A 230686-nucleotide genomic window follows, 5' to 3' on the forward strand; every position below is an offset into this window, starting at 1 on the left:
GCAGCTGACGAATACTAATCGGTCGAGGGCTTAACCTAATATAGGGATCTTTTGACGAAGTCAAAAGTCTCTCTGCTTGAAACCTATAGTTGTTACTTTACGCAAGTTTCGTATCTAGTTTTCAAGGAATAAACCTTGAATAAGTTTTGTTTTTATTCCCTGATAGCTCAGTTGGTAGAGCACTCGACTGTTAATCGAGTTGTCACAGGTTCGAGTCCTGTTCGGGGAGCCATATGGAGAGGTGTCCGAGCTGGCCGAAGGAGCACGATTGGAAATCGTGTAGGCGTCACAAGCGTCTCGAGGGTTCGAATCCCTCTCTCTCCGCCACTATCTTTCTATAGCAAGGCCCGTTGGTCAAGTGGTTAAGACACCTCCCTTTCACGGAGGTAACAGGGGTTCGAGTCCCCTACGGGTCACCATCAATTTCTTCCCATGGAGGCTTAGCTCAGCTGGGAGAGCATCTGCCTTACAAGCAGAGGGTCGGCGGTTCGATCCCGTCAGCCTCCACCATGAATTCTAGTGCAAGGCTTGATTTATTAGAATTCCTGAAATATACTTAATGACGCGGGGTGGAGCAGCCCGGTAGCTCGTCGGGCTCATAACCCGAAGGCCGCAGGTTCAAATCCTGCCCCCGCAACCAATAATGAATGTGGAGCCGTGGTGTAGAGGCCTAACATGCCTGCCTGTCACGCAGGAGACCGCGGGTTCGAATCCCGTCGGCTCCGCCATTATTACCAACATCATGTAAGGCTCGGTAGCTCAGTCGGTAGAGCAGAGGACTGAAAATCCTCGTGTCGGCGGTTCGATTCCGTCCCGAGCCACCATTTTTACAAATGAATATGCCGTTGTAGCTCAACTGGTAGAGCAACTGACTTGTAATCAGTAGGTTGGGGGTTCAAGTCCTCTCGACGGCACCATGTTTTTATGGAGGCTTAGTGAAGTGGCTAAACACGGCAGACTGTAAATCTGCTCTCTCCGAGTTCGGTGGTTCGAATCCATCAGCCTCCATTTACTTTTTCTAGGGGCATAGTTTAAGGGTAGAACAAAGGTCTCCAAAACCTTTGGTGTGGGTTCAATTCCTGCTGCCCCTGCCAAAAAAGTAAGAAATTTAATATTGTGGCGGTCGTGGCGAAGGGGTTAACGCACCGGTTTGTGGATCCGGCATCCGCGGGTTCAAGTCCCGTCGTCCGCCCATTATTACCAAAGCAAGATAATGGGGATTAGCCAAGCGGTAAGGCAACGGACTTTGACTCCGTCATGCCAAGGTTCAAATCCTTGATCCCCAGTTTTATATGCGGAAGTGGCTCAGCGGTAGAGCATCGCCTTGCCAAGGCGAGGGTCGCGGGTTCGATCCCCGTCTTCCGCTCCATTATTACTAAGGCGCCATAGCCAAGTGGTAAGGCAGAGCTCTGCAAAAGCTTTACCCCCAGTTCGAGTCTGGGTGGCGCCTCCACAAATTTATTAGCCGGAGTGGCGGAATCGGCAGACGCACAGGACTTAAAATCCTGCGGTAGGTGACTACCGTACCAGTTCAAGTCTGGTCTTCGGCACCATTGTTTTACAAGTTCATATGCCGGCATGGCGGAATGGCAGACGCGCTCGACTCAAAATCGAGTCCGAAAGGGTGGAGGTTCGAGTCCTCTTGCCGGTATAGTAAATTAAAGCCTATGAAATCAAATGATTTCATAGGCTTTTTTCATTTTATCTATGTAGAAAGAAAACAAAAAACAAAATAGCTGGAAGCTTTTTTAGCTGCAGCAAAGAAATACACAATCAGAAGGAGCCTGGTTCAATGAACGGGAGCTCCTTCTTTTTTTGTAGGGTTAACGATCAGGCATCATAGATTACCAAGCATAAGTCATTGTTACGATTACGAGCAAAATGAACAATACGAGAATAGCAGCGGCAGAAGTTCCATAACCAACACCAGCACCAGCAGCAACACCCATGGATGTCACCCCCAATCGTAAGTAATGCTCTCGGCAGCCTTCCATGAGAGACTATACATCTTATGGTGATCTGCCATAGTTTGACTGGGTGATCTGCCCAAATGAAACTGAAAAACATGCTTTAGGCGAGAGCCTTTTTTTAGAAAATTGATCCAGAGTTTGAACAAGAGACAGCAGCCCTCCATATGGTAAAAAAGAGATTGAAATGCCATTATGGAGGTGTGAGTGCTATCGAGTACCTAGATATGTTAGCAAAGCTTGGCGTGGGTAATGCGCACCCTGGCGGATTCGGCGAGACCATAGAGCAATTGAAGAAATACCCGATAGAGAAAGGGAAACGAGTTCTGGAGGTTGGGTGCGGAACCGGGAGAACAGCGTGTTTCCTTGCAGAGCAGGGATGTGAAGTGACAGCGGTTGATATCCGCCCTGAGATGGTTGCCAAAGCGATTATTCGAGCCGAGAAGCAAGGGGTGAAGGTGGATTTTAGAGAGGGCGACGTGTGCCAGTTACCTTTTGAAAATGAAAGTTTTGATGTAGTGATGGTGGAGTCCGTCACGAATTTTGCTGAAGCGCAGAAGGCAGTTGCGGAGTATTACCGGGTGTTGAGGCCTGGCGGAAAGCTCTATGACCGAGAAGTTATTCGCGTAAAAAATATGTCCACTGGCGTCCACAGGGCGCTGAGCAGTTTCTATGGCGTTAGTAAGATTTATAGTATGGAAGAATGGCGTGAACTGCTGGAAGGTAGCAAATTTGACGTGGAGTTCTCAGGTATCCATCCGTTTCCATTAACTATGTTCGAAGATCAAGTTCAGCATCCGGACCCTGTGCACTTATCTGATAAGCAATCGTTCATGGATCCACGGATTTGGCAAATTACAGCCAGATACGATGAGTTGGTGAATAAATATCATAGCTATATGGGATATACGCTGATGATAGGATCGAAGGAATAGATGAAACCGTGGCAGGAATTAGGCACCCCGATGGCGAAATAAGTGAGAAAGATTATCATTGGGGGCTGTTTCTTTTGAACGCTGGTGCTATAACGGAACGCATTCCGAACCGGAAAGCCAAAGAGATTTATGAGTTGATTTGTCGTCACGCGACGATTTCCAAGACGGAGCTGCTTGAGCAAAGCGGGATGACTGTCTCTACATTGACGCGGCTGTTGGAAGAATTGACGGGCCAAGGATTCATTCTTGAATCCGGCTTCGGTGCGTCAACAGGCGGGCGTAGGCCGATTCTATATGAGAAGAATTCGGCTTACGCATATATTTTTGGGTTGGAAATCTCAAGGACATTGTCCAAGCTGGTACTGGTTGATTTGGGCATGAACAAATTAGATGCCCGGAGCTGGACGATGACGGCAGAGATGACGCCGGAAGTGCTTATCCGCTTCATTGTCGATGAAGCGCGCAGTATGATGGAGCGGCACGGAATTACGAAGTCGATGCTGCTAGGAATCGGTGTCGGCGCCGTGGGGCCAGTGGACAGGCTGTCGGGAACGATATTGGAGCCGGCCTATTTTCAGGCCAAAGGCTGGAGGAATGTTGAAATCTGCAGGGAGCTGTCAGAGGAGCTAGGTATCCCCTCCATGCTGGATAACGGGGCGAACACAGCCATATTAGCAGAGTCCTGGCATCAGCGTACGCAGAGCTTCAAGCATCTGCTATATATCCATGTCGGGGTTGGTCTACGTTCTTCCATGGTCTCGGAAGGGAAGCTCATCTATGGCGCGGTCGACATGGAAGGCTCCGTCGGGCAAATGATTATTCAGACGGACGGCGTGGCGCACCGTAACGCCGCAGGAAACTACGGCGCCTTGGAGTCATACGCATCCTTGTATGCCATTGAAAAGGCGGCACGCTCTGCCTTAAAACAGGGCCGCTCCACGGTTCTGTCGCATCTTGTGGAAGACCCTGAGCAGCTGACCTACACGCAGGTACTGGAGGCACTCAAAAAAAATGATCCCCTTGTCGTGGAGATCATTACGGAGGCTGCGACCTATTTTGGCATAGGACTAGCCAATTTATTAAATATTTTGCACCCGGAGAAGGTCATCCTCGGGGGCCCGCTCATCGCGGGAGGGGAGTTGTTCTTCCAAACCGCTACACAAGTAGCGATTCGGAAAACATACTACTACCCCGCGTATCAGGTTGTCTTCAGCAAGGGGCAGCTTGGTGAAGAAGCCCTTGCCATGGGAGCAGCCGTGATGGTCATGGACCAGCTGGTTAGGCTGTGACGCCTTTGAGGAATTCAAGGAGCAGCGCATTGAAAGCTTCGGGCTTCTCCATCGGCGTCAAATGCGAAGCAGCCGGGATGGTGTGAAAGCTGGCGCCAGGAATCGCGTCAGCCATCTTACTCATGACATCCGGAGGCGCGATGGCATCTTTCTCGCCAGCGATGACAAGCGTTGGCACAGTGATAGAGCCGAGGAGGTCAACGGACTCGGCTCGGAAGGCCATGGCGAGGCTCGCGTGGACGAGCCCTTCGGCAGGCATGGAGGCCATGACCGCGCTTATGCTCTCCACGAGCCCTGGTTGATCATTGGCTGTCTGCTCGGTTAATAGCTTAGGCAGCATAGCATCTCTTGCTGCGCTTGCCCCTTTGTCATAGAGGGCAACTGCCATATTCATACGATTCTTGCGAGCCTCTAACCCGTCTGCTTCCGGACGGGTATTGGCGAGAAGAAGCGCCGTGAATCGTTTAGGAGCTTTGCGCAGAAGTGCAAAAGCCACATATCCACCCATGGAGAAGCCGCCAAGCGCGGCTTTTTGTATGTCCATTTTGTCCATCATCGTCAAAATGTCATCCGCGTATTGCTCAATAGAAATGTTAGCAACGGGTACATCTGAATGCCCCATACCGCGTAAATCAGGTGTAATCACACGATAATTTTCGGATAAAGCTTCTACTTGCGCTTGCCACATACGATGATCCAATGGAAATCCATGAAGTAAAATGACAGGTGCTCCTTGCCCTTTTTCTGCTATGTACAACTCTGCTCCGTTAATGTGATGTTTCATTCGTTGTCATCCTCCAAGACTAGTTTTTACACGCATAAAGTCCTAAATTTCTACAAAATATTAGTTCGAAGGTCGTAAAAACAAGAGAAATAGCGAAAAAGTTATGTCTTCATACTTTCATTATGGTTAACTCATACTTCTTTAACATTTGATTGTTATTCTCTCAGTATACCCGTTGTTAACCAACAAAAGCGAATAAGAATCATTCATTCATGAAGTGAGGTTATGGCTATGACTAAAAAACCTTGGTCCACACAAGAATTGGACAAGTTAATTCGACTTTCATCAGAATGCCCGCCAGTTGTAATTGCCAAAGAATTATCCCGCCCTGTCACATCTGTACGCAAGAAAATGCGCGAAATTGGTGTAAGCTACGTTACCGGTGAGCAATGGAAAAAAAGTCAGATTCAATATCTGATCTCGGATGAGGGAACTTCCTACACGAACAAGCATAAATTAACACAAGCTCCAAAAGAAAATGACTTTGAATCTCCCGTGCTCGACGAATTCTGGACAACCTTAGTAAAAATGGCCAGAGTAGCGAAGAAGAGGGGGAAGCGCGTAGATGTCCTTTCGTTTATCGATACTTACCGGAAGATTCGTATCGGCGGTTAAGAAAATAGGAGATACATAAAAGGTGAAATCCGTTATAACGAGATTTTACCTTTTTCTTTTGCCCAAACCCCTCTAAACTGAAGATACCAAAGACATCTAGGAGGTCAAATGCATAGAATTCCCCTTTTTTCGATGATTAGCAAGTATGACACAGCCATATGGGTTCGAGTCGTCGGCACGATTCTAACATCATTAGCCGGGTTTATGATGAGACCTTATTTAGTTTTTTATTTGTACGACAAGTTGGATGGTTCCGTGTTCTTATCCATGTTGATTGTAGGCTTACAGCCTTTATGCGGGATATTCGTAAACTTGTACGCAGGCAGCCTGAGTGACAAGTACGGGCGAAAGCCAATGATGCTTGCAGCGCTCATTATTCAAGCCTTTGCAATTGGAGGGTACATATTTGCCAGCCATGTATGGGAGTTTGCGCTTATTTCCATTATTAATGGGATTGGACATGCGATGTACGGACCGGCTGCGAATGCTCAGATTTCGGATGTTGTGCCGGAACATAAGCGAGCCGAAGTGTTTGCTTTACTGCACACTGCTTTGAACATGGGATCAGCATTTGGTCCGCTGCTTGGCTTGCTTCTGTTTACCATGAATCCGTCGATTATCTTTCTGGCTTGTTCGCTCACGCTGGTTGCTTATGCAGGGTTGGTCATATGGAAGGTTCCAGAGACGATGCCTGTAAAAAGTGAAGAGATGCTGGCTGCCTCAAAAGCGAACAAAGTCAAAATTAAATGGTCAGAGCATAAATCACTGTTGTGGATTACATTCCTGGCCATGCCGGTATCCCTTCTATATGCGCAAGTTGAGTCTACATTTCCACTGCATTTACAGCAGAATTTTGAGAATTACAAGTCGGTATTTGCGACGATTATTACCTTTAATGGATGCGTAGTTATCGCGCTTCAGCTATGGATTGCTAAGAGAACAGAGCATGTACCTGCTTATATCGTTGTGGCTGTATCGTACATGCTGTTTGCTGTCGTATCTATCGGTTACGGATTCGTTCCTTATCTTGCTATTTTGCTTTTCGTTGAATTTTTATTTACCATTGGTGAAATGTTGAACGGGCCTCATATTCAAAAAGTGATCTCCGTAATTGCACCAGAGGAGCATAGAGGCTTGTACTTCTCAGTGTTCGGAATGAATTGGCAGTTATCGCGCGCTATCGGGCCTATCCTCGGAGGATTGCTGTTCAGCCATTATGGAGGAAAGGTGATGTTTGCCGTTGTCGGCGTCATCCTCGTTGCTGCTGGTATTGCTCAAGCTAGATATATTAGAAACTTAAATCGTAAAGAGAAAGAGCCGGTTATTGAAGGTGTTTTGCAAGCATAGTGCAGTGTGACGAGTTTGATTATGCTTGTAGTGCAGCAGTAGCAGCATGTGCGCGAAAAGAGGCTGTCCCAAAAGAGATGATCACTCGGTCATTGTACGACTGGGGATAGTCTCTTTTTTTCATGGAGTCGAAACGATTAGTGGGAAAAACTCCCTATATTTCAAGCATGTCCTCGCTTTATAGACCTAATAACTGGAAAAATTCCAGTTAAATCGCTCCTATAACCCTGTTTCCAAGCTCAATCGAACGCATTAACTGGAGAAATTCCAATTATTCATGCCTGTAGTTGTGTTTTCCAAACATTTAGCGGTAGTATTTCCAGTTCAACTCAAGAGCCGCTTCCCACAGGGTAAAAAGAGGCCTTCTCTCGGTCATTCAATGACTTTCGGGAAAGCCTGTGTGATGTTTATAAGGAATTCTCAAGTTAATGATTTAGGTCACCACTACGTTATGACCTTGCTCACCTTATAAAGAAAAGAAGAAAGTCTACAATGATTTTAAGATGAGATCTTTTAAAAGGAGTGTGTGAAAATGCGATTGTTTTTGCATGTGTTAGGCCAATAGCGAGGAATCCGTGAAAGTGGGTAGACAAACGGAACGGAAGCGTACAAATGTGTTTCGAAAAAGTGGGATGTCTTCGGCTCGATGGGTACGATTCTCCTAATATTGATGGTGTGGAAGCCTGGCATCTAAGGATGTTGGGCTTTTTATTGTTTTGTAAGACATCTGTAAGTTTCCTTTTCAAAGGATGAGGTATAATTATATTAGCTTGAGGAGGTATGTTCGCATGGGGACAATCGTTCTTGTTGTAGATGATGAACCGAATATTATAGATGTTTGTACCGTTTATTTGCAGAGGGAGGGATATCAAGTCATTGCCGCAATGAACGGTGAGGAGGCGATTAGGCAATGGCGGCAGCACAATCCGCAGTTGATTGTGCTGGATCTGATGATGCCGGGTAAAAACGGCTGGCAAGTTTGCGAAGAAATTCGCAATGAGCGGGACGTTCCGATCATCATGCTGACGGCACTCGGGGACGAAATGGACCGATTGATGGGGCTTACGATGGGGGCAGACGACTATTTGACGAAGCCTTTCTCCCCACGAGAGCTCGTATTACGAGTGAAGGGGATCTTGCGCAGGCTGCAGCGAACGCAGACGGAGGCTATGGTGAATACGGAAGCAGCACTTCCTGGTCATATATTGAGATACCCTGGCCTCGAGATTAATGTGCTGCACCGAAGTGTTCGCGTCATCGACAAAGACATTGAGTTGACGGTGAAGGAATTTGAACTGCTACATTTGTTCGCAGCTCATCCGGATCAAGTTTTTTCGCGGAACCAATTGCTGAGCAAAGTTTGGGATATTGATTATTACGGGGATACAACGACAGTCACCGTCCACATCCGCCGATTAAGAGAGAAATTGGAGCCTAATCCTTCTGAACCTCGCTATATCAAAACGGTGTGGGGAATTGGTTATAAATTCGAAGGGAGGGAGCGATCCTGAAGCTTCGATTTTATTTGCTCATCGCAAGCGGAGTTAGTACGGGTATCATTTTGATTACGCTTCTTATTTGCTATCATTTCATGCTGCTTCATTGGAAGGACGTTGTGATTCTGTCGACCGTGACCTTAAGTGCGGCTGTCGTATCGATGGGCATTCATTACATCATGACTCGTCCTCTGGAAAAAGCTATTCATGCCATCACGCAGGAAACGACTCGCATTTCAGAAGGGTATTTTGAGGGCATAGTACCTAACACGGGGCCGGCTGAATTTCAAAGACTAGCGGGTCAGTTCAACCACATGAGCGGGAAGCTGAAAGAAAGCTTCGGCAAATTGCGAAGTGCTGAGACTTCTCGCAAGGAGCTTGTGGCCAATGTGTCGCATGATCTTCGAACGCCAATGGCTTCAATTCTTGCCTTCGTTGAAGCGCTAGAAGATGACGTCATTCAAGACAAAGCAACCTTTGAACGTTATCTCCGTACCATTCGTTTGGAAACGGGAAGATTAGATGCATTGATCCAAGAGTTATTCAAGCTATCACAGCTCGATGCAGGGGGAACAGAATTCGAGCCAGAGCCGTATCATGTCGACCAACTACTGGTGGATGGCCTGCAAAGCTTAGCTTTTCAGCTGGAAGATAAGCAGTTACAAGTAACAGTGGACCTGCCCGATTACTTGCCTCCTGTCACGATCATGCCTCAGGAAATGAAGCGGGTTCTGGCTAACATATTGGGGAATGCCATTCGCCACTCTCCTGCCGGCGGCAGCATTACAATTAAAGTCGAGCAGTTGGCTACCCCCTATCTAAAGCTGCTTATTCAAGATCAGGGCCAAGGTATTGAGGAGAAGGATGCGGACAAAATATTTGATCGCTTTTATCGCTCGGATCCATCACGGACGCGAGTAAGCGGGGGAGCAGGACTTGGATTGGCGATTGCCAAGTCTATCGTTCAGTTGCATGGGGGAACTATCGGGATGGACAGCCGAGCGGGGCAGGGCGAGGGGAATGGCAGCACGTTCTGGTTTACCATTCCTGTTGATTCTTAGGTGTCGGAGGCAACCACGGGTAGAATAGAGACACGCTGCGAATACTTTGTAATTTTAGCGAGATTGTAAGCTTTATTTAAGATTTGTACGTTATGATTAGAGATATAAACTTTTGGTTGAATAGGATGTGGGCGTATGGAGTCGAAAAGAGGTTGGTTGAAGCAATCTTTTGGCAAGCGTCTTAATGCTATACATAGCTGGAATGCCTGGATTCTCCTGCTGCTAACGATCACGGGCATTGTGCTTAGCATAGGGGCGATTCGCGGGGATTTGGGGATTTTTCGGGTGTCGCTGAAGCAGCTTCACATTTATTTGGGTGTCGCCTCGATTCTGCTGATGGTGCTATATGCGCCAATGATTCGCAAGCATTGGCATCAGATTCGCGCGCGCCGCAATCAACGCGCGAATCTGGTGTTCGTGCTGGCGCTGCTGGTCGGCTGGGCAGCGTCCGGGATAGTCCTGTGGCAATTCCGCCATCTGCCACCAGCTTTGAACAATGCGGCACTCCTCATCCATGACCTGCTCACCTGGGTCGGAGTGCCGTATGCCGTGTACCACGCCATCTCTCGCAGCAGATGGCTGAAGCGGCAGCAGCGGCTGGATCAAGCCGCCGCTGCTGCCGCTTCTAAGCCGCCGGCCGTGCAGCCGGCGGCAACAACCCCCGTGGCGGCGTCTGACGCCACGGCAGAGCGCTCAGCAGCGCAGGCGGTTATCGCCGCGCTGAAGGAGTCGCCGATCACGCGCGCCTCGTTCCTGCGAATTGTCGCAGGACTGCTGCTTGTGATCGCGGTCGGTCCCGCCTTTTATCGCTGGATAAAAGGCGCGTTCGACTCCGGCGGCTCTTCGACCGCCGAGTATGTCGCAGGAGACGGCAACAGCATGCTGCCGCCGCCTGCGCCGCTGCCTGACTCCGCCGCTGTGGTTGGCGGAGGAGCGCAAGGGAATTTCCGTATTTATACGGTGACGGAAATTCCGGCTTTTTCCTCGGAGACCTGGCAATTCGCCATTTCCGGTCTGGTCGATAAACCAAGCGTATGGAACTGGGATGAGTTCCTGAAGCTGAAACGAACCGTACAGGTAAGTAATTTCCACTGTGTGACGGGTTGGTCTATTTATAATTGTACGTGGGAAGGGATACCGCTTAAACAGCTATTAGCTGCGGCAGGTGTGCAGTCCAAGGCGAAATTTGTGAAATTTTATTCCGGAGATAAAGTCTATACCGATGCACTTTCGTTGGAGCAAGCTGGTGGAGATGACATTATGGTAGCTGTGCTGCTGGATGGCAAGCCGATTCCTCAGAAATTGGGGGGACCCGTCAGGCTAATTGTTCCGCAGATGTATGCGTATAAATCCGTCAAATGGCTCCAAGGGATTGAGCTCATTGAGAAGGAGCATATGGGGTATTGGGAAGTTAGAGGCTACGATAATGATGCTTGGGTGGACAGATCAAATAATGCTTAAAGAGACTGAAATGGCAAGAAGCTTCAACTGACTTTCCGGGTGGTTTTTGGTATAGTTATGTCAAAGAAACCTGCTTGGAAATGAGGAATAACATTGAGAATCGTATCGGTTAATGTGGGAAAACCACAAATCATTCAATATCAAGGCAAAGAGCTGGTCACGGGAATCTATAAATCCCCGATCAGCTCATCTTTGTATGTATCGACTACCCAATTGGATGGCGATGGGCAAGCTGATTTGACCGTACACGGCGGTGTTGATAAAGCACTGTGTGTATACTCCGAGGAGCATTATCCCTACTGGGAGGAATTGCTTGGTCGCAAGCTGGAAGCGGGTGCGTTTGGCGAAAATTTAACGGTCCGTGGTTTTCTGGAGGCAGACGTCTGCATAGGGGACATTTATGCCATTGATGATGTTATTGTTCAGGTCTCGCAGCCGCGCCAGCCTTGTTTTAAAGTAGGCAAGCGACTGGAGTGGGCCAAAACCCCGATACAAATGCAGGAAACGGGATTTACCGGGTTCTATTTCAGGGTTTTGCAAGAGGGATTCATCTCCAAAGATTCTCAAGTGAAGCTTGTCGCCAAAGACAGTGAGGGCGTAACCTTGGCCTATGCAAATCAAATTAAGTATCACGATAAAATGAGTAAAGAAGGGGCTGAACGTCTCGTACAGACCTCTGCACTATCTGAAAGCTGGAAGAAATCCTTCACGAAACGGCTGGTGGAACTCGGGTCATGATGACAGGTGTTATTTTGGCCGGCGGCCTGAATCGTCGCATGGGGGGCAGAAGCAAAGCGCTGCTTCCTGTTCAAGATCAGCCCTTGCTCCTTCGGCAGCTTACAGAAATGTCACGTATATGCAGCCAAATGATTGTCGTATCGAATGAACCTGAGGCATTCCAATCTCTAATAGCATCTAATTCCAAGTCAATGAATGTGCAGTGGGTGTCAGACATACATGTTCAAAAAGGTCCGTTGAGCGGTATTCATGCAGCCGCTCAAGTGGCAACTCATGATTTCATGTGGGTTGTTGGCTGTGATATGCCGTTCATTTCTTCAGAAGCCGTAGAGGCTATGGGACAGTTGTGCCAAGAGGCGAATGTGGATGCGGTTGTTCCGGTCATAGATGGCAAGGTTCATCCGCTCCATGGGATTTACTCTAGGTTAGTTGGCTCTGAGGCTGAGGTATTATTGAAGCAAGAGCAATATCGCTTGATGGGTTTGCTCGATCATATCGATTGGTTGCCTGCGGAGAATGCTTTTTTTGAAAAGCTGAATTTGTCGTTACAGTTTGTAACGAATGTGAATACGCCTGATGAGTACAAGACTATGTTAGAAAATCTATCATAAAGTAGTCTCGCAAATAATTAACCATTAGAATCTTAGGATTTTGCTATAAAATGTGTCATAATGGACTGGAGAGAAGGTGAACCTTATGCCGAAGCTGCTGATGGATCGTTTTGGACGGATGCACGATTACTTGCGAATTTCAGTTACGGATCGCTGTAATCTTCGTTGTGTCTATTGTATGCCCGAAGAAGGAATGGAATTTGAACCGGATGATAAGTTATTAACGTTCGAGGAAATCACCGAGGTTGTTCGTGTGCTGGCTGGACTAGGTGTCCGTAAGCTGAGATTAACCGGCGGAGAACCTCTTGTGCGTAAAAACCTGGAACAATTGATTGGCATGCTCTCCCGAATACCGGGGATTGAAGATATTGCGTTGACAACGAATGGGATCTATTTTGCTTCGAGAGCTGAAAAGCTTCGCGCTGTAGGATTAACCCGTGTGAATATTAGTTTGGATTCCTTGAGAGCCGACCGGTTCTCGCTCATCACTCGAGGCGGTGATATTAAGCGTGTTCTGGCCAGCATTGAAGAAGCTTATCGTGTGGGAATTACCCCAATTAAGTTGAATGTTGTACTTATGAAGGGCATGAATGATGACGAGATTGAAGACTTTCTGCAAATGACGATAGATCGTCCGATTCAAGTTCGGTTCATTGAATACATGCCGATTGGGCATCAAGATGAGGCTTGGAAAAGCCGTTATTTGTCTTTGACGACCGTACTGGACCGATGTAAGGAAAAGGGCTGGAACGCTGTCGCATCGGATGCCGTGTACGGGAACGGCCCTGCTCAGAACTATCGGATAGAAGGAGCACTGGGTTCATTCGGTCTCATTCATCCGATTAGTGACCATTTCTGCGAGACTTGCAATCGGCTTAGGATTACAGCTGATGGCAATGTGAAACCATGCTTGTATTGGTCAGATGAATTCAATGTAAGAACCTATATTGGCGACGATGCGGCGATGGAAGATCTCTTCTTCCGCGCTTTGGATATTAAGCCGCAAAATCATGAGATGGCGCAGGCACTCCTGAATGAAACCCAGTCGCATACACCAACACTTCGCCGGATGTCGCAAATTGGCGGTTAACCTATAGGAGGAACAGACGTTAGTGAATAGCGATATGAAGCTGAAATTCGGGCGTAAAGTCATTTCGGTGGAAGAAGCCCGAAGCCTGCTTTTCCAGTGTATCAAACATGGCGAAACGGAAAGGGTACCGTTATCCGCCGCATTCAACAGGAGGCTAGCCGGGGATATTTATGCAGAGCATCCCGTGCCTCATTTTCGCAGATCTGGCGTTGACGGCTATGCGGTGTGCGCTGCGGATATTAAGCAGGCTACGCCTGAGAATCCTTCCATCCTGCATGTCATCGAGCATATTCCAAGTGGAACGGTTCCTAAGCTCATGGTGTTTTCGGGTACAGCAGCCCGCATTATGACGGGAGCGCCTGTTCCTGATGGAGCGGATTGTGTGGTCATGCTGGAAATGACAGATGCACTTCCCTCGCTGGACGTAGGGATAAGTTCGACTCAGGTCTGCATCAAGAAAAATGTACCCGTAGGCAGCAATATAACCCCGATTGCCGGGGAAGTAGCCGAAAAGGAATTATTGCTCCCGCTAGGAACACAAGTTGGACCTGGTGAAGCAGCGATATTAGCTACTTTCGGCTATGCCTATGTGACGGTTTTCCGCAAACCGAGGGTAGCAATCTTCTCAACAGGCTCAGAGTTATTAAATGTTGAGGAAGCGCTGCAGCCTGGACGAATTCGCAACAGCAACAGCTACATGCTTGCCGCGCAAGTGGAAGCAGCAGGTGGAGAAGCAGTTATCATGCAGGCACTTTCGGACCATGTAGATGAGGTGGAAGCCGCGCTGCTGGAGACACTAGCCAAGGTTGATCTTGTCATCACCTCCGGCGGTGTCTCTGTTGGCGACTATGATGTATTGGTGGATTTGTTTGGCCGGTTTACGGGTAAGCTGCTGTTTAATAAAGTGGCGATGCGTCCGGGCACTCCGACGAGCGCAGCACTATGGGAGAATAAACTGCTGCTCTCGCTCTCCGGTAATCCAGGAGCATCGTTTGTAGGCTTTGAGCTGTTTGCCAAGCCGCTGATTAAAGCGATGTCAGGCTGTCCATCCCCTTGTCCCGAGGCCATTACAGCTTATCTGGATGTGGATTACGAGAAAGGTTCGGCCTTCCCGCGTTATGTCAGAGGGACAACGCATGTGGAGAATGGCTGTTTGCGAGTTAAGCCTTCTGGCATTGATAAATCCAGCATTATGGTTTCCATTAAAGATGCGGATTGTTTGATTCAACTGCCTGCTGGAGGCTCGGGTTTTGCGAGGGACGAACGCGTTCTTATCTATCCAATCAATTAGAAAAAGAGCCTGCTTGCACTCAGCTTCTGTAAAAGAAGTTGGTGCAGGCAGGCCTTTTTTACAAGGAATAATCAGGTTGGATGAAAGGCGAGATTAGATTGCGAAAGTAGCCAAGATGATAACAAGCAGAACATAAAGGACAAGAACAACACCTACGGATCCGTATCCAGTTCCACAACCAGCTGCATATGACATAGTATCCCCTCCGGTTCTTAAGTATTTAAGTGGGTTGAATCACTATACATCAACATCATATGACGTAGAGACATTCGTTGATTGGACGTATGCCCTGATTTTACTTTGCAAAACGCCTAATTAGGCGTAGGTATTGTAAATGATTTTCCAGTATACTTAAGCTAGAGGTGATACATAAATGATTGAAATTCGAACATTAGAACAACAGGAAGTAGCGGAGAGTCTTGCTTTGTCCCAATTTGCTTTTCAATATGAGCTCAGCGAAGAGGACCAGGAAGAGCGGAGCAGTTGGACAAATCCGAAGGAAATTTGGGGCTACTTTGTTCAGGGTAAGCTAGCTGCGAAGCTGCAAATTAATCAATTTCATACGTGGCTGAATGGCCAGCATTTTGCCATGGGTGGAATTGCGGGTGTAGCGACATGGCCGGAGTACAGACGTAATGGGATGGTTGCGAAGTTGCTGGTTCAAGCGCTTAAGGTCATGAAGGAGCAAGGGCAGACCGTCTCTTTTCTATCACCGTTTAAGTTTGAATTTTATCGGAAATATGGCTGGGAGACGTACATTGACTATCTCAAATATGAAATACCTGCGGATAAGCTTCCTAAATTTCAAGCCTCGGAAGGCAGTTCAATCGTTCGTGTGACGAAGGAATGGGAGCTTCTGAATCCAATTTATGAGCAGTACGCTGTGCAATTCAATGGGATGCTGAAGCGGGACGCTAATTGGTGGAACAACAGATTGTTTAGGAATAAAAAAGGGACAGTAGCCCTTTATGTGAACCCGCAAGGTGAACGGACGGGGTACGTTTTTTATCAGGTGAAAGAGTTCACAGCGACTATTCATGAGATGGTGTTTTTGGACGAGGAAACCAGACGCGGGTTGTGGAAGTTCATAGCGGATCACGATTCAATGATCTCGAAGGTGGAGGTTAAAGCCCCAATCGATGATCAGCTTCCGTTCTTGGTGCATGACCCTAAGTTCAAGCAGGAGAAAATAACATATTTTTCGTCGCGTATTGTTGATGTTGAAGCTTTCGTGACGCAATATCGATTTGAACCGCGTAAGGAAGTTGAACCGATCTACTTGCGCATTTCTGACTTACATGCTGACTGGAACGATGGTATTTTCCAATTGCAATTCACTGATAACGGGGAAAAAGCGCAGGTTACCAAATTAGCCGAGGGTGAGCAACCAGCAGATGAGCATGTGCTGAGCTGCAGCATTCAAACGTTGACTGCTTTGTTTATGAGTTATCAAAAGGCTAGCTTTATGGCCCTGATTGAGCGGCTTCAAGGTTCGCAGGAGCTTGTAGCGCGATTGGAAGCGGCTATTCCACAGCGGACGACGTATTTGGCCGATTTCTTTTAGATGAATCAGTCCCGGTGTTCCGGGGCTGTTTTTTGTTTGTAGGGAACTACAGTCCGCTATCTCTCGGAAAACGGCCTTTTTAATAGAGAAGGGGAACTACAGGGTCGTATTTCCCCAATGTGCCTCGATTTTCAGCCGAAAACGAGGAAATAGAGGAACACAGTTCCCCTCGCTGGACCAAAAGCCAGCTTTTCAAATAAATAGCGAACCGTAGTTCCGCCAAAAGGCTTTTGGGCTGCTCCCGTACCGATGTCCTGTTAAAATGAAAAAACCCGTGATTATCACGGGTTTAATTTGTACACTTTAACTGTTTGGAAGCCGAACTTGCGTAAAGATTGTTGGGAGCCTGGAACAAAAATATCAACGCGTTTACCTTTGATGGAGCCGCCAGTATCCGTGGCATAGGCGTACATGCCGCCTTTTGGCAGGCCATTGAAATCATAACCTTCTATATAGAGCTTAGATCCAAGAGGAATAACAGATGGATCTACAGCGACGGTTCCGATTCCTAGTGGGTTCCCCATATAGTCCAAAGCTCCATAGCCGCCATTTTCAGATGGATCTGCTGAGTAGGCTGTTGACTCAAATAATTCATAATCAGGTGCGTGATGATGACCGTCTTTACTTAAAATTGCTAATTTGCTGCTTGCGTCCCACTGAACGGGAATGTCGGAAGCATTGCTCAGAAAACGAAGTGGCACGTATACACGTCCGTTTTGGAACTCGGCATGTGTGTCCATCTCGACACGCGTGCTATCGATTTCGGCCTCTTTTTGACCTGACACTAAAGAAATAGAGTGCTTGTCATTGTTAAGAGTGACTTTGATTTCGTCGCCTTCCTTTTGCCATTGTACATCATAACCCAGTTTCTCTGTTACAAAACGGATCGGTACTTGTGTAGCGTGGTTGTCATCCAAATAAGGCTGCGCATCGGGAAATTGAACCAGGTCATCGTTGACTTGAACTTTCACATCCATATTCGCGGCAGCTGCCTGAGCATGTCCCGAAAATGGGGAAAGAAAGCCCCCTGCCAGAACTGTGGCGGACACAGCAAGGCACGTTAACCCTTTTGTAAACATATTCAATTGGTAATCCTCCTTCAAATGAGCCTCCGAGGTTAGTTGACGGGTTCGGGAAGAAGGTTCTCCCTAGTCTACTCTGCATGCAGAGCAAATATTCACCCCATGTAAATCGTCCCCCGTACCGGCACTTTGTCTGTGCACCGGACTCGGCTTCAAATATTCTATCATTGATAGAATAAGAGAAACAACGCCCAAAATATGGTTGCAGGTCTTAGTCCTTACTGGACTTAGGTCTAGGTACAATAACAGTCGGGAGTCCGTTTTGACGTGAATCCATTTCGGCTACGATAGTAGCATGAAGATTACGCAAAGGGCGGTGCAAGAATGAGCATGAATCGATCGAAAAGTTGGGCTTTCATTTTAATAGCTGTAGGCTTCCTCATCTGTATGCATCAAGTGGGTATGCATTTTCATGTTATGGGATTATTGGTTCCTGTGGCGATGGTGGGGCTTGGTTATGTGGGGATAAGTAATGGAAAGAAAATTGGATGGGTTATTTTTGGTATTGGAGCTTTGATATTAATTACGAAATTATCAGGATTACTCGCGATTGTGTTCGCGGTTGGGTTAATGTATTACGGTTATCGCATGCTGAAAAAACAAAAGGATTCGGCGGAGTTCAGACTATAATCGATAGGAACTTAGGGGGTGTGGGATAATGAGCGTATTTAATCGAATTGGCAAAATGGCGGATATGGCTTTCCATGAGGCGGCAAGCAAGCTTGATCTGCATGAGCGGGGAGGTGGCCGCTCCGGTCATTCCGGGCACTCTGGCGCATCGGGCGGCATCGCCGAGCTGGAAGAGCGCTACGAGGAGGCGCTGCAGCGAACCATTGGACTGCGTAAGCAAAGCATCGACGCAGAGGAGATGGCGCAGCTGCGCGCCGAGCAGGCTGAGCTGGCCATGCGCGCTGGCGACGAAGAGCTGGCGCGTCTAGCGCTGCAAGAGAAGCTGCGCTTGGAAGCAGCCTGCGCGGAGTACCGCGCGCAGTATGCGAGCAGCCAGGACGTCTGCCTGGCGCTCGCAGACGAACTAGCGGCGCTGCGTGCCGGCCGCGCAGCAGGAGCTGGACAGCCGCGCAGCGGGCTGTCCAAGGAAGAAGCTCGCGAGGCACTCCGCGAGCTGGAAGCGACCGGCCGCGAGATCGGCCGGGAAGCACTGCAGGGCCTGCGCGTGGCGGGGCGTGTGTCGCGAGAGACGCTGAAGGAGGCTGGCAGCAGCCTCCAGCAGGAGCTGCGCAAGCTTCAGCAGGATTGGCGCGACAAGAAATAAGCCACGCATAATTGTACTGCGCCGCGGACAGCGTGCGGCGTAGCCGAGTTCTGGCCTCCATTCCTCATGCTAGATCCTTGCTGGGCAAGGATTTGCATCTTGGAGGCTGTCCATTCTTATGGTATGCTAGGAATCTATATGAACGAATTAATCGGCAGCCAGAGGAGGTGCAGCGATGGGCGAAGAAACCAAAAACAACCGCAACCGGAATACAGCACTAGTGCTGATTGGAGCCGGTCTTTTTTTGCTTCTGGATCATACGATAGGCTTTTTCCCCATTCTTGCGATTATCCTCGTCTTGCTGGGCATTCATCGGGTCCGTTCCCGCAAAGAGCGCAAAGGTTTTGTGCTTATCGGCGTGGGAGCTGTGATTCTGTTTGGTGATCATATTACGATTGTTTTCGCTATCGTCTTGATTTCATTAGGATTCTTTTTCATCCGTTCTAAGCAAATGCACAAGGATGACACGTATATTCAGAAGCAAAAGCTGATGGACAGCGTTCGTTTGGGGCGTGAGCCTTGGATCATGCGCAATAGTTCTACGTGGTACATTATTGGGGAGACTTATATCGATCTCTCGCTTGCCATTCTAGAGCAAAAGGAAACTACGCTTATCCTGCAAGGTGTGATAGGTGATGTTGATATAAAGGTACCAGATGATATAGGCGTTTCAGTGGGGGCTTCGGTCACCTTTGGCCAAATTCAAGTCGCAAGTGAGCGCGAGTCTGGCGTAATGAACAAATTACAGTGGCAATCGTCGAATTATGAGAGCTGTGATCACCGCGTGAAACTTGTGCTTTCTTATATCGTAGGAGATATTAAAATCAAAGTGATGTAACAATCCAGAGGAGGTTCAGCGCATATTGGACGGCTATAAACGAAGATTAACGAATATGATATGGCGCAGTATGGCTGAATCGATCATTTTTAGTTTTTTTGTATTTGGCGCTATCATTTATTTCATGAACTCGCGGAATTTAATTACACCATTTACGAGCTGGCAGGAAGGCGTGCAATTCGTTTTCATGGCTATCGTTATTATCGGCGGCATTGGCGCTGGATACGGTTATTGGAACAGTTCACGGATTACACGCCGGCTTGAGCCGCTTATGGAAACGATGATTTTATTGGAAAAAGGGACCTTTGCCCGTGAAGGCTTCCAGAACGGCGAGGACGAGATTGGGCGTCTTGGCGAGCAGCTCGGCCGCATTATGAAGCGATGGGAAGAACAGGTTACTTCACTTCAGCGTTTATCTAACAATAATGCCGAGCTTGCGGAGAAAGCGAAACTGTCAGCTGTAATTGAAGAGCGACAACGGTTAGCACGGGAGCTGCACGACGCGGTGAGCCAGCAATTATTCGCCATATCTATGACTGCAACAGCAGTTGGCCGGACATTGGACAAGGATTTCGAGAAAGCCAAACGCCAGATTCATCTAATCGAGGAGATGGCTTCCGTTGCGCAATCGGAGATGAGAGCGCTGCTGCTGCATTTGAGGCCGATCCATTTGGAAGGAAAACGATTGTCCGAAGGACTTGTCGAGCTTCTCAAAGAGCTGGCGGCCAAGGTGCCGATGGCGATTACGTGGGATATGGACGAAGAGATTCGTTTAAATAAAGGTATTGAGGATCATTTGTTCCGAATTGTACAGGAAGCACTCTCGAATGCGTTGCGTCATTCCAAAGCGAATAAGCTTGAGGTTAAGCTGCTGCACCGCGCTGACGGCGTTCGTCTCGCAATCCGTGATGATGGTGTCGGGTTCGAACTGGATGCGAAGAAACTCACCTCGTATGGCATCGTGTCTATGAAGGAGCGGGTGAACGAAATTGGCGGATCCGTTGATATTATTACAGCCCCTGATCGGGGTACACGCATCGAAATTCGCGTTCCAATCCTAGCTGCTGATATAGTGGAAGGTGTATAGTTGTTTATTTGGTTTTTGATTGTTGGTTTGGAAATAGAATGAGAGTTCTGCTGACGAGAGGAGAAGCAAATGGACGATACATTGATTAAGGTCTTGCTTGTCGATGACCATGAAATGGTGAGGATCGGGCTTGCCGCTGTTCTGGGAACGGAGGACGGCATTGAAGTGGTCGGAGAAGCCAGCAACGGGCACGATGGCATTCGGTTGGCTCAGGAGTATCGGCCAGATGTCGTCCTGATGGATTTGGTCATGGAAGGCATGGATGGGATCGAAACGACCCGAAAGCTGCTCCAGCTGTACCCGGACTGTAAAGTCATTGTGTTGACTAGCTTCTTGGATGATGAGAAAATGTATCCAGTGATTGAGGCTGGGGCCTTCAGTTATTTGCTCAAAACGTCTCGTGCTTCTGAAATTGCTTCAGCGATTCGAGCTGCGGCGAGAGGGCAGTCTATTCTGGAGTCTCAGGTTGCCTCTAAAATTATGAACCGTTTCAGACAGCCTAAGGCGGCAGCGGAACCGCATGAAGAGCTGACGGATCGGGAAATGGAAGTCCTGCGGCTGATAGCCAAAGGGAAATCGAATCAGGAGCTGGCGGATGATTTGTTTATCGGTGTGAAAACAGTGAAATTTCACGTCACGAATGTACTGGCCAAGCTTGGTGTGGAAGATCGGACACAAGCTGCAATCTATGCCTTTAAGCATGGCTTGGCTGAGTAGCAACAAGGAACAAGGGAGCGATAAGGATGAATTTTCTCAAGCAATTGTGGAGCTGGTTTGGCTCCATTGCCATTTCTTTTGTTTTAGTCGTATTTCTTGGCGTTTTTGTGTTCCAATCGACGAAAGTAATGGGACATTCTATGGACCCAACACTGCATGATAGTCAACGCGTGTATGTATCAAAGCTATCTCATACGTTCAATTACGAACCGAATTATGAGGACATTGTCATTATTGATTCTAGAGTAGATTTGAAGCGGACGTTCAAGAACGATCTGCTTGACAGCCCTTTGCTTAGCCTATTTACAAAAGGCGATGACAAACACGTTTGGATCAAACGTGTAATCGGGAAACCTGGCGATCGTTTAGAGATGAAAGACGATAAATTGTATCGAAACGGCCAATTGCTCGAAGAGCCGTACTTGAATGAGGCGATGCGAGCAAATGGAAACAAGCAATGGACGGTTCCGGACGATCACGTGTTCGTGATGGGGGATAACCGAAATAACAGTATGGACAGCCGAGTCATTGGATTTGTTCCGCTCGATCATGTTCTAGGTAAGAAGCTATTCTAACAAAAACGACCCTCTGGGAGAGCATGCAGGTGCATGAGCTTATTCCAGGGGGTCGTTTTTGTTAACTCACATCTGTGCATCGAGCAGCAGTCCTCTCATTGGAACCGGCAAGTAGGCTTGAAGCTTCGAACGGTATTGCCCGTAAGGCTTTAGGTCAGATTGGGACATTTGGAACAGCGCTTCGGTTGGTACCTGCTGCAGTTGTCCAAGGCTGTTCGCCAAGGTGGCAGCGAAGCTGGTGAGGTTGCCAAGGCTTTTACGAAAAGAGCCAGAAAGGCTGCTGAGCTGATCTTGCAGTTTATTTTCCTGGAGTTCGAGGTTGCCATCATCGAGCTTGTTGATGCCTATTTCTTTGAGCGAATACGGCTTAGCGGCTTGCTCTAGCCCACCAAGAAGAGAGCGATTCATGTACGCTGGTGACTCCCGCAAGGAAGTCTGAAGTTCATTATATGTATCTACGAATTCACGGATAGGCTCTAGGATGGCTTCACGATTGTTGTCGCCTGGTCTTGCTTTGATCAAGGATTGTGCGGATTGTTTGGCGTTCTCGGCCGTTTGAACGAATCCAGCTACGTTTTTGGCCGCAGATTTAGCGATTTTTTGATAAGGTGAGCCTTCATAAGGCAAATTAAGAGGCACGCCAATCGTTGTAGATTTACCGCCTGCGATGCCGCGGACACCGCTAACCCGATAGTAATCCTTATGGGTTTGGTAGCTATTTACTGCTGTTATTGGAGGATAGGCATAAATCATTACAATCACCCCTTTTCACTTAAGTCTAGTATAACATTCGTAGGTATTGGGGTAAATTGGTACTTGTCAGAATGAATTTGAGTAAGGAGCTGAGTCACTTCTGTCAGGAACAACATAAGATAGCATTATTGCTTCTTGTGGAGGCGATGCAGCGTGATTCGCAAACGTTTAGCTGCTAATGACGATCGGGCTATTCATCGTTTGGTTGTTGAACAGTTAGCACCCTTTTCCAGACAGTATCAATCAGGTATGACAATCAGTTTTTCGGAAATTCGTAAGCGGTTGAACCACAACAAAACGTTTGTGGCAGCGAAAGGCTATAAACAGCCATATGGCTTTATTTCGGTTATCCGCAAATCGAACGTGCTGTTCGTCGATATGCTAGCCGTCGATCCCCGTGAGCAAGGCAAGGGACTGGGTAAAGAGCTTATGAAGATGGCGGAGGAGTACGGGAAAAGTGAGCGCTGTCGTACAGCTGAGCTTTTCGTCGATGATAGCAATCCGAATGCTATTGGCTTCTACACAAGCAAAGGGTATGAAGTTCAAGAGTATCTCCCTGAGCTAAGCTGCTACAGAATGAAAAAGAAGCTGGTTCGGTAAAACAAGGGCTGCTGATGAGCAAGTCATCGGCAGCCTATTCTTCATTCGCTGAACATGACAGCAACTCGGTCGAGTGGAATATCGATGGAACCTTGGCCAGGAGCTGGTCCGCCAAAAAGCGGCGTTCCGAAGAAGCTTAATCGCTCTAGTACTGGTTCTGGGCTGGATGTCTCTGCGTTTTCTTTTTTGGTATGGACAGGTTTCGCTTTGGAAGCGGTCTTGCCTTTCTTCTTGGATGTCGCTCCACTTAGCGTTGGACGAACTTCTTCATTAAGAATGAGAGTATTTTTCTCTAAACGGCTTAAAACTCCAAAGATTTGGGAACCATCATTAAGATAAAGCAGAACTGACTTTCCGCACAGGTTTTTGCAAGCTTTTTCAGTAATCGGATCAATGGGCTGCATGAGAGTCTTGGCACCTCCGTTTTAGTATGTACTTTAGCCTATTCGGAAGGCCTCGTTTCGGTATAGACGAATGTCTAGATCGGTATAAGAAATTGTTATAGGGAAAGTTCTCAGAAAAGTTGAATAGCTTGACAATTTTAGGTATGCTAAGCATATTAACTAATCCTAATAGAGAAAGAATGATGCATATATGAGTGGAGCTGTATTTTATATCTTCGGGGCAACTGGCGATTTGGCGAAAAGAAAGCTGTTCCCAGCTTTTTATAGCTTGTATCGTGAAGGGAAATTAGGAGAAAATTTTGCAGTTGTTGGTCTTGCTCGCAGACCGCGGACGAGTGAACAATTCCGTGATGACGTGAAACATTCGATCGAAGAATTTGCCCGTTACAAAATTGCCGACGATGAGCAATGGTCTCGTTTCGCAAGCCGCTTCGAGTATATGTCGCTCGATATTAACAATGTAGCCGGATTCCATGAGCTAAACGTGTTATCCACAAGGCTGGATGAACAATATCAAACAGGCGGTAACCGTTTATTCTACCTGGCTTTGGCGCCAGAACTTTTCGGCAACGTGTCGTACAATTTAAGTGAAGGCGGCTTGCTCAAAACCAAAGGTTGGCACCGTCTTGTCATTGAGAAACCATTCGGCTACGATCTGCCTTCGGCTGAGCGTCTGAATGGTCAACTCCGTCAAGTGTTTGAGGAGAAGGATATTTACCGTATTGACCACTACCTTGGTAAAGAAATGGTACAAAACATTGAGTTTGTGCGTTTCGCGAACGCCTTCTTCGAGCCGCTATGGAACAATAAATACATAGCAAATATTCAAATTACATTAAGCGAAACGGTCGGTGTTGAAGAGCGTGGCGGGTATTATGACCACTCCGGTGCTTTGCGTGATATGGGCCAGAACCATATGCTGCAAATGCTGATGATGATGGCGATGGAGCCGCCAAGCCGCTTGCATCCGGAAGATATTCGCGATGAGAAGGTTAAGGTTCTGCGTTCTTTGCGTTTATTCGAAAACGGCGATGATGTTCGTGCGAATGTCATTCGAGGTCAGTATGCCAATGGTTCGAGCAAAGGCAAAACGTTACCCGCTTACCGTGAAGAAGATTCCGTGAACCCGCAATCGACGACGGAAACATATTTCGCTGCGCGTGTGCATGTTGATAACTTTCGCTGGGCTGGTGTGCCGTTCTACATTCGGACAGGGAAAAGGCTGCCGGTCAAAACAACGGAGGTTGTTGTTGAATTCAAGAACATTCCGAACAATGTTTATTTGGCTAAAAAGCATGAGATGGACCCGAATCTGCTTGTATTCCGCGTGAATCCGATGGAAGGCATTTACTTGAAGATGAATGCGAAGCAGCCTGGATCTGAAGGCGTAATCGTTCCGGTTGCCATGGATTTCTGCCAAAGCTGTCAAATCGGCATTAACACGCCGGAAGCGTATGAGCGTTTACTGTATGACGCAGCTCGTGGAGATTCTACGTATTTCACCCGTTGGGATGAAGTAGCGCTTGCATGGTCGTATGTGGACCGCATCGCTGCGGCGTGGAATGAGCAAAAGGATGATCTGAAAGAGTATCCGGCTGGATCTTGGGGACCTGAAGAAGCGACTAAGCTGCTATCAGACGACGGCTTCAAGTGGTGGCCGATCAATGGTCAAAATGAAGGCGAAGTCGATTGGGAAACCGTTCAAAAAACGACGGTTTTAACTTAAGTACGGAGTATAACATCCAATAGGCGACTGATGCCTATTGGATTTTTTGTGGTATAATAGATCTTACGGAGTAAATCCTTACTATTATACTTGGGGTGCATTTATGTCACGAAGAGCTTTTATAAGATGGCTGCTTGCAATCGGGGCTGCATTGGTTGGATTAAGTGCTTTTTTTAGTCAAATGTTTAAGAAAAAGTTTATGGCGGAAGAACTGCCAGCCGTTTCATCTGCTTCACCCGAGCCCGCTCAAGCTGTGGTGCAGCCTTCGGCCGAACCATTGCCGACAGGTCCGCTGATGTCCTATTTTATATTAAGCGATCTTCATATCACCGCAGGTGACCCATTAACCGTTAAGAAATTGAGGCAAGCGCTCGATGACATTACCCATTTCGACGGTCCCGTTGACGCCATTATGTTAACAGGCGATTTAACTGATACAGGAACGGAACGAGATTATAAGGAGCTGCGTACCATTGTAAGTGAGTATAAACTTCCTCCTGTTCATGCGAACATGGGAAACCACGACTATTACACGATATGGATCAATAAAGCGAATAGCTGGGATCAAGCGGCCGTTCCGAACGGCAAAAGCGATGAAGTCAGCCGGGAGCAATTCAAAAAGTTTTTTGGCTACAAGACGCTTTATAATGATTTTACGACCAAAGGTCACTCCATTCTGCTGCTTTCACAAGAAGCCTATGTGCAGGAGATGCCAGAAGTCGGTGAAGGCGCATGGTACTCCGATGAGCAGCTGGCGTGGTTCAAGGAACGAGTTAAAGCCCTGTATCAACCAGGTAGACCGCTGTTCGTTATGACCCATCAACCGCTGCCTCCGAAGGGGACAGATGGGGGATCCCACCAATTAATCCGCGCTAACCAATTCCGCGAAACGCTGAAGCCCTATAAGAATGTCTTTGTCTTCTGCGGACACCGTCATCAAGATTTCCAGAATGGGACTCCGCATTATGTGCAGGAAACATTCCATTATTTCCACAATGCATCGGTCGGCAGAACACTGAACCGTGCTTATCAACAGGAAGCCAAGAATAAAGCTCAGGGTATCTATGTCCAAGTATTTGCCGACAAGGTCGTCGTACGTGGCAGAGAGTTCAGCAACCGTACGTTCCTTGACGAGGCGAATTGGAGTATCGATTTGCAGAAAGCCCAAGCTTAATCAATAAGCAGCACTTCAAAGAAGAAGGGAATTAAACCAACAAATGACTACGCAACTCACAAAGCTTCTCGAAACGGAAGTCGCTAAGCGACGCACGTTCGCGATTATTTCTCACCCGGATGCGGGGAAAACAACACTGACCGAAAAACTGCTGTTATTCGGAGGCGCAATTCGCTTAGCAGGAACGGTCAAAGGGCGCAAAGCCAGCAAGCACGCAACATCGGACTGGATGGAAATTGAAAAGCAGCGTGGAATTTCAGTTACGTCCAGTGTGATGCAATTCGACTATGAAGGGCACCGGGTTAACATTCTGGATACACCTGGTCACCAAGACTTCAGTGAGGACACGTACCGGACACTTACGGCAGCGGATAGCGCGGTGATGTTGATTGACGTGGCCAAAGGGGTCGAGACACAGACCAAGAAGTTATTCCAGGTATGCCGGATGCGCGGCATTCCGATCTTTACGTTTATTAACAAATTGGACCGCGAAGGGCGCGATCCATTCGAACTTCTTGAAGAGCTGGAAGAAGTGCTCGGCATTCGATCCTATCCGATGAACTGGCCGATCGGGTCGGGCAAACAGTTCTGCGGCGTGTATGATCGTGGTAAGTCGCAGCTGGAACTATACAATGGTGAAGATCACAAAGAAATTGAAGTCCGCAAGGTCGAAGGGGTAGAAGATCCGCTGGTTCGCCAAATTGCAGGCGAATTCTTGCATCAGCAGCTGCGCAATGACATTGAACTGCTGGACGTAGCGGGTGATCCGTTCGATATGGAGAAGGTAATGAAAGGCGAGCTTACGCCTGTTTTCTTCGGAAGTGCCGTGAACAATTTCGGTGTGCAGACGTTCCTGGAGAACTTCTTGCAGTTGGCACCAAAGCCTGAGCCGCGCAATAGTACGGCAGGTGTAATCGAGCCTACCAAGGAAAAGTTCTCGGGCTATGTTTTCAAAATTCAAGCGAATATGAATCCCGCTCACCGCGACCGTGTTGCTTTCCTTCGCATTGTGTCCGGCAAATTTGAGCGGGGCATGTCGGTTAAGCATGTTCGAATGGGCAAGGACATTAAGCTGGCTCAACCTCAGCAGTTTCTGGCGCAAGACCGCGATATCGTGGAACAGGCATTCCCTGGCGATATCATTGGTTTGTTCGATCCGGGTATTTTCCGTATTGGAGATTCGCTGAGCGAAGGAGAAGCCATCGTGTTCGACGAGCTTCCAACGTTCTCTCCAGAGCTTTTCAGCAAGGTTTCGATCAAAAACGCGCTGAAGCAAAAGCAGTTTCTCAAGGGTATCGATCAATTGACGGAAGAAGGTATGATTCAAGTCTTCACGACGTTCGGTTTCGAGGATATGATCCTTGGCGTCGTTGGTCAATTGCAGTTCGAGGTGCTTGAACACCGGATGAGATCCGAATATGGTGTAGACATTCTATTGCAGCGTCAGAACTATCAGTTCGCTCGCTGGATTATCGATGAGAAGATCGATCCGAGCAAATTCCGTATTAATTCCCAGCTTGTGAAGGATAAAAAAGGGAATTACGTGGGGCTGTTCGAGAGTGAATATGCACTAAGATCCTCCATAGAGAAGAACCCGAATGCGAAGTTCCTAACGAGTGCTCCATAAGACGTTTAATCACAGGAAGAGGCTGTGCATCAGAGTAAAATCTGGTGTGCGGTCTCTTCTTTTTTGGTTGCCGATGGACGGTTTGCTTCATACAATAAGTACGGGTTACGAATACAGGACCGGGTCGGCCGCGGTTTCCATATCCTTTACCGTGGAAGCGATGGCTTCCGGAATCCCGGTAAACGCTTCAGCCAACGGGGGATTGCGGTCATAGCTACGCGGAAAAAGTGGGCAGGCGGCATAGTGAAGCAAGCGCGGATTGATGCCGTTAAGCAGTTCAGCTGGCAGGCCGAAGCGCAATCACTGGCCGATTTCTATAGACTGAAGCTGGAGGAAAGACATGAGAAAAGTGGTAAAGAAACGGACGAAAGTTAGATACCCCAGATACGTCATGAGTAAGATTGGCAAAACCAAGGCGGTAGAGGCCACAGCAACTCTAAAGGAATATGTGCCGACGACGAAATGGATGACAGCAGAGTCACTGAAACAAATGCTGAATCAGCATAAAATGGTCTATATTAAGCCAAATGTAGGCATGTTCGGAAATGGTGTAATCCGTGTGGAGATGTCGGACGGCGAGGGAGCAATCATGCCGTACTCGTATCAGCTTGGAGTCAATTTGAAGCGATTTAAAACATTTGAAGACATGTATGCCTCCATCACGAAGAAAGTTGGAAAACAACGGTATCTGGTACAGAAAGGAATTCACTTGCTGAAATATAAAGGGAACCGCTTTGATTTGCGAATTATGGTGCAGCAAACACCTTTGCGTAATTGGGAAACAACTGGCGTGATCGGTAGAGTGGCACATCCGAGTAAAATCGTGACGAATTTTCACAATGGGGGAACTTTGAAGCCGGTCGATACTCTGCTGCTCAGCTACTTGCCTTCAAGCGAGCGAGAGGACTATGTGAAGAAGCTGCAAGTGCTCGGGAAGCGTGTAGCGAAAGCGATTAATACGAAGTACCGGGGAGTAAAGGAAATCGGAGTTGATGTCGCTCTGGACAAAGATTTGCACCCTTGGATTCTAGAGGTTAATACGAGTCCAGATCCTTACATTTTCCGCCGACTGCGGGATAAACGTATTTTTGCGAAAATGCGAAGGTACGCCAAAGCATACGGCCGGTTATGAAATCATAACCGGTCTGTTGTCATACTGATGGAAGCTTTGCTCAATTTCGTAAACGGAAACCGGTGGGCTTAAGAGATAGCCTTGGATGGTCGTGCAGGTGGTTTCTCGCAATATTTCAAGCTGGCTCAATTCTTCTACACCCTCAGCTACCACTTGCACATTGAGGGCATGACCAAGGTGAATAATGGCGTTGGTTATCGCTAAATCGTCTTTGTTACTATGTATATTTTTTACGAAGGAGCGGTCGATCTTCAAGCAGTGGATAGGAAAATGTTTCAGATAATTCAGTGAGGAGTAGCCGATCCCGAAATCATCGATGGAGATCGAGATTCCTTTCTTACATAGCTTCTCTAACACAGCAATAGTATTTTCCATGTTTTGCATAATTGAGCTTTCGGTGATTTCAAATTCCAGATAGGCGGGATTAATACCGGTCTGTTCAATAATGTGAATGGCCTTGTCCGAGAAGTTCTCGTCCTGGAATTGGCACGGCGAGACGTTGACGGCAACCTGATAGTCTAGAATACCGGCTTCGAGCCATCTCACCTTCTGAAGGCAAGCCTCGCGGAGCACCCATTCGCCAAGAGGCAGAATCAAACCACTTTCTTCTGCAAGTGGAATGAACTCGTTAGGAGGGATCATGCCAAGCTTGGGATGATTCCATCGCACTAAAGCTTCCAGACAAATAATCTTGCCCGTAGAGAGCTCAAGGCGTGGTTGATAATACAAGATGAGCTGATTTTCTAAAATAGCCTTGCGCAGCTCGGTTTCCATTTCCACGGAGCTGGCAGGTTGTGGTGAAAGCACGGGATGGTAGGTGACAAGCTTATTCTTGCCCGTTTGTTTGGCGGCTTGAAGTGCTTGGTCAGCTTGTTTCAAAGCTTGTTCCACGGTTGCTGGCATTAACTCCACTGCACTCATGCCCATACTCACGTTAATGTAACATTCATGCTCCTGAATGATAAACGACTGGTCAAAAAGCTGCTGTACCCGCTGAATACTTTGTGACAATTGTTCCTGATGTAGGGCATAGATAACCAGAGCAAACTCATCATCCCCGGATCGAACAGCGAGACTGCAATTAGGTACGGTGTGCAGCCGACGAGCGACTTCAGCTAACAAATGATCACCGGAAGCATAACCGAGTGAGAAGTTGATATGTCCAAACCGATCAATATCTAAGATAAGAATAGTTTGAATTTGTGCGTCGCGCATAGCTCTGCTATGACGTTTGACGGCTTTATTAATCAAAGTTAAAAGGTGACTTCGAGTCACTTTTTTCGTACTATGCCGAGTACCGATTGTACGTGATGAGGCCAAGTGAAGAAGTCGCTGGGCTACGTTCATTATGATCACTCATTCCCACATCATAGTTGTCCATGTAACCTTAATCATAAAACGAAAGGCAAGGATTAGGCAATATAATAAATTAGATCATTTTACAGAAATTAGTCGTTTTTTGCTGGTTTTATTTGTTGGTAATTGGCGATAGTGTCGAAATGTGAGGTGAATATTTTTTAGTTATCATGTATTGACAAAAATAGCTCTTGGATGAGAAAATGTACGCGTGTACATAATGGATTTCAGGAATGAAAATGGAGGCTTCTACATGGTGACTAGAAAAGAGGTTGCTGAATTAGCTGGCGTTTCCGAAGCGACCGTTTCCCGTGTATTTAATGGGCTCGGCCCCATGAAGCCTACGACCAAGGCGCGTGTTCTGGAAGCAGCTAGCCAGCTGAATTATCATCCGAATGCAATTGCGCAAAGTTTTGCGCGAAGACGCAGCGGGAATCTCGGCGTGGTGCTTCCTTATATGCCTAAGGTGCATCTGTTCTCAGCGTATTATTTTGCGGAAATCTTAAGCGGGATCGGCGAGCAAGTAAGGGAGCAAGGGTATGACATGCTTCTATCGCTGCTCAAGCCGGATGAAGACTTGGATTACGCAAGGCTTTACCGATCGCAGAAAGTGGATGCTTGTGTCATCCTCGGCGCAAGAGATACGCCGCAGCAGCGAGAATCGCTTCAACAGCTGCAAGAGCAGGGGTACCCTTTCTGCTTAGTTAATCAGCATTTTGAAGGTTTAGCTTTTCACGAAGTGGATGCTGATCATGTCGATGGCAGCTATCAGGCTGTTCGCCATTTGCAGGAGGAGGGCTACCGGAAGATTGCGTTCTTGAATGGTTCGCCGGAGTACTCCAATTCCGAGGACAGGCTTCAAGGCTATCTGAGAGCGATGCATGATGCGGGGCTTCAGACCTCACACGAGCTGCTGCTCGAGGGCAATTACAGCCGGAAAAGCGGCTATGAAGCAGCCGAGAGGCTTTGGTCGCAGCGGGAGCAGGTGGAAGCCGTTTTTGCCGCCAATGATCGCATGGCCATCGGCCTGATGCAAGGACTCCGGGAAAAAGGGTGGGTGGCAGGTCGCGACTTTGCTGTTGTTGGCTGCGATGACTCCGATGCTGCCAAACTCAGCGATCCACCGCTGAGCAGTATTAATGTGCCATTTTATGAAATGGGAAAAGAAGCAGCGCGAGGTGTTCTGGCTCGATTCACGCAGGGGGAACGTGCAGAACCTTCAAATGTTAAGTTGCCAACTCAATTAATTATTCGACAATCATCTAAGAGCAGTTCACTTACATAGGCGGAAAATAGGGAAGACAGGCACTAAGGGACTAAGAAACGATTATCCACTTAAGGAGGCTTTCTATTCTATGAAATCATTCAATATTGGTATGGTCGGTTATAAATTTATGGGTAAGGCGCACAGCCATGCTTATAAAGATTTGCATATGTTTTTCCCGCAGACGGCGGTGCCGAAAATGAAGCTCATCTGCGGACGCGATGAGAACGGTGTCAAAGCAGCAGCCGAGCAGTTCGGCTGGGATGGTTACGTTACCGACTGGCGCGAGCTGGTCACGCATCCAGAGATCGACATCGTCGATATCAATGCACCCAGCGACGCGCACAAGGAAATCGCGCTTGCAGCGGCCAAAGCCGGCAAGCACTTGTTCTGCGAGAAGCCGCTGGCGCTGAGCCTTGCGGATGCAAGGGAGATGCTGGAGGCGGCTGAAACAGCTGGGGTGAAGCATATGGTAGGCTTCAACTATCGGTTTGCTCCTGCGGTGCAGCTCGCGAAGAAGCTGGTCGAGAGCGGTCGACTCGGCCAGATTTATCACTTCCGCGCTTGGTTCCTGCAGGATTGGATCGTAGATCCGACGTTCCCGCTAGTGTGGCGTTTACAGAAGGAGATTGCCGGCTCTGGATCGCACGGAGACTTAGGCGCGCATCTGATCGATCTGGCGCATTTCCTGGTCGGCGATATGACAGAAGTCATCGGCATGAGCGAGACGTTCGTGAAGGAGCGTCCACTGCCTAGCTCCATGACAGGGCTAAGCGCCAAAGGCAGCAAGGATGCGCCACATGGACCGGTAACCGTTGATGACGCGACGCTGTTTATGGCTCGTTTCGCAAACGGGGCGCTCGGCAGTTTCGAGGCCACGCGATTTGCACCTGGTCACCGGTGTACGAATTCTTTTGAGATTAATGGCAGTAAGGGCAGTGTGAAGTTTGACTTTGAGCGCTTGAACGAGCTGCAGGTTTATTTTACAAGTGATGATGAGGATGTTCAGGGCTTCCGCCGTGTGCTGGCAACGGATCCGTCCCACGCTTACATGGATGCTTGGTGGCCGGCTGGACATACCATCGGGTATGAGCATACGTTCGTACACGAGGTTGTTGAGCTAATGAACGCGCTTGCAGAAGATCGTCAGCCGGTTCCGAATTTTGTGGATGGTGTGAAGTGTCAAGAGGTGCTAGAAGCCGTGGATCAATCCATTGAGCAGCGCCGTTGGGTGAAAATTAGCGAGGTTTAAGCTTAATCATAAGCGGGAGAGGAGCTTGTACAAGATGAGTAAACAAGCATTGATTGTTTGGGGTGGCTGGGATGGTCATCAACCTGAGGAAGTGGCGGGTATTTTTGCAGGGTTATTGCGCGAGGAAGGTTATGGCGTGGAAGTATCTGATACGCTGGACAGCTTTAAAGATGAGGAGCGCTTGAAAGGCATTGACCTTATTGTACCCGTGTGGACGATGGGGAAAATTGAGAAAGAGCAGCTGACGCCTTTGATTGCCGCAGTCAAAGAAGGCGGAACCGGGATTGCCGGCTGCCACGGCGGGATGGGAGATTCCTTCCGGAATGAAGTCGAATATCAGTACATGGTTGGTGGTCAATGGGTCGCTCATCCTGGCAATGATGGTGTTACGTACACGGTGCGCATCAAAGATCGCCAGCACGCTTTGACGGAGGGGATGGACGATTTCGTTGTCGTCTCTGAAAAGTATTATATGCATGTAGACCCTGCCATTCAAGTTCATGCGGTGACGGATTTCGGCGACGTGGAAATGCCGGTCGTTTGGACCAAAACCTACGGCGAAGGCAAAGTGTATTATAACTCGCTGGGCCATCAAGCCAACATTGTACGGATGCCAGAAACACTTGAGCTTATGCGCCGCGGCTTGCTGTGGGCGACACGATAACGAGTAGAGGAGAGCGAAAAGATGAGTAAGATGAAGGTAGGTATTATCGGTTGCGGAAATATTAGTGCTGCTTATATGAAAAACGTTCCTAACTTTGAGCATTTGGAACTGATTGCTTGCGCGGATATCGATTTGGATAGAGCGAAGGCGCGGGCGGAGGAGTTTGGTATTCCTCATGCGTATACGGTTCAGGAGCTTTTGAATGATGCGAATATTGACATTGTTATCAATCTGACGATACCAGCTGCCCACGCAGAAGTGTGTATTCAAGTGTTGGAAGCGGGCAAGCACGTTTATGTGGAGAAGCCGCTTGCGGTTACACGTGAAGAGGGCTTACGCATTCTTGAGGTGGCTCGCCGTAAGGAATTGTTAGTCGGCAGCGCGCCGGATACATTCCTCGGCGGAGGTATTCAGACGTGTGTGAAGCTGATCAATGACGGCTGGATCGGCACACCGATTGCCGCAACAGCCTTCATGATGGGCAAAGGGCATGAGCATTGGCATCCAGATCCAGAGTTTTACTATGCCAAAGGCGGCGGTCCTATGTTCGATATGGGGCCTTATTATCTAACAGCATTAGTAGCTTTGCTTGGACCTATTCGTCGTGTAACGGGCTCAACGGGAATTAGCTTCCCAGAGCGTACGATTAAGAGTGAAAAGAAACGCGGGCAGAAAATCACGGTTGAGACGCCAACGCATATTGCGGGCGTGCTTGATTTCCATAGCGGTGCTATTGCTACGCTGGTCACTAGTTTTGATATTATGGGCGGCACGCAGCTGCCGAACATTGAAATCTATGGCAGCCATGGTTCGCTGCGCGTACCAGATCCGAACACATTTGGCGGTCAGGTGATGATCCGTAAAAATGGCTCCGACTGGGAGCCGATTCCATTGTCCCATGGCTACAAGGAAAACAGCCGCGGTTTGGGTGTTGCAGCCATGGCACAAGCTCTCATCAGCGGTGAGAGTGAAGCGCATCGTGCGAATGGCGACCTGGCCTACCACGTGCTGGAGGCCATGCATGGCTTCCACGATGCAGCGAGTGAAGGCAAGCACTACGTGATGCAGAGCAGCTGTGAAAGGCCGGCTCCTTTGGCGCCGGATACCGTGCTGTAGTTTGGGTAATTATCCTCCTCTGATATTAGAGGGGGATTTTTTTGTTTGAGATGACCCCTTTTAGGCGTGCCGTGGCTGAAATAGCAGGAATAGCAGGAAAAACTACCGTTCATGTGCACTGTTCGGTGGCAGGGAATGGAATAGCAGTAGAAACTCCAGCTAAATTGTCGGGTACTGCACGAAATTTGGTGCGTATGAGGAAATTAGCGGTAGGAAATCCAGTTATTTGGATAAAAGTAGGTTGATTGTGGGAATTAGCAGGAGTAATCGGCGTTGTTTGTAGGGAGGGGCGACTTTTACGATAGACAGCCAAGGGACTGCAAGAAGCAGCCCTCTAGCTGGCGGTGGGGGAATTGAGATTAAGGTCAAGGTCAAGGGAGATGCCCTTTTAAGGTTTCAACGAGTTCATTTTGGATATTTGCTTCACTATGCTGCCATATAATTTCGAAAAGCACACCTAGCCCGGGCAGTACCCGTTCTTCCCCGCCAATGGAATCTGCAATAATTTCTTGAAGCTCGTCATTGGATTTATTTTGGACTCTTTGGACGATGGCCTGTCTTAAAGTAATATTCATTCGTTCGTGGACCTCGCTTCCATTTCGTTATCGATACTAATATGCGCAAGTTGATGGCGGTTCATCCTTCATATTCTTCACATTCGCCTCTTACCGTGCATAGTGAGTTTACAGATCACAAGTATGCTATAATTTAGAATAACATTGGGAATTTGGAGGAAACGCCTGCCTATGAGAAAACAATTTGCTATTATAGGAATGGGAAGATTCGGGTCCAGCATTGCCAGAACGTTGTCACAGTTAGGTTTTGAAGTCATGGCCATAGATTTTCGGGAAGAGACTGTGCAAGAAATCTCATCGATTGTAACACACGCTGTCCAAGCGGATTCGACGGATGAAGAAGCACTTCGAGCGCTGGGCATTCGCAATTTTGACGTTGTCGTAGTAGCCATTGGGGAGGATATTCAAGCGAGTATTTTGACCACATTAATTCTCAAAGAAATGGGTATACCTACGGTAGTTGTGAAGGCTGTGAATGACTTGCACGGCAAGGTGCTGAAGAAAATCGGCGCTGACAAGGTTGTTTATCCGGAAAGGGATATGGGGCAGCGCGTGGCGCATCACTTGATTTCTTCCAATATTGTTGATTACATAGAGCTGTCCTCCGACTATAGCATTGTGGAGATTCAAGCCTCTCGTCAGATGATTGGCAAAAATCTCAGAGAGCTTGATATTAGGGCCAAATACGGCTGCAATGTCATCGCAATTAAGCACAATGACAAGCTGATCATTCCGCCGAGCGCGGAGGAAACACTTCGTTCTGATGATATTTTAGTTATCGTTGGTAAAAATTCGAACCTTCAAACTTTTGAAGTGACTTTTGCAGAGTAGGTAGAAGAAATGACACATACGGAAATTATGTCTGTTCAAAACGCCCGCGTGAAAGAGTGGGCACAGCTTTTGGAACGCAAGGGTAGAGATAAGCAAGGCAAATACATCATCGAGGGCCATCATCTTGTAGAGGAAGCCTTGCGAGCTGGAGCTTCTGTGGAGACCGTTATTTTTAGCTTGGAAAAAGGCTTGCCAGATGGTCTTGCTGGGCTGGCACTGCCAGGTGCGGTGGAATGGGTCGGCGTCAGCCAAGCCGTTCTGGAGAAATGCACGGACACGCAGACACCGCAGGGCGTGCTGGCCATTGTTGCTCGGCCGCAGCTCGGCATGGACGAGCTGCTCGCTGGCGAGCATGATCTTGTTGTGGTCTTGGACGGCGTCCAAGACCCAGGCAACCTCGGCACCATCATCCGCAGCGCGGATGCCGTTGGTGCCAAAGCAGTTGTGCTCGGCCGCGGCACGGTCGATCTGTACAATCCCAAGACGATCCGCTCGACGATGGGATCGATGTATCATCTGCCGATTGTGGAGGCAGATCTGGGGCTTTTGCTGCCGCGAGCGCGTGAGCGCGGCGTGCGGCTCGTGACCACGAGCCTGCAGGCGCAGAGCTCGTGTTACGACACGGACCTGCGGCAGCCGACGTGGCTGATTCTCGGCAACGAGGGCCGGGGCGTGTCGCCGGAGGTTGCTGCGCTGTCGGATGTGCAGGTCATCATCCCGATGCAGGGGAAGGCGGAGTCGCTGAATGTGGCGATGGCGGCTACGGTGCTGCTGTTTGAGGCTTCGCGGCAGCGGTTGATGTAGCTTATTGTTTAAGTCATGTTGTAGCCAAGAACGCCACAAGAACGCTACCCGTTCTTGTGGCGTTCTTCTCTCATTACCGCTTGAAGAACAGGTAGCGTTCTTGTCTTTTCCATGTATTTATACACTTAATTCAAACTCAGCATTGACAATATTGATCAAGAAAGCTATTATATTCTTTGTTGATTTATGTAACTGAAAAGAGGTGTTTTGAAAATGGCTGTTCCTCAACGGAGAACGTCCAAAACACGTCGCGATAAGCGCCGTACTCACTTTAAACTGGAAGTACCAGGAATGGTGAAGTGTGAACAATGTGCAGAGTTGAAAAAAGCACATCATGTTTGCAAAAACTGCGGTTCATATAAAGGTAGAGAGATCGTTAAAGCTCAATAATAATATGAATTGCAACAGAAATGACACTTCTAAACAATTAGGGTGTCATTTTTGTATTTAGCCGGATGGAGGAACTTATGCCCTTATGCCTTCGCGATACTCATCATTTTTAATAAAGCTGCTGATTACGACCTCACTGATTAGCGCAGTACCTCTGCTATGTCTTGGTGTATACGCTTTCTTTCAATCGACTTCTACGGTTCAAGCGAAAGTGAACGAAGCGAATGTGTTTATTTTACAGCAATCGCAAAGCCGCCTTGAGCAGATCCTGAAGGTAATTGATCAGGTTTCCGGACGGTTCGCAGAGACACCTTTTGTCATCAATTGGGTGGGGAAACGCATGGAGATTGAAGATTTTCAAGATATCGAGCTGCTGGTCAAAGGGCTTCTTGGCGTTCAAACTTACGAATTAGGTGTGAAAGCAGCGGAACTGCACAGTTTGCAGAACAACTGGTATATCAAAGATGGCGGCTTTTACTTTGGCACGGACGCCGCGCAAGCATCGAACGCACTTACTTACGTCTATACCTCTCGGTGGCTGCCTGATCAGGATGCCTCTTTTGCAGGAATCAAACTTGTGAAAACGATTCCACCACTGGCGGCTGAACCCAAAGGCTATTTATTCGTACGCATGTCGAACACGGAGCTCTCCAAGCTGCTAACCGGAGGTTTTTCAACAAGGGAAACGATGGTTTTGGACGACAAAATGACGATTATTATTCACAGCGATCCTGCGAGGATTGGTCAAAGTGTTCTTGCCGAGCCGTGGGCCAAGGAGCTGCAGCAATCAGGCCATACACAGGGATATGTCAATAGTACTTTGTCAGGGAAGCCATATAGCGTGATTTATAATCAGTCCCGCTATAATAACTGGACCTATGTGTCAGTGATCCCGCTGGAGGAGGCGCGGAAGGAATCTGCGGCTATCGGATGGGCGACGCTAACGGCATGTATTGTGTTGCTGCTTTTTGCCGCTCTGCTGTCCTATTGGGCTTCCAAGCGGATGTACTTTCCGGTCCGCAGCCTCATGGAATTCACGATGCGCCACAGCAAACCGCAAAACGGTAGTTCTGCTGTAAAAGACGAGCTGCAATGGATCGGCACACAAGTGGCTTCGCTCCATCAGTCCAAGGAACAGCTAGAAGGCCAGATGAAGATTCAGGCTGGTCAACTCGTGGATTACTTCATGCTGAAGCTGTTTCAAGGGGAGCTGTACCGCGGCGAGATGGAGGAGAAGGCGGAACGGTTCCAGCTGCCTGTCTGGAGTCACTATGCCGTCCTAGTCTTGCAGATCGATACGCTGGATCAAACGCGTTATCGCTCCAGTGAGCAGGATCTGCTGCTCTTTGCGATTAATAATATCGCTGCAGAGCTGATTGCGATACCGCAGCGTATTCATGCGATGCCTATTGGCAATTATCAGGTGATTCTGGTCGGCAGTGATACAGACAATCATATGGAGCTGCTCAGCGAATGGAGCGCTCTGGCCATGTCGGTGCAAAGCGCCGTAGATGAATATTTGGGACTAAAGGTAAGTATCGGCATCAGTAGGCCCTATAACCAACTGTTTGCGACCTCAGGGGCATTTCTAGAAGCTAAAGAAGCCCTGCAATACCGGATTCGTCTTGGTGAAAAAGCGATCCTGCATCTGGGCGACTTGAAGCCAAAACAAGCTTCACGGCACTATTATCCGCATCATTTGGTGTCGGAGCTCATACAAGCCATTGCCTTGCTCGATAAAAACAAAGCGGAGGAACTGCTGCATCAGTTTATCCTGGATGTCCTGCGCGTAGAGACGGATTCGAACGTTTACCGAATGTCTTTTGCCATGCTGCTGACGGATCTCATCCGTGTATTGTATGACATGGGGGATACGGGGGAGCTTCTATTCCCAGACCAACGGAATGCGTATGAGTATATGTTTCGGTGGAAGACACCGCAGGAAATCGAAGTTTGGTTTAAAGATCACATGATTCAACCGATGATGGAACTGACGCTTAAGCGACACGAGTCGTCCGGCAAAAGCATCTCCCGTTCGGTGATGGATCTCATCCATGCCCATTATGACAGCGAATTGACGCTGGAGCAGTGCGCGCTGCGGTTGAACTACAGCACTCATTATATCCGCCGGATGTTCCGGAAGGAAGCGGGGATGAGCTTTAGTGAATATTTGGCGGGATATCGCCACGATATGGCCAAAAGCTGGCTGAGCAGCACAGAGATGAAGATCACAGACATAGCAGAGCGTTTGCAGTATACGAACGCGCAGAATTTCATCCGCCAATTCCGCAAACTAGAAGGAATGACGCCCGGTCAGTATCGGGAGCAGCGCAGAGATGCTATTGGCTGACGATGTTCCTTGCAAATAGCGCCGATTTTTCCTGATATTTCTAGAGATTCATGCGCTTTTTGACCAACCAACTGGAATTTCTACCGCTAAACTCACCAAATCCAGCAGTTTTTATCACCTGCCGACGTTTTAACTGGAGTTCCTCCTGTTATTTCGTTCACTGCCACTGAGCAGTCCGAATTAACGGTAGTTTTCTAGATATATACAGCTGCGGCACGTAAATCGATTGTTCCCTTATTTCCAGATAATCTGAAGAGGCTGTTCCAAAAGTCGTTAAATGACTTGGGATAGTCTCTTTTTTTGCGTACAAATGATTATCCGCAGGGCCGCTAATGATTATAAATGCGGACTGTAGCCGCCGCTTAGCCGGTCATCCGCAGGTGGAGCGCTGTTGATTATTGCATGCAATTTACGGCTTCGATACGCTAACGTTGTCAAAACAAACGAGGGGGACGAGTCAAACGTGGAACTGACTTCTAGACCGGTAAAAGCGGATGCGGCTGCGAGGAGCAAAGCCCGCACGAGGATCAACCGTTTGTTGAAAAACAAATGGCTGTATGCGATGGCGCTTCCTGGCATGCTCTACTTTATTATTTTTCGTTATTTCCCCATGTGGGGGCTGTTAATTTCATTTCAGGACTACCAGCCAGCTTTAGGGATGCTGCACAGCAAATGGGTGGGTTTCAAACATTTTGAGAGGTTCTTTTTTGACGCATCCTTCGCGTTGCTTTTCAAGAATACGATCATTCTTGCTGTCTATAATCTGGTCTTCTTCTTCCCGCTGCCCATTATTCTGGCCTTGCTACTAAATGAAGTGCGCAGGGAAGTTTTCAAACGCAGCATTCAAACCATCGTCTACATACCTCACTTCGTATCTTGGGTGGTTGTGGTTGGGATCTCGTACATCTTCTTCACGACAGAAGGAGGCATCGTCAACGACCTGTTCGTCTCGCTGGGCCTGCCCAAAATGGAGTTTCTCATCTCAAGCGAGTGGTTTCGAACGATGATCGTTTCCCAAGTGGTCTGGAAGGAAACAGGCTGGGGAACGATTATTTTCCTCGCAGCGCTGGCTGGGGTGGACCCACAGCTGTATGAAGCGGCAAGAATCGATGGTGCGAACCGTTTTCGCCAATTGTGGCATATTACGCTTCCTGCCATCCGCAGCGTCATTGTCATTTTGTTCATCCTTCGGCTGGGGTCGTTCCTCGATACCGGCTTTGAACAGATCTTCTTAATGCTGAACGCTATGAACCGCGAGGTAGGCGAAGTTTTTGATACGTACGTTTACAATGTCGGGATTCAGCAAGGTCAGTTCAGCTACAGTACAGCAGTTGGATTGTTTAAGTCGATCATTGGGCTGGTGCTGGTGGTTGGGGCCAATCGGTTGGCCAAAAAATTCGGCGAAAACGGCCTGTATTAGAAGGGAGTGACGTTCAATGATCAATAAAAGCATAGGCAGCCGCATCTTTGACGGCTTCAATTATACGTTCCTGGCGTTGTTTGCTCTAGTCACGCTGCTGCCGTTTATCTACATTATTTCGGTTTCATTTGCAGAGCCGGAAGAGGTGCTCAAACGGGGATTCATTTTGTTCCCTACGTCCTTCTCGCTAGAAGGGTACCGCTACATTTTCTCGACACAAACGATCGTAAACAGCCTATTTGTGACGATTGGCATTACGGTGGTTGGTACATTTATTAATCTCTTGTTCACCTCCCTGCTGGCCTATCCGCTTTCGAGGCAGGATTTCGAAGGAAGAAAGCTGTTTATGATGCTGATCGTATTCACGATGCTGTTCCATGGCGGGATTCTGCCAACGTTCCTTGTCGTTAAGGCGCTTGGGATGCTCAACAGCTACTGGTCTTTGCTGATTCCTAACGCGATTAGTGCATTTAATCTCATCGTCGTCGTGAGCTTTTTCCGGCAGCTGCCCGAAGGCCTGGAGGAGGCGGCCAAAATCGACGGATGCAGCGACGTGGGCCTGCTTTTCCGAATTGTTTTACCTTTATCAGCGCCAGTACTGGCTACGTTTGCTTTATTTTACGCGGTAGGCCATTGGAACACCTTTTTCAACGCGATCATGTACATTAACGATTCAAAAATGTGGCCGATTCAAGTCTGGCTTAGGCAAATCGTCATTTTATCCCAAGGTGGGATCGGTGATTCAACCCAGTTTGATCAGAATTATATTGCACCACCGTCACAAATCATTAAGATGGCCGTCATTGTCATTTCAACGGTGCCGATTTTGCTCGTTTATCCGTTCTTGCAGAAGCATTTTGCCAAAGGGGTCATGATCGGTTCTGTAAAAGGTTGAACAGGCTCCCGAAAACTATTGTGATTGGGAAGCATTCATATAAAATAAGACTATGGGGAGGCATTGCCACAATGAGAAAACACGCGGGAATGAGAAAAAGCGGTTTGGCTGCAATGGGAATGATGGTTGGCGCTGCTGCGCTGCTGGCCGGTTGCGGAAATGAAGCGAGTCCAGCTGCAGGAGGGAATGCGGGTACAAGCAGTGCGCCTGCAAGCAAGGAGCCTTTGAAACTAAGCGTCATGACACTTATGTATGCCGAGCCGCCCAAAGCGGACAGCGAAGTACAAAAGCAAATTGAAGCCTATACCAACACGAAATTGGACATCTCCTGGGTCCCCAACTCTTCTTACAAAGAAAAGGTCAATGTCACGATTGCTTCCGGTGAGCTCCCCAAGGCGCTGCTTGTTCAAAACAACAAGGATTCGAATATTTTGAGCGCGGTGCGTGCTGGCGTGTTTTGGGAAGTGGGGCCTTACCTCAAGGACTATCCGAATCTGTCTAAAATGAACCCAGCGGTGTTTGACAATATCAAAGTGGATGGCAAAATTTACGGGTTATATCGTGCCCGCGATTTGTCGACTTACGGGGTTATTTTCCGCAGCGACTGGTTGAAAAACGTAGGCTTAAGCGAACCGAAAACGCTTGATGATTTATATAATGTTTTTAAAGCGTTTACACTGGGCGATCCGGATAAGAATGGCAAAGCGGATACCGTGGGGCTAACGGAGGAGAAAACGATGGACGGCTTTGGCGTCGTGGCTTCCATTATGGGTGCGCCGAATTCCTGGGAAGTGAAGGATGGCAAACTAAGTCCTGATTTTCTAGCGCCAGAGTATTTCGAAGCGATGAAATTTTATAAAAAGCTGTACGACGAGAAGCTTATCAAACAGGACTTCCCTGTCCTGAACAATCAACAGAAGAAAGACGATATCAACCAAGGTAAGGCTGGCGCGGTTATCTCAAATATGATTGATGGAGCTGGTTATCAGGCATCGCTTTCCAAAACGTTCCCAGGCTCGGATGTGGACGTCGTCTCCCGGATCAAAGGGCCTAAAGGCGAGAGATTGCCGGGCGGGGTAGGCTATAACAGTGTGTTTATGTTCCCGAAATCAAGTGTGAAAACAGAGGCTGAATTAAAGCAGATTCTAGGCTTCTATGACAAAATTTCCGATCAGAAGATGCTGGATTTGCTGGGCTGGGGCGTTGAAGGCAAGCATTACAAGATGGAGGACAACAAGCCGGTATTTATTGATCAAAAGCTGCAGGACACCGAAGTAGGCTCCAGTTATCTACAGCTTCAAATAGCCAAGTATACGGCGAAAACAACCGGGAAAGAAACGCCGCTCATGGAGAAATACGGCAAAATGATCAAAGAGAACGAGGCTATCGCCGTCAATAACCCGACGAACCCACTCGTATCCGAGACACAAACGACCAAAGGCAGCGAGCTGAAGCCGATTATTGATGATGCCCGGACGAAATACATCCTGGGTAAAATTGATGAGGCAGGCTGGAAGCAAGCCATTGAGCAGTGGAGAAAAGCTGGCGGCGATAAAGTGATTGAGGAGTTCAGTGCGCAATACGCGAAGAGTGGCAAGTAAGGCAGGAAAATAGCAGGGGCGGCTACGAAGGTAGAAGATTCTACTTTCACGGCCGCCCCTTATGCGTATGTGTATGGCAGTTTAATTCCATCCTTTAGCAACAATGGGTTTCTTCTTGGTTTTTTTGAATAATCTATAAAATAAGCCGAGTTCCTTTTTCCGTTTGAGAGTGAGTTTAATACCTTCAATCAGCAGCATTGATCTAAGCTCGTCGCGACGATTCAAAGTATGCAGTCTTTTGATAAATAGCTTGTCCATGCGAACATCCCTCCCATTCATCTATCTCCATTATAAACGGGTTCCGCGGATTTGATTGTCGCATTGTAGAGATGGATTTCACTTGTTTTGTCGAAAATGGAGCGGGTAGGCTCGATTTCCTTCAAGTCCCTATAGGCAGATGAATAACTGTGCAGTATTATCTAACGTAGGGTGATTTCATATGTTCATTTCTCCTATGCTTTTGCAAGACGCCAAAGATAATAGGCCTTATAACAGTAAACATCATGTGGTAGAAGTTAAGTTAGACGGTTTCAGATGCATTCTTTCTAATATGGACAAACTATATGTATACACAAAAGACAATCAATTAGTAACTCACAAATTTCCTGAGTTGTTTCAATGTCCGATCCCCGAGGGAACGATACTTGATGGTGAATTGGTTATTTTGGATGATCAAGGTAAACCGGACTTTGAAGCGATGTCTGCTAGATGGTTAACTCCGACAGATTTATCTCCTGTAGTATTTTTCGCATTTGACATTTTAAAATACAAGGGAATTGATGTCACTGGTTTGCCTTTGCTTAAGCGTAAAGAGCTGTTAGACCAAGCTTTCATCGAGACTGATCGGTATAAGAAAGTGAAGGTTTACGAAGGCAAAGCGGTGGATTATTTCGAAAAAATCCGGCAGAATGGGCTTGAAGGCATCATTTTAAAGTCTAAAAAAGAGAATTTCAAATATGAATGCAACAAACGCTCCAGGCAGTGGCAAAAAGTGATTAACTGGACTTATGCAGATGTATATATTTCTGGTTACAGGAAAAATAACTTTGCTTTATTGGCTTCAATTGATTCAGCGGATGGATTGAAGATTCCTGTTGGCGTGATTGAGACGGGGGTAACCGCTTTGCATCAGAAAGCACTGGATGGTGTGAAGAACCGATTAGTCTACAAAGAAGACAATCATTTTGCTTATATGGAACCGCGGCTGATGGCCAAAATTAAAACGAAAAGCTGGACGAAAAACGGAAGGCTTCGTTCTCCGGTTTTTATGGAATTTGTGATATGAATAAACAAAAAAGACTGGATCACCAAGGAGGATGTGGTGGTGCAGTCTTTTTCTCTGTACATTAGGTTGCTTACATGCCTACATGCGTCTAAAATTACCGTTGCTGCCCCCGCTTAGCTGTTGCTCAGCGATTTGAATCAATCTTCTCGTAATGTGCCCGCCGATTGCGCCGGTATCGCGAGTAGCCATGTTGCCATAATACCCGTCCTGAGGAATCTGAATACCTAGTTCCTGAGCGACCTCATATTTCATTTGCTCAAGAGCTGATTTTGCTTGTTGCACAAGGATGTTATTGCTTCTACTGCTAGCCATCTGGATTCACTCCTTTATTTGGTGTATGAGTATTTTGTGGAACTTTTGGATTATTATTCATACAATTGGAAAATTTTTTGATAGGTTGTGGATGCGCTTTCATTTGGACGTTGGAAAATTTTGAGTCATGTTTTCAAGAAAACCCCGTGTTACAATCGGAAAGATCGATTATGGATCAAAAACTTAGAAGGCCGAAGCTTCTTAGGAAGCACGGGGGACCCATTCTTTGGGGTGAAGCCGCTATCTAAGCGGCCGGGTGATTACTCTTTGACCCGAATCCGACAGCTAACCTCGCAGGCCGCAAAAAGGAGAGATTTCTTATGTTGAAACGTTACAAAAAGTTAGTCGTTACCGGAGCTATTGGACTGAGTGTCCTTATGAGCTCTAGCGCGGCCATGGCCGCATCCGCCACGCACACCGTGTCTGGCAATGATACCATGTGGTTGATCTCCCAGAAGTATGGCGTGAGTCTAACTTCGCTTATCCAAGCGAACCCTCAGGTTGCCAATCCGAATGTGATCTGGTCCGGGATGAAGTTGAACATTCCTGGCAGCACGGGTACAAGCGGCGGTTCTCAGACACCAGCCCCTTCTACACCAGCCCCTTCTACACCAGCTGCACCTGCGCCAGCGCAATCGGCGTATGCCAGCCAAGTTGTTACGTTAGTTAATCAGGAACGGGTAAAAGCTGGCCTAAAAGCGCTAACCAGCGATAGTGCGCTTACAGCTATGGCGTTGGACAAAGCGAAAGATATGTACAACAACGGCTATTTTGATCATACGTCGCCGACCTATGGGTCACCTTTTGATATGATGAGCACTTATGGCATTCGTTATTCCTATGCAGGTGAGAACATTGCCAAAGGACAACCTACTCCTGATGCTGTCATGAAAGCATGGATGAACAGCACGGGGCACCGTCAAAATATTTTGAGCCCTAACTTCACCAAGATAGGCGTTGCCTACTATAACGGAGAATGGGTGCAAGAATTCATCAGCAACTAAGTCAGAACTACCCTTGTGATTTCCTAGTCTGGAATTCGCAAGGGTTTTATTTATATTTCCACTTTGCAACTCCCCACATCAAAAGCGGCAGAATGATCGCATGGATAGGTAAGAAAATAGGAATGGCGATTTTTTGCGGGAAAAGCACAGAACTATCGATAAAGTCCCGTGGAACCGTAGTAAGCAGCAAGGTAACTGGTGCTACGAACCACATCATTCGTCGCCATTTTTTGAGACCAAAGCTTTGAGCTGTACCATATGTACAGACGAAAAAGTAGAGAGCCACTTTGGTGAACACACTAATAATCCAAATAGCGATAACAAAGGAATCGAGATTTTGAAAAAAGTCGTAATAGGAAATATAACGAATCAAATTAAAGTAAGGATAGGTTTGGCCTGAAGAGGAGATGTGTCCAAACACGGAAACAATTAAGAATGTCGAAATGCTTGTTAACAAACCTGCAGCAGCCACCCCAAGAATAGCCGGTTTCACCCCTGTCTGGGGTTTTGAAAGAAAACCCATGATAACAAGCAGAAGAATGCAGTCCCCAAGAAAAGTGGAAGTTGGCAGGGATCCCTTCAAGATTGTCATCGCGCCTGTATCCACATAGATGGGAAGGATATGGTTAATATGGACATTTTTTAGGCTGAGCAGAAGTGGAATAGCAATCCCGAATAAGGTTAAAGGTCCTAGGATTTCGCAGCATCTGGCAATGACCTCTATACCTGAAATGGTTACATAGATGGCAACGAGGAGCATGCCAAGAATTGGGACAAGGATCGGGGTTCTAGGCAGAATAGTCGCGACGATAAACTCTGAGTATTGTCTTAGGATGATCGCGAGCACGCTGTACCAGAAGATTAAATACACCACAATGACCATATAGCCGATGTATCGACCAAATAACCTCTTGGCAAATTCCATAAGTGTTTGTCCTGGAAGTGCTAAGCTCAACCGAGTGCAAACAAATGCGATCCCTACACCTATCCCGGTTGCGCATAGGGTTGAAAGCCAAGCATCTTGCTTCGCAGTTTGGATAGACGGATTAATCGTCAGTAATATCGTCATACCCAGCTGCATGGTCAATATCATCCAGAATAGTTGTTTCCCGCCGATCTGCATATCCACAAATGCTCCTTTAACGATCTAAGAGTTTACCGAGAGGGTAGAAAATGTAATTCACCAGCTGCGTCGGACCTGGCATGCCAGGATTCATGACTAATGTAATCGCCAGAATCCAGCATAGAGCCAAGATAGAAAGATAAGCCGCTTTCTCTTTCTTTGGCGTGTTTTTCATGCGAAACCACTGAAATAACGTGATGAGCAAACACGCGGCCATGCACATGGGAATGTCTTTGGATGTCATTTTGTATACTCCTCTTCCTTTTCTTTTTCCTCTTCAGGCCTAGAAGATTTGATGCTGGATAGACCTGGACGCAGCATTCTGGCGTCAGATTGTACGGTGACCTCGACGTCTGGGAAGATTTCGTTCCAACGCTTTTGGTTTTGCCGCCACTGCTTAGGGTAGGCTCGGTGGAATTCCCCAGCGAAATCCAAAATATCTGCTTTGAAATCGTGCTGCACCTTTCGCAAGGCTAGCGCGACACGCTCTTCAATGTCATCATTCATTGCGGCTTCTACGCGCTTAACAGCTTGGTGATCGGAGGTTAAGTCCAGTGAAGTGGTATTTTGCAACGCATCGTCTTCCGTATGAATCCAGACGTTCATGCGCCACTTGCCGTTTTCGATGATAGGCTGCAGTTTCGTCTCGCTTTTCAATAGTCGAAGAGAGACATGACCAGTGGCACCTTCCGGTGTAACGGTGACAACGGCTGCTTTAATCTCATCTCTGAGCCAAAGCAGGCCGCGAGTAGTTGGATCATCAATAGTGCCGACCATTTTATCGTCTCTGAATACAGCTGTATAATTGGTAAAACTCCCTGTGTTGTCATGATTTCTAGAAGTATTTGCATCTAAGGGCTCAATAAATGGCAAAGCAGCAGCACCGGATTGATTCGCCAGCATTTGTGCCAAATCAGCCAACGTTACACTGAGGATGATTCTGCTCTTGCCAATCTCCCTCATGATTTCTGAGGAGTTTCGCTCCAGTCTTGTATTCATCTCAAGGATTTGGCGCGCTTTCCCTTTGCAAACATACATAAAGGCGCGCTCTCTCGGCTGAGGCGCTCTCATTAAGTAATCCACATCGTCTCGAACACCTCTTCGTGCCGCAGACTCACCGAAAATAATGATTTCTGTATGTCCCCAGAAAATTTTGCGTGGCAGTTTCTCTTGAATCTTAGAAACCGCATCTGCGATATCTACGCCTACCGCGGATTTGACGAGAGAATTTTGAATGCTGCCCCCTTTGTTACTGCTTTCCAGCCCTCCACCCCCGCCGCCGGGACCTCTGGGGATAAAAATCTGTACGGTTAATTCGATTGAATTATCGTCATTTTGGTCAATTGCAGCTCCAGTGACGAGTGCCAAGTCGTTCACTTCCGTCCGATCCCAGCAGCCTGTCAGCAACACAGTGAAGAGACTTGCTGTTAACACCAGATTCAGCATCGCTTTCATCCATGCTGCCCCTTTCTGAAAGATGCCGCAATAAGAAGCATGCAAGGAACACCAAGCTGCGTAATCAATGCCAGAAAAGGGATGTTTGTTCCTAAAGCATGCATGAGCTCCTGGAAGTTAGGAGAAACCCAATAGCTGAGCAGCAGCATCAGAAAGCCAACCGGAATGATAAGGGGCCGGTGATCAGATAGCCCCACACACTGCGCGATACCAAGTACAGTGGCATAGTAGACCAACGACACTTTAATGAACATCCCAATGATCCAAATGGTCATTAGCAGTGATTCCACATGTTCCAGAAAGTCAGCGATGGAAATATAACGTACCGCAATGAGAAAAGCGTAATTGAATTGAACCGTAAGTGATCCGAACATTAATAGAATGGTCAAATTAATCGTCAACAAGGTGATCATCACGATGCCGACACTGAGGAAGCTCCACCGCAAAACAAGCTGTTTTTTGTTCAAAAGCGGAAAAAGAAACGACAGCATAAAAAACTGCGAAAACCAAGAGGAGGGCACAAGTGACCCCACTAGTACGGGTAGCGGGCCATCTCCCAGAATAGGAAACATCTCCTTCGGATGCAGAGTAGGTATCATCAAGATAAGCATAATGAAAATGATGATCACAGCGGAAGGGATAAGGATTTGAGAGACTCTGGCGAGCACCTCGATTCCTTCATATAAGACATAGGCACATACAGCTATCATACAAAAAATGACGAGTCCCATCGGTGTTTCATGTAAGAAGTTGCCGATGACAAATTCCCCGTATTCGCGCAGAACGAGCCCATTCGTAAAAAGAAACGACACGAGATAAAAGCCGGACAGCGCTTTTCCTGCGTACACGCCTAGTATCGATTCCGTATATTGGATGAACGTTAAATCCGGATATTTGATATACAGGCGATACATGATAACCACCGACATTAGTCCTACCACTGCCGAAAGCAGAGGAGTCATCCACATATCAATGCCAGCGGTTCTCATGGTTATGGATGGAACGGATAAAGTGGCGGTAGCGAGGACGGTTGGATGCATAATGATAGCTATTTGCTGCGGGGAGATTCGTCCCTTCTCAATCATGAATGTCATCCCCTTTTTGTGAATCTGGTTTTTGTCCAGAGGGCTGCCGAATTGCATTCATCCTTCCAGTAAATTTAGGTCGGGTCCGCATCGACCAGATAGGAGCACGAATGATCACATCTTTTAATTCTTTTGCTCTAAGAGGCGCAAGCGGCTGGAGGTAAGGTACGCCAAGCGAGCGCAAGGAGCAAAGGTGGATCACGATGACAATAAATCCAAGCATGAGACCGAGCAGTCCCAAAATTCCCGATAAGATCATGATCGGAAATCTGAGCATTCGCAAAGCAATGCCTGTGGCATATTGCGGCATCATGAAGGAGGCAATCCCAGTGATAGCTACTACCATGACCATCGGGGCCGACACCAAACCAGCAGAGGTAGCGGCTTGTCCGATGACGAGCGCTCCCACGATACTGACAGCAGCACCAACCTGCTTGGGGAGTCGAACGCCGGCTTCGCGGAGCGCCTCGAAGGAGACCTCCATGAGAAGGGCTTCAACTAGTGCGGGAAACGGAATATCTTCTCTGGATTTCGCGATGCTGAGCAGTAGGGATGTAGGAACCATCTCTTGATGAAATGTCAGAATAGCCACATACAAAGATGGGAGCAGCAGTGTTATGAAAAAAAATAAGTAACGCAGCCACCGGATTAAGGTACCGATAATAAATCTTTGATAATAGTCCTCTGGTGATTGTAAAAGAGAGAACAGCGTAGCAGGCGCTATCAAAGAAAATGGCGTTCCGTCTACCAAGATCGCTGTACGTCCTTCCAAAAGTGCGGCACAAACAACATCCGGACGTTCCGTTACTTGAATTTGTGGAAAAGGAGACAGCGGATGATCTTCAATCAAGCCCTCGATATATCCGCTTTCCAGGATACCGTCGATTTCAATTTCGGAGATTCGCTGTTCAACTTCCTGAATGAGCCCGTCATTGGCAATGCCCTCCATGTAAATCACGACGACTTCCGTGCGTGTGTGTTTTCCTATTTTGTACGAAACCATTTTCAGCGATGGACTTTTAATTTTCCTCCGCAGCATAGCTGTGTTAACAGACATTGTTTCCGTAAATCCCTCGCGTGGACCGCGAATAACGGATTCTGCCGATGGCTCTTCGATACCTCTCTTTTCCCAATGGGCGAGACCGAGCGAGTAGGCCACGGGCACTCCATCGATGAAAAGTCCGACATTGCCTACAGACAGATGAGCAATGACGTCTGAGAATGTCAAAGTCTCCTTAACGTCTGAGATGGAAATGATGGATGATAATTCTTTTTCCGTGTAATTCCATTCTTCTATTGTCTCGCTAAGTAAAGGGCTGAGGACGTTCCGATCCAATAATTCAAGATTAACCATCCCTTCGAAATAAATGACGAGGGCTCTAGTTGTGCCGCCAATAAGGAAATCATGGAAATTAACATCTTTGCATTTTGTATATATAACTCGAAGAGTTCGAAGGTTATCATCGAGTGAGGAGGAAACAGCTTCCAATGAATTCGACAAACTTGCATCCATGAGAACGCTCCTTAGATGTGATAATTATCTGTTTGTCCAATTAAGCTGGTTGCTAAACCAATTGATCAAGGATCGATTTAACAAAAAAATTAGCGAATTTTGGATAAAATACAGCTGTGAAGTAAAAATATGTAAGGAGTCCGAAAAATTAATCGAAACTTGTGAAACGTGATGGGCACTCATCCGTATCAAAGTAATGAGCGTACTACAAAACAAGTTGTGAAGGAGGTGGCCTGATTGACTATCAGTTTGGTCAAAGGTCAAAAGATCGATTTAACAAAAGGAAATGCTGGTCTTACTAAAGTAGTTGTTGGTCTCGGTTGGGATCCTGCTATGGTTGAGAAAAAAGGCTTTTTCGGTTCGAAAAAAACAGCGGTTGAGATCGATTGCGACGCTTCCGTCATTTTATTGGATGCGAATGGTAAACTGACAAAAGAGAAAAATGTTGTGTACTTCGCGAATTTGCAAAGTCCAGATGGCTCAGTTGTTCACTCCGGAGATAACCGTACAGGTGAAGGCGATGGCGATGATGAGCAAATTTCGGTTAACTTGAGTCAAGTGCCTGCAGACGTTAGTAAAATCATTTTCGTCGTAAATATCTACGATTGTGTAAATAGAAAACAGGATTTCGGTCTGATTCAATCGGCTTATATTCGAATTCTGAATGATTCCAATAAACAAGAATTGGTTAAATTTAGTTTAACTGATAGCTATGCCGGTAGAACTTCTCTAATCGTAGGTGAAATTTATCGCCACAGTGGTGAATGGAAATTCAATGCGATTGGTGAAGGCAGTACAGATACGACAGTTGGTCAATTAGTTAAGCGTTACACCTAATCCACTATAAAAAGCGAGGTCATTATCCATGGCAATTTCATTATCTAAAGGTCAAAAAGTTGATTTGACAAAAACAAACCCAGGTTTAACGAAAGTGGTTGTCGGCTTAGGATGGGACACGAACAAATACGATGGCGGTAAAGACTTCGATCTAGACGCTTCCATCTTCTGCCTGAACGGAGCTGGCAAAGTAACTTCTGAAGCCGACTTCATTTTCTATAACAACCGCAAAAATTCCAATGGCTCCGTTGTTCATAACGGTGACAACCGTACAGGTGCTGGAGATGGCGACGATGAGCAAGTTAGCGTAGATCTGGCTACGGTTCCAGCTGAAACAGAAAAAATCGCATTCTGCATCACGATCCATGAAGCGGATACAAGAAGCCAAAACTTTGGACAAGTGTCCAATGCTTATGTGCGTATCCTTAACGAAGGATCTGGCGCAGAATTGATCCGTTACGATCTTGGTGAAGACTTCTCCATCGAGACTGGCGTAGTAATCGGTGAGTTGTACCGTCACAGTGGCGAGTGGAAATTCAGCGCAATCGGAAGCGGCTACAAAGATGGTCTTGGTGGACTAGCTCGCGATTACGGCTTACAAACTTCCTAATAAGTCAAAAATATTCTAAGGAGCTGTTGGATATGGCAATCAGCTTGTCCAAAGGTCAAAGAATTGACTTAACCAAAACAAACCCAGGTTTAACGAAGGCTATTATCGGTTTAGGCTGGGATACCAATAAGTATTCTGGCGGTCATTCTTTCGATTTAGATGCTTCGGCATTTCTGCTTCATGCAGACAATAAAGCCAAAGGCATTGAGGATTTCATCTTTTATAACAATTTGGTTGGCGCGAATGGTTCGGTTCAGCATACAGGAGACAACCGAACTGGTGACGGCGATGGCGACGACGAGCAAATCAAGGTTGATTTCTCGAAAATCCCAGCGCATATTCACCGCATCGGTATTGCCGTAACCATCCATGATGGAGCCAACCGCAATCAGAATTTCGGACAAGTCTCCAATGCGTTCGCTCGTCTTTTTGATGAAGTGACGGGTCAAGAAATTTTGCGCTATGATTTAGGTGAAGATTTTTCAGTTGAAACTGCAGTTGTCATTTGTGAGCTATACCGAGACAGCCAAGGTCAGGAATGGAAATTCCAAGCAGTTGGAAGTGGCTTCCAAGGTGGTCTTCAAGCATTATGTAAAAATTATGGACTTGATGCGGAGTAAAGCTTAAACTAGGTGGGGTGGTGCAGCTTAGGCATCACCCCTTTGTTAGCCAATGGGCATACTTCATCCAGGCACTAGGCAAGATATGTTGGACTATGAACTGGGAAATCACTTCTCCATCGAGACAGCTATAGTTGCGGGAGAATTATATAGATACGGCGCAGTCTGAGCATTAGCGCGGTTGGATCTGGCTTCTCGGATGGGGTATGAGATGGGTTGCAGGCAGTAAATAACTAGCGAAAATTACAGGAGGGTCAAGGCGCATGACGGATTTTTTTCAAAGTTTTATCAATAACTTCCTAAGCTTTTTTAGCTGGGACGTGTTGTCGGAAACACTGACAGATCCTGTGAACTGGGGGATTATCGGTACACTCGTAATCTTAGAGGGCTTGCTTTCCGCGGATAACGCGTTAGTACTCGCGGTCATGGTTAGGCATTTACCGAAGGAACAACAGAAAAAGGCTTTATTTTACGGACTTATCGGTGCTTACATCTTTAGATTTGTAGCTATTGGTGTGGGTACGTTCTTAGTTCAAATTACTTGGATTAAAGTGCTTGGTGGTGCATATCTCCTCTGGATCGCGATCAGTAATCTCTTCTTCAAGAAACATGAAGAAGGCGAGAATGGTGAAGTGAAGAACAAAGGTCTTTCCTTCTGGCGCACGGTATTAGCGGTAGAAGTGATGGATATTGCATTTAGTGTGGATAGCGTGCTTGCTGCATTTGGTGTCAGTGAAAAGGTTTGGGTATTGTTCCTTGGAGGTATCTTGGGCGTACTCATGATGAGAGGCGTGGCACAAGTCTTCTTGAAATTAATTGACAAAATTCCGGAGTTGGAAAAAACAGCATTCATTCTTATTATCGTTATCGGTCTTAAGATGATTGCCGGGGCGTTTGGCTTCCATATCTCCCATGTTCTCTTCTTCTCCGTGATTATTGCCCTGTTTGGCGGTACTATCATTCTCAGCCTTCTGCGCAATAAGAACAAATCGCAAACTCATAACTAAAAAGAGAGCATAATTGAAACTGTGCATCATATCTTTGAATAAGATGATATTAAGTCATTCAAAGAAGGTGCACAGCATGATAATAGGCGGGTTTATACTCTTTGGAATCATTCTCGTGGTCATTGTCGTTGCAGCCTCTGAAAAAGCAGAATCTGTCTCCAAATTTATCGATAAATAGACACCTATGAAACCTGTAAAGGTTTCTTTTTTTTGATTCGATTTGGTAGAATATAAAGATAGAGTCAAAAAGATGGCAGTTAAGAAAAAAGGAGCTGTAACATGCTGCAATTAAGCGATAGTCAGCTTGCAACAATGTGGACTCAAGGGGACTCCAAAGCGTTTAGCCGACTTCTTGAGCTGTATAAGGACAAAATATACCGATTAGCCTATCGGATGCTTCGCAACAAATCGGATTCGGAGGATGTCGTGCAAGAGACATTTCTACGGGCGTATCAGCACTCCCATCGCTTTGACGCAAGCAAAAATTTCTCTACTTGGATATTTAGCATTGGAAAAAATGTGACCATTGATTTTTTGCGTAAAAAGAAGTCGGAGCTGTCCATGGATACGAATCCCAATCCGTTTCAAGATGTGCTGCCTTTCTATGATAAGCTGACCAGCCTTGAGAAAACGCCTGAACTTCAATTAATTGAGCAAGAAACAGCAGAGCAAGTAGAGCTAATGATTCGCGAACTACCCGATAAATATAAAACGCTAATTGTATACAAATACTTTTTGGATATGTCATTAGAAGACATTAGCAAAGAAGTGAACTTACCTGTTACGACGATTAAAACAAGGCTATTTCGTGGCCGCAATTACATTAAGCGCAAATGGGGTTCTCTATTCTTCATACTGCAAAGCCTGACATCGGTTATTATTTTTTAAACATATCATTCTAGCAGACAGAGGAGCATCCTAATGAGCACTTCCAAAATTGAAGCACCAAAGATGCCGAAAGTGTTGCCTTCGATATTACTACCTGAAGAGAAGCTGAACTCGGAAGACAGTTTTCATACTGGAATTATAAGCGATTGTACAATCGATAATCAGAAAGCGTCGAAAGTTGCTTTTGATAAAATTATTTTTCGAAATGTGACCTTTACGCGAATCGCTATGAAAGACATTGAATTGACGGATGTTATTTTCGAAAAATGTGATTTATCAAATGTAGATTTTGGAGAAGCTACGATTCACAGAACTGAATTTCGTAATTGCAAAATTATCGGAATGGATCTGACTGGAGCAACGATTCGAAATGTACTTTTCGATGCTTGCTTAGGTGATTATATTAATTTCCGGATGGCCAATCTGAGACAAGTTGCTTTCCAAGAGTGCTCGCTCTTAAGCTCAGATTTCTATGAGACAACGCTGCAGAAGATGTATTTCGAAGCATGTAAGCTGGATCGCGCTCAATTCACGGGAGCGAAGTTAACAGGAATCGATCTCAGCTCTTGTGATTTCACCAGTCTAGGCGTAGGTGTAGAAGAATTGCGCGGCTGCATCATTTCAAGGGGACAAGCTTCCGTATTTGCAAGTCTTTTTGGGCTTATACTAAAGGAATAATGGGTTTACTGAAATGAGGGGCAACTGTGAAATTTGGTTTTGATATTGATGATACACTCATTAACTTAAGAGAACATGCTTTTCAGATCTATAATCGCAAGTTGAACAAAAATATTAGCTTGGACGTGTTTAATGCTTTAACCACCATGGGAATTCATGAAGCTTTCGGATTGACGAGAGAAGAGGGAGGGAAGCTCTGGACGAGCCTCCGCGATGATATTTATTACTCAGACTGCGCTCCATTCCCGCATGCACGTGAAATCTTACATGAGTTAGTTAAGCAGGGTCATGAGGTGTACTATATTACGGCAAGAGCGAAAGAACATACGGAACGGACGCGAGATTGGCTTGTTCAAAATGGGTTTCCAGTTGTGGAAGGCCATTTCTATTGCGGCATGAGTGATACCGAGAAAGTACATATAATTGAGGCATTGAAATTAGATTATTATTTCGACGATAAGCCGAATGTTCTCGAGACTTTATCTCAATTGCCAGTGAAAGCCTATGTCAAAGACCGATGCTACAATCAGCATCTCGATTTGCCGCGGATAACTTCTTGGGATCAGTTGTGGGAAGAACTGAAATTATAGGAAAGTTACAAATTGACTGTATCGCCTGGTTGTAAGGAAAGTAAATATTCAATACCTTCAGATGCTAGCTGCTTAAGCAGGGCATCTGTTTCTTTTTTTGGGGCATGGACTAGAAGTTTATATGGACTGTTCAATGCTTGAGTCATTTTCCTTACATCAGGCAGTCCTTGGTGGATCTTGTATCGAACCATTTTTAATTGACAGCCACGTTCCTCTTCGCTCATCGCTAGAAGTCGCTGCGCTCTTGTTCCCGTAGCAACGTGGCCGGTTAAAAGAATGCCATTCGTAGATTTCGTGCGCAACTGCTCATAGTACCATTGGGATTTGGGAGATTGCATCATCCCATCACTTGTGAACCAGATGGTTGCCCGAGAATTGGCCATATCCTCATGCAATAAGCGTTGTCGCTGATCTTCATTGTGGATTACCTCAAAGCACTCATTACTCAAAGCCTCGGTGAGACTCTGCTCCATGCCTGGTTTCAGCCAACTGGCATGCTGGATCATTAGCTCCATGACCTGAATGAGTTCCGCTTCTGCACGTATTGGCGTTTCTGGGAAACGCTGACGCATAAGCATGAGCAGATCCTGTCCTCTTCCGCAAACAGGAACAGGCAGCAGCAGTTGACCACCTTCATTTAAAATCCCCTCAGCAGTAGCGAAAAGCTTCTCCAGCTTCTCGCTTTGATGCTCGGTATCGGTACTATAGGCGGCATCAATAATCGCAGCATCCAGAGGAATGTCTCCATGAATGATGGCCTCAGGTCGATCTGTACCCAGGAGCAAAGCATCTTCGCTATAATCTCCGGAAAAAAATAATCGTTTCCCATCGATTTCTAGAAGCATCCATATCGAACCCAGCATATGTCCGCTGCGCCCCCAACACATGCGAAGCGTAGGTGAGAGTGCAATCCATTGCTGAGGCGGAGCCATGTCTTCGATGAAAACGTATTGAATACGAGCGATATCCGTTTCATCATAGGGCAGCTCTCCATCTTGTTGTTTGACGTGTTTCTCCCAAGATGCATAATACCCAGGAAGCTGTTGCGCGGTTAATCGGGTCGTCCATACCTTGCCGGAATAACCTAGCTTATATAACCAAGGGATGGCGATTGAGTGATCCTCATGCGCGTGGGAAAGAAAAACAGCGTCCAATTCTGCGACTTTGGTCGGATCAATCAGCGGGTACTCTCCGCTTCCTTCGCGTTTTACACCACAATCGAGCAAAATCGATGTTTGTTCATTGCCTATCCAATAACAGGAGCGGCCGTGTTCGCCAGCACCGCCCCATACGTTCAATTGCATCATTCCACATTCCACTTTCTGTTTGTATTCATGTTGTTCACGATAAGCAGCAGCACAGTTGTGAGACCGACGGAAACGACGGCCATCGCCATGCCGAGCGAAATTTGACCTTGTTCAAATTGAGCAAAAATATAGGTGGCCGACGTTTGCATCGACGGCGGAAGCACCATCAGCGAAGCGACGAGCTCCCTGAGCGAGATGGTGAAGGTCATCATCCAGCCGGCAATAATACCCGGCAGCAGCAGTGGCAGGACAATACGTCGGAACACGTACAACGGCTGCCCGCCGAAGACTTGCCCGGCTTGCCGCAAGGATTCGTCCAGCTGGCCGTTACGTGCCTTGACGTATTGCACGGTATACGGCAGGAAGAACACCACGTAAGTGAGGACGACCATGCCGTAGGTGTTGTAGAGATGCAGCGGCATCCATGGCGCATTCCATAACATAATGAGTCCTACGACAAGGACCATGTCTGGCACTGTGTTCGGCAGCAGGCTGAACATGTCGGTTATGCGCTGCGGCAGCCGCTTGGCGCGGCCGATCGTTAAAGCGAACCAAGTGCCAAGCGCGGCTGCTAAGCAAGCGGCGAGCAGGGCGAGCCCTAGGCTGTTCAGCAGCGCTTTCATGCTCGGTGAGCCCCATTGCAGCAGCTCGCTGTAATGAAGCAGCGTCAGATTACTCCACGCCAGCCCGCCTCCCCGAAGCTTCATCAGCGAAGCTGAGATGATGGAGAAATACGGGATGCCAATGGATGCGGCGAGTAGCAGAGCGACATAGAGCCAGGCTATCGCTTGCTGCCAGCCGAGATAGAAAGCGACTTTGTCGCGGGTACCTTTGCCGCCGACAAGGTTATAGGAATTCCGGCGGACTACTACGGACTGTATGTACCAAAGCACAAGGCAGGCCAGTAACAGTAGGGAGGCTAGCGATGTTGCTTTCCCAAAGTCAACAGGCCAACTGGAGATAGAAGCCTGGATTTCGGTGGTTAGCACGAAATACCCGATGCGTCTGCCGAATGTTGCTGGTGTACCGAATTCAGCCAATGTTTTGACGAAGATGAGCAGAGCACCCATGACATAGCTAGAGAATACCAGCGGCAGCATGACGCGGCGGAGTGAATAGAGAAAGCTCGCTCCGTGAACAGCGGCAGCTTCTTCTTTGTTGCTGCCGACTTGGAGAATCGCATTGCGCAAAATTAAATATAGAAACGGAAACAAATGCAAGCTCATGATCGTAATCATTCCAAATAAGCTGAAAAAGTGGCTGCTGATCCATTGTGCCCCTGGAAAAAACTGTTCAAGATACCCACGAGGTTGCATGAATAAAATCCATCCCATGGAGCCAATGTACGGCGGTGTCATGAAAGGAATGAGCAGTACAATATCCAGCCAACGATGTTTGCGAAGCGGTGTTTTGGCCATGATCCAAGCTAACGGCAGGGCAAGCAGCGTGCAACCAACCACGACCCATATGCCGAGCATTAAAGAGTGACTGAACACACCCGTCAGATCTTTCTCCAGCACGACCTTAATAGGTGCCAATAAATCGAGGGATCCTTTAACCCAAATGCTTTTGAAAGATACAAATAAAAGAGGAAGGACGACCAGCATGGCTAGAAGCAGCAATGCCAGAAACGTCCCCGTACGTTTGAATATCATGTAATCGTCATCCCCGTCCGGAGCTTACTTTTTGAACAATTGCGTGAATTTCTGTGTCACACCGGCTTGATTATCATTCATCCAATTCCAGTCAACTTTAATTGTAGGGATGTCTTTCGCGCTTACTCTTCCTTGTACTTGGATATCACTGCGTCCGGAAAGCAGGTAGGAGTCAGTAACCATTTTTTGTGCTTCGTCAGAAAGCAAATACTCAATAAATGCCTTAGAGCTATCAACATTTTTACTCGTTTTCATAATCATGGCAGGTCGTGGAGAAATGACCGTTCCACTTGCAGGATAAATTAAGTCAATTGGCTCGCCTTTCGCTTTGGAGGCATATGTCATGTAGTCAACACTTGCCATTACGATGCTTTTAGCTCCAGATATAACAGGATCCATGGCTTCTTGGTTAGCGCCAGCAATAATAGCGCCATTAGCTTTCACTTTACCAAACAGGTCCCAAGCGGAATCACCGTTTTTATTCGCGTAGCCAGTCATGAAATCGAGTGCTGAACCAGACTGAGCCGGATCCGGAATATTTACTTTATCTTTCCACTCTGGATTCGTTAGATCGCTCCACTCTTTTGGAGGGTTGGTAACAGTTTTGGTGTTATAAGCAATACCTAATGCGGACAAGCTGTAGCTGAAATAGTTACCATCTTTATCGGAGTAATCAGTGATCAGCTTGTCGGCATTTTTAGCTTCTTTGAAAGGCAGTGTTAATCCGCTTTTTGTCATACCGATAGCTGAAGGGAGGGAAGCTAATACGACTACGTCTACAACTGGATTTGCTTTCTCCGCTTCCATACGAGCTAAGATTTTTCCTGTTGTGCCTTGGAACATTTCAACTTCTACACCTGTTTTAGCTTGGAAGCCTTTTTGGATTTTTGTAGCGAGATCAGCCGGTCCTGCACTGTATACAACAATTTTTCCGCTAAGCTTTTTAGCCTCAGGCGTTGGTGCTACTGTTGCTGCAGCCGTTGAAGCCGCTGGAGTTGCTGTTGATGGGCTTGAATTGGAGGTCTTGCTTGCTGCGCCACAGCCTGTTAAGCCAACACCTAATAGAACGGACATTAGAGCAATAGTACTCACTTGAAAGTTTTTCTTCATTTTCGTTTTCATTTTACATGCACCCTCTCAATTTGTTTGATTTCAACTCACTACAATTCATGAATCTGCTCTTTTGAAATATAAAGATTTACATTTTCTCCTATAGCCAACCTTGATGGATGATAGGCCATCCAAACTTCCTTTTCACCAATGTCTACACTGATTTCATAACGTTCACCGATATAGCTGACAGCTTGTACAACACCTGAATACACAAGGTCTTGTTCCGTCAAGCGTTCCCAGCGGACATGTTCAGGGCGAATGAGCCGCTTGTCCGTCTCCAACCAATTGGTTTTACCGATAAAACGGGCTGTAAACGGGTGGGTAGGCTTGCGATAGATGGCTTCAGGTGTGTCCTTTTGCAAAATGACCCCGCTTTGCATGACGACAATTTCATCTGACATGGACATGGCTTCGATCTGGTCGTGCGTCACATATATAGCCGTGAAGCCGATATTTCGTACCAGATTCATAAGTTCGATACGCATTTCTTCGCGCAATAGAGCGTCCAACGCACTCATAGGCTCATCGAATAAGACAAGCTGTGGTCGGACCACTATGGCCCGAGCAAGTGCGACTCGCTGTTGTTGGCCGCCTGACAGTTGATGGGGATATCGCTTCTCCATGCCCATCAGTTGAACCAGATCAATAGCTTCCATTGCATGTTGACGCCAATTTGCTGTATCGCCTTTTGCCTTGAGTCCGAAAGCAACATTCTCTAAGACCGTTAAATGCGGCCAAAGGGCAAAATCTTGAAACACCATACCAAAATCTCGTTGATGAACGGGACGGTTAATTCTGCGGTTCTTAGAGAAGAGACAAACATCCCCCAGAAGAATCTCACCTTGATCGGGAGACTCTAGACCTGCGATAATCCGGAGCAATGTTGTTTTACCGCACCCAGATGGGCCTAACAAAGTTGTGAATTTCCCTTTGGTAAGAGTTAGTTGAATGTCCTTGAGCGCCGGTGAGGCGCCGAAGGATTTGTTGATACCGTGAAGTAGTAAAGTCATTTCAAGCATCCTTCCGTTCTTAGGAACAATCTTAGTTTAGGTGAGCAAAATCAGCGGAGTGTCAACGTAAGGTAAATCTATTGTTAAGTTTTTGTTGGGAAACTATTATTCTCCATAGATTTTTTCTATAATGATTCTGCAAGCAATGAATGATAAGGAGAGTCTAACAATGAACTGGAATCTAATTAAACTGCAAATCGTTGAACTTCTGGATAAACATAAACGAATTACCACGGTTGCCGATCAATTAGGGTTAAAGCAGCCGACGGTTTCTTTTCATATGAAAAGCATGGAGCAAGAGCTAGGTGTAGGGTTATTTTACTCAAAAGCAGGAAAAGTGCATTTGACAGAAGCAGGGCAATCCTTAAACCATTATGCGAAAAAGATTAATGCGCTAGCTCAAGAAGCAGAGAGAGTTGTGAAGGAGTTTGATGAGAGAGGGAGCGGACATTTGAAAATTGGAGCAAGCTATGTGCCTGGTACTTATGTGCTTCCAAGCATTCTAAGCGGATTCTCAAAACTTTATCCGCAAATTTCGATTTCCCTCACCATCCGGACCTCTCCTGTCATTCAGGAAATGCTTCTCAATCATGAAATCGATATTGGCATTATGTCGGCGGAACCGTTTCAATGGGCGCCACTCATTGGAGAAACGTTATGTGAAGACGAGCTTGTCTTCTTTTTCAACCCGAAGCATCGCTTGGCAAGACAAGCTAATCTCCATCCAGAGGTGTTAAAGGACGTCCCCTTTATTTTGCATGGACAAGAGTCTAGCACGCGTACCATGACATTGAAATGGGCCAAAAGCTTAGGAATTGAACTTAAACCCGTTATGGAGATGGACTCCCTCGAGGCTATTAAGCAAGCCGTCTTAACAGGTGACAGCGTCTCGATAATTTCTAAAATAGCAATAGCAAAAGAGATGCAGCGAGATGAGCTGGTATATCGTGAAATCCCTCAAAATCCCTTTAAACGCTACATTTATTTCACATATAACGAAGACCGAATTCGGTCCTCATTCTTTGATAGTTTTTTCCAATACCTGCGTGATTCTGTCCAGAGCGAGTAGTTTCTTTTACAAAAACCACATGTTCAGCTGACAATCCAATAACAAAACTTCTTTATGCTCTTGTCTGAGAGGGAAACCTTTCCAAAAACGTAGAGGAGTTGAATTAATGTTTAAGAAAAAGGCATTAAAGTTGGTCATGGCTGCATTCGTTGGAACAAGTGCATTAGTTGGATTTGGAGGAGTACCTCAATCTGTATCGGCTGCAAGCAACATGGTTCCGGACTATGAGGTCAAACTTCTTCTGAATCCGAATGTCGTTCTTGGATCGGACTTCAAGCTAACAAGCAGCGTGAGATCAGCGTTTGGGATGCCAGAAACGGTGACGAAGATGAATGTTCAATTCCTCGACACGAATGCTAAGGATATTTACAACAATGGATGGAGTCCGAGAATTCGCAAGACAGAAGGCGAGAACGATTTCGAGCTCAGTTATAAAAAACGTTATGCCGTCACAGGCAATGATATTAATGGCGCGCTAACTTTAGCTAACCAAGAGGGCTTTAATTCAGGAGATACTGGGTATGAAGCCCAAATCGAGTGGGGATACCAAAAGAAAACTCTGAGTATCACCCGTTCCAAAAGTGGCAGCAAATCAGGTTACAGTGGTATGGATCTTCCTAACCAATCTGATTCACGCAGTCTTCTTATCAACAATGCACCTGATAAATTTAATAACTGGGTCTCAAGTGGATGGGGGACTAGCAAACTGTCCTCCTCCCGTATTTACGGCCCAGTGCTAGCCAAACGCTCGGTTGGTACTTGGAGCGGTCAGGAACTATACATCGAAGTGTGGCCAATTCGAAATGCAGCAGGTACGGGGACAGAATATGTTGTGGAAGCATCCTTCAAAACGACTAGCCAATCGACAGCCTCAGCCAAACATGATGAACTGATCACGTATTTGCAGGGTAAAGGATGGTTTCTAGCTCAAGATTCTTTGAAAACTCAGCTTATTATGGATCGTTATTAATCATTAAAAACTATGGTAATCATGGGAGATGAGAATATGATTCAAATGAGAAGGACATCTAAGGCTATCTTAGTCACAGCTACTGCGGCTATTCTTTTGACGGGTGGAATGATTTCGCCTAAACAGGCCTCTGCTGCAAATGGAACTCCGAGCTACGAAGTTAAACTAAACTTAGCACCAAGTATAGTTGTAGATTCGAGCCATAACTTAGTGAGCAGTGTGCGTAGTGAATTCTCAACGGGTTCTTCGGCTAAAAGTTATCGTGTCCAATACATGGATACTGCAGGGCGTTCGATGGACGGTCAAGGCTGGAGTGATCGAATCCGTAAGCGAAGTGACGAAAGCACGCATCAGCTCCAATTTAAGAAAAGATATCCGGTAACTGGCGGAGATGTTAACGCTGCATTAACGACAGCAGCCAGCGAGGGGCTGGACAGTTCAGCCTCCGGGTTTGAGTTTCAAGTTGACTGGACGCTTAATAAACAAACATTAAGTGTACAGTATGAGAAAGACTTAACGGTTTCCGGGTATAGCGGTAGTGGATTAAATGCTCCTAATCTGGCAACCTCTCGCTCCATTTCTGTTGCTAATGCCCCTAGCAAGTTTGCGAATTGGACTAGTGCGGGCTGGGGAACTACACAGTTAAACAACTCGGTCGTTTATGGGCCTATCGATTTCAAAAGGTATAAGGGAGATTTTGATGATCTAGAATTAGACATTGAAATCTGGACCATTGTAAATGCAGCTAAAACAGGAACAGAAGACATCGTCGAAGCCTCATTTAAGACGGACAGTTTAAGCGAAGCAACAAGTGCACGAACTAATTTAATTAACCTGCTTCGTACAAAAGGGTGGTTGGTTGAGAGCGATGTGCTTAAAACAAGCTTGATCATGGAGCGTTATGCACCAGTAGCACCAACCCCAGATACAACTGCCCCATCGGTCCCAACAGGACTAACTGGTTCTGCACTTTCCAGCAACCAAGTGAAGCTCGGGTGGACGGCTTCTACAGACAATGTAGGCGTTACAAGCTATGATGTTTACCGCAACGGTGCTTTGGTAGGTTCTGTGAACTCCAACTCGTATGCAGATACAGGGCTCACCGCCTCTACATCATACACGTATACGGTTATTGCTAAGGATGCGGCTGGTAACGTGTCTACAGCAAGTACAGCTGTTAGTGTAACTACGCTAGCCAACGGTGGCCCTGGAACTGGTGCACTTTACTACAATGTAAATGGAAGTGCGGTATCTTATATTGAGGCTGAGCAATTCACGGCTAAAAACGGCACATTTATCGAAGCAGCGTGTGCAGCCTGTTCAGGGGCAGTGAATATGGAAACACCTAACGGTTCTAGCGATAGTGAGACGAACTACATCAAATATGATCTAGAGGTCACATCAGGTGGTTCATTCTATATTTTCTTACTTTCACAAGGTCCCGATAGCAGTTCAGACAGCTTTAATTTAGCAGTCGATGGTGGCAGCAGCAAACAAGTGACAACAGGAAGCTCCAGTTGGGCTTGGAAAAAGCCTAGCAGCTCGATATCGCTATCAACAGGTTCACACACGCTCTATATCAAAGTGAGAGAAGATGGGGCAAAAGTGGACAAAATCGCTATTAGCAAATCAAGTAGCACACCATCTGGTCTAGGTGGCACTGCGCTAGCACCTTCCTATCACGAATAGATGTAAACCTCTGAGCCACCTTCCATGAAGGTGGTCTTATTCATCTAGATACATTGTCACTATCCCCACGACTCAGATTATTATATGTACCCCCGTTTTAGGGAAACAAAGCTGGCTTAAATGAACGAAAATGGAAATGTTTCTTGTGGTGAGATTTCTACGATAGCAAAATTCATCTAGATAAGCTTGCAAGTGCTTGGTTCCAAGGCCATGGAAGGTGTGGTTAATCCAGTTGCTAGCTTGTCTGGCAATCTCGATCAAGGGACGCAGGCGTTTGGGGGTATAGAAACCGGTAACAATCTCGACATTCTGAGTGTCTGTTTCAATATGCTGCTTGCGAAATATATGAATTTCGTTACGGGAGATATGTCTATCCTTTGGGGTAGGAAGCTGAACGTGCTTAATTTTGAGATAGTTAGATTCATTCGCTTCACTACTTGATGAACCTACGAGAAGAAGGTGCTCTTGCGGGTGTCTATGAACAGATGGGTTGAATGGACGACCATAGATGGCTGAATGAATACGTACGGAGCCTGAAAGGGGATTCTGGGTGTCGGAGTTTTGAATCATAGATCGAATCTTATGCAGGATTAGCCAAGCGGTCTTGTAAGTAACCTGAATGAGACTGGAAAGACCTGTAGCTGTCGTTCCTTCATCAGTACGGGAGACTAGAAATATTGCTAACAGCCATTTGTACAGCTCCGTTCGGCTGCCTTCCATAATAGTTCCTGAGGTTAGGGAAGCTTGATATCGACACTGGCCGCATTCATATAGAGGAAGTCTGCGTGTTTTGGTTGTATAGGCATGTCGATGGCTGCACCTCGGGCAGATAAAGCCCTTAGGCCATTTCATATGAAAAATATATTGTATGCAATGATCTTCAGAGGAGAAGCGACTCTTAAACTGTTCGAAAGACATATGAGAAAAATCCATGTAGCCTCCCCTAAAATGAAAATAGAACATTTGTTCCTGTTTGTATAATAACAAATAGATGCTCTTTTCGCAATACATTTTTGGAAAATATTATATTTAAAATTATTTTTATACTTCTGAGTCAATGGGATAGTGCCCATAGCTTATAAACATAAGAACAGTGGGGGGCAGCGTCTTGGGGGTAGTGTGAAAACAGTGGGAAGCAGCGCGAAGATACGGGAAGCTGAACTGCTCATAGGCTTCTTTTTCACTTCATGTCCGCATAAGGTAGTACTAATGACAAGCGGGGCAAGGGGGGAATGGGATGCTGCAAAGGCGACGGTGGAGAAGCAGACCTACAGGGAAATCAAACCGCAAAAAGGTGCTGTTGATCAGCCTTCTCATCATTGTCTTATTTTGTGTGCAGTTTTTTATCTATGTTGAACGCAATCTTAGACCTCCACTGATGAACTTAGCGAAAGTAAGGATAAAGCAGATTGCAACACAAGCGATTAATAGTGCAATTGCGGATCATGTGGCAGGGAATACGAAAGCAGAGCAGCTCATTGATTGGAAAATGGATAAAAACGGGAAGATAACAGGTTTCATGTTAAATTATAATGAACATATGCGCATTACATCGGATACGATAAAAACCGTGCAAGGTGAGCTGGATCATTTGCAATCCATATCTGAGCACATCCCAGTTGGGCAAGCGATGAACAGCGCGATCCTCTCCTCTTTTGGCCCAGATATCCCAATTAGGCTGCTGCCGGTTGGCAATGTGAAGGTTGATCTAAATACACGTTCGCAAAATGCGGGCATCAATATGGTGATGTTTGAAGTCTATGTACGCATTATTGCAGAAGTATCTGTCATTATTCCCTTTGATTCCGATACGGAGATCGTAGAAACAGAAATTCCAATTTCATATTCGCTTGTGGTAGGGGATGTTCCTACCTATTATTACGATAACAAAGGAAATCCTGTAGGCAGTAATAAGGACGCGGGTCTACCCAGCTTATCTCTTCCACAGATACCGAATGTCGGAACAACGACACCGAAGGGTGAAGGCGTTCAGACACAAGAAACGATACAAAAAGAGCCGACTCCATAAGGGAGCGGCTTATTTTCTTCTTTTATTTCGATCTTCACGTTCCCATTTTCGGAGAGAGGGGTAAGGGTCGAAGCTCCATTCCGTTAAACCATTATCCCGGTAAAGGCCAAAATGGAGATGTGGTGGAAATTTTCCTGATGTTCCGGGCTTACCGTATCCTGAGCTGCCAACCCAACCTATGGTTTGACCGGGTTTGACGATATCATTTTCTTTGAGACTTTTTTGGAAGCCAGAAAGGTGGGCGTAGTAGTGATAAATATTGTTCACATCGCGAATACCAATCCGCCAACCACCATATGGATTCCAGCCTTTCACTTCCACTATGCCATAGCAGGTACTTCTGACGGGCACTCCGTGCCTAGCAAATAAATCCGTTCCTTCATGAGAGCGGTGCCCTCCCCAGCCGCGACTGTCTCCCCAAGTACTGCGATAAGAGTAGTCTGCACTCACTGGAAGTGGGAATGCATGCTCCCCAAGGTCAAGTGTACCAAGAGAGTTATAAATAGTAGCGAATTGTTTGATGCGCTCGACGCTGCGCGAGTTTTGATAATAATTCCATAGGTTAATGAGTAAATTTTCCTCTTTCGTTCCATTTCTACTCATGAGAAAGGCCATTGATGCTAATAGATCCAAATCGTTGTTTCGTTCTGCGATCCCATCCCCCGAGCCATCTCGTCCGTAGCCGTGAAAAAAGGAGATGCTTTTCGGATTTGTATCCTGTTGGTCTGGATTTAGCATGCCGGCCCAATCTGCTTCAGGAAAATAGATGCTGGTAATCCCTTTGTGTACGGGCCTTTTCTTGGCAATATTCATTGTCCTTTCATATTGATCAACAGCGGCTAAGTAGGCCCAGGGAATATCAGAAATTATACTCGTTTTTTCAAAAAGTTCTTTCCGCTCAGCGTTCAGGTTGGGGTTGACCTTCGACGGAGCCGGGGCATAAGACTGTTCGGATACAGCTACTTGGGAAGCCGCTATACGTGAGTGAGTCCCTGATTCGGCTACTGATAGGAGGAGGCAACAAGCTAGAACCCGCGCCCAAAAAGGTTTGCTTTTCATCACTATCATCCTTCCTGAAATGTTAGTTCTTAGGATGTGCTCTTCCGCGAATGTTTATCCTTAATATCTTTCGTTGTTAACCATTTTTTGCTATGATGCCTGTATGAGGTGAGAATGGTGAGTTTTAATCATAGGGAAGAGCATATAGACGATGGGATGCTGTTAATTCAAGCGAACTTGGATGATATGAATCCAGAGTGGGTTTCTTATGTTATGGACAAGCTCTTCGATGCTGGAGCAAATGATGTCTATGTGGTACCGATTATTATGAAAAAAGGACGGCCAGGCGTTATGTTGAATGTGCTGGTTGAAGCGACACGCCTTTCTTTTATCGAGGCCGTTATCTTTAGCGAAACAACGACGCTGGGCATTCGATATATGCACGCTTCCTGTCATAGATTAGCTAGAGAATTCGAACAAGTGGATACTAAATGGGGATTGCTAACGATAAAAGTAGGTTATCACCAAGGCAAATTAGTGCAGTATGCCCCTGAATTTAAAGAATGTGAACAAGTAGCCAGAGAGCATCAAGTGCCGTTGAAATTGGTCTATGAAGAAGTTAGAACGCAGTTTATGCTGCAGCACAAAAAAGCCTCCTCCTAGTTCAGGAAGAGGCTTTTTGTTATTATTGATGATCGTGAGTATGCGGGTGATGATGATCATGGTGGTGATGGTGATCATCATGTGAATGACCATGATTATGGTTATGCTCATGAGCGATGTGCTCGTGACCGACTTGCCATTTTCCAATGAAAGGATCCACTTTGCCGACCACGACACGAAGAACATTAGGTTGATTCGGCAAATCCCTTGTACCTGCTCCGTATCCGATTGTGTCTACGATCATTGGCGGAAAGCTTTTGGAGAACTCGTCCACAATTCCGGAAATAATACCTGCGCCAGTCGGCGTGGTCATCTCCAGACTATGGTTCGTTGAAGCGATGGGTAAACCACGCATCATCTCCAAAGTTGCCGGAGCGGGAACCGGATAAGTCCCATGATCAATATGAATGATTCCTGAGCCAAGTGGTACAGGAGATGCAAAGATACGTTCGATTTGTAAAGAGTCGATAGCCAAGGCTACCCCTACGATATCGACAATGGAATCGATAGCTCCAACTTCATGGAAATGTACTTTTTCAACTGGAATCCCGTGGATTTTCGCTTCAGCAATGCCAATTTTCTCAAAGATGGCTAAGCTAAGCGATGTGACGCGGTCATTAAATCCAGCTTCTTGAATGACTTTGACGATTTCTGAGTAATGACGATGTTTCTTAGGCGGATACTCCGGATCAAGGATTACGTCCAATTTAAGTGCGGAAATTCCACGCTTAATTACACGCTTCCATTCCAGCACGTACGGTTCAAGCTTAATTTTGGTAAGCTCACTTTCAATATAAGTCCGGTCTGCCCCTGCATCAACCAAAGCGCCAAGTGTCATATCGCCGCTGATTCCGGAGAAGCAGTCCAAATATAGAATACGCATGTACGAATCTCACGCTCGTTTCGACATATTTTTGTTAATGAGCCCTGCATAGTAGCCAGCTCCAAAGCCATTGTCTATGTTCACGACAGAGATACCTGGCGAACAACTGTTTAACATCGACAGGAGTGGAGCGACACCTGCAAGGTGTGCACCATAACCGATGCTCGTCGGAACGGCAACGATAGGCTTGGACACGAGCCCGCCAAGCACGCTGGCGAGCGCGCCTTCCATGCCGGCGACGCAGACAATCGCGTTTGCACCGCGAATAAGTTCCAGCCGGCGGAAGAGCCGGTGAATGCCGGCAACACCAACGTCGAACACACGTTCGACGTGGCTGCCCAGGCATTCTGCCGTAAGAGCGGCCTCCTCCGCCACGGGGAGGTCGGAGGTGCCTGCGCACACGACGGCGATGTAGCCGTCGTGGACTTTCAACATCGGCCGCTTGAACCAAGTAAGCGACCTAGCTGTTTCGTGGTAGGTAACACCTTCCACGGCAGCGACAACATGGGCGGCTTTGACCGCGTCGACCCGCGTAGCAAGCACGCGGTCGGTGTGCTCCATCAGCCGCCGAAAAATAGCCTCGATCTGCTCGGCGGTTTTGCCTTCCCCGAAAATGACCTCGGGGAAGCCAGTGCGCTTCTCGCGATCGATGTCCAGCTGGGCAAATCCAAGGTCAAGGTTGCCGGGGCCTTCGCCGCCGCCCTCCTTGATGATTTGCCTTTTGGCTTCTTCGACGTCCAGATCGCCCGTCTGTACGAGCTTCAAAATCTTTTCCAAGTCCATCATAAGGATGCTTCTTTCACCTTTTCTTTGGTTTCCTTAGACAGCACTTCGTTCATGCTGCCAGTTCGGTAGCCTTGCAGATCCAGCGTTACGTAAGTAAAGCCGAGCTTACTGAACTTTTCATAGATCGCGTCGCGGTGCTCCACCACTTTATGTATTTCATCCGGCATGACTTCGATCCGGGCAATTTTCTCATGGTGACGCACGCGTACCTGATATAAACCAAGCTGCGAAAGGAAGTACTCGCCTTCGTCCAGTTGGTCAATTTTCCATTTCTCAATTTGTGTTCCGTAGGGGATGCGGGAGGACAGACACGCAAAAGACGGTTTATTCCAAGTCCGTAAACCTAGTTCTTTGGAAAGTTGTCTGATTTCATCTTTGGTCATTCCAGCCTCTTGCAGCGTACTGCGGACACCTTGCTCGTTCTTGGCTTGCAGCCCCGGCCTATAATCACCGAGATCGTCCATATTTGAGCCATCCAGAATGTAGGGATATCCTAATTCTTTGGCTAGTTGCTGCAGATGTGAATAAAGACCCGTTTTGCAATGGTAGCAGCGGTCCGGATTATTGGCGACGAAATTAGCGTTCTCCAATTCTTTGACCTCTGTTTTGTACAGTGGGACACCAATCTGTTCAGCAAGCTCGACGGCTGCATCGAACTCCCGTGATGGGAATGTTTCGGATGCGGCTGTGACCGCTAGAACTTGATCACCGAGCTCTTGCTGCGCACGCTTGAGGACAAAAGTGCTGTCTACTCCGCCTGAGAAGGCGATTAATACGCGACCCATGCCTCTTAAAATTTCGCCAAGCTTGCGATCCTTCTCGCGCGTTACTTCTTGTATGCTCATGTTTCTTTCCTCCCATACAGCCTATATGTAAATAGCTGAGCTGTTTTGGTCCATCTAGATAAGTGTATCACAACTGGCTGGCAAAGTGGATTGTTTTGTCAGGCTTTCGTGATATAATAACAACATTGAGAAACCAAATAAAAGGCGGGAAATATAATGCCTACAAAACCATTAGAGAGAAAACCAGACTGGTTAAAAATTAATCTGAAAACAGATGAAAATTTCAAAGAAATAAAATCAATGATGCGTTCGAAGACGCTGCATACGGTTTGTGAAGAAGCTAAATGCCCAAACATCCACGAGTGCTGGGCGAATCGAACCGCTACATTCATGATTTTGGGTGACATCTGTACGCGTGCATGCCGTTTTTGCGCTGTGAAAACAGGTCTGCCTACGGAACTTGATCTCCAAGAGCCGGAACGCGTGGCTGATGCTGCCTTACAAATGGGGCTGCGTCACTGCGTTGTAACCTCTGTTGCACGTGATGATTTGCAGGATGGGGGCGCGATGATCTTCGCGGAAACCATCAAAGCGATTCGCCGCAAACTGCCACTTTGCACTGTAGAAGTGCTGATTCCTGATTTCTTGGGTCGTGAAGAATCTTTGGCTACTGTTCTTGAAGCAAAGCCTGATATTCTAAATCACAATATGGAGACCGTGGAGCGCATGTCAGATCGCGTCCGTTCCAAGGCGAAATATCGTCGTTCGCTGGAGCTGCTTCAGCGATCCAAACGCATTGCCCCAAGCATCCCGACCAAATCTAGTGTCATGATTGGTGTAGGGGAGGAATGGGACGAGTTGCTGCAGACGATGGACGATTTGCGAGCTGTCGATTGCGATATTATGACGATTGGGCAGTATTTGCAACCATCAACAACTCATCTGGCCGTGTCCAAATATTACACGCCTGAGCAATTTGCTCTTCTAAAAGAAGAAGGCATGAAGCGCGGATTCAAGCATGTTGAGTCTGGGCCTTTGGTGCGCAGCTCTTACCATGCCCATGAGCAGGTTAAATCTGCATCGAACGTTTAGAACACGAACGAGTCATAGAAAGGAGAGCTTCCTACCATCATGATTCATATTGCCAATAAGACATATGAGCTCGTTACCGACCATAAAAATGGCTGGAACTTTGAAGTATTCAAAGAACGCTTCAGTGAAGTATTAGAGCGTTATGATTATATTGTTGGCGATTGGGGGTACAGCCAGTTAAGGCTGAGAGGTTTCTTCAAGGAAATCCATCCCAAAGCAACGAAAGAATCCTCCATTGCGGCTCTTCAGGATTACTTGAATGAGTATTGCAACTTTGGCTGTGCATATTTCATCATTGAAAAAGTAAATGGAAATAAACAGCAACCACAACAGGTTCCTTCTGAGCCTTCGACTACCACGACATAGTAGATAGTAAAAGACGCCTTTCCCACTCGTAAGAGGAGGGAAGGCGTCTTTATGTGGTTTATTTTAATTCTAATCCTACAAATGCTTCACGAACCCTGTTCCAGAAAGGGAAAGGTCGGAATCTTGCGAACTTAACTTTGACATGGGAAGCAACTCGGCAGCGAATGGAAACGACATCGTTGCGCTGCATGTACTTATGATCAAGGGAAAGCAGCATATTCTGATGTGCTTTGGGATAAATGTCACAGTGATGGTGCGCCGGCAAAATCATGGACGAGCCTAAAGTCCGGTAAACTCTATTGTTGATAGAAGCAATCTCTGCGACCTGAATGGCTTCCAAAGAAGGATGTACCATTGCTCCGCCTAAGCTTTTGTTGTAAGCTGTACTCCCCGCTGGCGACGAAATGCAGATGCCATCACCGCGGAACATTTCGAACATTTCGTCGTTGATATGCAGACGCGCAACGAGCGATACTTCGATGCCACGCAGTGTAAATTCGTTGAGAGCCAGATGTGTCTCGACGCCATTTTCGGTCGTTATTTCGATTTCGACAACGGGATACTGAACAACGTGGAGATCATCGGGAGTGTTCACATTGAACACTAGTGAAGCTAGATGATCTAATTCGTGTGGTTTCCAATCTGCGAAAAAGCCCAGATGTCCGGTATGAAGCCCGACGAACGCAATTTCATCTAATCGATGTACATAATTATGAAAAGCTTGCAGCATCGTCCCATCTCCACCAATGGAAAGGACAATGTCGGGATTCTCTTCATCTCTTGGCATGCCGTGCTCAGCGGCGAGCGCATGGAACCGCGCTGTCAGCTCTTTGGAGATATCATCGCCTCGTTCAATGACGTTGTATTTCAATCGTTTTCCTCCTATTGAAGCGTGCAGTATTTGTCAATTTCTTGCAGAATGGATTCTGGCATATGCCGAAATTTGGCAGCTACACGATAAGAATCGTTGCTGAAATTGGTCACCCTTATTATCTCACCATATGCGGTAATGGGGTGGGGAAACCCTGATAGAATAAAGCTAAATTCGAGAAATAAGGGATAAATAAGCCGATTTGTCGTAACAAAAGAAAGACCTCCTGCACTGATATCAAGCAGCTGTCCGGAGAAAGCGACGCCCTTGCGTGCGGATAAGCCGCGAATGCCGACAATTTGAAGGGTAATTGGTGTTCGAAGGGAGATCTTGGCCCGGTTGTGCTGTCGGTTCTGATGCTGTTGAATTTCTTCGGGAATAGATAGCGTGAGGTAACAAATCGATTTTTTCAACTCAAGTTGAAGCAACTCCACGTGCGTATAGTATAAAATTCCACGGTCTTTAAAAGAAAATTCAATAAAAGAAACATGTTCAAGTTTGTCGAATGGAAACACGCCCGAGAGCTCTAAACAAACCGTGAATGATTCTTCACTAATTTTATCAATGTAGAAATTATCTTCATAGCAAAAAGGCTGTCCATCTTTAGACTCACCGACAACAATCAAATGACAGTCGGAGTTCGGTGCGATATATGCCAATTCTAGTGCCTTATTCCAATCCATAGCATCACCAAGTGGTTAGATTTGCATTCATGAACGCATGCACATACCGTAAGTTCTCTTCTCATAATAATTTATAAAAGAAAATAAGAAAAGCCCCAAAAGGGGCTTAATCGAGGGAATTATACATTTATTGCCACGATAATGTGCTAGTTACTAGTGAAAGTTCAAAAGAATGGGCGAAATTTGTCGAAATAGGTCGAACTCGAATGGAGAAGTGAGGCCCATGGACGAGATGCGCCGGTATACATGCTTTATATTTCTGCACATGCTCAACCAGCTCACCTGATGACTCCATGGGGATGATTCGCTGTTCCCATTTGTCACCGTTGTCTTCGTAATAAATGATTTCTACGGCTGTATCCTGCGGCCAAATAGGACCGAAAAAGATCTGTGCAGTCACTTCCTTGTTTGAAGGTTTGATTTCACATAATGGCACTTCCGTAGACAATTTGGCAGAGCGGTCATCGATACCAATGATTTTTACTTGATACCAGTTGTTTCGGATAAATTGCTTATAATCGGCAACGTTCGTGGCAACCTCGTAGTGATTAGCCACAAATAAACGTGCTCGATCTGCTGTCGGCAAGTAGGTTTCTTCCGTGTAATCCTGCACCATACGATGTGTATTATACAAAGGACTAAGCGATTGGATGGATCGCTTCATTCGGCTAATCCATTGATGCGGGAGATTTCCCTGATTGTAGTACAGAGGGATAATTTCTTTCTCCAAAATGTGATAAATAGACTGGGTATTTTCTTTCTCCTGCACAGCCCAATCGGCCGTACCTGTTGAACCAATAGCCCAACCGTTCGTCCCGTTATAGCCTTCCTCCCACCAACCGTCAAGCACGCTGAAATTCAGAACGCCGTTCATTGCCGCTTTCTGCCCGCTTGTGCCACTGGCTTCAAGAGGTCTTCGAGGGTTGTTCAACCAGACATCTACGCCCTGTACGAGATAGCGAGCCATATTCATGTCGTAGTTCTCGAGCATCACGACTTTGCCTTCGAATTCTTTCATTTTGGAAACACGGTAAATTTCACGGATCAACTCCTGACCTGGATAGTCAGCAGGGTGAGCTTTGCCGGCAAAAATGAACTGTATCGGCCGTTCAGGATCATTAATTAGCTTCTTAAGCCGGTACAAATCGTTAAAGATCAGATTAGCCCGCTTGTAGGTTGCAAATCGTCTAGCGAATCCAATTGTCAAAGCTTTTGGATTCAGATAATGTCTAACTTCTTCAATCCGCTGCTCTGATTCTCCATTGCGCCTGCGCTGCTCCATCAAATTCTGGCGAGCGAAGTTGACTAAATCATCTTTCAACTGCTGGTGCACCTTCCAGATGGATTCATCGGGGATCACTTCAACTTGCTGCCATTGATGCTTATTGGCTTGCTCTTCTCTCCATGTGCCAGGAAGGAAGCGGTCTAGAAGCTCTTTCCAGCTAGGTGCAGTCCATGTGTCCAGATGAACACCATTCGTAATAGAGCCGATTGGAACTTCACTGGCATCAATGTTTCCGTGAAATTCTTTGAACATTTCACGGGAAACTTGCCCATGCAGTTTACTGACACCATTGCGCAGTCCGGCTGTATTCATAGCCAAATGAGTCATATTAAATTGGCCTGTGTGATGGTCAAGTCCCAGAGCTATAATCGCCTGCTTGTGGCGTGACAGCTCGTAAAATAGAGGTCCGAGATAATGCTCTACCATCCCGATGGAGAACGTGTCATGGCCCGCTGGAACGGGCGTATGGGTGGTAAACACGGTAGCCGAGCGGACAGTTTCGACGGCAACGTGGAAGGGCAGACCTAGATGAAGCAATTCCTTCAAGCGCTCCAAAGTGAGGAAAGCGGCGTGACCTTCGTTGATGTGATACACATTGGGGTAAATGCCCAGTGCGCGAAGCGCCTTGACGCCGCCAATCCCAAGCACGATTTCCTGCGCAATGCGCGTATCCTGATTCCCGCCATATAGTTGTGCGGTCAGTTCTTTATCCGCGGGCTGATTAGCCTCATGATCGGCGTCGAGTAAATAGATCTGGTTGCGCCCGACCTGCACCTGCCAAACCTGCAAAGTGATTGCCCTGCCCGGCATGTCAATCGTAATCGTAAGAGGAGCACCTTGATGAATAACAGGGGCAATCGGAAGCTTCGAAAAGTCATAATCGTATAAATGGCTTTGTTGTCCGCCGGAAGCATCGATTTTTTGCGTAAAGTATCCTTTTTTATAAAGAAGGCCAACACCGACTAATGGAATCCCCAAATCACTTGCTGATTTGGCGTGATCGCCTGCCAAGATGCCGAGGCCACCTGAATAGATCGGTAAAGATTCATGGAAGCCGAATTCGGCAGAAAAATAGGCAACTTTGACGTACCCTCGATCTCCGTGCTTTTCTTGAAACCAAGTTGGGCCATTTAAATAGGCATCGAACCTGTCGATCACTTGTCGATACTGGGTTAGAAATTCCGTGTTATGACTTAAAGCATCAAGTCTAGCATCATCTAAGTCGTAAAGGAGGCGAACGGGATTATGGCCGGTTTGAGCCCATTTCACAGGATCCATTTGTGCAAAAAGCTCTAAAGCATCATAGTTCCAGCTAAACCATAGATTAATGGCTAACTCGGATAAGCGCTCAATTGCAGGAGGCAATGTTTTGGCTACTCGAAGGACGGAGTTTTGCATACGGTATGTTCACTCCCTTTATGATTATCATTGTTTTTATCATGGTAATTACCCATATTATCTTGTTCCACCAACCTTTTCATACACGAGTCTAAGTAAGGAATATGCAGCAAAGAGCCCCGCAATGACAGTAAAAGAAGCCAAGATAACGGTTCCACTCACAGGGAGCAGGAGCCTGAGGTAACTGAGAACGGGAGATGATGGATCATACTGGGGCATGAAAACCGTTTTGGCGTCTCGGAAGGCCTGCATAGGCTCCCAAATAATGAGTACAATGGCTGCAGAGACCAAGGCATGGATAAAACGGGAGATCAAAAACGGCATATAGCGCAAGTTGGTATGACTCAAAAGGCTAACAATCTGCGCATGAACCGACATGCCGCCCCATGACAAAATGAATGCCCCGATGGCAACCTTGCTGGATAGAGCCAGTTCTGCCGGAGCATTGCCAGCAGCCTTCGCCCCAATTGTCACCTCGAATAGGCCATTCATGACGGCTTGCGACAGCTGGGGTGGAAGTCCTGTGAAGCGTAACAGGTAGTCAATGAGCAGGTACATGGCATTCATGACCTTGGCTTCTGTTAAGACTTCCAGTACGACGGAGAAGAAGACAACTAGTCCACCTACAACAAAAATTAAATTTAACGATTGAAGGATGGATTGGCTGAGGAGTGTGCCTATAGATCTGCCATCGGAGATGCGTGCAAGATGCATGGAATCAAATGCACGTTTCCATATCCAGCCTTGGCTGACGCTCTTTTGCTGGGTAGGCGGGCTTTTCCGGCCATGAAATCGCATCATAAGCCCAATCATGAGGGAGCCTCCGTAGTGGGCTACAGCCAGAATGATAGCTAAAGAGGCGTCATGGAAGAAGCCTATCGAAACAGCTCCAATCAAGAAGATTGGGTCTGAGCTTGTAGTAAATGCAACGAGCCGTTCGCCTTCCTCGCGGTTCACGAGCTTTTGTGACCACAGCTGGGCTGTCAACTTAGCACCGACCGGGTAGCCAGCTGCGAAGCCCATAGCGACGACGAAGCCGCCAATTCCTGGGATGCGGAAGACTGGGCGCATCATCGGATCAAGCAGCGTGCCGAAGAAGTGAACGATGCCGAAGCCAAGCATAATTTCGGAGATCACGAAGAAGGGAAAGAGTGCGGGAAAGAGCACATCCCACCAAATGGAAACGCCGCGCAAGGCTGCTTGAAGTCCGGCATGAGGGAAGGCAAATAAGCATAGAATAATGGCAATAACAACAAAGGCCATGAGTAACGCCGCGGTAAAGTTTCTTTTCTCCATATGGAAATCTACACCTCCTCCTCAACTATATGAAAGGAATGGGACATACATGCCGGCCTAAAAAACTTAGACTTTGGTGCTGTTATGTAAATGTATTTATGGTAAAATAGGACTAGTAATAGTCTTATATCCTAGGCCGCGGGAGTGATTCAAATGACAAGTGTCATCGTCGGTTTGGTCGTTTGTATGTTCGTGTTTGTCATTCGAGAAACGCTCATGCATGCAGGGGATGAGGATATTGAAAACTATTAAGTAATTATGAGCAGAGAGGTTCTCACCATGTCAGAGCAAGAACGCAATACGTTGTTTGAGTTGATGGGGGGAGCAGAGACGGTTCGCCGGATTGTGGAGGCTTTTTATCCCAAAGTGCTGAAGAATCCTTTATTAGCGCCCCTGTTCCCTTCGGATATTGAGCCCGTTATGGATAAGCAATATATGTTTTTAAGCCAATTTTTCGGAGGCCCGACGCTGTATTCGGATGTCCATGGCCATCCAATGATGAGAGGAAGGCATATGGCTTTTCCTATCACAGTGGAACGTGCAGATGCGTGGCTAAGCTGCATGGCTGAAGCGATGGAGGAAGTGGGTTTACCGCAGGAACTTCGCGAATTTTTGCTGCAACGCTTGAAAGGTTCTGCTTATCATTTTGTGAACACACCTGAAGGAGAATAGTTCTAATTTCCTAGACTTTCCAGAGAAGAGGCGGGGTTCAAGATGGTAGAGCCTTTATATGAGATTTCAGTGAACTGCACGTTTTGTGACAATACCTTCAAAACGATGAAGGTTCGTCCCAGCTTCAAAAAAGCGACGAAGACAGACGCGGATTTCTGCGTTCATTATAAGGATATTAACCCTGATTACTATATCGTGAGGATTTGTCCTTACTGCGGCTATGCGCATACAGAAAACTTTGCAGATAACTGGAAATCGGCTCAACGTGAAGCTTTTCATGAGAAGATTGCCAAGAACTGGACGATGCGCAGCTTTAGCGGTGAACGAACGTGGGAGGATACGCTGCAGAGCTATAAGCTGGCGCTGGTCAGCGCACAAATTAAAGAGGAGAAATCTCGCGTTGTTGCAGGACTTCTCCACCATTTGGCTTGGCTGTACAGAGGTAAGGGCGACTGGGAGCAAGAGAAGCGATTCCTGGCGTTTGCTTTGGAAGAATATGTTCATGTATTTGAAAATGAAGGCATGGACCTCAACAATGCGAGGCTTATGTTTCTGATGGGCGAGCTCAATCGCAGATTGGGTCATTTCAATGAGGCTGTCAAATGGTTCTCACGGATCATTAATGACCGTAAGATCATGGATGCTGCGATGATTCGAGCAAGCCGTGAACAATGGATCGTAACTCGCGAAGATATGCTCGCCATTCGTATGGAACTGCCGGACGAAATGAAACAAGCAACCTAATCATTGAATGATTTTGCAATAAAATGAATGAACGCTTGACTATCTGTTGGGGTGATTGCTTGCGGGCGATCCCTGGCCTAGTTAAGCGTTCATTTTTTGGTCAAGCACTGGGAGTTTCTTGTAGTGGGTGAAACGGTTTTTTCCTTGGCGTTTGGATTCGTAGAGGGCTTGGTCTGCTTCAAAGATCATTTGGGTCAATTCAGCCTGGGGTAATTCCGCGGTAGTAATACCAATAGAGATGGTAATTGGTGTTAGGACAGATTCGCTGTTGGATTGGAAGGATTGGGCAGTCATGAAACATAAACGCTGGGCGTATAAGCTAAGTAAAGTCGGGTCTGTCTCGGAACTGAGAAGAATGAATTCTTCCCCGCCGTACCTTGCCAGGTAATCCTTTTCATGGATATGCTGCCGAAGCACATGACTAATATCTCTTAGCAACTGATCACCTGCGAGATGTCCGAAGAGATCATTATATTGCTTGAAGTTATCCAGATCGATCATCATGATAGACATTTGACGTTTAGCGAGCGCATGGTTTGCAATGGGCTTAAAACTGCGAAGATTCGGTAGTTTGGTTAAGCTGTCTTGATTGGCTTGCAGCTCCATCTGGCGTTGTAAGCGCCAACTTTGACTCTCGTCATTCACCATAATGATGAGCGTGATGAAAGTGCCAGACATGATGGCCAGCATAAAAAGCTGATCACCGACATAATGCGAGGACAATCCACTTACGAAGAGCGCGTGAATCAAGAGGCGTAAGAGAAAGACATAAGTGCATATTTGGAGCCCATGACGAATAGGAATGTCCAAGAAGCCATTGCGGTATTCTTTGTTGTGAAACAGGGAGCTTATAAGCGCAGGGGCGAGTAAATCTTGTGCGATGTTGAACCAAGCATGGTTCTCATGAGAAATGAGGCTGAAGCCCGTCGGTAAGACGGTTGACAGAAGGGCAATCGGCATTCCGTAACGCAAGCCGGCCATGAAGATGGGCAAGGAGCGTAAATCAATTAAACCGAGCGGCTCAGGCAGGGGTACGAGCATCATGATGATACAAGCAAGACCGGTGAGTAAAGGCGCAAGAAGCTGCTCGAAGGAATCGGTCAGCATCTTGCTGCGAACTTTCATAGCCACATAATTCAACGTGACTAATGTGCATGCACTTGTCAAAGGAACGAGATACTCATTCATAGGAACTCTTTCTTCTCCTTGCGCTTGAAAGCTACGATTGTTTCGTTCGTATAGCGGTGTCCGCCAATAAGTAATCGCGGTCTGTGTCAACGAGCGTCAGCTTGTTATGACAGCAAGGAAACACAAGCAGCTTCTTTTTGCCTTCATGAATGGATTTCAGTTCGTTGACTTTCAGCGGAAGCAGCACATTGGAGCTATGGCAAAACGGACATTCGGCCACATAAACGTCCTTCATTACAATGTCATAAGGCCATGTGTTAGCAAAAGGAAACAACACGGGTTACTTCGATTCCGGTTCGCTTGTTTCCGAAGTGGAAGTTTTCGCGAGCTCAGCTAATTTTTGAAGTAAGATATGTTGTGGCATATGCATGAGATGTTCCAAAGGTACTTTAAGCTGCTCAGCCAGTTTGACGGCTGTTTCTGGAGAAATTTGCAACGGTTTCATAATCGTTATCACACCATTCTGTTCCGATTTGTTTGCTGGAACTTTATTTTATTGAATCATACTTCTTACCTATAAGCAATGAGTAAGATTACGAAGATTGCTCCTGATATCCCCTTTATGATTTAATAAAAGAAGGAAAGGAATGGTGATAGCTTTGCTTCATTTACCTCTTAATCAAACGTGGAATTTAGAAACTTTTTTCCCTGGTGGAAGTGAGTCTCCTGCCTTCGCAGCACATCTGAAGGAGCTTCAAGCTTCGATTGCGGCTTTCCAAGAGCAGGTGAGGAACACACCATCCCCACAGCAAGCAGCGGATACGGATGGCCTTGCTAAGCTAGTCGAGTTGCTCCAGAATAATTTGAAAAATATTCATGAGGCTGATTCTTTTGTAGGCTGTCTGCTCGCCGATAATCAGAAGGATAAGAAAGCACCTGTATTGAATGGACAGGTCAAAAGCTTGTACGCTGAGCATCTGTCGTCACTCACGCATTTTGATCAAGTACTGACTGGTATTCCGGATGGGGTTTGGTCAGAAATTCTGTTGAAAGAGCCGTTCCAAGCTATCGCATTTCCACTTCATGAACGTCGTGCTTTGGCACAAGAAAAGCTGTCGCCTGAACAAGAAGCATTAATCAATGATTTGGCCGTAGACGGTTATCATGGGTGGGGCGACTTGTATAATTCTACCGTAGGTCAATTCCGTATGCCTGTAGAGGTTGACGGTGAGACGGTTGAACTTTCGGCTGGCCAAGCGTTTAATAAGCTGCACACAGAGAATCGTGAAGAACGACTTGCACTGTTTGAGAAATGGGAAAATGCCTGGACGGACAAGGAAGATTACTGCGCAGAAGCACTGAACCATTTGGCCGGATTCCGCCTTCAAGTGTACAAATATAGAGGCTGGAAAAGTATACATAAAGAGCCGCTCGCGATTAATCGCATGGAAGAGAAAACGCTGAATGTCATGTGGGATGTCATTGACCGCAATAAAGCAATCTTCGTCGAATATTTGAACCGAAAAGCGAAGCTGCTTGGCGTCGAGAAATTAGCGTGGGTGGATGTTGATGCACCGCTTGGCGACTCCTCCAAGAAAATTTCTTACGATGAAGGCGCAAGCCTCATTATCGAACAGTTCGAGCGCTTTAGTCCGAAGCTCGCAGCCTTTTCGGAGCAAGCCTTCGAGAATCGCTGGATTGAAGCTGAGGACCGCGCCGGGAAGCGCCCAGGCGGGTTCTGCACATCGTTCCCAGTAGCAGGAGAGACACGTATCTTCATGACGTACGGCGGCACGCTGAACAACGTCTCTACGCTCGCACATGAACTTGGTCACGGCTACCATCAGCACGTCATGACGGATATGCCGGCGCTCGCTCAGGAGTACGCCATGAACGTCGCGGAGACCGCGTCAACGTTCGCTGAGATGATCGTTGCTGACGCTGTGGTGAAGAGTGCTTCCACGGACGAAGAGCGCATCGTGTTGCTTGAAGACAAAATCCAACGGGCCATTGCGTTCTTCATGAATATTCATGCGAGATTCATTTTTGAAACGAACTTCTATGCAGAACGAAGTCAAGGACTTGTCAGCGTGGAGCGTCTGAATGAGCTTATGGTGGATGCACAAAAGGTTGCTTACCAGGATGCGTTAAGCAGCTACCATCCGCATTTCTGGGCGGCAAAATTGCATTTCTATGCAACGGATGTGCCTTTCTACAACTTCCCATACACATTTGGCTATATGTTTAGTGCTGGTATCTATGCGAGAGCTGTGCAAGAAGGTACGGCTTTCGAAGATAAGTACATCTCTCTGCTGAGAGATACGGGCAGCATGAACGTCGAGGAGCTGGCGCAGAAGCATCTTGGCGTTGATTTGACAGAGCCTGACTTCTGGCAAAGCGCTGTGGACATGGCCATTCAAGATGTGAAGGAATTCATGAGGCTGACAGAAGCGAAAGTTCAGGTTTAATAAGAAAAGGGATGTCCTGGAAGTAGATCATATCTACGCTGGGACATCCCTTTTGTGATTATAAGGTTAGGCTTATAGTTTGAACACTTGAATTGTCTGCTGCAACTGTGTGACGACGCGGGTCATTTCCTCAGCTTGTGAGACGATGCCTTGGACAGTAGCGATCTGTTCGTTCATGGATGCCGAAACTTCTTGCGTGCCTGCAGCAGATTCTTCTGTGATTGCCGAGATGTTCTCCATGGCAGCAGCAATCTGCTCGGAGCTGACAAGCATCTGCTCGCTTTCTTCTGCGAAGCGGTTAATTTCTTCCGAGATAAAACCAACACTATCGACAATCTGGGAGAAGACTGTTTCTGTTTGATCGATAAGCACGGTTTGCTTTTTGACAACATCTTCGTTGACTTGAATGCTACGAATCGCTTCTTGGATTCCCTGTTCGATGCTTTTCACAAAACCAAATACTTCACGGGTAAGCGAAGTAGATTCCTCAGCAAGCTTGCGCACCTCTTGCGCGACGACGGCAAATCCCCGTCCATGCTCGCCAGCTCTGGCTGCTTCAATGGATGCGTTGAGGGACAGCAGATTCGTTTGCTCGGCAATCTCCGAGATGGAGCGGGTTACGTTGGTGATGCCAGCAGCTTGACGAGCCAACATGTCAATGGTTTCGGAAACCTGCTGAGTGACTTCCACATTTCGCTTCATGCCCACGCCCTGGCTCTCAACGGAAGTACGTCCTTTTTCCACTAGAGTCATCATCTGATCAGAGCGATCTTTCATTTCTTTGGCAGAGCCTGCATAATTAACAATCTTCACTTCTATGTCTTTGGTCGTGATAGATACACCGGATACTTCTTCTGAAATTTGTCCAGCGCCGGAAGCTAGCTCATGGGCCGAAATGCTCACTTGTTCCAGGACGGTGCGAAAGTTTTCATTTTTGGAATAAATATCACGGCTTGTTTGGAAAACTTGTTTAGAGATCGTGCCTGTATCGCGAAGAATATCACGAAGTTTATCGATCATCTTGTTGAAGGATTGGCCAAGTTGACCCAGTGTATCATCGGAAGTTACCGTTACTTTCTGAGAGAAGTCGCCTTTGGAAATATTGAGTGCAATGCGGGATAGATCGGCCACAGGCTCTGTCAATTGGGCTTCAAACCACTTAATGAATGGATAGCTTAAAGCGAGAAGAAGAACGAGAAAGATAATTCCTAGTAAGCGGTTCCATTCTGATGAAAATGTTAGGACTAGCAGAAATACACAGTTTAAACCGATTAACCCATAGCAGCCCAACTGTAATTTCTTTCTAAAAGATAAGGTTGACATTTTATCCAAATTGACCGACTCCCTTGCGAAATTTGTTATGTATGCAGGAATAATGGACTATGTTTGAAAATTATAACATTGAATCTGGAAAGATTCTACACAAATTCGACAAATATCGCTCGCATTCGATTCATACTTAGGTTGTATATAAAGGCAGTATTAAGAATAGTAAAAATTGCATGAATATTTAAATAAATTGTTGAAATTTGTAAAATATATGGATATAATAGGTCTACAGTCGTAATTTACATAATAAGTAAAATTTTAAAACTTAAGGGGGAAGATGATGAGTTTAGATCAAATGTCACTTGCAAGGCAAATCGATTTGGTATTTAGAAGGATTAAAGATGAGCTATCCCATGTAAGTTCAGGAACGGTGTTTGTGCATATCAGGAATAATGAAATAGGGAAATTCGGAGTAAAGCATCTACCGTTTGAGAGTAAGGACGGCGTGCTCCCGGAGGCTACGGTCAAGGGACTCACAGAGATTCAGTATCAATCTTTTCGTCAGATGGGGCTCCAGTCGTTGAAACGGAAGAAGAGTTGGACACATGGCGAAATATACTTTGATTTTACGGTTAGACATGGCATACTGTCGGCAAGCATCACGTTCGAAAGCAATTATAATATGGCTAGTTTAGCCAAAACGATTTAGCACTTATCTTATATAAAATAAACACCCCCGGCCACGTTGATGACCGGGGGTGTTTGTTTATTCAGAAAATTAAGCGCGATTTCTGCTGCGATACAAAACGTAGATGAACAATGGAGCTCCGATAGCCGCTGTGAAAACACCTGCTGGTATATCGAGTGGTTTGAATACGAACCGTCCTGCTAGATCAGCAAGAAGTAGGAGTAAGGAACCAGTTAGTGCAGAAACGGGAATCAGCGAACCGAAGCTGGGTCCAACAAATTTGCGGGCGATATGTGGAGCCATAAGACCAATGAAATTAATGGCTCCTCCGAATGCGACGGCGGCTCCTGACAGCGCTACGCTCAAGATGATGAGCAGAAAACGCTGGCGTTGCACGCTGCTGCCCACATTGCGGGCGATGTCTTCACCTAAGGACTGTACCGTAATGTGACGCGCATACAGGAAGATGATCGGGATCAGCAGACATACCCAAGGAAGAAGCGGGTAGACCGCTTTTTGCCAAGAGACACCATAGATGCTCCCTGTCATGAAGGTAAGCGACTGATTTGCAAGAATAATAGGTCCAGAGATCATCATTAGATAGGAGAGCGCGCTCATCGCGGCTGTGAATCCTGTACCGATAAGGACAAGGCGGAGCGGCGTAATCCCATTTTTCCATGAAAGGGAGTAGACCAGCAAAGTGGCGATGAATGCGCCGAGAATGGCGGCAACAGGCAGCCAGTGAATGCTGATTTTATCCGCGAAAAAGAAGAAAAAGGAAACCGCACCAAGTGTAGCGCCACCTGTTGAGCCAATCGTATCCGGTGACGTTAGCGGGTTGCGAACAATCCCTTGCAGGATGGCACCGGCAACGCCAAGAGAGGCTCCGATCAATACAGCGACAATCACCCTAGGCAGACGCAGTGATCTGACAATCATGTTGCTGGGATCCGTCCCGTAGCCAAAAACGGCACGTACAACCTCCACTGGCTTGATATAAATGCTGCCGATTCCTGTACTTAGAATCATGACAATAATGACGGCTAAGAGCAATGTCAGGGTTACAAGGACAGATTTCTTACTGACTCTATAGGAAAAACTCTTGTTTCGAATCGTAACGTGTCGATTGGAATCATTCATTTCAGCAGTCCCCCTTTGCGAGCGATGTAAATGAAGAAGGGAACTCCGAGAATGGCTGTCGTTACGCCAACATGAACTTCCTTGGGCATAACGATGAAACGGGCCATGACGTCTGCTCCAACGAGCAAAATGCCCCCTAGAATCGCGCTGTAGGGTATGACCCAGCGATAATCGATGCCAACGAGGAATCGGACGATATGAGGGATGATGATTCCGACAAAAACAATCGGACCAGCGACAGCGACAGAGCCTCCAGCCAATACGACGATAACAACTGCGGTAATGAATTTCACGTAAATCGTGCGTTGTCCGAGCCCTTTAGCTACATCATCTCCCATAGACAGGATGTTGATGTGCGGAGCAAGCAAAAACGCGCCAACCCATGCAATTAAAATATAGGGATAGACCGATTGGAGCATGGCCATGGTTCTGCCTTCGACGGATCCAACAAGCCAATAGAGGACTTGGTCAAACGCTTTACCATTTCCTAGCAAAATGCCTTGGGTAAGCGAAGAAAAGAAGGCTGTCATTGCTGAGCCCGCTAGTGTAATTTTCATGGGCGTTAAGCCGTCTCTGCCTAAGGAGCCAAGTCCATAGACGAGGGCTGAGCTCACAGCAGCGCCAAGAAAAGCGATCCATGTGAACTGTGTCAGACTTGATACATTGAAAAATCCAACAGATAACACGATGGCAAAGGCTGCGCCTGAGTTAATGCCAAAAATACTTGGCGATGCGAGTGGATTTCGTGTCATGGCTTGCATAAGCGCTCCCGCGACAGCTAGGCTTCCGCCTACAAGTGCGGCGATTAACGCTCTTGGTATTCGAACGGTTTGAATGATAATCGCTTCGTTCGTAGGCTTAATTAAGTGGTCAAATGATTGCAGGACTTGTGTCCAGGTATAGCTATGTAGGCCGAATCTGACGCTGCAAACCATCATCCCGGCAAGCACGATGAGTGCCGCTAACAGTCCAATACCTTTGTATAAGGGATATAGACGTTCGTTGTTTGAATAATTCTTTGAATAATTCATAGATAAGTGCCTGCTTCCTTATTAGATGCTCCGTTTATTTTAAAGAGAAAGGCAAGGGAAGTCAACGATTTTGAGAATCATTATCAATTTCGATTGACAGAATTCGCACAAGCGAGTACCATATACGTTAGATAATGATAATCGTTATCATCAATTGAAAGTGTGGAGGGAACAAAGTAAGATGTTTGGAAAAAGAGTACAACTAAGAAGAGCATGGGCTCTTGTTGCCATTATGTTTGTAGTATCTATTGTTTTAGCTGCTTGTGGAGAAAAGCCTAGCACGCAGCCATCCGCAACAACATCAGCAGCCCCGCAAGCGGCTGTGAAATCCGATGCTCCGCGTACGATTAAACATGCGATGGGGGAAACCGCTGTACCTGCTCAGCCGAAACGTGTTGTTATTTTGACGAATGAGGGAACAGAAGCCCTTTTAGCTCTTGGAATTAAGCCAGTTGGTGCCGTTGAATCCTACTACGGGAATCCATGGTTTGACCATATCAAAGCAGATATGCAAGGTGTAACAACAGTTGGTGGAGAATCACAGCCAAACCTGGAGTTAATCGCTTCCTTGAAACCAGATCTAATCATTGGTAACAAAATGCGTCATGAGAAAGTGTACGACCAGCTTAAAGCGATTGCTCCAACGGTTTATTCGGAGACATTGCGCGGTGAGTGGAAAAGCAACTTCTCGCTATATGCGGATGCGCTTAACAAGAAAGCAGAAGGCGACAAGATTATTGCTGACTTCGATAAACGCATTGACGATTTCAAAGCTAAAGCCGGCGATAAGCTGAAAGAGAAAATTGCTGTTGTCCGCTTCATGGGCGGTAAAACGCGTTACTACTATGGAAATATGTTCACTGGTGTTATTTTCAAACAAATCGGTTTCCCGCGTTCGGATCCAAAAAGCGATGAAAAAGCATTTGAAGATATTACCAAAGAGCGTTTGACTGAATTGGATGCTGCAGACCGCGTGTTCTACTTTACATATGAGCTTGGCGATGGTAAAGGAACGAAGCAAGAGCAGGAATGGATGAATGATCCGCTTTGGAAAAACCTTAAAGTTGTGAAAGACAATAAATTAGTTAAAGTTAATGATGCGACATGGAATACAGCTGGCGGTGTGAAAGCGGCTAATCTCATGATCGATGACCTTTACAAAATTTATGATGTAAAACCTTAATAAATGTGGGACTGCTTCTTGTGAGCAGTCCTTTTTCGACCCATGAGTGCTTATATGATCTGGGGTTTGGGGGAAGCTGAGCTTGCCCTTTTATTTATTTGTTGTTGTTGGCGGAATCGAAATCGAATAACTGGAATATCTCCTGTAATTCATGGTGATATGGGCTTAGCTGGGGTGAATAACTGGAAAAAATCCAGTTATTTGAGCTGATAATCTTCATGATTATGCAAAGGCTAAGAATATAACGGGAGTTTTTCCAGCTAATGATGCTAAACCGATTGCAATGTACAAATTAGCTGGAAATTTTCCAGTTAAAAGTTGCGGATGCGGGGGAAAGTAAGGCAGATAGTCAGTCACACAAAAAGGAGGGCTCCCTTCCGTAGCGTAGCTACTTGAAGGAAAGCCCTCACTTGCTTAAGTATGGAAGAGATGTTATCTGCTAAATCTGTTAGCGCTGCCGCCTGCTAGCTGTTGTTCAGCAATTTGAACAAGGCGACGAGTGATGCTGCCCCCAATGGAGCCTGTATCACGGGACGTCATGTAGCCATAGTAACCGTCTTGAGGAATCTGGATACCTAGTTCTTGAGCAACTTCGTATTTCATTTGATCCAAAGCTGCTGTAGCTTGTGGAACAACTAAAGAGTTGCTGCTGCGAGATTGTCCTGCCATCTGATATCACCTCCAGTAATAGGTAGTATAATCTCTTTTCTAAAATATACTCATACATTTTACTGGAAATTTTCGGAAGTGATTTGGAAAGCTGAAAAGCAGAATTGGACAGTCTTTGTTATAATAAGAAAAGCAATGGGAGAGCGGAGGCGAAAATTATGTTTGAACTATCTGTAAAGGGCTGGTCCCTTGATAAGGACTTACAAATCATACAGGCGGATGTCCGCATGGCGGTGGACGATAGCGTTATTATCGAAGAACCGCTATGCGTCGATGTGGGACTCCCTGCGCTGCTGTACAGTGCGCTGAAGGACACGGAGCCGAATCGATTTGCACCGCCGGATCAATGGGAGCAGATGCCTTTCTTTGTTTGTGGCTGTGGAGACCCGGAATGTAGAGGGTTCTCATTTGTTGTGCATCATTTGCCGCAAGAACAAATACAGCTTATCTCGGTTGAGGAGCGGACAAACGGCACGTACCGCGAGCTTGAGACCCACCATATACCAGCCGCTCACTACAGGAAAGAGGTCCTGGAGATCGGGGAAACCTATTTGGCATTTATCAAAGGGTTGGATTATAAGCCCTATTTTGCCGATACGGTTAAGGTAGTTGAAGGTCTGGTGCATCAATTACATCAACAATGACGGAGTGAATAGGATGGCAGCAGTGAAGTATTATGTCGTTTGGGTGGGGCACAAGCCAGGGATCTACCGATCGTGGGCGGACTGTCAGGCGCAGACAAAAGGATTTCCACAAGCGAGATTCAAATCATACGAATCCGAGGCGGAAGCGCGTCAAGCTTTGGAAAAAGGCTGGCAGAAATCTCTGAATTTTGGAGGGAAACCGGCATCTGCCTCTGGCAGTAAATCGGCTACCCCTGAGACAGCTCCAGAAGTCGACTATGATAGCCTCTCTGTGGATGTGGGATGCTCCGGTAATCCAGGCATTGTGGAGTACAAAGGGGTCGATACGCGGACGGGGGAGATCCTTTTTTACCAAGGACCAATTTCCAAGGGTACGAATAATCTAGGCGAGTTTCTAGCGATCGTGCACGGATTAGCGTATTTGCAAAAGCAGGGCAGCAGCAAAACGATATATACGGATTCCGTTACAGCATTAAGTTGGATTCGCAAAAAGGAAGTTTCGACCAATTTGGTTCGCGATGCTTCGACGGAAGAAATTTGGACGCTGGTTGACCGCGCGCTGAAGTGGCTCCGGACCAATAGTTATCCGAATAAGATCGTGAAATGGGACACGAAAAAGTGGGGAGAAATTAAGGCTGATTTTGGCAGAAAATAATCCTATTGCTTTTACATTGACGCGTCAGTACACTAAAGGGAGAAATTTGACGAAAAGTGTGATATGATAGATTCATTATTTTTATAAAAGAATTGTAATCTAGGAGGAATATAGAATGGCTCATCCAAAACAGCGTAGCGACATGATTAAAAAAGGATTCGACCGCGCTCCGCACCGTAGTTTGTTGCGCGCAGCCGGCGTTAAAGAAGAAGATTTCGGCAAGCCGTTTATTGCGGTTTGTAACTCTTATATAGACATTATTCCTGGGCATGTGCATTTGCAAGAATTCGGTAAGCTCGTGAAAGAAGCGATCCGTGAAGCAGGCGGCGTTCCTTTCGAGTTCAACACGATCGGTGTTGACGATGGTATTGCTATGGGACATATCGGTATGCGTTATTCCTTGCCAAGCCGTGAAATTATTGCGGATTCCTTGGAAACAGTCGTAAACGCGCACTGGTTCGACGGTCTTATCTGTATTCCTAACTGTGATAAAATTACGCCGGGCATGATCATGGGTGCGCTTCGCGTTAACATCCCTACGATGTTAGTCAGTGGTGGCCCAATGAAAGCTGGTAAAGATAAAAATGGTAAATCCATTTCCTTGTCCTCCGTTTTTGAGGGCGTAGGTGCTTTCCAAGCAGGTAAATTGGATGAAGCAGGTCTAGAAGAGCTTGAGCAATACGGTTGTCCGACTTGCGGATCTTGTTCCGGTATGTTCACAGCGAACTCCATGAACTGTTTGGCAGAAGGTCTAGGCCTTGCTATGCCAGGTAACGGTACAATCTTGGCTGTTGCTGAAGAGCGTAAGCAATTCGTGAAAGACTGTGCGAAACAGCTGATGACATTGATCGAAAAAGACATTAAACCGCGTGATATCGTAACAATCGAAGCGATTGACAACGCGTTTGCACTTGATATGGCGATGGGCGGTTCCACGAATACGGTTCTTCACACATTGGCTATCGCTGCTGAAGCAGGCATCGATTACCCGATTGCTCGTATTAATGAAGTGGCAGAGCGCGTACCTCACCTTGCGAAAATCGCTCCAGCTTCTGATTATCACATTGAAGATGTGCATTTAGCTGGCGGTGTTAGCGCAGTTATCAACGAGCTTTTGAAAAAGCCGGGTGCTTTCGATGGCGATCGTCTTTCCGTTACTGCGCAAACAATCCGTGAAAACGTAGCTGGTTGTGAAATCCAGAATACAGACGTCATTCGTCCGTTAAGCAACCCGCATAGCGAAAGAGGCGGACTAGCTGTTCTGTTCGGTAACCTTGCACCTGAAGGCAGTATCGTTAAAGTCGGAGCGGTAGATAAATCCGTTGGCGGGCGTCACGTAGGTCCTGCGATCTGCTTTGACTCTCAAGATGAGGCTCTCTATGGCATTGCTAATGGCAAAGTTAAAGAAGGCCACGTTGTTGTAATCCGTTATGAAGGGCCAAAAGGCGGACCTGGTATGCCGGAAATGTTGGCACCTACTTCCCAAATCGTAGGTATGGGTCTAGGCGCGAAAGTTGCCTTGATTACAGACGGACGTTTCTCAGGCGCATCCCGCGGTATCTCCATCGGCCATATGTCTCCAGAGGCTGCTGAAGGCGGACCACTTGCTTTCGTACATGACGGCGACATTATCGATGTCGATATGGATGGCCGCAAAATCAATTTGCAAGTCAGCGACGAAGAGTTAGCGAAGCGCCGCGAAAGCTGGACAGAGTTCCAACCGAAAATCCAAACCGGATATTTGGCGCGTTACACGAAAATGGTAACGAATGCGAGTGCCGGAGCTATTTTGAAATGGTAAAATAATAAAAGGCCAGGGCTAATAGCTCTGGCCTTTTTTATGTGCTTTTATAAGAAGAAGTGCATAAATAGCAAAGAGCCAGTCAAAACCGTTACTGCGACAACAACGGAAAGCGTAAGTACGAAACGGGCTTTGAAAATGGATAACAGCATGAGTGTGCTTTTGACATCGATCATTGGGCCGAAGACGAGGAACGCCAGCAGGGAACCTGGGGAGAACGTCTTAGCGAAAGAAGCGGCTACGAAGGCATCCGTTGTGGAGCATAACGAGAGTAAGTAAGCAAAGCCCATCATAAACACATGCGAGATGAATGTCCCTTGACCGATGGCAGATAAACTGTCTTGCGCGACAAAGGTTTGGATTAATGCGGTCAGGAAGGCACCGAGCATTAAGTATTTGCTCATTTCAAACAGCTCGGAAGTACCGTGACTGAACATGATTGCTAACCGGCTGTCACCGTGAGAGTGGCCATGGCCGTGGTTATGATCGTGCTTATGAGCATGGTCGTGCGTGTGATCATGGTGATGATGCTTATGGTCATGGTCATGCTGATGCTGGGGCTCATGTGTGTGGATATGCTCAGCACTATGCCCGCCGCTCATGGCATGGCGCAGCGGGCTGCTTTTCAGAAAGCGTGTCAACAGGAGACCGACAATCAGCGCGACACCGAAGGTGAGGCCCATGCGCGAATAAGCCATTTCCGGTTCGCTGCGGAAAGCCATGAAGGTAGACGCGAACACGATCGGATTCAGAATCGGCCCGACGAGTATGAAAATAACGGCAATGTAGACGGGCATGCCTTTGCGCATAAGCCGGCGAACGAAAGGGATCATGCCGCACTCGCAAAGTGGGAACATGATACCCAGCACGCAGGCGAACAGGATGCCGCCAAGCGGATGCTTGGGTGTCATACGCCGGATGAAAGTTTCCGGGATGAAGTTTTCGACGACGGTGGAGAGCAGGACGCCCATGAACATAAAGGGCAGGGCGTCGAGGAAAATGTCCATAGAAGCAGCAAACACACGCTTGCTATCATTCAGGATCATCCCCATTGGCGGAAGCTCTCTCGTCGTTAATATGAGGATGAGGAGACATGCGCAAATGACCGTGGAGACGGGAAGGCTCCACCGGTATAATGTTGATGACAATGCATTGACACCCCTTTGTCCATTGATGATAGGATCGTATGTTATCTATCCTATGTCCATGCAGGGAAAGATAGGACAAAGACCTTGGTTGACAATGGAAAGTCAAGGTGTATAATTATATAAAATCAATAAGCGATGACAGGAACAAGTACGTTTGTTTCCCGTTTCTCAGAGAGCCGGTGGTTGGTGCGAACCGGTGAAACGAGCAAACCGAATGGATCCTTGAGCTTGAGGCTGAACACAGTATGAGGTTGCCGGAACCTAGGCCGGAAGAACATCCGCATCTGACAAGTATGCCAAACGGCTGCTCTCCGTTACAAGAGCCTGAAGGTCTTTCTATGCGGCAATGATATGCTCATACATGGACAAATTAGGGTGGTACCACGGTCTCTCGTCCCTTGCGGGGAGAGGCCTTTTTGTTGTCTTTTTTTTACGATTCAAAAGCTAATTTACTATTGAATTTTGGAGGGATTTTCACAATGAAACGAGTACTATCAGGCATGCAGTCAAGCGGTCAGCTGACAATTGGTAATTATATTGGTGCTCTTCGCAACTATGTGAAGCTGCAGCATCTGCACCGTTGCTATTTTATGGTGGTGGATATGCATGCAATCACGGTTCCGCAGGATCCTGCTGCGCTTAAAGAACAAACGGAGTCGATCGCTGCGCTTTATATTGCGGCTGGATTAGATCCGAATAAGGCGTCCATCTTCCTGCAATCCCATGTTCACGCACACGCGGAGCTTGGCTGGATTATGACGACACTGACGCACATGGGCGAGCTTGAGCGCATGACGCAGTTCAAAGATAAATCGGAAGGCAAGGAATCCGTTGGGGCAGGTCTCTTTACGTATCCATCCCTCATGGCCGCAGATATTCTCTTGTACAATGCAGATTTGATCCCGGTTGGGGACGACCAGAAGCAGCATTTGGAGCTTACTCGCGATCTTGCTAACCGTTTTAACAATCGTTTTGGTGATATGTTCGTGATGCCGCAGCCTTATATGCCTGAGATTGGGGCAAGAATCATGTCACTAGACGATGCTTCCAAGAAGATGAGCAAAAGCAGTCCGAACGCAGGCAGTTACATCGCTATGCTGGATGAGCCGTCTGTTATCCGTAAGAAGCTTAGCCGTGCTGTGACCGATTCTGGTCGTGAAGTGAAGTATGATCCACAGAACAAACCAGAGGTTAGTAACCTGATTTCGATCTACTCGCATTTTGCAGAAATGAGTGTAGTCGAGATTGAAGCCAAATACGATGGCCAAGGTTACGGACCGTTCAAAAAGGATCTGGCCGAGCAGATCGTGGCTGTTCTTGAGCCGATTCAACAACGCTATCACGAAATTCGCAAATCCGGAGAAATTTTTGATATTTTGAAAAAAGGTGCGCAAGAGGCTGCTGAGGTCGCTAACGAAACCTTGCTTGAAGTGAAGAAACGGATGGGCTTCGTGGTCATCTAAAAGAAAGCGAAAAGAGCTCAAACAGCGTTATGGCTGTTGAGCTCTTTTTTTGTGGGCAACCGTCGTGGTTACGGCCGGGAATTTTTCTTGCGAATCTTCGCCTTAACAGCAAAGCCATAACCGATAAAGCCTAACGCGATGATCGTACAGACGAGAACCATCCAAGGCTGACGGAGTGCGATAAATAAGGAGATGGTGGCAAGCAGAAGCGTGCCGACTAAAGCGAATAAAAGCGCGAGCGGTTTACTCATGAACGTGACCTACTTTCTAGAAGTTTGAACGGTGTATTCTTATTTTAAACTTTTTTGATCGCTGTGCATATAAATTCATTTCCTCCACATACTATGTTTGCAAGCTTGCAAATACATCAAAGATCATAGCTGACTGAAAGGAGTCTGATCCTTATGGCACAATCTCGTAACAGCAACACTTTGGCAGTTCCACAAGCTACAGCAGCTCTAAATCAATTGAAATATGAGGTAGCTCAAGAACTGGGCATCCAAATTCCTCAAGATGGTTACTATGGCTACATGACATCCCGTGATACAGGTTCAATCGGGGGTAGCATCACTCGTCGTCTAGTGCAAATCGCTGAGCAATCGTTGGCTGGTCAATCTGGTTTCCGCAGCTAATAAGCGATAACCCGTTATTAGTTTTTCCCGATTGTTGTAATATAAAAGCTCAGGGGCCTAAAAAACCTCTGGGCTTTTTTTTGTAAAGCCCCAATAAAAAAAGACGCGCAATTATACGCGTCTTTTTCTTAGTAAAGATCTACTCGAAGTTTCTTTTCTAGTCTGGTGTCGTTGACCCAGCCTACGTAAGAATCGAGTGTTTTGAAATTGTGGTCCATATGGATGACACCTACGAATGGGTACTGTTTACGGTGGCGATAGCGCACATCCGCCCATCTCACTTCGTAACCCCAGCGATGCTCTTTCACTTCCGCGCAGGTGAATGATGAGAAGTACAGCAAAGCTTGAATGTCTTCATGCTTTTTGGAAGCTTCGACGGCTGGGTGATCCTCACACCTCACGGTATCTAACCATTTCAGCTTGGAATTCTTAAGCTCGCCCAGTTGGAAGGTGCCGTCTGCTCTTCTTTTTACGACATTCCAGACATAGAGGTTGAATGTTACAATAAGTGTGTATTGATCGCCATGCTGGAAAGTCGGATCTTTGCGGTAAAGACCTTTTTCTACAATGTAATGGTCAAGCGTGCGCCAAATGTAGTAAAGGGCGATAACGCCATATAATGTTGGAAAAACAAGCTTTGGACTTGCCACGTGGAAGGACCACATGAAGATGGCAGCAATGTGGCTCGAAAAGATAAAGGGATCAAAGATGTGAATAATGTTCCACGATATCCACTTTTCAGAAAAAGGCCGAATGGCTTGTGTACCATATGTGTTGAAACAATCGCTGAAAACGTGAAAACAAACCGCGATCCCTACCCACATTCCTAGATGCAGCAGAGGGATTCCATGAAAGAATAGAGCAAGGGCTCCAGTGATGAGTAGTGTCCAAAGCAGTAAAGCAGGCAAAGAGTGGGAGCGACCGCGATGATTACGGATATACGTGGCATTATTCTTGAAACGAAGCAGCCCGTCCACATCCGGAATCTGTGAACCGATAACGGTTCCGATGAAGACAGCAGTCGTAGCGGCTGAATCCGCAGAAACGCTGGGATCAATCTGCGACAATCCTGCTAACCCTAAGCCAATAACAAGATGTGTTCCTGTGTCCAAGTGGGTTTCTCCTCCTAAGGTCAATTTCCGTCTTCTTATTAGTTTACCATTTTGGAGCAAAAAATAAATCAGAGGGAGATCTAAAAATGTCTAAAGTTTTTGTAGAGTATGCCATATATCCCGAATATCGGGAGTCTTTTCTCATCTATATGCAGGAGAGGCAGGAGCGGGAAGGGCGTTTGGAGGTATTGGAAGGAACGGATCAGCCAGGACTATTTGTAGAAATTTGGAATGATGTGAGTCGTGAAGAGTATATCCATCTGAAGGAAGAACGATTCCAGCAAGGCGGTGGAACTGAGGGCAACCAGGCAGCGTGGGATAAGTGGGTGAAAGGCGGCTTAAGCAAGCTGCATATCTGGCATTTTACACCTATTGGATAAAAAAAGAAAACCGCTGCCTTGGTTAAGGTTAGCGGTTTTGTGGAGGTGATGCGTCCGTATTATCTTCTGTTGCCATAGGGATAGTAGTAATTTAATTCTTCGTCGAATGTGATGTAGTCCAGATTCACCATAAGCAGTAAGTAGCGCATGCCTGTAGCTGGATCGCTGATGATGATATGGTCGCGTCCTGCGGCTTCCAATTTGCCTTTGAAAATTTTGGCGTTCCATTGCGAGTTATTCTCGTATGTCATGTAGAGAGTCGCCATTTTGCCAAGATTGAGCCGTAGAATGTTCTCGATATAAGATTCTTCCATGGGTAGGCCAGGCACGTTTACACCCGTTTGCAGGCCTGTTCCTACAGGTGGCAACGTGGAGCCGCTAGGCTGCATCGGAACCATTTTGTTCGTAATCGCTGTCGGTACCGGGTAGGCCGGATAGGGACTTCCGCCGAATGTTGGCACTTGTGCTTGGTTGCCAATTTTGTAAGGGTTATTCAACATAACTGTAAATCCTCCTTGGAGCTTTCCTTGTGGAAGCTTTCTTCTTGTGAAGCATACACCTCATCATATTGTGCATTCGCCTATTTGGTGACTGATTTCCCTGTTTATCTGCAAAATAAAAAAGCCCCCAATGGGAGCTTAGTTCAGCAAAAATTTATATCCGACACCCCAGACCGTTTTGATATATTTCGGTTCTTTCGGGTCGGTTTCTATTTTTTTTCGAAGGTTTGCGATATGTACATCTATGGCGCGCTCAGTAACATAGGAATCGAAACCGCGAACCCGGTTGAGCAGCTCCTCACGGCTGTATACACGGCCCTGATTTTGCCATAATAGCTTCATAATCTCGAATTCGGAGAAAGTGGTCTCAATCAATTTGTTATGTACAAAGAGACACCGTTTCTCAAGATCCAGCTGCACGTTCTGATTGGTTGAGGGTTCGGCTGCAGTGGCTGCTACATGAGCAAAAGCGGTTGAACGTCGCAGCAAAGCTTGTACCCTGGCGGCTAATTCTCTCATGGAGAAAGGCTTGCATAAATAGTCGTCTGCTCCTGTTTGCAGACCTTTGATTCGGTCGGAAACTTCACTTTTGGCTGAAACCATGAGAATAGGAATGGTGGAAGCCGTTCGGAAGTAAGTGCATAGCTGAATGCCATCAACATCTGGCAGCATGATATCAAGAACGATGACATCAGGCTGGAAGTCCCGGAATAGGGTTTCTCCCTGACGGCCGTTCTCCGCCCGCATGACTTGATAACCTTCTTCGTACAAATAAATGGACATCATTTCGCCAATGCTCACATCATCTTCAATAATTAATACTTTAGACATAAACGTTCCCCTCCTTTTCCTTCAAAAGGCTTGGTGCTCGATATGCCGGACGCAACATTCGATCCTATATTTAACATGTTATCATTATCCATTTTGTGCCGTCCAGTTTTAAGGTAATAATTCGGTTATCTTTAAAAAAAGAAAAAAGAAGCTGGATGGTACTCGATGCCTAAAAATCAGGTCAAGTAGTCCAGCTTCCTTTGGTAGGGTGAGCATTCAGGAACCAAATCATACGGTTAAGTGCTTTCGAACTTGATCTTCGCTCAGCTGTTCGGCATGACCTTCGGCGGCAATCGTGCCCCGGTCTATGACATAGTAATAATCAGCGATGCTCGTAGCGAATTCTAAGCTTTGCTCGACCAATAAGACGGCTATTTCCCTTCTGCGCTTGATGGTTTCGATAATGGCTTCAATCTCCATGACGATGGAAGGTTGGATGCCCTCCATGGGTTCATCCAGCAGCAGCAGTTTCGGACCCGCTGCCAAGGCACGCGCGATAGCTAGTTGCTGCTGCTGACCGCCACTGAGATCTCCCCCTTTGCGGTAGAGCATATCTCGCAGCACGGGAAAAGTGTCGAAGAGAGATTCGGGCAGCTTCTTTCTCCCATCTGTCGCTGCTTCAAGTCCAAGCAGCAAGTTCTCCTCTACAGTTAACTGCGGGAAGATCTCGCGGCCTTGCGGCACGTAGCCAATGCCTGATTTCGCGCGCTGGTCTGGAGGGATGGTCGTGATGTCCCGTTCATGATATTGAATAGAACCAGACTTCGGTTTAATGAGCCCCATAATGCTCTTCATGAGTGTTGATTTACCTACGCCGTTACGCCCCATCAGACAAACGATCTGTCCAGGTTTCACGAGTAAGTTCACTTGGCGAACGACCATACTTTCCCCATAGCCTGCTTCGATGTTCTGAAGATTAAGCACCGCGCTCCACTCTCCTTCCCAGATAAACCTCAGCAACCTTATCATCATTCTGAATATCCTGCATCGTACCTTCGCGAAGGACGGTGCCTTCATGAAGCACCGTGACTGTTTTGGCAAATTGGCGAACAAATGCCATGTCGTGTTCGACGACAATAATCGTTTGATCCGCAGCAATTTCATGGAGAAGCTCACCGGTTTTCTCTGTTTCGCTATCGGTCATTCCGGCTGCCGGCTCATCGAGCAGTAGAAGATCAGGTTCCTGCATGAGCAGCATGCCGATTTCGAGCCATTGTTTCTCCCCGTGAGAAAGGGAGCCGGCGCGTTCCTTGGCTTTGCTTTGCAGGCCAATCATGCCAAGTCTTTGGTGCAGGCGATCTCGCTGCTCGCTTGTCGTTTTGGCCCAGAGTGCACTGAGAAGACCGCGCTTTTGCTTCATGGATAAAGCTAGATTTTCAAATACCGTTAAGGTTGAAAAGACAGAGGGTGCTTGGAATTTGCGTCCAATACCGAGCTGTGCGATTTGATGCTCTTGATGCTTGGTAAGATCAATGGAGTCTTTGAAAAAAACGTCCCCTAGCGAAGGTTTCACTTTCCCACAAATGACATCGAGGAGCGTTGTTTTACCGGCCCCATTGGGTCCGATGAGAAAGCGAAGTTCGCCGTATTCCAAGGAAAAGTCGAGATTGCGCAAGGCTTTAAAACCGTCGAAGCTGACCTCAAGCCCTTTTACGCTTAGTATTTTAGCGCCAGGCACAGGTTGTTGCTCTGCTAATTGTCCGAGCATGGGATGTTCCTCCTTCTTTTATTCATGAAACAAATGGCTGTCAGATTATCTGGCTTCTTGCGAGGAAGAAATCGGCTTAGGCAGCACGGGTTTTTTCCAATTGACTGTGTAGTGGGTAATGGTGCCAACAATTCCTTTGGGCAGTAAAAGCACAACAATAATGAACATCGCGCCGAGAATGAAGGGCCACCAAGTCGGATAGGCTTCACTGAATGTAGTTTTGGCAGCGTTGGTCACCAGAGCTCCTAGAACAGCGCCTCCGATGGTAGAACGTCCACCGATAGCGACCCATAGGACCATTTCTATCGAAGGAACAATCCCCATCTGTGCGGGAGAGATGATGCCTTCTTGAAGCACGAAGAGCACGCCGGCAAGTCCGGCCAACCCTGCTGATGCACAGTAGATGAATACTTTGTACGTTACTGGATTGTATCCGATGAAGCGTACCCGATTCTCTCCATCGCGTATGGCCGTTAGAATATTTCCCATACGGCTGGTGACGAGCAGGCTGCATAGGAGTAGAACGATGGCAACAACCGCTAAGGTGAGATAGAAGAAGATTAGCTTTGTTGACTGTGCTTGCAGGTTTAAGCCTAGGAAGGAGTCAAAGTTGGTCAGTCCATTCGTTCCGCCTGTGTAGCCTTGTTGGCCAACAAACAATGTCACGGTAATAATGACGAGAGCTTGCGACAGGATGGAGAAAAAAGCGCCTTTAATTCGGTTGCGGAATGTGAAATAGCCTAAAATGAAGGCGACAATCATAGGAATGATGAGGGCTAGCAGGAAAGCAGCGCCTGCCGAATGGAAAGGAACCCAGAACCAAGGCAAGCTTTCTACGCCGCTCCAAGACATGAAATCAGGAAGCTCGCCTGGACTCGCGGCTAGTTTCAGATGCATCGCCATACAGTAGGCGCCAAGTCCGAAGTATACGCCATGCCCGAGACTGAGTATGCCGGTGTAACCCCAAATGAGATCAATCCCCATGGCAATAATGGCATAAGCAAGAAACTTGCCGAGAAGCGAAAGACGGAAATCAGACAAAAACAGTGGAGCAAGTGCTAACACGATTAGAAAAAGGGTATAAACCATCAGTTTCATCTTGGATTGTCCGGCGAAAAGCATGGAAGATGCCACATCCTTTCTTCAGTCTAAGGATCTTGAACGGATCGTCACAAGTCCCATCGGTTTCCATTGCAAGAAAGCGATGATGAGCGTGAAGACGAGTACTTTCCCAATCGTCGCACTGGTTGTATACTCGAGCGCTGTATTGAATACGCCAATGCCTAAAGCTCCTGCAACCGTGCCGATCAGCTTCCCGATGCCGCCAAGCACAACGACCATGAAGGCGTCGACGATGTAGTACGTGCCAATGGTTGGTCCAATGGGTCCAACCAAGGTAAGCGCACATCCGGCAATGCCTGCCATGGCAGACCCGAACGCGAAGGATTGTGCATCTACTCTGCGTGTAGAGATGCCGAGGCAGGCAGCCATTTCGCGGTTCTGCATGACGGCTCTCATCCGTCTGCCGCCAGCAGAATGGTATAAGTACATATAAATAATGAAGATGCACAAAGCGACTAACGCAATAATGAAGAGGCGCTTATAAGGAAGAATGAGATCGGCTGTGAGGTGGAGTCCGCCTTCCAGCCACTCCGGCGCTTTCACTGCGACGTTGGGTGCGCCGAATATGGATCTGGCAAGCTGCTGCAGAGCTAAGCTTACGCCCCATGTTGCTAGCAGGCTGTCTAACGGTCTACCGTACATGAACCGGATGAGGCAGGCCTCTAGCAGCCATCCGACGAGGAAGGCTACGGCGAAGGCGACGCCTAGCGAGACGACGAAATACCAGCCGAAGGCGGATGCCGGCAGGAATTGCTGGAACCAGTGCTGGACCAGATAGGCCATGTAGGCTCCGATCATAATAAACTCGCCGTGTGCCATATTCATGACATTCATGAGGCCGAATGTAATGGCGAGCCCAATAGCGATCAGGAGCAGGATGGAGCTGAGACTTAAGCCATTGAATAATTGAAGCAGCAGCAAACTCATGACGATGCTTCCCCCTTAGTGAATCCCGAGTAAAATAGTGAAATCCAGGGCTGCCGCTAGGCAGACCTGGTTTCACGAACGATCCTATCGGTGAGCTTATTTCTTCGTTACTTCGCCGCCCCATGGATATGTTTTGAGGAAAGGATCCGGCTTAAGTGGTTTGCCAGAATTCCATACTTCTTTAATTAACCCGTCAGCGCCAATTTGGCCGATACGCGCTGTTTTGGAAATATGCTGGTTCTCGCCATCGATAGTAACTTTACCTTCCGGCGAATTCCATTCGATGCCTTTGGCTGCTGCTTTTACTTTCTCTACCTCAAAAGAGCCTGCTTTTTTGACAGCTTCAGCCCATAGATAAACAGCTGTGTAACCGGCTTCGATCGGATCATCCGTTACGCGGTCTTTGCCGTATTTCGCTTTGTAGGCTTCTACGAACTTCTTGTTCTCTGGTGTATCCGTTGTTTGGTAGTAATTCCAAGCTGTGTAGTGTCCATCCAAAACAGATGCTCCAATTCCGCGAACCTCTTCTTCGGCGATACTAACCGACATGGTTGTTAAATCTTTGGCTGTAATGCCAGCGTCTTTTAATTGCTTGAAGAAAGCTACGTTACTATCACCATTGAGCGTATTGAAAACAACATCCGGCTTTTCCTTTTTGATTTTGCTAATAATTGTGTTGTAATCGGTGTGTCCTAGCGGTGTATACTCTTCAGCTACCAGTGTGCCGCCATCAGCTTTCAGTTGCTCTTTAATAATTTTGTTGGCTGTTCTTGGGAAAACGTAGTCTGAACCTAAGAGGTAGAATTTCTTGCCTTTGTTTTGGAGGAGCCAGGTTACCGCGGGGATAATTTGTTGATTCGTTGTTGCGCCTACATAGAAAATGTTCGGTGATGATTCTACGCCTTCATACTGAACGGGATACCACAGTAATCCTTTGTTTTGCTCGACGACCGGAAGCACCGCTTTACGGCTGGCTGACGTCCAGCAACCGAAAATCGTCACAACACTGTCTTTTTGCAGTAACTTCTTAGTTTTCTCTGCAAAAGTAGGCCAATCGGATGCGCCGTCTTCAATGACGGGCTTTATTTTCTTGCCTAAGAGTCCCCCAGCTGCATTAATTTCATCAATCGCCATTAACTCCGCATCTCTTACAGATACTTCACTAATGGACATCGTGCCCGTTAGAGAGTGAAGAATACCAACAGGTACAGTCTCGTCTTTCGTTTCCGCTTTGACCTCTGTGGTCTTCGTTGTTGCCGTAGATGCAGTAGGCTCCGACTTTGCACAGCCAGTAGCGACCATCATCAATGCCATACTTAAAGCGACGGTGAGTTTCCCTTTGTTTCTTATCTCTCTCATTAATCGTCCCACTCCCTTACTTACAAGATTTGGATTACAAGGCTTATGATAAAGTGGGTAAAAGGATTGTGTCAATATAGATGACATGTATTGGTTTTTATTTTGTGGTTGATGCACAATTGGATAGGGATTTTTTGTGCTTAACCTATAAAATAGGGGAATTAATTGCAAAAATCGCTTGCTAAATGTTAATTAATATGACATTACAGATTTACAAGTGTGAAATATCCGAATATAATAAGTGTAAAAGAATACCATTATTCGGTTTTTGAAGAGGTGATGATGTGCATTTAACCGAACGCGAGAAAGAAAAGCTTCTCATTACAGTAGCGGCTGACTTGGCAAGGCGAAGACTGGCGAGAGGCTTGAAGCTGAATTATCCCGAAAGTATTGCCCTGATTACATCTGAAATTATGGAAGGCGCCAGGGATGGCATGACAGTCGCAGAGCTGATGACCTTCGGCACCACGATCTTGAAGGCAGAGCAGGTTATGGAAGGTGTTCCTCAGATGATTCATGATGTACAGGTAGAAGCAACGTTTCCAGATGGTACGAAACTAGTGACCGTTCACGAACCCATCACCTAACACGATGGATGAATCGACCGAAAGGGGCGAGAAGATGGTTCCGGGAGAATATCGCATCAACCGAGGTTTTATAGAAATGAATAAAGGCAGACAAACCGTCGAAATCATTGTTACGAATACAGGAGATCGACCAATTCAGGTGGGCTCTCACTATCACTTTTTTGAAGTGAATCGAGCGTTGACCTTTCCCAGAGAACTGGCCTTTGGCATGCATCTAGATATTCCGGCGGGAACTGCCGTTAGGTTCGAACCCGGGGAGCAGAAGCCGATTCAGTTGGTCGAGCTGGGCGGAGCCAAGTTGTCCTATGGGCTCAATAATTTGAGCGAAGGCCCGGCAGTGAAAGACCAGATGTCCGATGAGACGAAGGCAAGATGGCAAGCATGGGAGGGGAAACGCGTGTGAGTCAAATAGATCGTAAGAGCTACGCGCTGATGTTCGGGCCTACGACTGGCGATGCTATTCGTTTGGCAGACACGGAATTATGGGCGCAAATTGAGCATGATTACACTGTCTATGGAGACGAGTGCAAATTTGGCGGAGGGAAAGTAATCCGGGATGGCATGGGACAGTCCAGTGGTGCCACCCGGGATCAAGGCGTGCTAGACACGTTGATCACGAATGCTGTCATAATCGATCATTGGGGAATTGTGAAAGGCGATATCGGGATCAAGGATGGACATATCGTCGGAATTGGCAAAGCCGGCAACCCCGATATTATGGATGGCGTGCATCCGAATCTGATTGTCGGAGCAAGTACAGAGGTCATCGCTGGTGAAGGTAAAATCGTGACGGCTGGGGGAATTGATGCCCACATTCATTATATATGTCCTCAGCAGATCGAAACGGCGCTATCCTCCGGCGTGACAACGATGATCGGCGGCGGTACAGGACCAGCGACTGGCACGAATGCGACAACATGTACGCCTGGCGCCTGGCATATGCGAAGGATGCTGGAATCTGCGGAAGCGTTCCCGATGAACCTGGGTTTCACAGGAAAAGGGAATTCCTCATTCTTGGCGCCGTTAGTTGAGCAAATTGAAGCGGGCGCCATTGGCCTGAAGCTGCATGAAGATTGGGGAACGACACCGGCGGCTATCGACACGTGCCTGAAAGCAGCCGATCAATATGACGTTCAGGTTGCTATTCATACGGATACATTAAATGAAGCGGGATTTTTGGAGGATACGCTCGCTGCCATCAAAGGGCGTACCATCCACACTTATCATACGGAAGGAGCGGGCGGAGGGCATGCGCCGGATATCATTCGGGCTGCTGCTGAGCTTAATATCTTGCCGTCTTCGACAAATCCGACACGTCCTTACACGATCAATACGATTGAAGAGCATTTGGATATGCTGATGGTTTGCCATCATTTGGACAGCCGAATCCCTGAGGATGTGGCCTTTGCCGACTCGCGGATACGCCCGGAGACGATTGCTGCAGAGGATATTCTGCATGATCTTGGGGTGTTCAGCATGCTGAGTTCGGATTCGCAGGCGATGGGCCGGGTTGGCGAGGTCATCATCCGCACTTGGCAAACGGCGGATAAAATGAAGAAACAACGCGGACCGCTGGCGCCGGATACAGAAGATGGGGACAATTTCCGCATCAAGCGCTACATTGCGAAGTATACGATTAACCCAGCGATTACGCATGGTGTTTCGCACTTGGTTGGTTCTATCGAGCCTGGCAAATTCGCGGATCTAGTGGTCTGGAGCCCGATGTTCTTCGGGGTCAAACCTGATCTGGTGCTCAAGGGCGGCAGCATTGCCTATGCACAAATGGGAGATCCGAATGCGTCCATTCCAACGCCGCAGCCCGTCTTTGGAAGGCCGATGTTTGCCGCTTTCGGCAAGGCTTTGACACAAAGTTCGATAACGTTCGTTTCTCAGACGGCTTATGAGAATGGCATTGCGCAGAGGCTTGGTTTACAGAAGAGAATTGAGCCAGTGAAAGGCTGCCGTGAGATTTCGAAGAAAGACATGATTCATAACAATGGCACCCCTTCTATAGAAGTGAACCCGGAAACGTATGAAGTCAAAGTAGATGGAGAAGCCATCACCTGTGAGCCAGCGACGAAGCTTCCAATGGCGCAATTATATTTCCTATTTTAAAAAATGTGGGTGATGCTCATGGAAGAAGTACAGCGGGCAGCGGCCACGCAGCAAGAAGCGGCAGCCACCAAGTTTCACTGGCTTGCCTACCAGCAGCTTCTAGATTCAGCACTTCCAATCGGGGGCTTCTCACATTCCTTCGGCTTGGAAACGTTGGTTCAGCAAGGACGCTTGGAAACCGTTGATGAGCTCGAGGCTTACATCAGCACCATGCTCCTCCACAACTGGTCATCATCTGATGCGATGGTGATCAAAGCAGCCTACACCCATATTCCCGAGGGAGAATGGGTGCAGCTTTGGGCAATCGACCACATGCTGCATGTGCAGCGGGTATCAAGCGAGGCAAGAAGTGGTGTTCAGAAGATGGGACGCAGGCTGCTGCAGTTATCCCGAGCTATGTATCCCGGGCTGGATTGGAAGTCCTTAGACGAAGCAGTGAAGGCTGGGCGCTGCAGTGCCAATCATCCGGTTGTACATGGATGGGTGAGTTATCATCTTGGCGTGCCGCTGGAACAAGCGGTGGAAGGATATCTGTACAGCTGTGTGATGACCTGTATCAATAGTGCTCTAAGGCTCATGTCCATGGGGCAAACGCAGGGCCAAACATTGCTTGCTAAGGTGATTCCGTTGATCGGAATGCAGTGGCAGCGCGTAGCTCACTTAGATCCCATGGATGCTTATACGAATTCACCCTCGGCTGATCTAGCGATGATGCAGCACGAGACCCTATATTCGCGATTGTTCATGTCTTAACTCAAATTCAAGGAGGAATGACTATGTGTCAAGGACAAGGTCATCATCATCATCAATGGGAGAAGCCATCTGTCGATCGGAGCCGCCCGATGCGTATCGGTATCGGAGGGCCTGTTGGCTCCGGCAAAACAGCCCTAGTCGAGCGCCTAGCTCGGAAGCTTAAAGACCGTCTCAGCATCGCGGTGATTACGAATGATATCTACACGAAGGAAGATGCCCGTATTTTGATCAGCTCGGAGGCATTGCCCGAAGAACGCATTATCGGAGTGGAGACCGGTGGATGTCCGCATACCGCTATTCGCGAAGATGCCTCTATGAATTTCGAAGCGATTGAAGAACTGGAGCAGCGCTTTGAGCATCTGGATATCATTTTCATTGAGAGTGGCGGTGATAATTTGGCTGCGGCTTTCAGTCCGGAATTAGTGGATCGTTTCATCTATATTATCGATGTTGCCCAAGGGGAGAAAATTCCGCGTAAAGGCGGCCCTGGCATTATGAGGTCCGATATGCTCATCATTAACAAAATCGATTTAGCTCCGTATGTTGGCGCCAGCCTGGAAGTTATGGATTCGGATACGAAGAAAATGCGTGGCGACCGTCCGTACATTTTCTCCAACCTGATGGGCGGCACAGGACTTGATGATATTGTGACATGGGTGGAGCAGGAGTTCAGCCATGCCTAAGGTGACCGGGGAGATCAAGGCAGCATTTGCGGTACGCAGCGGCGTCACGCAGCTGGTTCACAAATATCATGCCTCCCCGCTCAAAATCGCCAAAACGTTCCGCTATGAGAATGAAACGTTCACTGGAGACCAGCCCGTGGAGCAACTGGGCGTCTATATGATGGACTGTTCCCCGGGACTGATGTCAGGGGATCATTACGAAATTAACGTGCGCCTTGAAGAGGGCGCACGTGTTTATCTAACGAACCAATCGTTCACGAAGGTTCATCCTGCCTTAGGGGAGCAGGGAAGCACGCAGCACCAATCGCTGCATGTGGAGGCAGATGCGCTGCTGGAATACATCCCAGAGCCGCTCATGCTGTACAAAGATGCCCGTTTGTTCTCCGAAACGGAGGTGTTTCTTGCTCCAGGCGCTGCGTGTATATTCTCTGATGTTCTCTGTCCGGGACGAACGCAGAGGGGAGAGATCTTTCAATACTCGCGGTATACCAATCGCATGAGGGTCTGGTACGGCACGGAGCTGATTTATTATCAGAACCAGAGGATTGAACCTCAGGATATGAGGCTCACAGCTCCTGGGAGTTGGGAGCAGGAGACGCATCTGGGGAATTTGTACATCTTCTCAGATCGGCTTGGGCAGCGGCATCTCGATAGCTTGATGGCCTACCTCGAGAAGATTAATGGCATTGAACAAGTCCGTATCGGAGCCAGTCTTACGTATAAACACGGGATCATCGTCACTGTCATGGGTCGGCATGCCTGGCAACTGCAGCATGTCCTTAGCATAGCCTGGCATGAACTGCGCCGAAGCTTGCTTGCCTTAACCCCATTAATGGTTAATAAATAAGTTGAAAGGAGCCCTAGGGCTCCTTTTTTTGCGTTGGGAGAGAATGGTAAGTTTATTTTCCACGCATACTGGTAGGAGAATCGACAATATCATGACAACTTCCCCGACTTCATTGTCAAACCGTGTAGGGGTTGGTATGATAAATGAGATCATAAATAAGTTAGCTCGGAAGTTCGATATAGAGGAGGGCAATGACGTGGAAAATCAAGCTAGTTACGAAAGCATTTCTAACGATTCGACACAAGGTTCCGCTCGGAACGAAGCCATAGATGCAGTCAATAAGTCAACATCTGTAGAGCCTGTGACGTTAAAAGATTTCTATCGCTTGGTGAAGCCGGGGATTATTTATTCGAACCTAATGACGGCCTTCGCCGGATATTGGATGGCTGCACGCTGGGACGTAAGTTGGGCCCATTTATTTTTTACAATGCTCGGAACAGCTCTTGTTATGGCTGGCGGCACGGTGCTGAACAATTACCTGGACCGTGAGATGGATGCCAAGATGGAACGGACGCAGAACAGAGCACTGCCTAGTGGAAGACTCGGTCCCAACGTAGTTTTATGGTACGGCATTATTCTGGGAACGATCGGACTAGCTGTCCTCTATTTTGGAGCAGCGTCCCCGCTTGCAACGTTGATCGGGTTAATTGGATTGTTCTTGTATGTATGGCTCTATACCGCATGGTTCAAAAGAACCTCAGTCTGGAGCACATTCGTAGGCGCATTCTCTGGAGCAACGCCACCGGTTATCGGGTACTGCGCAGTTAGTGGCACCGTGGATTTAGGAGCTATCTTGGTATTCCTTTTCTTATTCCTATGGCAGCCGCCGCACTTCTGGGCACTTGGCATTCGCCGCATGGAAGAATATCGCGCCGCAGGTTTCCCGCTTTTACCAGTGGTTAAAGGATCTTATGTGACTAAGATTTCCATGGTCCGTTATGTCGTGCTGCTTGTTCCGGTTACTGTTATGTTGACTGCTTACGGATATGTGGGTTACCTCTTTTTGTTCGGCTCTACGATTCTCGGATTAGTCTGGGTGTTCATGAGCGTGAAGGGTTTCAAAGCAACTGGTGAGGCTGAAGTCGTATGGGCGAAACGCATGTTTCTTTTCTCGATTATGTATCTAACGCTTTTATCGATCCTCATGGTTATTGATACGGTGAAGATTAGCTAAATGAAGGACGGATGACGAAGATGAGTACATTTTTTGAAAAAAATTGGTTCAAGCTGGCGCTAGGCGCTATCTTGATTGCGATGATTGCTTCTTTTGCCTATAAGCTTTGGGTCAACAGCAGCGAACCGGATCAACGCTTAACGGCGATGAAGCAGTCTCCGTCTTTTCAACTGCAAGACTTGGATGGGAAGACCGTTGCTTCTGCGGATACGGATGGCAAAGTAAGACTCGTTTATTTCTTCTATTCTTTTTGCCCGGACGTCTGCCTGCCGACAACATTTTTACTGACTCAAGTGCAAGATGAATTGAAGAAAAAAGAACTGTTCGGTACCAAATCCGAAATTATCTCCATCACCGTTGATCCAAACCGGGATACACCGGCTGTACTTAAGGAGTTCGGAACCAAGTTTGAGTCCAAGCCTGATCCAAGCGGATGGATGTTCCTCCGTGGTGAAGAAGCGAAGACCCACAAACTTGCCGAGGATTTCGGCATCATGGTCATTAAGGAGAAGGACGGAAACTTCTCTCACTCCAATGCTATTTTACTTGTTGATAAAAAAGGGAAGTTGCGGAATTATTATGATGCAAGCAATCCGGAATTGGATGCCGACCATATTGTCAAAGATGTGGTGACCTTGTCCAAAGAGAAATAAGTTAACTACATAAACTATTCAAGAGCAGGATCTGGTGAAGGGTAGATAATATACTCCTCCAGACCTGCTTTTTCTAATTGCTGAATAAGATATTCCTCAGGCGTCCCCTCAACCCCGGCATACCCTCTGCGCGTATAAATTTGCTCGGCATCCGGGAATGTATCCCGCAACAGAAAGCGTATCCTTTTTCCGGAAGAATCATTATCTGTAAACAAATAAACTTGCTTGTCTCCTGCTTTTTTGTGCAGCTCCTCCAAGGTTTGTGAGCTAGGTGTTCCGAAAGTGCACAGAATCTGAACGCTATCAACAACGACGCGCTTTAAGCGGCTTTTGTCGTTTTTGCCTTCAACAATAATTGTGATCGACATGGGCTATCCTCCATCAGGCTTTTTTGTAGTATAACCTGTTTTTGTAAGCGATCCAAGGATGCCATTCGACGTTTGCTCAAAAAATATGCTGCCATTTCCCGGGAAATGACAGAGAATGACAGCACAAAGACGGCTTGAACATCCCAAGCCGCCATGAGCAGGAAGCGTTATGTCGTAACTGGTGATTTAAACGTGCGCAAAGGTAAAAGCGAAAGTGCCAGCATGAGGACGAAAAAGGCGATAAAATAAGAGGAAATATGGTCGCGAAGCTGCCCAGCCATCATAGGGCCAATAAAGGCGCCAACAGAGTAAGAAATAGAGAGCAGAGAAAAGACGCGTCCGTAACGATTGCTGCTGGTAATGCTGGCAAGCAGTGCTGCTAAAGCGGGATAGATGACACCTTTGGCCATACCGATCAGGAAGAGGGAAACTGACAAGGGGATGGGCCACTGAATGGCTAAGCCAAAGAATACAACAGCTAACGACAAGCTTCCACAGACAGTTCGGATAAATGGCGGCACTTTATTAAGGAACCAGAACGAGATGCTTAGCAGAGCCCCTAAGCTGATTAATGTGAAAAATACGCCAGAGGTAAGTATAGATTCGCGAGCAGATTTCATAAGCGGCAGCTCAAAGAATAAAATGCCTTGGGAGCAGGAAAGCGCCATGGGAATAAGGAAAAATAGCCAAGGGACTGACACGCCGGCAGGCAAATTGGAATCCTCTTCTGGCATCCCGTGGCCATGATGATCCAAAATTTGAGGTTTACCAGCGGATTGGCTCAGCAGCTGTTTTTCTTTGACACCAAAGATAGCTAGAAATCCCGTTATAATCAGAATCCAGCCCAACACGGAAAAAGCGGTTGTAAAGCCGATCTTGGCCACTAAAATGGCTCCAGCCGCAGGAGAAACCACGGAAGCTAACGTGTGGATCAGGCCGTTCCCCGCCATCAGTTTACTCTGCTCAATGCGGTCTTTGGCGATGCGAGCAAGCAGTGACAAGCAGGCCGGAGATAAGAAGGCAAGCACAAATCCGCTTATGGAACGAATGTAGAGCAGGTGCCATGGATCTTTGACATTAGATTGAAAAAGTAAGATGATCCCTGCTACAATCAGGCTAAAGACAATGAAAAATTTGCTGCCGTATTTGTCCACACCATAACCAGCGATGAGATTGCCGGGCAAGTGCGTGATCGAGTATACGCCCATGATTAGCCCTATAAAGGAAGGAGCGGCCCCTAAGGATAAGGCGAAAGGTGACAGAATCGGGTACTGTGCGTGCAAATCAAAAAAAGCCACAAACATAAATAAGTACAGCCAAAGGGCTGTTCGCATGTGCTCACCACCTTGATTAGACTTGTCTCTTCTTAAGATGTACGCCGCTTGTCCGATGGATATGACCTTTCCGTATAATTGACACAATTCTGATGGAGGAAGCTATGGATGCTTATGTGATTCTTTTGCTGGCATGTGTCGCTGTTTTTCTAGTATTCCGGCTTCGGCAGTCCTTTCGCAAAACGAGAGGCAAAGCCGATCAAACGGATGAAATTCAACGAAAACTAGCGTTGTTAAAGAAAAAAAGGGATGAAGACTGAGGATTCCCTGTAGTATGATAGGGATGGACTTTTAGATTAACAGGAGGGGTTCTTTTTGGATCAGTGGATTTCATTTGCACAGGATCGTTGGTATTTACTAGTTGCCGCTATTATTATTTTATTTATTGTTATTGGGATTGTGAAAACAGTCATTAAATGGATTGTTGTCATTGTAGTTGTCGGTGCGCTCATCGTTTATGGAGCAAGTTATAAGGATAAAATAAAGGATATTGGGACAAGCGTGGTAACCCAAGTTGGCGATGAGGTCAAAGACAAAGCTATCAGTACGTTGACTGCGGAAGCGAAAGAAGCACAATTCAAGGCCAATCCTGACGGGTCCTTTATCGTTTCGACGAAGAGTCTGAAAGTGGAAGGCAAAGCAGGAACGGATGAAGTTCAGGTTACTTTTCTTGGCAAAACTTTCAAAATGAGCGCGAATGCCGCAGTGAATGCTTTCATAGAACAAGCGAAGAAAAACGCAGGCTAGTAGAATTAGGAGTAGGGAGGGTGAGCAGTCATGGATATTACCTGGTTCAAAGCCAATTCAATTAACTTCATATCCATTGTGATTGTGCTCACTTTCGCGGGCTCTGTCCTTCAAGGGTTTTTCCGAGGCGGGTCTGGATCTGCGAAACACCTTCTGTCCATGCTCGTGGAAGCGGTCATCGTCATTGTGTCCATGTTCATTGCGTGGAAGGGTGTGCAGCTTATTTCGCCTTTGATTCAAACCTGGCTGAAAGGTCAGAATCTGCAAGTGCCATCCGTAGAGATTAGTGCTCTTAAGCAAGCCTACTATACAGCTTTAACTAGCATTCGAGATTTCCCGCTGCTGCGCTTCGGCGTATTGTTTTTGCTCGGCTATATGATTGTGAAGCAGTTCCTGAACCTGCTGATTGACCCGCTGATTGGACATTGGCTGGCGCATCGTGATCCATATCGGGAACGCAGTAATTCGTTCATCTCCTCCGTTTCTGGGGGAGCAATCGGCTCTGTAGCCGGTTTCGCACGAGCGCTCATACTGATTGCCGTTTTGTTCATTTATGTGACTTTATTCCCGCATTCCATGGTGACCCCGTATATCGAGTCCTCTCAGATGTATCAAAAAGGGGCGAAGGAAGTCATTTCTCCCTTCACTGGAGACTTCATTGCCGATAAGGTGCCGGTATTCACCCGGGCGGTGGAGCAGGAATTCACGAACATTTTACAACGAAAATATGAAGTTCTGGATGCAAAGGTCCCTGGCAACATCGTAGATGCGGCCAAAGAGGTAACCGCCAGTGGAACGACAGATGAAGAGAAGGCGAAACTGCTGTACAAATGGGTGGGCAGCCGAATCGACTACGACTGGGATAAAGTGAAGCTGTATGAAGAACAGCGTATTTGGAAGGAACAGACCCCAGAGGATACGTTCAACACCCGAGAAGGGGTGTGCATCGATTACTCCAGATTATATGCCCAAATGGCTAGAGCTGTAGGTCTGGATGTTAAGGTTGTAACTGGCCTTGGATATGATGGGCAGGGCAGCTACGGACCTCACGCATGGAACGAAGTGTACCTCAAAGAGTCCAAGATTTGGGTGCCTTTGGATTCAACTTGGGTAGCCAGTGGGGGCAACTGGTTCAATCCGCCAAACTTTGACCAAACGCATATTAGAGATGTTTAACCCTATTGAGAGTTAATAAAAGGAAGCAAGGTGGCTTCTCTCGGAGATCCGGGGGAGGCTTTTTTGTGATTTTTCTCATCCATTCGTAAATGTGGTAAACTATTAAGGTGCTATTTTGAGAACATGAAGGAGTCCGTATGTCGAAATCTATTCAGGAATATCCGATGATTTACTTAGATGCGGGAGACACGCTGCTAACGATTCCCGCAGCCCAAACGATTTTGAAGCAGTACCTTGAGTTGCGTTCCGTGGAGCGAGATGAGGCTCATATTAGTGAACTGTTTACAGAGGCTTTTCGTCTATTTTATTATGTGAATAAACAAGATAACTTCATTGTGTGTTCGCCAGAGTCAGATCGTGAATTCTGGGTCAACCTATATAAATATGTGCTGCATAAACTGGGTATTCATGAGGAATGGTCAGAGGAAGAGATTTTCAAGTGCTGCCACGAGCTTTATGACATCTATACCGCACCTGAGTACTATGAATTGTTTGATGATGTTAAGCCTTTTCTCGAACGACTTCAGGCTGGGGGCTTTAGAATCGGGATTATTAGCAATTTTGCACCAACGCTGAAAGCAATTTTAGAAGATAAAGGGATTCTTCATTATTTTGACCCTGTGCTCGTGTCGACAGAGGTCGGTCTTGAGAAGCCGGATCCGGCAATTTTTCAACTCGCCTTAGAACGTGCAGGTGTAGCAGCGAAAGATGTGCTCTATATCGGCGATCACGAAACGAATGACGTTTGGGCGCCGAGTCAAGTCGGCATCGATTCGGTTCGCATTATCCGTTATGACTACCATACCGGGGAGGGTATTCGATCCCTGCTTGAGCTATTTGATGAACAGCAAGCTATTGTGTAAGAAAGGATCTGAGTGTGATGAAACCATCCATAATGGATGATCCAAAGAAGAAGGAGATTACCAAGAAGCGGCATTTTTCGTTTCGGATCAATATCTTTTTCTTTATAACGTTCTTATTATTTTCCGTACTTATCGTGCGATTGGCCATTCTACAATTCGTTCAAGCCAAAGATTTGAAGGCAGCAGAGAATACGAATACGAATCAGACGAATAAAATTGCTCCGATCCGCGGCAACATTTATGATTCTACGAAATCACCTCTTGCCTATACCATCCCAGTGCAGTCCTTATTTTTCCGGATTGAGCCGTCCCAGCAGGATAAAGATGAAGTCATTCGCATGGCGAATAAGCTGAAAACAGACGTTTTTGATAAATACGGCAAACCGGATGCCAAGAAGCTGGAGCCCGCGGAAATCGTGCTCGCCATGGACTTAGGCTATGATATCAATAAAAACAAAGTAAAAGACCCGAGTTATTACTGGGTTCCGCGTAAAATCAAAACGGATTTGTCCAATAAAGAAATCGCTTATTTATTAGAGCACAGGGATGAGTTCAAGTGGCTTGAAGTGACAGAAGAGAGCATCCGTACTTACGAATTGGACGATATGGACACAGACGGAGTACCGTCAACGATTGCTCCGCAATTAATTGGCTACCTCAAAAGCTATTCGACAGAAAAAGCCAAGGAGATGTACCAAGATAACGAAAACAGCAAGGAATATCTCGATACCGAAAATGTCGGTTTCGATGGCATCGAGCGGATGTATCAGGACGAGCTTCGCGGGAAGAATGGGTACAAAATATACCCTGTAAATGCTGCCATGAAAATTATTGGCCGCGCAACAGTAACGAAGCCGACAAAAGGTAACAACTTGTATCTGTCGATCAATAAAGATATTCAGAAAACGGCTGAAAAGGCGATTGCCGATCAGATTGCTTTTTTACATACCCCATATGCGCGGAATGATGCTTTTATTAAATATGGGGCGAATGCGCAGGCTGGTTATGCGGTTGCTATGGAAGTAGACACGGGGCGCGTCGTGACGATGGCGAATTACCCTGACTACAATTCCAATGAATGGACAGGCGGTATCTCGCAGGCAACATTAGATGATGTTGGCTCCTATATTGCGAATGGTTCGATTACAACTGCGTATCCGAAATACACGGATAAGGAGCGGCCGAAACATCCGTCTTCGATCGTGTTCATGGGTTCAACAATCAAACCGTTGTCCGTTCTGATTGGTTTAACTGAGAAATTGATTACACCTTCCAATCAATACTATTACGATTCGGGTACCTTTACTTTTGGTAAAGCGAATTCTACAAGTTCGATTTCCAATTCAGGGAGAACCGCTTATGGAAACTTGGATGCCTCCAGCTCCATCGAACACTCGTCTAATACGTACATGTCGGCCAAAGTCGGGATTCCGTTCTATTCAAAATATGGCGGCGAAAATCCCGCAGTAACTGATAAGTGGGCAGAATATTTGGCCAAGTTCGGCTTAGGCGTCAAAACGGGCAGCGGCTTGCCTGGTGAAATTGCAGGTTCGAATGACTTTGCTAAGAATGCCAAAAAAGACAGTTATCAGTCTGCCATGGTGTATGCTTCATGGGGGCAGAATGAGAAAACAACGACGCTGCAACTCGCGCAGTTCGCTGCCACACTGGGCAGCCGCGGCAAAAGGATGAAGCCGTTGTACGTAGACGAGATTCGAAGCTTTGAAGGTGAACTCGTTAAAAAAGTGGAGCCTGAAGTGCTGGAGGATTCGAGCGCTTTATTCGCCAAAAATGACTGGAACACTATCATCCATGGGATGAAGAGTGGTGCGGAAGGCATTGAGGAGCTGCCTTATAACGTAGCTCGGAAGACCGGGACTTCGACGCAAGCCGTGGCAGGCGGAACGATCGACAACGCCGTGTTCATCGCCTTCGCGCCGGTCGAGAATCCGAAGCTAGCTGTTGCGGTCGTCGTGCCGGAAGGCGGCTACGGGCGCTATGGCGCATCCCCGATTGCGGCGAAAATCTTTCAGGCTTACGATGCAGCCAACGAAGGCATATTGACCAAACTTGGCGGCGGGAAAAGGCCTTGGTAGAAGCAGTAAAAAGTAAAGAACCTTCAAATCCACGTCTTAAGTGGGCTTGAAGGTTTTTTTATGAGCTTGTCTTGAGAAGTAATCCAAGCTTTCCAAAATTTAGTGAACTAAGTTGAGGGTCACTCCGTCTGTTTCAGGATACATCCTGACACAGAAGGGGGCCTCTACCGTGATGAAATCGCCGATTGCGGATGATCCGAAGAAAAAGGAACTAGCTCTTAAGAGGCATTTTTCACTGCGAATCAATCTTTTTTTCTTTGTAACCTTTGTCTTATTTTCCATACTCATCGTGCGGTTGGCTATGCTGCAGTTTGTCCAAACGAAAATACATAAAGCCGCAGAGAATAGAAATGGCACACAAACGATCCAAATTGCTCCCATCCGAGGCAACATCTATGACTCCTCAAAATCTCCGCTTGCCTACACCATTCCCATGCAGTCCTTATTTTTTCGAATTGATCCAAGCAGCCAAAAGCTAGATGATTTAATTGCTATGGCGGATCGGCTTAAAGCTGATGTTTTCGACAAGTATGCCAAACCAAACTCGAAAAGTCCGACTCCGGAAGAAATCATTCTAGCCATGGACATTGGCTACAACTACCAGAAGGCTGAAATTAAAAAACCAAGCTACTACTGGGTTCCGCGAAGAATAAAGGCAGACTTATCCAACGATGAGATCGCCTATATTTTAGAGCATAGGGATGAATTCAAATGGTTAGACGTAACGGAGGAAAGCATCCGCACCTACGAAATGGATGATGATGGCAAGACGACAATTGCTACGCATTTAGTGGGATATACGAACTCTTTTACTTCACCGACAGCCAAAGAAATCTACAAAGACAGCCCTATGGTTCAGGAATATTTGAGCTCGGAAAATGTGGGATTCGATGGCATCGAACGCATGTATCAGGATGAGCTGCGCGGCAGAAACGGCAGTAAGACATACCCTGTTGACGCCGTTAACAAAATCATTGGGAGAGCCGAGGTCACGGCTCCAGTTAAAGGAAATAATTTATATTTAACCCTACATAAAGATATCCAGAAAGCGACAGAACGAATGCTGGAGGAGCACATTAGCTACTTGCGCAGTCCATCGCACGCCAATGATTTGTATTTGAGTCTTGGGATGCAAGCAGCATCCGGGTTTGCCGTTGCTATGGAAGTGGATACGGGACGGGTAGTTACGATGGCGAACTATCCGGACTACGATGCTAATGCGTGGACCGGTGGTATGTCGGCAAGCGTTTATAAGGAAATCGAGACCTTCATTCCCAATGGCAGCATCCGAACGGCTAAAGCTAAGTATCCAGATGAAAAAGAAAATGCGAAACATCCATCATCCATTGTGTTCATGGGGTCCACGATTAAGCCTATGTCCGTGTTGATAGGGCTTAAAGAGAACTTTTTCAGCGGTAGTGGCACTATTTATTATGATACGGGGTCGTTTAGCTTTGGTAGAGGAGGCAATAGTACCATCACCAATTCGGGGAAAGCAGCTTACGGGGCGATGGATGCTGCAGGGGCGATTGAACATTCCTCTAATACGTTCATGTCTGAAAAGGTCGGTATTCCTTTCTGGGCTAAATTCGGCAGAGAGGATCCTGCAGTGACTGCCAAATGGGCCGAATACATGGCGAAATTCGGCATGGGGATCAAAACAGGGAGCGGGCTGCCTGGTGAGCTTGCAGGATCTAACGATTTTATCAAAAATGCTGAAAAAGATAGTTATCAATCCGCAATGGTCTACGCATCTTGGGGACAAAATGAGAAAACGACAACTTTGCAGCTTGCTCAGTACACAGCTACTTTGGCTAGTCGCGGGAAGCGGATGAAGCCGTTGTTCGTAGATGAAATTCGCGACTATCAGGGCCAATTGGTTAGGAAAGTTGAGCCTGAGGTACTGGAGGATTCTTCGACTGTGTTTGCCAAAGCGGATTGGGATACCATTATCCATGGGATGAAAAGCGGGGCGGAAGGGATCGACGAGTTACCGTTTAATGTGGCGCGCAAGACAGGAACTTCCACCCAAAGCGTGTCGGGAGGTTCGGTTGAAAATGCGGTATTCATCGCCTTCGCACCCGTTGAGAACCCGAAGCTCGCTGTCGCGGTTGTCGTGCCGGAAGGCGGCTTTGGGCGCTATGGGGCAGCCCCGATTGCGGCTAAGATCTTTCAAGCTTATGACGCTGCCAACGAAGGCGTTCTGACGAAGCTTGGCGGTGGGAAGCGGCCTTGGTAGGTGGGCAGTTGGTTGGGGAGGACGGGGATGGGAAGGGCCGGGAGAGGCTAGAGGGGGTGAAGTGCTGGGAGCCCGCCAAGCATGCGTGTATCAACACTCCCTCATCTCAAGATCCTTCGCCTGTCTTCCATGCTCATGCTCTCCCCTAGATCCTTCGCCGCTTCCATGCTCCCTCCCCTAGATCCTTCTCCACTCCCCCATACAAGGGGACTGTGGTCCGTTATTTTGAGCGAAAAAGGCTGTTTTCGCGATTAGGGGGAACCACAGGGTCTTATCTATTGGAAAACACGACTTTTTCTGGGGATTACACCCAAATAACGGACCGCAGTTCCCACTAGATCTCCATATTGAGGAAATCTGGAGAAATAGCGGAACATAGTTCCCGCCAAGTGCGCGAACAAACAGAAAAGAGAGGCTGCCTCAGACAGCAGCCTCCCTTACCAAAACGTTACTGGCGTACCCGAATCCACACCGCCATCTCACCAACCCCACGATTTCCCCATTGGAAATAGGGAACTGCCTGCAAAGCGACCGGCTCAGCCGTTGGCGCCCAACGACGGTACGGCTCAGCCGAAGCCCATGCCTCAGCCGTGGCATCTCGAAAGCCCTCGGCTTCAATCCTCACAGTGCCGCCAAGCACATCAGCGTCAGCTTCAACCTTCAGCTTCGTGCTGCTCTGAAGACTAAGACTAGCCAGCGGAGTCCCATTATCGACCTGCTCAACGCAGTAAACAAGCGGTCCTCTTTGAATCGCGGCTTTCCCGGCATTGCTGCGGATGAGCGGACTAGCTTGAATAAGATGTGCCTCCATCGGAAGCAGCCAAGTGACGGTGTCACCGTCTGTCCAAATTCGCTCGATAATCGCGTAGCCATTTTCAATCGTGTATGCATCCTCTTTCTCGCCATTGATAAGCAATTGAGGTTGGCCGTCGCACCAGTAGGGCACGCGCAACGCAAGTGTGAACGAACGCGGTTGTGCCAAGCTTAGCTCAAGCGATGCCTCCCCTTTCCAAGGCAAAGAACATACCTGTTTCAGCCCAACTTGTACAGCATCATCCAATGTAATCGTGCTTTCGCTGCCGATGAACAAATGGCAATTGATACGTCCTGCCTCTGTCGTATAAATATACTCCCCAAGCGAGGAGAGAATCCGTGCCAAGTTAGGAGGACAGCAAGCGCACCCAAACCATTTCTGGCGTTCAGCTTTGACGTGATACTTGCCGGGATTGCTCGCAGAAGCTTGAGGCCAAACCTCGAGCGGATTCACATAAAAGAATCGTTTACCATCTTGACTCATACTGCCGATGATAATGTTATATAGCGCTCGCTCGATCACGTCGGCGTACTCGCTCCGTGTTTCAATACGCAGCATGCGCTGTGCAAAAAACACTAAGCCGATGGAAGCGCAAGTCTCGGCATACACCGTATCATTCGGCAAATCATAGTCGAACGAGAAAGCCTCCCCATGGTGCGTCGACCCGATACCGCCAGTTATGTACATTTGCTTCTGCGTCATGTTCGCCCAAAGCTTCTTGCATGCAGTAAGAAGCTTCTCATCCCCAGTCAGTCTAGCCAAATCAGCCATTGCCGTGTACATATATACAGCTCTAACCGAATGCCCGATTGCTGTATCTTGCTCACGAACAGGCAGGTGACTCTGATTATAAATACTGCTCAGACTCGGTGATGGCGTTTGACCAGCGCGATAGATCGAAGTTTTTCCCCGACGCTCCCACTCCTCCTCGAAGAAATCAGGTCGCTGTCCTCGCTCATCGATGAAATAGCAGGCCAGCTGCAGATATTTCTCCTGCTTCGTTACCTTATACAACTTGACCAGGGCGAGTTCAATTTCTTGATGCCCGTCATAACCTCTAAGCTTTCCTTCCTGGGGTCCGAATACATCCTGAATATGATCTGCAAAACGGCACATCGCATCCAGCAGCTTCCTTTTCCCCGTAGCCTCAAAGTACGCAACGGCAGCTTCAATCATATGTCCTGCACAGTACAATTCATGGCATTCATACAAGTTTGTCCAGCGCTTGCCGGGTTCCTTGATCGTATAGTAGGTATTCAAATAACCATCACTTTGCTGTGCCTGGACGATGAGGTCGATTGTCTCATCAGCGGTCTGTTCCAACGTTGCATCTGGGTACTGCTGAAGAGAATAGGCGACGGCTTCGAGCCATTTGGCAAGATCGGAGTCTTGGAACACCCAGCCGTGGTATTCCCCTGTTTCCAAGCCTGCGGCAATTCGAAAATTATGGATCGCATGACTTGGTTCAGCGTCCGGAACGCGATCATTCAGTGCTTCCCATTGATACGGGATGACCGTATTTCGAACTAGGCTGACGTAGTGATTCCAGAAGTCATCGTTGATTTGGACTTGATTCAGAGATAATTTGTGTTTTTCCGGCAGCAATGTATTTGACATGATGCAACCTCCCGAATTTGCGAAATAGGCTTTACTTTCTCCAATTATATGAGGGATAATGACGAGGGAACAGGTAGGAATGCAACTAGTTATTTATAAAATTTCACACAAATTATCGAAGGAGACTGCCGCCTGATGAAAGAGATATCGCTAGCTGCACCGCCACTGCCTTATTATTTGGAAAGCGGATTTAGAGCGTATACAGCAGGGGATACGCACCCAGATCGCGCAAGGTTAGGGATGTATGATCTTCTTTTCATTACGAAAGGTACGCTTCATTTGGGGGAAGAGGAGCAGACGTGGAGCTTGACCAAGGGCCAGTATGCGCTGCTGCTTCCTGATAAATATCATTATTCTGTACGGCCCTGCGACTCAGATTGTCATTTCTTTTGGCTGCATTTTCAAACCGTTACCCCGTACATCATCAGAGAGAGCAGGGCTCTTCCGCTCAGCCAGTTCGTTTTGCCTCAAAAAAATGAAATTACGCTGCATCAACAAGGGGAAGTAGCGGACCCCGAACGGCTTGCGCTGCTTTGGGGCCAACTGAAAGAGATGTCTGTTTCGGAGAGATCGTTATCGTTCTGGGAAGAGCAGCGTATGTTCACGGAGATCTTGCGTACGCTAGACATCGGAAATAAACCGGATGAACAGTCCAAGGTTCATAGGCTGGCAGAGCGCATCGAAGCTTATATTAAGCAGCATTACTCGGATGATTTGACCAATGAGAGGTTAGTTGAGGAGTTTCATTTTCATCCGAATTACTTAAGCCGTTGTATGAAAAGCGTATATGGCTGCACGCCATTAGAATATCTGGTTGCCTATCGAATCGAACAGTCCAAGCTGCTGCTGCTGAAAACGCAGTGGTCTATTGAGCGCATCTCGGAGGAGGTGGGCTTCCATCATGCCGCTTACTTCTCAAACTGTTTTCGGGGCAAAATAGGACTTTCACCGCTCGCCTACCGGAAGCAATACATAAGAAGCGGAACCCTTTTCCCTACCTAAGCATATGTTGGTGTAAGGAGGAAAGCCCTCCTTTACGCCAAAAGTTGCGCTAGGTAAACTTTTGTGCGCAGAGAAAAGAAAGGTGGGGGACTGCATGAAAACGACGCGATTAGCAGCTTCATTAAAAAGACTGATCATTACCTTCATTTTCCTGTGATAGACAGCTGAATGCGTACTTTCATCCTATTTCCAGTATGGCGGACGGATATGGTATACTAATGTATCGGTAGTCGCGAGAGATAGTTTGATGAATGGTACGGAGGAGTGAGTTTCACCATGTGTGGTATTACAGGTGTGATGTATTTTGAAGATAGAGAACCAACGGTTGCAATGCTGCAGCAAATGACAGATGTGATTGTGCATCGGGGACCGAACGATTCCGGTTTTTGGACGGATAATCGGATTGGTCTAGGCTTTCGCCGGTTGTCCATTATTGATATTCAAGAAGGACATCAGCCGCTAGCCAATGAGGATGATTCCGTGTGGATCATTTTTAACGGGGAAATATATAATTACAAAGAATTGCGCGGAATGCTGCAGGAACGCGGGCATCAATTCCGTACGCATAGTGATACGGAGGTTATTGTTCACCTTTATGAGGAGTTTGGAGAGGAATGCGTCAAGCATTTGCGCGGCATGTTCGGGTTCGTGATCTGGGACAAGAAAAAGAAGCAGCTGTTCGGAGCGAGAGACCATTTCGGCATTAAGCCGTTTTACTATCATGTTAATGACCGTCAGTTTTTGTTTGGCTCTGAAATTAAGAGCTTGCTCGCTGCGGATGGCATGAACCGGTTGATCCATACGGACAGCTTGCTGAACTATCTAACCTTTCAATATGTGCCAGAGCCGAATACGATGTTCCATGGCATCCACAAGCTGCCGCCAGCCCACTATGTAAAGGTAACCTTCGATGGTGAAATGACGATACATAAGTATTGGGATCCGATGTTCGAGCCGGAAGAACGTCCTTTTGACTATTATGTGGAGCAAATCCGCGAAACGTTGAAGGACTCTGTCAAGCACCACATGGTCAGCGATGTGGAGCGGGGATGCTTCTTGTCCAGTGGGATTGACTCCACGGCCATCGCCACCCATATGCGGAACATTGAACCGATCCGCACGTTCTCTGTTGGCTTCGAAGGTGCCAACAACGAAACACCGATCGCCGCCCAGACGGCTGCGACGCTTGGCACAGAGCACTACGATAAAGTCATCACGAAGGATGACTTCTTCAGTACGATGCCGAAGGCGATCTGGCACCAGGACGAGCCTGTCGCCGATCCTTCGGCCATTGCCCTCTACCACGTGGCGCAGCTTGCGCGCGAGCACGTGACGGTTGTGCTGTCCGGCGAAGGCGCGGACGAGCTGTTCGGCGGCTATCGCATCTATCGCGAGCCGCAATCTTTGCGGCCGATTGATCAGCTGCCGCATTCGATCAAGCGCATGCTGAACCGCTTCGCCCGGATGCTGCCAAGCAGCGTGAAGGGGCGCAATTACGTCTTGCGCGGCACGACGCCGCTCGAGGAGCGCTTCCTCGGTAACGCGAAGATTTTCACAGAGGATATGAAAGCGGAAGTGCTGCGCCTCGATACGGAGATGCTGCGGGCATATAAGAATCCAGTGCAGATTGCTGGAGATTATTACAACAAGACCCAACATCTCGATCCCGTCAGCCGGATGCAATATATCGACATGAACCTGTGGATGCCTGGTGATATTCTTATGAAAGCCGATAAGATGACGATGGCACATTCGCTCGAGCTGCGTGTTCCTTTCCTGGATAAGGAGCTGTTCGAGGTGGCACGCCGCATCCCGGCGAAATATCGAATAGCGAATGGAACAACCAAATATATATTCCGTAAAGCAATGGAAGGCATCATCCCGGATCCGATTCTGAATCGTCCGAAGCTGGGTTTCCCAGTACCTTTGCGCCAATGGATACAAGGCTCGATGGGGGATGTACTGCTTGAGCAGATCAAAGCCAGCGGGATTGAAGATTACATTAATATGAACACCGTAGAACGGATGCTTCAGAAGCACCGTAGTGGTCAGGGCGATTATGCACGCCGGATTTGGACGATCTATATTTTTGCCCTCTGGCATATGACTTTTATGGAAGAGCTGCCTAAGAAAGTGCTCGCTGCTTACTAGGTCTATGAAGGACAGGAGATGGGGAACGTGGGAACTTATAAGTTAATAGCCCTCGATATGGACGGTACCTTACTGGATGAGGAGAAGAAAATATCTCCGGAAAATCAATCCGCAATCCGTCAAGCGACAGAGGCTGGCAAAATCGTCATCATGTCGACCGGCCGCGGAGCGATAAGCGCCATGCCTTATATTCAGGAGCTGGGTTTGTCTACACCTATGGTTATGGTGAATGGCGGCGAAGTATGGGAGTCGCCGGATAAATTGCTTCGGCGGACACTGCTTCCTGTGGAAACCGTGAGCCGGTTGCATGCACTCGCAGAGGAGCATGACTGCTGGTGGTGGGCTTATTCTGTCGAAAGCGGGGTCTTCAATCGCGAGCGCGAAGGCCTGGACATCCCGAACAGCGAATGGTTGAAGTTCGGCTTCTTCACAGAAAACGCGGAGAAATTGCAGCGTATTCGCGAAATTGCAGAGAGCTGGGGAACGCTCGAAATCAGCAACTCTCATCCATCGAACATTGAATTAAATCCACTTGGGATTAGTAAAGCGAGCGGTGTGGAGGCTGTTTGTCAGCTTCTGGGGATTCAGATGTCGGAAGTCATTGCAATGGGAGACAGTCAGAATGATATCACGATGATTCGTGAAGCAGGTCTTGGTGTAGCTATGGGCAATGCGCAGGATGAAGTCAAACAGATTGCGGACATCACGACGGTTACGAACGAAGAGAGTGCGGTTGCCAAAATCATTCATGCGTATATGCTGTAAAAGCTATAAGACTTTTAGCCCGTACAATAACGGATGGAGATGAATCCATGATCACGTTAGCCTGGAGCTTGGTCATTCTTTTATTTGTCGTAGGTATGGTAGGCGCGGTTTATCCAGTGCTGCCGGGTGTTCTAGCCATATATGCAGCGTTCTTCCTGTATGGCTGGCTGGTTAGCTTCGAGCCGTTCGGCTGGGTGTTCTGGACGACACAAACCCTGATTGTCATCATTATTATGGTTGCTGATTATGCGGTCAGTGCAATGGGAGTCAAGAAATTTGGAGGTTCGAAGGCGGCTGTGATTGGGAGCACCATTGGCCTTATTATTGGGCCCTTCGTCATTCCGGCTTTCGGATTAATCATCGGACCGTTCTTAGGTGCTGTAATTGGTGAAATTATCATCGGCACCAAATGGCAGAAGGCGATTAGCGCGGGGATTGGTTCTGTGATCGGTTTCTTTGCCAGCAGTGCAGTCAAAATTGTGCTGCAGCTAGCGATGATTGCCCTCTTCTTCATTTGGGTTTTTTAATTGAACAGGATGTTGTTTGAATACAGGATTAGAGAGTAGGAACACACTTGACGAAGGAAACCAAAGATTCTCTTGTAAAAGGGACGCTCATTCTCACCGTAGCCGCGCTTGTAGCGCGGTTTCTCGGCGTTTTCCAGCGTATTCCGCTGGTTCACCTGCTGCATGAGGGTGGAATGGGCAGTTATTCGATTGCTTTTAATCTGTACTCTATTCTTCTTGTTGTAGCAACGGCGGGAATTCCCAGTGCATTAAGCAAAATGGTATCAGAGAAGTACGCAATCGGACGACCTGCCGAGGCAGAGCGAATCTATCGCGCAGCCATTTTATTTGCTGTTGTAGCTGGTGCGCTCATGACCGTGCTGTTATATGTGTTCGCACCAATTTATGCGGAACAAATTTCACGCGGCGGACCCGACGCTACGCTGGCAACTCGCGCAATCGCGCCGGCCATGCTGTTCTTCCCGCTCATTGCGATTATGCGCGGTTATTTCCAAGGCAGACAGAACATGATGCCTAACGGGGTATCGCAAGTTGTGGAACAAATATTCAGGCTGGTCACTTCGATTGGTCTTGCCTTTATTCTATTAAACATCAGCTTGGCCTGGGGTGTAGCAGGTGCATCATTCGGTGGAGTCATGGGGGGAATTGCCGCTCTGGCGGTTATGCTCTACTATGCGATGAAGCTTAAACGCAGGGACGCTCAAAGGCTGAAAGAGAATGTGTCTCACGCGGCGGCTAATGAAACTGCAGCAGGACATTCTTCGGCGCCAGTACCAACAGTGCCGGCAAAGTATAGCGAGATTTACCGCAGCCTGCTGAAGCTTTCGATTCCGATCGTCATCTTCTCGGTGACGGTTACGTTGGTCTATGCGATCGATACTTCGATCATTATTCCCCTCTTGGAAGGGACGATTGGCAGCAGTGAGGCACTTGGATTGGTCGGTATTATCGGGGGGCGCGCGCAGTCTCTGGCGGGCATTCCGATTATCTTGGCGATTGCGCTCAGTCAATCTGTCGTGCCAATCATCTCAGCGGCTTACTCCCGCAAAGATATGAAACAGGTAGGGCACCAAACAACCAGAGTGCTGCAGTTGTCTATTTTATCGGGATTGCCTGCGGTTCTCGTGATCGCGATTGCAGCGCGTCCGCTCGATTTCTTCATGTTTGGACATGAGGATACTGCCTATGGCATGAGTCATGGGCCATACATGATCTCCTTGTTAACTTTAGGCGCTATGTTCCAAATCGTCATGCAAACCTCTGGCGCCGTACTAATGGGCATGGGCCGTATGAAACCGCTGATGCTGCATGTTGCCGTAGGTATTGCGGTTAAGCTGGCAGGCAGCTTCTTGCTTGCTCCGTTATTCGGCATTTATGGCATTATCGGCTCCACAGGACTTTGCTTCATCGCCATGTCATGGCTCAACTTGCGCACGCTGCGCAAGGATGTGAAATTCACCATTCTTGGACGACGCTTCATTGGTTTAATCATTTCGATTGTGGTCATCGCCGGTTTAGGCATAACGGCTGAATGGTTGACTCACACATATGTGCAGCCAACGAGCTTGTACAGGATCAATGAAGGAATCAATGCTGTACTCGTTTGTGGCTTCACAGCTGCTCTCTACCCATTGATGTTAATGGTGACGCGAGTGGTGACGAAGGACGACGTGAAGAATTTCCCGGCACCAGTCCAAAAGTTGATAGGCAAAGCAAGTCGCCTTATCGGACGACGTTCATAGCCTGCGCAGCAAGTATGGCAAGCTCGATGCTATTAAGCCCTTCGCTCATGGCGCGGGTTAGATCAATGGTCTGTGGCACTTCGATCGGGCGCAGATGCTCCATTGGGGCTTCGACGTCCTGAAACCAATCACCAGGTTCCACAGGCATAAGCGGCCTATCCGGCCATACAGTTTCAAGTGTAGGACTATACAAAGGCGGGCTTCCTTTCTTAAGGAAGCAGCCATCCAGCCTCTCCTGATAGAGATAATCAGGGGGGGCTTTTTGTATGGGGGAAAATAAGTGGGGCCAATAGTCTGCCCGTGAACCTGTGTGAGGCGTTGATGCTGCGAAGCGGAGAACGCCCTGGAGGACTTCAGGCACACCGAATAGTAGAGCATAAAGGCTTTTCCCAAGGGCTATTCTTTCATTTAAGTTGGCAAAATTCTCGAGAATGAGTCCAGCCAGACGGGGCTGGGGGGAGTCGGTTTCGGTGGATGGGGACCAAAAAGGGAAACCAACTGGATTCATTTGCAGCCAGCCTTGCGCTTTGAAAAATGCCTTATCAAGCACGGCTTGTTGGAACTGCCCTTTTTGGACAATACGCTGCTCAATATAATTTTGTTCATTCACAATAAGGGCAATCGTTAGTGCTGCTGAGTCTGGGGCTGCCCAAAATTCATGCCAGGCAGGAAGCATCCACATAGAAATCTCTAGATGGGGAAGCAAGTGAAACAGATTCTTCGCACGCTTCTTACTAGCCTCATAAAGCAGTAGTTGTGGATAAGCATCTTGAAAAATAAGACCGTTTGCGCGCTCAAGAAAAGCAAACAGGTGCTCAGCTTGATCCTTGTCAACGAGACGCGGCAGCAGTTCACCTTGCAGGTCGGTCATGTTCCAGCCGCCGTTGCGGGAGACCATATGGGCAAGCAGAGCCCAGTGAAGCTCAGGATACGCCTGGTAACAATCCCAATAGGCCGTTGTACGCGTTACGTTATTCCTGTTCTCCTTCTGGGTTCGTAGTCGGATGTCCTCCACTAGCGTTCTCTCTTCCGATGTAAGAGGGAAAGGCTGAACACCGCCTCGAAGCAGCTCTAATTGCTGGATGAGGCCCTTTTCTAATCTTCCTGTGATGTTTGTTGACAAAGGGATAGTGTCCAAACTTGATTTCATACTGACAATGACCTCCTCGACCGAACCCGAATCATCTCCTTATTGTTGGCCCATTTCCCCTTAGGTATGTGCGGATTATAGGTATTTAAGGCTACTTTTTTCCATAAATGGGGGAAGAACCTGATAATAAAATCCAATTACTAGCATGATTTTATGCATAAAATGAACTAACAGAAGTCAGCGCTGGCGGGGTGATCTACATTAGTATCAGCATGCACGTGGCAAGTTGTCGTCCGTGTCCTAAGAAGGCGTCCAAACGACGAAAAAAGAGGTCCAGGCATAGAACGAAACGTCTAGGAGTCAAATATTTGGCGCAGACCTATTTCTTCTATACGATTTCGGATGGGGAGAAGAGGGAGTACACCAATGAGGATCAGATTCCTGACTATGGGATTCAATCTATTCCGAGCCCGAAGGTCATCTCTTACCGGCAGGTTTTTGTGAACGGTGTGCTTCAGCCTCGAACGTTATATCGCATACGGGAAGGATCTTTAACTTTAACCTCAGAAGATGTTCCAGAAAAAGGAGTCCCCATCATTGTCCAAAGTATTCGCATCTATAGATAGCTATTGTGAATTAGGGAAGGGGGTGAATTTATGGTAGCGTCTCTGATTAAACTTTTTGTAACCGCCACAGCTACTGCACCAACGGCTACTGGAACTGAGGTTGAAACAACAGTAGATCCGGCTGTAACGAGATATATCGCAACGATTAATGCAGGTATGATAGCGGGAGGAAATACAACGATTCCGGCAGCAAGCTTTGTTGATGACGACGGCGATGCGGTAACCGTTCTTCCAGCACCGCCGACAGACGGTTACTTCAACGTATATGTCAACGGTATGCTGCAAGAGGGAGGATTATCAACCCTTACAACGGCATCTCTGGTTTTAGCCACTGATGAAGCAGTCGAAGATACGCCAGTCGTTCTTGAAGTGTCCGATTTCTCAGGTACGACCTCTACGGTTACCGTACAGCCGATAATTTCTGCACCGACAATTACGGTTATTGTGTAATACGAAAAACATCCCTCTAGCTTAGGCTAGCAGGGATGTTTTTGTGTAGCATAGCATTCAGTCCGATTCCTCGGGAGGAGGCTGGCTGATGTTTGGCCGAGGCAACCGCCCAGCACGCTGCATCGATTCTCGAAGCAAATATTCAATATGGCTGTTGACGCTCCGGAACTCATCCTCCGCCCAGCGCTCCAAAGCTTCATAGAGCTTGGGATCGAGTCGGAGCGCGAAGTTTTTCTTAGGAGCCATAGCGGTGCCCGTTTAGTAAAGCGAGCCGGTATTAATGACCGGACTCGCTGAGCGGTCCGATACAATGGCTACTAGCAAATTGTTGATCATGGCCGCCTTTCTCTCTTCATCCAAATGCAAACCTTCGGCTTCGAGGCGGGAGATGGCCATCTGAACCATGCCGACAGCTCCGTCCACAATCGTTTGGCGGGCGGATAGAATCGCTGAAGCTTGCTGACGCTGAAGCATCGCGCTTGCGATTTCTGTTGAGTAAGCAAGGTGAGTGAGACGAGACTCCATAACCTCCACGCCTGCAACAGAGAGACGATGTTGAAGTTCAAGGCTCAGCTCAGCGGCTACTTCATCCGCATTCCCGCGCAGGGAATAACCTTCGCTGTCGAAACGATCGTAAGGATACTTGCTAGCTACATGGCGGAGCGCTGTTTCACTCTGAATCTCGACGAACTTCTCATAACTGTCCACATCAAAGAGTGCTTTGTACGTATCAACCACTTTGAACACGACGACGGCGGCGATTTCGATCGGATTGCCCTCGATATCGTTGACTTTCAGCTTGACGCTGTTAAAATTGCGAACCCGCAAGGATATTTTCTTTCTGTTTGAAAATGGGACAATGAGCCACAAACCGCTCTTCCGGATCGTACCTAAGTAACTGCCGAAGAACGTAACAACGGAAGCTTCGTTCGGCTGAACAGCCGTAATCGTCGAAACGAAGATAATACCAAGTATGATTAAAATGATACCTGGCGCAATTCGTTCCTGTGTAAGGAGTAAAACCCCTAGTCCTCCGCCAATAATAAATAGCAAAATACCAAGAAATCCGTTAATTGACCAAGCTTGTTTTTCGTTCATGCAAGCAACACCCTTTCAAGTTGGAGTAGCGATTTCATTTAAATATTATCTTGATATAAATATGATATCACTTTTTACTAATAATGTAAATACAAGGGGAAAGGAAGATGATGTCATTCGTATATCTTGACACCCTTTTTGGGGCATGCTATAAGTTAATAAATTCCTAGTAGTGAGGTGCTCATGATGTTGAAAATTTCCGATGAACAAGTTTTTCAAGAACAAATCTCGCAACCTGGATTGACGGTTGCTGTTTTTAAAGCGACATGGTGCAAAGACTGCCACTTTATTAATCCCTTCATGCCAGCCGTAGAAGAGGCCTATGCGGGGCGGATTACTTTCGTTGAACTCGATCGTGACGAAGTGCCGGATTTGTGCGAGCAGCTGAACATTCTTGGTATTCCAAGCTTTATCGCCTTCCGCGAGGGCAAAGAGCTTGTGCGTTTCGTCAGCAAATTACGTAAAACACGTGATGAAATTGAGCAGTTCCTTGATCGGGCTCTTGAAGTATCGAGTGCTCTTGCTCCATAAATAGAGGGAAAAGAAACGGCTCTTCTCGGAGCCGTTTTTTTACAGTTTTCATATGAAAATCACAACTTCGCCACGAGTTTAGCCGAAGATCCGTGGTTTCAGAGCTTTGTAACAATTGCGAATGGATTTGCCAACTTTTTAAAGATATAATAAAAAACGAACCAAATTTAATTCGACAAGTTTTACAGAAGTCACGACGTAAAAGTAGGTGCAATCATGCAAAAATTGATTAAAAGGCTAGCGAATTTGTCCGCCATAGGCATGTTTCTCATTCTCGCAATGGGTGCCTTGGTTACAAAGGCCGACGCAGGCAGAGGCTGCGGAGACGAGTGGCCGCTATGTCATGGGAAATTCGTCCCAGCGCATACGATTTCTTCGTTTATCGAGTACAGTCATCGACTGGTTGTTGGTGTCGTGACGCTAATCCTGATTGCCACATTCATTTTAGTGTTTCGTTATGTCAAACGAAAAGACGCGAAATACTTCATCACCGGAACCGTTGTTATGACATTGGTACAAGCCGTAATGGGTGCACTCGCCGTCGTTTGGCCGCAGTCTTCACTTGTACTGGCACTTCATTTTGGCTTATCCTTGCTTGCGTTTGCGTTTTCCTTGCTGCTTGCGCTTGTGTTTACACCTTGGGGCCAATTTCAAAGAGATACAGCCATTCGCAGTTCCTTTAAGGCGTTCGTATGGATAACAGCGATCTACAGCTATATTGTTGTTTATTTGGGTGCTTTTGTCCGTCATACGGTATCATCAGGCGGATGTTCAGGCTGGCCCTTATGTAATGGAGAAGTCATCCCTGAACTTAGTGGCGCGACCGGCATTGTTTTTACTCATCGGATAGCAGCTTTACTTCTGTTTCTCTGCATTCTGTTCCTTTACTTACAGGCCAAACGTTACTACCAGAGCTCTGACAAATTGCGTTTTGGCAGCAAATGGGCACTCATCCTAGTTTCCCTGCAGGTTATCAGTGGAGCTGTTGTCACTTGGTCCATGGGGAATGAACTTGCTTATTTATTGACTGGCATGGTGCATGCCGTAATTGTTTCCTGTATGTTCGGATTTCTATGTTATTTATGCGTGCTTACGCTATATGATCGCAAAGCATAAGGCCCTGATGGGGCTGGCTTCTGGCAATATGAACAGAACGGTTTTGTGGGAGAAGAGGCCTTCCTATTTATAGAGAGGGCTATTTCTTTATATTTATGCCTATACTTACTTCTATTGTTGTTCCTGCGTAAAGCTTACTAAAAAAGGGGGTGTACCCATGCTGCGAGTATTGTTCAATGAACCCAAACGGGTAGACAGCGGACTTCTGCTGGAGGCCGGGAATGCAGTAAGAGTGTTTATCGAACATCTGGAATCGAAGGAACATCACCACACGGCTTCAGACTACCCGAAGTACCATCGGCAAGCGATCTGGAGTAAAGGGTTCATAGATGCTCTAGACGAGCTTGAGCAGAGCAAATACTGCTGTGAGCGTTATGCTGAGCATATCGATAAACTGTTCCTAGAGGATATGAACGCGCAAGAGATGGAAGCCTACCGGCTTTTCGTCTATTTTTTCAAAAATGCGTTTATTCGCCTATTTTCCATTTTGGACAAATTGGGTACATTCATGAATGATTTATTTGAGCTAAAAACAGAGGTGCTGAAGATAAGGTATTCCTACTTTACGGTATTGCGCAGAATGCATGAGAAGAAAATTCACGAGGCACTCGAAGTTCAGCTATATACGCTCAAAATGGATTATAAATCTCCGCTCGATCGACTGCGCAATCAACGCAATATGGAGATTCACTATATTAATGCCGAGATGCTGGATGATCTCATGCAAAAGGAACCTTATCCGGGGGACCGGATTCATGTCGAAAATGTAAAATCAAATGTCGCTGATCTCCAGCAGGGATTTGAAATGGTTTGCCGAACCTTAACTATAGCATTCTCTTATATTACGGCTAGTATTGCAAAGGGGTAAGGGGACCATGGAATTAAGAGGCCGAACGGTTCTTATTACAGGCAGTGCGAAAGGACTCGGCAAAATGACCGCCATCACCATGGCTAGACAAGGCTGCCAGGTGGCTGTTAATTATGTGAATAGTGAGAGGGAAGCCCATGAGCTTGTCCATCACTTACAAGATCTTGGTGTTCGTAGTATGGCTGTCCAAGGCGATGTCGCTAAGCGCGAAGACATTATACGCATGGTAGATCAAACAGCGACGCAGCTTGGCCCGATTGATATTCTCGTGAATAATGCAGGACCTTTTTTTCGGGAGCGGCGTTTTTTTGCTGACTATGGTGTCGATGAAATTGAATATTTAATGCGCGGCAATTTGCTTGGTGTTATGGAGCTTGATCAATTGGTGTTGCCGATGATGAGGGAGAAACGGTGGGGGCGCATTATCCATTTTGGATTTGGAAAAGCGGCTGAAGCCAGGGGCTGGACGCATCGCGCTGTATACGCGGCAGCGAAGGTAGGCCTTGTCTCCTTCACGAAGACGCTGGCTGAAGAAGAAGCCAGCCATGGAATCACCGTGAACATGATCTGCCCAGGCGACATTCGAGGTAAAAATAAAGAAAGAACGATGCAGGAGGCCCGTCTGGAAGTCGATGGCGAAACGCCTGTAGGTAGACCGGGGACTGGCGAAGATGTGGCTAGAGTCATCGAATTCTTATGTTTGCCAGCTTCTGATTTCATCACCGGCAACATCATGGATATATCTGGCGGGCTTGACCCCATTCAGCCGCTGCCGGTGCTTAATCAGCGTAAATAAGCTTAACAAAAAGAGCTTACCATGGAGGTAAGCTCTTTCTTATGATATAGTCGTATTAGAACACTTGCACGACTTCAGTTATACCTTCAACTTCTTCAACAAGTGCGCGTTCGATACCAGCTTTCAACGTGATCGTTGAACTTGGGCAGCTTCCACAAGCACCCATCAGTTTCAGCTTCACAATACCGTCTTCTACGTCAACGAGATCCACGTCACCGCCATCGCGTTGTAGAAAAGGACGAAGTTTATCTAAAACCTCAAGGACTTCATCATAAACAGCTTCTTTTGTTTTTTCAGACATTTGATTCATCTCCTTTCTTTTAATATTATATTACAATAATGATTAAATGAAAATGGTTTTCAACTTGAATATATCGACATAAGGTGGAATTTTTATTATGAGACCAATCATAGAGTTTTGCGCCAGCAACATGCACAATGGAACAGAGAAAGTCATGAAAGCACTAGAACAAAATCCTGACTTTGATGTCATCGAATATGGCTGTCTTGGTAATTGCGGACAATGCTACATGGAACCCTATGCGCTACTGAATGGCGAAATCATTGCCGCAGAGAACGCAGACCTGCTTCACGAACTCATTCTCGCAAAGATCAAAGATATTGAAGCCATGTACGATCTGCTAAGCGATTGACCCAAAACTTACCCGAAGTGGCGTTTCGATTTCCAGAGAACGCCACTTTTTAGCATGCGGGCAATTTTGCCTGTCATGAGTGTACGTTTGCCCATGATGCCGAATCCGCTTTTTTTGCCAAGTGAACCTAGTGTGCCTCTGAGCTTAATTTCACCAAGCCGCGGCGTTTCACCTTTCCATATCGCTTGCATCACTTCAGCAATCTGCTTGCCTTGTGCCTGCGCAGCTTGCGCACTTGGTGAGAATGGCAGGGAAGCACAGTCACCGACAACGTACACATCTTTGTGATCTGGAATTTGGTGATACTCATTTAACATAATACGCCCTTGGCGGTCTTTAGGTACGTTCAGAGCCTCAACAATTGGATTCGGCTGAATGCCTGCTGTCCAGATTGTCGCATCTGTACGAATGATTTCATCTCCGTTGTGCAAATCCCCGCCATCCAGACGGCATAGCGATACATTTGGACGAAGCTCAATGTGATGCTCCACCATCCATTCCCGCACATATTGCTGCAGGTTGCTTGGGAAAGCAGATAGTAGGCTTGGACCGCGGTCGATGAGTCGAATGTTCAGATCAGAACGGCTTTCTCTTAACTCCGCAGCCATCTCGACACCACTTAATCCGCCACCAATAATAGAAACTTGTCCATAAGGAGCAATATTGTTGATGTGTTGGTACGTAGCGCGAGTTTGTGCCAGTGTTTGAATGCTGGATGAGAACTCTCTTGCACCCGTGATGCCATGATAGCTATCTACACAGCCTAGACCAATTACCAGCCAATCATACGTTACAGGTTCTCTATCTTCAAAAAGAATTTCCTTTTTCTCCATATCCACCGAGGACACTTCTCCGTATGTTAGCAATAAACGAGGATCATCCGGGTAAGCCACTCGAATATGCGTTTCTGCAATTGTACCTGAAGCAAGTGCGTAATATTCCGTTTTTAATCCTTGAAAAGGACTGCGATCGATCATTTCCAGTATGGTATCTTCCGGTAAATCTTTCTCCAGCATGTTTAAGGCTATGGTCAGACCGCCATAACCTCCTCCGAGAATCACAAATTTTTTCATTACACTCCGTATCCCTTCTGTACTAATCTCTCTTCTCTATTATGACTAATACACTTTAATTTCATTATAAAAGGTGTCGCGTTCAACGGCTGTGCGTCCAGCACCTTGAATCAACCAAACCAGTTCGTCTCTTGTAAGACCTTCTGGGGATAATGCGCCAGCAGCGTGTGAAATTTTCTCTTTCACGATCGTTCCATGTGCATCAGAAGCACCGAAGGTAAAGGATAGCTGAGTCAACTTCGTACCAATATTAATGAAGTAAGCTTTGATATGAGGGAAATTATCCAGCATTAAACGGCTGATCGCGATGGTTTTCAGCTCATCCCAGGCAGGTACACGTCTTTTGAGGCCCGCGTTTTTGCTGGCAGGTTGGATGGAGTTCGGAATGAATACCAGGAACCCGTTCGTTTCGTCTTGCAGTTCGCGTAAAAGCATCATATGGCGAATGCGCTCTTCCTTCGTTTCAATCGATCCGTACAACATCGTTGCGTGAGTTTTCATACCCAGCATGTGCGCGTTGCGATGAACATCGAGCCACTCTTCCGAAGAGGCTTTCTCAACCTTCATTTTGGACCGGTAGCGCTCTGTTAGAATCTCGGCTCCGCCGCCTGGAAGTGTGGACAGACCTGCATCCATCAACGTTTTTAAGACATCTCGGTAACTTAAGCCACTGATGCGTGAGAAAAATTCAATTTCTGCCGCGGTATGCGCTTTGATTGTCACATCCGGGTAGGCATTCTTCAATTGGCGAATACAATCAACGTAATATTCAAAAGGCAGATGAGGATTATGCCCTTGGCTAATATGGAACTCTCTAATTTCTGGGTTAAAATGTTCAGCTACATAGTCTAACATTTGGCTTGGTGTAAGCGTATAGGCGCCTTCTTCGCCTTCATCTCGGCGGAAATGGCAAAAAGCACAATGCTCCTCACACACATTAGTGAAATATAAACTCATATTTTGTACAAAATAAACCTTGTTTCCGTTCAAACGTGTATTTACTTTGTTTGCCATTTGTCCTATGCTCAGAAGATCATCCGATTCATACAAAAACAATCCATCTTCCAAGGAAAGACGTTGACCGTGCTCAACTTTGTCGGCAATTTCTGCCATCCGTTTGATCGGGTCTGTGGTGATTACACTCATCTTAACTCCTCCTATGAAAATCAAAATAAAGCACATAAAGAATCGACGCATCCATCTGTTGAGGATCTCATGCGCCTTTTGCGGTGTGAGTGGCTCGCCTACCTGTCAGCCAGTTCGGTTCAGGAATTCACACTTATAGGGAGCTCTGAGTTTGGCTCAAAGGCTCTCTATGGTTCTTCAATATACGTACAACCCATCGTAATCATTATAAACCTCCATGTGGGAGGGGGCAATATGATGAACATGGACATAAATTGACAATCTAGGAAATCTATAAATTTTGCCGCCAAATTCGTAAAAAGGTTATTCCCAATATTAACAAATTCCTGTATACTATTGCAATGTGATTACGTAGGGTTAAAAGGTGATTATATCGTGCCAACATATTTCGTGACCGAATTGCAGGAACGATTAGATATAGCAATCGAACAGCTTCGAGGCCAGATGGTGGCATTAGGCACTGAATATGGTTTCCTGCATCCTGAAGTGCAACAGTGTAGTCGAGAACTGGATGAGTTGCTATTGCAATATTATGCGATACAACGCAAACAGTAAGCTCATGGAAACAATGGCTAGTCATGTATGCGCAACTGCCCTTGAGCAATAGAGCGAATAGGAGTATACTTGATAGTAAGCATTACGAAACTTATGGATAATGCCAGTTTTCCACGATGGGAAACATCAAGGAGGGATTTCCGTTATGATCAACATTAGCGAATCAGCGAGTGATAAGATTAAAGAACTTTTGGCTTCTGAAGAATCACCGAACCTGTTCTTGCGACTAGGTGTCAAAGCTGGCGGTTGCAGCGGCTTTTCTTACGGTATGGGCTTCGACGATGATCAGAAGGATGACGATAAAGAGTTTACCATTCACGGCGTGAAGGTTGTGGTGGATTCAGATAGCTCCAAATATTTGTACGGCGTCGAAATCGACTTCGAGGACAAAGGGATGGGCGGCGGTTTCACCATCAACAACCCGAATGCAGTAGCATCGTGCGGATGCGGGTCTTCCTTCAAACCAGCGGATTATGAAGGAACTCCTGAGCCTTGTGATGACAAGGTTGAAGCTTAATAAAAGATGAGAGTGGCTTGTAGCCGCTCTCTTTTTTTTTGCCCCTTTTGGACGAGCTTTGAAAGATTTAATCTTATTTTCATAAAACTCTGCTGAAGAAGGCGTATAATTGAAGTAAGTTCACAAACTTGACAAATTTAGATGGGAGTGATTGTGGTGAAACTTTTTAAAAATTTTCTGCAAGGATTTTTTTATGCTTTTATCTCCATTGGTGCGCTTCCCTTCTTATTGGTGAAAATGATCATGGAATCATTTTAAGATTAATGTATAGAAGCATCATGTCTTCTTTATTTATAAAGATCAAGAAGCAGCAGATTTTGCTGCTTCTTTTTTTTGACCTTACGGCACCGCACTCTGAGAAGCGGGAACTGTGGTCCCCTATTTTTTCAAAAACGAGGTATTCGGCTGGTGGGAGGGAACCGCAACCACCAAACCCCCGCGCACTCCGGAAGCTGTATCCAACCTTCCCTAATAACTTGCTGGGCTAAATCATCCCCAAAGAAAAATCGACTCAACCGCTCAGCCTCCTCTAAGCTGTCAAATTGATAATCCGTCCGAATCCACGTGTGGGACATGCCGTATTCTTTTTCAAGCAAATCGAAATAAGCACGCAAAAAACTCGGAGGACTCGGGACGGTTGATCCCGTTCCGAAATTCTCAAAAATAATAGCGCTGCCGCCAGGGCGTAGAACTCGCTTTATTTCCGCCATGACCTGGTGAATGTTTTCTTTCCAATTAGGATCGCCTGAGCTTCCTAAATAACAGATACTCCAGCCTGACACGATTAAGTCGTAGCTATTATCAAGGACAGGGAGATCACGGTGGTCGGCAACCCGTGTTGCCCAGTTAAGTAAGCCGGCTTCTTGCAGCTTATCTGCGGTTACTTGCAACATGGCTTCTGATGCGTCGATGGCCAAGATTGATTTGGCTTTTGGCGCCAGCACACGGGTCAATCTTCCAGAACCAGCGCCCAGGTCTAAGATGTCCAAACCTTCAACGGGTTGGATACTTTCAATTACATCATAGAGACTTGGCTGCTTAGAAATGAGCAAATCATACGTTTCCGCTTCTGATTTGTAAATGGCATCATGGTCAGGCATTGTTCAAACTCCTCCTTAGGTTAACGTTACACATCCATCGTAAGGATTGACGTTAGGAGAAGGTCAACATTTATTTAGCTAATGGATTGGAACCGCATAAACCACCGTGAGCAGCTCATTCAGCTGTTTATGTTTCGTGATATAACCGTTGTCATCAAACCAGCTGAGCAGCGAAGAGCTCATTGCGTAGTATTCATTAAGGATCAGCTGGATATCATCCGCTCTACCTTGGCGTTCTAATTTAGCTATGTACTGCTCTTTCTGCCATTCATTTTCGAACATTAAATCCGTGATACATATTCGACCGTGCGGTTTCAAGACGCGGCGCATCTCGCTTAGAGCTAATACTTTTTGTTCGTCCGAAATGTGGTGCAGGGCAAAGCTAGTGACAATAAAGTCGAATTGACCATCCAGATACGGGATGGCAAGAAAGTTCCCGAGTTTAAGCTCCATCTGCGGATATTTGCGTCCACAGTGCCTCAGCATTTCTTTGGATTGATCGATTCCCGCCATTGGAATGCCCTTATTTAGAAACTTCCCAGCTAGATTCCCCGTACCTGTCCCAATATCGAGACCCCGTTCACCAGCCTTTGGGGCAACCCAGTCGACTGTAGTCTGAAGGGCTTTCTCATAGTCCTTATATTCTCTATCATTATTAGCTACATTACTGTCATGCGTTAAGGCTTGATGGTCGAAATTCCATTTATCGTTCCAGTTCTTTCTGGTCTCTCTTAAACGTTTGGACCCTTCGGCGAGCATGAAAATGTCGTCTAATGGAAGTGTTGGTTGATATTTTAAAAGATCGATCATCGTATCCGTAGTTTCAATAATTTGTTTTAGCTCCAGCCACTGCGAAAAAATGATCGACCGCTGCATTTCCAAATAATACTGAAGCTGTTCCGTATCCTCGTCATCATCAGCTTGAGGCAATGCTTTTTTGATATCCTCAATCGTCATCCCAGCTTCTCTCAGAGAAATAATCGTTTGTAACCGCCATACTTCCTTTTCCGTAAATGTTCTATATAAGTTGTGCTCCTGTTTATGAGGAGAAATCAGCCCTTTTTGTTCATAAAAGCGAATCGTTCTTGGAGAAATGTTAAGCTTCTCTGCTAATTCTTTGATTTTCATCCTAAAATCAACCCTCCTTCCCCTACTAAACCTTAACCTAAGGTAAAAGTAAAGAGGGCTCTGATCCTTAACTCGAATCCTTATACGGGGAACCGTTTGCTCATCGAAGAATAAAATAGAATGAAAGAGTACTAGCTTGATGAACTAGGAGAAGGGGGTGAGTGCATGGTAACTAGACAAGCATTTATCGAGCTGATTGCTCCCATTGCTGTGAAACTTCGGTTGGATAATTCTCCGATATTTCCGTCCGTACGGATTGCGCAGGCAATTCTGGAGACAGGTGGGAAAGTGAATGCGTGGAACAATTTGGTAGGTTACAAGGTCGGCAGCGGTGTGCTTACGCCTTATTGGTCCGGTGACAGAGTATCGGCCTTGACTTGGGAGATGGTAAACGGAGTTCGTTACGATAATGTGCCTAGTGATTTCCGCGCGTATCCGACGATTGAGGCAGGTTTCCGGGATCAAGATCTCCTCTTTCAGTTCTCCCGATATGTCAGTGTAAGGAATGCCAAAAGCCCAGGAGAACAAACACAAGCTTTGCAAAACAGTGGATACGCTACGGATATCGCTTACGCAAGTAAGCTGAATACTTTGATACAAACCAATGGATTAACGCGATATGATGAGGAGGTTGTTGAAATGTTAGAACAGCTGCAAGCGCAAATAGCAGCCTTACAGACGAGAGTTGGCGCATTAGAGGGACAAGCGGCGCTTAAGGAAGTGCCCGTATGGGCCAAAACTGCAGTTGATGCGGCGGTTAAAGCAGGTCTTATTGATACTCCCAAAGATGGAAGCTATGATTTCTACCGATTGTTAACGGTGCTTCATCGCAAAGGAATTATCTAATCCACATAGTCAAAAAAAAGAGCCGCATGTGACGGGGAATCATTCCTAGTACACGATGCGGCTTTTAATTTTTACGTTCTCGCCATATTTAGCTTTCATAAGCTTTGTTTGATCTAGCATAAACGAATAGATTTCTTTCAAGCGGTTCTTTTTAGGCTTAATTGTTTCTTTGATTTCACCATTCAGTACAATATCGTAGACGATCATGGGCTTTCACTCCTTTAATTAACTTTCTAATACTATTGTAAGCGATGAATATTAACGGGCGATTAAAATTTCTTTTCAAATTTGTGAACTTCGTTAAGGAAAGATTAAGTATTCCGCGGATCTTTACAAATAAAGCGATCAATTTTTTTTATCGATATTGGAGCAGTCTAGCATGTGTATAACTTTATACACAGTATCCCCCAAGCAATCATACCGTTTAGGGGGGATATCAACAATTTACCCACAGGATATACACAACTTTCTGTGGATAAAGGAACAGTTGTTCTATTTTTAACCCCATGATAATATAATTACAAATTATAGAATAAAGGTGATTTCAGTGAGACAAATTAGCGACGAAACATTGATCGACTCTTATTACAAGGCACTGGATTTGAGATTAGAATCAGATTTTGTTGATCTATTGCTCGCCGAAATCCAGAGACGGAACTTGAAGCTGCAGGTCTACATCAGGGATGAAGCTCCGCTCAACTAGCGTATTTACCTTTTACCTCATCTACGAGAGTTTATTTCATAGATTTGGTATCTGGATAGTTAAACTGTGCATACAATCGGGGCAATTGAGCAAATGAAGGCATTTACCACCATGACTGGGCAGCATGCCATCCGAATCAGACATCGAGTACTCATCAATCTCCCGATAGGGGGAGTAGGGACCAAGGTAGTCGCTTAGTCTGCCGCCATCACACATAGCATGTGAACACACGGGGCATTCGGTGGTTAATTCCTGCAGGCCATTGCAAACCGGACATATAGATGACAAAGGGGTATTCCTCCTAATCCGAAGATTAGGTATAGAATACCCCTTTTTATGTAGAAAGATTATGATTAGAATTTCAAATTCGAACTGTGTCCTGGTGAAAGCTTAGCTGTCGGGTCAATATAAACTTTGGCGTTATTAATCGCTGTAGGTGCTTCACCGAAGCCAACAGCAATCAATTTCAATTTGCCCGGATACGTAGTGATGTCCCCTGCAGCGAAGATTCCCGGAATGTTCGTTTCCATTCTGGAGTCAACGACGATGGATCCGTTCTCAATGTTAAGACCCCACTCAGCGATCGGTCCAAGAGAAGATACGAATCCGAAATTAACAATAACAGCATCGACATCATGAACGGTTTCTTCGCCCGATTTGATATCTTTGAGTGTAACTTGCTCGATACGGTCGCTGCCTTGAAGCTTCGTAATTTCTGTAGGTGTTACGATATTTACTTTGGAGTTCATCAGGTTTTCAACACTGTGCTCATGAGCACGGAATTTATCACGACGGTGGATAAGGGTTACTTTCTCAGCAATTGGCTCGAGCATTAACGCCCAGTCAACCGCGGAATCGCCGCCACCGCTGATCAATACTTTTTGGCCGGCAAAAGCATTCAAATCGTTTACGAAATAGTGCAAGTTCTTTTTCTCGAATTGTGCTGCTTCCGGAAGTTCTAAGCGACGTGGTTCGAATGCGCCAACTCCGCCTGTGATAATAACCGCGCGGCTCGTGTGCGTACCTTTGTCTGTTGTAATTTCGAAGAGACGCTCTTCTTTCTTAACTACTTGATGTACTTTCTCTTCTAGGCAAGCATCTATAGGAAAGTGTTTCATTTGAGCTAGTAAGTTATTGACTAAATCTTGCGCCGTTACTTTCGGGAATCCGGCTACGTCATAAATGTACTTCTCAGGGTAAAGCGCGGCAAGCTGACCACCTAGTTGCGGCATGCTTTCAATAATTTTCACGGACGCATGACGCATTCCAGCGTAGAAGGATGCGAACATCCCAGCAGGTCCACCACCGATGACGATGATATCGACGATGTCTTGATTAGTTTCTTTCTCGATCATTGTTAAACTCCTCCGATTCATTTCCTTTGATGTGGCATTATTCTGAGAATTGCAAGAATTGCCACAATCATTATTCCATTATAAACGTCTCTTCTATTGAAGGAAACAGAAAAGTGTGATTTCTTTATATAAATCGCTTATAAATATGATAAGTAATGCTTACATTGGTTGGACAGGCCAGAAGCGGCTGTAAGCTTGATTTTAAGCCAAAATAGCACTTGATCTTTACTAATTTAAATTATATTATATCATGAGAATCGGTTTACCATGTTTAGACTAAATTTGTGTTTTTTGATGCTTTTTGATCATAAATCACTGCGTGTGAGAGCAAACTAGAGGCAGTATACCACTTTCGAAGCTGTTTGTGTAAATTTTCACAAGATAGAGAAACCATGGGACAATAAAATCGGATATGGAAGTGAGAGAGACATGAGTAGAATACCAAGAATCGTTATTCTAGGAGCCGGGTACGGCGGGATTCTTTCTGCAATTCGATTGCAAAAGGAACTAAACTACAACGAAGCTGATGTAACACTCGTAAACAAGCATGATTACCACTACATTACCACGCATCTCCATATGCCTGCTGCTGGGACAGATAATCCTGAAAATGCACGCGTGAACATTCTGAAATTAATTGATGAGTTCAAAGTGGATTTCGTGAAATCGACTGTTACCCAAATCCGTCCGCATGAGAAAAAAGTGATTCTCGAAGACGGTACGCTTTCTTATGACTACCTAGTTATCGGTCTTGGTGGCGAAGCTGAAACATTCGGTATCCCTGGACTCAAAGAAAACGCGCTGAATATCCGCAGTATCAACAGTGTTCGCTTCATTCGCGAGCATATTGAATATCAATTCGCGAAATACAAGCGCGAGCCGGACCGCAAAGATTACCTGACGTTCGTTATCGGTGGAGCTGGATTCACGGGTATTGAATTCATTGGTGAACTTGCAGATCGTATTCCACAGCTTTGCAAAGAGTTCGACGTCGATCCTTCCCTTGTGAAGATTTATAATATTGAAGCTGCTCCAACAGCGCTGCCAGGCTTTGATCCTGAGCTGGTTGAGTATGCGATGAAAATTTTGACAGACAAAGGCATCACGTTCAAAATCGGGACAGCGATTAAAGAATGCACGCCGGAAGGTGTTCTTATCGCAGGCGATGAGTTTATCAAAGCTGCAACGGTTGTTTGGACAGGCGGTATCCGCGGTAACCACATGCTCGATGAGGCTGGATTCGAAACGATGCGCGGAAGAATTAAAGTGGATGAGTACCTGCGTGCTCCTCAATTCGATAATATCTATGTTGTAGGCGACTGTTCGATCGTCATGAACGATGAAGGCAGACCGTATCCGCCAACAGCACAAATCGCGATGCAGCAAGGGGAAGCGGTTGCTCATAACCTGATTGCTTCCATTCGCGGTTCGCAAATGAAAACATTCAAGTTCTCCAACAAGGGTACCGTTGCTTCCTTAGGCAAAGGACAAGCCATTGGTATTGTTGGTTCCCGTAAACTCAAAGGTAATGTAGCAGCCATGATGAAAAAAGTGGTTGATATGAGGTACCTCTACATTATCGGCGGAATTCCGCTCGTTATTCGTAAAGGGCGTTTCTAGTCATCATTCGTAATCGGGGGGATCGCTATGCGGCACTGCAGTGTCCAAGTAAGAGGACTTCTTACCCGGGATGAGCTGGATCGTTACAATGGACTGATCGAGGTTGGTCATTTTCTGGAGACGGAGAAGCGTTACGATCATGTAGCTGTTGTACAAAAGGAAATTGATATTCTCATCCTTCCAGCCATCGAACGGTTGAAGGAAAAGAGTCGTCAGCGTGACCGTGATACCGAGGCGTATCTCGCACGCAAAGCGCAGCTGGAAGCCGAACTTGCAGCTGCGCTGCGCGACGACGATGATGAGGAATGAACCATAAAGAAAGCTTGCTCCTAGAGGGCAGGCTTTCTTTTTTTACTACAAAAAAGAAGGACAGACATGAGGTCCATCCTTCTGATTTATTTTAAATCGTAATGAGTTTAGCAAACTTCTCAGGTGTAAGCAGGTTGCCTACATAGAAATCACCGAATTCACCGAAACGTGCGCTCACTTCGTCAAAACGCATTTCATAAACGAGCTTTTTGAAATGCAGAGGATCATCGGAGAACAGCGTTACGCCCCACTCCCAATCATCCAGACCAACTGAACCTGTAATGATTTGTTTCACTTTGCCCGCATAGGTACGACCAATCATGCCATGGCTGCGCATCATCGTTTTGCGATCGTCCGCAGGGAGCATGTACCAGTTGTCATTGCCTTCACGGCGTTTATTCATCGGATAGAAGCAGATATGCTTCGCTTTAGGCAGAACTGGCTTCAAACGCGCTTGAATCTCTGGATCTTCCGCAGGATCAACCCCAGGCTTAGCCAGGTAACTGCTTAATTCTACGATAGAAACATAGGAATATACCGGGATTGTAAAAGCAGCGAAGCTGGATTTATTAAAATCATTTTCCAAATCGTTCAGTTCTTCTAATGTTTCGCGCAATTGCATGAATACAAAGTCAGCTTTCTGTCCAACGATGCTATATACGGCAGTACTGCCTAATTTATCGTTTTCAATTTGCTGCCACTCGGACAGGAATGTATTCAGCTCTTCCGTTGCATGTTTACGCTCTTGCGGGGTTGCGGCATGCCATGCGTTCCAGTCAATCATCCGGAAATCATGGAGCGCATACCAGCCTTCCAGCGTTTGTACGGCTTCACTCATGAGTGTTCCTCCATTCAAGGCTAATATCCCCTACATTGTATCCAATTCATGGGGAAAGGGCAAATGAACAAAGGGTGAATGTGGAAATGTTCAATTTGTGTACACTTTACCTGTGCGACCTCGTGGATTACAATGAAAAGAAAGCGGAAGTTGAGTTTCATAATTAGGGGGATCAGACATTGCTGCAGATGATTATCGCCACTGTCTTAATGATGGTGTTATTTTTTGGAATCGGTTTTATTTTGAACATGCTGATGAAAACCACATGGTTTCCACTCTATGCGTTCATCGCGCTGGTCATTGGTGTCGTGATTTACGGGTCAATGGGGTCAGCCTCTTTCCTATCAAGCGGGGATAGCTTTACGATTGTTGATATCGTTCCGGCTATCGGCGGTTTGGTTGGTGCTATTCTCAGCGGATCAGCGATTAAGACATTACGTATCAAAGGGTTTAAAATGTTCTAGTGTAATAATAAAAGGCAAAGCGGGCTACGATAAGGTGAAGTTCTTGAACTTGACCTTACGGAGGAGACGACTTTGCCTTTTGCCTATTTAAAAGGGACGGTTCTGAATTATGAGATTTCAGGAACCGGCACCCCCATCGTGTTCATTCATCCGCCTCTGTTGACCTCGGAGGCTTTCTTTTATCAAAAAAAACAGTTGTCTCAGCATTTTCAAGTGATCACTTACGATATTCGTGGGCATGGAGCCAGTCAAGCGTCTGAGCGTCCACTCAGCATTGAGTTAATGGCACGAGATGTTCGCATGCTGCTTGATGAAATCGGAATTGAACAGGCTTATCTTTGCGGGTATTCAACGGGCGCAATGATCCTACTGGAAGCGCTTCTAATGTATCCTGAGCGTTTTCTTGGTGGTATCGTGGTGAGCGGTATGTCAGAATTGACGGATGTGTATAACAAAATCAGGGTGTGGATGGCGTGTAATATGACCGGCCCGCATTTACTCATGGATCTATTAAAGAAAGCCATTACGAATGGAAATGCAGATACCACCGCAACCTATCGCCAGTTGTATGAAAGCTCGCAGAAAGACACGGCCGATGATGTGTGCATGTACTTTAAACAAGCCCGTTCTTACACCTGCACGCATCGACTCCGCAATATTAAGCACCCTATCTTATTAATGTATGGTACGAAGGATCGTTCTTTTCATCGTTACGCGAATTTGCTTCACCAAGGCCTCCCTCATAGCTCGCTCTATTTCTTAAAGGATGCTAAGCATCAAATCCCGATCAAGAGCGCAGCTAAGATGAATGATTTGATCCGTCTGTGGGTGGAAAGTCTGGAGGATCAGCATACGGAGCGGGGGCTGCTCGACTTGTCCATCGCGCGGAAAATGAATCCTGCCATGTATGGAGAGGACACCAGCGGAAGTGAGGAGCTGGGGATTTCACCTGATTGAATCACCGGTACGTGTGAATAAGCAAAGTAAGGGGTTGTCCAAAGGTCATAATTAGACCTTGAGACAACCCCATTTCTTTTATTCAAAATGTTCCAGAACAATTTTGCCTATCGTATGGCCTTCCTCAAGCATGGCATGCGCCTTGCGCAGGTTTGCAGCATTGATTGGCGCTAATCGCTGAGTCACTGTGCCGCGCAAAGATCCGTTATCGATGAGCTGGGCTACTTCATTAAGCAGGTTGTGCTGTTCGATCATGTCGGATGTTTGAAACATTGCGCGCGTGAACATTAATTCCCAAGCAAATGTGACGCTCTTATTTTTCAGTAGATTCATATTCAGAGCTTGATCCGTTTCTACAATGGAACAGATTTTCCCTTGCGGAGCGATTGCTTCAGCCATATTCTGCCAATGCTGATCTGTGCTGTTTAAGCAGAGGATATAATCAACGTTTGTAAGGCCGATCACGTTTAATTGAGCTAAGAAAGCTTCATAGTGGTTAATAATATGATCGGCTCCCTTCTCCTTCACCCATTGCGTGGATTCAGGCCGTGAAGCTGTACCGATAATAGTGAGTCCGGCAATTTTCGCGAGCTGCGTGGCGATAGAGCCCACACCACCGGCAGCTCCGATGATCAGTATGGTTTTGCCGGCGTTGTCGTCTGCATTTCGTGACACGCCAAGTCGCTCATAGAGAGCTTCCCAAGCGGTGATGGCTGTTAACGGCAGCGCGGCAGCATCGGCGAAGGTCAGCGATTTCGGTTTCTTGCCAGCGATGCGTTCATCAACGAGATGGAACTCGCTGTTGCCGCCGGGACGTGTGATGCTGCCTGCGTAATAGACCTCATTGCCCGGTTCAAATAAGGTGCAATCCGGTCCGGTTTGCTCCACGATGCCCGCGACGTCCCAGCCCAAAATGCGAGGTGCGTCTTCCGTTTTCTCTTTGGGAGCACGTACTTTCGTGTCTACGGGATTCACTGAAATAGCTTTGACCTTGATCAGCAGATCCTTGCCAGTGGGCAGCGGCTTCTCGATGTTCACGTTAATAAGGCTCTCAGGATGATCGATAGGTAGATAACGGAAAAGTCCTACAGCTTTCATCGTTTCTTGGGAAGTCATATGCTCATCTCCTCTAAATAATAGTTATCATGTTGTCAGTGTAGCCCATTCAATCTAAAATAGGAAGTACGCACATTGGTGTGGTATAGTATCAATTTGTATACTAAGGAGGTGCCAAAGTATTATGCGCGATCGCGAAAGCGGCTATGGCAGCACAGGAGATCGGGAAGGCTGCCCTGTAGAATATACATTAGATGTTATCGGGGGAAAATGGAAAGGCGTACTCCTCTATCACATGATCGATGGCACCAAAAGATTCAATGAATTCAAACGAATTTGTCCATCGATTTCACAAAGAATGCTAACCTTGCAGCTGCGTGAGTTGGAGGAGGATGGCATTGTCCATCGCGAGGTGTTTCACCAAGTACCACCCAAGGTGGAATATTCATTGACGGAGTTTGGCCAGACCTTGACGCCGATTATTTTATTAATGAAAGAATGGGGCAGTAAGTTCCAACAAAATTCGGAATGTTCCATCGAAAGCTGAGAAGCATCTAAGAAGCTATTCCAGCCAGCCGAAACGGTTGGTTTTTTCATTTTAGGTAATATTATCTTTCTCTAGTAGATACCAAGCATGTCGATTTTTGTGGTAGACTAGTAGAGAGAAACCGAGATGCCGGCAAGAATGGCAGGGTAATCGGTTGAGCCTAGGCAGGATGGTGCTGTAATCGGATGAGAATGACGAATATGCTGCATTTCACGGAGAATCACAGGTTTTGTGTAGGCCGTGAATTTTCTTTAAGCAGTTTGGATTTTAAAATGTTGGCCATGATGTACCAGCCAATGATCGGTGGTTTGGCTATAAGTCTCTATCAGGCTCTCTATCAGCAGATGAGTGCGGAAAAGGTCGGATTTTCGCCGCTAGAGCAGCAGCGTAAGCTATTTCTATTGCTTGACCTAGAGCAGGGAGAACGAGGCCGGAAGTATTTGATTGAGCAATCTTCCAAGCTGGAGGCTATTGGCCTCTTGCAGACGACCCGCAAGTTTTTGGCGGATGAAGAAGATTATATTTTTGTTTACACGTTGTTCGCGCCGCTTGGCCCCAATGAGTTTTTCCGGAATCAGCATTTGACACTGCTGCTCCGCGACAAGGTCGGCAAGTTCATGCTCCTCTCTCTTCGGGAAGATTTGCTGGCGCCGGAGCCAGAAGAGTGCCGCGAAGCTACGGAAGAGAATTTATCAGTTCCCTTTTATGATCTATTCAGGCTTAATACCCAAGTGGTTGATTATGAGTTGGAGCAAGCACTATATGAAGCTTCTGCGAGTAAACAGGGTGAAGCTCGTATGGATGTCACGACCAAAGGCTTCCAATATGCAGACATTATCATGAGGTTCCCACGCGGAGCGAGTAATCGGATTTTCGTCGAGGCCCTCAAACATAAGCCAGATCAGATGGCGGCCATTAATATCGTGGCCAAGAAATATAATCTTTCCCTGCAGGAAACATGCCGATTGCTCGACGAGGATGGCGTGTTTAGCGAAGAAGGCGAGCTGCAGATGGATCTCATGCAGTACAACGCGAACCTCTTTTATAGGCAAAGCAAGAAGCGTGATGAAGAAAGAGAACGAACGATATCCAGATCGGAAGAGGCTGGAGCCGAGGACTCTACCGGACAGGCTGACGAGAAATCAGTTGAGATGGCGTATTATTTGGAAGTGCCACAGCAGCTGCGCGGTGAATGCACGGATCATCAATACAACTACATTATGCGTAACGAGCCGTACACAGCAGTCCTGAAAATGTTCTTTACACAGGGCTCTATTCCTGACGGCGTACTTAATATATTTGAGAAGATTGATTTGAATTATAAGTTAAACGAAGAAGTTATCAATGTATTGATTCATTTCCTGCATATCGATCGCCGTTCTTGGGCGAAGTCTTCGATTGAGGCGGTTGCTTCGGATATGCTCGGCAAGCAGATTATCACGTACGAGCAAGCTGTGGAGTATGTGCGCGAGAAAATCAGCTACAAACAGAAAGCTGCATCCAAAGTCGAGGCTGCTAAGGCTGGTGGAGGCTCCGTGACCAGAGGTCGGCAGGGCAAGACGCAGAAGCCGCACATCCCGATTGTTGTACCGGATGCAGGTGCTGTGGCTTCTTCGAGACTAACCGAAGAAGAGTTGGAAGCTGCCAGAAGGATGGCACAGAAGCTGGATGAGCGCTTTAACCGGAAGAACTGACGAGCAGGTAGCAGAGCCATAGAGTAACAAACCGTAAACCGTAGAGTATCAAGAGATAACACATGTAGGAGGTGCCGCAATCATGGAATCGCTGTCGCACATTCTTAAATCCATGCCTAATTCGGAATGGAGACGAAAGGCGGAGGCCAAAATCAAGGCTGTCATGGATGACGCCTTAGTTCATAAGTTTCGCCAGAAGTATCCGTTTGTCGATGATTATACCGTCAAGATTAATATGAATAAGCTATACCAATACGTGACCGAGTACAAAAGCTGTTCGAACTGTCCAGGATTGGACAACTGCCCGAATGATATGACGGGTCACTATACGATGCTAACTGCCGATACGGATAACGATAGAGTGTACATTCACGAAGAAAAAGTAGCGTGCAAGAAGTTTACTTCCAAGCAGCTGCAGGACGCGATTTCCTCACGAATCCGCACCTTCCACGTAGATCCGCGTATGATTTCGCGCAGCTTCTCGTTTGGTGATATCCTTGAAGCGGATTTGGACCGGGCGAAAGCCGTCATGCAAATCAATGACTACGTCAGCCAAACCATGGAACTCGGACTGCAAGCTCGCGGGCTTTACTTAAGCGGATCATTCGGTACGGGCAAAACGTTCCTGATGGGCTACATGCTGCATCAGCTCGCCAAAGTTGGTATGACGGGGGCTATCGTCTATATGCCGGATTTCGCCGAGGATCTGAAAGGCATGTTCCAAGAGCCGTATAAGTTGAAAGAGACGATCGATCTTCTGAAAGAGACAGATCTGCTTGTTTTTGACGATATTGGCGCTGAAAACCTGAATCCATGGCTTCGTGACCATGTCATTGGGGCGATTGTGAACCACCGGATGAACCGGAAACCGACTTTCTTTACGTCGAACTATGCGCTGCATGATCTTGAGAAGCATTTCAGCTTCACGAACAAGGATGGCGACGAGGAGTATAAGGGACAACGGATTATGGACCGTATTCGTCCTTTTGTTGATGTCGTTGAAGTGACAGGTACAAATAAGCGAGGAAGATCGTAAAGGATGGGCTGAAGGCATCCTTTGCAAGATGAAAGTGTAAAAAGTGCAGCAAACTGAGGAATCAGTTTTAAATTTTGAATTGCCTGCATTTCATACATCAAAATCGCCCCATTTGGCTGAAAAAGAGTAATTATCCTATATTTTGATGTGCTTTATGCAGGTGTTTGCTCAGAAAGCGAAATAAAGCTTGAATTTGTTATAGTTTTTACACGATTCGAGGTCTAAATCCAACGAACAAGACCCTTCTTCCACTGAAACGTGGATGGAAGGGTCTTTATTTTATAAACGAATGTTATGATTTCTTTAAACGCTCTAATTGGGTGGTTACGCTCTCAATCATATGAACAAATGAGGTAAGTTCCTGCGCGCTAGCTGCTTGTGTACGAGCGAAGTGAGTCGTCTCCTCGGAGCCCTTCTGCACGAGCTCAAGCTTCTGTGTGATCAGCTTCAGCTTCTTCTGGATCGTGTCCAGCGCTTCACGTGAATGCGTGGCTAGCTTACGCACTTCGTTGGCGACAACTTCAAAGCCGCGGCCATGCTCGCCTGAGCGTGCAGCTTCGATAGCTGCATTGAGGCCAAGCAGATGCGTCTGGTCGGAGATTTCCTTCATCACGGAACCCATCTTCGAAATATCTTTGATTTCATGTTGGAGTTCATCAATTCGGTGATTGGATAGATCTTGCGACTCCGCCGTTTTGATCGCCGTACTGGCTACCGTTTGACTGCTGCCACCTAGCTCGACCATCATGGAAGCAAGGTCTTGTACAACACTGGAGATGGTCGTCAGCATGATAGCCTGCTCATCCACCAAGGTCTGAATTTTCAACTTCTCATCCTGCTCGTAGGCTTCCAAAACAAGTTGGCTGTCCAGATTGAACATTTTACTTAACGCATGGAGCACTTGCGTCCACTCATCAGGCATGATTTCTTTGAAATGCTGGGTAGCTATGTCTGTATATTTTAAATAGGTGCCCAAATACCAGGAGGTTGTCAGGCCGATACGGGAGTGTACTTTTCCAATATATAAACGTTTCATTATGTATTCATCATCAATAAGGCCGGATGCCATGGATAGAAAGTACCAACGCTGTGTTTCTTTTAGGCGCTCGATCGTGCTGTGCTGTTTAATAATCGCTACGAGCTCAGGAACTTGGATGATGTCCGCATACAGTTGGTCGACGAGTTGTTCTACAACACGTTGGAAAGCTTCTTCTTTGCTTTTTAGCAATCGTAAGTCTGCGTTCGTTAAGCCGATATAAGAAATGAGTTTTTGACGTTCTGGATGAACTTTAATCATTTGAATCGTTAGTCTCCTTTGAAATTAGGGAATGATCTAATGAAATGAAGGCTGATCTAATGAAAAAACCGCCCTACACAACAGTGCAAAGCGGTTGACTTATGGGCTTGTACAAGCCTACTTCATTACTTGAATAACAGTTGCAACGGCTGCAATAATAAACAATATGCCAAAGAACGCGCCAAATCCGATACCAACATCCATGAAATCGTTACGCGGCTCTTCATACACGTGAAGCTCAGGGTGTTTAGGATCGCTCATGTGGTTACCCCCTAACGTCCGACATTCTAAAGTTTAAACTTAGTATACCCAAATTCGTCGAAACTTGTAAAGCTAATGGAAGTGACAATTATGCAAACAATAACAGACAGAAGCGGAAACAATAAAATAAGTCTTGACTCTAACATTAGTGTGATGGTTTACAATAAGGTTATCCTTACTTGATCAAGGAAAAGGAAAAAGGTGAAAGCCATGCGGATTAGTGAATTATCCAAGCTTACAGGTGCCAGCATTCGTTCATTGCGGTACTACGAGGCCAAAGGGCTTATCGCAACACAGCGCGAAGAGAATGGCTATCGGGTGTTTAACCAAATGGCTGTTGAGCGCGTGAAAACCATTCAGTTTTATTTGAGCCTAGGCTTTACGACCGAACAAATTGAGAGTTTTCTCAACTGCGTCATGAAAAATCAGGAGTCGCAATGCGATGATCTGCTGCCACTCTACACAGAGAAGCTGCAGGACATTGAGCGGCAAATGGAAATGCTGCAGATGCTGCAGGCAAATTTGAAGGATCGTATCGCTTATATTGAGCAGCAGAGGCTTCAAGGGCTGCCAGTTGGAGTGCCATCCAAGTAGGTTCCAGAGCCTGCCAGATTGCTAAGTTATGGTTTGGTTGAAATGGCCTATGGGTGTGGTATACTTTACATGTTGACGTTCATCGGTAGCAATTACTACTTGATGTTATAAATCCATTCTTAGAAGGAGGAACTATCATGGCAATCGTGAATGTTTCTGATAACAGCTTTAAAGCTGAAGTTGAGAGCGAAGGTACAGTACTTGTAGACTTCTGGGCACCTTGGTGCGGACCTTGCAAAATGATCGCTCCTGTTTTGGAAGAGCTTGATAAAGAAGTAGAATCATTGAAAATCGCAAAAGTGAACGTGGATGACAATCCAGAGTCCGCTGCGCGTTTTGGCGTAATGAGTATCCCAACACTGATCGTTTTCAAAGACGGACAGCCTGTTGATAAAGTGGTTGGTTTCCAATCCAAAGAAGCTTTGAAAAATGTTGTAACACGTCATCAATAAGTTGTTTCTAATTAGAAACAATTGTTCGTGAGAAAAAGCTCATTTTCTGCTATGCTGAAAATGAGCTTTTTTGTGTGCGCGAAAGGAGATAGGAATCATGACGGAGTTTGAACATGAGCCAGAGGACGCGGCCGTCCGTGAACAGCGTCTAGAAACAATTAAACATAAGCTTTCCTTATTACCGGATAAACCTGGTTGTTATATAATGAAAAACCGCGAAGGTACGATTATCTATGTAGGAAAAGCCAAAGTGCTGAAGAATCGTGTGCGCTCGTATTTTACAGGAAGCCACAGTGCGAAGACGCAGAAATTAGTCAGCGAAATTCGCGACTTTGAATATATCATCACCTCCTCCAATGTGGAGGCGCTCATTCTTGAATGTAATCTGATTAAGCAGCATCATCCTCGGTACAACGTCCTCCTCAAGGATGACAAGACGTTCCCTTACATCAAGATTACCCATGAAGCTCAGCCGCGTCTGGAAGTCACGCGGCGGGTGTACAAGGATAAGGGCAAGTACTTCGGCCCTTATCCGAATGCTTTCGCTGCCCAGCAGACCAAGAAGCTGCTGGACCGGTTGTATCCACTGCGCAAGTGCAAGACAATGCCCGATAAAGTATGCCTATACTATCATATCGGGCAGTGTCTGGCGCCTTGCGAGTACGACGTATCCGCTGAGCAGAATGAGCGGATGGTGCAGGAGATCACCCGTTTCCTGAACGGGGGACACGATGTTATTAAGGAAGAGCTGACGACCAAGATGCTCGCGGCAGCAGAAGAACTGAACTTCGAGCGCGCGAAGGAGCTGCGCGATCATATCATGAGCATCGATGCTTTGATGGAGAAGCAGAAGATCAATGCCGTTGATGCGCAGGACCGCGACGTGTTCGGCTATGCGGTAGATAAAGGCTGGATGGCTGTACATATCCAGTACATGCGCCAAGGCAAGCTGATCGAGCGGCACGTCTCGCTGTTTCCGTATTATGGTGATGAATACAGTGATTTCATCACCTATGTTACGCAGGTCTACATCGACAACCCTGCGCTGCCGAAGGAGATCTTCCTGCCTAGCATGCCTGAGGCAGAGGCGAGCACTGCCCCTGAGGCAGACGTTGCCTCGGTGGAGCAACCTGAGCAGTCCTCTGCGCAAGCGGAGGCTGAAATGAAAGATGTCCGCGAGGCAATGGAATCGTGGCTGAAGGTCAAGGTCCACATCCCGCAGCGCGGACTGAAGAAGCAAATGGTCGATATGGCCAAGGATAACGCCCGTAACGCACTGGATGAGAAGTTTCGTCTCGTGGAGCGGGACGAAAGCAGGACCACCAAAGCCGTGGAAAACCTCGGCGAGTGGCTCGGTATGGGCAAGATTCGCCGAATTGAAGCGTTCGATAACTCGAACATTCAGGGGACGAATCCGGTCTCTGCCATGGTCGTTTTTGTGGATGGGAAGCCTGACCGCAAAGAGTACCGCAAGTACAAAGTGAAAACCGTCATTGGCCCGGATGATTACGAAACGATGCGCGAGGTCATTCGCCGCAGGTACGAGCGAGTGCTTAAGGACAATCTGACGATGCCGGATCTTATCGTTGTCGATGGAGGCAAAGGGCAAATTTCCGCCGCGGTCGATGTTTTGGAGAATGAACTAGGGCTATACATTCCGATTTGCGGGTTAGTAAAGGATGCCAAACATAAGACGGCGCAGCTCATGATGGGAGATCCTGCGGAGATCATTCCTTTGCCGCGGGACAGCCAGGAATTTTATCTGCTTCAACGGATTCAAGATGAGGTCCACCGCTTCGCAATCACATTCCATCGGGAAACGAGAGCGAAGTCCATGGTTGCCTCGCAGCTCGATGCCATCCCTGGTATCGGGGAGAAGCGCAGGAAGGCTCTCTTGAAGCATTTCGGTTCGGTACGCAAAATTAAAGAGGCCGAAGTACAAGACTTCAAGCCTCTTGGTATAGGTGAGAAATTAGCGGGCGATATTCTTAAAGCGCTCCAAGGTGAGGCGGCGGTTCCCCTGGAATAAGGGGACCCCGCCTTTTTCCATGCAGCCATGTAAGGAAATAGCCGACGATTGCTGGAAGCAGGAGATACAAGATCCCACAGAGCACATCATTTACTTGCCCTAAGGAGAAGAGCGACATTCCCATGAGAATGCTGTCCATGCAGGCATGGGCGAAGACGGCGGTTATGAAGCCATACTTGAGGAACACATAACCAAGAATGATGCCGATAATGGTTACCTCGATTAGCCGCGTATAGACCGGATAGATCGGATACTGGGTGTGGCTTGCAGCCCAAATCACACTAGGAATGAGAATCGCAATAAAATTATTGCGGAACAATTTTTTGAATAATATAATGCCGAGCAACCGGTAAGTGGCTTCTTCCGATATCGCTGCAACCCAGGCCATCAAAGGAAAGAGGCGGGGCTGCACCATGTTGAGGACGGAGTCGGTTGGATCATTGACAGCCCAAACTTCAAATTTTACATCCCCTGTATAGAAGAGGACCTGCTGAATGCCGAGGATGAAAAGCGCTAGCAAGTAGCCACGCCCCATGCCATAAAATACATCTGTACCGTAAGTGTGTTCTTTCCAAGTTGGCCACTTGGGCTGCCCGATCGCATTCCACAGCCCGTTGCCGGCTACCAGTGAAAAGTAGAGCGAAATAGCGAGCCCAACCGCCAGCACATTCATGAAGATGATCGTTGCCCATGTGGTGAACTCATCATTCGGACCTCCACCGCTAATTAAGCGGAAGGCAGGGTACATATTTAAGTTATTGATGATATAAATGGCTAAGAAAATAGCAGTCAGCAGAAGTCCGCTGCGAAATCTCATTTGTTTGCGATAAATGATAACAAGAACGATGGCGGCAATGGTCATCAGGATCGAGAAGCCCATAGAAATCCAGGTCATCACGGAAGCTGAATGATCCTGCGCATCAAGCCAATCTAGATGTGAAGCCGGTAAGCTGAAGAGAACAGTGTAGCCAACCAAGCTCTTCTCATCGAATTGGGTGCGAACTTGTAATTTCGATTCTCCCATAGGCTGAGATTGTTTTTCATAGTATAGAACCAAGCCGGAGTTTTGTTGTGCTCCCTCTTCCACTTTATCAATCGCCTTCATGTCATCCGGATCAATGCCGCGGGCTCGCATCTCCTGCTTGGCCATAATGTCAGCCTTTTGCTTGCTGATTAGCGCGCTCTCGCCATTAGCGTGATAGACCTCACGCCATCCGATCACGGCGCCATCCGTGTAGTTGATTTCAACTTCGAACTGACGGCTTTTTTTGGCATCACTTACGTTTACTTGATAAAAGTCTAACGGATAGCGTTTGCCGAATGCCGCATCATAGCTTTCGGATAAATGCTCCTTTTGCAAATAGCCGCTGCGTTCTTTTTTGGACTGGTACGCTACAAAAGTGTTGGCCCCTTTGATCGCATAGCGCTCGTTGATAAAGGCAGAGGCGTGTTCTGCGGCCTGCTGTTTGGTGATGGAAGGGTTCTCGCCTGCTGGTGCCTCTTCCGTTTGTAAGCCATACAAAGCTGTTATGCCCACATAAAGGGCTATGCCTATACAGGCTAAGAGGATGAGAAATCGATTTAATTTCGGCCTTGGCATCATTAAGTTCCCTTCTGAGTTCACGAGTATGTAACCTTCATTCCACGTTACCATGAGTTTTAAAAGAATGCGAATTTTAGGTGGAAATACAAACCAAACAGTTATATAATACGTATATTTGCATGTGAGGCCGAATGACTTGCGTCTAGCTGGGAACGCTACCGTTGGCAGCATTTGGACATATCGTTTCTATTGTTTCTTCCGTATCATATACTAGGAGGCCCTATGCGTAAAAAGTTAAGAGTTTGGCAGATGACACCACCACAAATTCTAGTTCTTGGGTTTGCCATCATCATCCTTATCGGAGCAGGTCTCCTCATGCTGCCGATTGCATCAGCGACTGGCCAATCCATGCCTTTTATAGATGCGCTTTTTACTTCAACTTCTGCGACCTGTGTGACAGGACTAGTTGTGGTCGATACGGGAAGTACATATACCATGTTCGGTCAGATCGTGATTGTCTCCTTAATTCAGATTGGCGGACTAGGGTTTATGACGATGGCTACACTGCTTGCCCTTGTTTTCCGCAAAAAGATTACCCTCAAGGAACGCTTGGTGCTTCAAGAGGCTTTCAATCAAGGGAGTATGGAAGGCATTGTCCGTTTGATCCGTAAAGTGATTATTTACTCCTTATCCATTGAAGCGATTGCTGCAGTGATTTTCACGATTCGCTGGAGTTTTGACCTCGGTTTTTCTAAATCGCTGTACTTTGGCATTTGGCATGCTATTTCCATGTTCAACAATGCAGGATTTGATTTATTTGGGACCGTCGATGCTCCTTTCGTTTCCTTAACAGGATATGCGAATGATTTTGTGATTAACTTTGTTGCAATGGCCCTCATTGTCTTAGGGGGTTTAGGCTTTGTTGTTCTGTCGGAAGCGATGGATTATCGCAAAACTAAGAAGCTTTCCTTGCACTCCAAGGTTGTACTAAGTACGACTGGCATTCTTATTGTTGCAGGAGCTCTTATCATTTTTATATTCGAATATACGAATAACAGAACTTTAGGTTCACTTGATTTAGGTGGCAAAATACTTGCTTCCTTCTTTCAATCCGTTGCGCCGAGGACGGCTGGTCCGAATACGGTGGATATTGGCGGTCTTCGTCAAGCATCGCAGTTTTCCATGGTTATTCTCATGTTTATTGGAGCCTCTCCGGGTTCCACGGGTGGGGGGATCAAAACGACGACTTTTACCATCTTGATCGCTGCCATAGTCACCATGATCCGGGGAAAAGAGGACATCGTTATTTTCCGCTATCGCCTGGCAAAGGACCGCATTCTTAAAGCGATTACCTTAACGATGATTGCCTTATTTCTAGTCATTATTGTTACCATGCTGTTATCGACTACGGAAGATTCGCAGCTGCTCAAAATATTATTTGAAGTCACTTCCGCGTTCGCGACGGTAGGACTAACGATGGGCTTAACGCCAGATTTAACGCTCTTCGGTAAAATTCTCATCAGCTTGACGATGTTTGCCGGGCGTCTGGGCCCGATCACGCTCGCTTATGCGCTTCAGCCGAAACAAGAGAAGGAATTATTTAGATACCCAGAGGGTAAGATTACGATTGGATAGGGGAAGCCAAACAGATGAAGAAAACGCAATATGTGGTTGTTGGGCTTGGGCGATTTGGATCAAGTATTTCCAAAGAACTTGTTAAGCTCGGCAATGAGGTGCTTGGCATTGATAAAGATGAGGAAAAGGTAGACGAGATGAGCCATGAGCTTACGCACGCCGTTGTGGCAGATGCCACCGATGAGGATGTGCTGAAGTCTTTGGGAGTGCGTAACTTTGATTGCGCAGTCGTAGCGATTGGAGACGACATACAGTCCAGTATTTTAGCGGCGATTGTATTGAAGGATTTAGGGATCAAGAAGGTTGTAGCCAAAGCCTTGACTGAATTGCATGGGAAAGTTTTGCAAAAGCTAGGGGTTGACCGGGTTATCTATCCCGAGCGTGACATGGGGATTCGCGTAGCCCACCAGCTTAATTCACCGAACTTATTAGATTATATTGAAATTTCTAAAGATTATACGATTGCAGAACTCTCTGTTCCGAAAAGGCTGTGCGGGCGCACGATTAAACAGTTAGATCCTCGTGCCAAATATGGCTGCAGCGTCGTAGCGATTAACAAGCAATCTGGCGTTATTATTGCTCCTACGGCTACTGATATTGTGAATGAAAATGATGTCATGGTGATCATCGGAACGAACGATCAAATTGAAGAATTCGAAAGTGAAGTTATTCGATAAATGGAGAATGCTACTTCTGGGCTTATCGAGCATGTTATCGTGCTACTGGTGATTATTTTCGGATTAGGAATGCTGTTCGGGAAGGCAGCAAACTGGCTTAAACTTCCTGATGTCGCCATGTTTCTTGTGGCAGGCATGATTGCAGGGCAAGTCTTTCACTGGATCTATGAGCCAAGCACTTCTTTTACGAATCAATTCATTCTCGTTATCGGGTCAGCGTTAATTCTCTTTGACGGGGGGCGCAACATTAAGCTCTCTGGTTTGCGTCAAGTTTGGCTTACTGTCGGTATGCTGAGCATTCCTGGTGTGATCATTACCTGCGTGGCGGTTGCAGCGGCTTCGCATTTCCTTCTGGATCTGCCATGGCTGTATGCTTTGCTGCTTGGCGCAATTATTGCTTCTACAGACCCAGCTACGCTCATCCCCGTGTTCAAACAAGTCAAAATCCGCACCAAAGTCAGAGAGACGGTGGAAAGTGAGTCGGCATTTAATGATGCGACGGCTTCCATCTTGACATTTTCGCTAATTGCTATCCTCTTAGGTACGCAGGAAGTCTCTTTCCTTTCAGGTACGCTTGATTTTGTTAAAACAGCTCTTGGAGGCCTGCTTCTTGGAGCTGCTATCGGCTATGTGATGACCTTTCTGACAGCCCATCTGAAACTTGGCATGCTGAGGGATTACGCAACAATCGCGATGGTCGTTACCTCGTTAGGTGCTTATATGGCAGGAGAAATCCTCGGTGTTAGCGGGTTTATGGCGACCTTTACAGCGGGGCTGATTTGGGGGAATGCAGGCACCTTCAAGCTCGGTATGGCGGATAAGCAGCATGAAATGGACCATTTTTCCGAAAATATGACGGTTATCATGCGAATGTTGATCTTTATTTTGCTAGGGAGTCAAGTGAATTTCCCAGTCATTCTCGCGCATTTTTGGACGAGTTTGGGTGTCATCTTCGTATTTGTCTTTATTGCGCGTCCGCTGACGGTACTAATCTGTACGTGGCCGGACCGCAAGGCGAAGTGGAAGTGGAATGAAATCATCTTTATGTTCTGGGTTCGTGAAACAGGTGTCATTCCGGCGGCGTTATGCGGGATGGTGGCAGGTATGGGGATTGCACACAGTGATCTTATTGCAAGTGTTACTTTTATGGCTGTGCTGATCACCATCCTTATCCAGGCAAGCACAACGGCTTTTGTGGCGAAAAAGCTGGGACTTGAAGTAAAGTCGGACGGGCCAGAAAGCTCATAGGTCCGTCATATAGGTCTCAACGAGAGAATTTCGAGGCGAAGGTGGACTCCGAATGTACAAAGTATTAATAATCGAAGATGATCCTATGATTGGCGATATGATCTCCATGTATTTGGGCGAAGAGGGATTTGAAGTCATTCGGATGGAGACGGGGCAAAAAGGGATTGAAGCCATCAAACAGTTTGCCCCTGATGTTATTTTGCTGGATCTGATGCTGCCAGATATGGACGGACTGGAACTGTGCAGCCAGGTGCGAACTACGTCACGTGTCCCGATTATGATTGTTTCGATGAAAAATAAAGTGGTTGAGCGGGTGGCCGCGCTCGGGGCTGGAGCGGATGATTTCATGTGCAAGCCGTTCAGCATGCATGAAATGAGTGCTAGGGTCCATGCGTTGATCCGCCGATCCAATTTCTATCAAAATGCAAGTGACAGCGCACGGATGAACCCGCCGGCACGCCAAGATGCAAAGTCAGAAAGAGCAGAGGCGCTGCTGGCGGATAAAAACAAAATTATTCTGGATGTCCAAACTCGTTCGATGATTGTTCAGGGGCAGCTTGTCGAGACGACCTATTCAGAGTTTGAAATCATGAAATGTTTCGTCAATCACCCTGGCCGTGTCTACACGCGAGAGGATTTATTGCAAACCGTCCGGGGCTTCGATTCCTATGTCACTGATCGCGCGATTGATGTGCATATTGCTAATCTCCGTAAAAAAATCGAAGACAACCCCAAGGAGCCTAGACGGATTCGAACCGTATGGGGTGTGGGATATAAGTTTGTTTATTAGTTTGAAAAGAACCTCTAAATGTGCTCGATAACCCGAGCGTATTAGAGGTTTATTTGTGTTTAGCAAAATAGCTGATCGTTTGTTCGATGAATTTCAGGGACTCCGGGCTATCTGTCGCTTGGTCGGAGTAGATCAGCGAGGTAGTTCGCTTCGTTTGTTCTAATTCCACTAGATAACGCAGAATTAATTCATTATTCTGAATTAAATCTTCTCGCAGATACGACTTGGGAAGCAGGGTCGCCGTCTTGCAGGTAGACACGAGTCGGATGATTGCCTCGAAGGAATCGATCTCCATTTGGACATTGGGAAGAATCGTATAGCGATGAAACAGCTCATCCATCAAGATGCGATACCAGGTGCCTTTGGAGAAGAGGATCATAGGCAGATCATTCAAATCGCTCATCGTAATGTTGACACGATCGATGAAGGGGTGCCCCAGTGGAAGCACTAGACAAAGATGATCATCGAACAATGGCTCGCAGTGCAGGCTCGACGCATTGATTTGGGAAGCGACGATACCGATGTCGACCTTATTTTCCTTAACCAAGGTCACAATTTCATGCGTTTTGCCTGTAAGCAGTTTAATTTCCGTGAGAGGGTAAACCTGCAAGTAATGAGTAATCAGATCTGGCAGCGTAGCTTGCAAGGTAGTTAAACTGGCACCAACCGTAATCGAAGAATGAGTGCCCGCAGATTTGTACATTTGAAGGGTTTGCTTAAATTTCCGTTCCAAATGACGGAGCTCGAGCGCATGGTCGTAGCAGATTTGCCCTGCTTTGGTCAGCTCGAGACGCTTCCCTTTGCGGATGAATAGTTCCACGCCCAGCTCTTCTTCCAGCTTCATGATTTTGCGTGAAAGAGCTGGTTGTGAGATATTAAGCAGCTGAGATGCTTTATTCAGACTCACTTGTTCGACAACAACAGCGAAAACATCCAAGAGTTCCATGTTTTTTTCAACTCCGTATGCATTTGTATATGCAAATTTGTTATAAGTATATATAAAAAAACGGCACTTCCATTATAAGCGTAGAAGAGGTACGATGTACATGTCACTTTTTATTCACATTTATTGGACGACAGTGTATATTCGCTCACTAATTAGGCGTAAAATAGGCGTGGATGATTATGGGTTGACGCTCGTTTGCGGCGAGAGTAGAATGGTATGTGGCTTGTTTTGTCAGAACATGTCGGATCGTATTTATGAAATTTTATTGAGGGGGGAATTGGTTAAATTATGGGTAATTCGTATTACTTTCGAAAGATCCACTCTTTGCTTGGAGTCATTCCGGTAGGCTTCTTCCTTATTGAGCATTTGCTCACTAACTATGAAGCTACGAAGGGTCCTGAAGCATTTGTAGATCAAATTAACTGGTTGAACGGTCTGCCGTTGGTCCTGCTGTTAGAAATCGTGGGTATCTGGCTTCCGCTTCTTTATCATGCCGTTTATGGACTTTATGTAGCTTATCAAGCACGTAACAACGTGTCGAACTACAGCTACTTCCGTAACCAAATGTTTATGCTTCAACGGGTAACTGGCGTCATCACGTTCCTGTTCATAGCTTGGCATTTGTTCGAGACTCGTCTGCAAGTTGCGCTAGGCAATGTTGCACACGAAAATCTCGGTATGACGATGCATGATATTGCGACGAATCCAGTTGTGTTTACGTTATATGTCATTGGTATCGTTTCAGCAACATTCCATTTCTGCAATGGTTTATGGTCATTCCTAGTTAGTTGGGGAATTACAGTTGGACCTCGCGCACAACGTTACTCCTCCATTATTTGGATGGTATTGTTCGTGGTGATGTCCGTGATGTTTATTATGTCTTTGACTGCATTTACAGATACGCAATTTCAAGTTCCGGTAGAAGCGAGTACGGGGCATTAAGGGAGGGTGAACAGAAGTGGCTAATTCGAAAATCATCGTCGTTGGCGGAGGCCTTGCGGGACTCATGGCGACAATTAAGGCAGCGGAGGCCGGGGTTCACGTGCAATTGTTCTCCTTGGTTCCTGTTAAACGTTCCCACTCCGTATGTGCGCAAGGCGGCATTAACGGTGCGGTGAATACAAAAGGTGAAGGGGACTCCACATGGGAGCACTTTGACGATACCGTTTATGGTGGGGATTTCTTAGCGAATCAACCGCCTGTTAAAGCATTATGTGATGCAGCACCAGGCATCATTCACTTGATGGACCGTATGGGTGTTATGTTCAACCGTACACCAGAAGGTCTTCTTGATTTCCGTCGTTTCGGCGGAACGAAATATCACCGTACGGCATTTGCGGGTGCAACGACAGGGCAACAGCTTCTGTATGCACTTGATGAGCAAGTACGCCGCTGGGAAACAGCTGGTCTCGTAACAAAGTTCGAGCACTGGGAATTCCTCGGTTCCGTTCTGGATGAAGAGAATGTTTGCCGTGGTATTGCGGCTCAAGATCTGCGCAGCATGGAGATTCAAACATTCCCGGCTGATGCTGTCATTCTAGCAACAGGCGGCCCTGGTATTATCTTTGGTAAAACGACGAACTCCGTCATTAACACAGGTACGGCAGCGAGTGCTGTTTACCAACAAGGCGTTAAATATGCAAATGGCGAAATGATTCAAATTCACCCGACGGCGATTCCTGGCGATGACAAGCTTCGCTTGATGTCAGAGTCCGCACGTGGTGAAGGCGGTCGTATTTGGACTTACAAAGACGGGAAGCCTTGGTACTTCCTTGAAGAGAAATATCCGGCGTACGGCAACTTGGTGCCTCGTGATATCGCAACGCGCGAAATTTTCTCCGTATGTATCGATCAGAAGCTTGGTATTAATGGTGAAAACATGGTTTACCTTGACCTTTCTCATAAAGATCCCAAAGAGCTTGATATCAAGCTTGGCGGTATCATGGAAATCTACGAGAAGTTCATGGGCGATGATCCACGCAAAATCCCAATGAAAATTTTCCCGGCGGTTCACTATTCCATGGGCGGTATGTGGGTTGACTACAACATGATGACGAACATCCCAGGCTTGTTCGCTGCGGGTGAGTGTGAGTATCAGCATCACGGTGCAAACCGTTTGGGCGCGAACTCCCTTGTTTCGGCCATCTATGACGGCATGGTTTCCGGTCCTAAAGCGGTTGAGTATATTCGTGGTCTAGAGAAGCATGCGGATGATACTTCCTCCATCGTGTTCGATCGTGAGAAAAAACGTCACCAAGATCGCTATGAGAACTTGCTCAAAATGAACAGCGGGACAGAAAATGCTTATGTTCTGCACAAAGAACTAGGCGACATGATGAATGCGAATATGACGGTTGTTCGTTACAATGATCGTCTTGAAGATACAATCAGCAAAATCAAGGATATGAAAGAAAGATACAACAACATCAACATCACAGATACAGCTCGTTGGAACAACCAAGGTGTTGCGTTCACACGCCAACTCTGGAACATGTTCGAGCTTGCTGAAGCGATGACGGTGGGTGCATTAATGCGTAACGAAAGCCGTGGCGCGCACTATAAACCAGATTTCCCAGAACGTGATGATGACAACTTCATGAAAACAACGATTGCCGATTGGACGCCGGAAGGTCCGAAAATCAGCTATGATGAAATTGATGTATCTTTGATTGCACCGCGGAAACGTGATTACTCCACGGAGAAGAAAAAGGGAGGACATTAATCATGGCTGAGACACTAAGCGCACAAAAAACCGTGAAGTTTATCGTGACTCGTCAAGAGAGTCCGGATTCTAAGCCTTACACAGAGGAATTCGAAGTTCCTTATCGTCCTAATATGAACGTCATCAGCGGTTTGATGGAAGTGCAGCGTAATCCTAAGAACGCGCGTGGTGATAAAACAACGCCAGTATGTTGGGAATCCAACTGTCTGGAGGAAGTTTGTGGAGCTTGCTCCATGGTTATTAACGGTAAGCCGCGCCAAGCTTGTTCGGCTCTGATCGATAAGCTGGAGCAGCCAGTTCGCGTAGCTCCGATGAGCACGTTCCCTGTTATGCGTGACCTTGTCATCGACCGTGGACGCATGTTCAACGCTTTGAAGAAGGTCAAAGCATGGGTTCCGATTGACGGAACGTATGATCTTGGACCAGGACCGCGTATGGCGGAGTCGAAGCGTCAATGGGCATACGAGCTATCCAAATGTATGACATGTGGTGTATGTTTAGAAGCTTGTCCGAACGTTAACGACAAGAACTCTTTCATCGGGCCATCTGCGCTTTCCCAAGTTCGTTTGTTCAATGCTCACCCAACAGGTGAAATGAACAAAGACGAGCGTTTGGATACGCTGATGACAGATGGCGGTATCGAAGGCTGTGGTAACTCGCAGAACTGCGTACGCTCATGTCCGAAAGGCATTCCGCTGACGACTTCTATCGCAGCATTGAACGCTGACACAACGAAACATTTGTTCAAGAAATGGTTAGGCGTGTAAGAGTTAAGAATAAAGCCCGATACCCTGAGCTACAGGGTGTCGGGCTTTTGTGCATACAGGGGTCAGTTTGCTGGGGGGAGCGCGTTCGTCTCCGCCCAATCAGCGTTATCTATAGGGGAAGTCTGTAGAGGATACTGGGTTGCCGGCTGTTCCTGGCTTGATGCCGGAGAGGGAACTGTTCTGGTTTTTGATGAAGCAGCCATACTGATATCTAACATACTTAAGTGGAAATGAATCGAATACATCGTCTGCACCTCCAAGACAGTTGTTATTATGTAATATATTATTACACAATTGGATGAATTGACAACAAAATAATTATTTGTGTTATGTATATTGACATAAGACTAGGATGTAAGTATGATAAAGACAAATGTAAGAGTTGGTTACAACCTCATAGCAAACTTGTTTTCTAGGGTTCCGCGGCAGATGAAGGCTGTCGGTCTGGTCCAAGAGAAGACACACGGTGACATTCATCGTGCACACGGAGGGATAAAAGCCCGGGAGGATATCAGAATATGATATCGTTCCGGGTTTTTCTTTTTACCAGTTTAAATGGAGAGGGAGAATCAGAATGAGAAAAAGAATGGTATTTCTGATGATGGCGTTGTTACTCGCTTTTACGGTAGTGAGCGGATGCTCGAGCAAGGAGGCAGCAAGCACGGCAGCAGGTGGCAGTGATCAGCCTATTAAATTGGCGCTCAGTCCATGGCCGGGTTGGTTTGTTTGGTATTTGGTGAAGGAAAAGGGCTTCTTTGAGAAAAATGGTGTGAAGGTTGATCTTGTTTGGTTCCCTGTCTACAGCGACTCTTTATCCGCTCTTGCGTCAGGCAAAGTCGATGCGAATAGCCAAACCTTGAGTGATACGCTTGCTCCTGCAAGTAAAGGGATTCCACTCAAAGCAGTGCTTGTGAACGATAACTCCAATGGTGGAGATGGCGTCGTAGTGAAGCCTAACATCAACTCTTTGCAGGAGTTAAAAGGGAAGAAAGTGGCAACGGAGCTAGGCACGGTTGATCATCTACTCATGCTAACTGCGCTGGAGAAGGCTGGCCTCGCTGAGAAAGACGTCTCCTACACCAACATGACGGTTAATGATGCAGGACCTGCTTTCATCTCTGGCAACCTGGACGGTGCCGTGCTGTGGGAGCCATTCCTGAGCAAAGCGATTCAAGAGGGCAAAGGCAAGTTGTTATTCTCCTCCAAGGATACACCGGGACTCATTCCTGATCTGCTCGTATTTAAGGCAGAAATAACCAAAAACCGTCCGGAAGACGTAAAGAAAATTCTTAATGCCTGGTTCGATGCGTTGGACTACTGGAAAGCTAATCCGGAAGAATCTCTACAAATTATGGCGAAGGCGGCAGAAACGCCAGTGGATGAATACAAAGCTGGAGTCGACAGCGTGAAAATATTTCAGCTAGAAGATAATGTGAAAGCATTCCAAAAAGGTGACTCCTACAGCTCCCTGCACTATACATCCCAGAAGACAGCCGAGTTCTTGAAAGGCTTGGAGATGCTGACAACCATACCGAAAGCTGAAAGCTTCTTGGACGGACACTTTGTCGAAGAAGTGATGAAGGAACGCAAGAAATAACAGGTGAGTGAGAGGTGCTCTATGGAAACGGCTATGAAAAAAAAGCGCAAATCCACGTTGTTTGCCATACGAGGCGACATCAATCGTAAAACGTATGTTTCAGGCATTGTTCTCATTATATGTTTGGTAGTAGCATTCTGGAGTGTGCTCAGTTATGGCAATATGGTTAATCGAACATTCTTGCCTACACCGGATCAGGTGCTTCGTCAATTTGCCATTCAGCTGCAGAGCTCCGTATTCTGGCATCATGTTGGTATGAGTATTTTCCGTGTTGGTGCGGGCTTCTTGCTTGCTTGTTTGCTGGGTATACCACTTGGTATTCTGGCGGGTACCTTTCGCTTTGCGGAAGCGCTGCTCGTTCCTCCGACCGAATTTATCCGCTATATGCCGGCAACGGCGTTCATCCCGCTGATTATGGTTTGGGCTGGAATTGGGGAATGGGCGAAGGTTATCGTCATCTTCATCGGCTGCTTCTTCCAGCTCTTGCTGATGGTGGCAGACAATACCCGATCGGTTTCTAATGATTTGCTGCAAACCTCGTACACCCTTGGCGCGAATCGCTGGCAAGCCATTGAGAAGGTGCTGATCCCCGCCTTGCTGCCTGATTTGATGAACACCTTGCGCCTGATCATTGGCTGGGCGTGGACGTATCTTGTCGTGGCAGAGCTGGTTGCGGCTAGCAGCGGCCTAGGATTCTCCATCATGAAGGCGCAACGGTTCCTGAATACGGATCAAATTTTCGTAGGCATTATCGCCATTGGCTTGCTTGGATTGATGACGGACCGCACATTTGCATACTGTCACCGCCGATTTTTCCCATGGCTGGAAGGAGGACGTTAACGAATGCGAGCACATCAACAAGCCTTACATATCGAACCTTTGCATGAACAAGAGATGAAAATGAGCAAGATTATGGCTTCCGATGTTACAAAAGTGTACAGTTCGAAGAAGTCGCAGTTTGTAGCGCTGGACCGGGTTTCCTTCCATGTGGATGCCCATGAGTTTGTGAGTTTTGTTGGTCCCTCCGGCTGTGGGAAGTCCTCTCTCTTGCGAATTGTTGCGGGTTTAGAGACAATGACAACAGGATCCCTGAGCATTTCGGGGCATGAGATTGATGGCCCTGGCGCTGATCGCGGAATGGTGTTCCAATCCTACACATTGTTCCCTTGGCTTTCTGTGCGGGAAAACATTGAGTTCGGACTGACGCTGAAAGGTGTTCCTATTTTCGAAAAAAGAGCCATTTCCGATCACTTCATGGAGCTTGTGGGCTTGCATAAGTTCGCCAGAGCGCTGCCGAAGGAGCTCTCCGGCGGGATGAAGCAGCGGGTGGCAATTGCAAGAGCACTCGCCAACAACCCGGAAGTGCTCCTGATGGATGAGCCATTCGGGGCGCTCGATCCGCAGACGAAAAATACGATGCAAGAGCTGCTGCTGCGCATCTGGGAGAAAGAAAAGACAACCGTCGTCTTCATTACCCATGATATCGAGGAGGCGATCTTCCTCTCCCAGCGTGTGTATGTGATGCAGGCGCACCCGGGCACAATTCGCAAAGAAATCGTCATTCCACCTGGATTACGGGACGTGGAAGATGTGAAGGATTCAGAATCTTTCCTGAAGTTGAAAAAGCAAATTATTTCCCTGATTGGATATCATGAGGAATGAAAAGAAACTTGGCCGTTATTTAGGTCAAGTTTTTTTGTTTTTAGAAGGTGGAGTTTCGAAGGGGTGTCTGAGGCAAGCTCATTGGATGAATTCCAACGAAGATGCGATTTTAGATGCCTAAATGCCTATTTGATTGGACAGAATCCAGCGAAGCTATGAATTTTGAAGGGGGTTAGCGGCTTTTTAGCCATTGAGGTTGGATTTCATCCAACCAAAAGAAGAATGAACACGTCTGTACCGTGTTCTCGTTGTATTTCATCCAATGCAGTTACACAGTAGGACCGTCAGACCGTAAGACCGTCAGGATGAAACTTGGATAGACTGGACATTCACTGGAAAATTTACTTTTACTGTTCTAATTGACGTGTGATTGGCTGTTCGATAGAATAAATGAAAGTGATTCATAAATGAGGGAAATCATGTGAACAGAAATAAGCAGCCCACAATTGTCGATGTAGCCTCGGAAGCCGGTGTTTCCATTGCTACCGTATCGAATGTTATTAATCGCAGGAAGGTGCCAATGGCCCCAGAAACGATTCGCAAAGTGGAAGAAGCCGTTGTTCGGCTAGGCTATCGCAGGAATGTGATGGCGACGAATTTGAGCCGCCGCAGGTCCTACGAACTTGGGCTAATCATTCCGCATTTTGGCGGCTATTATGGCCGTTTTGCGGAGAAGCTGGAGCAGAAGGTGCATCATTTTGGCTACCATTTATCCATCTTCTCAGCTGCTGGTATGGATCCGGAGATTGAGCAGCGCCATCTGGAGCACTTATTGCAGCGCAGAGTAGATGGCTTGGTGAGTCATGGATTAGCAATGAGCATGCAGTCTACGCAGCAGTTGGTCGGAGAGGGCACGCCCCTTGTCATCTTCAACGGGTGGGGATGGCCAAGTGAAATCGTCAAATTGGCGGTTAATTTGGATTTTGCGAAAGCGTCTTCAGAGGCTGTTCAGCATTTTCTTGAGAATGGTTGCCGCTCCGTCATGTATGCAGGCAGAAGTAAAGGAATGGGAGCTAACGAACAGCGTATTCAAGGATTCATGGCTGGACTAAGCGAGCGAGGAGAATCTACCGTGCATGCGCTTTTGGATGCAGGCGACCTTGGAATCGTCGGTACGCTTGATGAAGCGCTGCGCTTGAGTGGTGAATTGCGGCCAATCGGGATCTATACGTTTAATGATGCGTTGGCGCTTGAATTGCTGGCATTGTGCCATGAACGAGGGATATCGGTGCCGGAGGATATACAGCTCATTGGGATGGATAATGAGTTTTATTCGAGGTCAAGCTTCCCGTCCATTACCAGCTTTGAGATGCCGGTTGATTTGCAAACCAGCTTGGTGGCCGCCTTCCTCATGAGACAGATCGGAGAAGATTTGGACGAAGAGAACACGCAGCTGCTTGAGGAATATTTGCCTCGTGTGACGGGGCATGAGTTGTTTATTGATCTAGAGATGATCGAACGGAAATCTTCAGGCAAATAAGAAAGACCATTGATCACCTGGCATGAGGGATCGATGGTCTTTGTTTTTTGGGTTAGAGAAGTGGCAAGGTGCTGGAGGCAGTGTTCATGCTGTTTTGATGCTTCAAGAAGGCTTTGCCGTATTCGCCATGCGGATTTATTTCGGCGTGCTCAATTTGAATAGTGGCATGCTCGATGCCGTATTTGCTTTTGAGTGTTTCATTGATGGCTAGAATCACGCAGAACGGTTGAATGTTGGGATTTATGAACACGTGGGCGGTTAAGGAGTAATGGTCCGTTGAAACGGCCCAAAGATGCATTTCATGCACATCCTCGACGCCCTCGACAGAGGCAATCTGCTTGCGAATTTCGTCCAGGTTATAACGCTCCGGCACGGATTCCATGAGAATCAGATATGATTCACGAATGATTTTGCTGCCACCGATGAAAATAATACCGCCAATCACCATGGAGATGAGTGGGTCAAAAATGAGTAACCCCGAATAATAAATAATAATCGAAGATATGATAACGCCAACCGAGCTGAGCAGATCGCCAAAAAAGTGCCAAAGGGCGCTTTTGACATTCAGATTATCCTCTTCCTTGACGCTGTTATGGAGCACCAAAGTGAGCACCAGATTGACGATGAAACCGATCGAAGCAATCCCTAACATGAGGCCAAGCTGGATCGGCTGAGGATGAATCATGCGCTGAATGCCTTCAATGAAGATTCCTAAGGCGATGACGCAGAGGGCTAGGCCGTTAAGGAATGATGCGATGATCTCAAACCGGAGGAACCCGAACGTGAATCGTGCATTCGGCTGCCTAGTTGCGAGGTGCAGGGCAATCATGCTTAAACCTAGCGCGATGACATCCGAGATCATATGGGCCGAATCCGAAAGCAGCGCGAGTGAATTGGAGAGCACCCCGCCGACAATTTCTACAATGGTGAAGAATGCAGTTAGCAGGAGGGTAATCCACAATGTTTTTCTGGATTTCGTCTGTTCTTTTACGTGATGAAGATGGTGGTAGTCGTATTCCGTATTCATACGATCCCTCCTTATTTATAATGATTCTAATTTAATTATTATTATATGCTAGGGGGAGGGAAGGTGCAACCCTTTTTGGAGTTATTTACAGATTAAACACATTTTCTGTGGAGTCTGCAAAATAAGCAAGAAGGGCGTATAGGCGTGTAGAAGCGTATGGAAAAGTATAGAAACGTATGGAAGCCTAAAAAGGCGTATAGAAGTGCTTAAAGATGCTTAAAGAGGAAAAAAATAAAGCGTTTTCTATTTTGTAACATAAATGAAATATTCCTGTTATGGTTCCATAATGTTTGGGGGGTAATATAATAACCAAGACCCCCTTTTTAATATAAACTTTTTGAACCCGGCCCCGTTGGCTGGGTTCCTTTTTTTGTTTAGGGCATGTAAGCCTTTCTTACCTCAAACAATCCAGTCAGAGTATCCCGAAAAAAGAGGGAAACCGCTATAACGGACCTTATCGCCGTTATTGTATGCAAATTGCCTTTATTTGCATCACTAACGGACCCCAGTAACGTTATCTTGTCATTTCACATCACAAATTCACTCTTAAGGGGTAAATAGCTGCGCTGATGTCCGTTAGAATTCTAGAGAGTCACAATTGTTGCAAATAGGGGCTTCTCGGTCCGTAAGGGATTCGAATTGTCGTGGCTTAGAAGCATAGCTACGTACTGAATCTCGTAACTAAGATTACTGCACACGGAAATCAACATGCATGAATTAAGTTACGATTGCCTGCTTTTAATAAAAAAAAGCCCAAACAAGGGCTTTTTATTCTATCCCAACAATATATCTAATACTGTTCCTAGTTAGCCGCGTGACTTACGCTTAAGAATATGGCACTCAGCATACGGGAGGGGCAATCCATGATGTTAACTTCTCTTTTTACAAAGATCTATATGGCGATGTCCGGATTCAAAAATAACGTGCTGCAATTATCTGGAAATCCTGATATTCTAGAGGATGAAGCCGTAGCTGGGACGAGGATCGACATGGATGAGTTCCCAGATTTACTGCACGATATTTCGTCTATTTTCGAAAAAGGATTGAGTGAGCAGGAGATTATGATTGCTCAACATACAATTGAAGCCTTAAGTATTAATGGAACAACGAAGTTTCACTATATTGTTCGTATGAATGCTGAGGTCTTGGGAATGACCATTATTGCGGTTCGCGATCGGCCGACGAGTGCTGTCCTGTGTTTTGTCACAGAGGAGAAGATTGCTTATCACATTCAAGGGGTTATTTCCGTATTCCATTTGCCAGAAAATCAAGTACTGCAGTAGTTGGAAACGGAACGGATACCTATCGAAAGGCGATGATTAGATTGACTTATCCAATTCGGGTAAGAGCGTGTGCGCTTATTATCGAAAATGAGGCTGTTCTGCTTGTTGAGTTTGAAGACGAAGACGGGATTCATTACAATCTTCCCGCAGGTGGCGTTGAGTCAGGGGAATCGGTCATAGAAGCTGTGAAGCGGGAGGCCTGGGAAGAAGCAGCTGTGGATGTAGAAGTTGGGCCGCTTGCTTTTGTTTCCGAGCATGCCCCGCATTTGATTACAACTTACGAAAGTAATTCACCGCATGGTTTAAGCTTGATGTTCGATTGCAAGATAAAAGAAGGTTCCCAGCCGACTCTCCCGGCGAATCCCGATATGAATCAAGTAGGTGTCAGATGGGTTTCATTGTCTGAGCTGGACAGCATTGTACTCTATCCGAATATCAAGCATCTTATTAAGGATTACGCTCGGGATCGGAATAGGAATATTGAACTAGTTGAGGAGTACAAGCTTGCGATAAACTAATAGGAATACAACCCGCCGATGCATACCAATGCTCGGTTTTTTTAATTTAGAATAATATTCGACAATATATGCAATTTGTTAAAAATAGCGATGTATTTAATCAATTTATTATGTGAAAATAAAATTCCGTATGATAAGCTTTACTAGGATCGCTTTTTATTTGCGAGATTGTTGAGGAGGGATAGTTTGATAAGAAATCTACAAAGAGTAGGTATAATGTTCATTTGTTTCTTGCTCGTTTTTGGAACGATGTTAGGGCAAAAGACAATGGCCGCAAGTCAGCAGCCAGGTGATCAGCACAGCGTAATTCCTAATGAGCCTATTACAGGCGCAGTTTTTGGAAATGGCGTGTATGTCGCAGTGGGCTACTACGGCAAAATTTTGAAGTCTAGCAATGGGGTCGATTGGCAAATAGCCGCGGATAAATCGCGTCTTGACATCACGTATACCGGTGTTGCTTACGGAAGCGGTCAATTCGTTGCTGTCGGGGATCAAGGGACGGTAATGACGTCGCCTGACGGAAATACATGGACGCAGCGCGATTCTACGATATCAACCAGAATTGATAGAGTTGCTTATGCCGGGATGAACAACGTCAACAAGTTCTTCGCGGTTACAACTGGTGGCAAGGTGATTATTTCTTCGGATGGTATTGTATGGTCGTCGATGCCGAACGGAGTGGGCAACAATAATCTGACCTCTATAGCTGTCAGCAACACTGCGATTGTTATTGGCGATTCCGGCGGTAATGTACATACGTCTACAGATGGAAGTACTTGGTCTAAGCATACGAAGCTTCAGGGTTCATTTTTTATCAATTCTGTGCTGAGCCTAAATAATCGTTTTTATGCTAATGATGCTTTGGGATCAAGTTATACATCCGTTGATGGAATTAACTGGTCTAGTCCATTCAGAGCAGCCGGCAACACGTCGAGTCAAATATTTGGAGGCTTATACGATAACTCCAAATATTACTTGTTTGGCTATGATGGGTCATCTTATGGCGGTATTTTTACATCGACGGATGGTACTAGTTTTCAACAGCAAGCCAAAGGATCCACCATGACAGCTCAAAATGCCTTCTATGCAAATGGCGTATATATGCAGCTTGGTAATGACGGTATTGTGGTTTCAACTGATGGAACGAATTGGCAATATCCGTATGGGGGATCATTTGCCAATGTGATCTATGATGGAACTCACTATCTTGCCGTTGGGCGCAATGGGAATGATGGCTTCATTAAAGGGTCAACTGACGGCATTAATTGGTCCAAGGTTAATTTGAACTTGGTTCCTGCGTTGACTTCCATTGTTTATGTTAATAGCAAGTATGTTGCTGTTGGTAATTCGGGAACGGTAGTCACTTCAAACGATGGCATGAATTGGACAGTAAATCCCACCGCAATTTCGGATTACAAACTCACTTCGGTCACCTATGGCAATGGGGTATTCATTGCAGTTGACGAAATCGGTACCATTTATAAGTCAATGAATGGAGCGACTTGGACACCAGTTAGAGACGATTTGATTGATTACCACGGTTTGCAGTTCGTTTCCTATACAAATGGAAAATTCTATGCCGTTGGAGATTATGATACTTATCTGGAGTCGACAGATAATGGGGATAGTTGGCATGCAGTTGCTTCTACTGCGGTTTCGTCCGCAGCTTTCTTTAACATCAATATTATACAGCAGGCGGATATTCCGGTAACGCTGATCAACACACTGAAGAGCATCAGTGTCAGCAACAAGGGTACGGTTTTGACGCTAGGTACTGATTTTGCTGTGTCCGGTAGTGTTGTAACACTGAAAAAAGAGTTTTTGTCTCAACTGGCTGAAGGATGGCAGACGTTTACTTTTCATTCGAGTAATGGAGCATTGCAGACGCTGGTTGTGAATGTAAAAAACACTTCCGATGCACTAGATAAGGCAACAAACGTGAAACTGTCGAATGCTGGAGTCGCCACTTGGAATCCAGTGATAGGCGCAGCAGGCTATGAAGTACAGCTGTACCGCAATGGATCAGTCTGGGGCAGCGCAGTTCTGACGAGCGCCGGTACTCTAAGTGCAGATTTCCTTACCGTTATGCGTTCAGCAGGCGCGGGGAGTTACACTTTTAAAGTAAAGGCAAAAGGAAATACGGTTAACTACAAGGATGGGCAGCAATCAGCCGCTTCGAATAGTGTAGAGGTTGTAAAAGCTCCAGTTGAGGACGGAACGGCTAACAAAGCGGGAACTTTTCAAAATGCAAACTTCAACATCGATGTGAAAGCATTAAATGGAGCAGTAGTGACAGCGACAGTAGGAACTCAGAATGTTCTAGAGTCAGTAACAAGTGTACCTGCGGATTCTAACGGGAATGCAACACTTCCCATTGACATCTCAAATCTAGCAGAAGGCAACTACAATATTGTGATTGCTTTTACTGGAACTGACCGTTTGTCTGAAGAATTAATAGTACCGTTCACGAAGGACATAACTGCACCTTCTGCAGCAACGGAAGACGGAACGGCTAATAAAGCAGGGACAACTCAGAATGCGAATTTCAGTATTGTCGTCAATGCCGAAAATGATGCTACTGTGACAGCAAAGATTGGCGGTACGAATGTGCTGCTAGTTGGAACTGCCATAAAAGCAGCTAATGGGAAAGCAACGCTTCCGATTGATCTAGCGAAGCTTGCTGAAGACAGCAATGACAATGATATTGACAATGACATTGTCATTATTGTGACTGACGTAGCAGGAAACGCATCAGTACCACTGACGGTAGTCGTCACGAAAGATACGACAGCGCCGATCAAACCTATCGAAGACGGATCAGCAGACAAAACAAACACGACCCAGAACACCAATTTCAACATCATCGTAACCGCAGAAAACGGGACAACGGTGACAGCGAAAATAGGAAGCACGAATGTGCTGCAGTCTGTTTCGGAAGTAACGGCGGCGAATAATAAAGCCTTGCTGCCGATTGATCTAACAAAGTTGGTAGAAGGACCGAACAGTATCGGAATCGTGGCGACAGATGAAGTTGGCAACACGTCCGCTACCTTGACGATTACTGTCAATAAGGATACGAAATCTCCAGATGATCCAACGGAAGACGGCACGGCCAACAAAGCCGGAACGACTCAGAACACGAACTTCAGTATTATCGTAAACGCTGAAGTGGGTTCAGAAGTGACCGCGAAAGTGGCAGGTGTGAACGTCCTAGAGTCAGGAGAAAGTGTAAAGGCTGTTGGTGGCAAAGCAACGTTGCCTATTAATTTTAGAAAGCTAGCTGAAGGTTCTAATGAGATCGATGTTATCGCAACAGATGCTATAGGCAATGCTTCAAATCCTTTGAAAGTTGCTGTAGCTATAGACACGACTGCGCCAGCTGATCCTACGGAAGATGGAACAGCAAACAAGGCGGGTACGAGCCAGAACGCAAACTTCAACATCATCGTAAATGCCGAATCAGGGGCAGCGGTGACGGCGAAAGTAGGCGGCACCAGTGTTCTGCAATCGAGTGTGACAGGTACAAATGGTAAAGCAACATTGCCTATTGATCTCTCACTCCTCACAGAAGACGTAAACAATATTGAGATTGTTGCAACAGATGGTATGGGTAATGCCTCCGGCACATTGACAGTACCTGTAACCAAGGATACGTCACCGCCGGCTGTACCGGTCGAAGACGGATCAGCAGACAAAGCAAACACGACGCAGAAAACCAATTTCAACATCATCGTAACCGCTGAAAACGGGACAACGGTGACAGCGAAAATAGGAAGCACGAATGTGCTGCAGTCTGTTTCGGAAGTAACAGCGGCGAATAATAAAGCCTTGCTGCCGATTGATCTAACAAAGTTGGTAGAAGGACCGAACAGTATCGTAATCGTGGTGACAGATGCCGTTGGCAACACATCCATTCCCTTGACGATTACTGTAAATAAGGACACAAGTCCACCGGATGCTCCAACGGAAGACGGCACGGCAAACAAAGCAGGAACAACTCAGAACGCGAACTTTAACATTTTCGTAAATGCAGAAGTGGGCTCAGAAGTGACAGCGAAAGTGGGAGGCGTGAACGTCTTACAGTCAGGGGCAAGTGTAAAAGCTGTCGGTGGCAAAGCAACGTTACCTATTGATTTTACAAAGCTAGCTGAAGGATCTAATGAGATCGATGTTGTCGCAACAGATGCTATAGGCAATGCTTCAAGTGTTTTGAAAGTTGCTGTAACTATAGACACGACTGCGCCAACTGATCCTACGGAAGATGGAACAGCAAACAAAGCGGGTACGACCCAGAAAGTAAACTTCAACATCATCGTAAATGCAGAATCAGGAGCAGCGGTGACAGCAAAAGTAGGCGGCACTAATGTTCTAGAATCAGGAACGAGTGTGACAGCTGTAAATGACAAAGCAACGCTTGGCATTGATCTCTCACACCTTACAGAAGGCGTAAACAACATTGAAATTGTTGCGACAGATGGTATGGGAACGGCTTCAGGCACATTGACAGTAGCTGTAACCAAGGACACGGCACCGCCAGCAGTGCCTGTCGAAGACGGAACAGCCGACAAAAATAACACATCACAAACGGATAACTTCAACATTATCGTTGATACGGAAACGGGCGCTACGGTAACGGCGAAAGTCGGAAGCACGAATGTCCTGCAATCCGGAACGGATGTAACGGCAGTAGGCGGTAGAGCGATTCTTCCAATTGACTTGTCGAAGCTAGCTATGGGTGACAATGATATTGAGATCGTTGCAACGGATGCCATTGGCAATTCATCAGTACCTTTAACAGTCAAAGTTACTCGCGAACTAAGTTCAAATGCTGATTTGAGTGCTTTGGTTGTTAGTAGTGGAACCTTGAATGAGACTTTTGCAGCTGATACGAAAAGCTACACGTTAAGCGTAGCAAACAACGTCGAGAGCATAACGATTACGCCAACGACGGCAGATGCCGGTGCGAGTGTAACTGTAAAAGGCCAAACGGTAGTAAGCGGTCATGCAAGTGCGGATGTTGCGCTTAATGTTGGCGTAAATCGTATTGAAGTTGTGGTGACTGCCGTTAATCAAACGACGAAAACGTACACGATCGATGTAACGAGAATTAGCAACAACGCGCTTCTTACAGACTTGAAGGTCGATCAAGGGACGCTAACACCGAATTTCTCAGCTTCACAACTTCAATATCAAGTGGAAGTATCTAATACAGTTTCAAGTCTCAATATGAAATTAGAAAAAGCTGAACCTAGTGAAACAATTACTGTAACGGGTGCAACTTATGCAACTGTAACAGGCAATGTTTATATCTACAGTGTTTCAAATTTAAACGTTGGCTCTAATACGATTAACATCGTAGTAACTGCACAAGACGGTACGACAAATAATACGTACAGCCTAACGATTGAACGTATAAGTGACAACGCGGACTTGAGCAGTTTGACGCTTTCGAGCGGAGCGTTGACGCCGGCATTTGTTTCCGGACAAACGAGTTATACCGCCAATGTTGCAAACGGGACATCGAGTCTTACGGTAACTGGCAGTACGGCTGATAGTCATTCGACAATGACCATAAACGGGACACAAGTCTTGAATGGTCAAGCTAGTGGAATGATCAATTTAACTGTCGGGGCCAATACGATCACGATCATCGTGACAGCGCAGGACGGGACATCGAAGATTTATACAATTAACGTGAATCGCGCTTCTCAGGATAATGATGATGATGGAAGTCCATCACCAGCTACGCCTTCCTTTGTGACTGGAACAAACGGTCAATTAACGCTTCTTGTAGGTCAATCAGGAGAAGTTAGTCTAGGTGATTCAATTACCATTTCCATTCCTCCGGGAGCAGCGATGAAAGAACTGAAATTATCGATTGAAAAATTAGTGAACACTCAAAATTTGATTTCGGCTAAAGACGTTCTCCTTAGTCCAATCTTTGAGATTTTGAAAAACTTCTCGGAGAACTTCAGTAAACCGGTCACATTAAGCTTTGCTTTTAACCCATCAGCTGTACAAAAGGATCAAAGACCAGCTGTCTTCTACTTTGACGAAGTTCAGAAGAAATGGGTGGAAGTCGCTGGGGGTACTGTAAATGGAGATCGGATTACGGTATCGGTGAATCACTTTACGAAATTTGCGGTATTCGCTGTCGGACCATCCGAACCAACGAAGGAGCCATCTGGTGACCCTGCTTTCCGTGATACGGCAGGACATTGGGCAGAGGTTAGCATCAAAAATGCGGTTAACGGAGGCATCGTAAGCGGATATCCGGATGGCACGTTTAAGCCGGATTCAACCGTAACTCGCGCTGAATTCGCGGTTATGCTCATGAATGCATGGAAACTGCAAGGCGAAGGTGCGCAACTTACCTTCACAGACAATGGCAAAATCGGAGCTTGGGCACAACAAGCTATCGCAAAAGCAGTCAAAGCAGGCATCATTCATGGTTATGAGGACGGCAGTTTCCGTCCAGATGCACAAATAACACGTGCCGAAATGGCCGTGATTATCGCAAACGCAATGGGAGCATCGACTACTGCTGGTGCCGCTACTGGCTTCTCGGATGACGGGAATATTCCGGCATGGGCCAAAGACAGCGTTGCTTTCGTGAAGCAAGCGGGTATTGTGCAAGGCAGAGACAAGAATACGTTTGCTCCGCAAGCTAACGCAACTAGAGCTGAATCTGTCGTGGTTCTGTTAAAAGCGTTGGAACAAAAGAACAAGTAGCAAGAACTGAAGGAACCCAGCCTAATTGGCTGGGTTTTTTTTTCAACAGAGCTCAAAGGAGAAATAACTGCATTTTCTACTGTTAAAAATGGCGCTAAGAGAGGGGGGATGGAATAGAAGGAATTCCTCCAGCTAATTCGACCAAAGCTACCCTATTTATAAAAAAACCAGGAGAATAGCAGGGATATTTCCATCTAATTCCATATAATTAGCCCGTTTGAACAAATTAACCGTATTATTTCCATGTAAAATTTATTGAGGGAGCTGTGCATTGGAAGGCTTCAAATTTTCAGCCGTCGTCCCACCAATCCACAGCTCCCCCTGGATGCGAATATGCTCACACGGCAGCGTAGGATTCGCGATACGCCAGAGCATGCGATCAGCCGCCCGGTAGCCGGTCTCGCGAACGGACAGGAGCGGCCGGGTGAACTCCGGCAGGGAAGCGGGCTGCTCATTGAGCATACCGATGAGGGAGATGTCCTCGGGAATGCGCAGCCCCAGCTCGGTGCAGAGCTGATACACCGCCGGGACCTCGCCATCGACGCCGCAGATCAAGGCAGTGGGCGCGTGGCGAAGCAGCTTGGCGCGCAGGTCTTCCAGCCAATGCGGATTCGTATTCCGCGCATCAATGGAATGCAGGCGGGGATCGATGGCCGCCTCAAATTCATTCATGGCATGCTGGAACGCCTGCCAACGCAGTATAAACCCACGTTGTTGATGCGTATCGCCAACATACATGATATGGACGTGCCCGATGGACCGCAGGTAGGCAACGGCTTGGAAAGTCGCTTCATAGATGTCCCAGATGACGCTGTCTACTTTGGTGCCGAGCGGTGGATAGCTCAGCAGAATCTTGGGGATCGGCAGCTTGAGGAGCTCATCCTCCCAAGATTTGGGCGTCAGGCTGGGAGCGATGAAGATGCCGTCGGTGTAGGCAATGCCACGCTCTTCCAACCAGCCAGACATCTCACTGCTGCGGATGGAGGTCGGCAGCATACAGACTTCGATGTGATGGCCGAAAGAGGCGAAGCGATCCTGCAAGCCGCCAATTAAACGCGCATGATAGTTTAAGGATGCTTCCGTTTGAGCAAGCAGAAATCTCATTTTTTCCACAGGGTAAGGAGAAATGTGCTCAGCGCGCAGGCTGCGAATTTGATCCTTGGTGAAATATCCTCGCTGCTCCATCGTTTCGAGAATGAGCTGACGGGTCGTTTCGGACATGCCGGGCTTGCCTTTCAAAGCTTTGGAGACGGTTTGTACGGTTAGCCCAAGCTCTTTGGCGATTGTTTTTTGAGTTACGTCTTTTCGTATAGGCACGTGATTCCACCTCGTAGTTAGCATGTTGCATCTTGGTTTCTATCGTACCATGATCGCTTTTTTGATTAAACTAAAATTAAACTAGTTTCACTTTCAGGCCGGACTATAATGAAGGTATTAGATCATGTGGAGGTAGAACAAATGGCTAAACCTACGACACAAACCATGACAGTTTCATCTGAACTTCCGATTTCCTATACCCCAGACGTCGTCGTTGTTGGAGGCGGGGCAACAGGTGTTGCCGCTGCCATGGCAGCGGCACGCAATGGCGCAGACACACTGCTGATTGAGCAGCGAGGTTATCTGGGCGGTATGGGGACGGCTGCCTTGGTACCTGCATTTTGCCCATACTCAGATGGCGAGAAGCCCATCATTCGTGGGATTGGTCTGGACCTTCTTAACGAGATGAAGCGGGAAGCAGGAGACGCATTCCATGAGCGTTTCAAGGAACAACTGGACTGGGTGCCAATCGATGTTGAAACGCTGAAACGTGTGTATGATCAGCAAGTTTTGGAAAGCGGTGCCAAAATTTTGTTCCACACCGTTGCGGACCAAGTGCTGCTTGAAGGCGACCGCATTAGTGGTCTGGTGATCAGCAATAAATCTGGACGCTCTGTCGTTCAAGCTAAGTTGTACATTGATGCAAGTGGGGACGCGGATTTGGCGGCATTAGCCGGAGTACCGTTCCAGACAGGCGGCGAAAATGGCGAGCTTCAGCCAGGAACGATGTGCTATCTCGTGACGGGAGCAGATAAAGCGCGTTTTGATCAGTTCTGCCAGGACTCGGGGCAATCCAAGCAGCTCGACAAAACGATTGTGGAGGCCCAACAAAACGGAGATCTCCCAGAAGGCCGCAAACGCGTGTCTGGTATCGCATGGATTACAGATGCTATTGCTGGATTTAATTTTGGTCATATTTTCGGCATAGATGGTACGAGCGCGGAAGATTTGACGTATGCGGCTATTGAAGGGCGCAAGCTGATTGATGTACAAATTAAATTCCTGCGCAAATATGTGCCAGGGTTCGAAAATATCCATCTGGTGCACTCTGGCGATCAAATTGGTATTAGAGAAACGCGCCGTATAGCAGGTGACTACACGCTTGTTGTGGATGATTTTATCTCCATGAGGACGTTCGAAGATGATATTGCGCGTAATGCGTACTTTATCGATATTCATCTTGCCAATGCCAGCAGTACCATGGTGATCAAACATTTGCCTAAAGGGAAATCGCATGGTGTTCCATACCGCTGTATGCTGCCACAGGGTAAATCCAACCTTATCGTCGCTGGTCGCTCTGTTTCGTCGGACCGTCCTGTTCAAGGTTCGCTGCGCGTAATGCCGAACTGCTTTGCTATGGGGCAAGCGGCTGGTACGGCTGCGGCAATGGCGAGTGTGACAGGCGCCGGTTTCCGTGAGGTGAACATTCCAGAGCTTCAGCGCAAGTTGGTCGAGCAGGGGGCATGGCTGGGCGAAAATCCTGGCAAAGTAGAAGCAGTTACTGTCGCCTCCGGTCACATTGAATACGACGAGGAAAGCAATTAATTCGAAGAGAAGATGGTCTAGAAGATCGTCCCAGGCCTGCCTTTGGCAGCAGGGGGCGATTTTTTTTGATCACCGTCTATTTCGAACACGCAGACTAGCAAGTATACTAGAAGAATAGGATAAGGGAGGTGCATTCGACATGTTTCGACTCGTAATCGTAGATGATGAACCTACTGTGAGGCATGGATTAATGTCCTATTTTGAATGGGATAAATATGGCATTGAGGTTGTTGGCGAAGCTGATGATGGGGACGTGGGTCTGGAAGTGATTGAGAGCCTCAAACCGGATATTGTTCTAACGGATGTTCGCATGCCGCAGATGGATGGGATTCGTCTCTCACATGCAATTAAAGCACGTTTTCCGACCATGAAAATCGTGTTTGTGAGCGGTCATGACGATGCTGATTATTTGAAATCAGCCCTCAAGGTTAATGCGGTGGATTATATATTTAAACCTGTCGATCGGTTGGAACTGGCAGCTGTTGTCGAGCGGGTCGTAAGTGAACTAAAAGAAGCGGAGCAAGAACGGACTTATATCGTTGATATGCAGGTAAAACTAACCCAAAGCATGCCTTTGCTGCGTGAAAAGTTCCTGATGTCATTAATTCGGGATGGCATTCCGCACCCAGGCAGAATCAAGGATCGGCTTGACTTTCTGGGGCTCGTACTGCCTAGCGAAGCGGTTTATTGGACGATTGTTGTGAAGATTGATGATAGTGATCAGGTTGTAGCGACACGCACGGAGAGGGATCAGCAGCTGTTATCTTACTCTATTTTGAATATTATCCAGGAAATTATCGGGAAATATATGCAGGGTTATGCTTTTGAGAATCGCAATGGCGAATATGTGGGCATTCTGAGAATGGGCGAAGAGGATAACCAGGAGGAGATGCTGCTCGCTGTTGCTGAAGACATTAGGGATAGTTTGCTTAAGTGGCTGAAAATAAGTGTTACCATTGGCGTAGGTGAGCGAATTTCTGAGTTGGCTGCTTTACCGCAATCGTATAATCAGGCACAAGAGGCTGCAGATCACCGTTGGTATTTGGGGAAAAATCGCATCATTTCCATTGACCATTTGGAACATGATAATGAAAGCGTGTACCGTTTTGATGCTGCGCAGGGAGAACGTATTATATCAGTGGTCAAATCATCGGATAAAACAGCGCTGCATGCCGAGTTGGATGAGGTGTTCATTCCGCTTTCTCAGAACCGCAGGTTAGGATTCTCGAACGGACGAAACGTGAGCTTGCAATTAATTTTGCTGACAAGCCGGCTTTTGCAAGAGCTGAATATGCTCGGACCCGACATGGAGAAGAAGGAACGAGACTTGTGGGAACGCATTTTTAAACAAGAACGGATGGCAGATTTGCGTCAAATTGTGGAAGAGCACCTTCTACAGGTTTGTGAAAGTATTGAGGAGAAGCGCAAAGGGAAGCCGAAAAATGTCATTGAACGCATTCATACCTTGATCGAACAGCGTTATGCCGAGAATTTGCAGATTGGGGATATTGCCAAAGAGGTCTATTTGTCATCCACCTATATGTGCTTGCTGTTCAAGCAGGAGACAGGTGAGACGATTAATGAGTTTCTGACCAAGGTGAGAATTGAGAAAGCGAAGGAGCTGCTGAGTGATCCCCGCAATAAATTTTATGAGGTTTGTTTTCTGGTAGGTTATTCGGACCCCAGTTATTTCAGCAAGTTGTTCAAGAAATACGTCGGACTTACGCCAAGCGCATACCGTGACCAGATGATATAAAGAGGGTGCCAATCGATGAAACGGCTGCTTGTTAATGGTTGGAATTATGTGCTGCTGCTCGCAAACGGTGTGATGGCTGCAAAGTATTGGCTGCTAGGTTATGTGCTGTTTATCCTCATTCCTGCGGCTGTTTTGCTTGTCGTGCATACCCAGAGGTCCTCGCACATCTTAGAAGAGGAAGTAACGAACACGATGCTGCAAACGCTTAAGCAAGCGAGCATCAACCTGGATTTTCAATTCGATTCGGTCCGAGATACATCCAATACCTTATTTATGAATCCGAAATTGGCGGAATATTTGAATCGGACAGCCACGATCGATCAGCAGCTGGAATCTCTGAAGGAGCTGCGCTTTTTGGTAGATAGTGCAGAGACGAATACCAATGTATTTCGGGTTCGTTTGTTCGTGAATGGAGATCGCTTGTTTACGAGCGAGCGGATTAACTTTTTTACACAGGAAAGTCTAGAGAGCTGGCCTTGGTATGAAAAGGTGATGAATTCAGGGGGCGCTATCGTATGGTCGGGCGCATATTTGGAATCATTTATCGATAGCGGTCCGGCCTATATTTTCTCTGCTGCCCGTATGCTTAGAGATTTGCATGATTTCGATCAAATTTCCGGTGTACTGCTAATTGATGTAGCTGAGAAAACGATTACCGACATTTTGAATCAAATTAAGTTGACCAAAGAGGGCAATATTTATTTGATTGCGGACGACGGCCAGATCATATCGCATAAAGATAAGTCGTTGCTGGGTCAAAAAATGATAGAAAGCGAGCCGATGACTTCGATTGCTCAGCATGATGAAGGCGTCGTTCGTCTGCTCGATGATAAAAATCCGCGTTTTGCCATCTATACGAAGGTGGCCTCTACAGGATGGAAGCTTGTTGCCGAAGTGCCGCAATCGGAGATCAGCTCGCGGGCTGTAGCTTTGAACCAGTTTTCTGGGGTAGCGACGATTTCGACGGTGACTATTTTGTTTCTTCTGCTTGTGTTTATCCTTCTGGCCATGATCGTTCGCAACATGAATCGGCGCATTCAAACAGTCATCAGGACGATTAAACGAGGCGGCATTGAAAGTCTGGATGACCGTACATTTAACACTGGCGGCGACTTTAAGCTGCTTGAAAATAGTGTGGATCACCTCATCCACAGAGTCCATGGTTTGATGGAGGAGACCTATCAATCCAAAGTGCAGGAGCGGGAAGCACAGCTTCGCGCCTTACAAGCGCAGATTAATCCGCATTTCTTGTACAACACACTGGATACGATTAATTGGATCGCCATTGGTCATAATGCGCCAGAAATTTCGAATATGATTAATGGTTTGGCCAAATATTTCAGGCTTAGTCTCAACAAAGGCAGAGACCTGGTCAGTGTGACCGATGAACTCAATTTGGCTAAAGTTTATTTGGAAATCCAGCAAAGCCGGTTCCCTAAGAGCTTTGATGTCCACTTCGACATCGATGATGGACTCGATGACTTGGAGATGCCCAAGCTGACACTGCAACCGATTGTCGAGAATGCACTTCTGCATGGGATTCGCAAATCCAAGGGCAAGACTGGCACCATCCTCATCGGAGCGAAGAAAGAGGACGGAGTTCTGATACTTTCTGTTACGGACGATGGCATCGGCATGGATGAAGAGCTTGTGCAGAGCTTGCTGACGAAACCTCGTCCTTCGATGAAATCGGACGGTTCCGGAAGCTCGTACGGACTGTACAACGTTAACGAAAGGATCAAACTGTTCGCTGGTGATCACTATGGGCTTGGCATTCACTCCACGCTGGGGGAGGGAACGACCGTCACGGTGCGCATCGCTTATAAAGAAGTCGCCTCTTAGGGGCGGCTTTTTTAGGTGGGCGGCGAGGTGTAACCGCTCTGGGTCTCCCACTACATTTCCTCAAAAACCATAAGATTGCACCAGAAACAGAAATATTACCATCTACATTTCATTTGTGCCCACCGATATAATTGTTCTATAAGAACACGGAGGTGAGCCATTCATGCGTACAACACGAGCAGAGATAGAGCTGCAAACAGCTCACGCCAAGCCAATAACCAAAGGTAGTGGCCGTTTGAAGCTGATCCTGAGCAATTATGATATGTATTTGCTACTTGTGCCCGGACTGATCTTTTTGTTGCTGTTCAAATATGCGCCGATGTACGGCATTGTAATTGCCTTTCAGGACTTCAACATCTTCGACGGGTTTACCGGGAGTAAATGGGTAGGGCTCGATCAATTCGAGAAGCTGATTCATTCGGAAGAGTTTTATCAGGTTTTCATCAACACGCTGCTGATCAGCTTGTACAAGATTGTGCTGCTTTTCCCAATACCGATCATCATCGCGCTTTTCCTAAATGAGGTACGCAAAGTCTTTTTCAAAAAGACGATTCAGACCATTATTTTCCTCCCGCATTTCTTATCATGGGTCATCATCTCGGGGTTGTTCATTAACATTCTGTCCCCAACAGGCGGTCTGGTGAACAATGTGATTCAGTGGTTCGGGGGCGAGCCGATATCCTTTTTCCTGGACAACCAGTTTTTCCGAAGTGTCGTTGTATTTACAGCAGGTTGGAAGGAGTCTGGATGGAACGCCATCATCTTCATCGCAGCAATCGCAGGAATTGAGCAAGAGCAGTATGAAGCAGCTTCTATTGATGGTGCGGGCCGTATCCGACAAATGCTTTACATTACGCTGCCTGGCATTGTGCCAACCATCATTTTGATCTTGATTTTACGCTTGGGGTACTTGCTTGAGGCGGGTACGGAGCAAATTTTGACCATGTACAATTCGGTTGTTTATTCATCTGGCGATGTCATCGGCACTTTCGTGTACCGGCAAGGTCTCGGCCAGCAGGACTATAGCTTTAGTACAGCGGTCGGCCTGTTCAACTCCGTTGTTGGGTTCATCCTGATCGTAGCCGGCAACGAACTGAGCAAAAAGCTAATCAAGCGCAGCATCTGGTAGGAGGCGTAAACAAACATGCACAAGAAAACGATTGGCGATTGGTCGCTGGATTTCTTCATTTATCTCGTATTACTACTATGCGGATCAGCTACTTTGCTGCCGTTGGCTAATATTTTATCCAAAGCCATAAGTGATGAATCAGCCGTAGTTTCCGGCAAAGTAGGTATTATTCCCATTGGCTTTCAGCTCGATACGATGAAATATGTCGTGTCCTCCAGCCAGTTTCTACATTCGATTGGGATTTCACTGCTGATTACGATTGTGGGTACCTTTCTGGCGATTCTGATCACAGCTTTAACAGCCTATCCATTGTCTAAAAGGCACCTGCCAGGCATTTCCTTCATTATGCTGCTGTTCATTTTCACGATGATGTTCAATGGTGGTATCATACCGAACTACTTGCTGATGAAGCAGCTTCATCTGATTAATAGCCTTTGGTCCATCATGCTGCCGGCCCTGATCAGTGTCTTTAACATGCTGGTGATCAAAAGTTATTATGAATCTTTGCCAGAAGCTTTAGAAGAGTCGGCCAAAATGGACGGAGCCCGCAACTTCACGATTCTTTTCAGAATCATTATTCCGCTCAGTGTTCCTGTTATCGCAACGATCGCACTTTTCTATGCCGTATATTTCTGGAATGATTATTTCCATCCGATGCTCTACATCAACGACGCAGGTTTGAAGCCCCTGCAGCTGTACTTGCGCGATATTGTGATGGATGCGGACAGCTCTAATGCCGTGAACAAAAGCGTAGACGACATGATGAACGTTTCACCGGAAGGCATTCGTGCGGCAACGGTTATCGCTTCCATTATTCCGATGCTGCTCGTGTATCCTTATTTGCAAAAGCATTTTGTCAAAGGCGTTCTGATCGGCTCTGTCAAAGGGTGAAAGAGCATTAATGCCCATGATGCTAGCGTCAAGGGTTTAATGATATAGTATATACAATTACTAGGGAGGTTTGCACATGTTAAAAAGATACAATAAAGTCATGCTTTTAACGCTCGCAGCAAGCTTATCGGTTACTTCACTTGTCGCTTGTTCTTCCAAAAGCAATACGCCAGCAGGCAGCAACACAGCTCCGGCAAGTGCAGCGCCAGCAGCAACGACAGCTGGACCAAAGCCAGAATTGAAATCGCTTCAAATTTGGCAGAAGGACGACTATAACACGTACCCGGTTGCGAAATTCCTAGAAGAGAAAACAGGCTACAAAGTGCAATATGATATGCTCCCTCAGGATAAAGCGGCAGACAAGCTAAACATTCTCATTGCTTCCGGCGAACCTTATGATGCTGTTACAACAGGAGGAACGACAGATTTCAAGGCATTATTTGCCGATTATGCGAAAAAAGGCGCGTTGACAGACCTGGGACCTCTCATTGATAAATTCGGACCGAACATTAAAGCATCCGTTGATCCAGCCGTGCTGGAAGCCGCTAAAGTAGACGGTAAATTATATGCGATTCCAACCAAAACGATTTCGTTCGCAGGTGAGAGCTTGTATGTGAGACAGGACTGGCTCGACAAAGTAGGCATGAAAGCCCCGACAACATTGGATGAGTTGGTTGCTGTTTTGAAAGCGTTTAAAGAGAAAGATCCCGGAGGAAACGGCGATAAAAACATACCATTAACGATTAAAAGTGAGGCAATGTTCATTAATAACATCGCTGGTGCTTTCGGTATGCCGCTTTTCTGGAACGATGTGAACGGCAAGCTGACGCCACGCGTTCTGGACCCTGCTTTCAAAGATTATGTGACATTTGCGAGTGATCTTTTCAAACAAGGGCTGCTTGATAAGGAGTTTGCTGCTAACAAAGATGCTACGGCCAAAGAGAAATTTACAAGCGGTAGAGCGGGAATGATCATGATACACTGGGCTGATGTTCCTGTGATTAACGATGCTCTTGTGAAAAATAATCCTAACGCGAAAGCGAATTATATCCCTGCGCTGAAAGGCAAAGACGGAAAAGTCGGTTTGAGCGCTGCGACAGGTTTTGACCGCATTACCTTCATTCCTAAAGCGTCTAAACATGCGGAAGATGCTATCAAATGGATGAATGCGAAGCTGGAGCCTGCAACATTTAAAGAAATGGCGATTGGCCAAGAAGGTAAGCATTACACATTCAAAGACGGCGCTTATACGCCAATTCAACCGATTTTTACGGATGAGCGCAACCAAGCGAACAATTTCTTGATGGGTACTGATGATAAAAACTATCCAACTTACTGGCAGGCACGTGTTCGTAAAGATATGCGTTTATTCGATGCTTGGAACTTCATGAACACGATTGAACCAGAGAGTACAAGAATCAAAGATCCATTAGGCCTTGCTCCGTACTTGCCTGAGTTCTCGAAAAATTTCCAACAATTGAACACGATGGTGGGAGACTACACGACGAAGCTGATTTTCGGGGCGGAGCCTATTAGCGGAATTGAGGCTTTCCAAGCGAAATTCAAATCGTCCGGCGGAGATGCCAGCTACAAAGAAGTCAATGATTGGTATGCGACGGCCAAAAAATAAACAAAGCTGAGCCCAGAAGAGAACGTGCCCTGCATTCACTTGCTGCATGTTCTCTTCTTTTATGCGGATCATGGAGGAAGCCAAATGAAATTCAAGAATCAGCCCAAATGGCAGGGAAAAAGCTGGTGCACGCTAGGGGACAGCATATCTGCTGCAGGTGGTTATCAACCATTGGTAGGTGCAGCGTTAGGGTTTTCCGCCATTCTGAATGAAGGCAAAAGCGGATGCCCGCTCACAGCGGGAGGAGACCGCGATTACGGGGCGACCGTGCATGTCGGCAGGCAGATGGAGCCCGTGTACGATTGTGTGACCATCTTTGCGGGAACGAATGATTTTCGGCTGGATAAACCGATTGGAAGCAAGGAAGAGCGGGATATTCATACATTTTATGGAGCATATGTTACCTTGGTGGAGGATATTCTAAGCAAAAATCCGGCTTGCCGCCTTAATTTGTGGACACCGCTGCAAAGGGATAAAGACGGTTTCGACATTGATTCTGTGAATGTGAAGGGCCATCGCTTGGCAGACTATGTCGAGGTTATTCAGGCGATTGGCGTCGAGTACGCGCTTCCTGTGCTGAACTTGTACGCGGAGAGTGGCTTCAATCGCTTCACGCTGGGCTTTCTGAGCAGTGATCGGCTGCATCCGAATCAAGAGGGATTTAAACGAATTGCCGCTATGGCGATTCCTTTTCTTGAGCGTATTTAGCGCTGGCTGGTATGAGCGCTGGAGACAATAGAAGTGCCTGAGGGATTGTTTCCTCAGGCACTTTTTGGGTGGACGCCGTGGTGCCCGTAGAAATGGGGATCTGGCTGGAAACCGCGTAACTGTTTAGCGGTGAATACTTGCACTTAACGCCGATTCCTCCTGCTATTTTCCACAAATGTACCACTTTTCGCCAAGTAGCTGGATTTTCTCCCGCTAATCTCGCCGTATCGGGCGGATTTCGTCCTACCACCCACGATTAGCTGGAGCAACTACCGTTATTCCGTTCCCTGCTACCGAGCAGAGTGGATTAACGGTATTTTTTCCAGCTATTTCAGCCGCTGAGGCGCATAAGTGAATTACTCGCACTTAATGCCGAATAGGTGAGCCCAATCCCGGCCCCTATTTATAAGCGTCAAACGTCCGCTTGACGAGAAGGATCGCCTGCTCGCGCGTCGTGCTCCCAAGCGGGTCAATGCGCCCTCCGCCAACGCCATTCATGATGGCGTGGTTGACGGCGAACCGGACCGCATCAAGCGCCCACGGCGCGATGAAGTCGCTGTCGGCAAGGCCGCCGAAGCTGCTGATGTTCAGCGTGGCGGCAGGCTTCGCCGCCTTCACAGCACGCATCAGCATGACGCACAGCTCTTGCCGTGAAATGCTCGCGTCCGGCGAGAAGCTGGTCGCGGATACGCCCGTGACAATGCCCAGCTGGAACGCCTTCAGCACGTCGACGTTCACCGTATCCGTGAATGGATTCGGCGAAGCCGCAGCTGCTGGTTTGCTGCTGAGCGCTTCGTAAAGCTTCACGGCGATGCCGGCGAACTGCTCCCGAGTGATCGGCTGCTGATAGTTGCCAAGCACCGACGGTGTCGTGAGCGATGCAGCAATGGCCAGCTTGAGATCAGCTTTGGCCCAGTCGCTTGAGCCTTTGACTGCCTCTTCGAGTAAGGCCTCAATGCTCGGCTGACCGGCATCTCCTTGCGTGCCGCCTTTGATGATCGGCCCGAGTCCATCGGGGATCTTCACGCCTACGGCGGGCTTAAGATCGATGACGGGAACCTTGGTAATCACTTTGTTTTTACCAACGAGAACAGGGATTTGAACGACAGGATTAATTTTATCTACAATAACTAGACCGTCACGAGGGGCTTTGTTCCAAATGAAGACCGTCTCCACCCCAGGTATGACATTGTCCGGCAGCGTATACTGATCAATAACCGGCGTTACGGTATAGGCATATAACGTATTCTTATTTTTATTCGTCGCTTTATCGACGGTTGCCAGGGGCCCGAAATCACCTGCTCTATTTTGCACATTAAAATATTTGGTGCCATCCGGACCATCGCGTTTGATCACGTAGGAAGATTCCATGTTGGAGTTATCGTTCCAGGTAAGTGTCACCGAGCCGTCATCATTGGCGGAAGCTTGGAAATCGCTGGTTTCCCCCGGCTGCATGACCTTGAAAGGCCCTTCAGTCCGCTCCAAATAAGTGTCAGAGCCCAGGATGGGGACATAATGCACCTTAACGCGAATCGTCACTGAGGTGATGGAAGGATCGATCGGTAGGTGGAATGAAGCGCTAACCGGCATGGTTTTCAGCTCCAATACATTATGCCAGTTAATATTGTCGGTCGAATAAAACATTTCGAAGGAAGCTACATTGGTTCCTATGGCTCTGTCATCACTAAAGGATACTGGGACGTCTGCGCCAGCGATTAAATAAGGATCATTGCCCCCAATGAAGAAATATTGCATTTGGACCTGCGCATGAGCGCGCGGAGTTGGCAGTACGAAACAGAAAGCCAAAATAAAGACGGTCAATAAGGAAATCATCTTTTGCTTAAGACGCATAGACATGTGCTCTCCTCCACTAATTGTTCATTATTTTCTAGCTTTATATGCGATATGAACAGATGTTTCTCTCTTGCCTCCGTGTACTAACGATATATCAATAGGAAGATTGGCACTACTATCCTATGGTATATTTTGGTATGATACCTTCGTATAAAAATCCTAACGTCAAATGGGTGGATAGCGATGGCGGAAATCAACAGCAGATCGGTCGTGGGCAGACAGCGGGAATTACAGATGTTTAATGAATTTTTGCAAAGGACTCACCAAGGTATTAGATTGTTGAATATATACGGCACAGGCGGTATTGGCAAAAGCTTTCTGCTCGATGAGTTTCGGCAAATCGCCGCTAAACAAGATGTTCTAATGATTTCGCTGGATAGCCGTGATATCGTACACAACCCCTCCTCTTTATGCCATCATATCGTTCACTTGGTAGAGCGGCTGATCGGCAAAACCATCTCCGCACCTGACAAACCTATTTCCACCATAGAAAGCATAGAACTTCTTAATCAAGCAGCAAAAGAGAGTAGATTACTCTTAACCTTCGATACTTACGAAGAGATGGGTGAGCTTGACCACTGGCTTCGGGAGCATTTCATCAAAGAGCTGCATCCTTCTATTTGTATGGTGATTTCAGGCCGTTATGCGCTGCAGGGCGCATGGAAACTGTCCGCTACATGGCGACAGAGTACGATGCAGATGCCGCTCTCAGATCTGTCGTTTACAGACGTGAAAGCCTACTTACATAACCTATCGATCCTTGATGAAAAGACGGTTTACTGGATTTGGAACCAAACCAAGGGGCATCCGCTAACGCTCTCTTTAACAGCTCAAACCTCCTCCATACGAGAACTTATTCACCTGCAGGAAATTGAAGTGCTGCCTTTAATTACGAAGCAATGGTTAAAAGAGGTCCCTCAGCCAGCCCTGCGCAAAATGGTGGAGGCGGCTTCCGTGTTAAAGCACTTTAATCAGGAGACACTTGCTCATGTGTTAGAAGAGCCGGTGACTGTGGAGCAATTTCAGCAACTTACTGAATTGTCATTTGTCAGAAGAGTGAAGCGGGGGTGGCTGCTTCATGATTTGGTTCGCTCGGCCTTCAGCCAAGAGCTGAGTGCAAGGTCGCCTGACTATTATGCGGGTTTGAGGCGAAAATGCCTGATGTACTATTATCATCGAACCATTCGTAGTATTGGGAAGAACTACGATATTTCACTTGAAGCCAGTGATTTCTTCCACTATTTCGGGGACGAGCTTATTCGGCAGTTCTTCAATCAAGACGCCGCTGTCAATTACTTTGAGACGCTGGACGAGGCGAATTTCGCGGATGCCGAGCGTTACATGAAGCGGCGCTACGAAACGGCCCAAGAGTACCGAATTCCTTATGTCGACAGCACCACGAATCAAACCGGGGAGTTCGTAATTACTCGCGAGCAAAATTTATTCAATCTCAAGCATGTGCATTTGCGTGAGCTTGCCGAGCTGGAACCAGGCACCGTCCGGCTGCTGCGCAAGCCGCAAGGGGAAGTTGTCGGCTTAACAGCTGTCATTCCAATCAAAGGCTCAACGATTGACTACCTGCTAAACAAGCCGCTTTCGTCGGCCTATTTTCGCAGTTTGTCCCAGGAACAACTGGATGAATTTGCTATAGCGACGGAGATTCCTGTCGGATACTACATACAAACCATTGATGTAGTGAGCTACGACGATGTGAGCTTATTGGCGGACACGGGACATTACTTCATCACACTGCTGCTTACTGGCGGTTTCGTTGCCGGATCGCCGCCTCCGATTCCGTTTTCTACAGAAATCCATCACCGTCTAGGGTGCGAAATGTCGTCAGTCGTCCACTACGACTATGATCAGGTTACGCCGACGCATACCTTCACAACGGATACGAGAGGGCATAAATTGCAAGCGTATCTGCGGAAAATGATGCTGAAGCTCGGGATGGAGGAGTTCATTGAGAATGAACCGATGGCAGATCAACCATCCATACAGCTAACAGACATACAGCGCAAAATCACTGATTTGCTAGTCCAAGGCATGACGAACGCCGAAATTGCCAAGCAGCTTTATTTAAGCGAGATTACGATCAAGAAACACCTTACGGCGATTTTTCACAAGCTTGAAGTGAAGAACCGCACACAAGCGGTAGAAAAGCTGATCCGCAGCCGCAAAGCCACGGTATAATGTGGACGGAATGACTTTGCAAGAATAGAAGACCATAGTTCCCCTCGGCTTTACGCATTAAAAGGCGCATCGAGCTGCACAGTTAAGTCGGGTGGACTCAGATATGCGGGCTTTCTCAGATGATCCTAATGATCTGGGGAAGTCCGTTTTTTGTGCAAAAAAACAGGATTTGCAGCCAAGCGGATGACCCTCTTATTCACGAAATGGATTAAATTGGTGCTTGCATAATGATTTTTATTGAAAATGATTCTCAAAATCATTGACAATGGTTTTCATCAACTATAAACTAAAATAAATAAAGTTTGGATTCTACTTACCTCACATACAAAGACGAATATTGACGCTTTCGTTTGATTATATAGCCAAGGAAGGATTGATGACCGATGCACGCCATCGAGGCTCAGCAGTTAACGTTAACTTATGGAGAGAACAGTATCTATGAAAATTTGGATATTGCGATCCCGAAAGGGAAAATCACCGTGTTTATCGGCAGCAACGGCTGCGGTAAATCAACGTTACTTCGTTCATTGGCCAGGTTGCTGAAGCCTACCAATGGCAGCATCTTGCTTGATGGGCAAGCCATCGCCAAGCTTCCGACGAAGGAAATTGCGAAGCGTTTGTCCATTTTGCCACAAGGTCCCGTTGCTCCAGAAGGATTAACGGTTCTCCAACTTGTCAAACAAGGGAGATATCCCTACCAGAGCTGGCTGCAGCAGTGGTCCGCAGAAGATGAAGAGATGGTATCGAAAGCGCTGAAGGCTACGAATATGCAGCAATATGCGGATCGTACGGTCGATTCCTTATCAGGTGGACAAAGACAACGCGCTTGGATTGCCATGACGTTGGCACAGGGAACAGAAACGATTTTACTCGACGAGCCTACCACGTATCTGGATATGTCACACCAAGTAGAAGTGCTTGATCTGTTATTTGAATTGAATGTTTCCCAGCAGCGCAGCATCGTCATGGTTCTGCATGATATTAATCTGGCTTGTCGCTATGCTCACCACATTGTGGCTATTCACGATAAGAAGATCGCTATCCAAGGGACGCCGGAAGATATTATTACCGAGGATACAATTCGTACCGTGTTTAATATGGACTGCCAAATCATTCAAGATCCGTTATTCGGCACTCCGCTATGCATTCCTTTTGGCAAGGGCAGGAAGGTTAATGAGCAGGAGCAAGCCTCCAGCAACCTAGCGAACGCTGCTATGGTCGTTTAAGCTTCTACATAAGTAACTAAAGTCTCTATTTACGCTTATAGCGTGGATAGGGGCTTTTTTGTTGTTCCGTACAATTGGGGCCACAGTAGAATGAGACCGGTACATTTTGGGAGAATAAGGACAAGATATTAGACCTTGTCATTCGCAGATGCGCTTCATACAATAGAAGTATATAGCTAGAACCTCTAAGGATTGGAGAACTGCATGATGCGATTTAAAGATGTGTTTTCCATCATCGGACCTTCCATGATAGGTCCATCCAGCTCCCATACAGCGGGAGCCGTCCGTTTAGGACGTGTTGTCAGGCAACTGCTCGGCGAGCAGCCAACAAAAGCTGAAATTACCTTGTACGGCTCTTTTGCGGATACATACCGGGGGCATGGTACCGACTTGGCGCTTATAGGCGGCTTGCTCGATTTTGAAACGGATGATCCGCGGATTCCAGAGGCAGCCGAAGAGGCGGAAGCCCGCGGCGTGGAGATTGCCTTCCTCACGAGTAAGGATAAAGCGGATCATCCGAATACAGTCAAATTTACGATTTCCTCTGGGACCAAAGAAGTGAGCATGATCGGGGCATCCATCGGTGGCGGCAATGTTGAAATTGTGAATGTGAATCAGTTCGATGTGAAATTTACCGCGGTTTACCCTACGCTAATTATTTCTCATCACGATCGTCCGGGGATGATCGCAGACATTACCACTTTGCTCGGACGCAACCAAATTAATATCGGGTTCATGGATCTGGATCGGAAGGGCAGAGACCGCGAGGCCATGACCGTCATTGAAACTGACGTTTCCGTTCCGGATGCCCTGATTGAGGAGCTTAGCTCCTTAAGTATGATATTTGATATAAAAAGAGTGGATCTCGCAGAAAGAGGCGAATAACATGAGATTCCGAACATTAAAACAACTCTCCGAGGTATGTGCCGTAGAAGGAATGACAATTGCGGAAGTCATGCTGGCAGATCAAAGTCAAGAATCGGGCAAGACACCGGAATATGTTTTTGAAAAAATGCGGGCTTATTATCAGATCATGAAAGAAGCGGTGGCAAAGGGGCTAACGGAAGATACAACCTCCCGCAGCGGACTGACAGGCAAGGACGCTCAGCGTGTTGCCAGCTATATGTTAGCGACAGAAGCTTCCCTTGGTGAGGAAGCTTGCAAGGCAATGGCGTACGCGTTAGCCGTGTCCGAAGTTAATGCTTCCATGGGACGCATTATTGCTACGCCAACGGCTGGCTCTTGCGGGATTATCCCCGGTGTATTCATCAGCAGCCAGCAGCGGTTCGGCTGGGATGATGATCACATGGTACGGGGATTGCTTAGTGCGGGCGCGATTGGTTATGTAATCGCGAACAACTCTTTTGTTTCTGGCGCGGAAGGCGGCTGCCAGGCTGAAGTGGGCTCCGCGATCGGGATGGCCGCGGGAGCGCTGGTTGAGCTTCGCGGCGGTACGCCTGAGCAGGCGATGCATGCGGTTGGACTAGCGCTGAAGAACACGCTAGGGCTCATTTGCGACCCGGTCGGCGGACTGGTCGAAATTCCCTGCATCGTCCGCAACGGCTTCGGCGCAGTGAATGCGATGGCAGCTGCCGACATGGCGCTGGCGGGTGTCCGTTCCGTCATCCCGTCCGACGAAGTCGTGCAGGTGATGTACGAGGTGGGCACAGCGATGCCCGAGAAGCATCGGGAAACCGCCAAGGGCGGCTTGGCCCAGACGCCAACAGGCCGGCAAATTATGAAAGAGCTCAATTTGGGCAAGAAGCGATAGAAGTAAAGTCCGCAGGGGCAGTTTCATTGAGTGCTGTTTACAGAGATCAAAGAGGTATTCCTAATGGAATACCTCTCATTTATCTTACCATTGACTTCGAATTATATTGATCTTTAGGAGGGTTAATTTGTTAAGGGCTCTTGGTGGATTTGAAAGCAACCCACCGACTCCAGAATTAAACAATATTTGTAAAAGAGAGTGGAGTAGGATATGCCCGTTGATTCTAAGGTCTGTCGAACAAAATATTTATTAAGAGGTGGTTGATAGATCAATATTTTTACTAGAATATTATCTAGTCTTGGTCGTAATATTAACGTTTGCGACTGATTTCGACTAAGCATACCATGAAATAGAATAATAAATGCCTTCCGAATTGGAAAGCATTTATATAAATTAATTGACAGATGTGGTTTGTTCTTTATTCATTAACCAAGGATTCTTCAGTAAAAATGGTAAAATCATTATTTTTAAAAATATATAACCATTGGTAGCGCCAATTGTATTCAAAATAATATCGTCTACATCAACTGATCGATAACCAAATCCAATTATTAATGAAATTACACCTTGTGTTAATTCAATCATAATCGATATTAGAATTGCTAAAATTATTGATTTAGTGAAGCTACTCATCTTTTTTGAGAGCAATGGAATATAAGTTCCGGTGGGGACAAACATTAAGATATTACCGCCAACTTGCATTAAAAATTGACTGGGACCATCAGAGTAAGAACTAATAATACTCTTTAACGGTATCAAATTAAATGGATATCCACCATTCAAGCGCAAGCTATTTAACAATAGACTATCTATTGGAATTTGGAACAAAGTTACTTTGATCACTAAACAGATATAGATATAAAAAGTTGTAAATATCATGTGTTCTATGAAGGTTTTCCTTTTTTTGTAATTGATAAATAATAATACAAAATATAATGGTACAAGAATTATTGCAATAGCTGCAAAGTTTAACAATATACTCTCCACCTTATTAAAAAGTATAGAATATACAAAATACAGAGGGGGAGTTCTCCCTCTGTATTTTGTAGTAAAATCAGCATTGAGGATCTTCATATTCCTTGCAACAAGGTGTGTTTACACTGTAAACGTTAGTTGCTAATTGTGCCAGTTCCTGTTGTGAAGGCCCCGTCATTTGTCTTCTGTAAATATAAATAATAAGTACCAGCATTTAAGTTTGTCCACTGATTTGAATCTGAACCATTAATCGGTACTTGTACTGTACCTATAGCTGTATCAGAAAAAGTTCCCAATTTCATTAAAGTTTGGCTATAAGTTTGTGGTTGACCAACAAGATAGTCAGTAGATGAATCTATATCAACTTTAATTGTACCAGCACTCATAGCATAAGTTTGGTTGTTGTCTTTACCCTTAACTTGATATTTAAAATTGTAAGAAACACTATAACTTGCTGCAAATGCAGCCATGGGTACTACAGCTAAAGCTCAAGCAATAATTGCAGATACTAGCATTTTTTTCTTTTTACTTAACATATTATTTCCCTCCAGATAATATTATAGTAAATAAAAGATTTTATTTACTCAATTACCATATTATACAATTATATTAATATACCTTTTTTTAATGTATAAAATGAGTATTAAGTAACAAAATGTAATTGAAATAATAGGTCTATTGTAACATTATGGAAATTAAACTTGAACGCAATTAATAGAAATTGTACTTCATACCAACTTTTTAGGATTACTCCTGAGTGTATTCTAGTGTTTTCCTGATACGCTACGTACGTATGCACTATTAGATGATACCGTATTAAGAAGTGAATCAAACTATAAATCATAAGAACCATTTAAATTGTCCACTTAATGACTAATGCTTCTAGCGCAGCCCTTTTAGTTATTGAAATGGAGGGATATCGTTGCTGATTAAAATGAAATCATTTTTAGAATGACAGTATATCAACGAACCTCTCAACATACCAGAGTTAAAGAATGTGCGCGACTTAATCGCTGACGCTTTTTATGTTGGTGCCCACACCCTATACCCCCAGTTTATTCTCACAAAAATTTGGCATCCTAACAGCATCACAGGCCAAGGAGTTTGATCATGCGCATATTTGCAATGAGCATCGTGTTAGCCTCTGCACTAACACTTATTGGATGCTCCCACCCATCTAAGATTAGGCAGCTCAGCACAGGGGAGCACGTACAACTGACCCCCGAGCGGGAGACGGATAACCGAATGTCGGACTGGAATCTAACTAGCAGCGATGCAGAGCTTTACATCGGAGATTTGGGCGTGGAGCAGCTTTATGCCGCCTCAAATCAAGTAAAGAGCTTGGCTGCTCAGAGTAACAAGCAGGCGCTGCTGCCCAACGGTTTCCCCTTGATCCAAGCTTTCCCTAGACCAGGCATCGTCCCGAAACAAGGAGGTTACGTCGAGAACGTCATCCAGACAGCCAAGAGCTATCTCGGAACCCCTTACGTATATGGGTCGGACCGGCTGGATCCCAAATCTTTTGACTGCTCGGATTTCACACGTTGGGTGTATCTGACCGCGCTGGGGATGGATTTACCATGGGACGCGAAAAATCAGGCAGCCTATGTCGAGGCCCTATCCAAACGGAAATACACCGACCTCAAGCAAGCGAAACGCGGTGATTTGCTGTTCTTCACGAGCTTCATGGGCAACCGGCCTTCCGATTATGCCAATCTCACGCCCGCTCAGAAGCCGATCAGCCATATGGGCATTTATTTAGGCAATGGTAAAATCATTCATTCCGCTTCCAAAAAGACAGGCGGCGTACGAATTGACCATATGTTTTTTAAACATCTGCAGTATCGTTTTATGCTAGGAGGCTCAGTCCTAGACTAAGCGCCAATACCTCACGAGGCCATCCAAAGGGTCATTTTCATGGGCAAATGTTTCACTTCCTTTTAATTCGTTATATAGTAAAGAAGTTAAAGTGATGGAGGGGAGTAATAGCAGATGCACTCGTCAATGATTGAGCAGGAAAATGGTGTTTTTCCAGCTGTGTGCTCACTGGATTGTCCAGATCAATGCGGATTGCTGCTTCATAAAGAAGCTGGCAAGATCGTTAAAATAGAGGGGGACCCCAACCACCCGGTTACACAAGGGGCAATATGCAATAAAGTTCGCAACATGACGGCACGTCTTTATGATGATAAAAGGCTGCAGTACCCTATGAAGCGTGTAGGTCCAAAAGGCGAGGGCAGCCGCTTCGAGAGGATTTCCTGGGAGGAAGCGATCGCAACCATCACGACCCGCTGGAAAAAGCAGATCGCAGAGGAAGGCCCCGAGTCCATTCTGCCTTACAGCTTTTATGGCAATATGGGACGGATTGGGACCGAGGGGATGGATCGCCGTTTTTTTAATCGGATGGGTGCAAGCCGTTTATTGTACTCAATCTGCGAATCGGCAGGAACCGAAGGCTATAAATATACGATGGGCGGCAGTTTTGGAACCGATCCGGAGGAAACAGTGCACGCCAAGCTTATCATTATGTGGGGGATCAATGCCGTCAGCACGAATATGCATCAGGTGATGCTGGCGGAGAAGGCACGCAAGAACGGTGCCCAAATCGTCGTCATCGACGCTCACAAGAACCAAACCGGCCGCTGGGCGGATTGGTTTATTCCGATTATGCCGGGAACGGATGCTGCGTTGGCTCTGGGGATCATGCATATTTTGTTCGCCGAAGATCACGTAGATGAAGCTTTTCTGAGGCAATATACAGTTGGCCATGAGGAACTCAGGGAGCATGTTCAGCAGTATGAACCTTCTGTGGTATCTGCAATAACAGGCGTTCCGGTCGAAGACCTCTACCGCTTAGCTAGATTATATGGTCAAACCTCGCCATCATTTATCCGCATCGGTAACGGGATTCAGCATCACGATAATGGCGGGATGTGCGTGAGGACCATTGCCTGCTTGCCGGCGTTAACGGGGCAGTGGATACAGCGTGGAGGCGGCGCTATTAAAGGGAATGGCGCCTATTTGGAGCACAATATTCCGGCCTTGCAGCGACCTGATCTAAGGGTGAAAGAGGCGCGTCAGATTAATATGAATTTGCTTGGCAGCTCACTGCTGGAGCTAGATCCGCCCATTCATTCGCTGTATGTATACAATTCTAATCCGGCGTTAGTTGCCCCTCATGCTAATAAAGTGAGAGAAGGCCTTCGGCGCGAAGATTTGTTTACGGTTGTACATGATCTGTTTTTGACCGAGACGGCGAAATATGCCGATATCGTGCTCCCGGCGACTTCATCATTTGAGAATACGGACTTTTACCGTTCCTATTGGCATCAATATGTGCATCTTCAGCTTCCAGTTGCGCGTCCTTATGGCGAGAGCAAAGCGAACGTCGATGTGTTTCGCCTGCTCGCAGCAGGGATGGGTTATGAGGATGAGGCTTTGCAGGATACCGATGAGGATTTGGTGCGCCAAGCCTTGAATCATCCTGGCAATCCGGCTTTAGCGAATATTACCTATGATAACCTGCTGGAGAAGCAGTTCATGAAAGCGGAAGTGAAGCCGCTATTTCCTGGGGAATTGCGAACGCCGAGCGGCAAAATCGAACTTTACTCACGTGAGATGGAGGAGAAGGGCTATCCAGCTTTGCCAACGTACATTCCGCTTCCTGATGAAGGCGATTTGCCGTTCCTTTTCATCCCTGCGCCGAATCACAACTTCCTGAATTCGACCTTCGCTCATAATGAGAAGCATGTCCGCATGGAAAAGACGCCCAAACTGCACATGAATGAAGCAGATGCGGCCTCTTTAGGGCTAGTGAGTGGCGAGAAGGTTCGCGTGTGGAATACACGTGGCGAATGTGAGTTAACTGTAGCAGCGGGCTCGGATGTGCTGCCAGGTGTTGTCGTAAGCCAAGGGCTCTGGGCAGATTCGGCGGCTAGCGGCAGCAAAGCTTTGGTTAATGCACTTACACCGGATCGTGTGGCGGATATGGGCGGAGGGGCAACCTTTTTCTCCGGTCGTGTACATGTAGCCAAGCTGTAGAAGTGAGCCGAACGCATAGGCGCCTCGCCGCATAAGGTAATGCAGGAGGTGATGGCCTATGTCATTACAGCAAAAAGCTTATGCTTGGATTGGCAGTCCAGTAGGTGTATCCCTAATGGACGGTACCGGAACTTCGGGCATTCTGTGCAGTGTGCAAGGCGGGTCGATTTACCTGATCGAATACCTATATCATACGCAATTTGCAACCAAGCATTATGCCTTCAATCAAATTCGGGATATTTATCCTTTCCCGCAATGCCCGCAGCCGCAAGTGCTGTACCAAGCGAAGCCCATATATTAGTTTCTGAAGAAGCCGTCCCTGAGGGGGCGGTTTTTTTGTCATTGGGTGAGCGAAACAGGCGGAATTGTTGAAGGGGTTGGCGCTTTGGTGACATCTAGGAACATCGAGGGAACTCCGAGGGAACTCCGTTCCTCTATTTTGGTGAAAACCGCTGGTTTGAGAGGTCGTGGGGAACTACAGGGTCTTAATTAAGCTAGAATAGCTGTTTATGAGCTTGTAGCGCACGAATAACGGATCATAGTTCCCTCCTACAGCTAAAAGGGCATTTCTCGGGGATATAGCGCCCTGTAGTTCCCTTCCACTTCCTTGGATGTTCCTCGATGTTTTTCGATCTGTTTCTCGATCTGTTCCTGAATGCTTCCTCAGTCCTTCCTCAATTCTTCCTTAGTCCTCCCTCAATCCTCCCTCAGTCCACATGACCTTCACCATTTCCAATAATATCCCTCCAACACCTAAATAAATGACAATGAAAGTAGATCAAAAGGGGGTAATATGGAATCGCAGCTAATTGTATACGCTTACAATACGCGAGACTAAATTGAATAAGGAGCATCGCTACATGAAAATTCACTTTTTACAAAAGAGATTAGCTTTGTTGGTATTGTTCTGCATGGTCTTTTCGCTACTCCTCGTTCCTGCGGCAGGCAAGGCAGCGGATGTTGAGGTAGATGTTGCTGCTCTCCCAACCATTGCAGACGCTGCTATCGTGACAGATAGCTCCAAGCCTGAGGTGGCGGATGCGAACTATGACAACAGAACGAATTTGGGAAGCTCGACGCAAGGATTATACAGTCTTTCAACCAGCAGTTCGAAAAAAACAGAAGTCTACTTCAAGTTTGATGTGTCTACGGTCTCCGATAGTACGTACAGATATTATTTGCAAGTGTCTGCGAAAAAAGGCAGCAGCGACATCGACACTGCCCTTCAAGTGTATGGTCTACTCAATAACTCATGGCAAGAATCAACAATAACCTGGAATACGGCTCCTCAGACAGATTTGTCTGCAATGAATCCATTAGGGCAGTTTATCGTGAATCAGGCTAATGCAGGTAAGCCAATTTTATACACCGTAGACGTAACGGATTATGTCAGGCAGCATCTCTCCGATCAAGCCGTTTCTTTCATCATTGCTTCAAATTCTACGAACTCTGTTAACGTGTATTCCAAAGAGAACACATCGGCCTCCAATCCGGAGCCGCAGCTCTCGGTACGACGTGTCGTTCAAAGCGACAATACCCCTCCAACTTGGGGGCAAAACGCAGCGCTAAAATCGATAAATCTAGGCATGGATTTTGTTCAATTAACGTGGCCGGCCGCGATGGATGATAGTGCAGTGTCCAACTATAAGCTTTATCAAAATGATGTACTGCTAAGTGACGTAAAAGGAAATACCTACACCGTACAAGGATTAGCTCCGAATACGAGCGTTACTTATAGTGTGTACGCAGGAGATGCCGTCGGTAATTATTCGCTGACACCGCTGATTTACCATGTAACTACATTGTCCGCTCCAGTTGCACCTTTGCAAGTCGTTGAAGTCAATGCGAGCAGCAGCGATGGCAATGTAGAGAGCAACACGCTCGATAACAACTTATTCAGCCGCTGGTCAGCATCAGGTGACGGGCAATACGTTATGTTTGATTTGGGGCAAGCGAAGAACATTGGTTACGTTGGTATTGCCTTCTATAAAGGCGATCTGCGTACGACGCTCATTGATATTCAAACTTCAAACGATGCGCAAACCTGGACGAATGTTTTCACCGGAAACAGCCGTCCGAACATGGTAGATATGCAGGCTTTTGATATCCCGGATACGCAGGCGCGTTTCGTTCGAGTCATTGGACACGGTAACTCAGATGGCAGCACGTTTACAAGTTTAACGGAAGTCATGATCTACCCGCCCTTCCCTTCCGGTGATACGCCAGTAGCGATTGTTCCTAATATTACGCCAACAGCGCCGCCAGGGACGGTACCTTTTACTAAGCCGGGCTTAACGAATCCAGACGGGTCTGAACACGCGCTCCACACGCCTAATCAGGTAACTGGCGCTACACGTAACGTGCTTGATTATGGCGCAAACCCAGCGGATAATGCCCAGGATGATCGTATCGCGATCCAAAATGCCATTGATGCCGCAGCAGCAGGCGACGAAGTTTTTATTCCCAATGGGGTTTATAACTTAATAACTTCCCCAGATGGGTTCATCAACTTAAAGCTGAAGTCAGGCGTCAACCTTCGGGGGGAGAGTGAGTCACAAACGATTTTGAAATCAAGCATTGATGATGTTAAAAATAGTTCTGTCCTGAAATCATCGAGTCAACATGATATTCTGGTTTCAAATTTGACCGTTACATCAACATGGGATCGTACGTTTTCATTAGATCATGTTATGAACAATCCGGCTGCCGGAGGGCCTGACAGCATGATAGCAGTCGCTAATTATGGTGAAATTCCTTCGTATAACGTGACCATTGATCATGTCACTGTGGAGCGTTTTCGTCGGATGGCCATACGGATCGAGAATAGTCATGATGTCGTCGTGCGCCATGCGACTTTCCGAAAGGCAACGGACTTAGGCGGCGGCGGTGCTGGCTATGGCACTTCCATTCAAGGAATGCCGAAGGTTGATAGGCTCGGTTTTGATAATGATACGTATTGGAACGTGGTGGAAGATTCCACCTTTGAAGGGCCGTATCTACGCCATGGCTCCCTCATTCAAAACGTAGCGCACAACAACGAACTGCGAAATAATCACTATAAGAATACAAAGCTAGACGCGATTGATCTCCACGGTGAGTTAGAATATTTAAACGAAGTTTACGGGAATACCGTTGAGGATATTTTGACAGGCGGGGGCGTAGGACTTGGTAATACAGGCGGGACGGCGCCAAGCAATCATAGTAAAACAGGACCTCATAACTACATTCATGACAATGTGATCCGTAATGCGCGTGAAGGAATTGTCGTAACAATGGGCACTCCGGATACGTTGATTGAACGTAACATCATTGAAAATACAACGACTGTAAACAATGGTGTGGGCATCAATATTTTAAACGGACCAGGAACACGTATTGTGAACAACATCATTCGTAATAACACAGCTTCTGGCTACTGGGGAATTTTGCTGGAACACGACAATGGGGATCAAAACGCCGGTAATGTTGGTGCTGGGGACCCTCAAAATGTACAGATCATAGGCAATACCATCACTGGAAACACATATGGGATTCAGCTGCAGAAGGGTACGAACATTTCTGTTACCAAAAATATAGTAAATAATATAGGCACGAATTATTTGAAAGCTAGTGGTGTTACGGCAACTGAAATTTGGCCATCCACAGATAATACGTTGAGCAGCCTCACAATCAGTGCTGGGGCGTTAAGCCCTGTATTTGACGCAGCACAAACGAATTACACTTTAAGTGTACCAAAGGTAACAAATGAAATTCTCATCACGCCAACGGCAGCAAGCGGCGAAGCCGGCATTACTGTGAACGGAGCCTCCGTGGACAGCGGCACAGCATCAACTGCAATCCAACTAAACGTAGGTGCAAATGTAATCGATATTGTAGTTACCGCAGAAAACAGCACAACGAAGACGTATCAGCTGACAGTAACACGCATGCTTTCAGACAATGCAAATCTCAGCAGCCTGATAACCAGTTCTGGAACATTAAGTCCTGGGTTCGATGCGAATATCACAGCTTACACCGTAGAAGTTCCAGTAGGAACAAGTAAAATCACGATCAAACCGACTACAAGCGATAGTTTGGCAAAGGTAACTGTGAATGGTGCAGATGTTGTAAGTGGTACAACATCATCTGTTATTCATTTGAAGCAAGGTGAAAACAGGATAGAGCTTATGATTACGGCCGAGAATCAAACGGCAAAAGTTTATAAGCTAACTGTCAAGAGGGGGAACAAAGGGGATAAAGACAAAGATAAGTAATTAACTGTTGTGCAAGCTATGGCTGAAAGCTTCGAAAGAAGCAATTCCGTCATAGCTTTTTTACTTCCTGGGCGTTATCCAGAAAAATCCAATGGTCAAAAAAGGAAATATCCTAACATTTGCAGAAGATACAAGGAGTGAGAATTTGAAAGGCCCTAGGTTTAGGAGGAGCTATGTTACTAGAGAAATTATTTCTGAACATCCTGATTGTCCTTGCTCCTGTTTTATTGCAGAGCGTTTTTGGCGAGCGCTGGAGTTATGCGAAATCTCCCATTGCGATGGGGCTGTTGTATGGAGCTGCCTCCTCTCTTTGTCTACTGTTTTCTTATGAAGATCTTAATTTGTTTTGGGATTTGCGCTACGTTCCTACGGTCATAGCAACGGTCTATATGGGGCGGAAGGCAGGCTTTATTAACTATGTGATGATTATTATGACGCGTACCTACCTTGGTGGCGATGCGCTTTTGTTCGGCTATATCAGTATGACCCTTGCGTTTTTGATTCCCTTACTGGCTTCGTTCAAAGTCAACTCGCTGACAGGAAACTCGCGGATTAAGGCGACTATTTTGGTTGCTCTCGGGCCACTGTTTGTCATGCTCACGATATTAGTATCGTACTCGCTGTTTTCTGGCGAACCGTTGGATTATAGAATGATTCCTGCCATCATTGCGTTCGGAATCCTCACGATTCTAGGTACCTGGTTCTCAACGATGCTGCTGGAACTTAACGAAGAACATGCCAAAATGAAAGCGGAAATTCAAAAAGCCGAGAAAATGAAGACCTTAGGTGAGCTTGCTGCATCTATCGCCCATGAAGTTCGTAATCCGCTAACGGTTGTGAAAGGCTTTCTTCAACTCATGCGTCCGAGCGAATTAGGTAAAAATCAACAGTACCTGACCATTGCCATGGAGGAGCTGGAGCGGGCAGAGACAATTATTAGTGATTATTTAAATTTCTCCAAGCCCAAACTAACGAAGCTGGAATCCTTTTCTTTTTCAGATGTGCTAAATAATATCCTGATTCTTCTTTCGCCGATGGCGATGAAAAATGGTGTTGAGCTTTCCTGTCATGTCGACGACCACATCTATATTCATTCCGATAGAGGGCAGCTGCAGCAGGCGCTGGTGAATGTGATCAAAAATGCGATTGAGGCTACGCAGGTGAATGGCGAAGTGCAGGTTCGTTTGACGGGGTTAGCAGGCGAAGTGCAAATCAGAATTTGCGATAATGGCAAAGGAATGAGCAAAGAACAGCTATCCCGCATCGGCCACCTGTTTTACTCCACGAAGGATGTAGGGACGGGACTGGGGACAGCTGTTACCATCCGAATCATCGAAACGATGAACGGCACAATTGTTTATGAAAGTGAAGAAGGCGTAGGCACAACAGTGACAATTACCTTACCCTTGCAGCAAAATTAGCGATTATCGATTTTTTCTGGGTACATATCGTGATTCATCAACCGGTGCTCAGCCATCGCTTCAAATTTCGTCCCCGGCTGACCCCAATTGCAATAAGGATCGATCGAAATGCCGCCGCGCGGTGTGAATTTCCCCCAAACTTCAATATAGCGGGGCTCCATAAGCTTGATCAAATCATCCATAATAATGTTGACGCAGTCCTCATGGAAGTCGCCATGGTTACGGAAGCTGAACAGATACAGCTTGAGGGATTTGCTCTCTACCATTTTGATATTCGGAATATAGGAGATGTAGAGGGTGGCGAAATCCGGCTGTCCAGTGACGGGACACAGGCTCGTGAATTCAGGGAAATTGAATTTGACGAAATAATCTCTGTTCGGATGTTTGTTATCAAATGCTTCTAGCAGCGTCGGATCATAGTTGAACACATATTTCGTTCCTTGATTTCCGAGCAGGGTGATCTCTTTTAAATCTTCATTGCTTCTACCTGTAGACATGATGAATCCTCTTTTCTTAGTTTTTTATAGAGGGAGTTTGCGAACCTCTTCTAGGAGCAAATAGTACCATATACGCCGCGAAAATGCATCTCTGGAAGGTTGGAATTTCATGGTGTCCGCACTTGTAGATACCACAGAGGAGGCAGTAATGGTAAAATAGATAGATATGCCTTTTTTATTACGGGATGGAGGTTCGTTAGCTTTGAAAGCCTATCAGGAACTACTACAAGATATACTTACCAATGGGACAAGAAAGGAAGACAGAACAGGGACGGGGACGATTTCCGTATTTGGCAGGCAAATGCGGTTTAACCTTGCAGATGGATTCCCACTTGTCACGACGAAAAGAGTGCCTTTTCGGTTAATCGCCAGTGAAATGCTTTGGTTTATTAAAGGGGATACGAATATTCGTTATCTGCTGCAGCATAACAACCATATTTGGAATGAATGGGCTTTTAAAAAGTGGGTGGAAAGCGCAGATTATACGGGACCGGATATGACCAATTTTGGTCTGCGAGCTCAGCAGGATGAAGCATTCAAGGTGCAGTATGACGAGCAAATGGCGAGTTTCGTGGAAAAAGTGCTGAATGACGAGTCGTTTGCGAAGCAATACGGCGAGCTCGGAGATGTGTATGGCAAGCAGTGGAGAGATTGGACGACAACGCAGGGCGGTACGATCGATCAGCTCAAAGAGGTCATTCATATGATCAAAACGAACCCGGATTCGCGCAGGCTTATCGTCTCCGCATGGAATCCCGAGGATGTGCCAAGCATGGCGCTGCCGCCGTGTCACACGATGTTTCAGTTCTATGTGGCAGATGGCAAGCTGAGCTGCCAACTGTATCAGCGCAGTGCAGATACGTTCCTGGGTATTCCTTTTAACATTGCAGGTTATGCACTGCTCACGCACCTTATTGCACAGGAGTGCGGACTAGGTGTAGGGGAATTTGTCCACACCCTTGGAGATGCTCATATTTACACGAATCATATCGACCAGATTCATACGCTGCTGAGCCGTGAACCGAAGGAATTGCCAACGATTAAGCTGAATCCCAATGTCGCGTCGCTGTTCGAATTTGATGTAAGCGATATTGAGCTGGTCGGATACAACCCGCACCCAACGATTAAGGCGCCAGTAGCTGTATAGCCATGTTACGAGAGGAGCTTGTGAACCAGCTATGAGTATATCATTTATCTTTGCTATGGACCGCAACCGTGCCATTGGTGTGAACAATACATTGCCGTGGCACTTGCCAGGCGACCTTAAATTTTTTAAGGCCGTAACGATGGGGCACCCGATTCTGATGGGCCGCAAGACGTACGAATCCATCGGAAGGCCGCTGCCAGGCAGACGCAATATGATCCTTACCCAGAATACCGAGTTTCGGGCGGAGGGCTGCGAGGTCATTCACTCCGTAGATGAAGCCGTACAGGAATTCAGGGATCAGGAGCTTTTCGTTATCGGCGGTGCAGAAATATTTCGCTTATTCGCAGAGACGGTTGATCGAATGTACATAACGTTCATCGAGCATGAGTTTGAAGCGGACACGTACATGTCGGATCTGGACTTGTCCGAGTGGACCTTGGTCTCCAGCGAACAAGGTGAACGGAACGAGAAAAATCCGTACGAATATTACTTCCGGATTTACCAAAGAAAACAAGCATAACAAAGGCCCTGAGTTCAGCGTCAATTCTGACGGAGAACTCAAGGCCTTTTCTTATGGCTATATTACCGGCGTTTTCTTGTTAACGAAACGATCAAGGATAGCGCGCCAAGCACAACAGCTGCGATGGAAAGATACAGCGGTGTTGTGGAGCTGGAATTGCTGCTTTCAGCAGCTTGGCCAGCAACTACATTCCCGTGGCTGTCGGTAACAGGGCCGGCTTTGGCTTTCACTGTCGTAACAGAAGCAGGCTTGTCTGAGCCGTCTGCGCCGACCCATTCCACGACGCTGCCGTCTTTGTAGGTTTGGTAAGCTTTCCAAACGATTTGGGTAGCTGCGTCAGCTACTTTACCCTGCATATTGAACTCACCGAATTCGGTGCTCGCGAGTCCGTCTCCACTGGCTGTCCAGGTAACGCCCGTAATTTTACCTGCGGAATCTTTGGCAAGTTGGTACGTCCAGCCTGCTTTTGGCTCAAAACGGGAAACTGCAACGGAGTCCATCGGAAATTTCACTTCCACTTTCACCGTAGGAATATCTTTCTCGGATGGGACACGAACCGTAAACTTCTCGTAGCTGCCTTGTGTAGCTTCTTTGGGATAAACCGTTACGTGGGCACTTGCCACACCGGCTACTAACAGCATGGAACCGATTAGCAGGATACCTGCGTTTAACATTAATTTTTTGAACATGGAACATTTTCCCCTTTCGAATCAACTCTTCTCATGTTGTCCATGTTACCTGTTTGGTAAGCATCTGAGTATGACTCGACTGGGCTATTTTTTCGACTAGTTTTGTCCTTTTCGTGTCAAGCCGTGCTTGATGGCGAAACCAGTTAGCTGAACGCGGTTCTCAAGTCCGAGCTTAACCAATATATTTTTCATATGATTTTTGACGGTGTGCTCCGAGATCAGCAGCTTCTCAGCAATCTGCCGATTGTTGTCTCCCTGGGCGACATAGGCGGTAATTTCCTGCTCGCGTGAAGTTAGCATGCTGGGGGATGGGCCTTCGGTTAAGTTCCCGACCGGTGCCCGGAACCGTTGGAAAAGCTTGTCCGCCATTCCCCGGGCGGCATCGGAATTGTCGTCGAGCAGCGCTCGCAGGTAGGCGAGCCACTCGTCAGGATCCATATTTTTGAGCAAATAACCTTGGGCTCCGAACTGCAGTGCCGTGAAGAGGTCGGCAACATCATCGGAAACAGTAAGCATGACGATCCGGATCGTCCCATAAGCTTGTTTGATGCGCCGTGTTGCTTCAAGTCCATCCATAGGAGACATATGAATATCCATCAATACCACATCGGGTGCGACTTCACCGCACTGCACAATCGCATCTTCTCCGCTGCTGGCTTCACCTACAATTTCAAAATCGGCCACAGGCTCCAGCATGCTGCGGATCGCTTTTCGCGCCAAGGGATGATCATCTACAATAAGTACGCGGAATGGTTGCGTGGATGTCAAAGTCAGTTCCTCCTATCTGCGGCTTGTACAGTGAGCTCGGTTCCGGATGTATCTGTGATTGCCTTAAGCTCGAATGTGGCACCTAGCTCAGATGCCCGTTTCTGCATCAGCTCGATGCCATACTTCTTGCCTATGGCTTCAGTATGCTGAAGTCCACGGCCATTATCCGTAATGTGCAGCTTCCAAGCATCAGACTGGGCTTCCAGCAAGATCGCTGCTTCCGTTGCCATCGAGTGCTTGCGGATGTTCGTAAAGGCCTCCTGGATGATGCCAAATAGCTGAACCTCCTCTGCGGGAGTGAAGCTGTTCTCATCCATTTCCAGCTCTTCTTGCAGCTCAATGCCTGTGATAAGACGCCAGTCGTTCAGAAATTTATGGATACGCTGCTCAAGGCTAGTTCCTTCTTCAGGCGGTGTGCGTAGATTAAAAATCGCCTGGCGGAGCGAGTTGTCGATTTCCGAAACGGCTGCTTTGGCTTCCTCCAAATTGCCTTGCTTCAACTTGACGTTGAGGAAAAAAAGCGTCTGAGCCAAGTCGTCATGCAGCTCTCTAGCGAGACGTTCGCGCTCTTCGTAGACCGCTCTGCGGGCTTCGCCCATGGTCAGCTGTTCATTGCTGTGCTCAATGCTCTGAAACATCCATGAGGCAAAAAGGTAAGAGAGCAGCAGCGTAATAACAGTAATGGAGAAGTTGCCGGCTTCCATGGTTAAGTAATTTAGTAAGAATTCATGGCGTATATATTCAAAGCCGCCGATGATGACCACAGGTACGAAGATCGTAAAAAGTTTAAAAAGGCGAAGAGACATGAGATCATTTACACTCCTTACATAGCTCATTAGTTGGAACGGATACTATTATATCAAATAAATGTTAGATTTCTTCACAATAAATTAGGCAAAAGACTTCTCAAGTCATGCACACGTGTGCTACATTATTAATAAATCGTAGCACGAAAGGGAAGGGTGTGTGTTTACCACATGTGGAAATCATTGCTGGAGGAGCGAAAAAGCTGGGCCGGATACGTTGGCTTTATCGTACTTCTCCATGTATTAGGACTAATTGGCCTTTATTCCGTAGCCAAATTGACTCCTGCCTTTTGGGGGATCGGACTGCTTGCCTATACGCTAGGCATGCGGCATGCCTTTGACGTCGATCATATAGCGGCCATTGATAATACGGTCCGTAAGCTAGTTCAACAGAAACGCAATCCGCTCGGCGTCGGTTTTTATTTCTCACTGGGTCATTCTTCCGTTGTCTTCCTTATGGCGATTGTGACCGCCTTTTCCGTGACATGGGCGGAGCGGGAGCTTCCTTGGATGCAGCGTTTTGGGGGCGTCATTGGCGCTTCAGTATCGGGACTTTTCCTTGTTATCATTGGTGTTATTAACTTGATTATTCTAATAAGCTTATATAAACTGTTCGTCAAGTTTCGCGGCGGCCAGCAGGATGACAATGAGTTTGAAGAGCTTTTACAATCTCGCGGCTTTATTGCCCGCATGATCAAACCGCTGTTCTCCTTCATTAGCAAAAGCTGGCATGTTTATCCGTTAGGTTTTCTCTTTGGCTTAGGCTTTGATACGGCTAGTGAAATTGCGTTATTAGCTATCTCTGCTCATGCGGCAAAAGATGCGATTCCCTTCATAGGCGTCATTTCACTCCCGCTGCTGTTTGCAGCAGGCATGAGTCTATTTGACACAGCCGACGGGATGTTCATGACCAAAGCCTACAAGTGGGCTTTCCATACGCCTGTGCGGAAGCTTTATTACAATTTGACTGTAACTGCTTTGGCTGTCATTGCCGCCTTAATTATCGGTGTCATTGAACTGGGACAGGTGCTTTCGGAAGAGTTCGGGATGCAAGGCACCTTCTGGACTTGGCTGCAAGACATTGATTTCGGCACCTTAGGTTTCATCCTCGTTGCCCTGTTCGTTATCGCGTGGATCGTCTCCATTGCGGTATGGAAAGGGATGAAAATCGAGGAGCGCTGGCGTGCTAAAGTATAGAATATCGACTAGCCCTGGAGCAAGTTCCGGGGCTGTTTTTTTTTGTATTGGTGAACAATGGAATATGAATATTTTCTAAAGGTTATCATAGAAAGAAGGATTTTGGCGAAATTCGTTGAATTAGTTTGGTCTGATCTTTGATACCATTTAGAGAAAGTAGGACTTATATGATTGAGTTTAAACATATTTCCAAGGTGTATCCTAACGGAACTGTGGGTCTGAACGACATTAATTTGACAATTAAACCGGGAGAGTTCGTGGTCATTGTTGGTCTCTCTGGCGCAGGGAAATCGACGTTATTGCGTTCAATCAATCGCTTGCATGAGACGACAGACGGAGAAATTTTGATAGATGGCAAGTCGATCACCAAAGCCAATGGTGCTGAATTACGCCGGATGCGCAGAGATATCGGGATGATTTTCCAAACTTTCAATCTCGTTAAGCGTTCCACCGTGCTTCGCAACGTATTGTCTGGTCGCGTAGGGTATCATTCGACATTGCGTACGGTTCTTGGATTATTCCCTAAACATGATATTGAGCTTTCCCTGAAAGCACTGGAAAGAGTGAATATTCGGGAGAAGGCTCATTCACGCGCTGATGAATTGTCCGGCGGTCAACAACAACGTGTTTCCATCGCGCGGGCGCTTGCCCAAGAAGCCAAGATCATTTTGGCAGATGAGCCGGTAGCTTCCCTGGATCCTTTAACAACAAGACAGGTTATGGATGACCTGAAACGCATTAATACAGAGCTGGGTATCACAACAGTTGTTAACTTGCACTTTATCGATTTGGCACGTGAATACGCGACGCGGATTATTGGACTTCGTGCAGGTAAAGTCGTATATGACGGACCCGTTGCTGAAGCGACAGATGATGTATTCTCCGAAATTTATGGCCGCGCCATTAAGAAAGATGAGCTGTTGGGGGTGCAGGAGGGATGAGTGTGACGTCTGTCAAAAGACCTCCTCGGACAAAGATTTATCTCACAGCCATCATCATGGTGCTGTTCCTGATCGGGAGCATTTATCAGACGGATGCGACACTTTCGAAGCTGATCACGGGAACGCCGGAAATTTTCAAATTCGTGGGGGAAATGTTTCCACCGGATTGGGCGTTTTTCGCTGATATTTGGAAACCGATGGCACAAACCATCCAAATGTCCATTATTGGTACAACTGTGGGAGCTCTTTTCGCTTACCCAATGGCGCTTCTTGCAGCACGTAACGTAACAACGACGCCGTGGCTTTTCTATCCGGCTAGGCTGATTATGAACCTGCTTCGTACGATTCCGGATTTGCTGTATGCTGCACTATTTGCAGTGTTAGTGGGTTTTGGCCCGACAGCAGGTACGCTCGCACTGATTTTCTTCACGTTCGGCATTTTGTCTAAGCTCTCATACGAATCAACGGAAGCGATTGATCCAGGCCCTCTGGAAGCGATGACAGCCGTTGGCGCCAATAAGCTGAAACTGATCCGTTTCGGTGTTCTGCCACAGGTTGCACCTACGTACCTCGCTCATTTCCTGTATACATTTGAAGTCAGTATCCGCGCGTCCGCCATTCTTGGTTTGGTTGGAGCCGGGGGTATCGGTTTGCTGCTCAAAAACACGCTGGATCTGTTCCGCTACGATCAATCCTGTGCGATTGTTATTTACACGTTGATTGTTGTTGTCATCATTGATCTAGTAAGTACGCGGTTCCGTTCGTACCTGCTGAAAGGCAGCGCGAAGCCAATGTCAGAATCTCGCGCGCTTACTTACAAAATTGTCGGATGGGTTGCCGTTATCGCTTTATTCATCTGGTCGTTGACAGGTCTGGAGTTAACAGGATTTCAACCAACAACCTGGATTTTGACCAAAGCAATGATTTCCGGTTTGTTTCATCCGGATTGGGCGTATGTCTATATTCCGGAAGGGGAAGATTTACTTCGTTCCTTGCTTGAAACGTTGTCGATTTCCTACTTGGGTAACTTCGTTTCGGCGATTGTATGTTTGCCGTTTGCCTTCTGGGCTGCAGCCAATATGAGCCGTTTCCGCGCCGTTTCGGGAACAGGTAAATTGTTCCTGAGTGTTGTTCGTACGATTCCTGAAATTATTATGGCTTTGATCTTTATCAAAGCTGTAGGACCTAACGCGTATGCCGGGGTAATGGCTTTAGGCTTGCACTCTGTCGGGATGCTCGGAAAGCTATATGCCGAAGCCATTGAAAACATGGATATGGGACCAACAGAGGCGATGACCGCCGTTGGCGCCAATATTTGGCAGCGGATGGCTTTTGCCGTCATTCCTCAAGTTATTCCTGATTTCATCTCGTATACCTTGTACCGTTTCGAGATCAACGTTCGCTCGGCAACCCTGCTTGGAGTCATTGGTGCCGGAGGGATTGGTACGCCGCTGATTTTCGCACTTAATGCGAGACAGTGGCCGCGTGTGGGGATCATCCTCATCGGAATTATTATTACCGTCTCGATCATTGACTACATCTCAGGATCGCTTCGTAAACGCATCGTATAAAGCAACAGACGCCGCAGCCTGCGGCGTCTGTTTGGTTATGTAGTTTATGTATGTCTATTACACTTGATTTGAAAGTCTCTCACGGGTAACTAAACGAAGTGAACCGCGGCTAATTTTTGATAATGCTGTTGAGCTGCTTTTCGGCTCCAAGACTTCAATCTGTTCGATTAACTCTAGAGGAATCATGATATTGCTTATTTTCAAAAGTTGGAAGGCTGAATAGTAATTCGTAATAACTCCTCTAATCTCGTCATTGCCGCACCGGATGGAGACTTCATTTTTGCTGCTTATTAGCTTTTCGAACATTCCATTTTCACCCCACTATGATATATGACATGTCCAGGTAAACGTTTGTCATGCAAAAGTAAAAAAATATTTACCAGACGCGCCACATCCATAGTATGCAAGAGCAGATAGGCGTAGAATTGAAAAAAAGGTTGCAAAAGTTCAAAAAAGAGGCTGTCCCTGGGTCAATTTAATGACTTTCGGGAGAGCCTCTTTCATTTGCAAAAGACTTATTTCAAGCCCATTTCTTTGTTCGCATCACGAACGATGTTGAAATCTTCATCTTTAGCTACAACATAACCTTTGTGTGTGTATACATCAAAGATAATTTTTTGACCTTCTGGGTCATTACCAAGTGCTAGGAAAGCGTCTTGGATTTTCTTTTTCCATGCTGCATCCATATCGGAGCGAACAGCGATTGTGTCGTTAGGGATTTTATCGGAGAAAGCAAGAACTTTTGTTTGTTTGAAAATGTCTGGGTAATCTTTGATCATGTTCGTACGAATATCTTGGAATACGCCAACAGCATCAACTTGACCGTTAAGAAGCGCGATAACCGCTTTGTCATGCCCTTGGAATTGTACGCCTGTTACGTCTTTCACTGGATCAACGCCAGCTTTTTTCAGCAACAATCCTGGGTAAACATAACCAGCCGCGGATGTAACACCTTGCCAGCCCATTTTCTTGCCTTTCAAATCAGCAACGGACTTGATCGGGGAATCTGCTTTAACAAGGATTTCGGATTTATAGAAATTCACGAGATCTTTGGTTGGTTGGCCTGTTGCATCGTCAACGCCGAAACGTGTTGCTTGAGCAAGCAGATCAGCCGCTTTACGGTTATCATGGGCGACGACATAGTTGCTTGGTGGCAAGAAGCCAACATCAACTTGTTTGGAAGCCATGGCTTCGATTACTACGTTATAGTCAGTTGAAACGGAAACTTTAACTGGGATACCCAGCTTGTCCCCGAGAAGTTTTTCAAGAGGTTTTGCTTTCGCTTCAAGCGTCTCAGCATTTTGGGAAGGAACGAATTGAACTTTAAGCTCTTTTGGAACAAAGCCTGTTGCAGCTGCTGGACTAGCTGAAGCTGCTGCTGAAGGAGAAGCTGTTGCTGCTGCACCAGCTGAAGCTGATGGAGCTGGTGTTTCTTTTTTTGCGCAACCAGCAAGTAGACCTGTTGCAACGACCATCATAGAAAGTGTAATAACTGTTAATTTTTTCATTCTTTTTTTGACCTCCGTTTAATTTTATTTGCTATTTATCTAAGGGGTAATATAACATTATCATAAAGGATATGGAAGATAGTGTGAAGTATTTGTTAAACTGCCAATAGTTATGTACGTTTTTACAAAATAAAAAGTTGTGGAGTGGGGAATTTGACTCAACCTGGTAAGGTGCAGAAAAGCACAGTAACCATACTGGAAACGAGCGATTTACATGGCAATATGCTGCCTTTGCATTACGCGAATAATAGGCCCAATGAAGTAGGCTTAGCCAAAATAGCGGCATTGGTTGCAGAGGAACGGAAAAAAGAATCCAATGTGATTGTAATTGACAACGGGGATCTTATCCAAGGCACTCCGCTCGCCTACCATCACGCTAGATTGGATAATGAACCAATGGACCCGATGGTGCTTGGACTCAACTATATCGGCTATGATGCTGCTGTCATCGGGAATCATGAGTTTAATTATGGTCTTGATGTGCTCGGTAAAGCGGTCGAAGAATCCGAGTTCCCGTGGTTGTGTGCAAGCATTGTTGACGGAGAAAGCGGAGAGCCATTCTTAGGGAAGCCTTACATCGTCAAGGAACTTCCTGAGGGTGTTCGCATCGGTATTTTGGGACTGACGACGCCCTATATTCCGAATTGGGAAAATCCTGCACATATCGCAGGTTTACAGTTTGTAGATGCTGTACAAGCCGCTCACAAGTGGGTAAAAGTGCTTAAGGAAGTAGAGCAAGTAGACGTCGTTGTGATCTCCTATCATGGCGGCTTCGAAAGACATCTGGAGACAGGGGAGCCGACAGAACCGTTGACAGGTGAAAATCAGGGCTATCAGCTTTGTATGGAAGTCGAAGGGGTGGATGTGCTCCTGACAGGGCACCAGCACCGGAGCATTGCAGGGCAAGCAGTCAACGGCGTCATCGTTGTTCAACCAGGAACAGCTGGCGTTACGCTTGGGAAAGTGAAGCTGGAGCTTTCAATGATTGATGGTAAGTGGCGAATCGACAACAAGACATCAGAGCTGCTCTCGGTAACAGGAGTGGAAGCTGATAAGCAGCTGATAGAGCTTGTTAGTGAACATGAAGCGAAAACCCAAAAGTGGCTGGATCAACCTATCGGCAAGCTTACAGGAGATATGCTGGTGAAAGATCCGATGCAGACTCGCCTAAAAGACAGTGCGCTGATCGAATTCATCAATCGGGTACAGATGGAGCTATCTGGAGCGCCCATTTCGAATACGGCTTTGTTTGATAACGTATCGCCAGGCTTTCCTTCCGATATTACGATGAGAGACATCGTATCCAACTATATTTATCCGAACACGTTGAAAGTGATTCGAATTTCGGGGCAAGACATCAAGGATGCCTTGGAACAGTCAGCGGAATATTTTGAGTTGACGTCCGGTGGCGAAGTTCAGGTTAGCAGCAAATTTAGAGAGCCGAAGCCACAGCATTACAACTATGATATGTGGGAAGGCATTACGTATAAGTTGAACATCTCCCGTCCAATTGGCGAGCGAGTTGTACAGTTGGATTATGACGGGAAGCCGCTGGATCTTGACGCATCTTACGACGTAGTGATGAATAATTACAGGGCAGCGGGCGGAGGCAATTACGCCATGTTCCAGGATAAACCGGTCATCAAGGATATTCCTACGGATGTCGCGGAGCTGCTTGCCGGATATATTATGGAGCGAGGCACGATTGAAGCTAGCGTGAATGAGAATTGGGAAGTCATTTGGGATTTGGAGCGCAAATGACAAGTGGAAGGCGGTGCAGGGATCATCCTGCACCGCCTTTTGTCTTTTTTCACATAAGAGTCGATCCACTTTTTTATTTTATTGTAAAATCCTACCTATGCGAACTAGGGGTGGATTCGATATGATTAGCTTAGCACATAAATGAAGGAGGGTTCTTGAGTGAACACCGCAACCACAATTGAATTATGGCCCGGAGCATCCATGGATAGCATCGGTGAGGAAAACCAAGGATGTCCGAGCTTGACCTTGTATCCTGTAGCAAACGAAGGCTTGAGCTCTGCCGTTATCGTATGTCCCGGAGGCGGCTACGGCAGGCGCGCGCCCCATGAAGGCGAGCCCGTCGCAGAATGGCTCAATGGACTAGGGATTTCAGCCTTTGTTTTAAACTATCGGGTAGCTCCATATGAACATCCCATTCCGCTCCAAGATGCCCAAAGAGCGATTCGAACGGTAAGACATCATGCCGAGCAATGGGGCATTGATCCCAATCGGCTAGGCATTCTTGGTTTCTCTGCAGGCGGACATCTGGCTTCCTCAGCGGGCACACTATTCGATGCCGGGAACCAAGATGCAGCAGATCCTGTCGAGCGACAAAGCAGCCGTCCGGATGCTTTAATTCTCTGTTATCCAGTTATATCTCTGTACGAGTATGGACATATGGGTTCCAAACGTAATTTGTTAGGCGAGGCACCAGATGAGAAGCTGGTCAGCTTGTTATCCACAGAGAAACAAGTGTCGTCCGATACACCGCCGACTTTCCTCTGGCATACCGCAGACGATGCTGCCGTTCCTGTAGAGAACAGCTTGCTTTTTGCTGCAGCGCTCAGCCGTCATAAAGTGCCTTACGATCTGCACGTATTTGAGAGTGGACGGCATGGTATTGGAATGGCAAGTGATCACGACGAAGCCTATATATGGCCAGAACTTTGCGCAAATTGGCTGAAGAAGCAGAAGTTTGCATGACGAAGCTCCATTACGAATGGCATCACCTTGGAGATTCGGCCATCGTACTTACACTAGGCACGAGCATCGACCTGTCCACCCTTGATCTGGTAAGGCAAGTAACAGCCTATCTGGAGAAATATCCTTTCGCAGGCTTTATCGAATTGGTGTCCGCTTATACGACAATCACGATTTATTATGATCCCGTCGCGGTTTATGAACATTTTTCGGACGCGGAGGTCCATCGTAAACATGAGCATCCTGCTGGAGAGAACTATTTGCTTCCTTGCGACAAAGTTCTTCAACATATTCAGCGGTGCTTGGACGGGTTTGAAATGGGGAATGAGAAACAGTCTTCTCAGAACGAAGAATGTATAGAAATCCCCGTTTGTTACGGTGGGGAGTTCGGTCCTGATCTCGCGGCAGTTGCGGCTTATCACAGTGTGACGGAGGAAGAAATTATTGCTCGGCATACGGCACTAGTCTATCCGGTATATATGATTGGTTTTGCGCCTGGTTTCCCGTATTTAGGCGGAATGGATAAGCAGCTGAATACACCAAGGAAAGCGGTGCCTCGGCCCCGTATTCCAGCCGGATCAGTAGGCATTGGGGGCGCACAAACCGGTATCTACCCGTTTGAAACGCCAGGTGGGTGGAATTTAATTGGGCGGACGCCGCTTGCTTTATTTCAGCCGGAATCCGCTCCTCCGTCCTTATTGCGGGTAGGAGATCGGGTGAAATTCATCGCCATCACACCGGAGCAGTTCCATTTTAGCGCTGAAAGGAATCAGGGATATGGGCTTTAAAATCATCAAGCCGGGCATGTTATCGATCCTGCAGGATCAAGGACGCTATGGATACCGCAAATATGGCGTGATTGCCTCGGGTCCCATGGACTTTTTTGCCCACCAAGCTGCTAACGTTCTTGTAGGAAATACAGAAGACGCTGCTGTATTAGAAATAGCGCTGAACGGACCGAGTATGGTTGCACAGCTGGATATGCTGATAGCCCTGTGTGGAGCTGATTTGGAGGCGGATGTAGAGGGGAGGAGAGTGCCATTATGGCGATCTTTTCTCATTCACAAAGGAGAACAGCTGAACTTCCGTTATGCGGTGAAGGGTTGTAGAGCTTATTTAGCTGTACATGGGGGTTTTGCGGCAAATGTCAGCATGGGCAGCACGAGCACTTATCTGCGAGCAGGAATAGGCGGTTATGAAGGCAGAGCGCTTCACGCAGGTGATGAACTGAAGCTGGGCAACGCCAGGAAAGCAGCAGCGAACATTGGCAATCTGTCTCTTTCAGGTGCTGTTACTCCGTTTATTCGCCCGAATTACGAAGATAACCCAGTTGTGGGTATTGTTTGGGGGAAGGAAGCTGACCATTTTGCGAAATCGGACAAAGCGAAATTCCTGACTCGAAGCTTCACAGTCACACCACAATCGGACCGGATGGGATATCGACTGGAAGGAAAACCGATCTCGTTGAAACGCGGTAACTCCCATGAGATGATCTCGGAAGCCGTCGTCCCAGGGACGATTCAGGTGCCGCCGAGCGGTCAGCCGATTCTTTTGCTTGCTGATTGCCAAACAACAGGTGGTTATCCGCGAATTGCCCATGTCATTACGGCTCATCTGCCGCTTATCGCTCAAGTGAAGCCTGGGGGTAAGCTGCGTTTCCGTGAGGTTAGCCTTCGGGAGGCTCAGGAGCAGCTTTTGCTGCAGGCTATGGATATGCGGTTGTTGGAAGCTGGCGTGCAGGCTTGGTTTAGGGATCGTGGATGATTGGTTGGGGTGAGAGACGGGAGCGGGGATCAGGAGTAAAGAGTAATGAGTGAAGAGTAAAGAGTAACGAGTAACTAGTAACGAGTAAAGAGTAAAGAGTAAAGAGTAAAGAGTAAAGAGTAAAGAGTAAAGAGTAAAGAGTAACGAGTAACGAGTAAAGAGTAAAGAGTAAAGAGTAACGAGTAACGAGTAACGAGTAAAGAGTGAAGAGTGAAGAGTGAAGAGTGAAGAGTAAAGAGTAAAGAGTAAAGAGCGACGAGTAAAGAGCAACGAGCAACGACCAAAGAGCATTAAAAGACAATTGGAGTTACGGAAGGTGATGGGAGAGTGAACATGCTGCGTATAGATTTGAATTGTGATATGGGCGAAGGCTTCGGCGCTTATCGCCTCGGGCGCGACGAGGAGCTGCTCGACTTCGTCAGCTCCGCCAACATCGCCTGCGGGTTCCATGCAGGCGATCCAGCCACCATGCGCAGCACTGTGCAGCTGTGCCTGCGCAAAGGCGTCGCGATCGGGGCCCATCCGGGCCTCCCCGATCTGCAGGGCTTCGGCCGGCGCGAGATCGCCATCACGCCGGCCGAGGCTTACGAGCTGACGTTGTATCAGCTCGGGGCCCTGCAGGCGTTCGTCCACGCCGAAGGCGGACGCCTGCAGCACGTCAAGCCGCATGGCGCGCTCTATCACATGGCGTCGAAGCGCCATGATCTCGCCGCCGCCATTGCGGCTGCGACGCTCAGCGTCAGCGCGGAGCTGACGCTGTTAGGCCCGCCCGGCAGCGAGCTGCTGCGGGAGGGCGCCGCCGCGGGGCTGCGGACCGCGAGCGAAGCTTTCGCGGACCGCACCTACCGGCGGGACGGCACGCTGACGCCCCGGGATCAGCCCGGGGCGCTGCTGGAGAGCGCCGCGGATGCAGCGGCGCAGGTCGTGCGCCTCGTCCGCGAGGGGAAGGTCCTCTCCCAGGAGGGAGAGGACCTTAGCATGCGCGCGGACACGATCTGTATCCACGGCGACGATGCTCACGCCGTGGAGTTTGCGCGCGATATCCGCGCGCTGCTGGACCGCAGCGGCATCGCGGTAAGGGCGCTGGGGCAGTAACCCCAGTGCCCTTAGCCTTGCCGTTGCAATTGCACCTGCTGTAGCCGTGCCCTTAGCCTTGCCGTTGCAATTGCACCTGCTGTAGCCGTGCCTGCAGCCGTAGCTGTTGCTCTTGCTATTGCCCTTGCCCTTGCTGTTGCACTTGCCGTAGCCGTAGCAGTTGCAGTTGCCCTTGCCCTTGCCCTTGCCCTGCCCTTTCCTTGCCTCTTCCTTTGACGCTGCTATTACCCTGCCCACAGCCCACAACACACATCCTAACGGACAGAGATGCCCCTATCTGCCCCTTTTAGGATGGAAACGGGATGTAACGGACCCAGATGCAGCTATCTGTCCGAAAAGTCCCCTTTCCTCCCTGAAATCAACAGATAACGACCATACAGTCCGTTACTCCCCACGCTTGCTGCTAAAAAACCAAATTAGCGGCTACCGAGTCCGTTAGCGACATCAATCCCAGCTCCTTCCATAACTCAAACCTAGGAAAGAATCCTTATAACGATTCTTTCACTTGAGAATGGGCAACCATTATGAGTAAATAGAGAAGTAGCCGGCCAGCTAATAACTTCGGAAAGGAGTGATCAAGGTGATTACAACAAAAGCGGAGGTGATCTCTGCGTAAGCAGAGGTCATCGTTACAACCGGGAGCCTTCTAGGCTCCCGCATATTCTTAACTTACGAGTAGACAGCGAGAAGCTTTTTACATATAATGAGAATTGTGAACACGAAGTGAACACACAGGCAAGACAGGAGAGATTTTGCTCTCCAAACCCGTTTTCCCCAAAATTCCACTATTAGGTGAAAGGAGTGCTTTTTAATGAACACAATGACAATGACAGTAGCGATGAATGTTGCGGCCGCCGCAGAGGTAATCGTCTCCTAACTGAATATCATTCGTGGAATAACCGTTCACCTGAATTTGTATAATTGCATATACAACCGACAGGCACGATTATGGTCGTGTTTTTTTTATTCCATTTTGATAAGAATGGTATGAGGTTTAGGGGCGATGAGATTACTCTCTGCAAATCCAAACAAAGTTCAATCTTTGCGACAATTTGAGGAGGTTTTCATCCATGAGTTACAAGAACGGGAAAGACGTTCTTCCCCCTAACCTATTAAAACAATTACAAGAATATATCCAAGGTGAAATCGTATATATCCCTAAGAAAGAACAGAAACGCGCTGGATGGGGAGAAAATAACGGAACACGCATTATCATCGAGCGTCGAAATCAAGAAATTTTCCGGTTGTACCAAACAGGCTCCACAGTAATGGAGTTAATCAAGGTCTTTCATTTATCGGAAGACAGCATCCGCAAAATTATTGTGAAAACGCGCGAATTAACAGCAAATCAAGCATAGAAGCAGCATCCATTGAGGATGTTGCTTTTTTTCTTTTCTTCATACATCCCACCATGGGAATGTAAAAGGTTGGATGTTTCGAAAAGGGATCAGGGAGATGGTTAGCGAATTAAAAATGAACATTGCATTTACATAATTCGACAGGAGGGGTTTTCATGATATCTGTATTCGTTTACGGCACACTGCTTGTCGGAGAGGGGAACCACTTCGTAGCTGCTCCTTATGTGCAATCAGTGCAATCAGGCACGATCAATGGGCGTTTATTTGACGTTGGACCTTACCCTGCGCTCTTGCTAACGGAAGGCAATGCAGAGCAGCACGTTGTTGGAGAATGGTTGGAAGTGACAGAGGATGGTTTGCAAGCGATGGATGTTCTGGAAGGTTATTATGGCCCTGGCGCCTCCAATAATGAATATGACCGCGTTTGGATCCGAGATGTGGACGGGCAGCGTGAAGGTTGGGTTTACGTTTACCCCTCTGTGGCGGGGCTTAAAGCAATTGATGGCTCATCATGGAAAGAATATGACGCTGCGCGAAGCAAATAATAGTTTTTGACTTTTTTCGACAAATTCCTATCTTGCCTATGAGCATGATGTTATAATTAAAGTCATATTTTAATAGAGGAGACCACTATGCCTGTTTATAAAATATTGCTGGCTGACGACGAGCTTGCGCTCCGCTTTCTGCTTACAGAAACGTTATCAGATGAAGGGTATCAAATCACGGAAGTGGAAGACGGTCAGCAAGCCATTGAACAGCTTCAGAAGGAATCGTTTGATCTGGTTATTCTTGATTATATGATGCCAGAACGTACGGGAGTTGAGGTATGCGAGTGGCTCCGTCAGAGCGATAGCGCAAACCGGGAGCTGCCTGTTATTCTTTTAACGGCTAAAGCCTTGGATAAAGATAAAGAGAAGGCCAAAGCGGCCGGCGTTACCACCTATATTGTCAAACCTTTCAGCCCGCTTCAACTACTAGATACAGTCGGACACTTATTAGAGAGTTGATTCGATTTCAATAGAGATTAATTTTATTTGTAAAAAGGGTGATTGTCCTTCATGAATCATACGAATCTAGAGCCACAGAGCTCCAGGTCAGAATCGGATAAAGATGCAAGGATTCTAAGACAAGGCAGAAAACTGTTCATTCGTGAGTTTGAGAAGCAGCTGAAGGAGCTGGATGCTCTGCTGAATTCCCTACGTGCTGTTCCGGCAGTCGAGGACTTGCATCGGTTCTATCGCATTATCCATACACTGAAGGGCAGTGCGCCGATTTTTGGATATGACAGAATTGGCAGGCTAGCGGAAGAGTTAGTGCGCCTATGGGAATGGACGCAAGCCATTGATCAGGGGCAGGAGCAGATCCTCGCATCGACGAACCCAGTTCAAGAACATGCAGAGCGCAGCTTCAAACTCCTTCGCGATCTCAATATGGAATACGATATCGGATTAACAGAGATCCAAATGGACGAGCAGAAGGATCCTACGGGAGGCTCGATGCTTCGAACGTTGAAGAGTCGGTTGCTGCTTGTCGATGATGACGAAGTGCTGCGTTCGTATTTGACCCGGCGTCTTCAACTTGATGATTGTATTGTCGATGAGGCCTCCGATGTGGAGTCCGCTATTAAACTACTGCGTACGCACACCTACGATCTCGTGACGCTTGATCTCATGATGCATCCGCAATCGGGGTACGAGCTGTTCGAATTTCTCAAAGAAGATCCAACGTTGAAATGGCTGCCTCTCATTGTGTTGTCAGGACGCAACGATTTGAACGATAAAGTTCGTTGCTTCCATCTGGGAGCTGATGATTATGTGACCAAGCCTTTTCAGTATGAAGAATTAGCCGCTAGGATCTATGGTTTGCTCAAAAGGACGAAAAATTTCGAGCAGCTGGCCTTCCGTGATCCGCTTACCGGCGTGTTTAATCGGCGATATTTCGATCTTCAGATTGGCATGGAGCTGCAGCGGATTGAACGGTATCCGGCGCCGATATCGCTTGTTTTTATCGATATTGATTATTTCAAAAGAGTCAATGATACGTATGGCCACCACGTGGGAGATTTGGTGCTGCAAGGCTTGGCACATCTTCTGCAAACCAATTTGCGCTCAACGGATTTACTGGCTCGTTTTGGCGGGGAAGAGTTCGTGATTGCCCTGCCGAATACCTCCTTGGAGCAAGCTCATTCAACGATGCAGAACATCCTGCATATCATTAGATCTAATCCAGTAGCTCAATATGAGGGTAAACCTTTCTCTATCACGTTCTCCGCAGGAGTTGCCGAGTGGCAGCAAGGGTTATCCGTGGAGGAGTGGCTTGCTAAAGCGGATGAAGCGATGTATCAAGCCAAACAGCAAGGCCGGAACCGCGTATTATGCGCCTCAGCAGAGAAAGAAACCGATCCAAGCAAATCGGCAGCGCTGCCTCTGCCCGAGAAGAGAAATTTGCTAATCGTTGACGATGATCCGATCTTAAGAGCGATACTAACTTCTCATTTGGAGCATTTGCCAATTGTCATTACACATGCTTCCGATGGTGAAGAGGCGCTTAGCTTGCTGCAGGAAAAAAGCTATCATGCGTGCATTCTGGATGGCATGATGCCTAGATTGGACGGGTTTTCCTTGTTGGATCAGATTAAGAAGGATGAGCGGTCGGCGAATGCCAACATGAAGGTACTTATGCTTTCAGGCAAGAAAAAGGAAGATGATATGCTCAAAGGCTATCAGATGGGCGCTGATGACTATATGACGAAGCCTTTCTCACTCGTTGAACTGGAAGTACGTGTGAAGAAACTCATGAACTTTATCTAAGGTAAGGGAGCTGGGCTTATGTCCGCTCTCTTTTGCTGTTTCTTACCATTTTCGCATAAAAAAGAGGCAACACATTTTGCGACACCCCTACTTTCTGGTAGAGTAAGGGTAGAGGACAGTCAGTTAGAAAGGAGCGTGATTCCATGTCGGAGAAAGAAACGCTTGTACGTTTTGGCATCTCTATGCCGCAGTCATTAATTGAGCAATATGATCGGCTTATTGCCGTCCAGGGCTATAGCAACCGCTCGGAAGCGATCCGGGATCTCACACGCAAAGCGCTGTTAACTTCCAGCAGCATGCAGTTGGACGAAACAGTAGCAGGCACCATTGTGATGGTATACGACCATGATATTAGCGATCTGCCCATGACATTGATGGAACTGCAGCATGAATACCACCATGCCATTATTTCAACGATGCATATTCATTTAAATCATCATCAGTGCTTGGAAATCGTAGTTGTTAGGGGCAAGGTACAGAAGCTGAGAGAACTGCAGCAGCGGATTCAAGTACTCAGAGGTGTCGGATATGCCGAGTTATCGGTGACTCATGTGGATGAGCATGGATCCTCACACGAGCATTCGCATGTTCATGCGTAGAATTCGAAGTTGTGCTCTTTTTTTGTTAAAATTAGGCATGGAGGTGCGAGATGTCTGATAAAAAATATTTTAGCTTGGAAGAAGCGAATGAAATGCTTCCGTTTGTTGATCAGGAATTAAAGAAAATGCAAATTCTGAAGCGAGCTTTTGAGGAGAAATACACAGAGCTTCGCAGGAAGAAAAATGAGTTGGCTGAGAAACCCGGCGCGGAAAAGGATCCATTTTTTATGCAGGAAGCAGAACTTGAATTTATGCAAATCGAAGCACGCGGGCTGATTCAGCATTTTCAGCAAACGGGCATCGAGCTTAAATATATAGAAACAGGTCTTGTGGATTTTCCGTCTATGTTCGGGGGGCAGGAAGTTTTGCTTTGTTGGAAACAGGGAGAGGACAAGATCCGTTATTACCACGGCAAAGAAGATGGTTTTGCCGGACGTAGACCTATAATGGATTAGAGGGACTTATCTATGTAT

225 protein-coding genes, 16 tRNA genes, 4 riboswitches and 1 other annotated feature (1 of these 246 cut by a window edge) are annotated in these 230686 nt (G+C 46.8%); of the genes, 166 read left to right on the top strand and 75 right to left on the bottom strand.

The window, feature by feature from the left end; genetic code table 11:
• The first annotated feature begins 156 nt into the window (after positions 1 to 156).
• The 16 genes from GQF01_RS20355 to GQF01_RS20430 all read left to right on the top strand — a co-directional run bounded on the left by GQF01_RS20355 (position 157) and on the right by GQF01_RS20430 (position 1651).
• A tRNA-Asn gene (locus GQF01_RS20355) sits at positions 157 to 232 on the top strand.
• Positions 233 to 235: 3 nt separating this feature from the next.
• Positions 236 to 327, top strand: a tRNA-Ser gene (locus GQF01_RS20360).
• A 17-nt stretch (positions 328 to 344) separates the two neighbouring features.
• Positions 345 to 419 (top strand) — tRNA-Glu (locus GQF01_RS20365).
• Positions 420 to 434: 15 nt separating this feature from the next.
• Positions 435 to 510 (top strand) — tRNA-Val (locus tag GQF01_RS20370).
• Between the two features lie 53 nt (positions 511 to 563).
• Positions 564 to 640, top strand: a tRNA-Met gene (locus GQF01_RS20375).
• 11 nt (positions 641 to 651) lie between these two features.
• Positions 652 to 728: transfer RNA gene (locus GQF01_RS20380), tRNA-Asp, on the top strand.
• Positions 729 to 748: 20 nt separating this feature from the next.
• Positions 749 to 824 (top strand) — tRNA-Phe (locus GQF01_RS20385).
• A gap of 17 nt (positions 825 to 841) precedes the next feature.
• A tRNA-Thr gene (locus GQF01_RS20390) sits at positions 842 to 917 on the top strand.
• A 9-nt stretch (positions 918 to 926) separates the two neighbouring features.
• Positions 927 to 1008, top strand: a tRNA-Tyr gene (locus GQF01_RS20395).
• Positions 1009 to 1020: 12 nt separating this feature from the next.
• Positions 1021 to 1094, top strand: a tRNA-Trp gene (locus GQF01_RS20400).
• 25 nt (positions 1095 to 1119) lie between these two features.
• Positions 1120 to 1192, top strand: a tRNA-His gene (locus GQF01_RS20405).
• A gap of 22 nt (positions 1193 to 1214) precedes the next feature.
• A tRNA-Gln gene (locus tag GQF01_RS20410) sits at positions 1215 to 1286 on the top strand.
• 8 nt (positions 1287 to 1294) lie between these two features.
• Positions 1295 to 1369: transfer RNA gene (locus GQF01_RS20415), tRNA-Gly, on the top strand.
• Between the two features lie 10 nt (positions 1370 to 1379).
• Positions 1380 to 1453: transfer RNA gene (locus GQF01_RS20420), tRNA-Cys, on the top strand.
• An 11-nt stretch (positions 1454 to 1464) separates the two neighbouring features.
• Positions 1465 to 1553 (top strand) — tRNA-Leu (locus tag GQF01_RS20425).
• Positions 1554 to 1572: 19 nt separating this feature from the next.
• Positions 1573 to 1651: transfer RNA gene (locus GQF01_RS20430), tRNA-Leu, on the top strand.
• A 193-nt stretch (positions 1652 to 1844) separates the two neighbouring features.
• Here GQF01_RS20430 and GQF01_RS20435 read toward each other — a convergent pair.
• Positions 1845 to 1949 carry a YjcZ family sporulation protein gene (locus tag GQF01_RS20435; RefSeq protein ID WP_161408567.1) on the bottom strand — a complete coding sequence of 35 codons (105 nt, stop codon included), beginning with the start codon at positions 1947 to 1949 and terminating at the stop codon, positions 1845 to 1847.
• 221 nt (positions 1950 to 2170) lie between these two features.
• Between GQF01_RS20435 and GQF01_RS20440 the strand changes: the two genes are divergently transcribed.
• Positions 2171 to 2902, top strand: a complete 732-nt coding sequence (locus GQF01_RS20440; protein ID WP_202556568.1) for a class I SAM-dependent methyltransferase — start codon at positions 2171 to 2173, stop codon at positions 2900 to 2902.
• A gap of 74 nt (positions 2903 to 2976) precedes the next feature.
• Positions 2977 to 4191, top strand: a complete 1215-nt coding sequence (locus tag GQF01_RS20445; RefSeq protein WP_161409859.1) for an ROK family protein — start codon at positions 2977 to 2979, stop codon at positions 4189 to 4191.
• On the opposite strand, the gene GQF01_RS20450 is transcribed toward GQF01_RS20445, so the two are convergent.
• Positions 4181 to 4975, bottom strand: coding sequence for an alpha/beta fold hydrolase (locus GQF01_RS20450; protein ID WP_161408568.1), 795 nt, complete (start codon positions 4973 to 4975; stop codon positions 4181 to 4183). The genes GQF01_RS20445 and GQF01_RS20450 overlap by 11 nt on opposite strands.
• A 231-nt stretch (positions 4976 to 5206) precedes the next feature.
• Between GQF01_RS20450 and GQF01_RS20455 the strand changes: the two genes are divergently transcribed.
• From GQF01_RS20455 to GQF01_RS20495, 9 genes are all read left to right on the top strand, one after another.
• Positions 5207 to 5590: a hypothetical protein gene (locus GQF01_RS20455; RefSeq protein ID WP_161408569.1), complete on the top strand. Its 384-nt coding sequence runs from the start codon at positions 5207 to 5209 to the stop codon at positions 5588 to 5590.
• A gap of 108 nt (positions 5591 to 5698) precedes the next feature.
• Positions 5699 to 6937 (top strand): MDR family MFS transporter, encoded by a 1239-nt coding sequence (locus GQF01_RS20460; RefSeq protein ID WP_161408570.1) that lies wholly within the window; start codon positions 5699 to 5701, stop codon positions 6935 to 6937.
• Between the two features lie 788 nt (positions 6938 to 7725).
• Entirely contained in the window at positions 7726 to 8448 is a 723-nt protein-coding gene (locus tag GQF01_RS20465) for a response regulator transcription factor (RefSeq protein WP_161408571.1), read from the top strand.
• Positions 8449 to 8462: 14 nt separating this feature from the next.
• Entirely contained in the window at positions 8463 to 9494 is a 1032-nt protein-coding gene (locus tag GQF01_RS20470) for a sensor histidine kinase (protein WP_161408572.1), read from the top strand.
• Positions 9495 to 9629: 135 nt separating this feature from the next.
• A complete protein-coding gene (locus tag GQF01_RS20475) occupies positions 9630 to 10955 on the top strand; it encodes a molybdopterin-dependent oxidoreductase (RefSeq protein ID WP_161408573.1) in 1326 nt (441 codons plus the stop codon).
• Between the two features lie 87 nt (positions 10956 to 11042).
• Positions 11043 to 11693: an MOSC domain-containing protein gene (locus GQF01_RS20480; RefSeq protein WP_161409860.1), complete on the top strand. Its 651-nt coding sequence runs from the start codon at positions 11043 to 11045 to the stop codon at positions 11691 to 11693.
• Entirely contained in the window at positions 11690 to 12304 is a 615-nt protein-coding gene (mobA, locus tag GQF01_RS20485; protein ID WP_161408574.1) for a molybdenum cofactor guanylyltransferase, read from the top strand. Before GQF01_RS20480 ends, mobA begins: the two co-directional genes overlap by 4 nt.
• Positions 12305 to 12389: 85 nt before the next feature.
• Complete coding sequence (gene moaA / locus GQF01_RS20490; RefSeq protein WP_161408575.1) at positions 12390 to 13394, top strand: GTP 3',8-cyclase MoaA; 1005 nt, start codon at positions 12390 to 12392, stop codon at positions 13392 to 13394.
• Between the two features lie 22 nt (positions 13395 to 13416).
• Positions 13417 to 14685, top strand: coding sequence for a molybdopterin molybdotransferase MoeA (locus GQF01_RS20495; protein WP_328803494.1), 1269 nt, complete (start codon positions 13417 to 13419; stop codon positions 14683 to 14685).
• Positions 14686 to 14778: 93 nt separating this feature from the next.
• Here the strand turns inward: GQF01_RS20495 and GQF01_RS20500 are convergent, their stop codons facing one another.
• Complete coding sequence (locus GQF01_RS20500) at positions 14779 to 14880, bottom strand: sporulation protein YjcZ (RefSeq protein ID WP_145666491.1); 102 nt, start codon at positions 14878 to 14880, stop codon at positions 14779 to 14781.
• A gap of 178 nt (positions 14881 to 15058) precedes the next feature.
• Between GQF01_RS20500 and GQF01_RS20505 the strand changes: the two genes are divergently transcribed.
• Complete coding sequence (locus GQF01_RS20505; RefSeq protein WP_161408576.1) at positions 15059 to 16249, top strand: GNAT family N-acetyltransferase; 1191 nt, start codon at positions 15059 to 15061, stop codon at positions 16247 to 16249.
• A 281-nt stretch (positions 16250 to 16530) separates the two neighbouring features.
• Here GQF01_RS20505 and GQF01_RS36885 read toward each other — a convergent pair whose 3' ends face one another.
• The gene (locus GQF01_RS36885; protein WP_328803533.1) at positions 16531 to 17328 is read right to left on the bottom strand and encodes a stalk domain-containing protein; all 798 of its coding nucleotides are present in this window, start codon (positions 17326 to 17328) and stop codon (positions 16531 to 16533) included.
• Positions 17329 to 17340: 12 nt separating this feature from the next.
• Positions 17341 to 17493, bottom strand: a riboswitch (cyclic di-AMP (ydaO/yuaA leader).
• A gap of 162 nt (positions 17494 to 17655) precedes the next feature.
• On the opposite strand from GQF01_RS36885, the gene GQF01_RS20515 reads away from it, so the two are divergent.
• The 6 genes from GQF01_RS20515 to lepB all read left to right on the top strand — a co-directional run bounded on the left by GQF01_RS20515 (position 17656) and on the right by lepB (position 21821).
• On the top strand, positions 17656 to 17961 hold the full coding sequence (locus tag GQF01_RS20515) for a LiaF transmembrane domain-containing protein (protein WP_161408577.1): 306 nt from the start codon (positions 17656 to 17658) through the stop codon (positions 17959 to 17961).
• A 28-nt stretch (positions 17962 to 17989) separates the two neighbouring features.
• Positions 17990 to 18604 carry a PspA/IM30 family protein gene (locus GQF01_RS20520; RefSeq protein ID WP_161408578.1) on the top strand — a complete coding sequence of 205 codons (615 nt, stop codon included), beginning with the start codon at positions 17990 to 17992 and terminating at the stop codon, positions 18602 to 18604.
• Positions 18605 to 18779: 175 nt separating this feature from the next.
• Entirely contained in the window at positions 18780 to 19442 is a 663-nt protein-coding gene (gene liaF / locus GQF01_RS20525) for a cell wall-active antibiotics response protein LiaF (RefSeq protein ID WP_145666503.1), read from the top strand.
• A gap of 25 nt (positions 19443 to 19467) precedes the next feature.
• A complete protein-coding gene (locus GQF01_RS20530; RefSeq protein WP_161408579.1) occupies positions 19468 to 20529 on the top strand; it encodes a sensor histidine kinase in 1062 nt (353 codons plus the stop codon).
• Between the two features lie 69 nt (positions 20530 to 20598).
• On the top strand, positions 20599 to 21246 hold the full coding sequence (locus tag GQF01_RS20535; protein ID WP_161408580.1) for a response regulator transcription factor: 648 nt from the start codon (positions 20599 to 20601) through the stop codon (positions 21244 to 21246).
• Positions 21247 to 21272: 26 nt separating this feature from the next.
• Positions 21273 to 21821: a signal peptidase I gene (gene lepB / locus GQF01_RS20540; RefSeq protein WP_161408581.1), complete on the top strand. Its 549-nt coding sequence runs from the start codon at positions 21273 to 21275 to the stop codon at positions 21819 to 21821.
• Positions 21822 to 21887: 66 nt separating this feature from the next.
• Here the strand turns inward: lepB and GQF01_RS20545 are convergent, their stop codons facing one another.
• Entirely contained in the window at positions 21888 to 22574 is a 687-nt protein-coding gene (locus GQF01_RS20545) for a hypothetical protein (protein WP_161408582.1), read from the bottom strand.
• A 153-nt stretch (positions 22575 to 22727) separates the two neighbouring features.
• Between GQF01_RS20545 and GQF01_RS20550 the strand changes: the two genes are divergently transcribed.
• A complete protein-coding gene (locus GQF01_RS20550) occupies positions 22728 to 23174 on the top strand; it encodes a GNAT family N-acetyltransferase (RefSeq protein WP_161408583.1) in 447 nt (148 codons plus the stop codon).
• Positions 23175 to 23215: 41 nt separating this feature from the next.
• Here GQF01_RS20550 and GQF01_RS20555 read toward each other — a convergent pair whose 3' ends face one another.
• The gene (locus GQF01_RS20555; protein WP_161408584.1) at positions 23216 to 23578 is read right to left on the bottom strand and encodes a hypothetical protein; all 363 of its coding nucleotides are present in this window, start codon (positions 23576 to 23578) and stop codon (positions 23216 to 23218) included.
• A gap of 190 nt (positions 23579 to 23768) precedes the next feature.
• Here GQF01_RS20555 and zwf point away from each other — a divergent pair, with 190 nt between their 5' ends.
• The 5 genes from zwf (at position 23769) to GQF01_RS20580 (ending at position 29237) form a co-directional block, all read left to right on the top strand.
• Entirely contained in the window at positions 23769 to 25304 is a 1536-nt protein-coding gene (gene zwf, locus GQF01_RS20560; protein WP_161408585.1) for a glucose-6-phosphate dehydrogenase, read from the top strand.
• 103 nt (positions 25305 to 25407) lie between these two features.
• Positions 25408 to 26478, top strand: a complete 1071-nt coding sequence (locus GQF01_RS20565) for a metallophosphoesterase family protein (RefSeq protein ID WP_161408586.1) — start codon at positions 25408 to 25410, stop codon at positions 26476 to 26478.
• Positions 26479 to 26521: 43 nt separating this feature from the next.
• On the top strand, positions 26522 to 28105 hold the full coding sequence (locus tag GQF01_RS20570) for a peptide chain release factor 3 (protein ID WP_161408587.1): 1584 nt from the start codon (positions 26522 to 26524) through the stop codon (positions 28103 to 28105).
• 24 nt (positions 28106 to 28129) lie between these two features.
• Entirely contained in the window at positions 28130 to 28480 is a 351-nt protein-coding gene (locus GQF01_RS20575; RefSeq protein WP_161408588.1) for a hypothetical protein, read from the top strand.
• Positions 28446 to 29237, top strand: coding sequence for a YheC/YheD family protein (locus GQF01_RS20580; RefSeq protein ID WP_161408589.1), 792 nt, complete (start codon positions 28446 to 28448; stop codon positions 29235 to 29237). Before GQF01_RS20575 ends, GQF01_RS20580 begins: the two co-directional genes overlap by 35 nt.
• Here the strand turns inward: GQF01_RS20580 and GQF01_RS20585 are convergent.
• Complete coding sequence (locus tag GQF01_RS20585; protein WP_161408590.1) at positions 29232 to 30584, bottom strand: putative bifunctional diguanylate cyclase/phosphodiesterase; 1353 nt, start codon at positions 30582 to 30584, stop codon at positions 29232 to 29234. The two genes, GQF01_RS20580 and GQF01_RS20585, sit on opposite strands and share 6 nt — an antisense overlap.
• A gap of 262 nt (positions 30585 to 30846) precedes the next feature.
• On the opposite strand from GQF01_RS20585, the gene GQF01_RS20590 reads away from it, so the two are divergent.
• The 4 genes from GQF01_RS20590 (at position 30847) to GQF01_RS20605 (ending at position 34889) form a co-directional block, all read left to right on the top strand.
• Complete coding sequence (locus tag GQF01_RS20590; RefSeq protein ID WP_161408591.1) at positions 30847 to 31878, top strand: LacI family DNA-binding transcriptional regulator; 1032 nt, start codon at positions 30847 to 30849, stop codon at positions 31876 to 31878.
• Between the two features lie 70 nt (positions 31879 to 31948).
• Positions 31949 to 33109 carry a Gfo/Idh/MocA family protein gene (locus GQF01_RS20595; protein WP_161408592.1) on the top strand — a complete coding sequence of 387 codons (1161 nt, stop codon included), beginning with the start codon at positions 31949 to 31951 and terminating at the stop codon, positions 33107 to 33109.
• Positions 33110 to 33143: 34 nt separating this feature from the next.
• Complete coding sequence (locus GQF01_RS20600; RefSeq protein WP_161408593.1) at positions 33144 to 33773, top strand: ThuA domain-containing protein; 630 nt, start codon at positions 33144 to 33146, stop codon at positions 33771 to 33773.
• A gap of 21 nt (positions 33774 to 33794) precedes the next feature.
• Complete coding sequence (locus tag GQF01_RS20605; RefSeq protein ID WP_161408594.1) at positions 33795 to 34889, top strand: Gfo/Idh/MocA family protein; 1095 nt, start codon at positions 33795 to 33797, stop codon at positions 34887 to 34889.
• A gap of 371 nt (positions 34890 to 35260) precedes the next feature.
• Here the strand turns inward: GQF01_RS20605 and sspI are convergent, their stop codons facing one another.
• Positions 35261 to 35464, bottom strand: coding sequence for a small acid-soluble spore protein SspI (gene sspI, locus GQF01_RS20610; RefSeq protein WP_161408595.1), 204 nt, complete (start codon positions 35462 to 35464; stop codon positions 35261 to 35263).
• Positions 35465 to 35635: 171 nt separating this feature from the next.
• Here sspI and GQF01_RS20615 point away from each other — a divergent pair, with 171 nt between their 5' ends.
• From GQF01_RS20615 to GQF01_RS20645, 7 genes are all read left to right on the top strand, one after another.
• Positions 35636 to 36295: a potassium channel family protein gene (locus GQF01_RS20615; RefSeq protein ID WP_161408596.1), complete on the top strand. Its 660-nt coding sequence runs from the start codon at positions 35636 to 35638 to the stop codon at positions 36293 to 36295.
• A 9-nt stretch (positions 36296 to 36304) separates the two neighbouring features.
• Positions 36305 to 37099 carry a TrmH family RNA methyltransferase gene (locus tag GQF01_RS20620; protein WP_161408597.1) on the top strand — a complete coding sequence of 265 codons (795 nt, stop codon included), beginning with the start codon at positions 36305 to 36307 and terminating at the stop codon, positions 37097 to 37099.
• A 213-nt stretch (positions 37100 to 37312) separates the two neighbouring features.
• On the top strand, positions 37313 to 37489 hold the full coding sequence (rpmF, locus tag GQF01_RS20625; protein WP_028553571.1) for a 50S ribosomal protein L32: 177 nt from the start codon (positions 37313 to 37315) through the stop codon (positions 37487 to 37489).
• An 85-nt stretch (positions 37490 to 37574) separates the two neighbouring features.
• Positions 37575 to 39839, top strand: a complete 2265-nt coding sequence (locus GQF01_RS20630) for a helix-turn-helix domain-containing protein (protein ID WP_161408598.1) — start codon at positions 37575 to 37577, stop codon at positions 39837 to 39839.
• A 526-nt stretch (positions 39840 to 40365) separates the two neighbouring features.
• A complete protein-coding gene (locus GQF01_RS20635; RefSeq protein WP_328803534.1) occupies positions 40366 to 41259 on the top strand; it encodes an ABC transporter permease in 894 nt (297 codons plus the stop codon).
• A gap of 16 nt (positions 41260 to 41275) precedes the next feature.
• Complete coding sequence (locus GQF01_RS20640; RefSeq protein ID WP_161408599.1) at positions 41276 to 42154, top strand: carbohydrate ABC transporter permease; 879 nt, start codon at positions 41276 to 41278, stop codon at positions 42152 to 42154.
• A 71-nt stretch (positions 42155 to 42225) separates the two neighbouring features.
• On the top strand, positions 42226 to 43755 hold the full coding sequence (locus GQF01_RS20645; RefSeq protein WP_161408600.1) for an extracellular solute-binding protein: 1530 nt from the start codon (positions 42226 to 42228) through the stop codon (positions 43753 to 43755).
• Between the two features lie 81 nt (positions 43756 to 43836).
• On the opposite strand, the gene GQF01_RS20650 is transcribed toward GQF01_RS20645, so the two are convergent.
• Positions 43837 to 44013 carry a hypothetical protein gene (locus tag GQF01_RS20650; protein WP_161408601.1) on the bottom strand — a complete coding sequence of 59 codons (177 nt, stop codon included), beginning with the start codon at positions 44011 to 44013 and terminating at the stop codon, positions 43837 to 43839.
• Positions 44014 to 44209: 196 nt separating this feature from the next.
• On the opposite strand from GQF01_RS20650, the gene GQF01_RS20655 reads away from it, so the two are divergent.
• Positions 44210 to 45040 carry an ATP-dependent DNA ligase gene (locus GQF01_RS20655; protein WP_161409864.1) on the top strand — a complete coding sequence of 277 codons (831 nt, stop codon included), beginning with the start codon at positions 44210 to 44212 and terminating at the stop codon, positions 45038 to 45040.
• Positions 45041 to 45118: 78 nt separating this feature from the next.
• Here the strand turns inward: GQF01_RS20655 and GQF01_RS20660 are convergent, their stop codons facing one another.
• Complete coding sequence (locus tag GQF01_RS20660; RefSeq protein WP_161408602.1) at positions 45119 to 45352, bottom strand: alpha/beta-type small acid-soluble spore protein; 234 nt, start codon at positions 45350 to 45352, stop codon at positions 45119 to 45121.
• Positions 45353 to 45531: 179 nt separating this feature from the next.
• A riboswitch (cyclic di-AMP (ydaO/yuaA leader) is annotated at positions 45532 to 45667 on the top strand.
• Between the two features lie 8 nt (positions 45668 to 45675).
• Between GQF01_RS20660 and GQF01_RS20665 the strand changes: the two genes are divergently transcribed.
• On the top strand, positions 45676 to 46356 hold the full coding sequence (locus GQF01_RS20665; RefSeq protein ID WP_407945421.1) for a CAP domain-containing protein: 681 nt from the start codon (positions 45676 to 45678) through the stop codon (positions 46354 to 46356).
• A gap of 46 nt (positions 46357 to 46402) precedes the next feature.
• Here GQF01_RS20665 and GQF01_RS20670 read toward each other — a convergent pair whose 3' ends face one another.
• From GQF01_RS20670 to GQF01_RS20690, 5 genes are read right to left on the bottom strand one after another with little or no spacing between them, the layout of a single operon-like run.
• Positions 46403 to 47479: a GerAB/ArcD/ProY family transporter gene (locus GQF01_RS20670; protein ID WP_161408604.1), complete on the bottom strand. Its 1077-nt coding sequence runs from the start codon at positions 47477 to 47479 to the stop codon at positions 46403 to 46405.
• A gap of 16 nt (positions 47480 to 47495) precedes the next feature.
• On the bottom strand, positions 47496 to 47723 hold the full coding sequence (locus GQF01_RS20675; RefSeq protein ID WP_161408605.1) for a hypothetical protein: 228 nt from the start codon (positions 47721 to 47723) through the stop codon (positions 47496 to 47498).
• Complete coding sequence (locus GQF01_RS20680; protein ID WP_161408606.1) at positions 47720 to 48934, bottom strand: Ger(x)C family spore germination protein; 1215 nt, start codon at positions 48932 to 48934, stop codon at positions 47720 to 47722. The genes GQF01_RS20675 and GQF01_RS20680 overlap by 4 nt, the downstream gene beginning before the upstream one ends.
• Positions 48931 to 50019: a GerAB/ArcD/ProY family transporter gene (locus tag GQF01_RS20685; RefSeq protein WP_161408607.1), complete on the bottom strand. Its 1089-nt coding sequence runs from the start codon at positions 50017 to 50019 to the stop codon at positions 48931 to 48933. The genes GQF01_RS20680 and GQF01_RS20685 overlap by 4 nt, the downstream gene beginning before the upstream one ends.
• Positions 50012 to 51532, bottom strand: coding sequence for a spore germination protein (locus GQF01_RS20690; RefSeq protein ID WP_161408608.1), 1521 nt, complete (start codon positions 51530 to 51532; stop codon positions 50012 to 50014). Before GQF01_RS20690 ends, GQF01_RS20685 begins: the two co-directional genes overlap by 8 nt.
• Positions 51533 to 51769: 237 nt before the next feature.
• On the opposite strand from GQF01_RS20690, the gene GQF01_RS20695 reads away from it, so the two are divergent.
• The 8 genes from GQF01_RS20695 to GQF01_RS20725 all read left to right on the top strand — a co-directional run bounded on the left by GQF01_RS20695 (position 51770) and on the right by GQF01_RS20725 (position 56762).
• Positions 51770 to 52369 (top strand): TerD family protein, encoded by a 600-nt coding sequence (locus tag GQF01_RS20695; protein ID WP_161408609.1) that lies wholly within the window; start codon positions 51770 to 51772, stop codon positions 52367 to 52369.
• Between the two features lie 28 nt (positions 52370 to 52397).
• Positions 52398 to 52979, top strand: coding sequence for a TerD family protein (locus tag GQF01_RS20700; protein WP_161408610.1), 582 nt, complete (start codon positions 52398 to 52400; stop codon positions 52977 to 52979).
• Positions 52980 to 53011: 32 nt separating this feature from the next.
• Positions 53012 to 53599, top strand: coding sequence for a TerD family protein (locus tag GQF01_RS20705; protein ID WP_145666616.1), 588 nt, complete (start codon positions 53012 to 53014; stop codon positions 53597 to 53599).
• A gap of 52 nt (positions 53600 to 53651) precedes the next feature.
• Positions 53652 to 53768 carry a TerD family protein gene (locus GQF01_RS37120; protein ID WP_407945416.1) on the top strand — a complete coding sequence of 39 codons (117 nt, stop codon included), beginning with the start codon at positions 53652 to 53654 and terminating at the stop codon, positions 53766 to 53768.
• 94 nt (positions 53769 to 53862) lie between these two features.
• The gene (locus GQF01_RS20710) at positions 53863 to 54606 is read left to right on the top strand and encodes a TerC family protein (RefSeq protein ID WP_161408611.1); all 744 of its coding nucleotides are present in this window, start codon (positions 53863 to 53865) and stop codon (positions 54604 to 54606) included.
• Between the two features lie 279 nt (positions 54607 to 54885).
• The gene (locus tag GQF01_RS20715) at positions 54886 to 55494 is read left to right on the top strand and encodes a sigma-70 family RNA polymerase sigma factor (RefSeq protein ID WP_161408612.1); all 609 of its coding nucleotides are present in this window, start codon (positions 54886 to 54888) and stop codon (positions 55492 to 55494) included.
• 33 nt (positions 55495 to 55527) lie between these two features.
• On the top strand, positions 55528 to 56172 hold the full coding sequence (locus tag GQF01_RS20720; RefSeq protein WP_161408613.1) for a pentapeptide repeat-containing protein: 645 nt from the start codon (positions 55528 to 55530) through the stop codon (positions 56170 to 56172).
• 26 nt (positions 56173 to 56198) lie between these two features.
• Complete coding sequence (locus GQF01_RS20725; RefSeq protein WP_161408615.1) at positions 56199 to 56762, top strand: 5' nucleotidase, NT5C type; 564 nt, start codon at positions 56199 to 56201, stop codon at positions 56760 to 56762.
• Positions 56763 to 56767: 5 nt separating this feature from the next.
• Here GQF01_RS20725 and GQF01_RS20730 read toward each other — a convergent pair whose 3' ends face one another.
• The 4 genes from GQF01_RS20730 to GQF01_RS20745 are packed head-to-tail and all read right to left on the bottom strand — an operon-like array spanning position 56768 to position 61847.
• Positions 56768 to 58069, bottom strand: a complete 1302-nt coding sequence (locus GQF01_RS20730; RefSeq protein WP_161408616.1) for an MBL fold metallo-hydrolase — start codon at positions 58067 to 58069, stop codon at positions 56768 to 56770.
• On the bottom strand, positions 58066 to 59724 hold the full coding sequence (locus tag GQF01_RS20735; RefSeq protein ID WP_161408617.1) for an ABC transporter permease: 1659 nt from the start codon (positions 59722 to 59724) through the stop codon (positions 58066 to 58068). Before GQF01_RS20735 ends, GQF01_RS20730 begins: the two co-directional genes overlap by 4 nt.
• 24 nt (positions 59725 to 59748) lie before the next feature.
• Positions 59749 to 60846: an ABC transporter substrate-binding protein gene (locus GQF01_RS20740; protein ID WP_161408618.1), complete on the bottom strand. Its 1098-nt coding sequence runs from the start codon at positions 60844 to 60846 to the stop codon at positions 59749 to 59751.
• Between the two features lie 38 nt (positions 60847 to 60884).
• Positions 60885 to 61847 (bottom strand): ABC transporter ATP-binding protein, encoded by a 963-nt coding sequence (locus GQF01_RS20745; RefSeq protein ID WP_161408623.1) that lies wholly within the window; start codon positions 61845 to 61847, stop codon positions 60885 to 60887.
• A gap of 169 nt (positions 61848 to 62016) precedes the next feature.
• Between GQF01_RS20745 and GQF01_RS20750 the strand changes: the two genes are divergently transcribed.
• The 3 genes from GQF01_RS20750 to GQF01_RS20760 all read left to right on the top strand — a co-directional run bounded on the left by GQF01_RS20750 (position 62017) and on the right by GQF01_RS20760 (position 65575).
• Positions 62017 to 62916, top strand: coding sequence for a LysR family transcriptional regulator (locus tag GQF01_RS20750; protein WP_161408624.1), 900 nt, complete (start codon positions 62017 to 62019; stop codon positions 62914 to 62916).
• A 106-nt stretch (positions 62917 to 63022) separates the two neighbouring features.
• On the top strand, positions 63023 to 63886 hold the full coding sequence (locus tag GQF01_RS20755; RefSeq protein ID WP_161408625.1) for a hypothetical protein: 864 nt from the start codon (positions 63023 to 63025) through the stop codon (positions 63884 to 63886).
• 45 nt (positions 63887 to 63931) lie between these two features.
• On the top strand, positions 63932 to 65575 hold the full coding sequence (locus tag GQF01_RS20760; protein WP_161408626.1) for a fibronectin type III domain-containing protein: 1644 nt from the start codon (positions 63932 to 63934) through the stop codon (positions 65573 to 65575).
• Positions 65576 to 65647: 72 nt separating this feature from the next.
• Here the strand turns inward: GQF01_RS20760 and GQF01_RS20765 are convergent, their stop codons facing one another.
• Positions 65648 to 66586, bottom strand: a complete 939-nt coding sequence (locus GQF01_RS20765) for an IS1595 family transposase (protein WP_328803498.1) — start codon at positions 66584 to 66586, stop codon at positions 65648 to 65650.
• A 226-nt stretch (positions 66587 to 66812) separates the two neighbouring features.
• On the opposite strand from GQF01_RS20765, the gene yunB reads away from it, so the two are divergent.
• A complete protein-coding gene (yunB, locus tag GQF01_RS20770; protein ID WP_235960106.1) occupies positions 66813 to 67604 on the top strand; it encodes a sporulation protein YunB in 792 nt (263 codons plus the stop codon).
• Between the two features lie 9 nt (positions 67605 to 67613).
• Here yunB and GQF01_RS20775 read toward each other — a convergent pair whose 3' ends face one another.
• On the bottom strand, positions 67614 to 68672 hold the full coding sequence (locus GQF01_RS20775) for a M23 family metallopeptidase (RefSeq protein WP_161408628.1): 1059 nt from the start codon (positions 68670 to 68672) through the stop codon (positions 67614 to 67616).
• 105 nt (positions 68673 to 68777) lie between these two features.
• Between GQF01_RS20775 and larC2 the strand changes: the two genes are divergently transcribed.
• Positions 68778 to 69266, top strand: coding sequence for a nickel pincer cofactor biosynthesis protein LarC2 (larC2, locus tag GQF01_RS20780; protein WP_202556574.1), 489 nt, complete (start codon positions 68778 to 68780; stop codon positions 69264 to 69266).
• Positions 69267 to 69288: 22 nt separating this feature from the next.
• On the opposite strand, the gene larC is transcribed toward larC2, so the two are convergent.
• Genes larC through larE form a run of 3 tightly spaced genes read right to left on the bottom strand, consistent with a single transcriptional unit; the run spans position 69289 to position 71780 of the window.
• Positions 69289 to 70149: a nickel pincer cofactor biosynthesis protein LarC gene (gene larC, locus GQF01_RS20785; RefSeq protein ID WP_161408630.1), complete on the bottom strand. Its 861-nt coding sequence runs from the start codon at positions 70147 to 70149 to the stop codon at positions 69289 to 69291.
• A gap of 9 nt (positions 70150 to 70158) precedes the next feature.
• The gene (larB, locus tag GQF01_RS20790) at positions 70159 to 70935 is read right to left on the bottom strand and encodes a nickel pincer cofactor biosynthesis protein LarB (protein WP_161408631.1); all 777 of its coding nucleotides are present in this window, start codon (positions 70933 to 70935) and stop codon (positions 70159 to 70161) included.
• Positions 70932 to 71780, bottom strand: a complete 849-nt coding sequence (larE, locus tag GQF01_RS20795; protein ID WP_161408632.1) for an ATP-dependent sacrificial sulfur transferase LarE — start codon at positions 71778 to 71780, stop codon at positions 70932 to 70934. The genes larB and larE overlap by 4 nt, the downstream gene beginning before the upstream one ends.
• A 156-nt stretch (positions 71781 to 71936) precedes the next feature.
• Between larE and lipA the strand changes: the two genes are divergently transcribed.
• On the top strand, positions 71937 to 72812 hold the full coding sequence (lipA, locus tag GQF01_RS20800) for a lipoyl synthase (protein WP_145666665.1): 876 nt from the start codon (positions 71937 to 71939) through the stop codon (positions 72810 to 72812).
• A gap of 39 nt (positions 72813 to 72851) precedes the next feature.
• Positions 72852 to 73178, top strand: coding sequence for a YutD family protein (locus GQF01_RS20805; protein ID WP_161408633.1), 327 nt, complete (start codon positions 72852 to 72854; stop codon positions 73176 to 73178).
• A 58-nt stretch (positions 73179 to 73236) separates the two neighbouring features.
• Here the strand turns inward: GQF01_RS20805 and GQF01_RS20810 are convergent, their stop codons facing one another.
• The 4 genes from GQF01_RS20810 to ylbJ form a co-directional block, all read right to left on the bottom strand.
• Positions 73237 to 74049 (bottom strand): NAD kinase, encoded by an 813-nt coding sequence (locus GQF01_RS20810; RefSeq protein WP_145666669.1) that lies wholly within the window; start codon positions 74047 to 74049, stop codon positions 73237 to 73239.
• A gap of 11 nt (positions 74050 to 74060) precedes the next feature.
• Positions 74061 to 74732: a flagellar brake protein gene (locus tag GQF01_RS20815; RefSeq protein WP_161408634.1), complete on the bottom strand. Its 672-nt coding sequence runs from the start codon at positions 74730 to 74732 to the stop codon at positions 74061 to 74063.
• Positions 74733 to 74859: 127 nt separating this feature from the next.
• A complete protein-coding gene (glgP, locus tag GQF01_RS20820; protein ID WP_161408635.1) occupies positions 74860 to 77415 on the bottom strand; it encodes an alpha-glucan family phosphorylase in 2556 nt (851 codons plus the stop codon).
• 57 nt (positions 77416 to 77472) lie between these two features.
• Complete coding sequence (ylbJ, locus tag GQF01_RS20825; RefSeq protein ID WP_161408636.1) at positions 77473 to 78711, bottom strand: sporulation integral membrane protein YlbJ; 1239 nt, start codon at positions 78709 to 78711, stop codon at positions 77473 to 77475.
• Between the two features lie 258 nt (positions 78712 to 78969).
• Between ylbJ and GQF01_RS20830 the strand changes: the two genes are divergently transcribed.
• Positions 78970 to 79383 carry a globin domain-containing protein gene (locus tag GQF01_RS20830; protein WP_235960108.1) on the top strand — a complete coding sequence of 138 codons (414 nt, stop codon included), beginning with the start codon at positions 78970 to 78972 and terminating at the stop codon, positions 79381 to 79383.
• A gap of 42 nt (positions 79384 to 79425) precedes the next feature.
• On the top strand, positions 79426 to 80127 hold the full coding sequence (locus GQF01_RS20835; RefSeq protein ID WP_161408637.1) for a DUF2225 domain-containing protein: 702 nt from the start codon (positions 79426 to 79428) through the stop codon (positions 80125 to 80127).
• 81 nt (positions 80128 to 80208) lie between these two features.
• Here the strand turns inward: GQF01_RS20835 and GQF01_RS20840 are convergent, their stop codons facing one another.
• The 3 genes from GQF01_RS20840 to GQF01_RS20850 are packed head-to-tail and all read right to left on the bottom strand — an operon-like array spanning position 80209 to position 81760.
• Positions 80209 to 81315, bottom strand: coding sequence for a GGDEF domain-containing protein (locus tag GQF01_RS20840; RefSeq protein ID WP_161408638.1), 1107 nt, complete (start codon positions 81313 to 81315; stop codon positions 80209 to 80211).
• A gap of 31 nt (positions 81316 to 81346) precedes the next feature.
• Positions 81347 to 81589, bottom strand: a complete 243-nt coding sequence (locus GQF01_RS20845) for a hypothetical protein (RefSeq protein ID WP_161408639.1) — start codon at positions 81587 to 81589, stop codon at positions 81347 to 81349.
• A 6-nt stretch (positions 81590 to 81595) separates the two neighbouring features.
• Positions 81596 to 81760 (bottom strand): YycC family protein, encoded by a 165-nt coding sequence (locus tag GQF01_RS20850; protein WP_145666680.1) that lies wholly within the window; start codon positions 81758 to 81760, stop codon positions 81596 to 81598.
• A gap of 142 nt (positions 81761 to 81902) precedes the next feature.
• Here GQF01_RS20850 and GQF01_RS20855 point away from each other — a divergent pair, with 142 nt between their 5' ends.
• Positions 81903 to 83723, top strand: a complete 1821-nt coding sequence (locus GQF01_RS20855; RefSeq protein WP_161408640.1) for a M3 family oligoendopeptidase — start codon at positions 81903 to 81905, stop codon at positions 83721 to 83723.
• Between the two features lie 72 nt (positions 83724 to 83795).
• On the opposite strand, the gene GQF01_RS20860 is transcribed toward GQF01_RS20855, so the two are convergent.
• Positions 83796 to 85046 carry a methyl-accepting chemotaxis protein gene (locus GQF01_RS20860; RefSeq protein WP_328803535.1) on the bottom strand — a complete coding sequence of 417 codons (1251 nt, stop codon included), beginning with the start codon at positions 85044 to 85046 and terminating at the stop codon, positions 83796 to 83798.
• Positions 85047 to 85332: 286 nt separating this feature from the next.
• Here GQF01_RS20860 and GQF01_RS20865 point away from each other — a divergent pair, with 286 nt between their 5' ends.
• Positions 85333 to 85701, top strand: coding sequence for an O-methyltransferase (locus GQF01_RS20865; RefSeq protein WP_328803499.1), 369 nt, complete (start codon positions 85333 to 85335; stop codon positions 85699 to 85701).
• Positions 85702 to 85770: 69 nt separating this feature from the next.
• Here GQF01_RS20865 and GQF01_RS20870 read toward each other — a convergent pair whose 3' ends face one another.
• Positions 85771 to 86820, bottom strand: coding sequence for a FecCD family ABC transporter permease (locus GQF01_RS20870; RefSeq protein ID WP_161408643.1), 1050 nt, complete (start codon positions 86818 to 86820; stop codon positions 85771 to 85773).
• Positions 86817 to 87851: a FecCD family ABC transporter permease gene (locus tag GQF01_RS20875; RefSeq protein ID WP_202556576.1), complete on the bottom strand. Its 1035-nt coding sequence runs from the start codon at positions 87849 to 87851 to the stop codon at positions 86817 to 86819. The genes GQF01_RS20870 and GQF01_RS20875 overlap by 4 nt, the downstream gene beginning before the upstream one ends.
• Before the next feature lie 181 nt (positions 87852 to 88032).
• Between GQF01_RS20875 and GQF01_RS20880 the strand changes: the two genes are divergently transcribed.
• Positions 88033 to 89034, top strand: coding sequence for an ABC transporter substrate-binding protein (locus GQF01_RS20880; RefSeq protein ID WP_161408644.1), 1002 nt, complete (start codon positions 88033 to 88035; stop codon positions 89032 to 89034).
• Between the two features lie 432 nt (positions 89035 to 89466).
• Here GQF01_RS20880 and GQF01_RS20885 read toward each other — a convergent pair whose 3' ends face one another.
• Positions 89467 to 89703: an alpha/beta-type small acid-soluble spore protein gene (locus GQF01_RS20885; protein ID WP_127453012.1), complete on the bottom strand. Its 237-nt coding sequence runs from the start codon at positions 89701 to 89703 to the stop codon at positions 89467 to 89469.
• 158 nt (positions 89704 to 89861) lie between these two features.
• Here GQF01_RS20885 and GQF01_RS20890 point away from each other — a divergent pair, with 158 nt between their 5' ends.
• The 3 genes from GQF01_RS20890 (at position 89862) to ilvD (ending at position 92803) form a co-directional block, all read left to right on the top strand.
• Positions 89862 to 90347 carry a hypothetical protein gene (locus tag GQF01_RS20890; protein WP_161408645.1) on the top strand — a complete coding sequence of 162 codons (486 nt, stop codon included), beginning with the start codon at positions 89862 to 89864 and terminating at the stop codon, positions 90345 to 90347.
• A 13-nt stretch (positions 90348 to 90360) separates the two neighbouring features.
• Positions 90361 to 91002 (top strand): ribonuclease H, encoded by a 642-nt coding sequence (gene rnhA, locus GQF01_RS20895; protein ID WP_161408646.1) that lies wholly within the window; start codon positions 90361 to 90363, stop codon positions 91000 to 91002.
• 115 nt (positions 91003 to 91117) lie between these two features.
• Positions 91118 to 92803: a dihydroxy-acid dehydratase gene (gene ilvD / locus GQF01_RS20900; RefSeq protein ID WP_161408647.1), complete on the top strand. Its 1686-nt coding sequence runs from the start codon at positions 91118 to 91120 to the stop codon at positions 92801 to 92803.
• 47 nt (positions 92804 to 92850) lie between these two features.
• Here ilvD and GQF01_RS20905 read toward each other — a convergent pair whose 3' ends face one another.
• The gene (locus GQF01_RS20905; RefSeq protein ID WP_235960112.1) at positions 92851 to 93951 is read right to left on the bottom strand and encodes a permease; all 1101 of its coding nucleotides are present in this window, start codon (positions 93949 to 93951) and stop codon (positions 92851 to 92853) included.
• A 126-nt stretch (positions 93952 to 94077) separates the two neighbouring features.
• Positions 94078 to 94353: a binding site (T-box leader), on the top strand.
• A 77-nt stretch (positions 94354 to 94430) separates the two neighbouring features.
• Here GQF01_RS20905 and trpS point away from each other — a divergent pair.
• The gene (trpS, locus tag GQF01_RS20910) at positions 94431 to 95414 is read left to right on the top strand and encodes a tryptophan--tRNA ligase (RefSeq protein ID WP_161408648.1); all 984 of its coding nucleotides are present in this window, start codon (positions 94431 to 94433) and stop codon (positions 95412 to 95414) included.
• Between the two features lie 68 nt (positions 95415 to 95482).
• On the opposite strand, the gene GQF01_RS20915 is transcribed toward trpS, so the two are convergent.
• The gene (locus GQF01_RS20915; protein ID WP_161408649.1) at positions 95483 to 95665 is read right to left on the bottom strand and encodes a DUF5325 family protein; all 183 of its coding nucleotides are present in this window, start codon (positions 95663 to 95665) and stop codon (positions 95483 to 95485) included.
• 153 nt (positions 95666 to 95818) lie between these two features.
• On the opposite strand from GQF01_RS20915, the gene GQF01_RS20920 reads away from it, so the two are divergent.
• Positions 95819 to 96046, top strand: a complete 228-nt coding sequence (locus tag GQF01_RS20920) for a small, acid-soluble spore protein, alpha/beta type (RefSeq protein ID WP_161408650.1) — start codon at positions 95819 to 95821, stop codon at positions 96044 to 96046.
• Between the two features lie 128 nt (positions 96047 to 96174).
• On the opposite strand, the gene GQF01_RS20925 is transcribed toward GQF01_RS20920, so the two are convergent.
• A complete protein-coding gene (locus GQF01_RS20925; protein WP_161408651.1) occupies positions 96175 to 97158 on the bottom strand; it encodes a metal-dependent hydrolase in 984 nt (327 codons plus the stop codon).
• Between the two features lie 86 nt (positions 97159 to 97244).
• Between GQF01_RS20925 and GQF01_RS20930 the strand changes: the two genes are divergently transcribed.
• Positions 97245 to 97538, top strand: a complete 294-nt coding sequence (locus GQF01_RS20930) for a hypothetical protein (protein ID WP_161408652.1) — start codon at positions 97245 to 97247, stop codon at positions 97536 to 97538.
• Between the two features lie 59 nt (positions 97539 to 97597).
• On the opposite strand, the gene gerQ is transcribed toward GQF01_RS20930, so the two are convergent.
• The 7 genes from gerQ to urtA form a co-directional block, all read right to left on the bottom strand.
• Positions 97598 to 98038 (bottom strand): spore coat protein GerQ, encoded by a 441-nt coding sequence (gene gerQ, locus GQF01_RS20935; protein ID WP_161408653.1) that lies wholly within the window; start codon positions 98036 to 98038, stop codon positions 97598 to 97600.
• 138 nt (positions 98039 to 98176) lie between these two features.
• Positions 98177 to 98869 (bottom strand): response regulator transcription factor, encoded by a 693-nt coding sequence (locus GQF01_RS20940; protein WP_161408654.1) that lies wholly within the window; start codon positions 98867 to 98869, stop codon positions 98177 to 98179.
• Positions 98870 to 99097: 228 nt separating this feature from the next.
• Complete coding sequence (gene urtE, locus GQF01_RS20945) at positions 99098 to 99793, bottom strand: urea ABC transporter ATP-binding subunit UrtE (protein WP_328803500.1); 696 nt, start codon at positions 99791 to 99793, stop codon at positions 99098 to 99100.
• On the bottom strand, positions 99786 to 100577 hold the full coding sequence (urtD, locus tag GQF01_RS20950) for an urea ABC transporter ATP-binding protein UrtD (RefSeq protein WP_161408656.1): 792 nt from the start codon (positions 100575 to 100577) through the stop codon (positions 99786 to 99788). The genes urtE and urtD overlap by 8 nt, the downstream gene beginning before the upstream one ends.
• Before the next feature lie 45 nt (positions 100578 to 100622).
• A complete protein-coding gene (gene urtC / locus GQF01_RS20955) occupies positions 100623 to 101699 on the bottom strand; it encodes an urea ABC transporter permease subunit UrtC (protein WP_161408657.1) in 1077 nt (358 codons plus the stop codon).
• Positions 101700 to 101720: 21 nt separating this feature from the next.
• Positions 101721 to 102626, bottom strand: coding sequence for an urea ABC transporter permease subunit UrtB (urtB, locus tag GQF01_RS20960; RefSeq protein WP_161408658.1), 906 nt, complete (start codon positions 102624 to 102626; stop codon positions 101721 to 101723).
• A gap of 96 nt (positions 102627 to 102722) precedes the next feature.
• A complete protein-coding gene (gene urtA / locus GQF01_RS20965) occupies positions 102723 to 103985 on the bottom strand; it encodes an urea ABC transporter substrate-binding protein (RefSeq protein ID WP_235960122.1) in 1263 nt (420 codons plus the stop codon).
• Between the two features lie 284 nt (positions 103986 to 104269).
• Here urtA and GQF01_RS20970 point away from each other — a divergent pair, with 284 nt between their 5' ends.
• The 8 genes from GQF01_RS20970 (at position 104270) to GQF01_RS21005 (ending at position 110797) form a co-directional block, all read left to right on the top strand.
• Positions 104270 to 104572: an urease subunit gamma gene (locus GQF01_RS20970; RefSeq protein ID WP_145666723.1), complete on the top strand. Its 303-nt coding sequence runs from the start codon at positions 104270 to 104272 to the stop codon at positions 104570 to 104572.
• 34 nt (positions 104573 to 104606) lie between these two features.
• Entirely contained in the window at positions 104607 to 104975 is a 369-nt protein-coding gene (gene ureB, locus GQF01_RS20975) for an urease subunit beta (protein ID WP_161409870.1), read from the top strand.
• A complete protein-coding gene (gene ureC / locus GQF01_RS20980; RefSeq protein WP_161408659.1) occupies positions 104972 to 106687 on the top strand; it encodes an urease subunit alpha in 1716 nt (571 codons plus the stop codon). Before ureB ends, ureC begins: the two co-directional genes overlap by 4 nt.
• An 18-nt stretch (positions 106688 to 106705) precedes the next feature.
• On the top strand, positions 106706 to 107440 hold the full coding sequence (locus GQF01_RS20985; RefSeq protein ID WP_161408660.1) for an urease accessory protein UreF: 735 nt from the start codon (positions 106706 to 106708) through the stop codon (positions 107438 to 107440).
• 23 nt (positions 107441 to 107463) lie between these two features.
• Complete coding sequence (gene ureG / locus GQF01_RS20990) at positions 107464 to 108123, top strand: urease accessory protein UreG (RefSeq protein ID WP_161408661.1); 660 nt, start codon at positions 107464 to 107466, stop codon at positions 108121 to 108123.
• Positions 108116 to 108970 (top strand): urease accessory protein UreD, encoded by an 855-nt coding sequence (locus GQF01_RS20995; protein ID WP_161408662.1) that lies wholly within the window; start codon positions 108116 to 108118, stop codon positions 108968 to 108970. Before ureG ends, GQF01_RS20995 begins: the two co-directional genes overlap by 8 nt.
• A gap of 196 nt (positions 108971 to 109166) precedes the next feature.
• Positions 109167 to 110144 carry a heme o synthase gene (gene cyoE, locus GQF01_RS21000; RefSeq protein ID WP_328803501.1) on the top strand — a complete coding sequence of 326 codons (978 nt, stop codon included), beginning with the start codon at positions 109167 to 109169 and terminating at the stop codon, positions 110142 to 110144.
• A 20-nt stretch (positions 110145 to 110164) separates the two neighbouring features.
• Complete coding sequence (locus tag GQF01_RS21005) at positions 110165 to 110797, top strand: SCO family protein (RefSeq protein ID WP_161408663.1); 633 nt, start codon at positions 110165 to 110167, stop codon at positions 110795 to 110797.
• A gap of 14 nt (positions 110798 to 110811) precedes the next feature.
• Here the strand turns inward: GQF01_RS21005 and GQF01_RS21010 are convergent, their stop codons facing one another.
• Positions 110812 to 111165, bottom strand: coding sequence for a toprim domain-containing protein (locus tag GQF01_RS21010; RefSeq protein ID WP_161408664.1), 354 nt, complete (start codon positions 111163 to 111165; stop codon positions 110812 to 110814).
• Between the two features lie 167 nt (positions 111166 to 111332).
• Complete coding sequence (locus GQF01_RS21015; protein ID WP_161408665.1) at positions 111333 to 112499, bottom strand: MFS transporter; 1167 nt, start codon at positions 112497 to 112499, stop codon at positions 111333 to 111335.
• A gap of 92 nt (positions 112500 to 112591) precedes the next feature.
• Here GQF01_RS21015 and GQF01_RS21020 point away from each other — a divergent pair, with 92 nt between their 5' ends.
• The 6 genes from GQF01_RS21020 to GQF01_RS21045 all read left to right on the top strand — a co-directional run bounded on the left by GQF01_RS21020 (position 112592) and on the right by GQF01_RS21045 (position 119620).
• Positions 112592 to 112759: a hypothetical protein gene (locus GQF01_RS21020; RefSeq protein ID WP_161408666.1), complete on the top strand. Its 168-nt coding sequence runs from the start codon at positions 112592 to 112594 to the stop codon at positions 112757 to 112759.
• Between the two features lie 55 nt (positions 112760 to 112814).
• On the top strand, positions 112815 to 113246 hold the full coding sequence (locus GQF01_RS21025; RefSeq protein WP_161408667.1) for a hypothetical protein: 432 nt from the start codon (positions 112815 to 112817) through the stop codon (positions 113244 to 113246).
• 30 nt (positions 113247 to 113276) lie between these two features.
• Positions 113277 to 114422, top strand: a complete 1146-nt coding sequence (locus GQF01_RS21030; protein WP_161408668.1) for a transglutaminase domain-containing protein — start codon at positions 113277 to 113279, stop codon at positions 114420 to 114422.
• 137 nt (positions 114423 to 114559) lie between these two features.
• The gene (locus GQF01_RS21035) at positions 114560 to 115285 is read left to right on the top strand and encodes an HAD-IA family hydrolase (RefSeq protein WP_161408669.1); all 726 of its coding nucleotides are present in this window, start codon (positions 114560 to 114562) and stop codon (positions 115283 to 115285) included.
• A 17-nt stretch (positions 115286 to 115302) separates the two neighbouring features.
• Positions 115303 to 117381: a peptidoglycan D,D-transpeptidase FtsI family protein gene (locus GQF01_RS21040; protein ID WP_235960126.1), complete on the top strand. Its 2079-nt coding sequence runs from the start codon at positions 115303 to 115305 to the stop codon at positions 117379 to 117381.
• Positions 117382 to 117553: 172 nt separating this feature from the next.
• Positions 117554 to 119620, top strand: a complete 2067-nt coding sequence (locus GQF01_RS21045; protein WP_161409872.1) for a peptidoglycan D,D-transpeptidase FtsI family protein — start codon at positions 117554 to 117556, stop codon at positions 119618 to 119620.
• A gap of 448 nt (positions 119621 to 120068) precedes the next feature.
• On the opposite strand, the gene GQF01_RS21050 is transcribed toward GQF01_RS21045, so the two are convergent.
• A complete protein-coding gene (locus tag GQF01_RS21050) occupies positions 120069 to 122051 on the bottom strand; it encodes a glycoside hydrolase family 127 protein (RefSeq protein WP_161408671.1) in 1983 nt (660 codons plus the stop codon).
• A 135-nt stretch (positions 122052 to 122186) separates the two neighbouring features.
• Here GQF01_RS21050 and GQF01_RS21055 point away from each other — a divergent pair, with 135 nt between their 5' ends.
• The 5 genes from GQF01_RS21055 to GQF01_RS21075 all read left to right on the top strand — a co-directional run bounded on the left by GQF01_RS21055 (position 122187) and on the right by GQF01_RS21075 (position 128238).
• On the top strand, positions 122187 to 123053 hold the full coding sequence (locus GQF01_RS21055; RefSeq protein WP_161408672.1) for a helix-turn-helix transcriptional regulator: 867 nt from the start codon (positions 122187 to 122189) through the stop codon (positions 123051 to 123053).
• A gap of 276 nt (positions 123054 to 123329) precedes the next feature.
• Positions 123330 to 125204, top strand: a complete 1875-nt coding sequence (gene asnB / locus GQF01_RS21060; protein ID WP_161408673.1) for an asparagine synthase (glutamine-hydrolyzing) — start codon at positions 123330 to 123332, stop codon at positions 125202 to 125204.
• Between the two features lie 27 nt (positions 125205 to 125231).
• A complete protein-coding gene (locus GQF01_RS21065) occupies positions 125232 to 125969 on the top strand; it encodes a Cof-type HAD-IIB family hydrolase (RefSeq protein ID WP_161408674.1) in 738 nt (245 codons plus the stop codon).
• Between the two features lie 47 nt (positions 125970 to 126016).
• On the top strand, positions 126017 to 126496 hold the full coding sequence (locus GQF01_RS21070; RefSeq protein WP_161408675.1) for a DUF456 domain-containing protein: 480 nt from the start codon (positions 126017 to 126019) through the stop codon (positions 126494 to 126496).
• A 47-nt stretch (positions 126497 to 126543) separates the two neighbouring features.
• On the top strand, positions 126544 to 128238 hold the full coding sequence (locus GQF01_RS21075; protein ID WP_161408676.1) for a putative polysaccharide biosynthesis protein: 1695 nt from the start codon (positions 126544 to 126546) through the stop codon (positions 128236 to 128238).
• Here the strand turns inward: GQF01_RS21075 and GQF01_RS21080 are convergent.
• Positions 128219 to 129388 (bottom strand): DUF2515 family protein, encoded by a 1170-nt coding sequence (locus tag GQF01_RS21080; RefSeq protein ID WP_161408677.1) that lies wholly within the window; start codon positions 129386 to 129388, stop codon positions 128219 to 128221. The two genes, GQF01_RS21075 and GQF01_RS21080, sit on opposite strands and share 20 nt — an antisense overlap.
• Before the next feature lie 308 nt (positions 129389 to 129696).
• Here GQF01_RS21080 and GQF01_RS21085 point away from each other — a divergent pair, with 308 nt between their 5' ends.
• Positions 129697 to 129954: a DUF4183 domain-containing protein gene (locus GQF01_RS21085; RefSeq protein WP_161408678.1), complete on the top strand. Its 258-nt coding sequence runs from the start codon at positions 129697 to 129699 to the stop codon at positions 129952 to 129954.
• A gap of 30 nt (positions 129955 to 129984) precedes the next feature.
• Complete coding sequence (locus GQF01_RS21090) at positions 129985 to 130404, top strand: DUF4183 domain-containing protein (RefSeq protein WP_161408679.1); 420 nt, start codon at positions 129985 to 129987, stop codon at positions 130402 to 130404.
• Positions 130405 to 130461: 57 nt separating this feature from the next.
• On the opposite strand, the gene GQF01_RS21095 is transcribed toward GQF01_RS21090, so the two are convergent.
• Complete coding sequence (locus tag GQF01_RS21095; RefSeq protein ID WP_161408680.1) at positions 130462 to 130650, bottom strand: Arc family DNA-binding protein; 189 nt, start codon at positions 130648 to 130650, stop codon at positions 130462 to 130464.
• Between the two features lie 12 nt (positions 130651 to 130662).
• On the bottom strand, positions 130663 to 131502 hold the full coding sequence (locus GQF01_RS21100; RefSeq protein WP_161408681.1) for an SPFH domain-containing protein: 840 nt from the start codon (positions 131500 to 131502) through the stop codon (positions 130663 to 130665).
• A 186-nt stretch (positions 131503 to 131688) separates the two neighbouring features.
• Between GQF01_RS21100 and GQF01_RS21105 the strand changes: the two genes are divergently transcribed.
• The 4 genes from GQF01_RS21105 to GQF01_RS21120 all read left to right on the top strand — a co-directional run bounded on the left by GQF01_RS21105 (position 131689) and on the right by GQF01_RS21120 (position 134813).
• Positions 131689 to 132033 carry a thioredoxin family protein gene (locus tag GQF01_RS21105; protein WP_161408682.1) on the top strand — a complete coding sequence of 115 codons (345 nt, stop codon included), beginning with the start codon at positions 131689 to 131691 and terminating at the stop codon, positions 132031 to 132033.
• 216 nt (positions 132034 to 132249) lie between these two features.
• Positions 132250 to 133149 (top strand): COX15/CtaA family protein, encoded by a 900-nt coding sequence (locus GQF01_RS21110; RefSeq protein ID WP_161408683.1) that lies wholly within the window; start codon positions 132250 to 132252, stop codon positions 133147 to 133149.
• Between the two features lie 157 nt (positions 133150 to 133306).
• Positions 133307 to 134017, top strand: coding sequence for a Cthe_2314 family HEPN domain-containing protein (locus GQF01_RS21115; RefSeq protein WP_161408684.1), 711 nt, complete (start codon positions 133307 to 133309; stop codon positions 134015 to 134017).
• Positions 134018 to 134024: 7 nt separating this feature from the next.
• A complete protein-coding gene (locus GQF01_RS21120) occupies positions 134025 to 134813 on the top strand; it encodes an SDR family oxidoreductase (RefSeq protein WP_161408685.1) in 789 nt (262 codons plus the stop codon).
• Between the two features lie 55 nt (positions 134814 to 134868).
• Here GQF01_RS21120 and GQF01_RS21125 read toward each other — a convergent pair whose 3' ends face one another.
• On the bottom strand, positions 134869 to 135114 hold the full coding sequence (locus GQF01_RS21125; protein ID WP_161408686.1) for a NifU family protein: 246 nt from the start codon (positions 135112 to 135114) through the stop codon (positions 134869 to 134871).
• A 97-nt stretch (positions 135115 to 135211) separates the two neighbouring features.
• On the opposite strand from GQF01_RS21125, the gene GQF01_RS21130 reads away from it, so the two are divergent.
• Entirely contained in the window at positions 135212 to 135466 is a 255-nt protein-coding gene (locus GQF01_RS21130; protein WP_145666778.1) for a YuzB family protein, read from the top strand.
• A gap of 8 nt (positions 135467 to 135474) precedes the next feature.
• On the opposite strand, the gene GQF01_RS21135 is transcribed toward GQF01_RS21130, so the two are convergent.
• Together GQF01_RS21135 and mqnE are read right to left on the bottom strand one after the other, a co-directional pair.
• Positions 135475 to 136539 carry an NAD(P)/FAD-dependent oxidoreductase gene (locus GQF01_RS21135; RefSeq protein WP_161408687.1) on the bottom strand — a complete coding sequence of 355 codons (1065 nt, stop codon included), beginning with the start codon at positions 136537 to 136539 and terminating at the stop codon, positions 135475 to 135477.
• Between the two features lie 45 nt (positions 136540 to 136584).
• Positions 136585 to 137685: an aminofutalosine synthase MqnE gene (mqnE, locus tag GQF01_RS21140; protein ID WP_161408688.1), complete on the bottom strand. Its 1101-nt coding sequence runs from the start codon at positions 137683 to 137685 to the stop codon at positions 136585 to 136587.
• 390 nt (positions 137686 to 138075) lie between these two features.
• Between mqnE and GQF01_RS21145 the strand changes: the two genes are divergently transcribed.
• Both GQF01_RS21145 and erpA read left to right on the top strand, forming a co-directional pair.
• Positions 138076 to 138240: an aspartyl-phosphate phosphatase Spo0E family protein gene (locus GQF01_RS21145; RefSeq protein WP_328803502.1), complete on the top strand. Its 165-nt coding sequence runs from the start codon at positions 138076 to 138078 to the stop codon at positions 138238 to 138240.
• A 145-nt stretch (positions 138241 to 138385) separates the two neighbouring features.
• Positions 138386 to 138757: an iron-sulfur cluster insertion protein ErpA gene (erpA, locus tag GQF01_RS21150; RefSeq protein WP_145666784.1), complete on the top strand. Its 372-nt coding sequence runs from the start codon at positions 138386 to 138388 to the stop codon at positions 138755 to 138757.
• A gap of 386 nt (positions 138758 to 139143) precedes the next feature.
• Here the strand turns inward: erpA and GQF01_RS21155 are convergent, their stop codons facing one another.
• Together GQF01_RS21155 and GQF01_RS21160 are read right to left on the bottom strand one after the other, a co-directional pair.
• Positions 139144 to 139857: a class I SAM-dependent methyltransferase gene (locus tag GQF01_RS21155; RefSeq protein WP_161408689.1), complete on the bottom strand. Its 714-nt coding sequence runs from the start codon at positions 139855 to 139857 to the stop codon at positions 139144 to 139146.
• 78 nt (positions 139858 to 139935) lie between these two features.
• Positions 139936 to 140985 (bottom strand): MerR family transcriptional regulator, encoded by a 1050-nt coding sequence (locus tag GQF01_RS21160; protein WP_161408690.1) that lies wholly within the window; start codon positions 140983 to 140985, stop codon positions 139936 to 139938.
• A 165-nt stretch (positions 140986 to 141150) separates the two neighbouring features.
• Between GQF01_RS21160 and GQF01_RS21165 the strand changes: the two genes are divergently transcribed.
• The gene (locus GQF01_RS21165) at positions 141151 to 141831 is read left to right on the top strand and encodes a glycoside hydrolase family 73 protein (protein WP_161408691.1); all 681 of its coding nucleotides are present in this window, start codon (positions 141151 to 141153) and stop codon (positions 141829 to 141831) included.
• Between the two features lie 45 nt (positions 141832 to 141876).
• Here GQF01_RS21165 and GQF01_RS21170 read toward each other — a convergent pair whose 3' ends face one another.
• Complete coding sequence (locus tag GQF01_RS21170; RefSeq protein WP_161408692.1) at positions 141877 to 142038, bottom strand: mechanosensitive ion channel protein MscL; 162 nt, start codon at positions 142036 to 142038, stop codon at positions 141877 to 141879.
• 340 nt (positions 142039 to 142378) lie between these two features.
• Between GQF01_RS21170 and sda the strand changes: the two genes are divergently transcribed.
• A complete protein-coding gene (sda, locus tag GQF01_RS21175) occupies positions 142379 to 142534 on the top strand; it encodes a sporulation histidine kinase inhibitor Sda (protein ID WP_145666794.1) in 156 nt (51 codons plus the stop codon).
• A 353-nt stretch (positions 142535 to 142887) separates the two neighbouring features.
• Here the strand turns inward: sda and GQF01_RS21180 are convergent, their stop codons facing one another.
• Positions 142888 to 143889: an NAD(P)/FAD-dependent oxidoreductase gene (locus GQF01_RS21180; RefSeq protein WP_145666796.1), complete on the bottom strand. Its 1002-nt coding sequence runs from the start codon at positions 143887 to 143889 to the stop codon at positions 142888 to 142890.
• Positions 143890 to 144318: 429 nt separating this feature from the next.
• Between GQF01_RS21180 and GQF01_RS21185 the strand changes: the two genes are divergently transcribed.
• Positions 144319 to 145509, top strand: coding sequence for an NAD(P)/FAD-dependent oxidoreductase (locus GQF01_RS21185; RefSeq protein WP_145666799.1), 1191 nt, complete (start codon positions 144319 to 144321; stop codon positions 145507 to 145509).
• A gap of 27 nt (positions 145510 to 145536) precedes the next feature.
• The gene (locus GQF01_RS21190) at positions 145537 to 145818 is read left to right on the top strand and encodes a hypothetical protein (RefSeq protein ID WP_161408693.1); all 282 of its coding nucleotides are present in this window, start codon (positions 145537 to 145539) and stop codon (positions 145816 to 145818) included.
• Positions 145819 to 145909: 91 nt separating this feature from the next.
• Here the strand turns inward: GQF01_RS21190 and hemQ are convergent, their stop codons facing one another.
• The gene (hemQ, locus tag GQF01_RS21195) at positions 145910 to 146656 is read right to left on the bottom strand and encodes a hydrogen peroxide-dependent heme synthase (protein ID WP_161408694.1); all 747 of its coding nucleotides are present in this window, start codon (positions 146654 to 146656) and stop codon (positions 145910 to 145912) included.
• A gap of 179 nt (positions 146657 to 146835) precedes the next feature.
• Here hemQ and GQF01_RS21200 point away from each other — a divergent pair, with 179 nt between their 5' ends.
• Together GQF01_RS21200 and GQF01_RS21205 are read left to right on the top strand one after the other, a co-directional pair.
• Positions 146836 to 147120: a YuiB family protein gene (locus tag GQF01_RS21200; protein WP_161408695.1), complete on the top strand. Its 285-nt coding sequence runs from the start codon at positions 146836 to 146838 to the stop codon at positions 147118 to 147120.
• A 72-nt stretch (positions 147121 to 147192) separates the two neighbouring features.
• Positions 147193 to 148077, top strand: a complete 885-nt coding sequence (locus GQF01_RS21205; protein ID WP_161408696.1) for an alpha/beta fold hydrolase — start codon at positions 147193 to 147195, stop codon at positions 148075 to 148077.
• 78 nt (positions 148078 to 148155) lie between these two features.
• Here the strand turns inward: GQF01_RS21205 and GQF01_RS21210 are convergent, their stop codons facing one another.
• Positions 148156 to 149193, bottom strand: a complete 1038-nt coding sequence (locus tag GQF01_RS21210; RefSeq protein WP_161408697.1) for a zinc-binding alcohol dehydrogenase family protein — start codon at positions 149191 to 149193, stop codon at positions 148156 to 148158.
• A gap of 124 nt (positions 149194 to 149317) precedes the next feature.
• Here GQF01_RS21210 and GQF01_RS21215 point away from each other — a divergent pair, with 124 nt between their 5' ends.
• The 3 genes from GQF01_RS21215 to dnaI all read left to right on the top strand — a co-directional run bounded on the left by GQF01_RS21215 (position 149318) and on the right by dnaI (position 152410).
• Positions 149318 to 149680, top strand: a complete 363-nt coding sequence (locus GQF01_RS21215; RefSeq protein ID WP_161408698.1) for a winged helix-turn-helix transcriptional regulator — start codon at positions 149318 to 149320, stop codon at positions 149678 to 149680.
• Positions 149681 to 149865: 185 nt separating this feature from the next.
• Entirely contained in the window at positions 149866 to 151374 is a 1509-nt protein-coding gene (locus GQF01_RS21220; protein WP_161408699.1) for a replication initiation and membrane attachment family protein, read from the top strand.
• An 82-nt stretch (positions 151375 to 151456) separates the two neighbouring features.
• Complete coding sequence (gene dnaI / locus GQF01_RS21225) at positions 151457 to 152410, top strand: primosomal protein DnaI (protein WP_161408700.1); 954 nt, start codon at positions 151457 to 151459, stop codon at positions 152408 to 152410.
• 292 nt (positions 152411 to 152702) lie between these two features.
• On the opposite strand, the gene GQF01_RS21230 is transcribed toward dnaI, so the two are convergent.
• A complete protein-coding gene (locus GQF01_RS21230; protein WP_161408701.1) occupies positions 152703 to 153707 on the bottom strand; it encodes a globin-coupled sensor protein in 1005 nt (334 codons plus the stop codon).
• 117 nt (positions 153708 to 153824) lie between these two features.
• Entirely contained in the window at positions 153825 to 153968 is a 144-nt protein-coding gene (locus tag GQF01_RS21235) for a YqzM family protein (protein WP_161408702.1), read from the bottom strand.
• 210 nt (positions 153969 to 154178) lie between these two features.
• Between GQF01_RS21235 and GQF01_RS21240 the strand changes: the two genes are divergently transcribed.
• The 3 genes from GQF01_RS21240 (at position 154179) to uvrC (ending at position 157043) form a co-directional block, all read left to right on the top strand.
• The gene (locus GQF01_RS21240) at positions 154179 to 154562 is read left to right on the top strand and encodes a MerR family transcriptional regulator (protein WP_127453203.1); all 384 of its coding nucleotides are present in this window, start codon (positions 154179 to 154181) and stop codon (positions 154560 to 154562) included.
• Between the two features lie 137 nt (positions 154563 to 154699).
• Complete coding sequence (trxA, locus tag GQF01_RS21245; protein WP_161408703.1) at positions 154700 to 155014, top strand: thioredoxin; 315 nt, start codon at positions 154700 to 154702, stop codon at positions 155012 to 155014.
• Positions 155015 to 155111: 97 nt separating this feature from the next.
• Complete coding sequence (uvrC, locus tag GQF01_RS21250) at positions 155112 to 157043, top strand: excinuclease ABC subunit UvrC (protein WP_161408704.1); 1932 nt, start codon at positions 155112 to 155114, stop codon at positions 157041 to 157043.
• Here the strand turns inward: uvrC and GQF01_RS21255 are convergent.
• On the bottom strand, positions 157003 to 158817 hold the full coding sequence (locus tag GQF01_RS21255) for a CPBP family intramembrane glutamic endopeptidase (protein ID WP_161408705.1): 1815 nt from the start codon (positions 158815 to 158817) through the stop codon (positions 157003 to 157005). The genes uvrC and GQF01_RS21255 overlap by 41 nt on opposite strands.
• Before the next feature lie 51 nt (positions 158818 to 158868).
• On the opposite strand from GQF01_RS21255, the gene GQF01_RS21260 reads away from it, so the two are divergent.
• Genes GQF01_RS21260 through GQF01_RS21275 form a run of 4 tightly spaced genes read left to right on the top strand, consistent with a single transcriptional unit; the run spans position 158869 to position 162936 of the window.
• The gene (locus tag GQF01_RS21260) at positions 158869 to 160221 is read left to right on the top strand and encodes a TrkH family potassium uptake protein (protein ID WP_161408706.1); all 1353 of its coding nucleotides are present in this window, start codon (positions 158869 to 158871) and stop codon (positions 160219 to 160221) included.
• A gap of 14 nt (positions 160222 to 160235) precedes the next feature.
• Positions 160236 to 160898 carry a potassium channel family protein gene (locus GQF01_RS21265; protein WP_161408707.1) on the top strand — a complete coding sequence of 221 codons (663 nt, stop codon included), beginning with the start codon at positions 160236 to 160238 and terminating at the stop codon, positions 160896 to 160898.
• A complete protein-coding gene (locus GQF01_RS21270) occupies positions 160899 to 162146 on the top strand; it encodes a cation:proton antiporter (protein ID WP_161408708.1) in 1248 nt (415 codons plus the stop codon). It abuts the gene before it with no gap.
• Between the two features lie 52 nt (positions 162147 to 162198).
• Entirely contained in the window at positions 162199 to 162936 is a 738-nt protein-coding gene (locus GQF01_RS21275; protein ID WP_161408709.1) for a response regulator transcription factor, read from the top strand.
• Between the two features lie 49 nt (positions 162937 to 162985).
• On the opposite strand, the gene GQF01_RS21280 is transcribed toward GQF01_RS21275, so the two are convergent.
• Positions 162986 to 163882 (bottom strand): LysR family transcriptional regulator, encoded by an 897-nt coding sequence (locus GQF01_RS21280; protein WP_161408710.1) that lies wholly within the window; start codon positions 163880 to 163882, stop codon positions 162986 to 162988.
• Between the two features lie 288 nt (positions 163883 to 164170).
• Here GQF01_RS21280 and GQF01_RS21285 point away from each other — a divergent pair, with 288 nt between their 5' ends.
• The 7 genes from GQF01_RS21285 (at position 164171) to GQF01_RS21315 (ending at position 172110) form a co-directional block, all read left to right on the top strand.
• Positions 164171 to 164824 carry a succinate dehydrogenase cytochrome b558 subunit gene (locus GQF01_RS21285; protein ID WP_161408711.1) on the top strand — a complete coding sequence of 218 codons (654 nt, stop codon included), beginning with the start codon at positions 164171 to 164173 and terminating at the stop codon, positions 164822 to 164824.
• A gap of 16 nt (positions 164825 to 164840) precedes the next feature.
• A complete protein-coding gene (gene sdhA, locus GQF01_RS21290) occupies positions 164841 to 166604 on the top strand; it encodes a succinate dehydrogenase flavoprotein subunit (RefSeq protein ID WP_161408712.1) in 1764 nt (587 codons plus the stop codon).
• A gap of 2 nt (positions 166605 to 166606) precedes the next feature.
• On the top strand, positions 166607 to 167371 hold the full coding sequence (gene sdhB, locus GQF01_RS21295) for a succinate dehydrogenase iron-sulfur subunit (RefSeq protein WP_145666837.1): 765 nt from the start codon (positions 166607 to 166609) through the stop codon (positions 167369 to 167371).
• A gap of 401 nt (positions 167372 to 167772) precedes the next feature.
• Positions 167773 to 167880, top strand: a riboswitch (guanidine-I (ykkC/yxkD leader).
• Positions 167881 to 167945: 65 nt separating this feature from the next.
• Positions 167946 to 168968 (top strand): ABC transporter substrate-binding protein, encoded by a 1023-nt coding sequence (locus GQF01_RS21300; protein ID WP_161408713.1) that lies wholly within the window; start codon positions 167946 to 167948, stop codon positions 168966 to 168968.
• 21 nt (positions 168969 to 168989) lie between these two features.
• Entirely contained in the window at positions 168990 to 169808 is an 819-nt protein-coding gene (locus GQF01_RS21305; RefSeq protein WP_235960129.1) for an ABC transporter permease, read from the top strand.
• A gap of 3 nt (positions 169809 to 169811) precedes the next feature.
• Positions 169812 to 170630: an ABC transporter ATP-binding protein gene (locus tag GQF01_RS21310; RefSeq protein WP_328803503.1), complete on the top strand. Its 819-nt coding sequence runs from the start codon at positions 169812 to 169814 to the stop codon at positions 170628 to 170630.
• 421 nt (positions 170631 to 171051) lie between these two features.
• Complete coding sequence (locus GQF01_RS21315) at positions 171052 to 172110, top strand: LacI family DNA-binding transcriptional regulator (RefSeq protein WP_161408714.1); 1059 nt, start codon at positions 171052 to 171054, stop codon at positions 172108 to 172110.
• Between the two features lie 52 nt (positions 172111 to 172162).
• On the opposite strand, the gene GQF01_RS21320 is transcribed toward GQF01_RS21315, so the two are convergent.
• Positions 172163 to 173137, bottom strand: a complete 975-nt coding sequence (locus tag GQF01_RS21320; RefSeq protein ID WP_161408715.1) for a cation diffusion facilitator family transporter — start codon at positions 173135 to 173137, stop codon at positions 172163 to 172165.
• A gap of 863 nt (positions 173138 to 174000) precedes the next feature.
• Here GQF01_RS21320 and GQF01_RS21325 point away from each other — a divergent pair.
• The 3 genes from GQF01_RS21325 (at position 174001) to GQF01_RS21335 (ending at position 181670) form a co-directional block, all read left to right on the top strand.
• On the top strand, positions 174001 to 174420 hold the full coding sequence (locus GQF01_RS21325) for a hypothetical protein (protein WP_161408716.1): 420 nt from the start codon (positions 174001 to 174003) through the stop codon (positions 174418 to 174420).
• Positions 174421 to 174461: 41 nt separating this feature from the next.
• Positions 174462 to 174938, top strand: a complete 477-nt coding sequence (locus tag GQF01_RS21330) for an NUDIX domain-containing protein (protein WP_161409876.1) — start codon at positions 174462 to 174464, stop codon at positions 174936 to 174938.
• 186 nt (positions 174939 to 175124) lie between these two features.
• Entirely contained in the window at positions 175125 to 181670 is a 6546-nt protein-coding gene (locus GQF01_RS21335; protein WP_161408717.1) for a cadherin-like beta sandwich domain-containing protein, read from the top strand.
• A 252-nt stretch (positions 181671 to 181922) separates the two neighbouring features.
• Here the strand turns inward: GQF01_RS21335 and GQF01_RS36665 are convergent, their stop codons facing one another.
• Positions 181923 to 182987 carry a LacI family DNA-binding transcriptional regulator gene (locus GQF01_RS36665; RefSeq protein WP_161408718.1) on the bottom strand — a complete coding sequence of 355 codons (1065 nt, stop codon included), beginning with the start codon at positions 182985 to 182987 and terminating at the stop codon, positions 181923 to 181925.
• A 141-nt stretch (positions 182988 to 183128) separates the two neighbouring features.
• Between GQF01_RS36665 and GQF01_RS21345 the strand changes: the two genes are divergently transcribed.
• The 7 genes from GQF01_RS21345 (at position 183129) to GQF01_RS21375 (ending at position 192488) form a co-directional block, all read left to right on the top strand.
• On the top strand, positions 183129 to 184532 hold the full coding sequence (locus GQF01_RS21345) for an FAD-dependent oxidoreductase (protein ID WP_202556580.1): 1404 nt from the start codon (positions 183129 to 183131) through the stop codon (positions 184530 to 184532).
• A gap of 139 nt (positions 184533 to 184671) precedes the next feature.
• Entirely contained in the window at positions 184672 to 186288 is a 1617-nt protein-coding gene (locus tag GQF01_RS21350; RefSeq protein ID WP_161408719.1) for a response regulator, read from the top strand.
• 15 nt (positions 186289 to 186303) lie between these two features.
• Positions 186304 to 188130, top strand: coding sequence for a cache domain-containing sensor histidine kinase (locus tag GQF01_RS21355; protein WP_161408720.1), 1827 nt, complete (start codon positions 186304 to 186306; stop codon positions 188128 to 188130).
• A gap of 163 nt (positions 188131 to 188293) precedes the next feature.
• Positions 188294 to 189259, top strand: a complete 966-nt coding sequence (locus tag GQF01_RS21360) for an ABC transporter permease (protein ID WP_161408721.1) — start codon at positions 188294 to 188296, stop codon at positions 189257 to 189259.
• Positions 189260 to 189274: 15 nt separating this feature from the next.
• Positions 189275 to 190150, top strand: coding sequence for a carbohydrate ABC transporter permease (locus GQF01_RS21365; protein WP_161408722.1), 876 nt, complete (start codon positions 189275 to 189277; stop codon positions 190148 to 190150).
• 76 nt (positions 190151 to 190226) lie between these two features.
• Positions 190227 to 191780 carry an extracellular solute-binding protein gene (locus GQF01_RS21370; RefSeq protein ID WP_161408723.1) on the top strand — a complete coding sequence of 518 codons (1554 nt, stop codon included), beginning with the start codon at positions 190227 to 190229 and terminating at the stop codon, positions 191778 to 191780.
• Positions 191781 to 191864: 84 nt separating this feature from the next.
• On the top strand, positions 191865 to 192488 hold the full coding sequence (locus GQF01_RS21375) for an SGNH/GDSL hydrolase family protein (RefSeq protein ID WP_161408724.1): 624 nt from the start codon (positions 191865 to 191867) through the stop codon (positions 192486 to 192488).
• A 399-nt stretch (positions 192489 to 192887) separates the two neighbouring features.
• On the opposite strand, the gene GQF01_RS21380 is transcribed toward GQF01_RS21375, so the two are convergent.
• Entirely contained in the window at positions 192888 to 194345 is a 1458-nt protein-coding gene (locus GQF01_RS21380) for an S-layer homology domain-containing protein (RefSeq protein WP_161408725.1), read from the bottom strand.
• 180 nt (positions 194346 to 194525) lie between these two features.
• Here GQF01_RS21380 and GQF01_RS21385 point away from each other — a divergent pair, with 180 nt between their 5' ends.
• The 4 genes from GQF01_RS21385 (at position 194526) to sdaAA (ending at position 199532) form a co-directional block, all read left to right on the top strand.
• Positions 194526 to 196535: a helix-turn-helix transcriptional regulator gene (locus GQF01_RS21385; RefSeq protein ID WP_161408726.1), complete on the top strand. Its 2010-nt coding sequence runs from the start codon at positions 194526 to 194528 to the stop codon at positions 196533 to 196535.
• 383 nt (positions 196536 to 196918) lie between these two features.
• Positions 196919 to 197761 (top strand): ABC transporter ATP-binding protein, encoded by an 843-nt coding sequence (locus GQF01_RS21390; RefSeq protein WP_161408727.1) that lies wholly within the window; start codon positions 196919 to 196921, stop codon positions 197759 to 197761.
• A 207-nt stretch (positions 197762 to 197968) separates the two neighbouring features.
• A complete protein-coding gene (gene sdaAB, locus GQF01_RS21395) occupies positions 197969 to 198646 on the top strand; it encodes an L-serine ammonia-lyase, iron-sulfur-dependent subunit beta (RefSeq protein WP_161409878.1) in 678 nt (225 codons plus the stop codon).
• Position 198647: 1 nt separating this feature from the next.
• Positions 198648 to 199532, top strand: a complete 885-nt coding sequence (sdaAA, locus tag GQF01_RS21400) for an L-serine ammonia-lyase, iron-sulfur-dependent, subunit alpha (RefSeq protein WP_161408728.1) — start codon at positions 198648 to 198650, stop codon at positions 199530 to 199532.
• 393 nt (positions 199533 to 199925) lie between these two features.
• On the opposite strand, the gene GQF01_RS21405 is transcribed toward sdaAA, so the two are convergent.
• Positions 199926 to 200507, bottom strand: a complete 582-nt coding sequence (locus GQF01_RS21405) for a VanZ family protein (protein ID WP_161408729.1) — start codon at positions 200505 to 200507, stop codon at positions 199926 to 199928.
• A gap of 134 nt (positions 200508 to 200641) precedes the next feature.
• Positions 200642 to 200977: a hypothetical protein gene (locus tag GQF01_RS21410; RefSeq protein ID WP_161408730.1), complete on the bottom strand. Its 336-nt coding sequence runs from the start codon at positions 200975 to 200977 to the stop codon at positions 200642 to 200644.
• A 640-nt stretch (positions 200978 to 201617) separates the two neighbouring features.
• Here GQF01_RS21410 and GQF01_RS21415 point away from each other — a divergent pair.
• From GQF01_RS21415 to GQF01_RS21435, 5 genes are all read left to right on the top strand, one after another.
• Positions 201618 to 202385: a C40 family peptidase gene (locus GQF01_RS21415; RefSeq protein ID WP_161408731.1), complete on the top strand. Its 768-nt coding sequence runs from the start codon at positions 201618 to 201620 to the stop codon at positions 202383 to 202385.
• 126 nt (positions 202386 to 202511) lie between these two features.
• A complete protein-coding gene (locus GQF01_RS21420; RefSeq protein WP_407945417.1) occupies positions 202512 to 204548 on the top strand; it encodes a molybdopterin oxidoreductase family protein in 2037 nt (678 codons plus the stop codon).
• A 58-nt stretch (positions 204549 to 204606) separates the two neighbouring features.
• Positions 204607 to 204849: a hypothetical protein gene (locus tag GQF01_RS21425; RefSeq protein ID WP_145666896.1), complete on the top strand. Its 243-nt coding sequence runs from the start codon at positions 204607 to 204609 to the stop codon at positions 204847 to 204849.
• A gap of 559 nt (positions 204850 to 205408) precedes the next feature.
• Complete coding sequence (locus GQF01_RS21430; RefSeq protein ID WP_161408733.1) at positions 205409 to 208801, top strand: cadherin-like beta sandwich domain-containing protein; 3393 nt, start codon at positions 205409 to 205411, stop codon at positions 208799 to 208801.
• 173 nt (positions 208802 to 208974) lie between these two features.
• Complete coding sequence (locus GQF01_RS21435) at positions 208975 to 210222, top strand: sensor histidine kinase (protein WP_161408734.1); 1248 nt, start codon at positions 208975 to 208977, stop codon at positions 210220 to 210222.
• Here GQF01_RS21435 and queF read toward each other — a convergent pair.
• Positions 210219 to 210719 (bottom strand): preQ(1) synthase, encoded by a 501-nt coding sequence (gene queF / locus GQF01_RS21440; RefSeq protein WP_145666901.1) that lies wholly within the window; start codon positions 210717 to 210719, stop codon positions 210219 to 210221. The genes GQF01_RS21435 and queF overlap by 4 nt on opposite strands.
• 10 nt (positions 210720 to 210729) lie before the next feature.
• Positions 210730 to 210773: riboswitch (PreQ1 riboswitch) on the bottom strand.
• A 112-nt stretch (positions 210774 to 210885) separates the two neighbouring features.
• Here queF and GQF01_RS21445 point away from each other — a divergent pair.
• Entirely contained in the window at positions 210886 to 211866 is a 981-nt protein-coding gene (locus GQF01_RS21445; RefSeq protein ID WP_161408735.1) for a thymidylate synthase, read from the top strand.
• Between the two features lie 31 nt (positions 211867 to 211897).
• The gene (locus GQF01_RS21450) at positions 211898 to 212386 is read left to right on the top strand and encodes a dihydrofolate reductase (protein WP_161408736.1); all 489 of its coding nucleotides are present in this window, start codon (positions 211898 to 211900) and stop codon (positions 212384 to 212386) included.
• Between the two features lie 62 nt (positions 212387 to 212448).
• On the opposite strand, the gene GQF01_RS21455 is transcribed toward GQF01_RS21450, so the two are convergent.
• From GQF01_RS21455 to GQF01_RS21465, 3 genes are all read right to left on the bottom strand, one after another.
• Positions 212449 to 213075: a YcnI family copper-binding membrane protein gene (locus tag GQF01_RS21455; RefSeq protein ID WP_161408737.1), complete on the bottom strand. Its 627-nt coding sequence runs from the start codon at positions 213073 to 213075 to the stop codon at positions 212449 to 212451.
• Between the two features lie 96 nt (positions 213076 to 213171).
• On the bottom strand, positions 213172 to 213843 hold the full coding sequence (locus GQF01_RS21460) for a response regulator (protein WP_268894378.1): 672 nt from the start codon (positions 213841 to 213843) through the stop codon (positions 213172 to 213174).
• A 2-nt stretch (positions 213844 to 213845) separates the two neighbouring features.
• On the bottom strand, positions 213846 to 214649 hold the full coding sequence (locus GQF01_RS21465; RefSeq protein WP_161408738.1) for a sensor histidine kinase: 804 nt from the start codon (positions 214647 to 214649) through the stop codon (positions 213846 to 213848).
• A 171-nt stretch (positions 214650 to 214820) separates the two neighbouring features.
• Between GQF01_RS21465 and GQF01_RS21470 the strand changes: the two genes are divergently transcribed.
• The 3 genes from GQF01_RS21470 (at position 214821) to phnE (ending at position 218358) form a co-directional block, all read left to right on the top strand.
• Positions 214821 to 215846, top strand: coding sequence for a HoxN/HupN/NixA family nickel/cobalt transporter (locus tag GQF01_RS21470; protein ID WP_161408739.1), 1026 nt, complete (start codon positions 214821 to 214823; stop codon positions 215844 to 215846).
• Positions 215847 to 216013: 167 nt separating this feature from the next.
• The gene (phnC, locus tag GQF01_RS21475; protein WP_161408740.1) at positions 216014 to 216787 is read left to right on the top strand and encodes a phosphonate ABC transporter ATP-binding protein; all 774 of its coding nucleotides are present in this window, start codon (positions 216014 to 216016) and stop codon (positions 216785 to 216787) included.
• Positions 216784 to 218358, top strand: a complete 1575-nt coding sequence (gene phnE / locus GQF01_RS36670) for a phosphonate ABC transporter, permease protein PhnE (RefSeq protein ID WP_161408741.1) — start codon at positions 216784 to 216786, stop codon at positions 218356 to 218358. Before phnC ends, phnE begins: the two co-directional genes overlap by 4 nt.
• A 57-nt stretch (positions 218359 to 218415) precedes the next feature.
• Here phnE and GQF01_RS21485 read toward each other — a convergent pair whose 3' ends face one another.
• Both GQF01_RS21485 and GQF01_RS21490 read right to left on the bottom strand, forming a co-directional pair.
• The gene (locus GQF01_RS21485; protein ID WP_161408742.1) at positions 218416 to 218664 is read right to left on the bottom strand and encodes a hypothetical protein; all 249 of its coding nucleotides are present in this window, start codon (positions 218662 to 218664) and stop codon (positions 218416 to 218418) included.
• 209 nt (positions 218665 to 218873) lie between these two features.
• Positions 218874 to 219866 (bottom strand): phosphate/phosphite/phosphonate ABC transporter substrate-binding protein, encoded by a 993-nt coding sequence (locus GQF01_RS21490; protein WP_161408743.1) that lies wholly within the window; start codon positions 219864 to 219866, stop codon positions 218874 to 218876.
• A gap of 171 nt (positions 219867 to 220037) precedes the next feature.
• Here GQF01_RS21490 and GQF01_RS21495 point away from each other — a divergent pair, with 171 nt between their 5' ends.
• The 12 genes from GQF01_RS21495 to GQF01_RS21550 form a co-directional block, all read left to right on the top strand.
• The gene (locus GQF01_RS21495; RefSeq protein WP_161409879.1) at positions 220038 to 221627 is read left to right on the top strand and encodes a bifunctional metallophosphatase/5'-nucleotidase; all 1590 of its coding nucleotides are present in this window, start codon (positions 220038 to 220040) and stop codon (positions 221625 to 221627) included.
• 201 nt (positions 221628 to 221828) lie between these two features.
• Positions 221829 to 222590: an alpha/beta hydrolase gene (locus GQF01_RS21500; RefSeq protein WP_161409880.1), complete on the top strand. Its 762-nt coding sequence runs from the start codon at positions 221829 to 221831 to the stop codon at positions 222588 to 222590.
• Positions 222587 to 223375 carry a 5-oxoprolinase subunit PxpB gene (gene pxpB, locus GQF01_RS21505; RefSeq protein WP_161409881.1) on the top strand — a complete coding sequence of 263 codons (789 nt, stop codon included), beginning with the start codon at positions 222587 to 222589 and terminating at the stop codon, positions 223373 to 223375. Before GQF01_RS21500 ends, pxpB begins: the two co-directional genes overlap by 4 nt.
• A complete protein-coding gene (locus GQF01_RS21510) occupies positions 223365 to 224351 on the top strand; it encodes a 5-oxoprolinase subunit C family protein (protein ID WP_161408744.1) in 987 nt (328 codons plus the stop codon). Before pxpB ends, GQF01_RS21510 begins: the two co-directional genes overlap by 11 nt.
• A gap of 333 nt (positions 224352 to 224684) precedes the next feature.
• Positions 224685 to 225446, top strand: coding sequence for a LamB/YcsF family protein (locus GQF01_RS21515; RefSeq protein WP_161408745.1), 762 nt, complete (start codon positions 224685 to 224687; stop codon positions 225444 to 225446).
• 1070 nt (positions 225447 to 226516) lie between these two features.
• On the top strand, positions 226517 to 226804 hold the full coding sequence (locus GQF01_RS21520; protein ID WP_127457334.1) for a CD3324 family protein: 288 nt from the start codon (positions 226517 to 226519) through the stop codon (positions 226802 to 226804).
• 155 nt (positions 226805 to 226959) lie between these two features.
• Complete coding sequence (locus GQF01_RS21525; RefSeq protein ID WP_161408746.1) at positions 226960 to 227349, top strand: gamma-glutamylcyclotransferase family protein; 390 nt, start codon at positions 226960 to 226962, stop codon at positions 227347 to 227349.
• Positions 227350 to 227436: 87 nt separating this feature from the next.
• Positions 227437 to 227811: a response regulator gene (locus GQF01_RS21530; protein WP_161408747.1), complete on the top strand. Its 375-nt coding sequence runs from the start codon at positions 227437 to 227439 to the stop codon at positions 227809 to 227811.
• A gap of 51 nt (positions 227812 to 227862) precedes the next feature.
• On the top strand, positions 227863 to 229614 hold the full coding sequence (locus GQF01_RS21535; protein WP_161408748.1) for a response regulator: 1752 nt from the start codon (positions 227863 to 227865) through the stop codon (positions 229612 to 229614).
• A 143-nt stretch (positions 229615 to 229757) separates the two neighbouring features.
• The gene (nikR, locus tag GQF01_RS21540; protein WP_161408749.1) at positions 229758 to 230213 is read left to right on the top strand and encodes a nickel-responsive transcriptional regulator NikR; all 456 of its coding nucleotides are present in this window, start codon (positions 229758 to 229760) and stop codon (positions 230211 to 230213) included.
• Between the two features lie 50 nt (positions 230214 to 230263).
• Positions 230264 to 230668: a DUF2203 domain-containing protein gene (locus GQF01_RS21545; RefSeq protein ID WP_161408750.1), complete on the top strand. Its 405-nt coding sequence runs from the start codon at positions 230264 to 230266 to the stop codon at positions 230666 to 230668.
• A 12-nt stretch (positions 230669 to 230680) separates the two neighbouring features.
• Positions 230681 to 230686, top strand: the start of a protein-coding gene (locus GQF01_RS21550) for a copper resistance CopC/CopD family protein (protein WP_161408751.1). It continues 1653 nt past the right edge of the window; only the first 6 of its 1659 coding nucleotides appear in the window; its start codon is at positions 230681 to 230683; the stop codon falls past the right edge of the window.

The sequence above is a fragment of the Paenibacillus silvestris genome, assembly GCF_009882985.1.
Lineage (GTDB): Bacteria > Bacillota > Bacilli > Paenibacillales > NBRC-103111 > Paenibacillus_E > Paenibacillus_E silvestris.

Excerpts from the sequence above, each read along its gene's own strand:
- GQF01_RS21370 (WP_161408723.1), top strand. The coding sequence starts at position 190,227 with ATGTTAAAAAGATACAATAAAGTCATGCTTTTAACGCTCGCAGCAAGC.
- trpS (WP_161408648.1), top strand. The coding sequence starts at position 94,431 with ATGAAACGAGTACTATCAGGCATGCAGTCAAGCGGTCAGCTGACAATT.
- GQF01_RS21520 (WP_127457334.1), top strand. The coding sequence starts at position 226,517 with ATGAGTTACAAGAACGGGAAAGACGTTCTTCCCCCTAACCTATTAAAA.
- GQF01_RS21135 (WP_161408687.1), bottom strand. The coding sequence starts at position 136,539 with ATGAAAAAATTTGTGATTCTCGGAGGAGGTTATGGCGGTCTGACCATA.
- GQF01_RS20815 (WP_161408634.1), bottom strand. The coding sequence starts at position 74,732 with ATGGATTGGAATAAGGCACTAGAATTGGCATATATCGCACCGAACTCC.
- GQF01_RS20545 (WP_161408582.1), bottom strand. The coding sequence starts at position 22,574 with ATGATTTATGCCTATCCTCCAATAACAGCAGTAAATAGCTACCAAACC.
- GQF01_RS20765 (WP_328803498.1), bottom strand. The coding sequence starts at position 66,586 with ATGTATTGCGAAAAGAGCATCTATTTGTTATTATACAAACAGGAACAA.
- dnaI (WP_161408700.1), top strand. The coding sequence starts at position 151,457 with ATGGAATCGCTGTCGCACATTCTTAAATCCATGCCTAATTCGGAATGG.
- GQF01_RS20885 (WP_127453012.1), bottom strand. The coding sequence starts at position 89,703 with ATGGCAGGACAATCTCGCAGCAGCAACTCTTTAGTTGTTCCACAAGCT.
- GQF01_RS21255 (WP_161408705.1), bottom strand. The coding sequence starts at position 158,817 with ATGCTGCCAACGGTAGCGTTCCCAGCTAGACGCAAGTCATTCGGCCTC.
- GQF01_RS21210 (WP_161408697.1), bottom strand. The coding sequence starts at position 149,193 with ATGACTTCCCAAGAAACGATGAAAGCTGTAGGACTTTTCCGTTATCTA.
- GQF01_RS21045 (WP_161409872.1), top strand. The coding sequence starts at position 117,554 with ATGAAATCGCCGATTGCGGATGATCCGAAGAAAAAGGAACTAGCTCTT.
- erpA (WP_145666784.1), top strand. The coding sequence starts at position 138,386 with ATGATCAACATTAGCGAATCAGCGAGTGATAAGATTAAAGAACTTTTG.
- uvrC (WP_161408704.1), top strand. The coding sequence starts at position 155,112 with ATGACGGAGTTTGAACATGAGCCAGAGGACGCGGCCGTCCGTGAACAG.
- GQF01_RS20685 (WP_161408607.1), bottom strand. The coding sequence starts at position 50,019 with ATGATTGAGAAGGGACGAATCTCCCCGCAGCAAATAGCTATCATTATG.
- GQF01_RS21320 (WP_161408715.1), bottom strand. The coding sequence starts at position 173,137 with ATGAATACGGAATACGACTACCACCATCTTCATCACGTAAAAGAACAG.
- GQF01_RS20690 (WP_161408608.1), bottom strand. The coding sequence starts at position 51,532 with ATGGATGCAAGTTTGTCGAATTCATTGGAAGCTGTTTCCTCCTCACTC.
- moaA (WP_161408575.1), top strand. The coding sequence starts at position 12,390 with ATGCCGAAGCTGCTGATGGATCGTTTTGGACGGATGCACGATTACTTG.
- larE (WP_161408632.1), bottom strand. The coding sequence starts at position 71,780 with ATGAGCATACAAGAAGTAACGCGCGAGAAGGATCGCAAGCTTGGCGAA.
- GQF01_RS21535 (WP_161408748.1), top strand. The coding sequence starts at position 227,863 with ATGAATCATACGAATCTAGAGCCACAGAGCTCCAGGTCAGAATCGGAT.
- GQF01_RS21285 (WP_161408711.1), top strand. The coding sequence starts at position 164,171 with ATGGGTAATTCGTATTACTTTCGAAAGATCCACTCTTTGCTTGGAGTC.
- GQF01_RS21445 (WP_161408735.1), top strand. The coding sequence starts at position 210,886 with ATGCCTTTTTTATTACGGGATGGAGGTTCGTTAGCTTTGAAAGCCTAT.
- GQF01_RS21490 (WP_161408743.1), bottom strand. The coding sequence starts at position 219,866 with ATGAAAAAATTAACAGTTATTACACTTTCTATGATGGTCGTTGCAACA.
- GQF01_RS21220 (WP_161408699.1), top strand. The coding sequence starts at position 149,866 with ATGAGAATGACGAATATGCTGCATTTCACGGAGAATCACAGGTTTTGT.
- ureB (WP_161409870.1), top strand. The coding sequence starts at position 104,607 with ATGGTTCCGGGAGAATATCGCATCAACCGAGGTTTTATAGAAATGAAT.
- GQF01_RS20995 (WP_161408662.1), top strand. The coding sequence starts at position 108,116 with ATGCCTAAGGTGACCGGGGAGATCAAGGCAGCATTTGCGGTACGCAGC.
- GQF01_RS20880 (WP_161408644.1), top strand. The coding sequence starts at position 88,033 with ATGTTTGGAAAAAGAGTACAACTAAGAAGAGCATGGGCTCTTGTTGCC.
- GQF01_RS20710 (WP_161408611.1), top strand. The coding sequence starts at position 53,863 with ATGACGGATTTTTTTCAAAGTTTTATCAATAACTTCCTAAGCTTTTTT.
- GQF01_RS20615 (WP_161408596.1), top strand. The coding sequence starts at position 35,636 with ATGAGAAAACAATTTGCTATTATAGGAATGGGAAGATTCGGGTCCAGC.
- GQF01_RS20555 (WP_161408584.1), bottom strand. The coding sequence starts at position 23,578 with ATGCAGCCCATTGATCCGATTACTGAAAAAGCTTGCAAAAACCTGTGC.
- sdhB (WP_145666837.1), top strand. The coding sequence starts at position 166,607 with ATGGCTGAGACACTAAGCGCACAAAAAACCGTGAAGTTTATCGTGACT.
- lipA (WP_145666665.1), top strand. The coding sequence starts at position 71,937 with ATGCCTACAAAACCATTAGAGAGAAAACCAGACTGGTTAAAAATTAAT.
- GQF01_RS21110 (WP_161408683.1), top strand. The coding sequence starts at position 132,250 with ATGCAAAAATTGATTAAAAGGCTAGCGAATTTGTCCGCCATAGGCATG.
- GQF01_RS20920 (WP_161408650.1), top strand. The coding sequence starts at position 95,819 with ATGGCACAATCTCGTAACAGCAACACTTTGGCAGTTCCACAAGCTACA.
- GQF01_RS20700 (WP_161408610.1), top strand. The coding sequence starts at position 52,398 with ATGGCAATTTCATTATCTAAAGGTCAAAAAGTTGATTTGACAAAAACA.
- GQF01_RS20460 (WP_161408570.1), top strand. The coding sequence starts at position 5,699 with ATGCATAGAATTCCCCTTTTTTCGATGATTAGCAAGTATGACACAGCC.
- GQF01_RS21240 (WP_127453203.1), top strand. The coding sequence starts at position 154,179 with ATGCGGATTAGTGAATTATCCAAGCTTACAGGTGCCAGCATTCGTTCA.
- GQF01_RS20435 (WP_161408567.1), bottom strand. The coding sequence starts at position 1,949 with ATGGGTGTTGCTGCTGGTGCTGGTGTTGGTTATGGAACTTCTGCCGCT.
- GQF01_RS20505 (WP_161408576.1), top strand. The coding sequence starts at position 15,059 with ATGATTGAAATTCGAACATTAGAACAACAGGAAGTAGCGGAGAGTCTT.
- urtA (WP_235960122.1), bottom strand. The coding sequence starts at position 103,985 with ATGAGAGAGATAAGAAACAAAGGGAAACTCACCGTCGCTTTAAGTATG.
- GQF01_RS21350 (WP_161408719.1), top strand. The coding sequence starts at position 184,672 with ATGTTTCGACTCGTAATCGTAGATGATGAACCTACTGTGAGGCATGGA.
- GQF01_RS21005 (WP_161408663.1), top strand. The coding sequence starts at position 110,165 with ATGAGTACATTTTTTGAAAAAAATTGGTTCAAGCTGGCGCTAGGCGCT.
- GQF01_RS20590 (WP_161408591.1), top strand. The coding sequence starts at position 30,847 with ATGGTGACTAGAAAAGAGGTTGCTGAATTAGCTGGCGTTTCCGAAGCG.
- GQF01_RS20515 (WP_161408577.1), top strand. The coding sequence starts at position 17,656 with ATGAGCATGAATCGATCGAAAAGTTGGGCTTTCATTTTAATAGCTGTA.
- GQF01_RS20520 (WP_161408578.1), top strand. The coding sequence starts at position 17,990 with ATGAGCGTATTTAATCGAATTGGCAAAATGGCGGATATGGCTTTCCAT.
- GQF01_RS21050 (WP_161408671.1), bottom strand. The coding sequence starts at position 122,051 with ATGTCAAATACATTGCTGCCGGAAAAACACAAATTATCTCTGAATCAA.
- GQF01_RS20570 (WP_161408587.1), top strand. The coding sequence starts at position 26,522 with ATGACTACGCAACTCACAAAGCTTCTCGAAACGGAAGTCGCTAAGCGA.
- rnhA (WP_161408646.1), top strand. The coding sequence starts at position 90,361 with ATGGCAGCAGTGAAGTATTATGTCGTTTGGGTGGGGCACAAGCCAGGG.
- GQF01_RS21280 (WP_161408710.1), bottom strand. The coding sequence starts at position 163,882 with ATGGAACTCTTGGATGTTTTCGCTGTTGTTGTCGAACAAGTGAGTCTG.
- GQF01_RS20730 (WP_161408616.1), bottom strand. The coding sequence starts at position 58,069 with ATGATGCAATTGAACGTATGGGGCGGTGCTGGCGAACACGGCCGCTCC.
- GQF01_RS20585 (WP_161408590.1), bottom strand. The coding sequence starts at position 30,584 with ATGAACGTAGCCCAGCGACTTCTTCACTTGGCCTCATCACGTACAATC.
- larB (WP_161408631.1), bottom strand. The coding sequence starts at position 70,935 with ATGATGGACTTGGAAAAGATTTTGAAGCTCGTACAGACGGGCGATCTG.
- lepB (WP_161408581.1), top strand. The coding sequence starts at position 21,273 with ATGAATTTTCTCAAGCAATTGTGGAGCTGGTTTGGCTCCATTGCCATT.
- GQF01_RS21270 (WP_161408708.1), top strand. The coding sequence starts at position 160,899 with ATGGAGAATGCTACTTCTGGGCTTATCGAGCATGTTATCGTGCTACTG.
- GQF01_RS21470 (WP_161408739.1), top strand. The coding sequence starts at position 214,821 with ATGTGGAAATCATTGCTGGAGGAGCGAAAAAGCTGGGCCGGATACGTT.
- sspI (WP_161408595.1), bottom strand. The coding sequence starts at position 35,464 with ATGAATATTACTTTAAGACAGGCCATCGTCCAAAGAGTCCAAAATAAA.
- sdaAA (WP_161408728.1), top strand. The coding sequence starts at position 198,648 with ATGAGATTCCGAACATTAAAACAACTCTCCGAGGTATGTGCCGTAGAA.
- GQF01_RS20870 (WP_161408643.1), bottom strand. The coding sequence starts at position 86,820 with ATGAATGATTCCAATCGACACGTTACGATTCGAAACAAGAGTTTTTCC.
- sdaAB (WP_161409878.1), top strand. The coding sequence starts at position 197,969 with ATGCGATTTAAAGATGTGTTTTCCATCATCGGACCTTCCATGATAGGT.
- GQF01_RS20940 (WP_161408654.1), bottom strand. The coding sequence starts at position 98,869 with ATGTCTAAAGTATTAATTATTGAAGATGATGTGAGCATTGGCGAAATG.
- GQF01_RS21105 (WP_161408682.1), top strand. The coding sequence starts at position 131,689 with ATGTTGAAAATTTCCGATGAACAAGTTTTTCAAGAACAAATCTCGCAA.
- GQF01_RS21365 (WP_161408722.1), top strand. The coding sequence starts at position 189,275 with ATGCACAAGAAAACGATTGGCGATTGGTCGCTGGATTTCTTCATTTAT.
- GQF01_RS21525 (WP_161408746.1), top strand. The coding sequence starts at position 226,960 with ATGATATCTGTATTCGTTTACGGCACACTGCTTGTCGGAGAGGGGAAC.
- GQF01_RS21325 (WP_161408716.1), top strand. The coding sequence starts at position 174,001 with ATGATGTTAACTTCTCTTTTTACAAAGATCTATATGGCGATGTCCGGA.
- GQF01_RS21120 (WP_161408685.1), top strand. The coding sequence starts at position 134,025 with ATGGAATTAAGAGGCCGAACGGTTCTTATTACAGGCAGTGCGAAAGGA.
- GQF01_RS20655 (WP_161409864.1), top strand. The coding sequence starts at position 44,210 with ATGCTTTTGCAAGACGCCAAAGATAATAGGCCTTATAACAGTAAACAT.
- GQF01_RS20475 (WP_161408573.1), top strand. The coding sequence starts at position 9,630 with ATGGAGTCGAAAAGAGGTTGGTTGAAGCAATCTTTTGGCAAGCGTCTT.
- GQF01_RS21510 (WP_161408744.1), top strand. The coding sequence starts at position 223,365 with ATGGGCTTTAAAATCATCAAGCCGGGCATGTTATCGATCCTGCAGGAT.
- GQF01_RS20835 (WP_161408637.1), top strand. The coding sequence starts at position 79,426 with ATGGTAGAGCCTTTATATGAGATTTCAGTGAACTGCACGTTTTGTGAC.
- GQF01_RS21160 (WP_161408690.1), bottom strand. The coding sequence starts at position 140,985 with ATGAAAATCAAAGAATTAGCAGAGAAGCTTAACATTTCTCCAAGAACG.
- GQF01_RS21170 (WP_161408692.1), bottom strand. The coding sequence starts at position 142,038 with ATGATCGTCTACGATATTGTACTGAATGGTGAAATCAAAGAAACAATT.
- GQF01_RS20855 (WP_161408640.1), top strand. The coding sequence starts at position 81,903 with ATGGTGATAGCTTTGCTTCATTTACCTCTTAATCAAACGTGGAATTTA.
- pxpB (WP_161409881.1), top strand. The coding sequence starts at position 222,587 with ATGACGAAGCTCCATTACGAATGGCATCACCTTGGAGATTCGGCCATC.
- ylbJ (WP_161408636.1), bottom strand. The coding sequence starts at position 78,711 with ATGGAGAAAAGAAACTTTACCGCGGCGTTACTCATGGCCTTTGTTGTT.
- GQF01_RS36885 (WP_328803533.1), bottom strand. The coding sequence starts at position 17,328 with ATGTTTACAAAAGGGTTAACGTGCCTTGCTGTGTCCGCCACAGTTCTG.
- GQF01_RS21415 (WP_161408731.1), top strand. The coding sequence starts at position 201,618 with ATGCGCATATTTGCAATGAGCATCGTGTTAGCCTCTGCACTAACACTT.
- GQF01_RS21180 (WP_145666796.1), bottom strand. The coding sequence starts at position 143,889 with ATGATCGAGAAAGAAACTAATCAAGACATCGTCGATATCATCGTCATC.
- GQF01_RS21115 (WP_161408684.1), top strand. The coding sequence starts at position 133,307 with ATGCTGCGAGTATTGTTCAATGAACCCAAACGGGTAGACAGCGGACTT.
- GQF01_RS20930 (WP_161408652.1), top strand. The coding sequence starts at position 97,245 with ATGTCTAAAGTTTTTGTAGAGTATGCCATATATCCCGAATATCGGGAG.
- GQF01_RS21380 (WP_161408725.1), bottom strand. The coding sequence starts at position 194,345 with ATGTCTATGCGTCTTAAGCAAAAGATGATTTCCTTATTGACCGTCTTT.
- larC (WP_161408630.1), bottom strand. The coding sequence starts at position 70,149 with ATGCGTATTCTATATTTGGACTGCTTCTCCGGAATCAGCGGCGATATG.
- GQF01_RS20450 (WP_161408568.1), bottom strand. The coding sequence starts at position 4,975 with ATGAAACATCACATTAACGGAGCAGAGTTGTACATAGCAGAAAAAGGG.
- GQF01_RS21430 (WP_161408733.1), top strand. The coding sequence starts at position 205,409 with ATGAAAATTCACTTTTTACAAAAGAGATTAGCTTTGTTGGTATTGTTC.
- phnE (WP_161408741.1), top strand. The coding sequence starts at position 216,784 with ATGAGTGTGACGTCTGTCAAAAGACCTCCTCGGACAAAGATTTATCTC.
- GQF01_RS21450 (WP_161408736.1), top strand. The coding sequence starts at position 211,898 with ATGAGTATATCATTTATCTTTGCTATGGACCGCAACCGTGCCATTGGT.
- GQF01_RS20565 (WP_161408586.1), top strand. The coding sequence starts at position 25,408 with ATGTCACGAAGAGCTTTTATAAGATGGCTGCTTGCAATCGGGGCTGCA.
- GQF01_RS37120 (WP_407945416.1), top strand. The coding sequence starts at position 53,652 with ATGGGCATACTTCATCCAGGCACTAGGCAAGATATGTTGGACTATGAA.
- GQF01_RS21305 (WP_235960129.1), top strand. The coding sequence starts at position 168,990 with ATGGAAACGGCTATGAAAAAAAAGCGCAAATCCACGTTGTTTGCCATA.
- GQF01_RS21265 (WP_161408707.1), top strand. The coding sequence starts at position 160,236 with ATGAAGAAAACGCAATATGTGGTTGTTGGGCTTGGGCGATTTGGATCA.
- GQF01_RS20755 (WP_161408625.1), top strand. The coding sequence starts at position 63,023 with ATGTTTAAGAAAAAGGCATTAAAGTTGGTCATGGCTGCATTCGTTGGA.
- GQF01_RS21165 (WP_161408691.1), top strand. The coding sequence starts at position 141,151 with ATGGTAACTAGACAAGCATTTATCGAGCTGATTGCTCCCATTGCTGTG.
- GQF01_RS21230 (WP_161408701.1), bottom strand. The coding sequence starts at position 153,707 with ATGATTAAAGTTCATCCAGAACGTCAAAAACTCATTTCTTATATCGGC.
- GQF01_RS21100 (WP_161408681.1), bottom strand. The coding sequence starts at position 131,502 with ATGAACGAAAAACAAGCTTGGTCAATTAACGGATTTCTTGGTATTTTG.
- GQF01_RS21130 (WP_145666778.1), top strand. The coding sequence starts at position 135,212 with ATGAGACCAATCATAGAGTTTTGCGCCAGCAACATGCACAATGGAACA.
- GQF01_RS20915 (WP_161408649.1), bottom strand. The coding sequence starts at position 95,665 with ATGAGTAAACCGCTCGCGCTTTTATTCGCTTTAGTCGGCACGCTTCTG.
- GQF01_RS20580 (WP_161408589.1), top strand. The coding sequence starts at position 28,446 with ATGAGAAAAGTGGTAAAGAAACGGACGAAAGTTAGATACCCCAGATAC.
- GQF01_RS21500 (WP_161409880.1), top strand. The coding sequence starts at position 221,829 with ATGGATAGCATCGGTGAGGAAAACCAAGGATGTCCGAGCTTGACCTTG.
- GQF01_RS20675 (WP_161408605.1), bottom strand. The coding sequence starts at position 47,723 with ATGACATCCAAAGACATTCCCATGTGCATGGCCGCGTGTTTGCTCATC.
- GQF01_RS20600 (WP_161408593.1), top strand. The coding sequence starts at position 33,144 with ATGAGTAAACAAGCATTGATTGTTTGGGGTGGCTGGGATGGTCATCAA.
- trxA (WP_161408703.1), top strand. The coding sequence starts at position 154,700 with ATGGCAATCGTGAATGTTTCTGATAACAGCTTTAAAGCTGAAGTTGAG.
- GQF01_RS21530 (WP_161408747.1), top strand. The coding sequence starts at position 227,437 with ATGCCTGTTTATAAAATATTGCTGGCTGACGACGAGCTTGCGCTCCGC.
- GQF01_RS20720 (WP_161408613.1), top strand. The coding sequence starts at position 55,528 with ATGAGCACTTCCAAAATTGAAGCACCAAAGATGCCGAAAGTGTTGCCT.
- GQF01_RS20640 (WP_161408599.1), top strand. The coding sequence starts at position 41,276 with ATGATCAATAAAAGCATAGGCAGCCGCATCTTTGACGGCTTCAATTAT.
- GQF01_RS21040 (WP_235960126.1), top strand. The coding sequence starts at position 115,303 with ATGAAACCATCCATAATGGATGATCCAAAGAAGAAGGAGATTACCAAG.
- GQF01_RS20860 (WP_328803535.1), bottom strand. The coding sequence starts at position 85,046 with ATGTCAACCTTATCTTTTAGAAAGAAATTACAGTTGGGCTGCTATGGG.
- GQF01_RS21035 (WP_161408669.1), top strand. The coding sequence starts at position 114,560 with ATGTCGAAATCTATTCAGGAATATCCGATGATTTACTTAGATGCGGGA.
- GQF01_RS20680 (WP_161408606.1), bottom strand. The coding sequence starts at position 48,934 with ATGAAAGCGATGCTGAATCTGGTGTTAACAGCAAGTCTCTTCACTGTG.
- GQF01_RS20775 (WP_161408628.1), bottom strand. The coding sequence starts at position 68,672 with ATGATAGTGATGAAAAGCAAACCTTTTTGGGCGCGGGTTCTAGCTTGT.
- GQF01_RS20890 (WP_161408645.1), top strand. The coding sequence starts at position 89,862 with ATGTTTGAACTATCTGTAAAGGGCTGGTCCCTTGATAAGGACTTACAA.
- GQF01_RS21155 (WP_161408689.1), bottom strand. The coding sequence starts at position 139,857 with ATGCCTGACCATGATGCCATTTACAAATCAGAAGCGGAAACGTATGAT.
- GQF01_RS21425 (WP_145666896.1), top strand. The coding sequence starts at position 204,607 with ATGTCATTACAGCAAAAAGCTTATGCTTGGATTGGCAGTCCAGTAGGT.
- GQF01_RS20670 (WP_161408604.1), bottom strand. The coding sequence starts at position 47,479 with ATGCAGATCGGCGGGAAACAACTATTCTGGATGATATTGACCATGCAG.
- GQF01_RS21390 (WP_161408727.1), top strand. The coding sequence starts at position 196,919 with ATGCACGCCATCGAGGCTCAGCAGTTAACGTTAACTTATGGAGAGAAC.
- GQF01_RS21185 (WP_145666799.1), top strand. The coding sequence starts at position 144,319 with ATGAGTAGAATACCAAGAATCGTTATTCTAGGAGCCGGGTACGGCGGG.
- GQF01_RS20660 (WP_161408602.1), bottom strand. The coding sequence starts at position 45,352 with ATGGCTAGCAGTAGAAGCAATAACATCCTTGTGCAACAAGCAAAATCA.
- GQF01_RS21015 (WP_161408665.1), bottom strand. The coding sequence starts at position 112,499 with ATGCGAACAGCCCTTTGGCTGTACTTATTTATGTTTGTGGCTTTTTTT.
- GQF01_RS21355 (WP_161408720.1), top strand. The coding sequence starts at position 186,304 with ATGAAACGGCTGCTTGTTAATGGTTGGAATTATGTGCTGCTGCTCGCA.
- GQF01_RS20735 (WP_161408617.1), bottom strand. The coding sequence starts at position 59,724 with ATGATATTCAAACGTACGGGGACGTTTCTGGCATTGCTGCTTCTAGCC.
- GQF01_RS21020 (WP_161408666.1), top strand. The coding sequence starts at position 112,592 with ATGGAGGAAGCTATGGATGCTTATGTGATTCTTTTGCTGGCATGTGTC.
- phnC (WP_161408740.1), top strand. The coding sequence starts at position 216,014 with ATGATTGAGTTTAAACATATTTCCAAGGTGTATCCTAACGGAACTGTG.
- GQF01_RS20645 (WP_161408600.1), top strand. The coding sequence starts at position 42,226 with ATGAGAAAACACGCGGGAATGAGAAAAAGCGGTTTGGCTGCAATGGGA.
- glgP (WP_161408635.1), bottom strand. The coding sequence starts at position 77,415 with ATGCAAAACTCCGTCCTTCGAGTAGCCAAAACATTGCCTCCTGCAATT.
- rpmF (WP_028553571.1), top strand. The coding sequence starts at position 37,313 with ATGGCTGTTCCTCAACGGAGAACGTCCAAAACACGTCGCGATAAGCGC.
- GQF01_RS20630 (WP_161408598.1), top strand. The coding sequence starts at position 37,575 with ATGCCTTCGCGATACTCATCATTTTTAATAAAGCTGCTGATTACGACC.
- ureG (WP_161408661.1), top strand. The coding sequence starts at position 107,464 with ATGTGTCAAGGACAAGGTCATCATCATCATCAATGGGAGAAGCCATCT.
- gerQ (WP_161408653.1), bottom strand. The coding sequence starts at position 98,038 with ATGTTGAATAACCCTTACAAAATTGGCAACCAAGCACAAGTGCCAACA.
- GQF01_RS20605 (WP_161408594.1), top strand. The coding sequence starts at position 33,795 with ATGAGTAAGATGAAGGTAGGTATTATCGGTTGCGGAAATATTAGTGCT.
- GQF01_RS20650 (WP_161408601.1), bottom strand. The coding sequence starts at position 44,013 with ATGGACAAGCTATTTATCAAAAGACTGCATACTTTGAATCGTCGCGAC.
- GQF01_RS21010 (WP_161408664.1), bottom strand. The coding sequence starts at position 111,165 with ATGTCGATCACAATTATTGTTGAAGGCAAAAACGACAAAAGCCGCTTA.
- GQF01_RS21030 (WP_161408668.1), top strand. The coding sequence starts at position 113,277 with ATGGATATTACCTGGTTCAAAGCCAATTCAATTAACTTCATATCCATT.
- GQF01_RS20740 (WP_161408618.1), bottom strand. The coding sequence starts at position 60,846 with ATGAAAACGAAAATGAAGAAAAACTTTCAAGTGAGTACTATTGCTCTA.
- GQF01_RS20805 (WP_161408633.1), top strand. The coding sequence starts at position 72,852 with ATGATTCATATTGCCAATAAGACATATGAGCTCGTTACCGACCATAAA.
- GQF01_RS21300 (WP_161408713.1), top strand. The coding sequence starts at position 167,946 with ATGAGAAAAAGAATGGTATTTCTGATGATGGCGTTGTTACTCGCTTTT.
- GQF01_RS21385 (WP_161408726.1), top strand. The coding sequence starts at position 194,526 with ATGGCGGAAATCAACAGCAGATCGGTCGTGGGCAGACAGCGGGAATTA.
- urtC (WP_161408657.1), bottom strand. The coding sequence starts at position 101,699 with ATGCTTTTCGCCGGACAATCCAAGATGAAACTGATGGTTTATACCCTT.
- GQF01_RS20465 (WP_161408571.1), top strand. The coding sequence starts at position 7,726 with ATGGGGACAATCGTTCTTGTTGTAGATGATGAACCGAATATTATAGAT.
- GQF01_RS21360 (WP_161408721.1), top strand. The coding sequence starts at position 188,294 with ATGCGTACAACACGAGCAGAGATAGAGCTGCAAACAGCTCACGCCAAG.
- zwf (WP_161408585.1), top strand. The coding sequence starts at position 23,769 with ATGAGTGGAGCTGTATTTTATATCTTCGGGGCAACTGGCGATTTGGCG.
- GQF01_RS21375 (WP_161408724.1), top strand. The coding sequence starts at position 191,865 with ATGAAATTCAAGAATCAGCCCAAATGGCAGGGAAAAAGCTGGTGCACG.
- GQF01_RS20745 (WP_161408623.1), bottom strand. The coding sequence starts at position 61,847 with ATGACTTTACTACTTCACGGTATCAACAAATCCTTCGGCGCCTCACCG.
- GQF01_RS21455 (WP_161408737.1), bottom strand. The coding sequence starts at position 213,075 with ATGTTCAAAAAATTAATGTTAAACGCAGGTATCCTGCTAATCGGTTCC.
- GQF01_RS20830 (WP_235960108.1), top strand. The coding sequence starts at position 78,970 with ATGAGCAGAGAGGTTCTCACCATGTCAGAGCAAGAACGCAATACGTTG.
- mqnE (WP_161408688.1), bottom strand. The coding sequence starts at position 137,685 with ATGAGTGTAATCACCACAGACCCGATCAAACGGATGGCAGAAATTGCC.
- GQF01_RS21260 (WP_161408706.1), top strand. The coding sequence starts at position 158,869 with ATGCGTAAAAAGTTAAGAGTTTGGCAGATGACACCACCACAAATTCTA.
- GQF01_RS21215 (WP_161408698.1), top strand. The coding sequence starts at position 149,318 with ATGCGCGATCGCGAAAGCGGCTATGGCAGCACAGGAGATCGGGAAGGC.
- GQF01_RS21235 (WP_161408702.1), bottom strand. The coding sequence starts at position 153,968 with ATGAGCGATCCTAAACACCCTGAGCTTCACGTGTATGAAGAGCCGCGT.
- GQF01_RS20850 (WP_145666680.1), bottom strand. The coding sequence starts at position 81,760 with ATGAAACCGTTGCAAATTTCTCCAGAAACAGCCGTCAAACTGGCTGAG.
- GQF01_RS21465 (WP_161408738.1), bottom strand. The coding sequence starts at position 214,649 with ATGTCTCTTCGCCTTTTTAAACTTTTTACGATCTTCGTACCTGTGGTC.
- GQF01_RS21435 (WP_161408734.1), top strand. The coding sequence starts at position 208,975 with ATGTTACTAGAGAAATTATTTCTGAACATCCTGATTGTCCTTGCTCCT.
- GQF01_RS20715 (WP_161408612.1), top strand. The coding sequence starts at position 54,886 with ATGCTGCAATTAAGCGATAGTCAGCTTGCAACAATGTGGACTCAAGGG.
- mobA (WP_161408574.1), top strand. The coding sequence starts at position 11,690 with ATGATGACAGGTGTTATTTTGGCCGGCGGCCTGAATCGTCGCATGGGG.
- GQF01_RS20595 (WP_161408592.1), top strand. The coding sequence starts at position 31,949 with ATGAAATCATTCAATATTGGTATGGTCGGTTATAAATTTATGGGTAAG.
- GQF01_RS20750 (WP_161408624.1), top strand. The coding sequence starts at position 62,017 with ATGAACTGGAATCTAATTAAACTGCAAATCGTTGAACTTCTGGATAAA.
- GQF01_RS21090 (WP_161408679.1), top strand. The coding sequence starts at position 129,985 with ATGGTAGCGTCTCTGATTAAACTTTTTGTAACCGCCACAGCTACTGCA.
- hemQ (WP_161408694.1), bottom strand. The coding sequence starts at position 146,656 with ATGAGTGAAGCCGTACAAACGCTGGAAGGCTGGTATGCGCTCCATGAT.
- GQF01_RS20985 (WP_161408660.1), top strand. The coding sequence starts at position 106,706 with ATGGAAGAAGTACAGCGGGCAGCGGCCACGCAGCAAGAAGCGGCAGCC.
- GQF01_RS21095 (WP_161408680.1), bottom strand. The coding sequence starts at position 130,650 with ATGGCTCCTAAGAAAAACTTCGCGCTCCGACTCGATCCCAAGCTCTAT.
- nikR (WP_161408749.1), top strand. The coding sequence starts at position 229,758 with ATGTCGGAGAAAGAAACGCTTGTACGTTTTGGCATCTCTATGCCGCAG.
- GQF01_RS21310 (WP_328803503.1), top strand. The coding sequence starts at position 169,812 with ATGCGAGCACATCAACAAGCCTTACATATCGAACCTTTGCATGAACAA.
- GQF01_RS21345 (WP_202556580.1), top strand. The coding sequence starts at position 183,129 with ATGGCTAAACCTACGACACAAACCATGACAGTTTCATCTGAACTTCCG.
- GQF01_RS21410 (WP_161408730.1), bottom strand. The coding sequence starts at position 200,977 with ATGGCTGCATTTGCAGCAAGTTATAGTGTTTCTTACAATTTTAAATAT.
- GQF01_RS20875 (WP_202556576.1), bottom strand. The coding sequence starts at position 87,851 with ATGAATTATTCAAAGAATTATTCAAACAACGAACGTCTATATCCCTTA.
- GQF01_RS21275 (WP_161408709.1), top strand. The coding sequence starts at position 162,199 with ATGTACAAAGTATTAATAATCGAAGATGATCCTATGATTGGCGATATG.
- GQF01_RS20705 (WP_145666616.1), top strand. The coding sequence starts at position 53,012 with ATGGCAATCAGCTTGTCCAAAGGTCAAAGAATTGACTTAACCAAAACA.
- asnB (WP_161408673.1), top strand. The coding sequence starts at position 123,330 with ATGTGTGGTATTACAGGTGTGATGTATTTTGAAGATAGAGAACCAACG.
- GQF01_RS20865 (WP_328803499.1), top strand. The coding sequence starts at position 85,333 with ATGAGTTTAGATCAAATGTCACTTGCAAGGCAAATCGATTTGGTATTT.
- GQF01_RS20500 (WP_145666491.1), bottom strand. The coding sequence starts at position 14,880 with ATGTCATATGCAGCTGGTTGTGGAACTGGATACGGATCCGTAGGTGTT.
- GQF01_RS20620 (WP_161408597.1), top strand. The coding sequence starts at position 36,305 with ATGACACATACGGAAATTATGTCTGTTCAAAACGCCCGCGTGAAAGAG.
- GQF01_RS20760 (WP_161408626.1), top strand. The coding sequence starts at position 63,932 with ATGAGAAGGACATCTAAGGCTATCTTAGTCACAGCTACTGCGGCTATT.
- GQF01_RS21125 (WP_161408686.1), bottom strand. The coding sequence starts at position 135,114 with ATGTCTGAAAAAACAAAAGAAGCTGTTTATGATGAAGTCCTTGAGGTT.
- GQF01_RS21070 (WP_161408675.1), top strand. The coding sequence starts at position 126,017 with ATGATCACGTTAGCCTGGAGCTTGGTCATTCTTTTATTTGTCGTAGGT.
- GQF01_RS21055 (WP_161408672.1), top strand. The coding sequence starts at position 122,187 with ATGAAAGAGATATCGCTAGCTGCACCGCCACTGCCTTATTATTTGGAA.
- liaF (WP_145666503.1), top strand. The coding sequence starts at position 18,780 with ATGGGCGAAGAAACCAAAAACAACCGCAACCGGAATACAGCACTAGTG.
- ilvD (WP_161408647.1), top strand. The coding sequence starts at position 91,118 with ATGGCTCATCCAAAACAGCGTAGCGACATGATTAAAAAAGGATTCGAC.
- queF (WP_145666901.1), bottom strand. The coding sequence starts at position 210,719 with ATGTCTACAGGTAGAAGCAATGAAGATTTAAAAGAGATCACCCTGCTC.
- larC2 (WP_202556574.1), top strand. The coding sequence starts at position 68,778 with ATGGTGAGTTTTAATCATAGGGAAGAGCATATAGACGATGGGATGCTG.
- GQF01_RS21545 (WP_161408750.1), top strand. The coding sequence starts at position 230,264 with ATGTCTGATAAAAAATATTTTAGCTTGGAAGAAGCGAATGAAATGCTT.
- GQF01_RS21485 (WP_161408742.1), bottom strand. The coding sequence starts at position 218,664 with ATGTTCGAAAAGCTAATAAGCAGCAAAAATGAAGTCTCCATCCGGTGC.
- GQF01_RS20455 (WP_161408569.1), top strand. The coding sequence starts at position 5,207 with ATGACTAAAAAACCTTGGTCCACACAAGAATTGGACAAGTTAATTCGA.
- urtB (WP_161408658.1), bottom strand. The coding sequence starts at position 102,626 with ATGAGTTTGCTGCTGCTTCAATTATTCAATGGCTTAAGTCTCAGCTCC.
- urtD (WP_161408656.1), bottom strand. The coding sequence starts at position 100,577 with ATGCTCGGACAATTAGCAGAGCAACAACCTGTGCCTGGCGCTAAAATA.
- GQF01_RS21420 (WP_407945417.1), top strand. The coding sequence starts at position 202,512 with ATGATTGAGCAGGAAAATGGTGTTTTTCCAGCTGTGTGCTCACTGGAT.
- GQF01_RS21515 (WP_161408745.1), top strand. The coding sequence starts at position 224,685 with ATGCTGCGTATAGATTTGAATTGTGATATGGGCGAAGGCTTCGGCGCT.
- GQF01_RS20840 (WP_161408638.1), bottom strand. The coding sequence starts at position 81,315 with ATGAATGAGTATCTCGTTCCTTTGACAAGTGCATGCACATTAGTCACG.
- GQF01_RS21190 (WP_161408693.1), top strand. The coding sequence starts at position 145,537 with ATGCGGCACTGCAGTGTCCAAGTAAGAGGACTTCTTACCCGGGATGAG.
- GQF01_RS21080 (WP_161408677.1), bottom strand. The coding sequence starts at position 129,388 with ATGAAATCAAGTTTGGACACTATCCCTTTGTCAACAAACATCACAGGA.
- yunB (WP_235960106.1), top strand. The coding sequence starts at position 66,813 with ATGCTGCAAAGGCGACGGTGGAGAAGCAGACCTACAGGGAAATCAAAC.
- GQF01_RS20535 (WP_161408580.1), top strand. The coding sequence starts at position 20,599 with ATGGACGATACATTGATTAAGGTCTTGCTTGTCGATGACCATGAAATG.